The following is a 230686-nucleotide window of genomic DNA, read 5'->3' as shown; positions in this document are numbered from 1 at the left end:
ACACCGCCTGGGGCATGGCCTCCAGCTCCGCGAACTCCCGCGCGACCTCGTCCGGGTACTTGGTCCCGCGTGCCGAGGCCAGGGCCAGACCCACGAGGTAGTTGGCGGCGACCTGCGCGAGGAAGGCCTTCGTGGAGGCCACGCCGATCTCCGGGCCCGCGTGCGTGTACAGCACCGCGTCGGACTCCCGGGGGATCTGGGCGCCGTTGGTGTTGCACACCGCGAGCACCCGGGCCTTCTGCTCCCGGGCGTGGCGGATCGCCTCCAGGGTGTCGGCGGTCTCACCCGACTGGGAGACGGCGACGACCAGGGTGTCCCGGTCGAGCACCGGGTCCCGGTAGCGGAACTCGCTGGCCAGCTCGACCTCGACCGGCAAGCGGCACCAGTGCTCGATGGCGTACTTGGCGACCAGCCCGGAGTGGTACGCGGAGCCGCAGGCCACGACGAACACCTTGTCGATGTCGCGGAGGTCCTGGTCGGCGAGCCGCTGCTCGTCCAGCACGACCCTGCCGTCCACGAAGTGGCCGCGCAGGGTGTTGGCGAGCGCCTCGGGCTGCTCCTCGATCTCCTTGAGCATGAAGTACTCGTGGCCGCCCTTCTCGGCGGCGTCCATGTCCCAGTCGACGTGGAAGGGGCGGGTCTCGACGTCCACGCCGTGGAAGTCGGTGACCCGGTACCCCGCGTCGTCGATCTCCACCACCTGGTCCTGGCCCAGCTCGACGGCGTCCCGCGTGTGTTCGATGAAGGCGGCCACGTCGGAGGCCACGAAGGTCTCGCCCTCCCCCACGCCCACCACCAGCGGGGAGGACCGCCGGGCCGCGATGACGCGTCCCGGCACGTCGGCGTGCGTCACGACGAGGGTGAAGGCGCCCTCCAACCGGCGGCAGACGGCGCGGACGCTGGCCGCCAGGTCACCCGCCGTGCCGTGGTCGTCGACGCCGTCGTACGCCCTGGCGATGAGGTGCGCGGTCGTCTCGGTGTCGGTGTCACTGGCCAGCTCGACACCGGACCGCTCCAGCTCGGCACGGAGCACGCCGAAGTTCTCGATGATGCCGTTGTGCACCACCGCCACCCGACCGGTGGTGTCGACGTGGGGGTGGGCGTTGCGGTCGGTGGGGGCGCCGTGCGTGGCCCACCGGGTGTGGCCCATGCCGGCGGTCCCGCGCAGGCTGTCCCGCCCGACCTCGTCGAGCCGGGCCTCCAGGTTGCCCAGCTGGCCGGCTCGCCGCTCGACCGCCAGGCCGCCGGCCCCGTCAAGCACCGCGACCCCGGACGAGTCGTAACCGCGGTACTCGAGACGGCGCAAGCCGTCGAGCACCACGTCAAGCGCCTGCTTGTTCCCGACGTATCCCACGATTCCGCACACGCCGAACAGGGTAGCTAGCCAACACTCCGTCACCGGACCGGTCAGCCCCTCGGGTGACGGCGCTCGCGTCGCCGACCCGCCGCCGCGATGCCTCGGATCGAGTGAGGTGGCTGTCAGGTGGGGCGCGACTGCCCGGAAGCGTCGATCATCGACTACCGTCGCCCCTCATGGCCCGCTTTGCCAAGAAGCTGATCGCCGAACTCAGCCAGCCAGGACCGCACGGCGTGCTGCGCGGGGACCTCGCGCTGGTCGGACTGCCGGGGACGGTCGTCACACCACGGCAGGGGCTGGGCCTTCCGGCGGTCGCCTTCGGGCACGGGTGGATGCAGCCGACCCGCCGCTACCGCGACCTGCTCCGCCACCTGGCCTCCTGGGGCTTCGTGGTCGCCGCCCCCGCCACCCACCAGGGATTGCTGCCCTCGCACCGGCTCTTCGCCGCCGACCTCCACACCGCGCTGGAGGTGTGCGCGAAGGTGCGGCTGGGCACCGGGGACATCAGCGTCGACCCCGACCGGATGGGAGTGGTGGGGCACTCGTTCGGCGCGGGCGCGGCCGTGCTCGCGGCGGCGAACTGGCCGGAGATCAGGGCCGTCGTCACCCTGGCCGTCACCGAGACGCGGCCCTCGGCGATCAACGCGGCGCGGGACTGCGGGGCGCCGGCGCTGCACCTGGCCGCCGAGGAGGACCGGATCGCTCCCCCCGTGGCGATGGCCGAGCCCGTCTCGCACGGCTGGAAGGGCCCGGTGCAGCTACGCACCGTGCGCAAGGCCAACCACCTGACCTTCGCCGAGGGTCGCCACTGGACGGACCTGTTGATGGACGGCCGGCCCCGGCGCCAACACGCGGACCTGGTGAAGGCCCTGACCACCGCCTTCCTGCTCCGCGTGCTCACCGACGACCGGCGCTACGACACGCTGTTGGAGACCGAGGTGAAGGGCGCGACCCTCGACTACAGCCGTGGCCGGCGGCAGGACCGGGGCCGTCTCCCCGCCTGACCCGCCTCCACCGCCGCCCAGCCGGGCGGGCCGGACCGGGAAGGGCTCCACCTCCCAGCCGGGCTCGCGCCATCGCGGGGCGCCTGACGGGCGCGGGGCACGGGTACGTGACTGACGGGTGCCGACCGGCCCGGCGCCGGGGCGGGCGGCTGTGGTCCCTGACGCCGGCACCCGTGGGCGACGGTTCCCGGTGGTGGGCGGGGACCACCGACCTCCGCCCGAGCTCCCAGGGGCAGGGCGGGGCGCCGGGACGGCGGCCGCCGCTCGCCGGGCACTCCCACGGACCGCCCACCACGGCGATGGGCGGGAGACCACCCCGGCCATGTCGGGTGGGGCGCCGAGGGCGCCCCTGCCACAGCTCGCCGGGTTCCCCGGCGGCCACCCGACGTCCCGACACCGCACGACCGGGACCCGGCCCCGGCGGGACGGCCGGGACACCAGCGCGCCCCGGCCTGGCCGATCAGTGCAGCCAGCCGCCCTCCGAGTAGTCCTCGTCCTCGTCGTCGTCACGCCGCCGCCGGGACGTCAGGGGCGGCCCGCCCAGGCCTGGCCGGGGGGCACCGGGTGACGGCGCGGCCGGGCCGGCGACCGGGACGTCCGGCCGCCGGGGCTCCGGAGCCGGGGCCGGCTCGGCGGCCGGACGCGCCGGCGGGTGCCCGACGGGCGCCCCGCCGTACTGGTCCGACGTGGGTTCCTCGTCCTCCGGGCCGAAGGCGAACTCCCCGCCACCGCCCCGCTGGGTCGCGGCGGAGGTGTCCCAGCCGCCGGCCTCCTTCCGCCGCACCGCGCTCTCGTGCAGCCGCTTGGCCACGGCCGCCGCGTGCGCGAAACGCTGCTGGGTCTGCTCCCGCAGCTTCTCCCGGCTCTCCGTCACCCGACGTTCGAGGAGGGCACGCCGGTCACCGTGCTCCTTCGTGATCCCAGCCAGGCGGCCCTTGGCCGCCGCCAACCGCTCCGCCGCGCTCATCCGGCTCCCCCGCTCCCACCGACCGCGACACGGTGGTCCCCGTCGTTCATCGCTTGTCCTCCCCGTCGAACAGCGACCGCATCCGGCTCGCCTTCTCCGCGGCCTCGTTGGCGTCGAAAACGTCCTGGTGCTGGACCCGCCACTGGCTGGGCCCACGTTCCTGGTCCTGGCCGCCCTGGCCCCCCTGACCGCCGCCGCCCATCATGCCGCCGCCCATCATGCCCATCCCGCCGCCCTGGCCGCCGGCTCCGCCACCGCCCTGGCCCGCCGGCCCGAAGGGGCCAGCGGCGTGCGCCTGCTGGCCGTAACCAGGCTGGCCCTGTGGGCCGAACTGGCCCGCGCCCTGCTGGCCGGTCTGCCCGGCCTGGCCCGGTTGACCACCGTCCGGCATGGCCGCGAAACCGGCGCCGGCGGGCCCACTCGCCTGCGGCGTCGAGGTGTTGGGCAGGCCGCCCCGGTACTGGTCGCCCTGCCCGTGCTGCCAGGAGTCCGAACCCGGCCCCTGCCAGGGCTGGTTGCCGGCCTGGTGGGGCTGAGGCCCCCACGAACCGTGACCACCATCCGAACCGGGGCCGAAGGCGAACGGCCCGTCGGGTCCACCAGCGGGGCCACCGCTCATCCCGCCCATCAGTCCCTGCGGGCTGACGGAAGGGGGACCACCGGCAGGAGCACCCGGACCGCCGGGGCCCGAACCGGGGCCGAAGCCCTCCTGCGGGCCGTACCCGCCACCCGGTGGGCCGTACTGGCCTGGTCCCCAGCCGCCGGGAGCGGAACCGCCGCCGGCTCCCGCCGGGGAGACCGCGCCCGGCCCGGAACCGCCGCCCGGCGAGCCCGGCTCCCAACCACCGCCAGCGGGGGCGGGTCCGCCGCCGAAGCGTCCCGGTTCCTGCCCCCAGCCGCCCCCGGGCGGCGCGCCCGGTGTCGGGTGGTTGCCGATCGACGGGTCGTGCCCCGGCACCCCGCCGAAGGAGGGAGGTGGGCCGCCAGGGGTCGGTCCTCCGACGAAACCACCGGCCGGCGGAGCACCCGGAACGGCACCGGTGCCCACCCCGGTGTGCCCCTGGTCGGCCGGCCCCCAGGGAGCCGCGGCGGCCGGAGCCGAGTCGGGGCTGGTCCACTGACCCGCACCGCCGAAGCCCGGGGCGGAGGCGGGCAGGGTTTCGGCGGTCGGTGCCCGAAGTCCCCCTTCGGCCGGCATCGTCCGCATCCCCTCGCCGGGCTCACCCGGAGTCCGGAACTCCGCCTCCGCCGGCATCGTCCGGAAGCCGTCCCCGCCCTCACCGGGTCCCGGTCGCGACGGTGCTCCCGGCAGGGAGGTACCGGCGGCGCCGCCGCCCGCACCGCCATCCGACGAGCTCGGGTCGAAGTGCACCGCGTAGGACTCCCGGGAGCCGTCGGGCCCCACCACCGTGACGTCGAAGCGCCCGTCCTCGCCCTCGACCCGTTCCACCGTGACGGTGCCGCCCCCGTGCTCGATGGTCGCCACCCCGTCCGGCCCTGGGCGCAACGGGATGGGCTGGCCGGGCGGGGTCGTGCCCGGGCCGCCAGGGCCGTACGGCTGGTTCTCGACCTCGGGACGACCCTCATCGCCCAGTTCGGCCGGCAGGGGGGTGAGCTGGGGCGTGCCGTCGTCCCCGAAGTCGACGACGTACTCGGTGGACTGCCCGTCCTCGCCCTCGACCTCCAGGTGCACGGTGCCGTCCTCGCCCGGCTGGAGGGAGAGCCCCTCGTTCGGCTCGGGCAGGGTGACGCGTCCGCCGGGTTCCTCCGGGGTCACCTCCACCGGTTCCGGGTAGATGCCGCCCCCGAAACCCAGCGGGTCCTCGGGATCCGGCGCCCCGTCCTCCAGACCCAGCGGGTCCTCCGGCACCTCGGGGATCTCCGGCATCTCCGGTGGTTCCGGCATCTCGGGCATGTCCGGTGGGCTTCCGCCACCACCGGGCATCTCCGGGATCGGCGGCATGCCGCCGCCCTCCGAGCCGCCCCCGCCGCCCGGCATCCCCCCGGGCGGCATCCCGCCGGGCATCCCTCCCGGGTCGCCGGGCGTCCCGTCCCCGCCGGGGAAGCCGTCCGGGGTGAAGGGCATGGCCTCGACGTCCTGGAACGGGTTCTCGAAGTCGGCCAGGTAGTCGGTCAGGGCCCGCCAGGAGTCATCGACCGAATCCCGGACCGTGTCGCAGTACTCCAGGAAGCTCGAGTAGAGCGTCTCGTACTCGGCGGTGAAGGACTCCCGGATCCAGCGCCGGCACTCCCGCTGCGTGTACTCCCTGGCCTCGTCGTCCCACCGGCAGAAGATGCCACCATCGATGTAACTGCTGACGTTCGACCCGGTCTCCTGGTCCAGCCAGCCAGCGATGACCCTTGCCTCGTCCTCGCTGATGTCACTGGTTGCCTTCGCCGCGATCGCGATGACGTTGCCGGCCATCCAGGGGCTGGCCGCGCCCATCGTGTCGGTGTGGCTGTCCAGGGCGTACTGCGCCTTGTCGACGACCAGGCCGTGCACCGTGTCCATCGAGGTGGTCAGCAGCTCGGCGCCTCCGCCGAGCGCCTCGGACAGCTCGACGCCGTTCGGTTTGATCTTGTCCGCGTGGTGCTGGCGAGCGGTGTCGGCGGCCTCCCCGTCCCAGGTGCCGAACAGGGTCTCCAACTTCCGGTCCACGGTCGACAGGGCGTCGTCCACCGCCGCCTGGGACGCCGAGAGCCGTTCGGCGTCCTCCCGCATCTTGCCGAACTGGATGCCGTTCTGCTCCCGGTAGCGCTCCAGGATCTCCGGGTAGGGGTTCCCGCCCGGCAGGCTGTAGGGGATGGTGTCGGCCGGGCACTGCGCGAGGAGCTGCCCGAAGGTGTCGAAGAAGCGGAGGCCGGCCTCACCGGGGTCGAGCACCTCGTCCGAGGTGTCCACCCCACCAGCCTGCCCCGGAGGCGTGATCCGGTCGAGGTCGCGCTGCCCCTCGTCGATCGCCTCGCGGGCCTGCTGTTCCTGCCAGCCCCGGTCGTCCCGCTGCGCGCGGGCCTCCTCCATGATCGGGTCGAGGTCGTTCGCGTAATGGCCGAACGCGATGCCCTTGACGTCGTACTCGTCGAGGTACTGCGCCAGTTCCTCGGACTCGTTGGCGTAGCAGACGTTCACGGCATCGGGGTTGTAGACGACGTGGTCCCGGTAGGACCGGAGCAGCAGCTGCTTGGTCTCGTGGTCGACGTTGGGGTCGTCGAGGATGGCCTTGGTCTCGGCCCAGTCGCGGTTCCCGCTCACAGGTTGCCTCCGGCGTTGGTGACGGTGGAGGTGTTGGCGGCGTCGTCGGCGGCGTACCCCTCGGCGGACGCGGAGATGTTCATGGCGAAGGCGCGCAGCACCCCGACGAAGGCGGCCCCGCTCTCGGCGAGGACGCCCACTCCCTCCGCGTAGGGTTGCGGCGGGTCGACGTGGACCACGCCGAACCCGCTGGCCTGCGCCGGCCCGGTGTCCTCCAGCACCGACTCCGCGTCGTCAGCCGCGCTCTCGATCCCCCGCGCTGCCCGCGACATCGCTTCCGTATCGGTCCCGTAGCCCGCGGCCACTGGCACCAGCCTCCCCTGTCTCCTGCCGGAGCCCCTGCTGCCTCGCTGTCGGTGTCCGGCACCACCGCGTGACGTGCGACGCGCGTGAACATTCCCTGGTTCCCGATCGTGTCAGACCGATCAGCACCACAGGGTGGACTTACCGCTACTCCTTGCAGGTGTGAACACCGCGTGAGCCTCACCGGCGCCGGTGGCCACCACCAGGGAGTTCGCTCGCCTCGACCGCCGCGCCAGGCGGAGCGGCGCCCGGAGGGCCGCGAATGCCCGTGGCAGCTCGGGGTGGCGTCGTGGACGAGGGCCGCCCGGCGACCGGGCCCGGTCGATCCGGAGCCCGAAGGGCCTGCCGGGCGCTGGCACGCTCCCTCGGACGACCCGCGCCGACGGCGTCCAGGCTCGCGGTAGCGAACGACCGCGCTCGGTCCGGTGGGGCGCGGGGGCGGGGCGACCCGGCCGCCGGAGTGGCGCGCCGAGGTTCAGGCCGCCCGTCGCGGGACCGGCTCGTCACGCCGGCGTGCTCGGGCCGAGCAGGGGACCACCTCGTCCGACCCGGCACGGACTCAGCGGTGCCGGACCCGGCGGACCGGGTCAGTCAGCCGGCGGCGGCGACGACGCCCGCGAGCCGGTGGGCCGCCTCCTCGGCGGTCTCGTGGCTGGGTGCCTCCACCATCACCCGCACCAACTGCTCGGTGCCGGAGGGGCGGAGCAGCACCCGCCCCGTCTCGCCGAGCTCGCGCTGGACCTCGGCGACGGCCTCGGCGACGGAGGAGGAGGCCGCGACGGTCGCCTTGTCCCCCACCGGCACGTTGACCAGCACCTGGGGCAGCCGACGCATCACGCCGGCCAGCTTCGACAGCGGTTGTCCGGTCGCCACCACCCTGGCCATCAGCCGGAGGGCCGTCAGCAGACCGTCGCCCGTGGTCGCGTGGGCCGGGAGCACGACGTGCCCGGACTGCTCGCCTCCCAGGGCGTAGCCGCCCGCCCGCAGCTCGGCCAGTACGTAGCGGTCGCCGACGGCCGTGGTGCGGACGTCGATGCCCTGCTCCCGCATCGCCAGGTGCAGGCCGAGGTTGCTCATGACCGTCGTGACCAGCACGTTGTCGACGAGCTCACCGGACTCGCCCATCGCCACGGCCAGGATGGCCATGATCTGGTCGCCGTCGACGACCTGGCCGTCGGCGTCCACCGCCAGGCAGCGATCGGCGTCACCGTCGTGGGCGATGCCCAGGTCCGCGCCGTACTCGAGCACGGCGTCCCGCACCACCTCGATGTGGGTCGAGCCGCACCCGTCGTTGATGTTCAGGCCGTCGGGGTCCGCGTTCACCGCGATCACCTCGGCGCCGGCCCGTTCGTACACCTCGGGCGCCACCGTGGAGGCGGCACCGTGCGCGCAGTCCACCACGACCCGCAGGCCCTCCAGCCGCTGCGGCGTGGCCAGCAGCAGGTGGTCGAGGTAGCGGTCCAGCGCTCCCGGCACGTCCTGGATCCGACCGATCCGGTCGCCGACGGGACGGTCACCGCCGCCCTCCGCCATCCTGGCCGCGATCCGGTCCTCGACCTCGTCGGGGAGCTTCGCGCCACCGGCGGCGAAGAGCTTGATGCCGTTGTCCGGCATGGGGTTGTGGGAGGCGGAGATCATCACCCCGCAGCTGGCGCCCAGGTCGGAGACCAGGTGCGCGACGGCCGGGGTGGGCAGGACACCGACCCGCAGCACGTCGGCGCCGGCCGAGGCGAGGCCGGCGGCCACGGCCGCCTCCAGCATCTCGCCGCTCGCCCTCGGGTCACGACCCAGCACCGCCGTGGGGCGGGCACCCTCAGCCTGCTCGAACAGGACGTCGGCCGCCGCCACCGCCAAGGACATGGCCAGCTCCGGGGAGAGTTCCGCGTTGGCCAGGCCACGCAGCCCGTCGGTCCCGAACAAACGGCCCATGGTCGATGCACCTTTCTGCTGCTGAGACCGTCCTCGCGCCTCGGCCCGCCACGGGACCGAGCTCCGCCGACCCTGCGTCCGGTCGGCCGGGGGACCTCCGGAAACAGCGACGGGAGCAGCCGGCGTTCTCAGTGTGAGGACGCACAGCCGCTCCCGCGCGTTGAGCTGACCGGGTCGAGGTCAGCGCTTGCTGTACTGCGGAGCCTTGCGGGCCTTCTTCAGGCCGTACTTCTTCCGCTCCTTGGCCCGGGCGTCCCGGGTCAGGAAGCCGGCCTTCTTCAGGGCCGGGCGGTCGTCCGCGTCGGCCTCGACGAGGGCACGCGCGATGGCGAGGCGCAGCGCCCCGGCCTGGCCGGAGGGGCCACCGCCACGCAGGTTGCCGAAGATGTCGAAGGACTCGACCTTGTCGGCCGTCACCAGCGGTTCCTTGATGATCTGCTGGTGGACCTTGTTCGGGAAGTACTGCTCGAGGCTCTTGCCGTTGAGGGTGAAACCGCCGGTGCCGGGCACCAGGCGCACGCGAACCACGGCCTCCTTGCGGCGGCCGACGGTCTGCACCGGGCCAGCCACGAGCGGCGCAGCAGCCACCTCGTCGTAGGCCTCCGGCTCGTCGTCCACGGCCACGTCGAAGTCAGCCAGAGCCTGGTCCTGGTCCTGGTCCTCGACCGGGACCTCGACCTCCGGGGCCAGCTCGTTCTCGGGGTGCTCGTTCGCCGTCGTCACTTCTCCACCTTGCCGATCTGGAAGGGCTGCGGCTGCTGCGCAGCGTGCGGGTGCTGCGGGCCCGCGTACACCTTGAGCTTGCGGGCCATCGCCCGGCCCAACCGGTTCTTCGGGAGCATGCCCTTGATGGACTTCTCCAGGAGACGCTCCGGCTGCTTCTCCAGCATCTCGCCGAAGGAGCGCTTGCGCAGACCACCAGGGTGGCCGCTGTGGCGGTACACGAAGCTCTGGTCGCGCTTGTGGCCGGTCAGCGCCACCTTCTCGGCGTTGACGACGACAACGAAGTCGCCGGTGTCCATGTGCGGGGCGTAGATCGGCTTGTGCTTGCCGCGCAGCAGGGTGGCTGCCTGGGTGGCGAGCCTGCCGAGCACGACATCCTCGGCATCGATCACATGCCAGGCGCGCTCCACCTCGCCGGGCTTCGGGCTGTACGTGCGCACAGGATTACCTCGTCGTCGTTCGCATCGGGTTGGCTGCGGGATGTTACTGCGGCGGTCGCCCTCGACTGGTCAGCCCGTGATTCAGGGTCCTGCACCGAGGGACGCGGGTAGCAGCCCGCACCGGACACCGCACAACAACGGAAGAACATACCCGCCGCTGCCTGGAAGGGTCAAAACGGGTCCTCACCAGGACCCCGGTACTGGCCGCGGACCCGATCCGCAGGTCCACCGCGCAACTCCCGCCAGGACCGCCGAAGGGTTCCGCGACCTGGCTTCCGACATCATCGCATCCCCGGGCGGAGGTGTCTCACCCGGGTGGGTGGCCACGGCGGATTCGGCTCGTTGAGCTGCGGCGAGGCGCTGGTGGGGGCGGCACGAACGCCCACCCCCTCCGGAGGGGCATGACGAGGAACACATCGGCGCACCCGCCCACCGGGCGGCGCGCAGGGGGCGCCGCCCGGTCCCCCTCGACGGCGGCGCGGTGCGGCGGGAGGGGCGGAGGCGCCACCGACGGGGTCGCCGGGGGACGGGTCCCTCCCACCGACGGCACCTGGTCGCGGACCCAGCCCGGGCCGGGAGGCGGCACGCGGAGCGGCGGCGAGCACCCGGCCCGCCTCCTCGCCCCGGACACACCCGTGGCCCCGGGGCCGGAGCTCCGGGGCCACACACGGCTGGACGGCCGATCAGGCGAAGCGCGCGGCGTTCGCCTTCTCACCAGCCTGGTAGTTGTCGGCGGCCTGGCTCAGCGCGGTGCCGATCGCGGCGATGGTGGTGCGGATCTCCTCGGCACCCTGGTCCCACTTGGCCTGCGACGCGTGCCACGCGTCCATGGCCTCACCGGACCAGCTCGACTCGATCGGGGCCAGCCGGCTCTTGAGCGCGTTCTGCGTCTCCTCGAGCTGGTTGCCCGCGCTGGTCACCTCCGCGGAGGCGTTCTGGATTTCGGCGAACGTAACCTTGATCCCGCTCATGGCGAGTGCCCTCTCAGTTCTCGGGTCGGGGAAAAGACGTCGGTACGGAAGAACTCAAGCGCCGTGACGGCTCAGAAGTTCAGGCGGCTGTCGATGGAGCTCATCGAGGCGGCCTCTTCCTCTTCCAGGCGCGCGTACTCCTCGCCCGAGCCCTTGAGCTGGTCGCCGATCTCCCGCAGCGCCTCGTTGACCTTCTGGCCGCCCTGGTCCAGCCGCTCCATGAGGTTCTGGAACGCGGTGGCCGCACCACCCGACCAGAAGCCGGCGACGTTGCCGCAGGTGCTCTGGAGGCTGCTGAGCACGCCCTGGATCTCGTCGTTGGTGTTGAAGACGTCGTGAGCGGCCTGCGCCATCTCTTCCGGCGTGACCTCGTAGCTGCTCATCTGGAGGAGTCCCCCTTCAGGATCAATCCGATGGAACGTTCATGCGACGCAAACCCTGCCAGCAGCGGTTCCCCTTTGTCCCGAAGTTCCCCCAAGTAGTTGCTGCCGTTAACGCGACCCCGTGTTCTCGCAGGTCAACACAGGATTCGCTGTTGCGAAAAGTCCTCGTCGTCGCCGTCGTCCACATCGGCCCCCCGTCGCGGGAACGGTTCGTCCCGCGCCTCGGGGCCCGCCGTCCCGGCGGGGCGGGGGTCCTCCTCGGACGGGAACTCGGCCACCGGGAGGCCGGCGGCGGTGCGGAAGGCCGTCGACTCCCGGCTCAGTTCGCCGTCGGTGAGGTCGCCGCGCCCGGTCCGCTGTGGACGTTCGCGGGCCTGCTCGGCGAGCGCCCGGGTCGACTCGCGGAAACCCGCCGTCCGTTCCCTCGCCTCGGCCGCCGCGCGAGCCCCCCTGGTCACCGCTCCGGCCACCTGCTGCCGGAGACGGGTGAGCACGTCCGCTGCCTGACTCATGGTCCTCCCTCGCTTGTCACCGGATCGTCGGGCCGCTCGCGGGCACCGGCCGAGCGGGCCGCCGGCTAACCGATCCGGAGGCTGTCCACCACGCGCTCGCAGGCCTGGGCCACCCGCTCGGCCCCCTGGGGCGTGTACTGGCAGCCGACCGCGACCTGGAGCCTGCCGTCGAACAGGTGGTACCAGTCCACGGTCCGCCCGTCCGCCCGGTCCTGCCGGTAGTAGACGACGTCCCGGCCGGCGTACTCCGCGTCCACGTCGAAACCGGCGAAGGTGGAACCACCGACCGACCCGTTCCGCTCCTCGTAGCTCTGACGCAGCTCGCTCGCCGCCCGCTCCCGGTCGGCGTCGCTGTCGTAGTCCAGCCGCCATTCCTGCACGACGACCAGGTCCGTGTCCTCGGCCGCGCCCTCCGGTCTGATCTGGACCTTGCGCTGGGCGGCGTCGCCGCCGCTCTGCTCCCAGTCGGCCGGGTAGGCGAAGCGGTAGTCGTAGAGCGCGATCTCCCGGTCGCTCCGGGGGAGGACGAAGACCACCAGCGCCGCCGCGACCGCGAGGGCAGCGACGAGAGCACCGCCGAGGAGCCACCACCGGCGTTGGTCCCGCCGCCCGCGACCCTTCCCCACCGGCGGCGGACCGTGCGCGGGATGGGGTGGGGGGCCGACCACCGGACCGCCACCACGCGGCGGGAACGGACCGCCGGCGAGCGGGGCGGGGCCGGGCGGGCCGTAGTGCCCCGGGGGCGCCGCGACGGGGGCCCGGCGGGCGGGAAACCCGGTGGAGGCGTGCCGCTCCCCGAGCGGACCGCCGGAGGCACGGGTGCCGCGACCGGACCCCGGAGCCCCCGGGCCGGGGTTCCCGAGGGTGCCCGGACGGCGGCGACCCCGCTGGTCCGCTCCGGGTCGAGGGCCACCGCCCGCAGGGCGCCCCTCGCCACCACAGTCTCGGGCTGGTCGAGGGTGGTGGGCACCACTCCCACCCGCTCGTGCACCAGTCGCGCCACGAGCGGGATGCGGCTCGAACCGCCGACCAGGAAGACGGCGCCGAGTCGGCCAGGCTCCACTCCGGCGTCCCGGGCCGCCCGGCCCACCAGGTCCGCCGCCTCCGCGATCCTGTCGTGGATGAGCGCCTCCAGGTCGCTCCTGGTGACGAGCGCGTCGGCGAACGGCGGCGGGAGCGGGATGTCGGTGTAGCTGTGGCGGGACAACGTCTCCTTGGCGCCCCGCACGTCCTGGAACAGCACCCGTCGACGGCGGCGGTCGGGGAGGTCACGTCCTCCGGTCAACTCCTGCCACCCGGCCGGGTCGACCGCCGAGGCGGTTCCACCCACGTGGTCGAGCAGCGCCTGGTCGATGTCGGCACCGCCGAATCCGGGGTTGCCGCGCGTCGCCAGCACCTCGAAACCCGTTCCGGCGCGGCGGACCACGCTGACGTCGACCGTCCCCCCACCGAGGTCGAGGACCGCGACCGGTTCGGCGGGTCCGTCCGCCGCCGCCTGCTCCGCCTGGAGGGTGCTGTGGAAGACCGCCGCCGCCACCGGTTCGGGCACCAGGACGAACTCGCGGGCCAGGCCGTGCGCGGCCTGCCGCAGCAGCCGGGTTCGCGTCGCGCCCCATTCGGCGGGGTGGGTGAGCACGAGGAGGTCGACGACGGCGCGGTCCGCGAGGTGCCTGGCCTCGTCCACCGCCCGTCGGAGGACGGCGTGGACCACGTTCGACACCGGCAGCACCGTGGTGCCGAGCAGCAGCTCGCCCTCGTCGACCCGCCGTTTCGGGTAAGGCTCGTAGCGGGCGGGGTCGATCGCGGCCTGCCGCTCCGCCTCGGCGCCCACGAAGAGGGTCCCGTCCTCGGCCGCGAAGACGGCGGAGGGCATCAGGGGCTGTCCGTCGACCACGACGACCTGCGGCTCACGCCCGTCGACCGAGGCGACCACGCAGGTGCTGGACGTCCCGAAGTCGACCGCCACGCGCAAGCTCACGTCAACGCCCCTCAAACCGGACCCCGCCGGCCGCCGGCACCGGCCCACCCGTCGGTCCGGGGCACCCGGCCACGACAGGCGATACCGACCGCCTCCCGACCTTCTTGGCAGTCAGGGTAGCCACCGTTCCGGGGGAGCCCGCGACACCGCTGGTCCCGGTCCGACGCGGTGACCGCACGGCGAGGGGCGCGCCCGGACGCGCGGGAGGGGGCCGTCCCACTCGACAGCCCCCTCCCCCGCTCGACGAGGAGCCGTGACGATTCGTCAGAAGTTCGGCTCCAGCCACGCGATCTGCATCAGCTGCTGGCCGACCCGCCGGCTGACGACGGTGCCCCGACCAGGTGGCATCGCGGTCGGCTTGATGTTGCCGAGGATGTTCGCCTCCTCCTTGGGCCCGCTCATGATGATGCCCGGCGTCGACACCTCCTTCATCTTGCCGATCACCGGCTCGAAGGAGGACCGCGAGCCGCCGGCGATGTTCCTGGCGGTGATCACGTGCAGACCGACGTCCTTGGCCTGGGGGATGAACTCGGCGAGCGGCTGGAGGGGGTTCGCCCCCTGCGGGGCCACCAACTCGTAGTCGTCGACGATGACGAACAGGTCGGGTCCCTTCCACCAGGACCGGTTCCGCAGTTCCTCCTGCGTCACGTTCGGGCCGGGCATCCGCTTGGCCAGCGAGTTCTTGATGTCGCCGACGTAGCCCTTCAGCTGGTTCGCCGACACCGCGTACTCCAGCAGGTGCGGTGTCTGGAGGAAACCGAGCATCGTGCGCCGGTAGTCGACCAGCAGGATCAGCGCCTCACGCGGCGTGTAGACCTTCGTGATGCCCTCGATGATCGTGCGCAGCAGGTTGGTCTTGCCCGACTCGCGCTCGCCGAAGGCCATGAAGTGCGGATCGGAGTCGAAGTCCAACGCGACCGGTGCGAGCTCGTTCTCGTCGACGCCGATGGGGACCAGTTTCTTGCCGGCCGGCATCTCCAGCCGGGGCATCTGCTCGATCGGCAGCCGCTCCGGGAGCAACCGCACCTTGGGTGCGTGCGGGCCGCGCCAGGCGCCCGACACCTTCGCCACCGCGTCGCCCACTCCGTTGGCGATGTCCTCCGAGTTCGACGAACCGTCGATCCTGGGGAGGCCGATGAGGAAGTGCAGCTTCTCCGGGGACAGGCCCCGCCCAGGCGCGCCCTGGGGCACGTTCACCGCGACCCGCCGGTCCACCTCGGACTCCGTCGGGTCACCGAGCCGGAGTTCGAACCGCGTCCCGAGCAGGTCCTTGAGCGCGGGTCGGATCTCGGCCCACCGGTTGGCGGTCAGCACCAGGTGCACGCCGTAGCTCAGGCCCTGCCCGGCGAGGTTCTGGACCTGCTTCTCCATCGGCTCGAACTCCGTCTTGAAGTTGAGCCAGCCGTCGATGACCAGGAAGACGTCGCCGAAGGGGTCCTCCTTGGCCTCGCCCCGGCGCTTGCGCACCCGGTAGTCGGCCATCGAGTCGACACCCAACCTGCCGAACAGGGCCTCCCGCTGCGCGATCAGCCCGCTGATCTCGGCGATGGTCCGTCGAACGGTGTCGGGATCGCGCCTGGCCGCCACCGCGCCGACGTGGGGCAGCCCGGAGAGGCTCTGCAACGTGCCACCACCGAAGTCGAGGCAGTAGAAGTTGGCCTCCTCCGGGGTGTGGGTCAACGCCATCGACATGATCAGCGTCCGCAGCGCCATCGACTTGCCGGTCTGCGGGCCACCCACGACCGCGGCATGCCCCTTCGCGCCGGCGAGGTCCGCCCAGAGGAGGTCCCTGCGCTGTTCGAAGGGCTTGTCGACGAGGCCGATGGGCACCTGGAGCCGACCGTTGGCGAAGAAGCCGGCTGGGGAGAGCCCCCGGTCCTCGGCGGGCGCCAGCGGCGGCATGAGCAGGTCGAGCGGGGAGGACTCCCGCAGCGGCGGCAGCCACACCTCGTGCGCGGGCGGCCCCTGGCCGACGAGCCGGCTGATCAGCACGTCCAGCTCGCTGGGCTCGTTGGCCTCCTCCTCCTTCTTCTTCTGGGCCGGAGCCGGTTGGGCCGGTTTCTCCGGTTCCTTCGGGATCTCGACGTAGTCCGGGACGAACAGCTTCGGCCGCCGGTCGGCGGTGACCGGGGCCGAGGTCGGTCCGACCTGGACACCGGCCGGCCGGTACGGGCCGGAGACGTAGGAGGCCTTGAACCGGACCAGGCTCGTGGTGTCGAACTTCAGGTACCCGGAGCCGGGCACGGGCGGCAGCTCGTAGGCGTCGGGCACGCCGATCGCAGCCCGGGACTCCGAGGCGGAGAACGTCTTCAGACCGATCCGGTAGGACAGGAAGGTGTCCAGTCCGCGCAGTTTGCCCTCCTCCAGCCGCTGCGAGGCCAGCAGCATGTGGATCTGCAACGAACGGCCCACCCGGCCGATCTGGAGGAAGATGTCGATGAAGTCCGGTTTGGCGGTCAGCATCTCGGAGAACTCGTCGATGCAGATGAACAACGCCGGGAGCGGGTCGAGGTCGGCCCCGTTCTCCCGCGCCTTCTGGTAGTCCCAGACGTTCTTGAAGTTCCCCTTGGCCAGGATCTCCTGCCGCCGGGACACCTCGCCGGAGATGGCGTCCTTCATCCGGTCCACCAGCGTGAGGTCACCGGAGAGGTTGGTGATCGTCGCGGCGACGTGGGGGGCCTTGTCCAGGCCGAGGAACGTCGCGCCGCCCTTGAAGTCGACGAGGATCATGTTCAACGCGGTCGACGAGTGCGTGGCCAGCAGGCCGAGCACCAGGGTCCGCAGGAACTCCGACTTCCCGGACCCGGTCGCGCCGATGCACAGCCCGTGCGGGCCCATCCCGCCGACGGCGGCCTCCTTGATGTCCAGCTCGACGAGCTGGCCATGCTCCCCGACACCGAAGGCGACCTTGTAGCGGTCGCGGACGGGACGGGGTCGCCAGGCCTCCTGGACGTCGAAGGTCATCTCGTCGCCGGCGATACCGGCCATCTCCAGCACGCCCGGGTTGGACAGCAGCGGCTCCTCCTCGCTCTGCTCCTGCGAGGCCGCGCCGAGCCGGTAGGGGGACAGCTTGCGGGACAGGGCCTCCGCCTCGGCGAGGCTCAGGTCGTCCGGCGAGCCGAACCACTCCACCCCGCTCGCGCTCCGCGCGCCGACCCGCTTCTCGTCGACGACGAGGCGGAGTCCCCGCCGCGCGGTGAGTTTGCCCAGGGAGTTGGAGAGGTCGAGGAGCGTGACGCCCATCAGCCCCTCCTCCATGAGGATGTACTCCTCACGGGTGACCTCGCCCTCGTCGATGACGATGACGATGTGCGGCTGGTCCGGCTGCGGCGGCGCGTTCCGGCTGAACCGCTGCCGGTCCCGCAGGTGGTCGGCGAGGAACGACTCGACCTGGCCGAGGGAGCCGGCCATCATCCGCAGCGAGCCGATGCCGTCGTTGATCGTGGGGTGCTGGACGTGGGGCAGCCACTTGGCCCACTCCCACTCCTGCTTCGCCCGGCCCGAGGTGACGACGGCGATGAGCACGTCCTCGGGGGTGTGGAAGGTGGCGAGCTGGGAGATCATCGCCCGTGCCAACGCCCGGCCGTGCTTGGCCTCCCCCTCGATCCCCACCGCGGCGAAGCCCCGCAGCGCGATCACGATGGGCAGGTCGGGCACGATCGAGTGCGCCCGGACGAACCGGCGGAGCGCGAGGGTGGTCAACGGCTCCAGCTCGTCGACCGGCCCGGTCTGCGGCGGGACCAACCTGGTGTCGAGCCGCTGCGAACCCCGGCCCACCCGGAGGTGGCAGAAGTCGGAGTCGTTCTGCCGCCGTTCCCACATGCGGCGGCTGGTGGCCATCGACCACAACGCCTGCGGGTCCGGGTGGTGCCACTCGCGGGAGGCCCGCTGCTCGGCGACGGCCTCGCGCGCCCGGTCCCGCATCTGGCCGAGGTACCGCAGGTAGTCCTTGCGGTCCTCGTCCATCTCGGCCTTCTTCTGGGCGTTGCCCTTGCCACCACCGCCGACCATCATCCCGATGGTCGAGATGAGGAACATGCCGCCGAACATGAGCATCATCGGGTTGCGGCGCATGGTGAACATCAGCGCCATCATCCCGATCGACGCCACGATCATGATCACCGGAAGCAGCTTCTGGATGATGTTGCCGGGTATCGGCCTCGGCACCTCGGGCGGTGGTTCGAGATGCACCTCACCACCGGGCGGCCGGGGGGCGGACAGCCGCGGCGACCGCTTGAACTTCAGCGTGCTCACCGAACAGGCACCTCTCGCACTCGACATCACGGGACGGTCGGCGGACGTCGGCGACGCGGTGGCGGTTCACGCTCGGGTCCGGGGGAGTCCGCTGATTTTCCCGTTCCCGAGGCATTCCGGCCGACGTTCTGGTTCGGTTACGCCAAACCCACGGACTCGCCCAACTCGGTGCGGCCATACTAAGGGCGCTCACCGCGACGGCGGGACGGATTCGGTGAACCCGGTCCACGGGGACGCCCGCCCGCCACGGGGGCGGCCCGAGAAGCAACCGACGACATGACATTAGGGGGCGCAGTGGCGACCGGTACGACGGTGTTCAGCCGAGTGACGGTGGTTGCGCCGAAGACACGCATCGACCTCGCTCTGCCCGCCGACGTCGCAGTGGCCGACCTGCTTCCGATGCTGCTGGAGATGTCCAAGGAGGCCACTCCGGACGGCGGCGCCCGGCATGGCGGCTGGTGCCTGGCGAAGATGGGTGAGGGGCCGCTCGACCCGAGCAGGACACTGGCCTCCCTCGGGGTGCTGGACGGCGAGATCGTGCAACTGCGCCGCCGCTCGGAGAACCCGCCACCACCGCTGTACGACGACGTGGTCGACGCGATCTCCGACTCCGACCCGCTCAGTTTCCGGCCGTGGACCAAGGAGACCGCCCACCGCCTGGGCCACATCGCGGGAGTGCTGGCGCTGGTGGTCGCGGCCGTCGCGCTGTTCGTCTCGGGTCGGAGCCTCGGGTCGGCGATCACGGCCACGGTCACCGCGGTGGTCGCCGTCGCGGCCGGCGCGGTGGTCACCCGCGCGTACCGGGCACCGAGGACCGGCCTGCTGATCGCCGCCGCCGGCGGGCTCCCGATGGCTTTCGTCGGCGGGCTGTACCTGGTTCCCGGCGGTGAGCTCGCACCGTCGTTCCTGCTCGGGTCCGCGCTCGTCACCGTCTTCGCGTCGGCGAGCGTGATGTTGTTGGGCCAGGGCGTCGTCGTCTTCGTCGCCGCCGGGGCCGCCGGCGCGCTGGGCGCGCTGACCTTCCTGGTGGGCACCTTCGTCGACCACCCCCCGTCGGGGATCGCGGCCGGGGCGGCCGCCGTCTCGCTCGCCGCGCTGTCCATCCTGCCCCGGCTCACGATCTACCTGGCGAAGCTGCCCCTCCCCCAGGTCCCCGGTAGCGCCGAGGACCTCAAGGAGGACACCGGCTTCCCGGACTACGCGATCATCGAGCAGCGCTCGGGACTGGCGCACGAGTACATGACCGGCATGATCATCGGGTGCGGCGTGGTCGCCGCGATCGGTGCGGTGATCGCGGCCGGGTCGGACAACTTCTGGGGTCCGGTGCTCGGGGTCGTCGTCTCGATCGTCCTGCTGCTGCGTTCCCGCACCTACGCCAACGGGACGCAGGCGATCGCGCTGCTGATGTGCGGCATGCTCACCGCGGCCGGCCTCGTGGTGGGGTGGATGACCGCGACCGACGACCAGCTGGTGATGCTGTTGGGCGTCTTCGGGACGCTCATGGTGTTGGCGGTGGCCGCGTTCGTCCTCGGGGTGGTGTTCCCCGACCAGAAGTTCTCGCCGGTGCTCCGCCGGTCGGTCGACATCTTCGAGGCCGTGATGATCGCGGCGGTCATCCCGGTGGCGCTGGCCGTGATGGAGCTGTACACGACCTTCCGCCAGTTGATCCAGATCGAGTGGTGACGGCCGCGACTCCGACGGGAGGGCATCGCGGGTGCGGCGAAAGGACATGACGATGGCTGCCAGCCGACGTTCGGGTGGCGCGGTCCGGCGGCTCGCCGCGGGGGCGACGGTCGCGGTGGTGACGCTCGTCGGCCCGAGCCTGAGCGCCGCTCCGGCGCTGACGGGCGTCGCGGTGGCGCAGGAGGACCAGCAGGACGAGGGGAGTCCCGAGGACCCCGGTCAGGGCGGCGGGGGCGAGGACCTCGGCGACCAGGGGGACCCCGGCGCGGAGGACGGGGCTGGCGCGGAGGACGGGGCTGACCCGGAGTCCCCCGAGGGCGACGCCCCGGGGGACGAGACCGCCGACGACCCCGACCGCCCGAGGTCCGAGGCCGACCGGCGGCTCAACGGCAACGTCCCGACGTTCCCCGACGTCGATCCCGCCGCGCCACCCGGCGTGCCGCCCACCGGCGGTGACTGGGCGTTGTTCGAGCACCGCACGGCCTGCATCACCCCGGGCGCGAGCACGAGCGGGTCGCTACCACCGCAGTCCTGGGCGCACGACTACCTGCGGTTCGACGAGCTGGCCCGGATGGGCGCGACCGGGTCAGGGCAGCGGGTCGCCGTCGTCGACACCGGGGTGAACCGGCACCCGTCCTTCGGTGACCGGCTCAGCGGGGCGGGCGACTACATCGACGGTCGGGACGGCCGGGACGGGACCTTCGACTGCGAGGGGCACGGGACGATCGTCGCCGGACTGATCGGGGCGGCTCCCTTCGGCAACGACTCCCGGTTCCGGGGCATCGCCCCGGGGGTGGAGCTCGTCGGCATCCGCAATGTCTCCAACTACTACCAGACCGCCGACGACGAGATCCCCGAGGAGGAGAAGGTCGCCGGCGCCGGCAACACCGACATCATGGCGCGGGCCATCGTGCAGGCGGCGAACCAGGGCGTGGACGTGATCAACCTCTCCCAGTCCTCCTGCCAGCCCATCACCGACGTCGAGTCCCCCTACGTCCAGCGGCTGCACGCGGCCGTCAAGTACGCGGTCCACGAGCGGGACGTCGTGGTGGTCGCCGCCTCCGGCAACGGGGCGGACGGCTGCTCCACGAACACCGCCGACAACGTCACCCACATGACGCTGCCCGGCGCGTTCCCCGAGGTGCTGGCCGTGGGTGCCACCGACCGCACTGGCGCGCTGGCCGAGTTCTCGGTGCAGGGCTGGTGGGTCGACATCGCGGCACCGGGCACCGAGGTCACCTCGGTGGATCCCGCGCCGGGTGGCGAGGGCCTGGCCAACATGCTCGACATCCAGGGCAACGGCCTCGAACCCATCCAGGGGACCAGCTTCGCCGCCCCCTACGTCGCCGGCACCGCCGCGCTGGTGCGCGAGCGTTTCCCCAACCTGTCGGCGACGCAGGTCGTGGACCGCATCAAGCGGACCGCGCAACAGACCGGCGGGGTCAACGGCGTCGCCTTCGGGTGGGGGACCGGGGTGGTGGACCCGGTGGCCGCGCTGACGCGCACTCTCCCGGAGGAGGAGCCGAGGGCGGACGCCCTGTTCCACGGCGGTGTCCACCACCTGGAGGAACGGGACTGGACCCCGACCATCGTCGCCGTGGCCGGCGCCGGCGGCGGGATCGGGCTGCTCCTGCTGACCGTCTTCATCACCAGGACGCTGCGCCACACCCGGGAACGGGACCGCCAGCTCGCCGAGGACGGCTGAGGGAGCGGGTCCACCGCGCCGCGGTGGGATCGACGCCGGGCACGGACGCCCACCCGGTCCCGCACCCGGCGACTGGGCGCCCGCCCCCTGGCATGGACGTCGTGCCGCGTCCCGACCTCAGGCTCACGGCTCACGCTCCTGGCCGGGCGGGCACCGGTACGACCGCCTGGTCGGTCACCCGGCGAACGACGGGCGGTGGCCCCTCGGGACGTCAGCCGGTGCGCCGCGAGTGCTACCGCCAGATCGGCGCGAGCTCCTCGACCGCCTGGTCGACGATGCGCAGCATCGCCGACTGCGCGCCGGCGGCGTCACCGCGCTGGACGGCGTCGGCCACGTCGATGTGCAACTGGAGTGCCTCGGCCGCCGGGTAGCGGGGCATCAGCCCGTACTGGGTCCGGCCGGTCAGGACCTCGGCCACGACGTCCGAGAGCTGCGCGAACATCTCGTTTCCGCTGCCGAGGAGGACCATCTGGTGGAAGGCGATGTCGACCACGAGGAAGGCCTCGAGGTCGCCGGACCGCCCGAGCCCGCGCAGCCGCCCGGCCACCGACATGAGCTCGGCGGCGACCTCGATGCTGGCGTTGTGCGCGGCGAGCGCCGCCGCCGCCGGTTCGACCGCCGCCCGGAGCTGTGAGAGGGAGCGGAGCTGGTCGGCCCGCTGGTCGCCGGCCAGGCGCCAGCGGATGACCCTCGGGTCGTAGAGGTTCCACTCGCTCGCCGGGAGGACCACGACCCCGACCCGTCGCCGGGAGGACACGAGTGACAGCGCCTCCAGGACCCGCACGACCTCGCGGATGACCGATCGCGAGACGTCGAACCGGTCGGCGAGCTCGTCGAGCAGCACCCGGTCCCCGGCCGCGAGCGTTCCGCCGGTCACCGCCAGCCCCAGTTCCTCCAACAGCCGGTCGTGCAGGCTCACCCAGGCCACGCCGTCGCCCTTTCCCGGTGCCGCCGGTGACCCGATCAACACCCACGGTTTTCGTCTGACTTATTTCACACAGGGAGTTGTTTACATCAGATTTAATGCCTAGTCTCTGCGCTACTCATCCGATGTAGGTCCACCCAGGCCACTCAGCATAGGAGTAGGCAATGACGGCAACGGCGCCGCGACCAGTGCTGGTCATCGGGGTCTCGGGGTCGGGCAAGTCGACGGTCGGCGCACTGCTGGCCGAGCGGCTGCACCGGCCCTTCGTCGACTCCGACTCGCTGCACCCGGCAGCGAACATCGAGAAGATGGCCACCGGCCAGCCCCTGACCGACGAGGACCGGCTTCCATGGCTGCGCGTGATCGGCGCTCGCGTCGCCGAGGGCGTCAACGCGGGCGAGCCCCCGGTCGTCGCGTGCTCGGCCCTGCGACGTGACTACCGGGACGTGTTGCGCGACTACGCCCCGGACCTGTTCCTCGTCCACCTGGCCGGCGAGCGGTCCCTGGTGGCCGAGCGGGTCGCCGCCCGCAGCCACGAGTACATGCCGCCGTCCCTCCTCGACTCGCAGTACGCCGCGCTGGAACCGCTCGGCGCGGACGAGGGCGGGGTCGTGCTGGACATCGGCGCGCCCCCGGCGGACCTCGTCGAGCGGGCGACCGAGGCCATCACCGCCGAGGAAGGAGGCCGCCGGTGAACACCGACTTCACCCCCGCCCTGTCCACCGGCTCCCTGCTGCTGGTGTCGCTCGCGGCGGTGGCGCTGCTGCTGTTCCTCATCATGAAGGTCCGGCTGCACGCCTTCCTCGCCCTGGTGCTGGTCAGCCTCGTGACCGCCGTGGCCACCGGTATCCCGGCGGGCGAGGTCGTGCCGACCATGACGGAGGGCTTCGGTTCCACGCTCGGTTCCGTCGCGCTCCTCGTCGGCCTCGGCGCGGTACTCGGCCGGCTCCTGGAGACCAGTGGCGGGGCCAAGGTGCTCGCGGACCGGCTCCTCCGCCTCTTCGGCGAGAACCGCGCGCCCCTCGCGTTGAGCGTCGCCTCGCTGCTCTTCGGCTTCCCGATCTTCTTCGACGCCGGCTTCGTCGTCATGCTGCCGGTGATCTTCACCGTCGCCCGCCGGTTGGGCGGGTCGGTGCTGCTCTACGGGCTCCCGGCCGCCACCGCGTTCTCGGTGATGCACATCTTCGTCCCTCCGCACCCCGGCCCGGTGGCCGCCACCGGCTTCCTGGAGGCCGACATCGGCCTGGTGCTGTTGTTCGGGCTCGCCATCGCGATCCCCACCTGGTACCTGGCGGGATACCTCTACGGCCGCATCATGGGTCAGCGCCTGGTCCTGCCCGTCCCGGACATCCTCGGGACAGCCTCCGAGGAGGACGAGGCCGACCCGCCGGCCCTGTGGACGATCCTGCTCCTGCTGCTGCTCCCACTGGCCCTCATCTTCGCGAACACCGGCCTGGACGCCCTCGGCGTCGCCGGCTTCGTCGATCCCGAGGCGGGCTGGGTCCTGGCCGCGCGGGCCGTCGGGCAGACCCCGGTCGCCCTGCTCATCACCGTGCTCCTGGCCATCTACCTGCTGCGCGTCCGACGCCGCAGGCCCGGCCGGGAGACCGAGGGCATCGTCGACAGCGCCTTCGGCCCCATCTGCTCGATCATCCTCATCACCGGCGCCGGCGGGATGTTCGGCGCCGTGCTCCGGGCGAGTGGAACGGGCGACGCCCTGGCGGAGAGCCTGGAGGGGCTCGGGATGCCGGTGATCCTCGCCGGCTTCGTCATCGCCAGCGCGCTGCGGATCGCGCAGGGTTCGGCGACGGTCGCCCTGACCACCGCGGCCAGCATCGTCCAACCGGTGGTGGCCACGATGACCGACCTCAGCTCCGTGCAACTGGCGGCCCTGGTGCTGGCGTTGGCGGCCGGCTCCGTCATCGCCAGCCACGTCAACGACTCCGGCTTCTGGCTGGTCGGGAAGTTCATGGGCATGGACGTCAAGACGACCCTGAAGACGTGGACCGTGATCCAGACCCTGATGGCCTTCATCGGGTTCGGCTTCGCCTACGCGATCTACCTGATCGCATAACCCACCCGACGGCGGGGACGGTGCTCCGAGGGCCGTCCCCACCGCCCACCACGACCCACGACCCACGACCCACGACCCACGACCCACGACCGAGGAGACGTCGATGTCCCACGCCCTGTTCGACCTGACCGGCCGGATCGCGCTGGTCACGGGGTCCAGTCGAGGCATCGGACGAGCCGTGGCGACCGGCCTGGCCGAGGCCGGGGCCACCGTGGTGCTCAACGGGCGGAACAGCGAGCGCCTCTCCTCGACCGCGGCGGAACTGCGGTCGCGCGTCGGGGCGGACCGGGTCAGGACGAGTGCCTTCGACGTCACCGACCCGTCGGCGGTGGACGAGGCGGTGGGGGCGGTGGAATCCGAGATCGGGCCGCTGGACATCCTCGTGAACAACGCGGGTTTCCAGCACAGGCAGCCCATGCTCGAACTCGCCCCCCAGGACTGGGACGCGGTGCTGCGGACCGACCTGACCAGTGCCTTCCTCGTCGGACGGTCCGTCGCCAGCCGCATGGTGGCCCGCCGTCGCGGCAAGATCGTCAACATCTGCTCCGTCCAGACCGCGCTGGCCAGGCCGTCGATCGCCCCCTACGCGGCGGCGAAGGCGGGCCTGGCCGGGCTCACACGGGCCATGTGCGCGGAGTGGGCGGGGTACGACATCCAGGTGAACGGCCTCGCCCCCGGCTACGTGGAGACGGAGCTGACCGCCCCGCTGGTGGCGGACGAGGCGTTCACCGGGTGGATCACCGGGCGCACCCCGGCCGGCCGGTGGGGCCGCATCGAGGACCTGGTGGGCCCTGCCGTGTGGCTGGCCGGTTCCGGGTCCGACTTCGTCAACGGGCAGGTGATCTTCGTCGACGGGGGCATGACCGCCGTCGTCTGATCTCCCGGTGGCGAGCCGTCCCGGCCGGACCAGCGGCCGGAACGCCCCACCAGGTCGCCCGGACCGCCGCCACCCGACCAGGCTCTCCCCTCCGTCCGGAAGGAAGGTACTCACCCGTGTCCCGCGCCCCGTCGCCGTCCGCCCCCGCCCCCCAGGACACGCTCGCCGTGGTCGCCCACGCCGCGGGTGACGTGCGCCTGGACCGGGTACCGCTTCCCGAACCCACGCCGGCCGAGGCGGTCGTCCGCATCGCCTACGGCGGCATCTGCGGCTCGGACCTGCACTACTGGCGGCACGGCGCGGCCGGTGAGTCCGTGCTGCGCTCCCCCATGGTGCTGGGTCACGAGGTCGTCGGCCACGTCGAGCGTGCCGCGGCGGACGGCAGCGGGCCGGCCGCCGGTACCCCGGTGGCCGTTCACCCCGCGAACCCCTGCGGGACCTGCGACCGGTGCGCCGAGGGCAGGGAGAACATCTGCCCCAGGACGACCTACCTCGGCAGCGCCGCCCGCCACCCCCACACCGACGGCGGTTTCGCCGCGCTGCGCGTCCTGCCGGCCACCCGGCTGCTCCCCCTCCCCGCCGGCCTCCCGCCGCGCGCCGCGGCCCTCGCCGAGCCGGCCGCCGTCGCCTGGCACGCGGTGGCCCGCAGCGGGGAGGTCCGGGGGCGGCGCGTGCTCGTCACCGGCGCCGGTCCGATCGGCGCGCTGGTCGTGGCCGTCCTGGCCCGGGCCGGTGCGGCCGAGATCGTCGTCACCGACCTGCACGACCGCCCGCTCCGAGTCGCCGAGGGGCTGGGAGCCACCAGGACGATCGTGGCGACGGACGCCGCCTCGGTGGCCGCGCTTGGCGTCGACGTCGCCGTCGAGTCCTCGGGAAGTCCGGCCGGGTTGGCCGCGGCCGCCGCCGGCCTGCGCAGGGGCGGGCACCTCACGCTGCTCGGGCTGGTGCCCGCCGGCGACATCCCCGCCCCCGTCGCCGGCCTCATCAGCCGGGAGATCACGGTGGCGGGGTCCTTCCGGTTCCACGACGAGATGGCCGCGGTGCTCGCCGCCCTCGCCGACGGCTCGCTGGCGACGGAGGGCATCGTCTCGCACGTCATCCCGGTCCACGAGCTGGCGGCGGCCCTGACGACGGCGGCCGACGCCGCCGGGTCAGGAAAGGTCCTGCTCGACTTCACCGAGCCGGACGCCGGCTGAGCCCGGCCAGGTCAGGAGCGCTGTCAGCCGTCCTCCCCGATGACCGGCGCCACCGTGGCCTCCGGCTCACCGAACAGCTCCGAGGCGTCGGACATGATGCGGGACTGGTTCTTCCGCTCCTGGTCACCCTGGTTCTGCTGGGCCCCGCCGCCCATCATCCCGCCACCCATCATGGCGCCACCGCCCATCCCCCGGCCGCCCTGGGTGGCCTGCCCGGTCGAGGCGCCCTGCTGACCGGCCACCGCGTCGCCGGGGGCGGCGGCGACACCGCTGGTGCCCCCGGCCCGGACCGGCTGCTCGGACTCGGGCGCCGCCCCCGCCGAGCCGGCGCCGGGGCCACCACCACCCGAGGGGACGCCGCCGGCACCGCCTCCGCCGCCGGGCGCACCCCCGCCGGTGCCCGCACCCGCCACGTCGACCCCGCCGGGGCCGCCGCCGCCCGGGACGGAGGGCACGTCGAAGGACCAGTCGTCCTCGGGGAACACGTGCGCCATGCGCAGGTCGGAGAAGACGGTGTCACCACCCAGCCCCGAGCACAGGCCGACCAGCGCGCGCAGCACCTCCCGGACCGCCTCGAAGAGCTCCAGCAGCGGCTCGCGCATCGTGGCCAGGTGGTCGCGGGCCCGCTCCTCACCCGCCACCGGGAGCGTCAACGCCTCCGACACCGAGTCAGCGCTGCCCGCGAGCACCTCGACCATGTCCCGCACGAGCTGCCGGATGGCGTCCGCCGTGACGTCCAACGCGTCGGCGACGGCGGTCATGGTGTCCGCCATCGCGTTCGCGGCGCGGGTCACCTCCTGGACGTGTTCGACGAACGAGTCGGCGTCGTCCCCGGTCCAGGCCTCGTCCAGGCCACCGAGCGGACCGGCGACCTCCTCCGACAGCTCCTCGACCCGCCTGGCGGCGGCCCGCCAGTGCTCGGCCTGTTCGTGCATGTCGCTCCAGCGCCCCACCACCGGGCCGAAGTACTCGTGCACCGGGTCCGGAACCCCGAGCTGGTCGGAGATCCAGGACAGGAAGCCCAGATGGCCGGCGGCGTCCCCGGCCAGCCGGTCACCGTCCGGGCCGCCGACGGCCCCCTCCTGGGGGAGCCACGGTGGACGGGCAGCCGGCTCGGACGCGGTCACCGCCCCCGCCGGGGCGGCGGGGGCGGCCTCGCTCGCCGTCGACGCGGGCCGGCTGGTGCCCCCGAACCCCGGGGAGCGGTCGAAGGCCACGCCACCTGGTACGACGGTGGGGTCGGCTGGGTAGCGGTCGGGGAACACGGGCGACTCCCTGTGCGGTTCAGGCCGGATCGGCGCCGGAGCGGTTCAGTTCCGCCGCGCTGTCCTCGTCGTGGGCCAGGTGGACACGGGCCACGTTCCGCAGCGCCACCGAGGCGGCCAGCAGCACCTCGCGGCCCCGGGCCAGCTGGGTGTCGAGGTGGTCACGCACCTCGGCGTACGCCGTGTCGGTGCCGACCTCGACGCCCAGCTCGCCGAACGTCTCCGCGCCCACCCCGTCGACGTGGACGGACTGGCCTACCTCGCCGAGGTCCTCGGAGGCGCGTTCCAGCCGACGCGCGTAGTCGGTGACCCACTCCGGGTCGATGCTGATGTCCGCCACGTCGGGCTCCCTGGATGCTCGTCGTCAGCACGACGGCCGTGGGTGGTGTCCGGCCGTGGCGCGGCGCGCACCTCCGGACGAGGCCGTTCGGCCGATGAGACGCCGGCGGCGGCCCGGGGGTTCCCGGGCCGCCGCCATCCGTCATCCCACTCGCCGTCAGCCGTCCTGGGGGAAGCCCTCGAACCACCCGTCCCCGACGCCGTCCGGGTCGGGGACGTACTCGCCGGCGCCCTCCTCGACGTCGAGTCGACGGTCACCGCTCTCGTCGAAGGGGACGTAGTCGAACACCAGGTCGGCATTGTTCTGGTCCAGCCGAGGGCCCGCCGGCAGCAGGCGCAGGATCGGTTCCGGGGCTGGCGGCAGCGTGCTGTTCTCCGGCAACAGCCCCAGCGCCGTGACGTGCCGCATGTCCGGGATGGCGTACCGGACACCCCGGTCGGACACGAAGTGGATCGGGCCGCTCTGGAAGCTGCCCTCGGACGTCGTGCTGCGGACGACGGCGGCGTTCCCCGGCGGCATGAAGAAGTAGTCGGCCGCGTTGTCGGCACCCAGCCGCACCCGCTCCAACAGCGGGTCGTCGTCCGACGCGTCCGCGCCCCGCAACTCGATGTCCTCGCCGACCCGCAGCTCGGTGCGCTCCCGGTCGTCCGAACCGTTCCACGCGAAGCAGGTCACCGGGTTCTCCATGTAGGGGACCGGTCGCAGCGGACGGCTCGGCAGGTCGCGGATCTCGACGAGGTCGGCATCCGCGGCCGCGCCGAGCCGGGTGATGTCCACCCGTTCGACCAGCGGCACCTCCGCCTGGGCCTGTCCCTGCGACCAGCGGATGAGCTCCGCGACGCCCTCGGGGATGTCCTGGTACCCGCTGTTGAGCACGACGTAGTAGTCCCGGCCCTGCCCGGACGCGTCCAACGCGGCCACGACGGTGCCGATCCCCGCCGCGTTGCCGTCGGGCAGCACGAGTTCCCGGTCGGCGGGGAGCCCCTGGTCCGGGATGTCCGGGGCCGCGTAGTCGTCGACGGTGGGGATGCTGTTCAGCAACGCCTCGGTCATCAGGTGCGGCTCACGCAGCCCCGAGGCCAGCGTCGCCTGGTTGACCTGGTGGTTGGGGTCGACCCAGGCGCGGACCACGGCACGCGACCCGGCGCGGGTGTCATCCGGGCGGTAGATCGCCCACATCTCGCCGTCGGCCTCGGAACGGGCGACGACCACCTCGTCCTCGGCGAGCGCGCGGCCCGGCAGGTCGTGGACGCCGGCGAGCACCGAGGTCTCCGCCGACGCCGAGGCCGCCGGGTTCGCCAGGCTGTCGTCGAAGGACGCCCAGTCGCACACCGTCCACACCGGATCGATTCGCCGCTCGGAACTGGGCATCTTCTCCGGCGCCCCGGGGATCCCGGTCAGCTGGCTGCCGATGGTGATGTCGGCCAGCACGTCGTCACTGACGAACGAGGGTTCGGGCAGCCCGGCGGACGCGCCGCCCTGCATCCGCATCTGGAGCAGCTGCGCCGAGGCCATGTTCATCATGGGGATCAGCTGGAGCGCGTTGTTCTGCTCCACGGCGACGTAGATGCCGCCAGAAGGCTGCGCCATCACGATCTCGCCCGCGCTCGGCGGACTCGCCTTGGGCGAGATGACACCGAAGATCAGAAAACCCAACAGCGCCACGGCGGCGAGCGCCATCCCCGCCACCACGGAGCGCTGGTGGGTGCGCATCGGATCGTGCAGCATCACCGCGTCCTTGCGGACCAGCGCCGACTGCATTCGCCTGAGGACGAAGCGGTAAGCCTGAACCTGGGACTTGGTGGTAGGTGTTGAGGGCATTTGCGGCCTATAGCTCCCTAGTCCACGGTACCGTTCGGCAGGATAGCGGGCAGCAGCACGACTGTGGCGCCGTTTCCCGATAAGGGCGCCAGGCGGGTGCGTGCCCCCGCCGACGATCCGCCGTCTTGCATCAGCGAGGGGGAGAGACCGAACGGATGAGCGTGACCACACCCAGCCCTGCCCAGCCCCGGCGGCCCCAACCGTCGCCGCCAGCGGCACCGCCGACGGCACGGGTCGGCAGCGCGCGACGGCGGGCGACGGGCGCCAGCCTCGGCCCGCTGCCGGTGACCAACGTCGTGGTCCTGGAGGTCGGGCTGGCCGTGGGACTGCTGTTGCTGGCCGTCAGCACCAGTCTCTGGCCGGCTTCCGCCGCGGTGCTGCTCGTCGCGTTGGTGGTGGCCTTCACCCGCTGGAAGGGACGCTGGCTGACCCAGTGGACGAAGCTGACCCTCGGCTACGCCGCCCGCTCGCACACCAGGGTGGCCCACCCACCGGCCCGGGCGGACGACGAGGAGGTCCAACTCGACGACAAGCCCGTGACGGGCCCCGAGGACGCCCGGGTGTCGTTGCTCCGCCTCGCCCTGCCCGACCTGGTGGTGGCGCAGGGCACCGACCACGAACGCGGTCAGGTCGGGTTGGCGATGCACGACGGAACGTGGACGGCGGTGCTGCTCGTCGAGCCGCCCCCCGCGCTGGTCACCCACGTCGGCGCGGCACCGAACCTGCCGCTGGGCGCCCTGACCCCCTGCCTGGAGGACCGAGGCGTCATCCTCGACTCCATCAAGGTGATCTGGCACTGCTACCCGGGCAGCGCCGCCCTGCCGCCCAACTCGCCGGCCCTGAACTCGTACCTGGAGGTGCTCGGCCCGTTGCCGGCCGCCGCCCGCCGCACCACCTGGGTCGCCGTCCGGCTCGACCCGAGGCGCTGCCAGCAGGCCATCACCGAGCGAGGAGGAGGTGTGGTCGGCGCGCACCGGGCATTGATCGGCGCGCTCTCCCGCATCCGTTCCGCCCTGGAACGGCACGGGGTGTCCACCCGGCCGCTCGATGTGGACGAGGTGCTGCGTTCCGGGATCTCCGCGGCCAACCTCCAGTCGGTGGCGGGTGCCAACAAGAAGGTCGGGCTGCGCGAACGCTGGACCGGGGTGACGGCCGGCGGGGTGGGGCACGCGAGCTACGCCATCACGCGGTGGCCCGGCAAGGGCGGGATGAGGAACATCAACGCCCTCACCGGTGTCCGGGCCCTGTCCTCCACGGTGACCCTGTCCATCTCGCCCAGCGAGGAGGACGGCAAGGTGGGTCTGCGGGGACTGGTCCGCGTCAGCGCCAGGACACCGTCCGAACTGGAGGCGGCCGACGGGAAGCTGAACACCCTCGGCGAGAAGCTGGACATCACGCTCACCCCGCTGCGAGGCCTCCAGGTGGCCGGGCTCGCCGCGACCCTGCCACTGGGAGGATCGGCATGACTAGCAGCCGCCTGGCCTACGGCCCCTCCGGCCGGGGGGTCGCACCGGAGTTCGTGGTGTCACCCGAACTGCTCGACGCGGTCAGCCCGGCCGGCGACCGGGGCGGCATGGTGCTCGGTTCCGGCATGAAGAACGAGCCGCTGACCATCTCCGTCCTACGGCCGGCACCGACTCGGATCGTGCTGGTCGGAGGGTTGTACCTGGCACGACAGGTCGCGCTCCGCGCGATGGCGACCGGAGCATGGGTGGTGATCGCGACCGGGCGTCCCGCGGCCTGGCAGTCGGTGGCGCGCGCCGCCGGGCAGGGCCCGGACGGTCGTCCCGTACCACTGGTCCAGGTGCGACGGCTGTCGCCGGTCGAGCTGCCCCGCCCCACCGACGACGGCCCGCTCCTGGTGGTCCACGACGGCGGGCACGTCCCCCAGGAGCTCTTCCCACCCAGGTCTCCCTGGCAGACGACCATGTACGTGCTGCCGTACCTGCACCCCCAGGCCGCCGGTACGGCGAACGCGGCGGACCTCGTGCTGATGCAACGGCTGCCGGTGGGCCAGGCGCAGCTGGCCGCCCGGATGTGGCGCCTCCCTCCCCCCATGATCAACCAGCTGGCGAACCTCAAGGACGACGGGGTGATCGCCCTCGGGCGCAACCTGTGGCGCCCCTTCCGCCTGATCACCACCAAGAAGGAGCAGGAGATCCTCGGCCCGGTCCGCCGGGGCGACTGAGGCCCTCCCCGCCGGGGACCCGCCTCCCATCCGGCGACGGGACGCCGTTCCGGTCCGGCGGCGGGCAGCGGGAGCTCATGCCTCGACGCCGCGCCCTCCTGGCTCGTGGCGGGTGGGCGGCCGGCCAGCGGCGGGTGATGCCCCGACCCGCGCGGAGACGAGCGGGTGGCCGGAGGTGGCCCGCCACGCCCTGGACACGCCCCCCACTCGCACGGCCAGCACCTCAGCGCGACGGACCGGCATCCGCCGCGCTGCCTGGGGAGCCCGCTCCCGGAGCCGGTCGTTCCGCTCCTCCCCCGGCGGCCCGGTCAACGGGAGCCACCAGCGGGCGCACGAGCGCCGCCGCCAACCCACGCACCCGTTCGGGGTTCCCACCACCGAGCTGCGGTGTCCGGACGACCGCCTGGAGCAGGCCGACCCCGACCAGCAGCGCGGCGACCAGCTCCGCGCGCAACCTCCCGTCCTCGCCTGGCAGCCGGCGCGCGAGACCGAGGGTGAAGTCGTCGGTGACCAGCTGGCGCAACCGTTCCATCGCCGCCGCGCTCCCCGGCGAGCGCAGCAGCGCCACCAACCCGGGGGCGCCCTGGTCCCCCTCACGCGACAACAGGTCACCCAGACCGGGGCCGATGGCGTCGAGTGGGCCGGCGAGCAGCTCACCGATCGCCGAGGTGTGCGCGGAGACCTCCTCGAACAGGGCATCCTTCGACCCGAAGTAGCGGTAGACGAGCGCCTGGTTCACTCCCACGTCGGCGGCGACCTCCCGGACGCTCGTCCGGTCGTAGCCGTCCCGCGCGAACCGGAGGACCGCCGCCATCAACAAGGCCGACCTGGTGGCGTCGGCGTCCTTCCGGCGAGGCGGGACACCTCGTCCCACCTCGGCACCCGGTTCCTCCTGCGCCACCCGCGAGCCCTCCCGTCACGATGTCGGCATGTGATCCACATCTCCCCCGGCGCGGGTTCAGCGTATTGACCGTCAGCATCCGACTGGATACGTTCAGTGAAGTAATCCGTTGCTGACTTCTGGCTGACCGATCGCTGACCGGTCCTCGACGCCTTGGACACCCAACCGACGCGTTCCCCGCACCGATCCTGCCGAGCCGGGACGGACCGAGCCAGCTCGACCCCACAACAACCGTGCCGCCGGGCCGTGATCTCGGCCCGGGGACCTCCCCTGCCCGCGTACCGACCGCCGCCGACCGCCTCAGGAAAGGACCGTTCCGTGCGAGTGCTGTGCAGCGTCACCGGTTCCCCCTCCCACGCCCGAGCCATGCTCCCGGTGGCCAGCGCGGTGGCCAGAGCCGGCCACCAGGTGCTGGCGGTGGTTCCCGCCGCGCTCACCCACGTGTTCGCGGGCGAGAACTTCCCGGTCAGGGCGGTCCTGGGGCCGATCGAGGACATCCTGCGGGATCAGCTCGCCAGCGGTGAACTGACCCTTGACCAGCTGACGGACGCCACGGTCATGATCCGGGAGTTCGTCGGCGGACCCCAGGTCACCCGCAACGTCGGCACCATCCTGCCGATCGCGCGGGAGTTCCGCCCGGACCTGGTGCTCCGGGACGGCACCGAGTGCGCCGGGATGCTGGTGGCCGAGGCGCTGGGCGTGCCCCAGGTGTCCGTCCCCAGCGGAGGGGGCAACCTGGTCGACCCGGTCGGCCTCGTCGACCACCTCAACCGGCGGCGCCGGGAGATCCACCTGCCCGAGCAGGGCCCGGACGCGCTCTACCGGCACGGCCGGCTGGACTGCGTCCCCCACCGCTACACCTTCAACACCCATGACGTGCCGCCCGCGATCGCCTACCGGCAGCCCGACACCGTCGCCGACCGGGAGGCGCTGCCCAGCTGGGTGTCCGAACTCGACCCCACCCGCCCACTGGTGTTCGGAGCGGTCGGCACGGCGCTCTCGATGGTCCTCGACGCTCCGCCCCAACCCGGCCTCGAGGACACGCCCCCCATGCGCGATCCCGCCGAGGGGCTGCGCGCCATCATCGAGGGGCTGGGACGGCTCGACTGCGCCGCGATCGTGTCCACCGGAGGTGTGCCGCTCCCGGACATCCCCCACCCGTCCAACGTCCACGTCGTCACCGGGATCGCGCAGCCGCTGCTCCTCCAGTGCGCGGACCTCTTCGTGACCCACGGCGGTTACAACAGCATCCGGGAGTCGTTGCGGGCCGGCGTGCCCATGGCCGTCGTCCCGCAGTTCGGCGACCAGCCGGTGAACGCCGACCGCGTCGCGGAACTCGGTCTCGGTCGCCACGTGGTCGAGCAGACCGCCGACGGCGTCGCCTCCGCCTGTTCCGACCTCCTCACCGACCGCACCACCACCGGCACGGTGCGAGCCGCGCAGCGGGAGATGCTGGCGCTACCCCACGTCGACCAGGTCGTCCGCCGCCTCGAGGAGATCGCAGCCGGGGCCGGTCAGGTCCACGCCGCCGACCAGGCCGACACCGCCGTCGGCGCCGGCAGGGGGTGAGGGCGTGACGCGCACCAGCACACCGCCCGACGACCAGGGCCAGCCACCCCGGATCACCGTGATCGGCGCCGGTTACCTCGGCGCCACCCACGCCGCCTGCATGGCGGCACTCGGCTTCCAGGTCCTCGGCGTCGACGTCGACTCCGAGCGGGTCGACCGGCTCGGCCGCGGCGAGGTGCCCTTCCACGAACCGGGGCTGCCCGAGTTGCTCTCCACGCAGGTCGCGGAGGGACGACTCCGGTTCACCACCTCCCTCGCACTGGCGGCCGAGTTCGGTGACACGCACTTCGTGTGCGTGGGCACCCCGGAACTCCCCCGCGGGTACGGGGCGGACCTGTCCCAGGTCGTCACCGTGATCGAGATGCTGGGTCCCCTGCTCACGCGTCCGTGCCTCGTGGTCGGCAAGTCGACGGTCCCCGTCGGGACCGCCGAACCGCTCGCCCGCCGCCTCGCCGAGCTGTCCCCCGTCGGTGAGCACGCCAGGCTCGCCTGGAACCCGGAGTTCCTGCGCGAGGGCCACGGGATCCAGGACACCCTTCGACCCGACCGCCTCGTCTTCGGCGTCACCGACGACGTGGCGGAACGGGCGCTGCGTCGCGTGTACGCGCCGCTGCTGGCCGACACCCCCGAACGCCCGGCGACTCCCGTCGTGGTCTGCGACCTCCCGACCGCGGAGTTGGTGAAGGTCGCGGCCAACGCGTACCTCGCCACCCGGCTGTCCTTCGTCAACCTCGTCGCCGACGTCTGCGAGGCCAGCGGAGCCGACGTCGTCCCCCTCACCCGCGCCCTCGGGCTCGACCCCCGCATCGGCGACCGCTTCCTCGGGGCGGGACTGGGTTACGGGGGCGGGTGCCTGCCGAAGGACCTCCGGGCGTTCACGGCCCGCGCCGAGCAGCTCGGAGCGGGCCGGGGGGTGGAACTGCTCCAGGCGGTCGACCAGATCAACGTGGAGCGCCGGAGCCGGACCGTCGCCCTCGTGCGCGAGGAGCTGGGTGGGGAGGTCACCGACGCCAGGGTCGCCGTGCTGGGAGCGGCCTTCAAACCCCACTCGGACGACGTCCGCGACTCGCCCGCGCTCACCGTCGCCGCCGATCTGCACCTGCACGGAGCCCGGGTCGCGGTGCACGACCCGCACGCGTTGACCAACGCGCGACGGGAGCTGCCCACGGTCGACTACGCGGACTCCGCGTACGAGGCGGCGACCGGGGCCGACATCGTCCTGCACCTCACCGAGTGGCCCGAGTACGCGGCGCTCGACCCGGACCGGCTGCGGCGCCTCGTGCGCCGGCCGACGCTGCTCGACGCCAGGAACACCCTCGACCGGGATCACTGGACCAGGGCTGGTTGGTCGGTGCGTTCCCTCGGGCGTCCCCGCCATCCGGGCAGCCCGGCGCCCGGGTCCCTCCAGCACCGCCGCGCCATCGGAACCGGGCACCACGGCGGGGCGGGCAGCCCGACGGTGGGGGGTGCCGCTCGGGAGACGTGACGAGCGCCGCCCACTCCGTCAGCCCGAACCGGACCGGAAGGAGGTGTGAGCGCGTGGCCGACACGGCGCGACCCGCCACCAGCCCGCGACCAGGGCACCAGTACGACCACCGCCAGGTGTTGCGGGTGCTCTCCGGCCTGCTGATCGGGATGTTCCTGTCCGCGCTGGACCAGACCGTGGTGGCGACCGCGATGCGCACCATCGCCGACGAGCTGCACGGTCAGACGATCCAGGCGTGGGCGACCACCGCCTACCTCGTCACCGCCACCGTCGCCACCCCGCTGTACGGCAAGCTGTCGGACCTCTACGGGCGCCGACCGGTCTACCTCGCGGCCATCGGCATCTTCCTGCTCGGTTCGCTGCTCTGCGGCCTGGCCGCCTCCATGCCCCAGCTGGCCGCCTTCCGCGCCGTGCAGGGGCTCGGCGGAGGCGGGCTGTTCTCCCTGGCGTTCGTCATCGTCTCCGACCTGGTGCCCCCCAGGGAACGGGGCCGGTACCAGGCCTACTTCATGGCGGTCTTCGGGTCGGCCAGCCTGCTCGGCCCCGTGGTCGGCGGCCTCTTCGCGGGTGCCCCGGACTTCCTCGGCCTCGCGGGATGGCGATGGATCTTCCTCATCAACGTGCCCATCGGGATCGTCGCCGTCCTCGTCGTCCACCGGGTGCTCGACCTACCCGTTCCCGGCGGTGGCGGACGGGTGGACTACCTCGGCGCGGTGGCCCTGGTGGTGGCCGTCGTCCCCCTGCTCACCGTCGCCTCCCACGGACGGGAGTGGGGGTGGGGCTCCCCCACGTCCGTCCTGCTGTACCTGGTGGCCGGGTTCGGCCTCCTCGCCTTCGTCCTGGTGGAACGACGCTCCCGCGACGTCGCGCTCCTGCCACCGCACCTCTTCCGCATCCGCACCTTCGTCCTGGGCAACGTGCTCAACGTCCTGGTGGGCATGGCGATGTTCGGGAGCCTCGCCGTGCTTCCCCTCTACCTCCAGATCGTGCGGGGTCACTCGGCGATGGTCGCCGGGCTGCTGCTCCTCCCCCAGACACTCGGGAACGTGGTGGCCACGATCATCGTGGGACACCTGATCACCGCGACGGGCCGGGTACGCCGCTTCGCCGTGTTCGGCTCCGCGACCAGCGCCCTCGCGCTGGCGCTGCTGAGCACGGTGCGCACCGACACCCCCCTCGCCCTGGTCGGCCTCCACGCGCTGCTCCTCGGCGTCGGCGTCGGTGTCGCCATGCAGACGCTCACGCTCATCGTGCAGATCGGCGCGCCACGGGCGGATCTCGGGTCCGCCACCTCCTCCAGCCACTTCTTCCGCCAGATCGGGGGTTCCGCCGGAACGGCCGTCCTGCTCTCGGTCCTCTTCGGGCTGGTCGGCGGAAGGCTGGAGGACTCGTTCGCGGCAGCGCGCGCCGACCCGGACTTCGCCCGGCACCTCACCGAGCCAGCCGTCACCGGGGACCCGGACAACCGCCCGGTGCTCGACGCGGTGACCGAGGACGGCCGGCTGCTGCTCGACCTGGACAACACGGAGTTCCTGGCCACCGTGGACCCGGTGCTGGCCGCCCCCGTGCTGGCGGCCTTCGCCTCGGCCGCCGCCACCGCCTTCCTGGTGGGCGCGGTGGCCGCGGTCCTGGCGTTCCTGGTCGCGTTGCTGGTCCCGGACGCGCGGTTGGCGGGTCGCGAGGACCCGCCAACCACCCCGGTAGCCGGGGTCGACGCCGTGACCGACCCGGTCACGCCGGAGACCGAGGTCGCCGGTCGCCCCGACGATCAGGCCAGCACGAGGGAGAGGCCATAGGCGGACAGGATCGGGTTCACCGGCGCGAAGAAGGTCCGACCGCCGGTCGCGCAGTTGCCAGAACCGCCGGAGGTGACGCCCTGCGCCTGGTCGCCGGTGATGAAGGAGCCACCGGAGTCACCACCCTGCGCGCAGGCACTGGTCTGCGTCGTTCCGTAGACCGGCCCCTGCTGGTAGTTCACCGTCACGTTCAACGCCTCCACGGTGCCGCACCGCCAGCCGGTCGTCGATCCCGAGCGGCAGATCGAGGACCCGACGGGCGCCACCGAGGAACCCCGCACGAGGACGTCGTGCACGGTTCCCCAGCCGAGGACCACCGGCTCGGTCCACCAGCCGTGACCGATGCGAACCCAGCCGTGGTCGTTGCCGGGGAAGCTCGCGGCCGCGACGTTGCCCATCAGCGACCAGTCCCACCCGTGCACGGTGCTGCCCGCGCCACCGCAGTGCCCGGCCGTCACGAAACCACCGTGCACGGAGAACCCGATCGAACAACGGGTGTTGCTGTTGATGTAGTAGGGGTCGCCGCCCACCGTGCCCGCCGCGAAGGTCTCGGGCCGCTCGCTCACCTCGGTCACCGTGACCGGCCCCAGGGCCCGCGCCTCGGCGAGGAAGGCGGCGGTTGTCGAGTCGTCGGCGCCGGCGAGGACGGTGACGACGACCTCGTTCGCGGCCGGGTCGACGTACCAACTGGTCACGTCCGCCGGCGGAGCCTCCTCCTCCGCGACGGCGTTCAACTCGGCCACCACCCCGTCGAGGACGGCGGCGCTGTGCTCGACGACCTCGACGTCCACCTCGGCCGCCGCTCGGACGGCGTCGGCGGCCCCGGCATCGGTCACGCCCACGACCAGCGCCCCTCGCTCGGCGTCGAACCAGGCCCCCGCGTAGGCGGAGCCGGCGGCCTCCTCCGCCGGGTCCACCGCGTCCATCGCGGCGAACTCCTGACCCAGCCGCGTCTCCGCCTCGAGCGGGGTGATGCCGAACTCGTCGGCCATGCTCGTCAGCAGGCCGGGCGAGTAGTCCTGGCGGTCGGGGCCATCGGCGGGGCGTTCTCCGGCGGAGGCGGCCCCCACTCCGGTGAGGGTCGCGGTCACCACGGCAGCGGTGGCGACCAGGCCGGTCAGGCGAACAGGTCTCATCAGTCATCTCCTTCGTACGTGCGGGACGGTCGACCGGAACGGCCGACCGGCGGGAGAGAGGGACTGAAACGGCGACGGCGCCGCCGGCCAACGGGCCGGGGAGAACCGCCGGTTGGTGGGAGCGCCGGACGACCGGCACGACCACACCCGCCCTGAGCAGGACGAACGGCGGGTCAACCTGGATCTGACACTATTCGGATTCCACCGGCGAAGTACCTCTGAAGGACGCATCACCGCCTGCGCCGAGCACAGCACGGGAGCGGTCAAAGAAATCGGACATCGCCGCGGAGGAGCGCGTGGCGCCTCGGCGAACGGGCGACCGGTACGGGCGACCGGGCCGGACGGCCCGCCGAACCGTTCCGGGAGGACCGCCCCGCACCGGGTGGACGGCGACCAGGACGGACGCGGAGGGCGGCGCTCAGCCCGGGGAGGTGGCCTGTCCCGGCACCCGCAGCCGACGGGTCCGTTCCGCGCGCGCCGCCAGTTCGGCGTCGTCCGGGTAGTCGACCCCGGTCAACGCCAACCCGTGCGCGGGCGCCACCACGACGTCGTCGACACGGCTGGACCGGGACAACAGCGCGCCGGGCCACTCCACCGGCCTGCGACCGTCACCAACCGCCAGCAACGCGCCGACCAGGCTTCGCACCATCGAGTGACAGAAGGCGTCCGCACTCACCCTGACCTCGATCAGGTGGTGCGCGGCGGTCCCCGGTCCTCCCAACCGGTCCCACCGGAGACGTTGCAGGGCGCGGACGGTGGTAGCGCCCTCCCGCCGCCGGCAGTAGGCGGCGAAGTCGTGTTCCCCGAGCAGCCGCGCCGACGCCTCGTTCATCGCGGCCACGTCCAACGGGCGGGTCCAGGCGAGCACGTGCCGGCGGGTCAGGGGGTCACCGCCGACGGGCGAGTCGGTCAGGCGGTACACGTAGTGCCGGCACAGCGCGGAGAACCGCGCGTCGAAGTCGGGCGAGACGGCACGGGCGCCCAGCACGCGCACGTCCGGCGGCAACAGCCGGTTGACCCGCCGCGCCAGCTGGCCGGGATCGACCTCCGCCGGCAGGTCGCAGTGGGCGACCTGGCCGGTGGCGTGAACGCCCGCGTCGGTCCGGCCCGCCACGGTCAATCGCACGTCGAGACGAAGGATCATCGACAGCGAGTCCTCCAGCACCCCGCACACGGTGCGGCGGCCGGGCTGCCGAGCCCAGCCGGAGAACTCCCCGCCGTCGTAGCTGATGTCGAGGCGCACGCGAGCGAGCCCGCCACCCTGTGCGGGAGTGGCGGGCTCGCTCGGTGGTGTCGGGTGGCTCAGGACTCAGTCCTTCTTCTCGTCGGACTTGTCCTCCGCCTCGGAGGCCTTGGCCTCGTCGGCCTCGGCCGCGGTGTCCTCGGCGGGAGCCTCCGCCTTGGTCTCCTCGGCGGGAGCCTCCGTCGTGGTGTCCTCGGCCTTGGTCTCCTCGGCCTCGGACGCCGTGCTGTCGGCGAAGGTGGTCTTCCGGGCGGCCTCGGCCTCCGCGGTGACCGTCTTCTCGTTCACCAGCTCGATGACGGCCATCGGGGCGTTGTCACCCTTGCGGGGCATCGCCTTGATGATCCGGGTGTAACCGCCGTCGCGGTCGCCGAAGAAGGGGCCGATCTCGGCGAACAGCTTGTGCAGCACATCCTTGTCCCGGATGACCCGCAGCACCTCACGGCGGTTGTGCAGGTCACCGCGCTTGGCCTTGCTGATCAGCCGCTCGGCGAACGGCCGGAGCCGTTTCGCCTTCGCCTGGGTGGTCTTGATCCGGCCGTGCGTGAACAGCGACGTGGCCAGGTTGGCCATCATCAGCCGCTCATGGGCCGGGGACCCGCCGAGACGGCGACCCTTGGTTGGGGTGGGCATCGGTTGCTCCTCGGTTGCGTCCTCGCATCCACCGCGCTCGGGAGAGCGGGCGGTGGATCAGAGCTGCTCAGTCTCTGCGTAGTCCTGACCGTCGTCGTGACCGTCACCACCGTCGCCGTTGCTGGACCACCCCTCGCTGGGGTAGTCGGCGGCGGCGGCGGAGGGGTCGAACCCGGGCGGGCTGTCCTTGAGCGCCAGGCCAAGGCCGGCCAGCTTCATCTTGACCTCGTCGATCGACTTCGCCCCGAAGTTGCGAATGTCGAGCAGGTCGGCCTCGCTGCGCGAGACCAGCTCGCCGACGGTGTGAATCCCTTCCCGCTTGAGGCAGTTGTAGGAACGCACCGTGAGGTCGAGGTCCTCGATCGGCATCGCGAAGGCCGCGATGGTGTCCGCCTCGGAAGGAGACGGGCCGATCTCGATGCCCTCGGCGTCCGAGTTCAGCTCCCGGGCCAGCCCGAACAGCTCCACCAGCGTCTTGCCGGCGGACGCCACCGCGTCACGCGGCGTGATCGACGGCTTCGTCTCGATGTCGAGAGTCAGCTTGTCGAAGTCGGTCCGCTGCTCGACACGGGTCGCCTCGACCTTGTAGGTCACCTTCAGCACCGGCGAGTAGATGGAGTCGACCGGGATCCGGCCGATCTCCGCGCCGGCCTGCTTGTTCTGCACGGCGGGGACGTAACCGCGACCGCGCTCCACGACCAGCTCGATCTCGAGCTTGCCCTTGCCGTTGAGAGTGGCGATGTGCAGGTCGGGGGTGTGCACGGTGACACCGGCCGGGGGAACGATGTCCCCGGCGGTGACCGGACCAGGTCCCTGCTTCCGCAGGTACATGGTCACCGGCTCGTCCTCCTCCGAACTCACCACGAGCTCCTTGAGGTTCAGGATGACGTCGGTGACGTCCTCCTTCACCCCGGGAATCGTGGTGAACTCGTGCAGGACACCGTCGATGCGGATGCTGGTGACCGCGGCCCCCGGAATCGAGGACAGCAGCGTCCGCCGCAGCGAGTTACCGAGCGTGTAGCCGAAGCCGGGCTCAAGCGGCTCGATGACGAACCGGGAACGGGTCTCGGAGACCGTCTCCTCGGTCAGTGTCGGTCGTTGCGAGATGAGCACTTCGTCTTGTCCTTTCCCAGCGGCGCCCGCTATTTGACGCCGAGTGGATGTGGATCGCCACGGTCTGGTCGATCCACCACGGTGACCGTGCGTCCAGCACGGCCACCGTTCGCCAGTGGAGGCCTCAGTTCTTCGAGTAGAACTCGACGATCAGCTGTTCCTGGACCGGCGTGTTGATCTGTGCCCGCTCCGGCAGCTGGTGCACCAGCACCCGCAGCGTGGACGGCACGACCTGGAGCCAGGCCGGGGTGGGCCGGTCGCCGAGGGTCTCCTTGGCGATGATGAACGGCGTGGTGCCCAGCGACTTCGGCTTCACGTCGATGATGTCGAACCGCGACACCTGGAAGCTGGGGATGTTCACCTTCTCGCCGTTCACCAGGAAGTGACCGTGGCTGACGAGCTGACGCGCCTGACGCCGGGTCCTGGCCAGACCCGAGCGGTAGATCACGTTGTCGAGCCGGGCCTCCAGGAGCTGGAGCAGGTTCTCACCCGTCTTGCCCTGGCGGCGCGAGGCCTCCTCGTAGTAACGGCGGAACTGGCGCTCCAGGACCCCGTAGGTGAAGCGAGCCTTCTGCTTCTCCTGGAGCTGGAGCAGGTACTCGCTCTCCTTGATCCGCGCGCGGCCGTGCTGGCCGGGCGGGTAGGGGCGGCGCTCGAAGGCCTGGTCGCCGCCGACCAGGTCAACCTTGAGACGACGGGACTTGCGAGTCGCGGGTCCGGTGTAGCGTGCCATCTGTTCTTACTCCTCCCCGCGCCTCAGACCCGGCGCCGCTTGGGCGGCCGGCAACCGTTGTGTGGCTGCGGGGTCACGTCCTGGATGTTGCCAACTTCGAGCCCGGCGGCCTGCAGCGACCGGATCGCGGTCTCCCGGCCGGAACCGGGGCCCTTGACGAACACGTCAACCTTGCGCATGCCGTGCTCCGACGCCTTGCGGGCGGCGTTCTCCGCCGCCATCTGCGCGGCGAACGGGGTGGACTTGCGGGAGCCCTTGAAACCGACGTGACCGGCCGAGGCCCAGGCGATCACCGCGCCGGACGGATCGGTGATCGACACGATCGTGTTGTTGAAGGTGCTCTTGATGTGCGCGTGACCGTGCGCGACATTCTTCTTTTCCTTGCGCCGGACCTTCTTGACCCCGGCGCCACGGGTCTTGGGTGGCATGTCTCTCGTCTTCTCCTCAGTGCGCGCGAGGGGTTACTTGCGCCCGGCCTTCTTCTTGCCGGCCACGGTCTTCTTCGGGCCCTTGCGGGTCCGGGCGTTGGTCTTGGTCCGCTGACCACGCACCGGCAGCCTGCGACGGTGCCGAAGCCCCTCGTAGCAGCCGATCTCGACCTTGCGGCGGATGTCGGCGGCCACCTCGCGGCGGAGGTCACCCTCAACCTTGTAGTTGTTCTCGATCTGGTCCCGCAGACGCACCACGTCGTCGTCGGTCAGGTCGCCGGTCCGCATGTCCGGGCTGATCCCGGTGGCTGCCAGCAACTCCTTCGAGCGGGTACGGCCGATGCCGTAGATGTAGGTCAACGCGATCTCCATCCGCTTGTCGCGGGGAAGATCGACGCCAGCGACACGTGCCATCCGGCGCGTTCTCCTTTGTCTCTTCGCTCCAGGTCTGCTCCTCCGCCGCCCCGCGGCCGCGAGTGCGGCCCGGGCCCCGGCCCGGAGTCCGGGGGTCAGCCGTGCTCCACGCACGACAGGTCGGAGGAGATGTGTTCTTCTCTCGTCGTCTGCTCCGCGACAAGCGTCACAACGCGACGGTCACCACGTCAGGCGGTGCTCAGCCCTGACGCTGCTTGTGACGCTGGTTGTCGCAGATCACCAGGACCCGCCCGTGACGGCGAATCACCTGGCACTTGTCGCAGATCTTCTTGACGCTTGGCTGGACCTTCACGGTCGTGCTCTCCTGCTCGGACGCGTGCCCGGGACCAGCCCGGGCACCGTGGAGGTCACTTGTAGCGGTAGACGATGCGCCCACGGGACAGGTCGTAGGGCGACAGCTCCACGACTACCCTGTCCTCGGGCAGGATGCGGATGTAGTGCTGCCGCATCTTGCCGCTGATGTGGGCCAGGACTTTGTGGCCGTTCTCCAGCTCGACTCGGAACATCGCGTTGGGGAGCGGCTCGACTACGCGACCTTCGACCTCGATGGCCCCGTCTTTCTTGCCCATGTCCTCCGCGTTTCGTGACGGTGTCATTTGGCGGTCACACCGGGATGACCAGGACGAACGCGGTCTCCCGATGCCGGCGGACCACTCGCACTGCTTCCCGCGCCACTCGGACGCGCACCGACGGAACCGTCGATCACACCGAAAGGGGAGTGCCGCCCCAGGCCCGTCGAGAACCGGCCTGCCGCACGACACACGGCACGATGGAGTCAGCGCGAGGAGTGCGCCGTTGAGCCAGTGTAGCCCTTCGCGCAGGTCAGCTCCACCTGGGGCACGGCACGGCCCGGCCACGGGGGTGCCGGCGTCAGTTCGAGTACCGCTTTCCCGCCCCGCTCAGCGCCATGACGAGGATCACCGCTCCCCACGGGCCCGCCACCCACAACCACCACGGGTTCGAGGCGCCCCCGCCGGTCACGAAACCGATGAGCCAGATGGTGAAGGTGATGGCGCTGACGGAGGCCCACGCCTCGGCGGCGCGCCTCAGGTCGGACTTCGGCGGGGTGGCCGGGCACCCGCTGGTCCGCTCGGCGACATCCCCGCCGCGCTGATCCGCCAGGCCCTGCCCCGGCTCCTCCGGGGTCGCGGCGCCACCAGTCGGGTCCGGCAGGTCCTTCGTGAGCCGGTCCAGCTCCCCGTACGTCCTGGCCGCCAGCGCGTCCCGCAGGCGGGTGTCGTACTCCGACATGCTCAGCCGGCCGTCCGCCTGCGCCGCGCCCAGGCGCTCGGCGACCCGCTGGCGGTCGCCGTCCGAGGCCCGCATCTCGCTCCAGGAAACCGGCTCGCCCACTCCACCCTCCCCAGGGAACGCGCCCGCCGTGCCACTACCGGGTCACCAACCTCCCGGGGCGACCAGACGCGTGCGCCCATCGTACGTGGGAGGCGACCGCGGTGGCACCGTTCCGGCCGGCCACCCGGGCCGGCACCCGCTGGTGCGCACCTGGTGACGGCCCGCGGCGCGGGCGCCGCACCCCCGGCCAAGCGGCACCTCCGGCCGAGGAGGCCACGGCGGGGTTGGGCGGGGCGCGTCTCGGCCTCAGGAACTGCGGGGGCGGCCGATCCCGCTGGCGTAGAGGGCACCGAGCACCGCGCCGGGAGGCACCGCCACCCACACCCACCACGGGTAGACCGCGGTGCCCGTCATGTAGAGCAGGCCCCAGATGACGATGTTCGCCACCGAGGCGCTCAGCCAGATGGTCGTCAGCACCCGCATCGCGGTGCCACCCGCGCCGGGGGCGAACACCCGGCGCCGGCCCTTGGGGCGGGGCAACGGCAGATCCGCGACGACCCGGTCCAACTCGCCGGTGGTCTTCGCGTCCCACGCGGAGCGCACCCGGCTGTCGAACTCGGACAGATCGAGCAGGCCCTCGGCGTGCGCCCAGTGCAACTGGTCCTGGACCCGCTTGCGGTCAGCGTCGGACGCGCGCATGGCGTCGGCACGAATAGGCTCGCTCACGCTGACATCCTTCCGCATCCGCGAGTCGACCGGGAGCGGTTCGCGGAACTCGGTGCTCGAATCGCAACCGGTCGTCGTGGGCCGATCAGTCCTCGGCCGGCGCCGTCAACACCCACGGCCCGTCGGAGGTCAGCGCGACCGTGTGCTCCCAGTGCGCCGCCCGGGTCCCGTCGGCTGTGACCACCGTCCACCCGTCCGACAGTTCACGGGTGTCGTCCGTGCCGAGGGTCAACATCGGTTCGATGGCCAGCGCCATCCCCTCCCGGAGCTTGGGTCCCCGACCGGGCTTCCCGTAGTTGGGGATGTAGGGCTCCATGTGCATCTCGGTGCCGATGCCGTGCCCACCGAAGTTCGCGACGATCCCGTACTCGACGCCGTGCTCCTCCTGCACCCGCAGGGTCTCCAGCTCGATCGCGTGCGAGATGTCGGTCAACCGCTTCCCCGGGCGGCAGGCGGCGATGCCCGCGAGCATGGACAACCGGGTCGCCTCGGACAACCGGAGGTCGGCCTCGGACGCCTGGCCCACCGGCACCGTCACCGCCGAGTCGCCGTGCCAGCCCTCGAGGATCGCCCCGCAGTCGACGGAGATGAGGTCACCCTCCGCCAGCACCCGCGTTGTGGTGGGGATGCCGTGCACGACCTGCTCGTTCACCGAGGCGCAGATCGAGCCGGTGAAGCCGTGGTAGCCCTTGAAGGACGGGACGGCGCCAGCCTCCCGGATGTGGGTCTCGGCGATCTCGTCGAGTTCGGCGGTGCTGGCACCGGGGCGGACCGCCGCCCGCACCGCGGCCAACGCGCCGGCGACCACCAGTCCCGCCGCTCGCATCGCCTCCAGCTCGCCACGCGACTTGAGCTGGATTCCCCGGCTTCGCTTCAGCACGTCTCGGCCCCCGCACTCTTCGCACTCGTGCCGCCCGACGACGTCGGGCGGCACCACTCGGTCATGGAAGCGGCCGGTCCCGCGGTCGGGACCGGCCCCGCCGTCAGGAGCCCGTCACCCCGAGCGCCCGCAGCGCCCGCCCGGTGATCTCCTCGATGGATCCCAACGCGTCGATCCCCACGACCTTCGGCCGGTAGTAGTCCAGCACCGGGGCCGTGCTCCCCCGGTAGGCCGCGAGGCGGGTCCGGATCACGTCCTCGGTGTCGTCCGCACGGCCCCGGGCCAACATCCTGGTGACGACCTCGTCCTCCGGCACCTGGAACTCCAGGACCGCGTCCAGCTGGTGGCCCTGCCCGCCGAGGAACTCGGTGAGCACCTCGGCCTGGCCCACCGTGCGGGGGAACCCGTCCAGCAGGAAGCCGCCCACCGCGTCCTCCTGGCGCAGCCGGTCCCGGACCATGCCGTTGGTGACCTCGTCCGGGACGAGCTGGCCCTCGTCCAGGTAGCGCTTGGCCTCCTCCCCCAGCGGCGTCCGCTGGCTGATGTTCGCGCGGAACAGGTCCCCCGTGGAGACGTGGGGGACGCCCAGCTTCGCGCTGAGGACGGCTGCCTGCGTGCCCTTGCCCGCTCCGGGCGGGCCTACCAAGACGAGTCGCACTACCGGAGGAACCCTTCGTAGTTTCGCTGCATGAGCTGGCTCTCCACCTGCTTCATGGTGTCAAGACCGACGCTCACCATGATCAGCACCGCGGTACCGCCGAACGGGAAGTTCTGGTTCGCGCCTTCCTCGGTGATGCTCAGGAAGAAGTTCGGCAGCACCGCGACGATACCCAGGTAGATGGAGCCGGGCAGCGTGATCCTGCTCAACACGAAGCTCAGGTACTCCGCCGTCGGGCGGCCCGGGCGGATCCCCGGGACGAAGCCACCGAACTTCTTCATCTCGTCGGCCCGCTCGTCCGGGTTGAACGTGATGGACACGTAGAAGTAGGTGAAGAAGATGATCAGCGCGAAGAACAGGAGGATGTGCACCCAGCTCGACTGGGGAACGATGTAGTCGTCGATGAACCTGTTCAGCCACCCGGTGCCGTCACCGACGAGCTGCGACATCAACTGCGGCAGGTAGAGCAGGGAGGAACCGAAGATCACCGGGATGACGCCGGCCTGGTTCACCTTCAACGGCAGGTAGGTCGAGGTGCCGCCGTACATCCGCCGCCCGACCATCCGCTTCGCGTACTGCACCGGGATCCGGCGCTGGGCCTGCTCGACGAAGCAGACCGCCACGATGATGGCCAGCGCGAAGATGCAGACGACGGTGAAGACCACGCCGCCCTGGGTCTGGAGGATGCTGCTGCCCTCGGCCGGGATCCGGGCCGCGATGGAGCAGAAGATCAGCAGCGACATGCCGTTGCCGACACCGCGCTCGGTGACCATCTCGCCGAACCACATGACCAGGGCGGTGCCGGCCGTCATCACGATGACGATGACGACGAGGTTGAAGACCGACCCGTCCGGGATGACCTGGTGCGGGCAGTTGCCGAACAGCTGGCCCGACCGGGCGAGCGCCACGAACGTGGTGGCCTGCAGGACGGCGAAAGCCATCGCGAGGTACCGCGTGTACTGCGTCAGCTTCGCCTGGCCGGACTGGCCCTCCTTGCGCAGCTGCTCGAACCTGGGGATGACCACCCCGAGCAGGTTCACGATGATGCTCGCGGTGATGTAGGGCATGATGCCCAGCGCGAACAGCGAGAGCTGGAGCAGGGCGCCACCGCTGAACAGGTTCAGCAGCGAGTAGATGTTCGCGCTGCCGCTGTTCTCGATGAGTTCGAGGCACTGCCGGATGTTGGGCGAGGAGACACCAGGCGACGGAACGTTGGCCCCGAGCCGGTACACCGCGACGATCCCGAGGGTGAACAGGATCTTCTTGCGCAGGTCCGGCGTCGTGAGAGCCGCGCGGAAGGCGCTGAGCACGCGTGACCTCCTCGGCGTCGTCGGCCTCTCCGACCGACGATCTTCGTGGCCGGCGGATGCCGGCAGCATTGCGGCCTGCCGCGCAGGCAACCGGCCTCGTGCCTGCTGACACGAAGCGTGCACGACTCTAACAGCCTGCCCTGGGTTGACCACCAGTGCTGCGGGGAAACTTGTCGATCTACGGCCGGTTTCCGCGCACCGGGCGGACGGCGAGCGGCGGGGTGTCGCGTGCTCCTTCGTCCACTCGTACCAGTGGCCCGCCCACCGACTCCCACTTCCGTGTCACAAGCGGCCTCGAACCAGGGTTCGCGTCCCGAGGAGGTCCACACCGGGTGACGGCCCCAGCGGGGCGGTCACCGGATCCGATGATCTCCTGCGCCGCCCCTCCCGCCCACCGCTCGGCCCCGGCGTGGACCCCCCGGGAACGGCGAGAACGCGCGCGGCCCGCAGGGGAGGACTCCCCTGCGGGCCGCGCGCGGTGCTCTGACGCGATCAGACCGTGGTGGTCGTCCCACCGACGGCGGTGATCTTCTCGATCGCGCTGCTGGAGAAGGCGTTGGCGGTGACGTCCAGCTTGACTCCGCCGAGGTCGCCGGTGCCCAGCACCTTCACCAACTGGTTCTTCCGGACGGCGCCGGCGGCGACGAGTTCGTCGATGCCCACCGTGCCACCCTCCGGGAAGAGGCGCCCCAGGTCCGAGACGTTGACGACCTGGTACTCCACCCGGAAACGGTTCTTGAAGCCCTTGAGCTTGGGCAGCCGCATGTGCAGCGGCATCTGCCCACCCTCGAAGGCCGCGGGCACGTTCTTCCGTGCCTTGGTGCCCTTGGTCCCACGACCCGCGGTCTTGCCCTTGGAACCCTCACCACGACCGACGCGGGTCTTGGCGGTCTTGGAACCGGGCGCGGGCCGCAGGTGGTGAATCTTGATGGTCATGACCTTCAGTTCACCTCCTCCACCGTCACCAGGTGGCGGACGGTGTTGATCAGACCGCGAACCTCGGGGTTGTCGTCGCGGACCACGGACTGGCGGATCTTCCGCAGCCCGAGCGTCCGCAGCGAGTCCCGCTGGTTCTGCTTGTTACCGATGGTGCTGCGCACCTGGGTCACCTTGAGCTGCGCCATGTCACACTCCCTGCCCGGCCCTGGCCCGCAGCATTCCGGCCGGCGCGACGTCCTCGAGCGGCAGGCCACGGCGAGCCGCGACCTCTTCCGGCCGCTGCAGGCCCTTCAGCGCGGCCACCGTCGCGTGCACGATGTTGATCGCGTTGTCGCTGCCGAGCGACTTGCTCAGCACGTCGTGGACACCGGCGCACTCCAGCACGGCACGCACCGGACCACCGGCGATGACACCGGTACCGGGGGCCGCCGGGCGCAGCAGCACGACACCGGCCGCCGCCTCGCCCTGGATGGGGTGCGTGATGGTGCCGGCGATCCTCGGGACGCGGAAGAAGCTCTTCTTGGCCTCCTCGACGCCCTTGGCGATCGCTGCCGGCACCTCCTTGGCCTTGCCGTAACCGACACCGACCATGCCGTCGCCGTCACCGACGATCACCAACGCGGTGAAGCTGAAACGCCGACCGCCCTTGACGACCTTGGCCACGCGGTTGATCGCGACCACGCGCTCAAGATGCGGGGTCTTCTCCTGGGCCGCCCCGCCGCGGCCACCGTCCCGGCGGTCGCGGCGCTCTCCGCGCTCCGACCCGCCGTCACGACGCGTGCGTCCTGGCATCAGACGACCCTCTCGTTCAACTCGATCCTGTCCATGGTTCTCAGAACTCCAACCCCGCCTCGCGCGCGGCGTCGGCCAGGGCCGCGATCCGGCCGTGGTACTCGTAGCCGCCCCGGTCGAACACGACGGTGCCGATGCCCGCGGTCTTCGCGCGGGCCGCCACCAGCTCGCCGACCTTGGCCGCCCTGGCCTTCTTGTCGCCGTCCAGCGCGCGGACGTCGCCCTCGAGGCTCGACGCGGACGCCAGCGTGTGGCCAGCCAGGTCGTCGATCACCTGGGCCACGATGTGCCGCGAGGAACGGTGCACGACAAGACGCGGCCGCTCCGCCGTACCGCTGATCTTCTTCCGAAGACGGAAGTGCCGGCGGGCCCTGGCCACCCGACGCGTGGTCGACACGTCCTTGCCGACGGGCTTGCGCTTGGCGGCGGTGGTTGCAGTGCTTTCGCTCATGATCACTTACCCGTCTTTCCGACCTTGCGGCGGATGACCTCGCCCGCGTACCGCACGCCCTTGCCCTTGTACGGGTCCGGCCGCCGCAGCTTGCGGATCTTGGCCGCGACCTCGCCCACGCGCTGCTTGTCGATGCCGTGGACGGAGAACTTGGTCGGGCTCTCCACCTGGAACGTCACACCCTCCGGGGGCGCGACCTTCACCGGGTGGCTGAAGCCGAGCGCGAACTCCAGTTCGGAGCCCTTGAGCGTCACGCGGTAACCGACGCCGTGGATCTCCAGCTTCTTCTCGTAGCCCTGGTTCACGCCGACGATCAGGTTGTTGACGAGAGTCCGCGACAACCCGTGCAGCGACCTGCTCTTCCGCTCGTCGTCGGGGCGGCTCACCAGCAGGGAGCCATCCTCGTCACGATCGATCGTGATGGGTTCCACCAGCGTGTGGCTGAGCGAACCCTTCGGGCCCTTCACCGTCACCGTGCGGCCGTCGATGGCGACATCGACACCCGAGGGAACGGTGATCGGCAGCTTCCCAATGCGCGACATGCCGTTACCCCCTTCCTCACCAGACGTAGGCGAGGACTTCCCCGCCCACGCCCTGCTTGGCCGCCTGCCGGTCGGTCATCAGACCGCCGGAGGTCGAGATGATCGCGATACCAAGACCACCGAGCACGCGCGGCAGCGTGGTGGACTTGGCGTACACCCGAAGGCCGGGCTTCGATACACGCCGCAGGCCCGCGATGCTCCGCTCGCGGTTCGGCCCGTACTTGAGCTCGACGACCAGGTTCTGGCTCTTCTCGCCGTCCTCGACACGGTGGCCGGAGACGTAACCCTCACGCTTGAGGATCTCGGCGATGTTGGCCTTCAGCTTGGAGTGCGGCAGCACGACCTCGTCGTGGTATGCCGAGCTGGCGTTACGCAGACGTGTCAGGAAGTCTGCGATCGGGTCGGTCATCGTCATGGTGACCTGGTCAACCTTTCTCGCCCTGGTTCCCCGTCGGGGCCTTGAGCGAACTAGTGGTCAGCGAACTGGCGGCGGGGCGCCGACTCCGGCGCCCGCGACCTCACCAGCTCGACTTGTGCACACCGGGCAGTTCGCCGCGGTGGGCCATCTCACGAAGGCACACCCTGCACAGGCCGAACTTGCGGTACACAGCGTGCGGACGCCCGCAGCGCTGGCAACGGGTGTAGGCCCGCACCGCGAACTTCGGCTTGCGCGACGCCTTCGCGATCAGCGCCTTCTTGGCCATCGGTTCTCCTCAACTTCGATGCTCACGTCGCGATGACGGACGGTCGGTTCAGCGTTCCTTGAACGGGAAGCCCAGCCGGCGCAGCAACGCCCGGCCTTCCTCGTCGTTGATCGCCGAGGTGACGACCGTGATGTCCATGCCCCGCGGACGATCGATCGAGTCGAGATCGATCTCGTGGAACATCGACTGCTCGCTCAGGCCGAACGTGTAGTTGCCCTTGCCGTCGAACTGCCGGTCCGACAGACCGCGGAAGTCGCGGATACGCGGCAGCGCGATCGTCAGCAGTCGGTCAAGGAACTCCCACATCCGGTCGCCGCGCAGGGTGACCCTGGCGCCGATCGGCATGCCCTCACGGAGCTTGAACTGTGCGATGGACTTGCGGGCCCGGCGGACCTCGGGCCGCTGGCCGGTGATGCTGGCGAGGTCGCGCACGGCGCCCTCGATCAGCTTGCCGTCCCTGGCCGCCTCGCCGATGCCCATGTTGACGACGACCTTGACCACACCGGGGATCTGGTGCGGGTTGCCGTAGTCGAACTGCTCGCGCAGGCCGGGGACGATCTCCTCGCGGTAGCGGACCTTCAGCCGGGGGACGATCTTCTCTGCGGTCGTCATGCTCAGATGTCCTTACCGTTCCTGCGGGAGATCCGCACCCGCCGACCGTCCTCGTCCTCGCGGTAACCCACGCGCGCCGGCTTGCCGTCGGAGTCGACCACCTGCACGTTGCTCACGTGGATGGCGGCCTCCTGCGTCACGATGCCGCCGGACTGCGCGCCACGCTGGGTACGGGAGATCTTGGTGTGCTTCTTGATCCGGTTCACGCCTTCGACCAGGACGCGCTGGGTGTGCGGGTAGGCCTGGATGACCTTGCCCTTCGCGCCCTTGTCCTTGCCGGCGATGACCACCACGGTGTCGCCCTTGTGCACCTTCATCAGAGCACCTCCGGCGCCAGCGAAATGATCTTCATGAACTTCTTGTCCCGGAGCTCCCGGCCGACCGGGCCGAAGATGCGGGTCCCACGCGGCTCGTTGTCGTTCCGGATGATGACCGCCGCGTTCTCGTCGAACCGGATGTAGGAACCGTCCGGACGGCGCTTCTCCTTGGCGGTGCGCACCACGACGGCCTTCACCACGTCGCCACGCTTGACGTTGGCGCCCGGGATGGCCTCCTTCACCGTGCCCACGATGATGTCGCCGATGCTCGCGTACCGCCGCCCGGACCCGCCGAGAACCCGGATGCACAGGATCTCCCTGGCGCCCGTGTTGTCGGCGACCCGAAGCCGCGACTCCTGCTGGATCACGTCTACTCCTGACCTGCTTCTTGTGCGCCGGATTTCCGACCCGACGCACGCGGTCTCCTCATGCGGAGGGCGGCCCGACCACCGTCGGGCCGCCACCCGTCCAGACCAAGGACACCACAGGTGCCCTCGAGCCTCTTACTTGGCCTTCTCCAGGACCTCGGCCAGCCGCCACCGCTTGGTGGCCGACAGCGGCCGGGTCTCCATCAGCAGCACGCGGTCGCCCACGCCCGCGGAGTTCTGCTCGTCGTGCGCCTTCACCTTGGTGGTGCGCCGCATGACCTTGCCGTAGAGCGCGTGCTTCTTGCGGTCCTCGAGCTGGACCACGATCGTCTTGTCCATCTTGTCGGACACGACGTATCCCTCGCGCACCTTGCGGCTGTTGCGCGCGTCGCCACCAGTGGTGTCAGTCACCGCGCCGTTCACGTCCTTCTCACTCATGCGGCACCCTCATCCGTGGCCTCGTCCTGCTCCGGCGACACCGAGAGGCCCAGCTCACGCTCACGCATCACCGTGTAGATCCTGGCGATGTCGTGCCGCACGACGCGCAGCCGACGGTTGTTCTCGAGCTGGCCGGTGGCCATCTGGAAACGGAGGTTGAACAGCTCCTCCTTGGCCTCCCGCAGACGCTGCACCAGATCGGTGTGGCTGAGCTCACGCAGCTCGGCCGCGCTCGTGGTAGCCGCTGCCATCAGAACTCACCACCCTCACGGGTCACGATCCGGCACTTCATCGGGAGCTTGTGGATCGCGCGGCGCAGGGCCTCACGAGCCACCGGCTCGTTCGGGTAGTTCATCTCGAACAGAACCCGACCGGGCTTCACGTTGGCCACCCAGTACTCCGGGGAACCCTTACCGGAACCCATCCGGGTCTCGGCGGGCTTCTTCGTCAGCGGACGGTCCGGGAAGATGTTGATCCAGACCTTGCCGCCACGGCGGATGTGCCGGGTGATGGCGATACGAGCGGACTCGATCTGCCGGTTGGTCACGTAGGCCGGCTCCAGCGCCTGGATGCCGAACTCACCGAAGGTGACCTGGTTCCCGCCCTTGGACATGCCACGGCGGACCGGGCGATGCTGCTTGCGGTACTTGACCTTGCGCGGGATGAGCATCTCTCAGCCCTCCGTCTTCTCGGCGGGCGCCTCAGCCGCCGCCGGGGTGGACTCGGCCGCGCCGGCACCAGCCGCCACGGCCTCCTTGGCCCGGCCACCCCGCTGCCCACCCTCGCCACGACGGCGGTTCGGGCGGTCGGAGCGGTCACGGCGCGGCGGGCGGGACTCGGTGTTGGCCTCGCGGGCCTTCAGCCCGCCGACCAGCTCACCTCGGTAGATCCACACCTTGACGCCGATGCGGCCGAAGGTCGTCTTCGCCTCGAAGAAGCCGTAGTCGATGTCCGCGCGCAGCGTGTGCAGCGGCACCCGACCCTCGAGGTAGAACTCGGAACGGGACATCTCGGCACCGCCGAGCCGGCCGCTCACCTTGACGCGGATGCCCTTGACCTGCGGCGAGCGCATCGCCGACTGGATCGCCTTGCGCATGGCACGCCGGAAGGCGACACGGTTGGACAGCTGCTCGGCGACCCCCTGGGCCACCAGCTGGGCGTCCGACTCGGGTCCCTTGACCTCGAGGACGTTGAGCTGGATCTGCTTCTTGGTGAGCTTCTCCAGCTCGGTCCTGATGCGGTCCGCCTCCGCGCCACGACGACCGATGACGATGCCCGGCCGCGCGGTGTGGATGTCGACGCGCACCCGGTCCCGGGTCCGCTCGATGTCCACCTTGGCGATACCGGCCCGCTCCATGCCCTTGGAGAGCATCCGGCGGATCTTCACGTCCTCGGCGACGTATTCGGAGTACTGCTTGTCGGCGTACCAGCGGGACTTCCAGTCAGTGGTGATCCCCAGCCGGAAGCCGTGCGGGTTGATCTTCTGACCCACTACCGGGCACTTCCCTTCGCGCTGGACTTGCGAGCACCCGCCGCGGCCTTCGGCCGCGACTCGAGCTCGACGGTGATGTGGCTGGTCCGCTTCCGGACTCGGTACGCCCGCCCCTGGGCGCGCGGCCGAATCCGCTTCAGCGTCGGCCCCTCATCCACGTAGATCGTCGAGATCCACAGCGTGTCCGGGTCAAGATCCAGGTTGTTCTGTGCGTTGGCGACCGCGCTCGCGACCACCTTCGCTACCGGCTCACTCGCCGCCTGCGGCGCGAACTGCAGCACGGCCAGAGCTTCCTGGGCGTTGCGGCCCCTCACGAGATCGACCACGCGGCGCACCTTCATCGGCGTCGCGCGGACGTAGCGGGCCCGCGCCACGGCGCGCGACGGCGTCTCCGCGTCTTCCGGCGCCGCGGCGTCCTTTCGGGCGTTCATCGCTGTTACCCCTTGCTCTTGGTTCATCCGTGTCACGGTTGGCGCCTCAGCGGCGGCGCGAACGGCGGTCTTCCTTGACGTGTCCCTTGAAGGTCCGGGTCGGGGCGAACTCGCCCAACTTGTGCCCGACCATCGACTCGGTGACGAACACCGGGACGTGCTTGCGGCCGTCGTGCACCGCGAAGGTGTGGCCCAACATGTCCGGGATGATCGTCGAGCGGCGGGACCAGGTCTTGATGACGGTCTTCTTGCCGGTCTCGTTCAGCGCGTCCACCTTCTTGAGCAGGTGGTCGTCAACGAACGGGCCCTTCTTCAGGCTGCGTGGCATCCTTCACTCCCTCCCTGCTCAGCGCTTCTTGCCGGTGCGCCGGCGGCGGACGATGAGCTTGTCACTCGGCTTGCGGCGGCGGGTCCGGCCCTCGGGCTTGCCGTTCGGGTTGACCGGGTGGCGACCACCGGAGGTCTTGCCCTCACCACCACCGTGCGGGTGGTCCACCGGGTTCATGACGACACCACGCACGGTGGGGCGCTTGCCCCGCCAGCGGTTGCGGCCCGCCTTGCCCCAGTTGATGTTGCTGTGCTCGGAGTTCCCGACCTCACCCACCGTGGCGCGGCAGCGCACGTCCACGTTGCGGATCTCCCCGGAGGGCATCCGCAGCTGGGCGTAGGGGCCGTCCTTCGCCACGAGCTGCACCCGCGAACCGGCGGAGCGGGCGATCTTCGCGCCACCGCCGGGGCGGAGCTCGATCGCGTGCACCACGGTGCCCGTCGGGATGTTGCGCAGCGGCAGGTTGTTGCCCGGCTTGATGTCGGCGCGAGCGCCGCTCTCGATCGGGTCACCCTGCTTGATCTTGTCCGGGGCGATGATGTAGCGCTTCTCGCCGTCGGCGTAGTGCAGCAGCGCGATCCGCGCGGTCCGGTTGGGGTCGTACTCGATGTGCGCGACCTTGGCCGGCACGCCGTCCTTGTCCGCCCTGCGGAAGTCGATCAGGCGGTAGGCGCGCTTGTGACCGCCACCCTTGTGCCGGGTGGTGATCTTGCCGTGCGCGTTGCGGCCGCCGCGGCCGTGCAGCGGGCGCACCAGCGACTTCTCCGGCTCCGACCGAGTGATCTCGGCGAAGTCGGACACGCTGGCGCCACGACGGCCCGGCGTCGTCGGCTTGTACTTGCGGATGCCCATGTCTCAGCAGTCCTCAGTCACTAGAGTCCGGTTCGACTATCCGGCCGCCTCACGCGGCCGGGCCGCCGAAGATCTCGATCGGCTTGCTGTCCGGGTGCAGGGTCACGATCGCCCGCTTGGTGTCCTTGCGCTTGCCGAACCCGGTGCGGGTGCGCTTGCGCTTGCCGTTGCGGTTGAGCGTGTTCACCGTGGTGACCTTCACACCGAAGACCTTCTCGACCGCGATCTTGATCTCGGTCTTGTTCGCGCTCGGCGACACCACGAAGGTGTACTTCTTCTCCTCGAGGAGCCCGTAGCTCTTCTCGGAGATCACCGGCGCGACCAGAATGTCGCGGGGGTCGGAAATCACTTCCCAGCCTCCTCTTCAGCCTCACCGACGCCGGACTCGGCCACCTCGGAGGACCTGGCGGTCGCCTTGACCGCCTTGCCACTGATGGGGCCGGCGAGGAAGGACGACAGCGCGTCCTTGGTGAACACCACGTCGTCGTTGACCAGCACGTCGTACGTGTTCAGCTGGTCCGGTGCGATCAGGTGCACGTTCGTCAGGTTGCGCAGGCTCTGCCAGCCGAGGACGTCCTCGCGGGTGAGGACGACCAGCACCCGGCGAGCGGAGGTGACGCCCTCCAGCACCTTGCGGGCGCTCTTGGTGGACGGGGCGTCGCCCGCCACCACGGCCGACACGACGTGGACCTGGCCGGCCCGCGCGCGGTCCGACAGCGCGCCGCGCAGGGCGGCGGCCTTCATCTTCTTGGGGGTCCGCTGGGAGTAGTCCCTCGGAACCGGGCCGTGCACCGTGCCACCGCCGACGAACTGCGGAGCCCGCACCGAACCCTGGCGGGCCCGACCGGTGCCCTTCTGGCGGTAGGGCTTGCGGCCACCACCGGCGACCTCGCCACGCGTCCTGGTGGAGTGGGTGCCCTGGCGCGCGGCGGCCTGCTGGGCCACCACGACCTGGTGCATCAACGCCACGTTCGCCTGGGCGTCGAACACCTCGGCGGGCAGCTCGACCGAGCCGTCGGTCCCGCCGGCCGGGGTCTTGATCTCAACAGAGCTCGCGCTCATCAGACGGCACCACCCTTCGCGGCGGTCTTGACCAGCACCAGTCCGCCCTTCGGGCCGGGAATGGCGCCCTTGATCAGAATCAGGCCGGCGTCCACGTCGGTGCGGTGCACCTTGAGGTTCTGGGTGGTCACCCGGACGTTGCCCATCCGGCCGGCCATCCGCACACCCTTGAACACGCGGCCCGGGGTGGCACAGCCACCGATCGAGCCGGGCGAGCGGTGCTTGCGCTGGGTACCGTGGCTCGCGCCGAGGCCAGCGAAGCCGTGCCGCTTCATCACACCCGCGGTGCCCTTGCCCTTGCTGGTGCCGACGACGTCCACCAGGACGCCGGAGTCGAACACCTCGGCCGTCACCTCCTGGCCGACCTCGTAGCCACCGGCGTCGGCCGTCCGCAGCTCCACCAGGTGGCGGCGCGGGGTCACCCCGGCCGCGGTGAACTGACCGGCGCGCGGCTTGGTCACCCTGCGCGGGTCCACCGCGCCGAAGCCGAGCTGCACGGCCGAGTAGCCGTCCTTCTCCGGGGTCCGGATCTGCGTGACCACGTTCGGGTCGGCCTTCACGACCGTCACCGGCACGATCCGGTTGTTCTCATCGAAGACCTGGGTCATACCGAGCTTGGTACCCAGGATCCCCTTGATCTGCCTGTCAGACATGGGTCTCGTTCATCTCCGCCGCTTGGAATCCGTCGCGCCCGAAATCACTGAATGTTGACGTCGACGCTGGCCGGCAGGTCGATACGCATGAGCGCATCCACCGTCTTCGGCGACGGGTCGAGGATGTCGATCAGACGCTTGTGCGTACGCATCTCGAAGTGCTCGCGAGAGTCCTTGTACTTGTGCGGCGAGCGAATGACGCAGTACACGTTCTTCTCGGTGGGCAGCGGCACCGGTCCGACGACCCGAGCGCCGGTGCGCGTCACAGTCTCGACGATCTTGCGCGCGGACGCGTCGATCGCCTCGTGGTCGTAGGCCTTGAGCCGGATGCGGATCTTCTGTCCCGCCATGATGGCTTGCCGTTCCTCTAGTCTCGTGCCGCTATGTGACTAACGCTGCGAGTGTGCCGCGTTGCTCCCCGACCTGGTCCCGACTCATGACAGCGCCCCCACCTCGGAGGAAACACGGCCAGTCATCACGGTCACCGGTCCACGCGGTCGGGCGTGTCGCGCCCGATGCTCACAGACCTGCCCGTCGGCTCTGGTCGTTGGGATCCATCGCCACCGCCATCCTCCGCACAGCGAAGAACTCCCGGCGGCGATCCGTAATCGACCCAAGCTCCCATCTGGCTCGGGACGCCGGCTCTCGCCCTCAGGGCGAGCAACCCATACAGGATGCCACACCACGGTGTGGCCACCCAAATCGGGGGGAGGCGCGCTCCTGACGGAGCGCGCCTCCTCAACGACTCACTCGACGATCTTGGTGACCTGGCCGGCACCGACGGTGCGGCCACCCTCACGGATCGCCAGCCGCAGACCCTCGTCCATGGCCACGGGCTGGATCAGCTCGACGGAGATGCTGGTGCTGTCACCGGGCATCACCATCTCGGTGCCCTCGGGGAGGGTCACCACGCCGGTCACGTCCGTGGTCCGGAAGTAGAACTGCGGGCGGTAGTTGTTGAAGAACGGCGTGTGGCGGCCACCCTCGTCCTTGGACAGGATGTAGACCTGCGCCTCGAACTTCTTGTGCGGCGTGGTCGTGCCGGGCTTGACCACGACCTGGCCCCGCTCGACCTCCTCGCGCTTCACACCGCGGAGCAGCAGGGCGGCGTTGTCGCCGGCCTGGCCCTGGTCGAGGAACTTCTTGAACATCTCGATGCTGGTGACGGTGGTCTTGAAGGACTTCTCCTTGATGCCGACCACCTCCACCTCCTCGTTCAGGTTGATCTGGCCGCGCTCGATACGACCGGTGACAACCGTTCCACGACCGGTGATGGTGAAGACGTCCTCGATGGGCATCAGGAACGGCTTCTCGACCTCACGCACCGGGTCCGGCACGTTCTCGTCGACGGCCTCCATCAGCTCCAGGAGCTTGGCGCCCCACTCGGCGTCGCCCTCCAGCGCCTTCAGCGCGGAGACGCGCACGACCGGGACGTCGTCGCCGGGGAACTCCTGCGAGGAGAGCAGCTCGCGGACCTCGAGCTCGACGAGCTCCAGGATCTCCTCGTCGTCCACCATGTCGGACTTGTTCAGCGCGACGAGGATGTAGGGCACACCCACCTGACGGGCCAGCAGCACGTGCTCACGGGTCTGCGGCATCGGGCCGTCGGTCGCCGCGACCACCAGGATCGCGCCGTCCATCTGGGCGGCACCGGTGATCATGTTCTTGATGTAGTCGGCGTGACCGGGGGCGTCGACGTGCGCGTAGTGACGCTTCTCGGTCTGGTACTCGACGTGCGCGATGTTGATCGTGATACCGCGCTGCTTCTCCTCCGGCGCCTTGTCGATCTCGTCGAACGGCGTGAAGGGGTTCAGCTCCGGGTACTTGTCGTGCAGAACCTTGGTGATCGCCGCGGTCAGGGTGGTCTTGCCGTGGTCGACGTGACCAATGGTTCCGATGTTGACGTGCGGCTTGTCCCGCTCGAACTTGGCCTTCGCCACTGGTTTGTCCTCCTGGACTTCTTCTTGCTTCCCGCCGTTCGACCTGTGGTCAGTGCCAGGCGGTTTCGATCGGTCGCCGCCCGGGTTGAGCGGCCCGTGGTGCGATGGCCCGCCACCGCCGTGCGACGGTGGCGAACCTCCGCTCAGGTGGGCTGGATCACTCGCCCGTCGCCTTCGCGATGATCTCCTTCGCGACGTTCTGCGGAACCTCGGCGTAGGAGTCGAACTGCATCGAGTAGTTGGCGCGACCCTGGGTCTTCGACCGCAGGTCACCCACGTACCCGAACATCTCCGACAGCGGGACGAGCGCCTTGACGACGCGAGTGCCACTGCGCTCTTCCATGGACTGGATCTGCCCACGGCGGGAGTTCAGGTCACCGATGACGTCACCCATGTAGTCCTCGGGCGTCGTCACCTCCACCGCCATCATCGGCTCGAGGAGGGCGGGGCTCGCGGAGCGGGCCGCCTCCTTCAACGCCATCGAGCCGGCCACCTTGAACGCCATCTCCGACGAGTCGACCTCGTGGTAGGCGCCGTCGAGCAGCGTGAGCTTCACACCCACCAGCGGGTACCCGGCCAGGACGCCGTACTGCATCGCGTCCTGCGCGCCCTGGTCGACCGAGGGGATGTACTCCTTCGGGACCCGGCCACCGGTCACCTTGTTCTCGAACTCGTAGAGGGCACCCTCGGTGCTCTGCAGCGGCTCGAGCTTGATGATGACCCGCGCGAACTGACCGGAGCCACCGGTCTGCTTCTTGTGGGTGTACTCGTACTTCTCGATGGTCTTCCGGATGGTCTCCCGGTAGGCCACCTGCGGCTTGCCGATGTTGGCCTCGACCTTGAAGTCGCTCTTCATCCGGTTGACCAGCACCTCGAGGTGGAGCTCGCCCATCCCCTTGATGATCGTCTGGCCGGTGTCCTCGTCGAGCTTGACCTGGAAGGTCGGGTCCTCCTCGGCGAGCTTCTGGATCGCCGTGGAGAGCTTCTCCTGGTCGCTCTTGGTCTTCGGCTCGATCGCGACCTCGATGACCGGAGCCGGGAACGTCATCGACTCCAGGACCACCGGGGCCTGCGGGTCGGCCAGCGTGTCACCGGTGGTGGTCTCCTTGAGACCGATCACCGCGTAGATGTGGCCCGCCCTGGCCTCGTCGACCGGGTTCTCCTTGTTGGAGTGCATCTGGAAGAGCTTCCCGATGCGCTCCTTGCGCTCCTTGGTGGCGTTGACCACCTGGGTGCCGCTGGCCAACTTGCCGGAGTAGACCCGGACGTAGGTCAGCTTGCCGAAGAACGGGTGCACGGCGATCTTGAACGCCAGCGCGGAGAAGGGCTCGTCCACGCTCGCCTTGCGCTCGACGTGCGTCTCGCCGTCCTGGAGCGTCCCGTGCACCGCGGGGACGTCCAGCGGCGAGGGCAGGTAGTCGATGACCGCGTCGAGCATGGGCTGGACGCCCTTGTTCTTGAACGCGGACCCGCACAGCACCGGGTACGCCTCACGGGCGCAGGTGATCTTCCGGATACCGGCCTTGATCTGCTCGACCGTCAGCTCCTCGCCACCGAGGTAGGCGTCCATCAGGTCGTCGTCGGTCTCGGCGACCGCGTCGAGCAGCTTCTCCCGGTACTCGGCCACCGTGTCGGCGAGCTCCGCCGGGATCTCCTCGACGGTGTAGTCCTCGCCCTTCTGGACGTCGCCGCGCCAGGTCAGGGCGCGCATCTCCACCAGGTCGATAACACCGGCGAAGTCGCTCTCCGCGCCGATCGGCAGCTGGATCACCAGCGGCTTGGCCCCGAGGCGGTCCTCGATGGTGCGGACGGTGAAGTAGAAGTCCGCGCCGAGCTTGTCCATCTTGTTGACGAAGCAGACGCGCGGAACCTCGTACTTGTCCGCCTGCCGCCAGACCTGCTCGGACTGGGGCTCGACACCTTCCTTGCCGTCGAAGACGGCGACGGCGCCGTCGAGCACCCGCAGGGACCGCTCGACCTCGACGGTGAAGTCCACGTGGCCAGGCGTGTCGATGATGTTGATCTGGTTGTCGCCCCAGAAGCAGGTGGTCGCGGCGGAGGTGATGGTGATGCCGCGCTTCTGCTCCTCCTCCATCCAGTCCATCGTCGCCGCGCCGTCGTGCACCTCGCCGATCTTGTAGTTGATCCCGGTGTAGTACAGGATCCGCTCGGTCGTGGTGGTCTTGCCGGCGTCGATGTGGGCCATGATGCCGATGTTCCGGACCTTGGCCAGGTCAGTCAGCACTTCGCGTGCCACGAGACTCTTCCCCGTTCTTGATCAGCTGGTCCTAGCTGTCTGTGGGGTGGTCGAAGACCCGACGCGGGTACGCGTCGAGCTACTCCAATCACCAGCGGTAATGCGCGAACGCCTTGTTGGACTCCGCCATCTTGTGGGTGTCCTCGCGCCGCTTGACGCTCGCACCCAGGCCGTTGCTGGCGTCCAGCAGCTCGTTCATCAGCCGCTCGACCATCGTCTTCTCCCGGCGCTGCCGGGCGAAGGACACCAGCCAACGCAGCGCCAGCGTGGTGGAACGACCAGCGCGCACCTCCACCGGCACCTGGTAGGTGGCGCCACCGACCCGGCGGCTGCGCACCTCCAGGGTGGGCTTCACGTTGTCCAGGGCACGCTTGAGCGTGACGACCGGGTCGGTGCCGGTCTTCTCCCGAGTGCCCTCCAGGGCCTCGTAGACGATCTTCTCAGCCAGCGAGCGCTTGCCGTCCCTGAGCACCTTGTTGATGAGCTGCGTCACCAGAGGTGAGGCGTAGACGGGATCGGAGATCAGCGGCCGCTTCGGGGCCGGACCCTTGCGGGGCATCTTTAGCTCTTCTCCTTCTTCGCGCCGTACCGGCTGCGGGCCTGCTTGCGGTTCTTGACGCCCTGGGTGTCGAGGGAACCGCGGATGATCTTGTAGCGCACGCCGGGGAGGTCCTTCACACGGCCACCGCGAACGAGCACCATCGAGTGCTCCTGGAGGTTGTGGCCCTCACCGGGGATGTAGGCCGTGACCTCGATGCCGCTCGTGAGCCTCACACGGGCCACCTTGCGCAGCGCCGAGTTCGGCTTCTTGGGGGTGGTGGTGTAGACGCGGGTGCATACGCCGCGCCGCTGCGGGCTCCCCTTGAGCGCCGCGGTCTTGGTCTTCGCGACCTTGTCCTCACGGCCCTTGCGGACCAGCTGCTGGATCGTGGGCATGGACCGGCTACTTCTTCCGTTCGCGGCCCTAGGTGCTCACTGTTGCGTGTTTGAGCACGTCAGGCGGTATGTATGGCTCTGTGTAGTTCGCCCTCCCCCGTAACCCGAGGTCGGGCGTGTCGCCCTCTTCTCGGTCCCGTGGCGTGAAGCTTCCCCTGCGGGATGTCGGGAGGAGTTCCGCTGCGCAGTGACGACCACGGTGTCAAAACCGCCGCTCACAGGCACACGGACCGACCCAATGCGCATTGGGCCCGAGTAGCAAAGATACCTGTTGCCCGAACGCGGGGTCAAAACGGGTACCACATACCACCTGGTTCGCACCGGGTCGGGACTCTGCCGACCAGCGTACCGGCGGGGAGCGGGCCCGTAACCCCCGGATCCTGCCGGAACCCTGTCGTACGCCACGTGAGTTCCACCACCCCCGCGTCCCGACCCGCCGACCACCCCGGAACGGCACGGCCAGGCCGAGACCCGTTCACCGCCCCGGTGGGGACCGTTCAGATCCAGCCGTGGTCCCGGGCCCGCTCGGCGGCCTGCCACCGCGTCCCCACCCCCAGCTTCGCCATCGCCGACGAGAGGTAGTTGCGCACGGTCCCCGGCGAGAGGTGCACGACGCGGGCGATCGCCCGCGCGGTGACCCCGTCCCCCACCTCCGCGAGGACCTGGCGTTCGCGATCCGTGAGCGGGTTCTCCCGCACGGACAACGCGTCAGCGGCCACGTCCGGATCGACGTACCGCCCACCGGCGTGGACCCGGCGGACCACATCGGCCAACAGCGCCGCCGGCGACGTCTTCGGCACGAAGCCGCGCGCTCCGTTGGCCAGCGCCCGGCGCAGCACTCCCGCCCTGGCATGCCGCGTGAGCACCACGCACCGCGTCCCGGGGGCCGACCGGGCCACCTCCAGCGCCAGCCGTGGCCCGTCGAGCCCGGGCATCTCCACGTCCACGAGTGCGACATCGGGGCGGAGACGGCGAACCGCCGCCAGCGCGGACATCCCGTCGGCCGCCTGCCCCACCACGACGAGGTCATCCTCCAGGTCGAGCAGGGCCGCCACCGCTCCCCTGGTCAACGCTTCGTCGTCGGCGAGCAGGACGCGGATCACTCCGTCACCTCCCGGACCGACGCCGAGGACGGGACGCTCGCGGCCAGCTCGAACACGCCGTCCTCCCGTACGCCGGCGGACAGCCGCCCACCGAGCTCACCGAGCCGCCGCCCCAGGCCCTCCAGACCGCCCCCGGACGACGTCTCCCCCGCCGTGGCCCGGACACCGTCGTTGCGGACGACCAGCTCGACCCGTCCGTCCCGCTCCCGCACGGTGATCCCGCACCAGGTCGCGTCGGAGTGCCGGAGCAGGTTCGTCGTCGCCTCCCGCAGCACCCGGCCGAGGATCACCGAGGCCGGGGTCCCGGGCTCGGGAACCGCCGGGAAGCCGACGGTCGTCCCCTGGATCCCGGCCGATTCGACCAGGTGCGTCACGGCCACGATCTCGGCGGCCAACTCCGTCCGGCGGCGCTCCCTGGCCACCTCCCGAACCTCCCGCAGCGCGGCCCTCGCCAGCCGGTGCGTCTCCGCGACCTCGGCGTCGGCCCGCTCCGGATCCACCTCCCGGAGGCGCAACGCCAGCTCGCTCTTGAGCGCGACCACCTCCAGGCTGTGGCCCAGGATGTCGTGCAGGTCCTCCGCCAACCGCATCCGTTCCCGGTGCCCCGCCATCTCGACGGCGGCTCGCTGGGCGTTGTCGAGCTCCGTGGCCGACCGCCACGACTCCAACACGCGGAAGTCGGAGTAGACGACCAGCGGCACCACCAGGAGCCCGAACACCACGGGCACCGCGAGCGACCGCCAGGACGCCGTGGCGTCGACGAACACCAACGTGACCACGACGACGCCGAGGCACACCAGCCCCGTCACCGCGGCGGTGATGACGGTCAGGTGGCGGCGAGAACGTCCCACGCCGATGTCGGCCACGGCGACGCCCGGCACTCCGAGCCAGAGCAGCCCGGCGCTGGCTCCCCAGGCACCCTCCGCGAAGTCCTGCCCGACCGACATGGTGAACGCGCCCCCGACGACGCCGAGCCCCACCGCGACCGCGAGCGACGGACCGGACAACCCGACCGGCACCCGAGCCGTCGGGGAGCGGAGCGCGCGGCGCACGCAGGCCGCGTGGAGGGCCGCGAAGGACGCGGCTCCGAACAGCAGGACCTGTTGGGCGCCGTCCGGTACCGGCTGGAGGACGACCAGGACGACCAGGACGCTGCCCCACCCCATCGCGGAGCTCAACACCGCGTTCCGGGAACGACGGCGCAGCAAGTCGAGCGGCTGGCCTGCGGTCACCCCGGCACCGTAACCGCCGGGGAGCGCCGGCGTGCCGATTCGCCGCCGGGGATGACAGGTGTCACCACCCGGCCCGGAAAGCGCCACGGGGGCGCGCCGTGTGTGGCGCGCCCCCGTGGGTCCCTGCCTTGCCGATTCCGGTGACGAACCGCTCAGCGGTAGTCGCGACCGAAGTCGTAGTCGTCCAGCGGCACCGCGGCACCGGTGCCGGTCCCGAACACGTCCGGCGTGTAGTAGCCGTCGTCGTAGGACGGGATGGCGTACGCCGCCGCCCGTGCCTCCTCCGTCGGCTGCACCTGGATGTTCCGGTAACGGTTGATGCCCGTACCGGCCGGGATCAGCTTTCCGATGATCACGTTCTCCTTCAGGCCGACCAGCTTGTCGCTCTTGCCGTTGATCGCGGCGTCGGTGAGCACCCTGGTCGTCTCCTGGAAGGACGCCGCCGACAGCCACGACTCGGTGGCCAGCGACGCCTTGGTGATCCCCATCAGGACCGGCCGGCCGGAGGCGGGCTCGCCGCCCTCGGCCACGACCCGCCGGTTGGCGGCCTCGAACTCGCTCCGCTCGGCCCAGGACGCCGGCAGGAACTCCGTCGACCCCGAGTCGATGATGGTCACCCGGCGCAGCATCTGGCGGACGATCACCTCGATGTGCTTGTCGTGGATGGCCACGCTCTGCGTCCGGTACACCCGCTGCACCTCGCGCACCAGGTGGAGCTGCGCCTCACGCGGCCCCATGATGCGGAGCACCTCGTGCGGGTCGACGGCCCCCTCCAGCAGCTGCTGGCCGACGGTGACGTGGTCCCCGTCCTGCAACGGCCGCTCGGTGCCGTCCCGCTGGATCGTCGCCAGCCACTGCCGCCGCGACAGCTTGTCGTGGACGATCTCCTCGCTGCCGTCGTCCGGGATGATCGTGATCTTCCGGAACCGCTCGCCCTCCTCGATCTGGACCCGGCCGTCGACCTCGGAGATCGGGGCCTTGCCCTTCGGGATGCGGGCTTCGAACAGCTCGGTCACACGCGGCAGACCGGTGGTGATGTCATCACCGGCCACACCACCCTGGTGGAAGGTACGCATCGTCAGCTGCGTGCCCGGCTCACCGATCGACTGGGCGGCGACGATGCCGACCGCCTCACCGACGTCGACGAGCTTGCCCGTCGCCATCGAACGGCCGTAGCACGTGGCGCAGACCCCGATCGCGGATTCACAGGTGAGCACGCTGCGGACCTTCACCCGGGTCACGCCCGCGCTGGTGAGTGCGTCGATCGCGGTGTCACCGAGATCCGCGCCCCTGGCCAGCAGCAGCCCGCCGTCGGCGTCGGTGACGTCCTCCGCCGAACTGCGCGAGTACACGCTCGTCTCGACGTAGTTGTCCCGTAGCAGGGTCCCGTCCTGGCTCCGGGCCGCGATCGGCATGAAGATGCCGCGCTCCGTGCCGCAGTCGATCTCCCGCACGATCACGTCCTGCGAGACGTCGACGAGACGACGGGTCAGGTACCCGGAGTCGGCGGTCCGCAGCGCGGTGTCCGCCAGACCCTTCCTGGCACCGTGCGTGGAGATGAAGTACTCCAGCACCGACAGGCCCTCACGGAAGTTGGACTTGATCGGCCGAGGGATGTACTCACCCTTGGTGTTGGACACGACCCCACGCATGCCGGCGAGCTGCACGACCTGCGTCATGTTCCCGGCGGCGCCGGACTTCACGATCGTCGGGATCGGGTTGTTCTCGGGGAAGTTCCGCTCCATCTCCTCGGCGACCTCGTCCTTGGCCTGCTGCCAGACCTTCACGAGCTCGCTGTTCCGCTCGGCGTGCGAGAGCGCGCCACGCTGGTAGCGCTTCTCGATCCGGTCGGCCTCGCGCTCGTACTTGTCGAGGATCTCCTGCTTGTTGGCGGGAACGACCACGTCGGAGATCGCCAGCGTCACACCGGAACGGGTGGCCCAGTAGAAGCCGGCGTCCTTCAGCTTGTCCAGCGTCTGCGCCACGGTGACCATCGGGTACCGCTCGGCCAGGTCGTTCACGATCGTGGCCTGCCGCTTCTTGGGCAGCACCTCGTCGATGAACGGGTAGTCGGCCGGGAGCAGGTCGTTGAACAGGACCCGACCCAGGGTGGTGTGGGCCAGCCACGGCTGGCCGGGCTCCCAGCCCTCCGGCTCGGCGCCCCGCGCCGGGACCTGGTCGAGCAACCGGATCCTGACCTTCGCGTGCAGGGACAGCGCCTTGCGGTCGAAGGCCATGATGGCCTCGGCCGGCGAGGAGAAGGCCTGGCCCTCTCCCACGGCGCCCTCCTGCAGCTTCGTCAGGTGGAACAGACCGGTCACCATGTCCAGCCGGGGCATCGCCAGCGGCCGGCCCGAGGCCGGCGACAGGATGTTGTTGCTGGACAGCATGAGGATCCGGGCCTCGGCCTGCGCCTCGGCCGACAGCGGCAGGTGCACCGCCATCTGGTCACCGTCGAAGTCGGCGTTGAACGCCTCACACACGAGCGGGTGCAGCTGGATCGCCTTGCCCTCGACCAGCTGCGGCTCGAAGGCCTGGATGCCCAACCGGTGCAGGGTCGGCGCCCGGTTCAGCAGGACCGGGTGCTCGGTGATGACCTCTTCCAGGACGTCCCACACCTGGCTGCGGGAACGCTCCACCATCCGCTTCGCGGACTTGATGTTCTGCGCGTGGTTGAGGTCCACCAGCCGCTTCATCACGAACGGCTTGAACAGCTCCAGCGCCATCTTCTTGGGGAGCCCGCACTGGTGCAGCTTGAGCTGCGGGCCGACCACGATGACCGACCGGCCGGAGTAGTCGACGCGCTTCCCGAGGAGGTTCTGCCGGAACCGGCCCTGCTTGCCCTTCAGCAGGTCGGACAGCGACTTCAGCGGCCGGTTGCCCGGCCCTGTCACCGGACGCCCGCGACGGCCGTTGTCGAACAGCGCGTCGACGGCCTCCTGCAACATCCGCTTCTCGTTGTTGACGATGATCTCGGGCGCACCGAGGTCGATCAACCTCTTGAGGCGGTTGTTCCGGTTGATGACCCGGCGGTAGAGGTCGTTCAGGTCGGAGGTGGCGAACCGACCACCGTCGAGCTGGACCATCGGGCGCAGGTCCGGCGGGATCACCGGGGTGCAGTCCAGCACCATGCCCTGCGGGCTGTTGCCCGTCGCCTGGAAGGCGGCGACGACCTTCAGCCGCTTGAGGGCACGCAGCTTCTTCTGCCCCTTGCCGCTGCGGATGGTCTCGCGCAGGTTCTCGGCCTCGCCCTTGATGTCGAAGTTGCCGAGCAGGGTCTGGATGGCCTCCGCGCCCATGCCGCCGGTGAAGTAGTCGCCGTACCGGTCGTAGAGCTCCCGGTACAGCAGCTCGTCGGCGATGAGCTGCTTGGGCTCCAGCTTGGTGAAGGTCTCCCAGATCTCGTCCAGGCGGTCCAGCTCACGCTGCGCGCGGTCCCGGAGCTGGCGCATCTCGCGCTCGCCGCCCTCCTTGACCTTGCGCCGGACGTCGCTCTTGGCTCCCTCCGCCTCGAGCTCGGCCAGGTCGGTCTCGAGCTTCTGGGCCCGAGCCTCGATGTCGGAGTCGCGCTTCTCCTCGACCCGCTTGCGCTCCACGCTGAACTCGTTCTCCAGCGTGGACAGGTCGTTGTGGCGCAGCTCGGTGTTCACCGAGGTGATGACGTAGGCGGCGAAGTAGATGATCTTCTCGAGATCCTTCGGCGCCAGGTCGAGCAGGTACCCGAGCCGGCTGGGCACACCCTTGAAGTACCAGATGTGCGTCACCGGGGCCGCGAGCTCGATGTGGCCCATCCGCTCACGCCGGACCTTGGCGCGGGTGACCTCCACGCCACAGCGCTCGCAGATGATGCCCTTGAACCGGACCCGCTTGTACTTGCCGCAGTAGCACTCCCAGTCCCGGGTCGGGCCGAAGATCTTCTCGCAGAAGAGGCCGTCCTTCTCGGGCTTGAGCGTGCGGTAGTTGATGGTCTCCGGCTTCTTGACCTCGCCGAAGGACCACTGGCGGATGTCGTCAGCGGTGGCCAGGCCAATACGAAGCTCGTCGAAGAAGTTGACGTCCAGCACGTCGGTTCTTCTCCCCTGATCGTTGGTTCAGGCCGTGACGGCCTGGTGGGGGCGGCTGTCGGAGGTGAGCAGCGCGGGTCAGTTCACGACGTCGTCGACGGAGGGCGACTCGGACCGTGACAGGTTGATTCCGAGGTTGGCGGCGGCACGTTCGAGGTCCTCGTCGTCACCGTCGCGCATCTCGATCGCAGCGCCGTCACTCGACAGCACCTCCACGTTGAGGCACAGCGACTGCAGCTCCTTGAGCAGCACCTTGAACGACTCCGGAATACCGGGCTCCGGGATGTTCTCGCCCTTGACGACCGCCTCGTAGACCTTGACCCGGCCCAGGACGTCGTCGGACTTGATGGTGAGCAGTTCCTGGAGCGTGTACGCGGCGCCGTAGGCCTGCATGGCCCAGCACTCCATCTCACCGAAGCGCTGACCACCGAACTGCGCCTTACCACCGAGCGGCTGCTGGGTGATCATGGAGTACGGGCCGGTGGACCGGGCGTGGATCTTGTCGTCCACCAGGTGCGACAGCTTCAGGATGTACATGTAGCCGACCGCGACCGGGTACGGGTAGGGCTCGCCACTCCGGCCGTCGAACAGCTGCGCCTTGCCGTCCGCCTTCACCATCCGCTCGCCGTCCCGGTTGGGCAGCGTCGAGCCGAGCAGACCGGTGATCTCGTGCTCCTTGGCGCCGTCGAAGACCGGCGTCGCGGTGTTGGTGCCGGGGTCCGCCTGCCGCAGGTCCTCCGGCAGCTTCGCAGCCCACTCCGGGTCGCCCTCGACGCTCCAGCCCCGTTTGGCGATCCACCCGAGGTGGGTCTCGAGGACCTGGCCGATGTTCATCCGTCGCGGAACACCGTGGGTGTTCAGGATGATGTCCACCGGCGTGCCGTCGGGCAGGAAGGGCATGTCCTCGGCGGGGAGGATCTTGCCGATGACGCCCTTGTTGCCGTGCCGGCCGGCGAGCTTGTCGCCGTCCTGGATCTTCCGCTTCTGGGCCACGTACACGCGGACCAGCTCGTTGACCCCGGGTGGCAGCTCGTCCTCGTCCTCCCGGCTGAACACCCGGATCCCGATGACCTTGCCGTTCTGGCCGTGCGGCACCTTCAGCGAGGTGTCGCGGACCTCCCTGGCCTTCTCACCGAAGATGGCGCGCAGCAGGCGCTCCTCCGGCGTCAGCTCGGTCTCGCCCTTCGGGGTGACCTTGCCCACCAGGATGTCGCCGTCCCGCACCTCGGCGCCGATGCGGATGATGCCCCGCTCGTCCAGGTCGGCCAGCACGTCCTCGGAGACGTTCGGGATGTCCCTGGTGATCTCCTCGGCACCCAGCTTCGTGTCCCGGGCGTCGATCTCGTGCTCCTCGATGTGGATCGAGGTGAGCACGTCGTCCTGCACCAGGCGCTGGGACAGGATGATCGCGTCCTCGTAGTTGTGCCCCTCCCACGGCATGATGGCCACGAGCAGGTTCTTGCCCAGCGCCATCTCGCCGTTCTCGGTGCACGGGCCGTCCGCGATGACCTGACCGACCTCGACCCGGTCGCCCTCGGAGACGATCGGCTTCTGGTTGATGCAGGTGCCCTGGTTGGAGCGGCGGAACTTGTGCAGCTTGTAGGTCTGCCGGGTGCCGTCGTCGGCCATGACGGTGACGTAGTCGGCGCACAGCTCCTCGATGACACCGGCCTTCTCGGCCACCAGCACGTCACCGGCGTCGACCGCGGCGCGCAGCTCCATGCCGGTGCCGACCAGCGGGGACTCGCTGCGCAGCAGCGGCACCGCCTGCCGCTGCATGTTCGCGCCCATCAGCGCGCGGTTGGCGTCGTCGTGCTCCAGGAACGGGATCATCGCCGTGGCGACCGACACCATCTGCCTCGGCGACACGTCGATGTAGTCGACGCCCTCCGGGCTGATGAACTCGACCTCGCCGCCCTTGCGGCGGACCAGGACGCGCTCCTCGAGGAAGTTACCGTCCTCACCCACCGGCGCGTTGGCCTGCGCGATGACGAAGCGGTCCTCCTCGTCGGCCGTCAGGTAGTCCAGCTGGTCGGTGACCCGACCACCCTCGACCTTCGCGTAGGGGGTCTCGATAAACCCGAACGGGTTGACCCGCGCGTAGGAGGAGAGGGAGCCGATCAGGCCGATGTTCGGGCCTTCCGGCGTCTCGATCGGGCACATCCGGCCGTAGTGGCTCGGGTGCACGTCGCGGACCTCCATGCCCGCGCGCTCCCGGGACAGACCGCCGGGGCCCAGCGCGGAGAGCCGGCGCTTGTGCGTCAGCCCCGCGAGCGGGTTGGTCTGGTCCATGAACTGCGAGAGCTGGGAGGTTCCGAAGAACTCCTTGATCGCGGCGACCACCGGCCTGATGTTGATCAGGGTCTGCGGGGTGATGGCCTCGACGTCCTGGGTCGTCATCCGCTCGCGGACGACGCGCTCCATGCGGGAGAGCCCGACCCGGATCTGGTTCTGGATCAGCTCGCCCACGGTGCGGAGCCGCCGGTTGCCGAAGTGGTCGATGTCGTCGACCTCGACGGGGACCTCGGTCGCCTCCTCGCCCTCACCACTGGTCATCCTGGTGTCGCCGGCGTGCAGCCGGACCAGGTACTCGATGGTGGTGACGATGTCGTCCTCGGTCAGCGTGCCGGACTCGACGGGCAGGCTGAGGCCGAGCTTCTTGTTGACCTTGTAGCGGCCCACCTTCGCGAGGTCGTACCGCTTGTCCTTGAAGAACAGGTTCTCCAGCAGCGTCTGCGCGCTCTCCCGGGTCGGCGGCTCGCCGGGCCGCAGCTTCCGGTAGATGTCCAGCAGGGCCTCGTCCTGCCCCGCGGTGTGGTCCTTGTCGAGCGTGGCGACCAGGGTCTCGCTGAAACCGAACCGCTCGCGGATCTGCTCGGTCGTCCAGCCGAGGGCCTTCAGCAGGACGGTGACCGGCTGGCGGCGCTTGCGATCGATGCGGACACCGACGGTGTCGCGCTTGTCCACGTCGAACTCCAGCCAGGCGCCTCGGCTGGGAATGATTTTGACGTTGTAGACGTCCTTGTCCGTCGTCTTGTCGACCGCGTGGTCGAAGTAGACGCCGGGGGAACGAACCAACTGGGATACAACGACCCGCTCGGTGCCATTGATGATGAACGTGCCCTTGTTCGTCATCATCGGGAAGTCACCCATGAACACCGTCTGGCTCTTGATCTCGCCGGTGGTGTTGTTGGTGAACTCCGCGGTGACGAACAGCGGGGCCGCGTACGTCATGTCCTTGTCCTTGCACTCCTCGACGGAGGCCTTGACCTCGTCGAAGCGCGGGTCGGAGAAGGAGAGGGACATCGAACCGGAGAAGTCCTCGATCGGGGAGATCTCGTTGAGGATCTCCTCGAGGCCGCCGACGGGGGCGTCCTCTCCGGCGTCGATGCGGCGCTGGAACCATTCGTCGGCCCCGGTGAGCCATTCGAACGACTGGACCTGGAGGTCCAGCAGGTCGGGCACCTCGAGCGGCTCACGGATCTTCGCGAACGAGACCCGCTTGGGTGCCCCGGGTATCCCCGACGTGGAGTTGGTCGCAGCAGTGGCCTTGGTCGCGCGGGAGACTGCCAAGATGCGTCCTTCCAGGGACTGGTAGCTGGCTAAGCAGCGGCGCTAGCAGCCGGCTAACACAGCTGTCAAGGGTGCAGTGGTGCCCGCATCCTACGCCCGAAACCAGGGCAAGCAGGAACGAGGGCAGCGCAAAGAAGCAGTCTAGCCGCGAAGAGGGCGACTGTCGAGTGGGGGCCGCCAGCCCGCCACTCGCGTTGCTAACAGACTGACCGCGGGAGGGCGCTCAGTCAAGACGCTTCGCCTCGATCACCCCTGTGGTGGAACGTGGTGTTACGACTCGTGACCACGGACGGTCCGCGCGACTGGCCCGCCCATCTGGTGCTTCCGATCTTATTTGGCAGCGCCGACAGGATGCCACCCCTCGCTCCGCCGCGACACCCGGGGCCGCCCGCTCCGGGACCCGCACCCAGCCACCGGGTCCGAGGAGAACCACTGGCCAGCGCCGCCCCCGGTTCGCCCCGGATCGGGACGCGCCCGAAGACGACTGGCCGAGAGTGAGACATTGCTCACATCGGGTGGGCCGACTCGGGGGGGCTGTCGCTCCCCGCGCGCGTCCCGCGACGGCGGGTAGGCCCCGCCGACGGGGGCGACGCCGGCCGGACCGTCACGCCGTCACCCGGACGAAGCACCAGCCCAGACACGCCGAAGGGGTGGCCCCGTCACGTGACGGAACCACCCCTGGGCGGGTGAGCGGCGGCCCTCGGCCGCCGGCATCACTTCACGCTGACGGTCGCGCCAGCGGCCTCCAGCTTCTCCTTGGCCTGGTCGGCCACGTCCTTCTTGACGCTCTCCAGGATCGGCTTCGGCGCGCCCTCGACCAGCTCCTTGGCCTCCTTGAGGCCCAGGCCGGTGACGACCTCGCGGACGACCTTGATGACCTGGATCTTCTTGTCGCCGGGGGCCTCGAGGACCACGTCGAACTCGGTCTTCTCCTCGACGGCCTCGGCGGGGGCGGCCGCGGCACCGGCCGGCGCGGCGGCGGCGACGGCGGCGGTGACCTCGAACTTCTCCTCGAACGCCTTCACGAAGGCGGACAGCTCCAGCAGGGTCATCCCGCCGAAGTGCTCCAACAGCTCCTCGTTGGTCAGCTGCGCCATGGTGACGTCTTCCTTCCTAGCTCGGGGCGACCTGGTCCTCCAGGGCGCTGGGGGTTGGGGTGAGGGCGGTCAGCCCTCGGCCGGGCTGTCGCCGGCCTTCTTCTCCTCGAGGGCGGCCGCGAGGCGGACCATCTTCGAGGCGGGCGCGGCGAACACCGCGGCGGCCTGGGCCAGGTTCGCCTTGAGGGCGCCGGCCAGCTTGGCCAGCACGACCTCGCGGGACTCGAGGTCCGCGATCTGGTTGACCTCGTCCACGGACAGCGCACGGCCGTCCATGTACCCGCCCTTGATGACGAGCGCCTTGTTGTCCTTCGCGAAGTTACGCAGTGCCTTCGCGGCGTCGACGGGCTCGCCCTCGACGAAGGCGATCGCGGTCGGGCCGATGAACAGGTCGCTGAGACCCTCGATCCCCGCGTCCTCGGCGGCGCGCTTCACCAGCGTGTTCTTCGCGACCCGGTACGTGGCGCCCTCGCCAAGAGCGCGACGCAGCTCGGTGAGCCGCTCCATGGACAGACCGCGGTACTCGGTGATCACCGCGGCGGACGAGTTGCGGAACCGGTCGGAGATCTCGGTAACCGCGTCGACCTTGTCGGTCCTTGCCATGTGTCGCCTCCTCTCTCTAGCTGAACGGACAGCTCGGGTCTGCTGGTTGACAGCCAGACCCCGGAGACGACGAACGCCCCGGCGCAGGGCACGGGGCGCGAACGTACGTGTGCGACGCACACGGGAAACTTGCCTCGTCCTCCTGCGCGGGCCGCCCGCGTGCTGCGGGGCCTTCGTCCAGCACCTGCGGGCAGGGGCTGAAGACCAGCGGTCTTGGGTGGAACTCGCACGAGTCTACCCAAGCCGGGACCTGCCTCGCGCCCACCCCCGACGAACGGGCCGCCCCCGGCCGCGCCGCCCACCCCGGCACGCCGACGCGGCCCCCGAGAGCCGTCGGCACGGCCGCGGAGGGGATCCCCAGGGCACTCCACGCGGTCGCTCGGACACGGCATGATGACGGAGTGGCTGATCAGCACCGGCCGGACGAACCGTCCGGCGAGCTCGTCCCCCGCACGCCGCCGCCCTCCCCGGCGCCGAGGGCACCGGGCCAGGGCGCTGAGCCCGGCCCGCCGGAACGCACACGGCCGCTGCCGGAAGCCGCGCCGGCGAACCCCACCCCTGGCGCGGAGCTGAGCCACGACGAGCGCCAGCGGTACGAGCAGTTCCAGCAGTTCCAGGACTTCCAACGGTTCCAGGAACACCAGCGGGCCCAGCGGGACGCCGACCCGGGCGGCCCCTGGCCCCCGTGGCTGAAGCGCTTCCTCCGGCGGCGCTGGGTCCGCAGGATCGCCCTCCTGCTCCTCGTCCTGTTCCTGCTGTCGCTGGCGAGGGACCACTTCTTCGGGACCGGCGGGGACCAGTACGGCGGGGAGAGCCCCGGTCTCGGTGCCCGCCGACCGGTCTTCTCCTCCAACCCCTCGGAGAGCGTGATCGGGGTGTACAGCAGGATCGCCGCGCCCGAGGCGGAACAACAGCGCAGCGCCTGCACCCTGTTCACCGAGGAGGCGGCGGCCCAGTTCGCTCGGAACAACGACGCGGAGGACTGCCAGCACGCCGCCGTCGCCCTCGCCGCAACGGTGACCACCCCGATCGCCTACGCCGACCCCACCCAGGCCAGTCCCGCCGTCGCCGCCGACATCAACGGCGTGGACGGCTCCAGCACGGAGGTGAGTTCGTGCGACGACCTCGACGTGCGCGGTGGGCCCCCGTTGGGGGTGTTCGAACTCGAGCTGCGCGACGACGGCGGCTGGGTCATCGCGGGGCACCGCGATGAGGACTCGTGCTCCCCGCCGGCGGCGCCGCCCTCCGGCTCGCCCGCGCCGTCGGCCGACGGCGCCCCGCCCGCCACGGTCGACGGCCAGGGCCCGGAGGCCACGGTCCGGGAGCTGTACGCGCTGGTCGCGGAGAACCGGTCCAGGGAGGCCTGCCAGTTGCTCGTCGGCCGCGCGAACGACGCCTTCCGCGCCAACCACCGCACCATGTACTGCCACCTCGCCGTTGAGGGGCTCGCGGGCCAGGTGACCGACCCCGACGCCTACTCCGACCCGGGGTTCCCCGACGAGTACCGGGAGCCGCCCGCCGGCGGCGGGACCACCATCAGCTCCTGCCGACTGGAGGTGGTGGGCGGCCCCCGACTCGGCGCCCTCGACCTGGAGCAACGGTCGGACGGTCGGTGGCTCGTCGTCGACCACCACGCGGAGACCTGCTGACCGAGGCCCCTCCGGGCCACCCCGGTGCCTGCCGATCGCCGGGGGTCCGGAGTGCATCATTGATCGGTACCCAGGCGATTCGGGGGAGGCTAGCTACATGAGCGCGTCGGAACAGTGGCCGGTGGAGAACGAGTGGGCGACGAGGGAACTGCACTGGCACGCCTACGTGGAGGAACAGTCGATGGCCGCCGCGCGGTCGCGGCGCGAGCGGCTCGAAGGAGAGCCCGACCAGGTACTCCTCACCCCCAAGGACGTCGCCACCTGGCTGGACACCCAGCTCAAGCGCGCCACCGCGCCGGCGAACAAGGAGACGGGCAAGCGCGCCAAGGACGACCGCGACTTCGGCGACTCGTTCCGGGTCCACGAGTCCCTCGCCTCACGCGGGGAGTCCATCTACACCGGGATCCGGCTGGACACCACGTTCGCCGTGGAGGCCGTGAGCCCGACGGACTGCTCGCTGGGGGACCACGCCAGGCCGGTCACGCCGCTGAAGACCGCGAAGCGCCGGGGGAACGCGGGAAGCGGGAACTGACCCGTCCCACCCAGGCCCACCCGCCGGCACGACGAACGCCGCCCCGGCCGGTGGCTGGAGCGGCGTTCGATGCCGGTGACGCGGGCGCCTGGATCAGGCGGCGGCCTCGTCGGTCAGCAGGTTGCGGGTCCGGTTCGGGTCGACCGGGATACCGGGGCCCATCGTCGTGGAGACGGTGATCTTCTTGAGGTAGCGGCCCTTCGCGGCGGACGGCTTGGCCCGCAGGATCTCGTCGAGGGCGGCGGAGTAGTTCTCCACCAGCTTCTCGGCCTCGAAGGACACCTTGCCGATGATCAGGTGCAGGTTCGCCTGCTTGTCGACGCGGAAGTTGATCTTCCCGCCCTTGATCTCGTTGACGGCCTTGGTGACGTCCGGCGTCACGGTGCCGGTCTTCGGGTTCGGCATCAGGCCGCGCGGGCCCAGGATGCGGGCGATACGGCCGACCTTCGCCATCTGGTCGGGCGTCGCGATCGCGGCGTCGAACTCCAGCCAACCGCCCTGGATGCGCTCGATCAGGTCCTCGGCCCCCACGACATCCGCGCCGGCGGCCTCGGCCTCGGCGGCCTTGTCGCCCGTCGCGAACACGATCACCCTGGCGGTCTTGCCCGTACCGTGCGGGAGGTTCACCGTGCCACGGACCATCTGGTCGGCCTTGCGAGGGTCGACACCGAGCCGGATCGCGACCTCGACGGTGCCGTCCAGGCGAACCTTGGAGGTCTCCTTGGCCAGCTTGGCGGCCTCCAACGGGCTGTAGAGGCGGTCGCGGTCGATGAGCTCCGCGGCCCGCTGGTAGGCCTTGCTGCGCTTTGCCATGTCTGTTCCTTGTCTGCTGGATCAGTAGTGGTGTCGGGCGAGCGCTCGCCCTCCCACGCGGTCAGAACGACCGAGCGTACTCCCCGTCGTGCGCTCAGATCTTGGCGACCTGGCTGAACGACAGTTCAACCGGCGTCTCGCGCCCGAAGATCGAGACGAGGACCTTGAGCTTCTGGGCGTCGGGGTTGACCTCGCTGATGGTGGCGGGCAGCGTCGCGAACGGCCCGTCCATCACGGTGACGGACTCGCCGACCTCGAAGTCGACCTCGATCGTCGACTTCGACGGCTGGGCACCCGTCGCAGCCCCAGCCTTGCCGGGCTTGGTCTCCTCCACCTGCGGTGCGAGGAACTTGAGCACCTCGTCCAGCGTCAGCGGGGACGGGCGCGAGGTGGCACCGACGAAGCCGGTCACCCCGGGGGTGTTGCGCACCGCGCTCCACGAGGCGTCGTTGAGCTCCATCCGGACCAGGATGTACCCGGGCAGCACCTTGCGCTGCACCTGCTTGCGCTGGCCGTTCTTGATCTCGGTGACCTCTTCGACCGGCACCTCGACCTGGAAGATGAAGTCCTCGACGTCCAGGGTCTGCACCCGGGTCTCCAGGTTCGCCTTCACCTTGTTCTCGTAGCCGGCGTAGGAGTGCACGACGTACCACTCGCCGGGGGCGCTGGCCAGTGCCGCGCGCATCTCGGCGACGGGATCGTACTCAGCCTCCTCGTCGACGGCCTCCGCCTCAGTCGGAAGCTCGGTGCCCTCCGCGGCGGTGTTCTCGACGGCCTCGGCCCCCGACGTCTCCTGTTCGGAGCCCTCGGACGCCGCCGCGGCGGTCACCTGCTCGTCGGACGAGCCGGTCTGGTTCTGGCCGTCCTCATGGGAGGTCACAGTCGGTCTCGCTTCCTCTCGTGCTCGTGCGCCTGACCCGGCGGACCGCACGGCCCACCCACGGGACCGCTGTCAGCCGAACAGCCAGAGCACACCCTGGCTGAAGGCGATGTCCAGTCCCGCCACCAGCGTCACGACGAAGGATACGAAGACCAGCACCACCAGCGTGTAGGTCACCATCTGACGGCGCGTTGGCCAGATGACCTTGCGGAGCTCGGCCACGACCTCACGGAGGAACCTACCGATCCGGCGCGGGAAGGACGGGCGCTTGCCGCTCTCGTCCCTCGCTCGCGTGGGACGGCCCTTCCCGGCGTCCGAGGACCCGGCCGAGCCACCAACACCCTCGGCGCGGTCCTTCCGACCGGACGGGCGTGCGGCTGCCCGGCGCGCACGACGCTCAGCGGCACTGGAGGGGCGCTCGGCGTCGCCACCCTCGCCCCGCTGCTGCTCGCGGTCCTCGCTCACGCCTGGTTCCTCCGCTCGCCGTCGATTCTCGACGCAGGGGTGACAGGACTTGAACCTGCAACCTGCGGTTTTGGAGACCGCTGCTCTGCCAATTGAGCTACACCCCTTTGCGGTGGACCCCACCGGTCACCCGGTATGACCACCACAGTTCCAAGACGCCGGACAGCCTCCCACGCGACTTGCGGGAGGGCAAGCAGGAATCTCAGTGCGCGCAGTCTATTGCACTGAGGGTGGATTTCTCCAACTTCCGAGGTCAGGAGGGGTTTTCGCAGCGCGAAACACGGTTTTCCGCCGCAGAACCACCCTCACCGGCCCCTAGCTGTCCACGACACCCCGCCGGCCGGCTCCGACACCGGGCAGGGGTCCACCCCTCGGGCGGGCGAAACGTCCCTCGACCTGGTCTGACACCATCTGGGGTATGGCCGTACCCGAACCCAGCACCGTACCCGCCCCGTCCTCCCGCCCCCGCGTCTCGGCGAGAGTCGGGGGCATCAGCGAGTCCGCCACGCTGGCGGTGGACGCCAAGGCGAAAGCGCTGCGCGCGGCAGGACGTCCGGTGATCGGGTTCGGCGCGGGCGAGCCCGACTTCCCCACCCCCGAGCATGTGGTCACCGCGGCCCAGGAGGCCTGCGCCGATCCGAGGAACCACCGCTACACGCCCGCCGCGGGACTCCCGGAACTTCGCGAGGCGCTCGCGGCCAAGACGCTGCGGGACTCCGGGCTGGCGGTCGAGCCCTCGCGGATCCTCGTGACGAACGGCGGCAAGCAGGCCGTCTACCAGGCCTTCGCCGCGCTGCTCGACCCGGGTGACGAGGTGTTGCTGCCCGCCCCGTACTGGACCACCTACCCGGAGGCCATCACCCTCGCCGGCGGCGCTCCCGTCGTCGTCCCCACCGACGAGACGACGGGCTACCTGGCCAGCGTCGAGCAGCTCGAGGCGGCCCGCACCCCGAACACGAAGGTGCTGCTCTTCTGCTCGCCGTCGAACCCGACGGGCGCCGTCTACCCGAGGGAGCAGGTGGAGGCGATCGGCCGGTGGGCCGTCGAACACGGCATCTGGGTGGTCGCCGACGAGATCTACGAACACCTGACCTACGACGGGGCCAGCGCGGTGTCGATGCCGGTCGCCGTCCCTGAGCTGGCCGACCAGTGCGTGATCCTCAACGGCGTCGCCAAGACCTACGCGATGACCGGCTGGCGGGTCGGTTGGATGATCGGGCCGCAGGACGTGATCAAGGCCACGTCGAACCTCCAGTCGCACCTGACGTCGAACGTGTCGAACGTCTCGCAGCGCGCCGCCCTCGCGGCGGTGAGCGGACCGCTGGACGCCGTGCACGAGATGCGTGCCGCCTTCGACCGCCGCCGTCGGACGATCGTCTCGATGCTGTCCGCCATCGAGGGCGTGCGCTGCCCCGTTCCCCAGGGAGCGTTCTACGTCTACCCGTCGGTGAAGGAACTGCTCGGTCGCGAACTGCGGGGCAGCACCCCCCGCTCCAGCGTCGAACTGGCGGAACTGGTCCTGGAACACGCCGAGGTCGCGGTGGTGCCGGGTGAGGCCTTCGGGACCCCCGGGTACTTCCGGTTCTCCTACGCGCTCGGTGACGCCGACCTGGAGGAGGGCGTGGGCCGCGTCGCCGCGCTGCTCGGCGAGATGCGCTGAGCCGCCACGGCACGGCACCACCTACCCGCGCCAGGGGACCCGCTCCCGGGGCCCCTGGCGCGTTCCGCATCAGTCGGCCAGGCGAACCCGGGCGACCGCCTTGCCGAGGACGCTCTGACCCTCGCTGCGGGCCGTGATGGTGACCCTGGCCACGCCGGCCTCGTCGACGCCGGTCACCTTGCCCGTCAACTCCACGAGCGCGCCCTCCTCGGTGTCGGGCACCACCACCGGCCTGGTGAACCGGACGCCGTACTCGATCACGGCTCCGGGGTCGCCCGCCCACTCACCGACGAGTCGCGCGCCCTGCGCCATCGTGAACATGCCGTGGGCGATCACGTTCGGCAGCCCCACGTCGCGGGCGAACCGCTCGTTCCAGTGGATGGGGTTGAAGTCCCCGGAGGCGCCCGCGTAGCGGACCAGCCGCTCCCTCGTCACCCGCACCCGCAGTTCGGGGAGCACGGTCCCGCTGGAGACCTCCGACACACTCGGGCGGTTCACGCCGACACCCCTTCCGCCTCGGCCGCCGTCGCGCGGCCTGCCGTTCCCCGTGCGACGAGCATGGTGCGAGCCGTGACGACGGCCTCACCGCCCTCGGTGGTGACCTCCGACCTGAGGGTCAGGAACTCGTTGCCGGCCCGGCTGGACACGGCGTCGACGTGTGCCGTCACCACGAGCCTGTCCCCCGCCCTGATGGGGCGGTGGTGTTCGAAGCTCTGGTCGCCGTGGACCACGGTGCCGTAGTCCAGCCCCAGCTCCGGATCGGTCACGATGACCTCGTTCGCCCGGACCGAGAGCAGGAACGCGAACGTCGGCGGCGCGATCACGTCAGGGTGGCCGGCGGCCCTGGCCGCGGCCGGGTCCCGGTACACCGGGCTCGGATCCCCCACCGCGTCCGCGAACTCCCGGATCTTCTCCCTGCCGACCTCGTACGGATCGGTCGGCGGGTAAGCACGTCCAACAAACCTCTGGTCAAGCCCCACGGCGGCCACCGTAGCCGAGACCGCAGCACGGCCGGTCCGGCGGTCCTGGTCCTCGACGCCCACCGGGCCGTCCCTGGTACCGGAATGACGAAAGGACCCGACCCCGTGGGGTCAGGTCCTTCGTGAGCCGCGGCTCCTCGGCGAGGCCGAGGCTCAGCGGGTCTCCTTGTGCACGCGGTGCACGTTGCAGTTCCGGCAGTACTTCTTCACCGCGAGCCGGTCGGGATCGTTCCGACGGTTCTTCTTGGTGATGTAGTTGCGGTGCTTGCACTCCTCGCACGCCAACGTGATCTTGGGGCGAACGTCCGTGGCGGCCACGGTGCCTCCCTCTCAAGCTAGGGTCCTGAGTCGGTCTGTGATCCCGGTCGCGCCCGGGTCGACGGGACCGATTGGTAGCGGTGGCGGGACTCGAACCCGCGACGCAACGATTATGAGCCGTTTGCTCTACCAACTGAGCTACACCGCCACGCGGGCAAACCACACACACGATACAACCGCAGTGCCACTGTCGGGCACTGCGGCAGTTCGTGGAGCCCCAATACGGAATCGAACCGTAGACCTTCTCCTTACCATGGAGACGCTCTGCCGACTGAGCTATTGGGGCCTGCTCCGCCTTGAGCGATGATGACTCTACACAACCCCGTCCCGAAGGTGAAACCGGGGGGGTGCCGCCGGCGGATCGGGTCAGCTGAGCAGCGTCAACACCAGCCGGTCCCGGCTCCCCCTCGCCCGCACCGTCCGAGCCCGCAGCCACGCCTCGAAGCGGTCCGGCGGCAGCGGACGCGAGATGAGGTAGCCCTGCGCCGTGTCGCAGCCCATCCCCACCAGCTGGTCCCGCACGGCGTCCTCCTCGACGCCCTCGGCGACGACGGCCAGGCCGAGCGAGTGGCCGAGCTCGATGATCGACCGGACCACCGCCATGTCGCTGAGGTCGGATCCCATCCCGAAGACGAAGCTCTTGTCGATCTTGACCTCGTCCACCGGCAGCTGGCGCAGGTACGCCAGCGAGGAGTAGCCGGTCCCGAAATCGTCCACGGCGAGGACGACCCCCAGCGCGTGCAGCCGGCGCAGCACGGGAAGCGCCCGTTCCGGGTCGGCCATGACCCCCGACTCCGTCAGCTCGAAGGTCAGCAGCTCCGGTGGCACCCCGGTCCGCCCCAGTGCCTCGGCCACCACGTCCGGGAAGTCCTCGTCCGCGAGGTTGCGCACGGAGAGGTTCACCGCCGCGGACAGGCGCAGCCCCCGGTCCAACCACCCCCGGACCTGCTCGAGCGCCCGTTCCATCACGAAACACGTCAGCGCGTCGACCAGGCCGGTCGCCTCCACGGCCGGCACGAACTCGTCCGGGTCCAGCCGACCGAACTCGGGGTGGGACCAGCGCACGAGGGCCTCGACCCCGATGACTTCGCGATCGCGCAACGCGATCTTCGGCTGGAAGTGCACCTCGACCTGGCCGGTGTCCAGGGCCTGCCGGAAATGGGTCACGAGCTGGAACCGGCGGAGGAAGATCTGCCCCATGCTCGGGGCGTACCCGCGCACCGCCACGTCCCCGTTCCTCGCCGCGCGCAAGGCCACGTCGGCGTGCTGGAGCATGCTGTCGGCATCGTCCCGCACCTCGGGGTCCACCCCGGCGACCGCGTACCCGACGACGGCACCCGCCTCGACCGTCAACCGGTCGACGGGGTAGGGCGCCGCCACCTCGGCCCGCAGCCGTTCCGCGAGGCCGGCGACCTCCTCGTCGGTGTGACCGGCGAGGAGGACCGCGAAGGAGCCGCCCTCCAACCGGGCGAGCACCGCCACCGGCCCCAACACGTCCCGCATCCGACGTCCGGCCGCCACGACCATCCGGTCCCCCCAGGCGTGCCCGAGGGCCTCGCTCACCGTCGACAGCACCTCCAGGTCGAGTCGGAGCAGCACCAGCCGCCGCTCCGAGCGCAACCGGTCGGCGGTCAGCTCCCGGAAGCCCTGCCGGTTCAGCAACCCGGTGAGCGGATCGTGATAGGCGTCGTGGCGCAGCCTCCCGAGCAGTTGGCGGTTGTCCAGGGCGGTGGCGAGGTGGCTGGCGAGGGTCCGCAGCAACCGCACGTCGGCGAGGCCGAACCCCCGCCACCGGCTGATCCGGTCATGGGCCTCCACGGTTCCGAGGACCTGCTGGGCTCCGTGGAGCGGGACGACGAGCGCCTCCGTCGCGCCACGGGCCCGCAGGGCGTCGCGCACGTCCTCCGGCGCGTCCGCCGCCCTGAAGTACCGCACCTGGGAACCGGGCAACCGCAACAGCGGGTCGACCCTGGTCGCCCACGGCCGCTCCTGGGCCGACGCCTCGCCCTGGTCCTCCCCCGACACCGTGGTCACGACCTCGGACGGGCCGTCGCGGAACAGGTGGAGGACGACGCGGTTGGCGTTCAACTGGTCGCGGATCCGGTCGGTGACGCGCCGCCAGTCGACCGGGTCGGTCTGGGAGTGGGAGACCACGGAGGCCGGCCGGCTGATCGCGTCCTGCCCGGAACGGGCCACGGCCAGGCTGACCTCGCTGAGCGCCTCCAGGTCACGGCGCTCGCGCAGCAGGCCGGAATAGGCGTGGTAGAGCCCGACGACGGTGGCGCAGAGGAACACCACCAGCGCCCAACCCCAGGGCTGGGCGACGGCGACCTCGTAGCCGACCAGGGCGACCGAGGTGTTCAGCAGGCCGATCACCAGGATGTACAGCGCCATCCGCACCGCGCCGGACAGACGGATCTCACCGCCGAGGACACGCATCGCACCGAGCGCGAGCACCGCGCTGACCAGCGGGGAGGACAGCGCGCCCAGCAACACGGGCAGCCACGCCGGCCCCATGCCCTGGAGCGCGCCGCTCAGCAGCGCCACCATGCCGAAGGGGATGGCCACCTCGAGGCACATGACGCCGGCGTTGTAGACGCCGTGGCTGAGGGCCCGGCGGCTGAGCAGCGTGCCCATCAGCATGCCCATCCCCGCGAGGAGGTGGGCCAGGAGCACGACCTCGAAGGGCGCGACCAGCAGACCGACCACCAGGGGGATCTCGGTGAAGGAGACCGTCCAGCCCACCCGGTTCACGTCGACGTGGATGGTGAACCGTTCGGCGAGCAGGAAACCCGCGCCCAGGAGCGGTCCGATCCACCAGATCGACTCCCCGTAGGGGGCGAAGCCGGTCCCGGACAACCCGACCACCAGGGAGGCAAGCACGCCGGCGGCGAACACCAGGAACGCGAAGAACCGGAAGGCGCGCTGGTGCGCGCTCCTCGGGTCCGTCCTCGGGTCCGTGTCCTGACTCCGCGCGACACCCGTCTCGTCGGACATGCGACTTCCCCTTCCCTGCCCCCGCGGTGACACCTCGGGGCCGTGCACCTCGTGTCACCGTGGAGCACGCCGGCCGGCGGGAACCGTGGTCGCGATCGGCGTCCAGGAGGGGCGACCGACGGGCTGATCCAGTTCTACCACGCTCCTCGCCGATCTTTTCGCCATCGAGGCCGAAAAGTGAACAACCCTGCGACGAAGTCAACAGGAAAGCGATTGCCCCCAACTCCCCAAAATGGGCCGGAACCCATTTCCTCCAGCTATTCCTACGCTGGGTGAGACCGACGAAGCCATGCGTAACCACAGCTCAGCGCCCTGTCCGGGCGCAGGCCGTTGAAGCGGGTCCCCGCGAGGTCGACACCGGGTCACGATCATCGATACCCCAGCTCACAAGGGGTAATATCGGAGCCGTTAATCGCCGGCCACGCGCCCGGGTTCCACGCCGTTGCCGCCAGGACCCGCATCGATCGCCTCGTCGTCGAATTCCATTCGCGGATTCTCCTCGCGCGGGCGCCCGTTCCCACCTGGCACGCGACCCGGGCCGCCCGGTCGACCGGTCCACGTGGCCGGTGGTCGCCACCGCGTCCCCCGCCACGCCTAGGATGTGGCCGGTCGATCGACCGGACGGAGCGGGGGGCGGGACGATGAGGGCTGCGATCTACCGGGCTCCCGGCGGACCCGAGGTGCTGCGCGTCGAGACCGTCCCCGACCCCGAACCCGCAGAGGACGAGGTCCTCGTGCGCGTCGAGGCGATCAGCATCGAGGGCGGCGACCTCCAGGCACGGCGTGCCGTCGACCCGGGTTCTCCGCCGCGGGTCGTGGGGTACGCGGCCGCCGGCGAGATCGTGGCCCTGGGGACGGCGGTCACGAGCTTCTCGGTGGGCCAACGGGTCGTGACCTTCGGCTTCGAGGGCTCCCACGCGTCACTCCGCGCCGCGCCCGCCGCGACGACCTGGGCCGTGCCGGACGGAGTGTCGAGCACGACGGCCTCCGCCGCGTTCATCGGACTCGGCACCGCCGCGTTGGCCGTGTCCCAGGCCGCGATCCAGCCCGGCGAGGCCGTCCTGGTGCAGGGCGCCACGGGCGGCGTCGGCGTCGGCCTCGTCCAACTCGCCCACCGGGCCGGAGCCAGGGTGCTCGGCACGGGCAGCGACCCGGCCGCACTCGACGCGCTGCGCCCCCACGGCCTCACCGACGCGGTCGTCCCGCGTCCCCACGCCATCGCCGACCAGGTGAGGGCCGTGCTCGACCACGGCGCGCACGTCCTCATCGACACCGTCGGCGGCGACGCCCTGCTGGCCGGGCTCGGAGCCGTCGAGGACGGTGGTCGTGTCGTGCTCGTCGGCGGCAGGTCCGGCGGATCGGCGGCCATCGACACCCTCCAGATCCTCGCCAGGCGGCTGACGCTGATCGGCTGCTTCCTCGGGGGTGTCATGGCGGAACCGGCGACCCGCGCCCTGCTCGACACGATGCTCCGTGACGTCGCCACCGGTGCGCTGTCCGCTCCGGTGGACCGGGTCTACCCGCTCAGCGAGGCCGCCGCCGCCCACGCCCGCGCCGAGGAACGGGGGCGGCTCGGTCGCGTCATCATGGTCCCCTGAGGGCAGGTGCGAGCACGGGCACGCCCGGGAACACCCCGAGGGCACTGGTCTCGTCGCGGCGCGCCCCGCCACCGTCGACCAGGCCCGCGAGGCCCACGACCAGGCGCCGAGCTCCCCGCACGTCCCGCGAGTGCGCCGCGACCACCAGCAGCCGTTGCGGCGACCGCCCGGACATGGTGACCCCCAGGGAGCCAGGTCGCGCCCTGCCGACCCAGCACGGCGGCGTGGAGCCCGCCTGGATCGCGGCGGCCCGGGGCGCCCAGCGGCCGAGGACTTCGGCACGTATTCGGCACAGCCGCCCTGATTTGGGCACGCATTGGGCACAAGCGGCCGCTGCGAGCCGGACACGGCGGACGACGCACGAACGCCCCGGTCAGCTGTTCTCGCAGCTCACCGGGGCGTTCTGGCTGGTGTGGCGGGTGAAGGATTCGAACCTTCGTAGCTTGCGCGACGGATTTACAGTCCGCTCCCTTTGGCCGCTCGGGCAACCCGCCTTGCCGAACCGTCACCCGATCCGACGCCACAGAGCATACACACACCACCGGTGGTACCCGCACGGGGGTTGTGGTCGGCGTGTCGCCCGCTCGGCCACGGCTCGCGGAAGCCCGCCGCGCACCATTCCTCCCGCGCGGGGAGGAGGCGTCGCGCGGGTGGTATCGGCCCTGGCGGGAGGGGCGGGTGCGACACGGTGGAGCGACCGCGCCTAGTAGGTTTGCGCCACCACAGGCGATGCGGCGCCCTGCCGTGTCGGCACACGACCGCGGAGGTGGGGCCAGGTGGCGGACGCGTCATTCGACGTCGTGAGCAAGGTCGACCGCCAGGAGGTGGACAACGCGCTCAACCAGGCGGCCAAGGAGCTGTCGAGCCGTTTCGACTTCCGGGGGACCGGGACCAGGATCTCCTGGGCCGGCGAGGAGGCGGTGACGATCGAGTCCGAGACCGAGGAGCGCTGCCGGGCCGCGATCGAGGTCTTCAAGGAGAAGCTCATCAAACGGGGCATCTCGATGAAGGCGTTCGAGGTGGGTGACCCCGCCCTGTCCGGGCAGGTCCACAAGGTCACTGGCAAGATCATCCAGGGCATCGCCAGCGACAAGGCCAAGCAGATCGCCAAGAAGATCCGGGACGAGGGCCCGAAGGGCGTGCAGGCGCAGATCCAGGGTGAGCAGCTCCGGGTGTCGGCCAAGAAGAAGGACGACCTCCAGAAGACCATCACCCTGCTCAAGGAAGCCGACTTCGACATCGCGCTCCAGTTCACCAACTACCGGTAGGCCAGCGCCGCCCCCGGTCGTCCTGGTCAGGCGGTCCAGGCGACCAGGGTGCGGTGGCGGTGCTCGTCGCCCGCCCTCGTCGGGTGCGCGCCTGGTCTCCTGCCGCCGATGAGCGTCCGAGGCGGCCCGGGCAGGCGCCACGCGCCGCTCGTCCTCCGGTGGGTGGCGCGGGGAACCCGGTCTCGCCGGAGGACGGCTGTGCGGTGACTTCGGCAATCGGGCGGTGCCGCGACGCGGCGCGAGCGGGTAACGTCCTGGCACCGTGAAGGGGATTGTGCTTGCCGGCGGCAGCGGTACCCGACTGCACCCGATCACCCAGGCGGTGTCCAAGCAGTTGTTGCCGGTCTACGACAAGCCGATGATCTACTACCCGATCTCGGTGTTGATGCTCGCCGGAGTCAGGGAGATCCTGATCATCTCGACTCCCCAGGACCTCCCGCTGTTCCGCCGGCTGCTGGGCGACGGCCAGCAGCTGGGCCTGCGCTTCGAGTACGCGGTGCAGCCGGAGCCCAACGGGCTCGCCGAGGCGTTCCTGATCGGGGCCGACTTCATCGGTGAGGACGACGTCGCCCTGGTGCTGGGCGACAACATCTTCTACGGGCACGGGCTGCCCCGACTGCTGAGCAGGCACTCCGCCTCGGTGGACGGGTGCGTGTTGTTCGGTTACCCGGTGCAGGACCCGGAACGGTACGGCGTCGGCGAGGTCGACGCGCACGGCCGGTTGCTCTCGATCGAGGAGAAACCGCTCACGCCGAAGTCGAACAAGGCGATCACCGGGTTGTACTTCTACGACAACGACGTGATCGAGATCGCCAAGCAGCTCACGCCGTCACCGAGGGGCGAGCTGGAGATCACCGACGTGAACCTCGCCTACCTGCGGGAGGGCCGCGCCCAGCTGGTGGACCTGGGGCGCGGCTTCGCCTGGCTGGACACCGGGACGCACGACGCGATGTTGGCGGCGGGGCAGTTCGTCCAGGTGCTGGAGGCCCGACAGGGCGTCCGGATCGCCTGCCTCGAGGAGATCGCGCTGCGCATGGGGTACATCGACGCCGAGGCGTGCCACGCGCTGGGGGTCACGCTCGCCAAGTCCGGGTACGGCCGCTACGTGATGGACGTCGCGCGGGGCATCCTCGACGGCTGAGGGCTCCCCTCCCCCGAGCTGGCGGCCCGAGGCGCGCCGGCCTCGGAGCCAGCCCGCCTCACCAGGGCAGTTGCCGGCCGGCGAGTTGCTCGAGTCGGCGAACCCGGTCGTCGATGGGGGGGTGGGTGGAGAACATCCTGGCCATCCCCTCCCCCGGGCGGAACGGGTTGGCGATCATCAGGTGCGACTCGGACACGAGCCGGGGTTCCGGAGCGAGTGGCGCCTCCCGGGTACCCCGTTCCAGCTTCCGCAGCGCGGAGGCGAGGGCGAGCGGGTCACCGGTCAGCTCCGCGCCGGAGGCGTCCGCCTGGTACTCGCGCGACCGGCTCACCGCCATCTGGACGACGGCGGCGGCGATCGGGCCGAGCAGCGCGATGAGCAGCAACGCGAAGGGGTTCGAGCGGTTGCCGTTGCCGCCGAAGGCGCCGAAGAACATGGCGAAGTTCGCCAGGAAGGTCACCACGCTGGCGAGCGCGCCGGCGACCGAGGAGATGAGGATGTCCCGGTTGTAGACGTGGGAGAGCTCGTGGCCCAGCACGCCGCGCAGTTCCCGTTCGTCCAGCAGGCGCAGGATGCCGGTGGTGCAGCAGACCGCGGCGTTGCGCGGGTTGCGGCCGGTGGCGAAGGCGTTGGGTGCCTCGGTGGGGCTCACGTAGAGCCGCGGCATCGGCTGCCGGGCGCTGGTGGCCAGCTCCCGGACGATCCGGTACATCGCCGGTTGTTCCGCCTCGGAGACGGGCCTGGCGCGCATGGCGCGCAGGGCGAGCTTGTCGGAGTTGAAGTAGGCGTAGCCGTTCACGGCCAGCGCCAACACCAGACCGATCAGCAGGCCGGTCCGCGCTCCGATCACACCCGCGACGACGATGATGAGCGCGCTGAGGCCGCCGAGGAGCAGCGCGGTCTTCAGCCCGTTCCAATGCTTGTGCACGTCGTATCGCCTCCGCCGGATCACTCGACTGCCGGTGCGGTTACGTCCGTCCGAACAACGTGCTGGGCCGACCGGACGTTCCCCCACTCACTTTCTGTGACCGAGGTCCCGTTCGCTCGGGAGGTGGTTCCGCTCCGTCGTCCAGCGGCGGGGGAGGAGGGACGGCGGCGACCGAGGCCGTCAGGTCGTCCCGCTCCGCCACCAGCTCCGACGTCGCTCCCAGTCCGCCAGCGCCCCCGGTCCCCGGGTAGTCGTGGGTCTCGGCCCAGTGGAGGGCGTCGAAGGGGCAGACCTCGACGCAGATCCCGCAGTACAGGCACTGTCCGTAGTCGATGGCGAACCGGTCGAGCACCGGTTGCCTGCGGTCCCGCGCCCGTCCCGGCTGCGGGAGCGTCTCCGTGTGGGACTCGATGTGGATGCACCAGTCCGGGCACTCGCGGGCGCACAGCATGCAGACGGTGCAGTTCGCCTCCACGAGGGCGATGGCGCCCCGGGATCGCGCCGGGACCCCCGAGCGCCCGCCGTGGGTGCCGGTGGTGTCCCCCGGACCGGTTCCGCTGTCGGTCGTCGGCCGCACGCCGCTCACGGTCCTTCCCTCCTGGGTCCCCACGACGGGTCCGGCACGCCCGGCGGCGTGCCGCGCCGCCGGCCGCCCGTCGCGGCGTCGGCGGTGGACTCCCCCGGCTCCGGAGCTCCGGGCCAGGGGCGGGTGGCCCGGGAGGCCAGCACGAAGTCCTTCCGCAGGGGGTGGCCGACGAAGGAGGGGGCCAGCAACAGCGGTGGTGTCGCCAGCCCGGTCACGTCGAGCCCGAACATCTCCGCGAGCTCCCGTTCGTGCCAGGCGGCGCCGTCCCACACCTGGTGCAGGCTGGGCAGGGTTCCGCCGGACACCACCTGGGTGCGGAGCAGCAGCCCGAGGCGGCGCGCGGGGTCCACGACGTGCAGGGTGACGCGGTGTGCCCGCCCTGGTTCCTCGGTGGGGGCACCGTCGTCCTCCGCGCCGAGCCAGTCGAAGAGGGCGCATCCGAGGAGGTCGCGGGCGGCGAGGGCCGCGCCGGGCCAGCTGGTGAGCGGCACGGACACCGCGTGCTGGCCGAACTCCGAGGAGATCTCGGCGTCCGTCAGGTGTCTCGACAGCTCCTCGGCGAGTTCCGCGGATCCGGCCCTCATGCGGTGTCCCCCTCGGATGTGCCCGGTGCGCTGGCCGTGCCGGGTGTCGCGCCCTCGGTGAGCATCCGGTGGAGGGCGCGCAGTCCGCCCAGCACGGCGTCGGGGCGGGGCGGGCAGCCGGGGACCGCGACGTGGACCGGGAGCAACTGGTCGATGCCCTTGGTGACGCTGTAGGAGTCCCAGTAGGGGCCGCCGGTGTTGCTGCAGGCTCCGACCGAGAGGACGTAGCGGGGCTCCGGTAGTTCGGCGTAGGTGGCCAGCACGGCGGGGAGCATCACGTCGGTGACCGTCCCGGACACCACCAGCACCCACCCGATGGGGAGGTCCGGGGGTTCGGTGGCGTCTGGTTCGGTGGGGGCGCCCTCCTCGTGGAGTGCCGCCATCACCTCGACACCGCAGCAGGCGAGCCCCAGGTCGAGCACGGTGACCCGGAACCGCCCCTCCCACGACAGCGATGTCCGCCGAGGTGCGGGTGGGCCGAGTCGGAGTGGGGTGGTGGTCACGAGGCGACAGCGTAGGCGGGGTGGGCGGCCGGGGACCCGGCGGTGAGCCGTCGGACTCGCTCGGCGGAGGTGACCGGCCGGAGGGGTGGGGGGTGGTCAGCCCGGTGGGGGCAGCGGGGAGCCGAACCGGATCAGGTTGCCGTCGGGGTCGACGTGCGCGCCCTCCAGGAGCCCGTGGTCGGTGGCGACCGGCGGCCGGGTGGTGCCGAGGGAGGAGCTCGCCTCCCAGGCGGCGGCGAGCGCGGCGGCGTCGTCGACGTAGAGGTAGGCGGCGCCGGCGCTGGTCGCCGGGTCGTGCCCCACCACGGGGGTGAGGTGGATCTCGACCTCGTCCCGCTGGGCGAAGGCGTAGCTGGCGTCGTCGTGGGCCGCCACCTCGAAGCCGAGCGTCCGGTAGTGCTCCATCGCGGCGAGCAGGTCGCGGACGGGGAGGATCGGGGCGATGCGGCGGGCGGTGACCATGACGGTCAGCCTCTCACGGCCGGCCGCCGGGGAGCGGAGCACGAAGTCCGGGGTTCGGCGAGCCGAGGGAACTCGCTGCCCGCCCCTCACCTGGACGGGCGAAGAGATCCACTCGATGCGGTCAGGACAGGCCGAGGGGCGAGCGGCCGCCACTACGTTTGACCTCTTGATCATCCAGGGCTTCCCGCCGGATGGCGGCGTGGCCATGTCCCGGACGAAGAGGTCATCACAGTGTTGAAGCAGTTTGGAACGGTCTCCGCCGCAGTTGCCGGTCTGCTCGCCGCCGGCGCCCCGGCCGCCTTCGCCGCCGAGGCGGGGAACCGGCTGGACCCGGCGCTCGACCGGCTGGGGACCGAGGTGGAGAACCACGTCTGCGCGACCACCGTCGTGGTCGGCGCGGTCACCGGCGGCAAGCTGTACGACCCCGTGTACGACACCTGCCTGGCCGACAAGCTGGCCGAGGCGGGCATGCTCTGACGGGTGGGGCCGGCCGGCGCGCGGGCCGGCCGGCCCGTGTCGGCCAGGCGCGCCTCCCGGGGCGCGACGTCGACTCCGGTCCGACGCCGGTCCGCCTCAGTCCCGCAGCTCCATCGTGCAGCACTTGGGCCCCCCGCCAGCCTTGCGGAGTTCGCTGACGTCGACGAGGACGGGGTCGAACCCGCGCAGCGCGACCCGTGCGGCCAGGTTGGTGGCCTCGAGGGGCAGCACGACGTGGCGGCCGTCGGACACCCCGTTGAGCCCGAGGCACCGGGCGTCGGTGTCGTCCGCGATCACCGCGTCCGGGAAGAGGCGTTCGAGGACCTGGCGTGATCCGGGGGAGAAGGCCGGCGGGTAGTAGGCGATCAGGGGGTCGGGCCCCTGGTCGTCGAGCACGAAGAGCGCGGTGTCCAGGTGGTACAGCCGGGGGTCGACCAGGCGCAGGGACACCACCGGGACGCCCAGGGCCTCCTGTGCCTCCGCGTGCGCGGCGAGTTCGGTGCGGAATCCCGTTCCGGCCAGCAGCAGGCGTCCGGTCCAGGTGAGGTCCCCTTCCGCCTCGTTGACGTGCACCGGCATCGTCACGTCGGCGTAGCCGTTGGCCTCGAACCAGCGCCGGTAGTGCGCCGCCTCGTCGGCCCGCTCGGCCGACCGGAACCGCGCGCCCAGCACCCGGCCGCCGACCACCGTCCCGGAGTTCGCGGCGAACACCATGTCCGGCAGCCCCTCGACGGGGTCGATCACCTCGACCCGGTGCCCGAGTCCCTCGTAGACGCGGCGCAGCGCGTGCCACTGGTCGAGGGCCCGCTCCCGGCTGACCGGGGCGGCGGGGTCCATCCACGGGTTGATGGCGTAGCTCACCTCGAAATGCGCGGGAGGGCACATCAGGTACCGGCGGGGGGTCTCCTGGCGATCGGTCGTCGTGCTCCGCCGTTCGGCCGGTTGGGGCAGCACCTGGCTGGGCGTGGCGCCACTGGCGACCGGAGCGGCGGCGGAAACGGGAGCACCCGAGGTGATGGACGACATGAACGAAATGTAAATCCCGCCAGATACTACGAACAACGCCGCTGCGTTGCGTTTTTACCGGCAGAATGTTTCGCATGGATGAGATTGACCAACGAATCGTTTCACGCATGGTCGCCGATGCCCGATCGAGTTACGCGGACATCGGCGCGGTGGTGGGGCTCTCGGCGCCCGCGGTGAAGCGGCGGGTGGACAAACTGCTCGACCTGGGCATCCTGCGGGGCTTCACCGCCGTGGTCGACCCGGAGGCCCTCGGCTGGGGCACGGAGGCCTTCGTCGAGGTGCACTGCAACGGCAACGTGACGCCGGGACGGATCAGGAGCAGCCTCGAACCGCTCCCGGAGATCGTGGCCGCCTACACCGTGTCGGGAGCGGCCGACGCCATCGTGCACCTGCGGGCCGCGAGCATCCACCACCTCGAGACGGCACTGGAACGCCTGCGGGCGGTGGACATCGTCGACCGCACCGTCTCGACCGTGGTGCTGTCGACCCTCCTGGAGCGCCCCCCGCAACCAGACGGGCGAACCGCACCGTCCTCCTGAGGGGGCGCCGGCGTGCCCGCCGGCCCCCTCCACGACGCGACGACCGCACGACCACTCCCCGGGGTCCGGTGAACGCCGAGGGTCACGACGTCAGTCGAGCAAGTGACCGGATTCACTAACCCGGCTGGCTAGTAAGGTTGTCCTTATCGTGCCAATGGACGAAGCCGGGGGTCCGGCTGGCCACGGCGGCGGGCCGTGGCGTTCCGGACACCGGTGTCCGGATGGTGAACGAACCGTTGCTCGGCCTCCGGTGGCCAACCGATCAGCGGCTACTCTCGACTGGAGGAAACGCGTCGAGAGCGGCGACGGCCGCCACCCCAACAACGCTAAGGACTGCGAAGACATGACCGTGACCGGCCACGGCGGCGACGGTCCCGCCGGGAACGGCGCAGCCGCGCTCCCGGACGGCGTCCAGGGCCTACCGGCCCGCTCGAAAGAGGCTCACAAACTCGACCGGGTGGTGATCCGGTTCGCTGGTGACTCCGGCGACGGGATGCAGCTCACCGGCGACCGTTTCACCTCCGAGGCCGCCGCCTTCGGCAACGACCTCGCCACCCTGCCCAACTTCCCCGCCGAGATCCGCGCCCCCGCCGGCACGCTCCCGGGGGTGTCCAGCTTCCAGCTGCACTTCGCGGACTACGACATCCTCACCCCGGGAGACCGCCCCGACGTCCTGGTCGCGATGAACCCGGCCGCGTTGAAGGCCAACATCCGGGACCTGCCGCAGGGCGGCATCCTGATCCTCAACACCGACGAGTTCACCAAGCGGAACCTGACCAAGGTCGGTTACTCGTCGAACCCGTTGGAGGACGGCTCGCTCGGCGGGTTCCAGGTGCACGAGGTCGCCATGGCGTCCCTGACCAGGGGCGCCCTGGAGGAGACTGGGCTGTCGAAGAAGGATGCCGAGCGGGCGAAGAACATGTTCGCGCTCGGCCTGTTGTCCTGGATGTACAACCGCCCCACGGAGGGCACCGAACGGTTCCTCCGGGAGAAGTTCCGGCGGCGCCCCGAGATCGCCGAAGCCAACATCCTCGCGTTCCGCACCGGCTGGAACTACGGCGAGACCACCGAGGCCTTCGGGGTGACCTACGAGGTCGCGCCGGCGAAGCTACCGCCCGGCACCTACCGCCAGATCACGGGGAACCTGGCGTTGGCCTACGGGATCGTGGCCGCCGGCCAACGGTCCGGGCTGGACGTCTTCCTCGGCACCTACCCGATCACCCCCGCCTCCGACGTGCTGCACGAGCTGAGCAAGCACAAGAACTTCGGGGTGACGACGTTCCAGGCCGAGGACGAGATCGCCGGGATCGGGGCGGCGTTGGGGGCCTCCTACGGGGGTGCCCTCGGTGTGACCACGACCTCCGGGCCCGGCATCGCCCTCAAGTCCGAGACGATCGGGCTGGCCGTGATGACGGAGCTCCCGCTGCTGATCTGCGACATCCAGCGTGGCGGCCCGTCCACGGGACTGCCGACCAAGACCGAGCAGGCCGACCTGCTCCAGGCGATGTACGGGCGCAACGGCGAGGCTCCCGTGCCGGTGCTGGCCCCGTCCTCGCCCGCCGACTGCTTCGACGTCGCGCTGGAGGCCACCCGGATCGCGCTCACCTACCGCACGCCGGTGCTGCTGCTCTCCGACGGGTACATCGCCAACGGCTCCGAGCCGTGGTTGCTGCCGGACCTCACGGCGCTCCCCGACCTCCGCGTGCCGTTCGCGAGCGAACCCAACGCCCCGGACGGGTCCGGCGAGTTCTGGCCCTACCTGCGGGACCCGGAGACGCTGGCGCGACCGTGGGCCGTTCCGGGGACGCCGGGCCTCGAACACCGCATCGGCGGTCTGGAGAAGTCCGACGGGCGCGGGGACATCTCCTACGACCCCGACAACCACGACCGGATGGTGCGCCTCCGCCAGGCCAAGATCGACGGCATCACCGTGCCGGACATCGAGGTCGACGACCCCTCCGGGGTGGCTGACGTGCTGGTCCTGGGCTGGGGCTCCACCTACGGGCCCATCGGAGCGGCCTGTCGGCGGGTCCGGGCGACGGGGACCCCGATCGCGCAGGCGCACCTGCGCCACCTCAACCCGATGCCATCCAACCTCGGTGACGTGCTGGGGCGCTACCGGCGGGTGATCGTGCCGGAGATGAACCTCGGGCAGCTGGCGACGTTGCTGCGCGCCAGGTACCTCGTCGACGTGGTCAGCCACACCAAGGTGGCGGGTCTCCCGTTCAAGGCCGAGGAGCTCCAGTTGGTCTTCGACCAGGTGCTCCAGGGGGCCCACGCGTGAACGGGTCCCGCGCACCGCACCACACACCGGACCAGCCCGCCTCGGGCCGCCCGGTCCACCGGACCGGGCGCGCAGGATCACGTCAGGAGGACGCGTGACCACGGTTGATCTCGGCCTGCCCTCGATCGGTGGCACCGCCGGAGTCCCCACCACGGACGAGAAGCAGACCGCGAAGAGCTACACCTCGGACCAGGAGGTCCGCTGGTGCCCGGGTTGCGGGGACTACGCCGTGCTCGCCGCGGTGCGGTCCTTCCTGCCCGAGCTGCGGCTGAAGCGGGAGAACACCGTCTTCGTCTCCGGCATCGGCTGCTCCTCCCGCTTCCCGTACTACCTGAACACCTACGGGGTGCACTCGATCCACGGCCGCGCCCCCGCGATCGCCACCGGGTTGGCCACCTCGCGTCCCGACCTGTCGGTGTGGGTGGTCACCGGTGACGGTGACGCGCTGTCGATCGGCGGGAACCACCTGATCCACACGCTCCGCCGGAACGTCAACCTGAAGATCCTGTTGTTCAACAACAGGATCTACGGGCTCACCAAGGGCCAGTACTCGCCGACCTCGGAGCAGGGGAAGGTCACCAAGTCCACCCCGGCCGGCTCGCTGGACCACCCGTTCAACCCGGTCTCGTTGGCGTTGGGCGCGGAGGCGACCTTCGTCGCCCGGGCGATGGACTCCGACCGCAAGCAACTGACCGAGGTCCTGCGGGCGGCGGCGGAGCACCGGGGCAGCGCCCTCGTCGAGATCTACCAGAACTGCCCGATCTTCAACGATGGCGCGTTCGACGTGCTCAAGGATCCGGGTGAGCGGGAGCGGCGCATCGTCCCGCTGCGGGACGGCGAGCCGATCCGGTTCGGGCCGGATGGCGAGTTCGGTGTCGTCCAGGACGGCTTCGAACTGCGCGTCCGCAAGGTCTCCGAGGTGGGTGAGGACGCCGTGGTCGTGCACGACGCCAGCCGCACCGACCCGGGTTACGCGTTCGCGTTGTCCCGGCTCGGCGGGCAGGACCTGGAGCACACCCCGACCGGGATCTTCCGGTCCGTGAGCCGTCCGACCTACGACGACCTGGCCAGGGAGCAGGTGCGGCTGGCCCAGGAGTCGAAGCCGGGCGACCTGGCCGCGCTGCTGCGTGGGAACGACACCTGGCAGGTGCTCGGCTGAACCACCCGGCCGGGTGCCGGAGAGACCGCGGCCCGGGGACGTCGGGTGCCGGCGCGCCCGTTCCTCCCGGTGCGGGGTCGGCCGCCCGGGGGCAGGTCGAGCCGCCTCCCGTTGGGCGTCGCGGGCGGCGGGGAGCCCGGCTCGGTGGTCGGTACCCGGCCCCGCCGAGCCGCTGGCTCCCACCAGGCCTCAGGCCTGGTTCTTCTCGTCGAACCAGATGAAGTCGCCACCGGCCGAGGGGTTGGGGTTGCCGTCGCCGGCGCGGCGGGGCAGCCCCGAGTCGGCGAACTCCTCAGGGTCGAGCACCGGCTCGAAGAGACTGCGCGCCCGTTCCCCGTCGCGCGTCGCCTCCCTCGGGGCCGGGTCGGCTGCGGGCGCGGTGCTGTGCTGGGTTTCCACGTCGTCCGTTCGGTTCGGCCCGGTGGTCGCCGGGCGGGGTGGCTTGGGCGTGCTCCCGCCGCGCTCCTCGCGCGACGTCGGGTTCCGTCGTGGTGTGTCGGGTGCGACGTCCTGCCGGATCGCCGGGATGACGCTGGTCTCGCCCTGGTCGCCGTCGGTGGGCTGGCTCGGCGCGGGGGCCGGCGGCACCGCCCCGGCTGCCGGCTCCGGCGTCTCCTCCTCCGGGAAGGCGGGCGCGTCGTCGTCCTCGGCCGGCCAGGCCATCTCCTCGACCTCGTCGTTCTGGCTGACCGCCGCCGCCGGCTTCCGACCCCCCGTGCCGTCCTCGGAGAAGTCAGGTCGGCGGAAGAAGTCGGTGCGCCCCTCGGCGGGGTCGACCGCCGGTCGGTCCGGAGTACCGGTCGGCTCGTAGTCGTGCGCGGGCCAGGCGGCGTCCAGGTCATCCCCGTCGGCCGGAGCCGTGGCGGCCGAACCGCCTCCCGGAGCCGGGGCCGGCTCCGTCGTCGGGAACCCCGGTTCCGCCGCGCCCCCGGGGGTCGGGTCCGACAGTTCGATGTCCGCGGGATCGTCCACCGGGCCCCTGCGGGTCGGGCGGGGTCGAGCGTCCAGCCGACCGGTGCGCCCGCTCGCCTCGACCGGTCGGTCCCCTCCTCCGGTGACGGGGAGGAACTTGCCGGTCCGCTCGGCGTCGTCCTGGGCGGCACGACCGGTCCGCTCCGGAGCGCCCACGGGGCGGTCGTCGGCGGGAACGGGCGGGATGACGGCGGTCTGCTCGGCGGCGGCGGCGGGCGGGGACCCACCTCGCGCCGAGGCGGGGGACCACGCCGACGCTCCCTCGTCCGCCCCGCGCTCGGTGGGACCCGCACCGGAGGCCGGGGGCTCCGGCTCGGTCGACACGGGTGGGGACACCAGGGTCCCCGAACCCGGGGACCGCTGGTCCGCCGCGTCACCGGCGGGTGCGGGCTGACGTTCGTTCTCCCAGGGGTCCTCGAACGGTTCGTCCGGCGACGCCGCCTGGGACGGACCCTCCCGCAGTCCCGCGAAGACGTCGTCCGAGCTGATCTCCACCTCCGACGGTGGGTCGGCCGAGGACTGCCCGTCCTCGGTGGCGCCCCCGCCGCTCGTGATCCGGTTGAGCCTCCGCTGCACGGGACGCACGAGCAACAGCCAGGTGGCCAGTGCTCCCAGCAGGAAGGCGAGCAGGCTCCACAGCCAGACCTGCCCGAAAATCGACGTCACAGGAAGTTCCTCCTAGCGCACGGCAACGCTGGCGCCCCCAACCGCGCCGGCACCGCACCGCGCCAACACGGCTCCACGTGTTCGGCCCACGTCGACGGCGGCTCCGCGCGTCCGACGGCCCCTCGAACCGGACACCCGGCGGTCGGACAGCGACGGCCACGTTGGCGGGACCCGAACCCGCAAGGCCCCGCATACGCTACCCAACGCGCAGTTGATCTCACTCGAAGGTGTGAGTTGTGCACCAGTGAGTAGGCAATTCACCGGAAACTCCACCTCAGGCGCACTCACGTCGTCGTGTCTCCCACCGGAACGAGCGCTGCCCCTTCCTCCAGGCGTATGTTGGCGCGGTGTCAGCGAGCATCGTGGAGGGTGGAACGCGGGCCGAGGACAGCGGCGGTCGCGGCGGTGGCGACGGAACGGTCCGCAGCGGCACGCTCTTCGGGGTCGCCGCATACCTGGTCTGGGGGGTCCTCCCCGCCTTCTGGGCACTCCTCGCCGCCGCGGGCTCCCTCGAGGTGCTCGCCCACCGCCTCCTGTGGACCTTCGTGATGCTCGGCGGGGCCGGCCTCGTCTTCGGGTGGTGGCGGCCGCTGCGGACGCTCCCCCCGCGACAGTGGGCGATGGTCCTGGGAGCGAGCGCCCTCATCACCGTGAACTGGGGGCTGTACGTCATCGGTGTCCAGTCCGGGCAGACGGTCGACGTCTCCCTCGGCTACTTCATCAACCCGTTGGTGAGCGTGCTGTTGGGGATGGCCGTGCTCCGGGAACGCCTGCGGCCCGGCCAGTGGGTGGCGTTGGCCATCGGGTTCTGCGCGGTCCTCGTGCTGACCGTCGACTACGGCCAGCCCCCGGTGCTGGCCGTCAGCCTGGCGATCACCTTCGGCCTCTACGGGCTGCTGAAGAAGACCGTCACGCTCGGGGCCGCGACGAGCGTGATGACGGAGAGCGCGCTGATGGCGCCGCTGGCGCTCGGATTCCTGGTGTGGGCCCAACTCGCCGGCGTGGCGACGTTCGTCGGCGAGGGGGTGGGCCACGCCCTGCTGCTGGTGCTCGCGGGCCCGGCCACCGCCGTGCCGCTGTTGCTGTTCAACGGGGCGGCCCGCCGCATCCCGCTCACCCTGCTGGGGATGCTCCAGTACCTGGCGCCGACCCTGATGCTCGTCTACGGTCTCGTCGTCGACGGCGAACCGATGTCCGCGGCGCGCTGGTCGGGCTTCGGCATCGTGTGGCTGGCGCTCCTGGTGTTCACGGTGGACAGCCTGCTGTCCTCGCGTCGGACCAGGAGGAGGAACCGGGCGGCAACGGCTGCGCTCCCACCGGTGTGAGCGGTCGGCCCCGGACTGCGCCCGACCCTCCCGACCCGGTCCCGTGTGTGGGAACGGTCACCTCGACGGGCGCGGGGATCCGAGCCGGCGGCCACGACGACGTGTCGGGAGGCCGGGCGCTGCAGGGGAATCCTCGGACCCGCCGGCGGATGCCCGCTGGTCCGTCGCTCGCGGGCCCCGCCCGGCGGCGTCCGGTGTGCCGGCACCGCGGGGCGACCACGTCGGCCGACGACGTCCTGGGAACGGTGGTCAGGGCCCGGGACCTCGTGCTCGACGGCCGCTCCCCGGTCTGGTGCGTCGGGCGCGTGCGCCCCAGATCGAGCTGAGCCGACCCTCCGTCCCACCGCGCGGGAGACGTCGCGGTGTCGACGGCCCGCCCAGACCACCGGAGGTCGCACGCCGTTCCCGAGTGGCGGACGCCGGCCCGCCAACGGGCAACGCCGAGCGGGCACCCGCGGCGGCCCCGGCAGGGACGTCGATCGGGGCACGCCCCCGCGTGGCTCCCACCCTGGCGCGCTCGTCCCCGCTCGCACGGGCGGCGCGGGGACGTCCCTACCCCGGCGGCGAATCCTCGCCCTACCCGGCCGCGCGGCCCGAGTCGGCGCGCGGCTCCGGACCAACTACCAGCAGCGGGCGCCAGCCCCGAGGAACGGGACGTCGACGGCCCGTCCGGAACTCCCGCCCCGGGGACGGAGGAGGCGGCTCCAACGCCGTCCGGGGCCCGGCCATGTCACGTGCCGCCCTGCCGGGTCAGGTCGTTCGCGCCTGCATGTAGTCGATGAGGTCGCCCAGCGCGTCGTTCGCCGCCCCATTCGGCAGCGTGTCCAGCTGGGCACGGGCCTGGCGCGCGTAGTCGGCGAGGGTTTCCCGGGCCTTGCGCAGGCCGTCCGAGGCGCGGAGCAGCTCCAACGCCTCGGCCACCTGGCGGTCGTCGGTCAGCGGGCCCCGCAACAGCTCCGTCAACCGACCCTGGCCGTTCTCGTCGCCCAGGGCGTAGAGCATCGGCAGGGTGAGCACGCCCTCCCGCAGGTCCGTACCGGGCGTCTTCCCCGACTCGGTCGCCGGAGAGTCGATGTCGATCACGTCATCGGAGATCTGGAACATGCTGCCGACGAGCTCGCCCAACCGGCGCAGCGCCCGGACCTCGGCCTCGGCGGCACCGGAGAGCATCCCCCCGTACTGCCCCGAGGTCGCGATCAGCGACCCCGTCTTCTCGGCGATGACCGTGAGGTAGTGCGAGACCCGGTCCGCCCCGGCGGCGGGCCCCGTGCTCTCCCGCATCTGCCCGGTGACCAGCTCCCCGAAAGTCGAGGCGATGATCCTCGCCGCCTCGACCCCGAGGTCGGCGACCAGGTAGGAGGCCCTGGCGAACAGGAAGTCCCCGGTGAGGATCGCGATCGAGTTGTCCCAGCGGGCGTTGGCGCTCGGCGCCCCGCGCCGCATGCTGGCCTCGTCCATCACGTCGTCGTGGTACAGGCTCGCGAGGTGCACGAGTTCCACGGCCGCGGCGGCCTTGACCACGTCCTCGTTGATGCCCCGACCGAACTGGGCCGCCAGCAGGGTGAACAGCGGCCGGAACCGCTTGCCCCCCGCCTCGAAGAGGTGGTGCGAGGTCTCCGAGATCAGGGCGACCTCGCTGCGCAACAACTCCCGGAGGAGCGCTTCCACTTCCCGCAGCCCGGAACCCAGGGCCGAGGAAAGCCCTGGGTCCTCGATGTTCAGGGAGGAGAATCTCTCGCCGCCCGAACCGGTCCGCGCACTACTCGACACGTCAACGCCGCCTTCTCACCAGGGGCCCGCGCGCCTACGACACGAACCCGCCCACACTTGCCCAGTCCAGGGCGAACGCCGGGAGCACGCCCAGCAGGAGCGTGACCACGACCCCGAGGGTAATGGCCGCCGTGGTGAAGGCACCGGGCACACTGACCGTCGGACCGTCCTGGGCCGGCTCGCTGAAGTACATCAGGACGATGACGCGCAGGTAGAAGAAGGCCGCGATGGCGCTCGCCAGCAGGGCGACGACCACCAACGGGGCCATCCCGTCGGCGATCGCGGCGGAGAAGACCGCCAGCTTGCCCATGAAGCCACTCGTCATGGGAATCCCGGCCAGGGCCAGCAGCAGGAACGCGAAGGTCACGGCGACCAGCGGAGACCGCTTCGCGAGCCCGGCCCACTGGGACAGGTGCGTGGCCTCGCCGTTGCCGTCCCGGACCAGCGTGATGATCCCGAACGCCGCCAGCGTGGTGAAGCCGTAGGCCAGCAGGTAGAACATCGTGCCGGACAGGCCGTCCTCGGTCATCGCGATGGCTCCCACGAGCAGGAACCCGGCGTGCGCGATCGAGGAGTAGGCGATCATCCGCTTCATGTCGGTCTGGGTGAGGCCCAGCACCGCGCCGATGAGCATCGAGACGATGGCCACCGCCCACAGCACGCCACGCCACTCCCAGCTGCTCGCCTCGAACGCCAGGGTCAGCACCCGCAGGATGGCGCCGAAGGCGGCGACCTTCGTGCACGCGGCCATGAAGGCGGTCACCGGGGTTGGCGCGCCCTGGTACACGTCCGGCGTCCAGGCGTGGAACGGGCCGATGGAGGCCTTGAAGAGCAGGCCGACCACCAGCAGGCCGAAGCCGGCGTAGAGCAGGGTCTCCGGGCGGTCGGTGCCGGCGGTGGCTGCCGCGATGTCGACCAGGCGGACGGAACCCGCGTAGCCGTAGAGCAGCGCGAGACCGTAGAGGAAGAACGCCGAGGAGAACGCGCCCAGCAGGAAGTACTTGACCGCCGACTCCTGGGAGATGAGCCGCCGGCGCCGGGCCAGACCGCACATCAGGTAGAGCGGGAGGCTGAGCACCTCCAGGGCGACGAACATGGTGAGCAGGTCGTTCGCCGCGAGGAAGACCATCATGCCGCCGAGCGCGAACAGCGCGAGCGGGAACACCTCGGTCTGCCGACCGGGCGCCTGGTACTGGACGGGGTCACCCCCCGGGGCCGGCGGGACGGGGCTGGCGAAGGCCCCGCCGTCCACCGAACGGTCGGCGATCAGCAACAGCGCCCCGAAGGACAGCGCCAGCAGGGTGCCCCACAGGAACAACGCCGGGTAGTCGGCGGAGAACAACGGAACGGCCTGCCCCGCGACCGTGATGCCCCCGGTGCCGACGACGGCGTCCGAGTTCACGTAGAGGCCGAGCGCGAGACCCGCGACCACGACGGTGAGCAGCGACAGCGTGACCTGCACCGACCACCGGCGCTCCCTCGGCAGGAACGCCTCGACCAGCACGCTGAGGCAGGCGGCGACGAACACCACCACGACCGGCGAGATCGCCTGCCAGTCGATCTCCGGGATGTTCACCGCCGACTGCGCGACATCCTGGGAGCCGAGCGTGGCCTGGAACATTGGTGACAGGCTCATCCCCACGTCAGTTGCCTTCCTGCACCGGGTCCGTGACGCCGAGCTCCGTCAGCGTCGCGTCAACAGAAGGTGTGATCACGTCCAGCACCGGCTGGGGGTACACACCGAGGAACAGCACCAGCGCCACCAACGGCGCCAGCACCGCCAGCTCCCGACGACTCAGGTCCGGAACCTTGCTCGCGAGCCTGGCGGCCAGCCCCTCCGAGGACGGGTCCCCGGCCGCGCCCGGGCCGCCGGCCAGCCCCAGGACCGCGTTGCCGCGCAGCGGTCCCTGCATGACCCGCTGGTACACCCACAGCACGTACAACGCCGCCAGGATCATGCCGACCGCCGCGATCACGGTGAACACCGGCTGCGTCGGGAACGCGCCGATGAGCACCAGGAACTCGCTGACGAAGGAGTTCGTGCCCGGCAGGGCCAGCGAGGCGAGACCAGCGACGACGAACATGCCGGCGAGCACCGGCGTCAGCTTCGCCAACCCGCCGTAGTCGCTGATGTTGCGAGAGCCACCCCTGGCGATGACCATGCCGACCACCAGGAACAGCATGCCGGTGGCGATGCCGTGGTTGACCATGTACAGCACGGCGCCCGCCTGGGCCTGGCTGGTGAAGGCGAACACACCGAGGGCGATGAACCCGAAGTGCGCCACCGACGTGTAGGACACGAACCGCTTCATGTCGTCCTGGCCCACCGCGAGCAGGGCGCCGTAGATGACGCCCGCCACCGCGAGCACCAGCACCAGCGGTGCGAGCTCCCGACTGGCGTCGGGGAACATCGGCAGGCAGTACCGCAGGAAACCGTAGGTGCCGATCTTGTCCAGCACACCGACCAACAGCACCCCGACGCCGATCGGCGCCTCGGCACCGGCGTCCGGCAGCCACGTGTGCAACGGCACCAGGGGAGCCTTGATCGCGAAGGCGATGAAGAAGCCGAGGAACAACCAGATCTGGGTGCTCGTGTCCGCCGTGGACACCGTGGCGACCAGCGTCTCCCAGTCGAAGGTGCCGCTGCCGAGCTGGTTGCCGCTCACCACGTACACGCCGATCACGGAGGCCAGCATGATCAGGCCGCCGAGCAGCGAGTACAGGAAGAACTTGACCGCCGCGTACTGCCGCCGAGCCCCACCGAACCGGCCGATGAGGAAGTACATCGGCACCAGCACCGCTTCGAAGAGCACGTAGAAGAGCAGCACGTCCGTGGCGGCGAACACACCCACCATCAGCGCCTGCATCAGCAGGATCAGCGAGTAGAAACCCGCCGCGGTGCGTTCCTCGGGCAGCCGGTCGTTCCACGACCCGCCGATGACGATCGGGACCAGGATTCCGATCAACGCGATCATGACGAGCGCGATGCCGTCCACCCCGACCGCGAAGTGCACACCGAACTGCGGGATCCACTCCGCCGAGCTGCTCAGCTGGATCCGGTCACCGGCCGGGTCGTACGCCGCCCAGGCGGCGATGACCAGGGCGAGCTCGGCGATCGAGAAACCGAGCGCGACACCCTTGGCCACCCGGTCGTCGGAGCGCAGGAACGCCACGACCAGCGCGCCGAGCAGGGGCAGGAAGAGTAGCGCGAGGAGCAATACCGAACCGCTCACTGGTCCTCCCCACCGACGGGGCCGGTCCCGGCCGGCAAGCCGGCCACCGGACGCGTCGTCCTCACTGGATACCGATCGTGGGCCCGTGCGCCGGGCCGGTTGTCACCACGCATGCGTCGCTGGACGCTCCTGACTTGTCCGGTCACGTGAACCTCACCATCAGCAGCGCCGCGGTGAGCAGGACCGCTCCACCCAGGATGCTCAGCGCGTAGGACCGGACGAAACCGGTCTGGGCGCGTCGCAACCGGCCGGAGCTGCCGCCGAGCAGGGCGGCGATCCCGTTCACCAGCCCGTCGACACCCCTGTTGTCCACGTAGACGAGCGCCCTGGTGAGCCAGGTGCCCGGGCGGGCGAACAACGTCTCGTTGAGCGCGTTGCCGTAGAGGTCGGCCCGCGCCGCGCGGACCGGGAACGACACCTGGGCCGGTGCGGTGGCGGGAACCGGGCGGCGTCCCACCAGCAACCAGGCCAGCAGCACGCCGACGGCCGAGAGACCGACCACCAGGAACGGGATCACCGAGTGCGGCAACGCGCCGCCCTCGGCGTGGGCCACGGCGCCGAGCGAGGGTTCCAGCCAGCCGAGCAGGCGGTCACCCGAGTACAGCAGCACCCCGCCGAACACCGAGCCGAAGGCCAGCACGATCATCGGCACGGTCATGCTCGCCGGCGACTCGTGCGGGTGGTACTCGCGGCCGTCCGCCGACTTCTGCCCCTTCCAGCGCTTCTCGCCGAAGAAGGTCATCAGCATCAGGCGGGTCATGTAGAAGGCGGTCAGCGCGGCGCCCAGCGCGGCGGCCCCGCCGAAGACCCAGCCCCGCCAGCCCTCCTGGGCGAAGGCGGCCGCGACGATCTCGTCCTTGGAGAAGTAGCCGGAGAGGAACGGGAACCCGATCAGGGCCAGGTAGCCGAGCCCGAAGGTGACGAAGGTGATCGGCATGTGCTTCGCCAGCCCGCCGAAGCGGCGCATGTTCACCTCGTCGTTCATGCCGTGCATGACCGAACCGGCCCCGAGGAACAGCCCCGCCTTGAAGAAGCCGTGGGTGAGCAGGTGGAAGATACCGAGCGCGTACCCGGCCGGCCCCAGGCCGACGGCGAGGATCATGTAGCCGATCTGGCTCACCGTGGAGTAGGCGAGCACCTTCTTGATGTCGTCGTAGGCGCACCCGATGATCGCGCCGATCAGCAGTGTGAGCGCGCCGATGATGGTGACGACCAGGCGGCCGTCCTCGGTGAGGTTGTAGATCGGGTTGGACCGGGCGATCAGGTAGACACCGGCGGTGACCATCGTCGCCGCGTGGATGAGCGCCGACACCGGGGTCGGGCCCTCCATCGCGTCGGGGAGCCACGCCTGGAGCGGGAACTGACCGGACTTGCCGCAGGCACCCAGGAGGAGCAGCAGGGCGATCGCCAGCAGGACACCGGTCGGCATCTCGCCGGCCCTGGCGAAGACCTCCGTGTACTGGGTGGTCCCCAGCTCGGCGAACATCAGGAAGATCGCCAGCGCCAGGCCGACGTCGCCGACCCGGTTCATCAGGAAGGCCTTCTTCGCGGCGGTCGCCGCTGCTGGCCGGTGCTGCCAGAACGCGATCAGCAGGTAGGAGGCGAGGCCGACACCCTCCCAGCCCAGGTACAGCGTCACGAAGCTGTTGCCGAGCACCAGGATGAGCATGGCGCCGACGAAGAGGTTCAGGTACGCGAAGAAGCGCCGGCGCTCGGTGTTGTCCGCTCCGGTCCGGCCCGCCTGGTCGTGGCTCATGTAGCCGACGGAGTAGATGTGGATGAGCGCACCCACACCGGTGATGAGCAGGACGAACACCATGGACAGCGGGTCGATGCGCAGGCCGAACTCGACGTTCAGCGCGTTCACCGGGATCCAGTCGAACAGGTGCAGTTCCCGCACGCGTTCGTCGGCCGGCATGCCGGTCATCGACAGGAACAACGCCAGCCCGTAGACGAAGGCGGCGATGACGGTGGCGCAACCGAGCAGGTGGCCCCAGGCGTTGGTCCGCCTGCCACCCAGCAGCAGCACCGCCGCCCCGAACAGCGGCAGCGCGATCAGCAGCCAGCCGTACTCGGCCACGCCCGACGCGGCGAGCGGCTCTTGGACAGCCAGGAACGTCTCCAACGTCGACCCCTCAGTACTTCAACAGGTTGGCGTCGTCGACCGAGGCCGACCGGCGCGTCTTGAAGATCGACATGATGATCGCCAGTCCGACCACCACCTCGGCAGCCGCGACGACCATGACGAAGAAGGCCATGATCTGGCCGTCGAGCTCCCCGTTGATCCTCGCGAAGGTCACCAGCGACAGGTTGACCGCGTTGAGCATCAGCTCCACGCACATGAACACCACGATCGCGTTGCGCCGGACCAGCACGCCGACGGCTCCGATGGTGAAGAGCAGAGCCGACAGCAGCAGGTAGTACGTCGGTGTCACGCCCTACCCTCCTCTTCCCCCGTGTCGGAGCCGGTCTTCCGGTCCGTGTCCTCCGCCGCCGGGGCCTCCGGCCCCGCCGCGTCAGCCCCCGTCGGCTCCGCGTCCTCGGCGTCCGCGTCCTCCGGGGAGCCCGTCGTCAACGCGCGGGCGCCGGGTTCGCCGGCACCGCCGGCGACACTCGCCCGGTCCGCGTCGAGCGTGCGCACCGCGGTGGACTCGATGATCTCGGAGAGCGACTCCGGCGCGACCGAACCGTCGGGCAGCAGCGCCGGCACCGCGACCGAGTTGGCGGTGGCGAACACGCCGGGCCCGGGCAGTGGCGAGACCCGGGGCTTGTCACCCCGGAACCGTTCGTCGGCCTGCTCGCGCTGGGACTTGCGCGGCGGCGCCGACCGCTTGTCGGCCAGGACGAACATCAGCGCGCCCACCGTCGCGACCACCAGCAGCGCGCCGGTGAGCTCGAAGGGGAACACGTAGTCGGTGAAGAGCAGGTTGCCCAGCCCGGTCACGTTCCCGTCCTGCACGGCGTTCACCGCGCCCAACCCCGCCGACTCCACGGTGCCGAGGGACCTGGCGACCGCTCCGACCACCAGCACGGCGAAACCCACGCCGAACAGCGTCGCGAGCAGCCGTTGGCCCCGGATCACCTCGACCACGGAGTCCGCGCTGTCCCGGCCGACCAGCATCAGCACGAACAGGAACAGCATCATGATCGCGCCGGTGTACACGATGATCTGCACGATCCCGAGGAACGGGGCCTGCTGCACCATGTACACGACACCGAGCGAGAGCATGGTCAGCACCAGCCAGAGCGCGGAGTGCACCGCGTTCCGCGCGAACACCATGCCCAGCGCGCCAGCCAGGGCCAGCGGGCCGAGGATCCAGAACGCGATGGTCTCGCCGATTCCGATGACCTCGGGTCCGGACACCGGCGTACCGGCCTGGGCCAGCAGCGGGCCCGACGCGGACGCGGCCGCGCCGAGCTGACTCGCGAGTGTTGCCAGGCTCACCGCCGGGCCTCCTCAGAGCCGGTCTCCACAGTGCTTCCCTCCGGGACACCCGCCCGCCTGGCCAGCTCGGGGCCGTGGACGTAGTAGTCCTGCTCGTCCTCGCCGAGCCGCATCGGGTGCGGCGGCTGCTCCATGCCGGGCAGCAGCGGAGCGAGGAGCTGTTCCTTCGTGTAGATCAGGTCCTGGCGGTTGTCGTTGGCCAACTCGAAGTCGGTGATCATCGTCAGCGACCGGGTCGGGCAGGCCTCCACGCACAGGCCGCAGCCGATGCAACGCAGGTAGTTGATCTGGTAGTCGGCTCCGTACCGCTCGCCGGGCGAGAACCGGGCCTCCTCCGTGTTGTCCCCGCCCTCGACGAAGATGGCGTCCGCCGGGCAGGCCCACGCGCACAGCTCGCAGCCCACGCACTTCTCCAGCCCGTCCGGGTGCCGGTTGAGCTGGTGCCTGCCGTGGAAGCGGGCCGCCGGGATCTTCGGGACCTCCGGGTACTCCTCGGTGGCGACCTTCTTGAACATCGTCGAGAAGGTGACCCCGAAACCCTTGAGGGGGTCAAACAGTCCCATTGCCGTCCTCCTTCGCGGAGCTGGCACGGTCCCGCGTGTCAACTCCGGACTGACCGGCGTCGGGCCGGTCGGCTGCTGTGCCCTCGGTGTCGTCGCCGCCCGTGGGCTCGTCGTCGGCGAGCGCGGCGCCGGCCCCGAGTGCTGAGGTGCCCGCGCCGATCGCGGCGCGCTCACGGGTCTGGGTGGCCGCCGGCCGCCGCTTCGGCCGCTCGGGTACCTCCAGGTCCAGCGGCGGAACGGGGAAGTTCCCGCCGGACAACCTCGGCCCGGTCTCCTCCTCGACCCGCCGGTCGGGGATGAGGAAGGTCGCGGCGACCAGCACGACCAGGGTGATCGCGAAGGCGATCATGAACTGGGTGGTGGTGACGCCCTCGCTGCTCAACGCGCGGATCGCGGCGACCAGCACGAACCACAGCAACGCGACCGGCACGAGGACCTTCCAGCCCAGGTGCATGAACTGGTCGTAGCGGAACCGGGGGAGCGCCGCCCGGAGCCAGATGAACAGGAACAGGAAGGCGAAGGTCTTCAGGAGGAACCACAACAACGGCCACCAGCCGGTGTTGAACATGCCGTCGGCGACCGACCCCAACCCGAAGGGCGCGTGCCAGCCACCGAGGAACATCGTGGTCGCGAGCGCGGAGACCGTCGTCATGTTCACGTACTCGGCGAGGAAGAACATGGCGAACTTCAGCGACGAGTACTCGGTGTGGAAGCCACCGACCAGCTCGGACTCGGCCTCGGGGAGGTCGAAGGGCGCCCGGTTCGTCTCACCGACCATCGAGATGACGTAGATGAGGAACGGCACCGGCAGCAGGAAGACGAACCACCCCTGCTCCGCCTGGGCCGCGACGATCTGCGAGGTGTACAGCGAGCCCGAGTAGAGGACCACCGTCACGATCGCCAGTCCCATCGCGATCTCGTAGGAGATCACCTGGGCCGCGGACCGCAGCGCGCCGAGCAGCGGGTACGGCGAGCCCGAGGCCCAGCCGCCGAGCAGGATGCCGTAGACGCCGACGGAGGCGCAGGCCAGGACCACCAGGACCCCGGCTGGCACGTCGGCCAGTTGGAGGGCCGTGGTGTGGCCGAAGATGGAGACCTCGCCGCCGATCGGGATCACGGCGAAGGCGAGGAAGGCGGGGATCGCGGCGACGATCGGGGCGAGGAAGTACACCCACTTGTCCGCCAGGGCGGGCCGGATGTCCTCCTTGAACGCCAGCTTCAGCGCGTCACCGACCGACTGGAGGATGCCGAACGGGCCGGCCCGGTTGGGGCCCGGCCTGTTCTGCATCCGCCCGATGATCCGGCGTTCCGCCCAGATCATGAGGATGGTGATGACCATCAGCATGGCGAAGATCGCGACCATCTTCACGATGGTCAGCCAGATCGGGTCGTTCGCGATGAGCTCGGCCGTGGGGCTCATCGGCCTCCTCCGTTCTCGACGCCCGCGGTGCGGTTCTCGGCGCCGCTGACGGTGACCAGTGAGCCGTGGCCGGCTCCGAGAGTTCCTCGAACCCTGGACGGACCGGAGTTCGCCGGCAGCCACACCACGTCGTCGGGGAGGTCCGCGAGCTCGGCGGGCAGGGTGACCGAGCCCCGGTCCGTGCTGACCGTGACCGGATCCCCGACCGCCAGGCCGAGTCGCTCACCGGTGGCGGGCGAGAGCCGGGCGACGGTGGGACGGGCGGTGTCCGCCAGCTGCGGCTCGCCCTCCTGGAGCGAACCGCGGTCCAGCAGCTGCCGCCAGGTGGCCAGGACCGCCTGCCGCCGCCCCGGCCCCTCGGGCCGGGGGCCGGCGGAGCGCCGGCGGTCACGGTCGGCGCCGGGAGCGAGCTACCCGTGTGGGTGCCAAGGCGATCCAGGTCACCGGCCGCGGCGCTCGGGGTCTGGGTGAACAGGTCGGCGTCCATCTCGACCGCCAAGGTGTCCAGGACCCGGCAGTCGGGCAGGGCTCCGGTGCCGTCGATGGTGGTCCCGAAGGTGCGTCGGCGTCCCTCCCAGTTCAGGAAGGTCCCCGCCTTCTCCACGGTGGGCGCCACCGGGAGGACCACGTCCGCGACCCTGGTCACCGCGCTCTCGCGCAGTTCGAGGCTGACGACGAAGCCCACCTCGGCCAGCGCCCGTTCGGCGAGGGCGGGATCGGGCAGGTCGTGGGGATCGACACCGCCGACGACCAGGGCGTCGAGCTCCCCGGCCGCCGCCGCCCGCAGGATCCCGTCGGTGTCGCGGCCCGGGGTCGAGGGGAGGGTGCCGGCGTCCAGGCCCCAGGCCTGCTCGACCTCGGCCCTGGCCTCGGCGTCGGTCACCGGGCGGCCGCCTGGGAGCAGCGTGGGGACGGCACCGGCGGCGAGTGCGCCGCGCTCCCCGGCTCGGCGGGGAACCCAGGCGACCCGCGCTCCGGTGCGTTGCGCGGCACGCAGCACCGCGGAGGGCAGGCCCGGCACCTCGGCGGCGCGTTCCCCGACCAGGATCACGGCACCCGGAGCGCTCAGGGCCTCCTCGACGTCGGCCGCGTGGCGGGGCAGCGCCTCCAGGGACGCGGCCTCCCCGCCGGGGGCGCAGGCCAGCAGGCCGCCGCCCGGCAGCGCCCGCGAGGTGGCGAGCTGGGTGGTGGTCTTGGTCACCGCCGGGGAGGTCCACTGCCCCAGGTGGAAGACCTTCGTCCCACCGCGCCTCGCCGCCTTCCGCAACCGCAGGAAGACGATGGGCGCCTCCTCCTCCGGTTCGAAGGCGACGCACAGCACGGTCGGTGCCTTCTCGATGCCGGCGAAGGTCACCCCGCCGGTCTCCGGGGAGGTACCGACCACGGAGGAGGCGAGGAAGTCGAGTTCCTCGGCGGAGTGGGCCCTGGCCCGGAAGTCGATGTCGTTGGTCCCCAGCGCCACCCTGGCGAACTTCGAGTAGGCGTAGGCGTCCTCCACGGTGAGCCGGCCGCCGGTGAGCACGCCCACCCCGCGTTCCCTGGCTCGGAGCAGACCGTCCGCCGCGACCCGCAGCGCCTCGGTCCAGGAGGTGGCGCGGAGCTCACCGGTCTCGGCGTCCCGCACCATCGGCCGCTGGATCCGGTCGGCGGCGGTGGTGTAACGGAAGGCGAAGCGGCCCTTGTCGCAGAGCCACTCCTCGTTGACCTCGGGGTCGTCGCCGGCGAGCTTCCTGGTGACCTTGCCCCGGCGCCAGTCGGTGCGCTCGGCGCAGCCGGAGGAGCAGTGCTCGCAGACACCCGGGGTGGAGACCAGGTCGAACGGCCGGGCGCGGAACCGGTAGGCGGCGCTGGTGAGCGCGCCGACCGGGCAGATCTGGATGGTGTTGCCGGAGAAGTAGCTCTGCTCCCTCGGCGCGGTCCCGTCGATGTCGGCCGTCACGGCCGTCCCGACCTGCTGCTCGGCACCCCGTTCCAGCAGGTCGAGGAAGCGGTCGCCGGCGATCTCCTTGGAGAACCGGGTGCAGCGCTGGCACAGCACGCAGCGCTCCCGGTCCAGCAGGACCTGTTCGGTGACCTTGATCGGCTTGGGGAACGTCCGCTTGCGCTCCTCGAACCGGGAGTCGGTGCGACCGTGCTTGAGCGCCTGGTTCTGAAGGGGGCACTCCCCGCCCTTGTCGCAGATCGGGCAGTCCAGCGGGTGGTTGATGAGCAGGAGCTCCATCACACCCTGCTGCGCCTTGTCGGCCACGGGCGAGGTCCGCTGGGTGTTGACGACCATCCCGTCGGCCACCGTCATGGTGCAGGAGGCCTGGGGTTTGGGCATCTTCCGCCCACCCATCTCCACGTCGACCAGGCACTGGCGGCAGGCGCCAGCCGGTTCGAGGAGCGGGTGGTCGCAGAACCGGGGCACCACGATGCCCAGCCGCTCCGCCGTGCGGATCAGCAGTTCACCCTTGGGGGCGTCGACCTCGATGTCGTCGATCGTCAGCCGGACGTGGCCCTCGGGCACCGGGTTCTCCGAGCTGGGCTTCTTCTCAGGGGCAACCGTCATCAGTGCGCTCCTGCCAACGCGGCGTCGGCGGAGCGGTCCGCCTTGCCTGTCCTGTTCTTCTCGCACAGCTCGAGGAACTCGTGCTTGAAGTACTTGATGCCGCTCGTGATCGGGCTGACCGCACCGTCACCGAGCGCGCAGAACGACCGGCCGAGGATGTTGTCGCAGACGTCGAGCAGCGTGTCGATGTCGGACTCGGTCCCCTCGCCGCGCACCATCCGTTGCAGCGTCTGGGCCAGCCAGTAGGTGCCCTCCCGGCACGGGGTGCACTTGCCGCAGGACTCGTGCTTGTAGAACTCGGTCCACTTCATCACGGCCCAGGGCACGGAGACGGTCTCGTTGAAGACCTGCACCGCCGTGGTGCCCAGCATGGAACCCGCCTCGGACGCGCCCTCGAAGTCGAGCGGGACGTCGAGGTGCTCGCTGGTGAACAGCGGGGTGGAGGAGCCGCCCGGAGTCCAGAACTTGAGCGGTACCCCGTCCTTCATGCCACCGGCGAGCTCCAGCAGCTGGCGCAGCGTGGTGCCCATCGGGGCCTCGTACTGGCCGGGGCGCTCGACGTGGCCGGAGATGGAGTAGATCTTCGGACCCGGTGAGCGGTCACGTCCCATCGTCCGGAACCAGTCCGAACCGCCGTTGACGATGTAGGGAACGCTGGCGATGGTCTCGACGTTGTTCACCACGGTGGGCGAGGCGTACAGGCCGGCGGTCGCCGGGAACGGCGGCTTGAGCCTGGGCTGCCCGCGTCGCCCCTCCAGGGAGTCCAGCAGGGCGGTCTCCTCGCCGCAGATGTAGGCGCCGGCGCCGGCGTGCACGACGACGTCGAGGTCGAATCCGCTGCCCAGGATGTCCTTGCCGAGGTAGCCCGCCTCGCGTGCGTCGCGCACGGCGGCGTTCAGCCGCCGGATGCAGTGCAGCACCTCACCGCGTACGTAGATCGCCGCGAAGTTGGCCCTGATGGCGTAGGCGGTGATGATGACGCCCTCGATGAGCGAGTGCGGGTCGGCCATCATCAGGGGGATGTCCTTGCAGGTCCCCGGCTCGCCCTCGTCCGCGTTGATCACCAGGTAGTGGGGCTTGCCGTCCCCCTGGGGGATGAAGCCCCACTTCATCCCGGTCGGGAAGCCGGCACCACCCCGACCCCGCAGGCCGGAGTCCTTGATCAGCTGGATGAGCTGGTCGGGGTGCGCGCCGAGCGCGCGGCGCAGCGCCGAGTACCCCTCCAGCTGCTCGTAGGTGCGCAGGCTCCAGGACCTGGGGGAGAGCCAGCGCCGCGTCAGGACCGGGGTCAGTGGTGCCACGCCCGTGCCCGGTGTCGGTTCGCTCATCGTCCGTCCACTCCCCTACTTCTTCTCCGGAACCGGGGGCAGCTCCGCCTCGTCCGGCATCGCCGGGGCGGTCCAGCCCTTCTCGGCCGCGATCCGGGCGCCGCGCACCGTCTCGGGGGCGGTGGACGGTGCCTCCACGTCGCTGTCCCGGCCCTCGAAGAAGCCGGCCAGTTGGAGCTCCGCCTGGCGGAAGTCCGTGAGGGGCGCTCCCCGGGTCGGCTCCGGTCGCTCCCCGGCGCGGAGCCTGGACACCAGCTCGCTGGCCGAGTCGGGCGTCTGGTTGTCGAAGTACTCGTAGTTGACCTGGAGGACCGGGCCGAGGTCGCAGGCCGCGAGGCACTCCGCGTGTTCGAGGGTCACCGAACCCGGGGTGCCGGGTTCCCCGGCTGTCTCCTCGTGGCCGACGCCCAGTTCGCCGCGCAGGCGGGCGTAGATGTCGTCGCCGCCAAGGGCCGCGCACAGCGTGTTGGTGCAGACGCTGACGAGGTGCTCGCCGCACGGCTTCCGCTTGTACATCGTGTAGAAGGTGGCGACGGCGCTCACCTCGGCCGCGCTGAGGTCGAGGTGGCGGGCGCAGAACTCGATGCCCGCCTGGCTGACGTGCCCTTCCACCGACTGCACCAGGTGCAGCAGCGGGAGCAGGGCGGACCGGGCGACCGGGTACCGGGCGACGAGCTGGCGGGCCCGCTCGTCGGTCAGCTCGTCGAACGGGGAGCCCGTCGGCTCGGGTCCGGACGGGCCCTGGGGCGTTCCGGGCTTGTCGTGCTGGATCGTCATCGGTCCACACCACCCATGACCGGGTCGATGGAGGCGACCGAGGCGATCACGTCGGCCACCAGGCCGCCCTCGGTCATCGCTGGCATTGACTGGAGGTTCACGAAGCTGGGTTCGCGCACGTGCACCCGCAGCGGTCGGGTACCGCCGTCGGACACGACGTGGTAGCCGAGTTCGCCACGAGGCGATTCGACGGGGACGTAGACCTGGCCGGGAGGCACGTCGAAGCCCTCGGTGACCAGTTTGAAGTGGTGGATGAGGGACTCCATCGACTGGCCCATGATCTTGCGCACGTGTTCGAGGGAGTTCCCGAGCCCGTCGGGGCCGATGCTGAGCTTGGCCGGCCAGGCGATCTTGCCGTCCTCGACCATGACCGGGTCACCCTCGGTCTCGGCGAGCTTGGCCAGGGTCTGCTCGACGATCCCCAACGACTGGTCGATCTCCTCGACCCGCAGCAGGTAGCGGGCGAAGCAGTCGGCGTCGTAGGAGGTGGGGACCTCGAAGTCGTACTCCTCGTAGCCGCAGTACGGCTGGATCTTCCGCAGGTCCCAGGCCAGTCCGGCGGACCGCAGGATCGGGCCGGTCGCACCGAGCGCGATCGCGCCGTCCAGCGGCAGGTGGCCGACCCCCTTGAGGCGGCGCTGCCAGATGGGCTGGCCGGTGAACATGCGGTGGTAGTCCGGGACACGCCCGCGCATGACCTTGAGGAAGTCGCGGATCTTCTCGCCGTAGCCGATGGGCAGGTCCTGCGCGACGCCACCGGGCCGGACGAAGGCGTGGTTCATCCGCAGCCCGGTCAGGAACTCGAGCAGGTGCAGGACCTCCTCACGCTCCCGGAACCCGAAGACCATGCCGGTCGTGGAGCCGAGCTCCATGCCGCCGGTCGCGAGGAAGACCAGGTGGGAGCTGATGCGGTTCAGCTCCATGAGCAGCACCCTGATGATCTGCGCCCGGCGCGGTGCCTCGGTGCCCAGCAGCTTCTCGACCGCCATGCAGTAGGCGGTCTCGTTGTGCAGCGGCGCCAGGTAGTCCATCCGCGTGATGAACGTGACGGCCTGGGTCCAGGTCCGGTACTCGGTGTTCTTCTCGATCCCGGTGTGCAGGTACCCGATCACCAACCGGGACTGGGTGACGGTCTCGCCCTCCAGTTCGAGGACGAGCCGCAGGACACCGTGGGTCGAGGGGTGCTGCGGGCCCATGTTGATGACGATGCGCTCGTCGTGCCCCGGGGCGCTGGGCAGCTCGTCCCAGTCGCCGCCCGTGACCGTGTAGACCGGTCCCTCGGTGGTGCGTCGCTCGGCGGCGTAGGGGTCCCGCCCCTCGCCCACGGCGGTGTCGGTGCCGGTCGTGACGTCGGCAAGCCGTTCGTGACTCATGAGTACGCCCTCCGCTGATCAGGCGGCGGTATCTCGGCGCCCTTGTACTCCACCGGAATCCCGCCGAGCGGGTAGTCCTTGCGCTGCGGGTGACCGTCCCAGTCGTCGGGCATCAGGATCCGCGTCAGCGCCGGGTGTCCGTCGTAGACGATGCCGAACATGTCCCAGGTCTCGCGCTCCTGCCAGTCGGCGGTGGGGTACACCTCCACCACGCTCGGCACGTGCGGGTCGTCGACCTCGAGCGTGACCTCCAGCCGGATGCGGCGCCGGAAGGTCATCGAGGTCAGGTGGTAGACGGAGTGCAGCCGCTGCGGGACCTCGGGCCCGTAGTCCACTCCGGACACCGAGCTGCACAGTTCGAACCGGAGCGAGGCGTCGTCGCGCAGCACCCGGCACAGCGGGAGCAGGTCCTCGCGCCGGACGTAGTAGGTGATCTCACCCCGGTCGACGGTGACCTGTTGGATGGCCTCCGCCGGGATCCCGTTGTCCTCCATCGCCGCGAGGAGGTCGTCGGTGAAGTCGTCGAACCAGTCGCCGTAGGGGCGTTGGGCCGGCTGCGGGACGTGGGCGGGAAGTCGGAGCCCGCCGTACCCGCTGGTGTCACCCGAGCCCCGGACACCGAACATGCCCTGCCGCGACCTGCCGGCCACGACGCCACCCCGGGCCTCGTGCTCAGCCTCCTCCTGGGGTGACAGTTCGGCGGCGCTCGGCGGGGACTCCCCGGCGAGCGGTCCCCTGACCGGGATCTTGCGGTCGGTCTCGTCATCGCTCACGGCAAACCACCGCTCACTTCTTCTTCGCGTAGCGGACGGACGACGGGATCAGCTCGGTGCGGTGCCCGCTCTCGGCGAGCGCGGCGGCGCGCTTCGGACCGAGCGGCTCGTCCATGACCTTGGCGTGCAGCTTCAGGATGGCGTCGAGCAGCGCCTCGGGCCGGGGCGGACAGCCAGGCAGGTACATGTCCACCGGCACGACGTGGTCGACGCCCTGCACGATCGCGTAGTTGTTGAACATGCCGCCCGAGGAGGAGCACACGCCCATCGCCAGCACCCAGCGCGGCTCGGGCATCTGGTCGTAGATCTGGCGCAGCACCGGCGCCATCTTCTGGCTCACCCGCCCCGCGACGATCATCAGGTCGGCCTGCCTCGGTGTGGCGCTGAACCGCTCCATCCCGAACCTGGCGATGTCGTAGCGCGCCCCACCGGAGGTCATCATCTCGATGGCGCAGCAGGCCAGCCCGAAGGTGGCCGGCCACATCGACGTCTTCCGGCTCCAGTTGACCAGCTTCTCGACGGTGGTCAGCAGGACCCCGCTCGGCAGCTTCTCTTCCAGTCCCATGACTCTCGCGTGTCCTCCCCGCTCGCCGACCTAGTCCCAGTCCAAGCCGCCGAGGCGCCATTCGTAGACGAAGGCGATGGTCACGGCGAGCAGGAAGACCCCGACGGCCACCAGCCCGAAGACCCCCAGCCCGCCGGCGGCGACGGCGTAGGGGTACATGAAGACGACCTCGACGTCGAACAGGATGAACAGCATTCCGGTCAGGTAGAACTTGACCGGAATTCGACCGCCGCCGGCGACCGGCACCGGCGAGGGTTCGATCCCGCACTCGTAGGCGTCGAGCTTGGCCCTGTTGTACCGGCGGGGACCAACAAGCGGCGCGACCGAGACCGAGAACACCGCGAACCCGGTTGCCAGTACGAACAGCAACACGAGGGGGAGGTAGGACTCCAACACGTCGCCGTCCTTTCATCCTCGCCACTCCCGGCGGCAGAGCCGCCGCCCGAACGAACCCTAAGGGTGGCTATTTCACAAAAACTTCTTAGGCGAGCCTAAGTAGTCCCTCCCGGCATCACTCTCCCGAGTGAGACCGGCGCCCGCCGGACTTCCGCCAGGACCGTAACCACCCGCGGAAGGCAGTAAAGACGCAATTACTGCCCCTTTCAACCAACAGAGCGTGTTCGGTACCTCCCCCCGCCGGCGGGGGTCACCCCGCGCGGGCGGGCCGGAAACGGCCCGCCCGCCTCGTCGGAGCCACCCGCCACGTGGCGGGCGCCCGACGGGGCGCCCACGACCTGCCAGCTCCGTGATCAGGAGAAACGCCTCGACGGTCCGGGCCCGTCAGCGCGACGGACCAGCACGTCCCGACACCCACGGGGCGGGAGGACCCGGACCGGTTCCGGCCAGCACGATGCGTGACCACCACCAGCGTCGGTCGAGGTCGGAGCCCTGGCGGCAGCCGGGACTGTGTTCTCCGCGACACTCCCCGGCCGACGCCGCGCTCCTCGGGTTCGCACTGGGCCGAACGGAGCAGGCGGGAGGCACGGACCTCCCCCGGCGGTCAGGCGCTCGGGCTCATCCGGACCGCCGCGCTGATCATCCGGTCGAAGGCGTCGCCGTCCTTGGGGTCGTACAGGCCGGCGAGCAGCTTGAGGACCAGGCGCATCAGCGTCTCGATCGGCAGGCCGTACTTGGTGGCCGTGCGCATGATCACGGGGTTGCCGATCAACTTGCTGAAGATGTTGCCGAGGCGGTAGTAGCCGCCCAGCTGCTGCCGCAGGGCGACGGGGTAGCGGGAGAGGGCGTGCTCGCGGGAGGCCGGCGTGGGGCGGGAGAGCGCGTGGACGACGCAGTCGGCGGCGAGCTTCGCGGACTGCATCGCGTAGGCGATGCCCTCACCGTTGAACGGGTTGACCATGCCCCCGGCGTCCCCGACGAGCAGCAGGCCGTCGCGGTAGTGGGGCACCCGGTTGAAGCCCATCGGGAGGGCGGCGCCACCCACCTTGCCGACCGCGTTGTCCTCCCGGAATCCCCACTCCTCCGGGGTCCCGTCGAGCCAGGACCGCATCAGGGCCCGGTAGTCGGTGCGCCCGTAGGCCTTCGACGTGGACAGGATGCCCAGGCCGGCGTTGACCGTGCCGTCACCCATCCCGAACAGCCACCCGTAGCCCGGCAGCAGCCGAGGGTTCGCCGGGTCGCTCCGGTCCCACAGCTCCAGGTGGGACTCCAGGTAGTCGTCGGTGGTGCGGGGGCTGGTGTAGTAGCGCCGCACGGCGACGCCCATCGGGCGGTCGTCGCGCTTCTCCAACCCCACCGAGAGCGCGAGCCGCGCCGACACGCCATCGCAGGCGATGGTCAGGGGTGCGCGGTAGCTGACCTCGGTGCGTTCCCGCCCCACCTTGGCGCGGACACCGACCACTCGGCCGGTGCGGTCGTCGGTGATCGCCGACACCACCGTGGTGGCCTGGTTGAGCCGAGCTCCGGCCGCCTGGGCGTGCCTGGCCAACATGTCGTCGAAGTCCTGCCTCGGGCGCACGACCCCGTAGGGCGGGTAGCTGGCCAGCTCCGGCCAGGCGAGTTCCATCCGCACGCCGCCGCCCACGACCCGGAGGCCCCGGTTGTGCAACCAGCCAGCCTCCTCGCGGGTGTCCACCCCGAGGTCGATGAGCTCCTTGACACCGCGCGGCGTCAGGCCGTCGCCGCACACCTTCTCCCGGGGGAAGGTGCTCTTCTCCAGCATCAGCACGTCGAGGCCCGCCCTGGCCAGGTGGGTCGCGACGGCGGAACCGGCCGGACCGGCCCCGACGACGATGACGTCGGCGTCCTCCTCCGGTCGGCGTCGGAGCGGGACCGCCCCCGCTGCGGCCTCGGCTGTGGGCCCGGTGGTCTCGCGGCTGTGGGGCTGCTGGGTCACGACTCGCTCCTTGTGAATCAATTCACTAACTGGAACCCGAGTCTAGGTCAATGCCTCGCACGGCTACGTACCGAGCCCGCGCCGACCGGTGCCCACCCAGGCGCGCCGGAGCGCCTCCTCGGCGTCAGGAGGGGCGGACCGCCCGGTGCAGGGCCACCGCGCCACCGACGCTGTTGCGCCAGGCCACGTCGTCCCAGCCGGCCTCCGCCACCCGCTCCGCGAGCGCCCGCTGGTCAGGCCAGTCCCGGATGGACTCCGAGAGGTAGACGTAGGCGTCGGGGTTGGAGGACACGAGGCGGGCGATCCTGGGCAACGCCCGGATCAGGTAGTTCTGGTACACCACCCGGAAGGGGCGCCAGGTGGGCGTGGAGAACTCGCAGATCACCAGCCGCCCTCCCGGACGCACGACCCTGGCCAGCTCCCGCAACGCCTGGTCGGTGTCGGCCACGTTGCGCAGGCCGAACGAGATGGTGGCACCGTCGAACGCCGCGTCGGCGAAGGGGAGGCGCAGGGCGTCGGCCGCGACCATCGGGAGCCGGCGGAACTGACCACGGCGCAGCATCCCGATGGAGAAGTCAGCGGCGACCGTGAAAGCACCTGACCTGGCCAGTTGGGCCGTCGAGACGCCGGTGCCGGCGGCGAGGTCCAGGATGCGCTCGCCAGGGCGCGGGTCCAGGGCGCGGACCATCAGGTTCCGCCAGCGCCGGTCCATGCCGAACGCCAGGACCGTGTTGGTCCGGTCGTAGTGCTGAGCGACGCCGTCGAACATCTCGGCGACGTCTCGCGGTTGCTTGTCCAGTCCAGCCCTCGGCACGAGGACAGGGTACGTGCCACCCCGCGCCCACCGGACACGGTCGGTGACAGCCGGCCCGCCCGACCCCGCCGGTTCACACGGCTCGAAGTCGGGCGGGATACGGGAGAACCATTCCTCCGAAGTCCCCCATTTCCCGCCCGCCGTTCTTCGGTGGGCACGGCCGCCGAAGAACGGTCACCTTTCCCCACGACCACCCCCGACAATTCATCTCCTCGTCCACCTTGGCGAAGGAACGGTTTCCGGAACGTCCCACCAATCGGACACGTGCCGAATTCCAGGAACTCCTGAGGAATTCCCAAACACCGCCTCGGAACTCGGGGACCGGTCGCGGAGGAGAAGACTCGGTCATCTCCGCTCCCCCCTTGGCGCGGCATTCGGGACGTCCGGATCGGATGTGGCCGCCGGCAGTGGGAGGACGCCTCCAGACCCGCGAGATGCCCACCCGGGAGGCCTCCCGACCTGCCCCGACTCCCACCACCGCTGGCCCTGGCCCGCGCCGCGAACCGGACGTCGACCACCTCACCAACGGGAGCGAGTGACCCGGTACCGACGAATCCGCGACTCCGGCACCACTGCCGAAAACCGGGCTCCGAACCGAGGCAACCATTCGGCCCCCGAAACGTCCCCGACCGCCGGAGACGGCGACCACGGTGTGGGAGGCACCACAGGGAGCCTTGGCCATCAGCCGTTTTCGAGACCCCGACCACAAAGCTTCACGAAAGCGTCACACGGCGCAGTGTGACTCCAATGACATGACCGATATCACCTTTGATCGGAGGCAACCTACCCCCTTCTCGGATCTCCGACGGGAACGCGGGTCCCACCCCGCGCCGGGCGACCACCCCTCCTCCGCGGCCCTCGCCAACCCCAGAAAAATGTGATATCTCTTTATTCGTCGGCGGACCAGCCGCGACACGACGACAGGGGGAAAGAGCGTGCTTGGATCTTCCGCGGCGCGGCGGACCCGGCCCGAGGGCCGCCAGTGGCGTCCCCACTTCGGGTCATCGAGGAGCGTGGCGAGCCGTCGAGCGCTCGTGCCGCTCCTCGCCACCGCGATCGGCCTGGCACCCGCGGTGACGGCCCACGCCACCGAGAGCACCGCGATCGGCCGGACCGGCACCATCGGTCCCGACCAGTCCGTCACCGTCGACGCCAGGGACGGCACCACCCTGCACGGGAGCCTCCGGCTTCCCGAGAACCCCGACCGGCCGGGACCAGCGGCGCTGTTGATCCCCGGCAGCGGTCCCACCGACCGCGACGGGAACCAGCCGGGCCTGGAGGCCAACACACTGCTGTCCGTCGCGGACACGCTGTCCGGCAGCGGGGTCGCCACCCTCCGGTACGACAAGTTCGGCAGTGGTGAGACAGGTGCCGACCCCGACCTCGACCCGGCCTCGCTCGAGTTCGACCTGTTCGTCGAACACGCCGCCGACGCCCTCGGGTTCCTCGCCGACCAGCCCGGTGTCGATCCCGACCGGCTCATGGTGGTCGGGCACAGCGAGGGGGGCCTGATCGCGCTGGTGCTGGCGAACGGTCAGGAGGAGACCGCGCCCTCGGTCTCCTCGCTCGCGCTGCTCGCCCCCGCCAGCCTGCCCTACCTCACCACCATCCAGCTCCAGTTGCGTGAGCAGATCCCGGAGTGGCCTGGGCGGGGCCTGATCCCCGAGTCCCGGGTGGAGCCGCTGCTCGACGCCCTCGACGACACCGTCGAGGCCATCCGCGAAACGGGCGAGATACCGCCCTGGATGCCCGCCGAGTTCTACTACCTCGGCATCTTCCACCCGAGCAGCCTCCGCTTCCTCGTCACCGCCGACCACCACGACCCCAGGGAGCTGGCCGGGGAGGTCCCCGCCGAGGTGCCCGTGCTGCTGGCCTGCGCCGGTTCCGACATCCAGGTCCCCTGCTCCATGGTCGACGAGGTCCGCTCGGCGCTGGACGACCGTCCCGCCGGGACCCTCCGGTACACCCGGCTCCCCCAGGTCAACCACGTCCTCAAGGAGGTCGGCTCCAACGGCTCGGACGGCAGCGAGTACGGGGATCCGCTCCCCTTCTCCCGCCGGCTGCGCGCCGAGCTCTCGGTGTTCTCCCTCCGGCACCTCTGGCTGGGCTGACGCCGTCGGACTGGCCGGACCACCCTCGCGAGCAGCTCTTTCACCCGCTCGCGGGGGGTGGCCCGCCCTAGACTGGGCGCCGTCCACGGCGGACGACCCGGGGGTGGCCAGATGGTCGAGAGCGCCGACCCGGTCCAGATCGGACACCGCGTGCGCGTGACCCGGCGCCGCCGGGGGCTCACCCAGGAAGCCGTCGCCAGGCGGGCCGGGATCAGCAGGCCGTACCTGGCGCTGTTGGAGTCGGGTCAACGCCGGTTCGACAGGAGCGGTCTCCTCACCGCCCTCGCCTCGGCGCTGTCCTGCTCCACCGTCGACCTCACCGGCGAACCCCACCCGTCCGCCGATCCCTCCGGCACGGCGGCGCTGTCGCTCCTACCGGCCATCACCGCGGCCCTCTACGGCTGCGACCTCGACGACGCGCCCGACCAGGAGACCCGACCGGTCACCGAACTGCTCGCCTCGGCGCACCGCGCCAACAGGCACCGGGACGCCGCCCGCTACGGGGCCTCGGCTGCCGGCCTGGCGCCGTTGCTCACCGAACTGCACGTCGTCGCCGCCCACGGGCGGGACGAGGAACGGCGGCAGGCGCTGCGCGGCCTGGCGTTGGCCTGCTACGTCGCCTTCAGCCTGACCAGGAACCTCGGTCACCCCGAACTCGCCGGCGAGGCGGCCCGACGCTGCTACCGGGCCGCGCGGCGGCTGGAGGAGCCGGCCTACCTCGCCTTCGCGGCCTGGCAGTACGGCACCGCGCTCGAACGGCTCGGCGCGCACCGGCGGGTACGGGCGCTGCTGGAGCGGACCGTGGACGAGGTGGCGGCCAGGGCCGACCCGACGGCCGAGGACACCAGCGTCGCCCAGGCGTACGGGATGGTGCACCTGGCGGCCGGCCTGCACGAGGCCAGGACCGGCGGCACCGGGGCCGAGCACCTCGAGGAGGCGGCGGCACTGGCCGCGCGCACGGGCGAGGGCGGCTTCCTCCGCCTGCACTGGGGGCCGACGAACGTCGCCCTCTGGCGGCTGGCCACCGAGGCGGAGGCTGGCGACGGGCCGGCCGCGGCCGAACGGTTCCGGCGGTCGGGGGTCGACCCCGGTGCCCTCGGCTCGCCGGAACGCCTCGGTGCGCACCACCTGGACCAGGCGTTGGCCTGGGGGCAGGCCGGCGGTTGCCGGGACGCCGACGCCATCCGCTGCCTCCGACTCGCCGAACGCGCGGCCCCCACCCGCACCAGGCACGACGCGAGGGCGTGCGAACTGCTCGACGACCTCCTGGCCCGGGCTCCCCGCGCCAGCGCGGAGCTGACCTGCCTCCGGGTGAGGTTCCACCCCTCGCACCGAGAGTGACCGATGTAACACCGGCTGTGACAACGTCCCGTACAGTGCGGCGACCGGCGGCGCCGGTCCTCATCAGCCACGCTCACCAGTCGGGGGACTTGTCATGAGCGAGAACGCCACCACCCGTCCACACCGTCCGCGTCAGGACCACCACGTGGGGCTGCCCTTCGTACTGGAGTCACGTGACGTGCTGCGCGGCTACCCGGTGCGGTGCCGGGTGGCGACCGACGCGGCGCGGAGCCTCGTGATCGTGACCGTGGCGGCGTGGCCGGAGTCCGGGGACCGCCAGGTCGAGCTCGCGTTGGACCACGGGCAGGCCCGGTTCGCCGCCGGGCGGCTGCGCAGTCGGACGGACGGGTGCGCGGTGGCCTCCCACCACGGCGCGGTGACCGCGGCGCTGTCGATCAGCACGAACCGGTGGCGCCACGCCCCGGTGACGGTGCTCGACGTGGTGGTCACCGGGAGTCCGGTGACCGTAGTCCTGGCGGACTCCCGGGTGGACGAGTTGGGGGAGGCCCTGCGGCTGGCAGCCGACCGCCTGCTCCCGCACCGGCCCCAGCCGGTCGAGCGGACCCCGCTCGCGGCGACGGGCTGAGGAACACGGGGTCAGGCAGGGGCGGCCGCCGCCCGCATCGGGCGGCGCAGCCACCAGATCAGCAGGCACAGGACGATCCACAGCCCGGTGACCACTCCCACCACGGGCACCACCCCGAGCCCGAACCCCCGCCCGGCCACCCGGACGAGGTCCGGGTTCTCCTGGTCGTACTCGACCCGGACGAGGTTCCCGCGTTCGAGGCCGTCCGGGTAGAGCACTCCGGTGGCCGGGCTGTGGACCGCGCCGTCGCTGGCGTGGTAGCGCACGAGCGTGCGGAAACCGGACACGGAGAGCACCTCGGCCGTGGTCTCCCCCAGGTTCTGGTCGATGTTCCGGTCGTTGCTCCACGCTCCGAGGACCAGCAGCGAACCCAGCAGGGTGCCGAGCAGCCCGGTCACCGCCAGACCGACCACCGACCACCTGCGGGGTCGGGACAACCCGCCCCACCTCGCTCCGCGGGGTGCGTCACGCTTCTCGGGCACGGCAGCGAAGTCTAGTCGGCGGTGCCGCCGCCCGGCCGGACACGTCGGCCCCGGACGGACCACGTCTCGGGGCGCGGACCGGCCGGATCCTCACCTCTCGGGGAGCGCTCGGCGCACGGCCGCCCGCAGCCGGTCGTGGAGGTCGCGGAGCCGGCCCCGGTCGACCCGCACCTCCACCACGCGGAGTCCGCGCACCGTCGCCAGGGCGGCCGCGAACTCCTCGCGGTCGCGCGCCCTCGTGTGGGGGACGCCGTACCCGGCGCAGAGTGCGCCGAGGTCAGCGCCGTGCGGTGTTCCGAACACCCGCTCGAAACCGTGCCGGGAGTCGGGCTCGCCCTGTTCGAGCAGTTCGAAGATCCCGCCACCGTCGTCGTTGACGACCACCAGGGTCAGGTCGGGTCGTCGTTCCGCCGGCCCGATCAGCAGACCGTTGACGTCGTGGAGGAAGGTCAGGTCCCCCAGCAACGCGTAGCCGCTCGTCGCGCCGTCGTCCCGGCTGGCCGCTCCGAGCACCGCGCCGGCGGCGGTGGAGACGGCGCCGTCGATACCGGCGAGCCCCCGGTTGGCCAGGGTGCGTGTCCGCTGCCCGCCCCCCGCGACGAGGTCCACGTCGCGGATCGGGTTCGAGGAGCCGAGGAAGACGACCGACTCGGGTCCAGCCGTGTCCATGAGCTCCCTGGCCACGTGCAGGCCGGTCGGCCACTCCTCGGCCGCCAGGAATCCGTCGACGGCGGCGGCGGTCGCCGCGTCCGCCTCCCGCCAGGCGGCGAACCAGTCGGGGTCGGCGTGCGAGACGAGTTCGTGGCCGGCGGGGCTGTCCAGGTCGGTGTCGTCCAGCCCCGGGTGGACCCGCCGCGCCACGTACTGCGGGTCCGGCCAGTTCTCCGGGTCGGCGACCATGTGGACCGTGCCGGCGCCGCGCAGCAACCGTTGGACGCCCCGGCTGAGGGTTGGTCGTCCGACGACGAGCACGGCATCCGGCATGAGCCGCTCCGGGAGCGCTCCGGAGTTCAGCAGCAGCATGCCGTGCCTGACCAGCGTGGGGGCCAGCCCCGCGTTGGCGGACGGTTCCGCCAGCAGGGGCCAGTTCACCCGTTTCGCCAGGGCTGCGACGCCGTCGAGGGCGCCGACCGGCCCCTCCCCCGCGACGACCAGGGTCCGGGGGGAGAGACCTGCCAACGCCGCGCCCCCGTCGGCTCCCTGCGCGCTCTGGGGAGCCAGGGTGACCGTCCAGGCGCCGCCGTCCGGGCGCCCGGCCAGCGAGTCCGGCCAGTCCGGCTGGTCCCGCTCCGGGCGGTGCGGGACCAGAGGTTCCCGGAACGGGATGTTGAGGTGCGCCGGGCGCCCGGCGTGCAGGGGTACGGCGGCGCGGCACAGCAGGCTGCGCCACACCGCGTTCCGCCCGGCGCGCCGTTCGGCCAGGGGGAAGGCCGTGGTGCTGACCAGCGGCCCGAACAGGCCGTGTTGCAGGGTCGTCTGGTTCGCCCCGGTGCCCAACAGCTCCGGTGGCCGGTCCGCGGTGACGACGAGCAGCGGCTCGCCCGCGTGGTACGCCTCCATCATCGCCGGCTGCATGTTCCCGGCGGCGGTTCCGGAGGTGCACACCACGGCCGCGAAGCCCGTGCGGCTGTGGCGGGCGCCCAACCCCTTGCTGATGCCCAGCGCGAGGAAGGCCGCGGAACGTTCGTCCACCCGCACGTGCAACGCGACCCGCCCCGCCTCGGCCGCGTCGTGCAGCGCGTAGGCCAGCGGGGCGTTCCTGGAGCCGGGGCACAGGACGACGTGCCGCATCCCGTTGCGGATCAGCTCGTCGACGATGACCGTGGCTTGCGCCGTCGAGGGATTCATGGACGTTTGGGGAACCGGCCGAAGTCGGGCTTGCGCTTCTCGCGGTAGGCGTCGCGACCCTCCTGGGCCTCCTCCGTCATGTAGAAGAGCAGCGTGGAGTCACCGGCGAGCTGCTGGACGCCGGCCAGTCCGTCGTCGGCCGCGTTGTGGGAGGCCTTGAGCATCCGCAACGCCAGTGGGGAGTGCTGGAGCATCCGCCTGGCCCAGTCGACGGTCTCGCGCTCGAGGTCGACCAGCGGCACCACCGTGTTGACCAGCCCCATGTCGAGGGCCTCCTGGGCTCCGTACTGGCGGCACAGGTACCAGATCTCGCGGGACTTCTTCTGGCCGACGATCCTGGCCAGCAAGCCGGAGCCGTAACCGCCGTCGAAGGAGCCGACCTGGGGTCCCGTCTGGCCGAAACGGGCGTTGTCGGCGGCGATGGTGAGGTCGCAGACGATGTGCAGCACGTGGCCCCCGCCGATGGCGTAACCGGCCACCATCGCGATCACGGGTTTGGGGAGGCGGCGGATCTGGACCTGGAGGTCCAGGACGTTGAGCCGCCCGATCCCCCTGCGGGCCACCTCGTCGTCGCCGAGGTAGCCGTCGTCGCCGCGGATGCGCTGGTCTCCGCCGGAGCAGAACGCCAGATCGCCCTGACCGGTGAGGATGATGACCCCCACCTCGTCGTCGTCCCTGGCCCGGTTGAACGCGTCCGACAGCTCGAAGAGCGTCTGGGGTCGGAACGCGTTGCGGACCCGGGGGCGGTTGATGGTGATCTTCGCTATGCCCTCGGCGATCTCATAACGGATGTCCTGGTAGTCGCCGAGCTGCTGCCACTCGCAGGCCAGCTCGATCGAGGAGTGTGCGGGATCGGTGGACGTCACCCGCTCAGGCTAACTATTCCCGAAGCGGCCCCACACCACGGCGTTGCCGTGAATCGGTCACGGGCAGCGACCGACGTGGAGCCGCCATCGCTCACGGGGGGCCGTTCCCGCCGCGTCCGGGTCGGAGACGGCCGGTCGCGTGAACGGTGTCTCACCGGTCCGGGGGCACCGGCCCCGCCGCCCGGGGCTACCGTCGCCGCGTCGGGCACCGGATGGGCGAGGATCGGGCAGATGGACACGAACGAGGGGACCGACCGCCGGCGGCTGGTCGTGGTGCGGGGCGCTGACCGCGTCGACGCGGTGCCGGCGCTGCTCGCCGAGCTGGATCGGGCGCTGGCCGGCCGGAGCGCGGTGTTGCCGCTTCCGAGCGGGCCGGCCCCGGAGGTGACGCGGCTGGCGGCGGCGTTGCTGCCGGCGGAGCCCGTGGAGGACGACACGGCCTTGGTCGTCCCCACCTCGGGGTCGACCGGCCTCCCCAAGGGGGTTCGCCTGACCGCGTCCGCGTTGCGGAGTTCGGCCGAGGCCACGCACGCGCGGCTGGGTGGTGGGGGGACCTGGTTGCTCGCCCTGCCCGCCACGCACATCGCCGGGGTCCAGGTGCTGGTGCGTTCCCTGCTCGCCTCCGCCGAGCCGGTGGTGATGGCCGGCCGGGGCGGCTTCCGCCCGGTGGAGTTCGCCGAGGCCGCCGGACGGGCGCTCGCCAGGGAGGGCCGCCACTACACCGCGCTGGTGCCCACCCAGCTCAGCCGCGTGCTGTCCGAGGGCGGGGACGCGGTCCGCGCCCTCGCCCGGTTCGACGCGGTGCTGCTCGGCGGCGCGGCCTGCCCGCCCGCCTTGTTGGCCCGGGCGAGGGCGGCGGGAGTCCCGGTGGTTACGACCTACGGGATGAGTGAGACGGCCGGGGGCTGCGTCTACGACGGCCGGCCCCTACCCGGCGTGCGGTTCCGCCTCGCCGACGATCCCCGGACGTCCCCCGCCGACCTGGTGACCGGGGACGGGGTTGGTGTCGTCGAGCTGGCTGGCCCGGTGCTGGCCGCCGGTTACCGCCTGGACCCCGACGCCACCTCGGCCGCGTTCCGGGACGGGTGGTTCCGCACGGGGGATCTCGGTCGCCACGACGGGGAGGGAACGCTGGAGATCATCGGGCGCCACGACGACCTCATCAACAGCGGCGGCCTCAAGATCGCCCCGGTGCTGGTCGAGCGCGCCCTGACGGCCGTCGAGTCGGTTCGGGAGGCGTGCGTCGTCGGGCTCCCGGACGCGGAGTGGGGTCAGGCCGTCGTCGCCGTGGTGGTGGGGGAGCCGACGGCCGCGCCACCCGACCCGGCCGAACTCCGAGCCGCCGTTCGGGACCAGTTGGGAGCCGCGGCGACACCCAAGGTGGTGCGGGTGGTCGCGGAACTCCCGTCGCGGGGCCCCGGCAAGGTGGACCGAGCGGCGGTGGTCGCGCTGTTCGGCGGGCGCTGACCCCCCGGACCTCCACCGCCCTCGGCCGAGCCCCGGCCCGCCACCGCGGGTCGGCCCCCGCCGCTCACCCCGCGCCCGGCGGGGGCGGCGGTCCTGGCTGGTTCCTCGGCGGGTGGGTCCGGCGCGGCGGACGGGGCAGCGGTCCGGGCGCCCGACCCGCGACGGGTCCCGTCCCGCCGTGCCCCCGCTGGCCCGGGGCCGGGGAGAACCGCCTGGGTCGGGTGTCACCCGCCCCCGGGTCCGGTGACGGCGGGGCGGGCCGGGGACGGACGGGGGGCCCGACGATCCTCGGTAGTTGGTCCGTGGGGGCCTCGACCTCGGCGAACCGCCCGGTGGGCGCGTCCCGCTCCTCGCCCGGCCGCTCCCCCTCGGGCTCCCCCGCTCGTCGCGCGGCCCGTACCCGGGTGACGACGAAGAAGATGACCGCGGCGGCCACGGCCACGATGACGACGCGCTGGAAGATCCCCGCGTAGTCCTCCACCAGGTGCCAGTTCTCGCCCAGCTGGTAGCCGGCGAGCACGAAGATGGTGTTCCAGATCAGGCTGCCCGCCGTGGTGAGGGCGATGAACGACACCATCGGCATGCGTTGGATACCGGCCGGCACGGAGATGAGGCTGCGGAAGATCGGGATCATCCGGCCGAAGAAGACGGCCTTCGCTCCGTGGCGGACGAACCAGGCCTCGGTCCTGTCGAAGTCCGAGACCTTGAACAGGGGGATCCGGGTCACCAGCGCTCTGGTGCGCTCCGGCCCGAGGGCCGCCCCGACGAGGTAGGTGATGACCGCTCCCACGACGGAGCCGAGCGTCGTCCAGAACAACGCGCCAGGCAGGCTCATCGTGCCCTGGCTGGCGGTGAACCCGGCCAGGGGCAGCACCAGCTCGCTGGGGATCGGGGGGAAGAGGTTGTCGAGGCCGACGATCAGCGCCGCCCCGGGGCCGCCCAGGGTCTCCATGAGGTTGACGGCCCAACCGGCGAGCCCGTCGAGTTCGGCGCCGGCCGTGTCCTGCGCGAGGTTCATCCACTACTCCTGGTAGTCACCAGGAAAACGGTACGGAGGCGCCCGTCACGACACCATGAGGTCGACGGTAGCCCCGGCCCCGGCTCCGCGCAGGGGAGCCGGGGCCGGGAACCCGCTCAGCAGTCGGACACGGAGGGTGACGATACGGGCATGGCCAGCAGGCCGACCCCGGCGGCCAGCAGCGAGGCCAGCCTGTCGGCCGACCTCCCGTGGAAACGGACGCGGCGTCGAGCCGTGCCCTCGCCCACGAGGGTGAGGATGACCCCGTTCGTGGCGGGCTCCACCAGCAGGCTCGCCACCACGGCCTCGGGGTGGAGGACGGTCACCACGACGGGCGCGCGCCGCTGGATGGCCGAGGTCGCCCTGCGGGCCTGCCCGACCTCGAACCCGACCGTTCCGCCGGTGGCGTCCCCCAGTCTGAGCAACAGCAGGAGCTGGTTGGGGCCGAGTTCCAGGGTGACGGGGACCGGCCCCCGGTCGTGTTCGTCCCAGCCGACGATTCGGCGGGTCCAGACAGGGGCCTCGGCGGGGTGGTCGGGCAGCTGAGGACTCATCACGGTGCACTCCGTCACGCCAGGGGTGCGGCTCCGGGTCCGCTGCGGAGCAGGGGCCGGGCGCGCGCCGGTCAGGTTCCGTTCTCTCCACGCTGTGGACTGCCGGGGAGGCGTCAGCTGTGCGGCGACGTCCCCCTGCCGAGGACGGTACGTGTCCGCGCCGGCACCACCTGGGACGCGCTGTCCTACTGCCCGTTCGGCGGCTCCGGACTAGCCGAAGATCCCCAGCCGCTCCGCCAGTCCCCGCAGCCGACTGGGCCGTTCCCTGGCGAGGAGCTCCGAGACGATGCGGCGGGGCATCGTCTGGTGGCTCATCCAGTCCGGGGCCATCCGCTCGGCGCTGAGCAGGATGTCCAGGGCCTGTTGCTGGTGGCCGAGGCGGGCGTGGGCGAGGGCGCGGTCGGCCAGGTGCCGCGCCCGGGACGCCAATGGCAACGACGGGGTCCTCGGCATCCTCCTGGCCACCGTGAGCGCCGTCGTGTAGTCCTCGGTCACCACGGCGACGTCGACCCGCTGCATGGCCACCTGGGAGGGACCGAAGTACGTCTCGTAGTCCCGCCGGTCGTGGCCGATCCTGCGGGCGACCGCGTCGGCCTGCCCCACCAGGTGGGCCGCCTCCGCCGACCGCTGGTCCCGGGCGGCGGCGGTGGCCGCGGTGAGGACGAGGCTGCCGAAGGCGGACAGGTGGGTGGGTGGCGCGTCGCCGAGCGGTTCGATGGCCTCCGCGGTGCGCACCGCGAGCCGCCGCGCCTCCTCGTACCGGCCGCGCCCGAGCAGCTGCCAGGCCACCGACCCGCGCAGCGTCGCGGACAGCAGTTCGTCGGAGCCGCCCTGGGCGGCGGCGAGCGCCTGCCGGACGGCGAGGAAGGCCGCGTCGTGCTGGCCGAGGTGCACCAGGGAGCAGCCCGTGACCCACAGCCCCCTGGCCAGCAGCTCGGCGGCGGCGGCCCGCTCGCCCTCGTTCGCCGCCCGTGCCGTGGCCCGCAGCTGGTGCAGGGTCGGCGCCAGCACCGCGCTCAACAACGCGTACCGGCCACTCCAGTACGCGCCCCACGCGTACTCGACGATGCGCCTGGCGTCCACCAGCGTGCTGGCCTCGCCGGGTGTGGGATCGCCGTCGTCGAGCAGGTCGTCCACCGAGGTGAGCACGCGCCGGACAGCGACGATGCCGGCGTCGGGATCGGTGGAGGGGATGCCGGCCGGACGCCCGAGCAGTTCGGAGATGTCGACGTCGAGCGCGCGCGCGATCCGCTGGAGACTGCCGATGGACGCGGTCTGCCTGATGCCCTGTTCGAGCTTGCGCACGAGGTCGACCGAGACTCCGGCCCGGTCGGCGAGCTGCTGCTGGGTGAGGACCCTTCCCCGCAGTTCACGAATGCGAACACCGATGCTGGTGTTGCCCATCGAAACGACCTCTTCATCCGAGTGGCCGCCTCCCGGCCGCGACGGCGCGAAGGGAGTCGCCTCACGGCGATGAGGTCGGCGTGGTCAGGGACACCGCGACCCGGTCGGACCGCGGTCGGTGCGGACGCCCGCTAGACGGGTGGCGGACGCAGGTACACCAGGCTGGCGCCCTCCTCCAACAGGTCGGCGAGCTGCCCGACCGTGTCGGTGAAGCGGATGCGCCAGCCCGGGGCGCCCCGGCCGAGGAGGAACAGCACCACTCCCAGCGGGTCGGGCTCGACCACGAGCTGGCAGCCGCTGGCCTCCCGGTGCAGAACGGGGACCACCAGCCGGGTACCGGAGCGCAGGCACCGCGCGGTCTGCTCGGCCCCCCGGCGGTCGAGCCCGAAGCTGCCGACCATCGTCGAGCCGAGCCGGAGGACGACCAACAGCCGCCGGGGGCTGATCTCCACCTGGTTGGTGACGCGGCCATCCCGCTCCAGATCCCAGCCGTACACGCGGTGGAACCAGCGGTAGCGGTCCGGGCCGTCCTCCGGAACCAGCTCGTTCGCCGGAACCGGCAGCCCACCACTCACGACGCTGTCCCCCAACCGAGGGGCCGGCACCATCCCGTCCGGCACTCGGCAGTCCTCGGCACTCCGATCGGCGCAACCCGCTGCGCCGCTTGCGGGAGACGACCGTTCGTCCATGTCAAACCCCCTAGTCCGGCCGGTAGAAGGTGCCAGACAAGAAGACCGGCGCCTCGGGGTGTTCCCGTAGCCTGGGAGCCTCCTCACGGTGAACTCACGCACACTCACGGTTGGTGGAATCCATGCCAGACCAGGCTCAACCCGGAACCGACACCAGGCCGGAACAGGCTGCCTTCATCGCCGAGTTCCGCCGCTGGCGAGACGTCCGGGGCCTGTCACGGGCCGCGCTGGCCAAGGCGATGGACTACAGCAGGTCCTACGTGTCCAAGGTCGAGAGCGGTGGGGAACAGGCCTCCCGCGAGTTCGCCAGGGCGGCCGACAGCGCGCTCAACGCGGGCGGGGCCCTGCGCAGGGCCTGGCGCGAACAGCAGGCGTTACGCGGCGGGGCGACCCGCACCCCGAGCCCCCCGCCCGTCCCCGTCATCGAACCCGCCACCGGGCTGCTGGTCGAGCACGACCACGCCGAACTCCGCTACGAGCAGGGCTTCTACACGGCGACGATGCGCCGGAAGATCGTCAACACCGGTGACGCCCCCATCACGCGGTACCTGATCAGGATCTCGGTCGACCGGTTCCCGGACGACCCGCGCCGGTCCAACGACCTCTACCGGGACAACCCCCTCGACTGGGAGGAACTGGGCCTGCGCGCCTGGCACGGGGAGGGCCGCCACGAGCCCATGCGCTGGAGCGTGCAGCACGACCGGGACGCCTTCAAGGAGGTCTGGCTCCAGTTCGCCAACGAGTCCGGCCGGTTCCCGCTGTACCCGGGGCAGAGCACCTGGATCGAGTACACCTACCGCGTGCCCGACGACAAGTGGGGGCACTGGTTCCGGCGCGCGGTCCGGCTGCCCACCCACCGGTTGTCGATCAGCCTGGACTTCCCCGCCGCGCTCGACCCCTCGGTGTGGGGGCTGCACACCTCGATGACCGCCGAGTCGATGCCGTTCCAGACCGCGATCGACACCCACGAACGCGACGGACGCCGTATCCACTCGTGGTCAACCGACGATCCGCCCCTCCACGCCCGCTACCGGCTCGAATGGCACTTCCGCAACGACGAGCGCCGGCAGCCCGTCCCGCCGAAGCCGAGCCAGATCATGGCCTCGCTCGGGGTCGTGCAGGAAGGTGATCCGGTCCTCCGCCGGCCCGCGCGGGAGTTCGACCTGCCCTCGGAGGCGGCCGACGCGCAGCGGGTCATCAGCGAGCTGCGGCTCGCCGGGGACCGGGTGGTCCGGGCCCACACCTTCGGCAAGGGCATGGGGGTCGCCGCCCCGCAACTGGGCATCGAACGCGCGGCCGCGATCATCCGCCCGCCGGGCAGCTCCGAACCCATCACCCTGCTGAACCCGCGCGTGATCGAGGCGAGTGACGACACCGACGAGCAGTACGAGGGCTGCCTCAGCTTCTTCGACGTCCGCTCCCTCGTCCCCCGACCGCTCATGATCCACGTGGCGCACCAGGACCTCAACGGCGAGCGCCGGATCACGGTGTTCGAGCGCGGCGTCGCCCGTCTCGTGGCCCACGAGATCGACCACCTCGACGGTGTCCTCTGCCGGGACTACCTCGGGGAGCGCGCCCAACCCATCCCCGTCGAGCAGTACCGGAGCAGCGGGCAGGCCTGGTCCTACTCGTCCCCGCAGGGCTGACCGCCCTCGGCGACCGGGCACCGCGCCGGGCGCGGCGTCCACGGCCGGGGAACGACCTGGCCGGCGGTTCACCGGGAACGGCGATAGCAGAGGATGGGCACATGGCCACACTCGCGCAGTGGATCGAGGGCGCGCGTCCGCGCACGCTGCCCAACGCGGTCGCCCCGATCATCGTCGGGAGCGGCGCCGCCTACGGTGTCGACGGTTTCGTGCTGTGGCGAGCGCTGGCCGCGCTGGGGATCGCCCTGCTGCTGATCCTGGGCGTCAACTACGCGAACGACTACTCCGACGGGATCCGGGGCACCGACACGGTGCGGACCGGCCCGCTGCGGCTGGTCGGCTCGGGCGCGGCGAAACCCCGGCAGGTCCTCTTCGCCGCCGTCGGCTGCCTCGCGCTGGGCGGGCTGGGGGGCGCGGTGGTCACGCTGCTCACCCAGCAGTGGTGGCTCATCCCCTTCGGCCTGTTCTGCATCGCCGGAGCGTGGTTCTACACGGGCAGCAAGCGACCGTACGGCTACGCCGGCTTCGGCGAACTGGCGGTCTTCGTCTTCTTCGGGCTCATCGCCACGCTCGGGACCGTCTACCTCCAGGCCGAACGCATCAGCGGCATCGACATCGGCTGCGCGGTCGCCGTCGGTTGCTTCTCCAGCGCGGTACTGGTCGCGAACAACCTGCGGGACATCGAGACCGACGCCAACGTCGGGAAACGAACCCTGGCGGTGCTGCTCGGCGCGCGGGACACCCGGTTCCTCTACGCGGCGCTGGTGACGATCCCGTTCTTCATCACGACGCTGATCGGTCTGCGCAACTCGGCGGCGCTGGCCGGGTTCGTCGCGATCCTGCTGGTGATCCTGCCGATCAGGATCGTGCTGCGCGGCGGCACCGGACGAGCCCTGGTCGGGGTGCTCCGGGACACCGGGCTGGCGTTGCTGGTGTGGTCGGTGGCCACCGGAGTGGCGCTCGCGCTGGGCTGACGCCAGCGGGCCTCGGCGGATCCCGCGCTCCGGCGCACGGCGCGGTCAGCTACCGGCGCGTTCGCCGCGCAGCTCGGCCCGGAGGCGTTCCCGCTTGGCCCTGCGCTGGCCGGACCGCGCGGCCAACGCGTCCGCCATCCGGGACCGCAGTCCCCGGAAGGCGATCATCGACACCGCCATCCCGAAGACCAGGGCGATGAGCAACGCCACGAGCAGGGGGACCCCCAGCAGCCCGAGCAGCAGCGCGAAGAGCAGGACGATGCCGACTCGGGCGGCCGTGTAGAGCAGCACGGGTCCCATCCAGGCCACCGGCTCGTCGGTCGCGCTCGGGGCGGCTTCCGCCCCCCGCGGGGTCTCCTCGGACACCGACGGAGTCTCGACGGGTCGACCACCGGTGCTCACGGCATCCTCCTCACCCGGGTCCTGCGGTACGGGCCTGACGGCCGGAGCCGTCACCACCCACCCACGCACCCTACGCGGCCACGTCACGGACGGGACGACCCCGCACGCCGAACCCGGCCTCAGGCCTCCACCGGACCCAACTCCGAGGGGGTGTTGGGCCGCCCCTCGAAGCGGGTGGAGAGGACGATCGTCGTCCGGGTGCGGGCCACCCCCTCGATGCGCCGAAGCCGCCCCAGGCTCTTCTCCAACTCGTCCATCGCCGCCACCCGCACCTTGACGACGAAGGCCTCCTCGCCCGCGACGGCGTAGCACGACTCCACCTCGGGCAGCTCGGCCAGCGCCTCGGCGATCCGGTCGTCGTCCCCCTCGTTGGTGGGGTGGATCCCGACGAGAGCGGTCACGCCGAGCCCGACGGTGCTCGGGTCGACGACGGCGTGGTACCCGGTGATCACCCCGGCCGCCTCCAGCTTGCCCACCCGCTCGTGCACGGCGGAGGCGGACAGTCCCACCTGACGTCCCAGATCCGCGTAGGTGGCACGCCCGCTGATCCGCAGCGCGGCGATGATCCTCCGGTCGACAGCGTCCATGACCGTCGATTGTCCCGGACAGGCGCTCGGCCCCCAACGAACCGTCGGCGCGGGGCGCTCGCCAGCGGTTTTCCCCGCGTGACCAGGCCCGGGAGGTCGGCGTGAGTCCGAAGCGAGCGATTCGTGCCTTACTGTCCCTTTACCTACTCACAAGCGTTCGAGTACCTGGTGGGTGAGGTGTCACGATGCGACCGGTACGTCGGTTTTCCCGACAGTCGAGGAGGCTGCTTGTGTCCGGGTCCATCCAGCAGGCCGAGGAACGCTCACCGGAACGACTGCTCACCCCCGGCGAGGTGGCGACCATGTTCCGGGTCGACCCCAAGACGGTGACCCGGTGGGCCACCGCGGGCCGGATCGGCTCCATCCGCACGCCGGGAGGCCACCGCCGCTTCCGGGAGTCGGAGGTGAAGAGCCTGCTCGCCACGCTCACCCGGGAGGCGAGCACGCCGGTGACGGCGAGCTGACCACGTCCGCCCCAGGCCAGGGGCCGCCGCCAGCCGTTCGGCCGGCTCCGGTCCCGGCCCCAGGGCACCCGCCACCCCAGCCCTGCTCAACATGAACAGTTCGAAACGGGTTAACCTCGCATAGGGACAAGGAGGTGGCGACTGTGCTGTACCTGCTCGCGGCTATCGGCGTGATCAGTGTCGCGGTGCTGCTGTGGCGCGCGTTCGCTCCGGAGCGGGTAGGGGCCGCCCCACGGCCGGAGACGGCCAAGGCCCCTGACGACGACCCGGAGTTCCTGCGCCGACTGGCCGAGCGGCAGTGGGAGGAACGCCGGCGGCAACAACGCCGGTCGGAGCGTTCCGACCCCGACAACGAGAACCCCTCGGGTTCCTGACACACCGGCCCGGCCACGCCGGAGGGGTCCGCCGCCGACGTCCCGTCGGCGCGGGCGCCCGGCGGCGGCGTCCGGACGCCGGGTGGAGCGACCACACGGGCCGTTCCGCCGGCCAGCGACCCCACCCGTCACCGAGCTGGGCGACCCCGAGCCGGCGTGGCGTAGCCACCCGGCCCCAGCGGGCTCAGCTCGTCCGGCTGACCGCCTGCGGGAAACCGTCCGCCACGGTCGCCGCGAGTTCGAGCAGCCCCAGCCGGGTGTCCGGCCCGAGCCGGTCCAGTTCGATCTCCGCCCCCTCCTCCAGGTGACCGTCGAACGGGATCCGGCAGACGGCCCGGCAGCGGGATTCGAAGTGTTGCGTCAACTTGTCCAGGTCCACCTTGCCCGAGCTCGGCCGGACCGAGTTGATGACGGCGATGGAGCGCGAGACCAGGTTGCGGTAGCCGTGCGCGTCCAGCCAGTCGAGGGTCGCTGACGCGCTCCTGGCCCCGTCGATGGAACCGGACGACACGATGACCAGGGAGTCGGCGACGTCGAGCACGCCCCGCATCGCCGAGTGCATCAGCCCCGTCCCGCAGTCGGTCAGGACCACGTTGTAGAAGAGCTCCAGCAGGTCCACGGTGCGTCGGTAGTCGTCCTCGCTGAACGCCTCCGACACGGCCGGGTCCTGTTCACTCGCCAGCACCTCCAACCGGCTCGGGCCCTGCGAGGTGTACGCGCGGACGTCGCTGTACTTCCGGATCCGTTCGGCGTCCCGGAGGAGGTGGCGCACGGTGGCCGTCGTCTCCAGCGGGATCTTCTGGCTCAGGGTGCCCCGGTCGGGGTTGGCGTCCACCGCGATCACGCGGTCCCCCCGGAGGGAGGAGAAGGTGGACCCGAGCGTCGCGGTCGTGGTCGTCTTCCCGACGCCACCCTTCAGGCTGAGCATGGCGATCTTGTAGCAACCCTGGAGTGGCTGGTTGATCCGGGCGATCAGTTCCCGCCGCCGTCGGTCGTCCGTGCTCTCGCCGAGGTTGATGGTCTGCCCGCTGAGCCGGTAGACGGCTCGCCGCCACCCGGACTGGGGCGGGCGCTTGGCCTGCCGCAGCAGCCGTGAGGAGGCGAGGTCCCGCTGCTGGCCCCCGGCCGGCGGAGCGGCCGGCTGCTGACCGTGCTGGGGGTTGGAGTAACCGTAGGGCGGCTGCCCCGCCGCTCCCCCGTCCTGCGCCTGGTGCGGTCCGGACACCGCGGGGTCAACCTGGTAGGGGCCCGAACGCGACGGATCGACCTGGTACGGACCCGAACGCGACGGATCGACCTGGTACGGACCCGAACGCGACGGGTCAACCTGGTACGGACCCGAACGCGACGGGTCAACCTGGTACGGACCCGAACGCGACGGGTCAACCTGGTACGGACCCGAACGCGACGGATCGACCTGGTACGGACCCGAACGCGACGGATCGGGGTAACCGGCCGGCTGCGGACCTGACGGGGTCTGTTCCACGTAGTAGGGCCCGCTGGCGGAACCGTCCCCGCCGGGGTGTCCACCGGCCGCCTGCCAGTTCGGCTCCGAGCGCGATTCCGGCTCGTACTGTCCGGTCACCGTTCGTCCTTCCACACGAGCGAACGGATCGAGCCTTCCCCGACCCGCCTCCGACGGTAACGCCAGTCGTTTCCCGTGCTTGTGGGGGGTTCGCGTTCCGTCCGCCAGACCAGCGCCACCGCCGATCAACCGACTCCAGCATAGGAATGCAGGCCCGCCACAACCAGGTTCACGAAGAAGAGGTTGAAGACGACGGTGGCGAAACCGATCACGTTGATCCAGGCGGCGGGCACCCCGCGCCAGCCGGTGGTGGCCCGCGCGTGCAGGTAACCCGCGTAGACCACCCAGGAGATGAAGGCCACCGTCTCCTTGGGGTCCCACCCCCAGAACCGGCCCCAGGCCGCCTCGGCCCAGATGGCCCCGCAGATGATGCCGAAGGTCAGGATCGGGAACGCGAAGACGGCGGTGCGGTACGCGAGCCGGTCCAGCGCCACGAGGTCCGGCAGTTTCGCGCCGAGGTTGCGGAACCGCTCCGGCCGCCGCTCGTGCGCGGACTTGATCAGGTACGCCACGGCACCCATGCCGGAGACCAGCAGGATTCCACTGCCGACGATGGCCGCGGAGACGTGGATGATGATCCAGTAGGAACGCAGCGAGGGCACGAGCGGCGCGGCCTCGGCGTACAGGAAGGTTCCAGCGACGAAGTAGAGGATGACCACCGGGAGCAGCACGAAGACCGCGATCTCCCGGACCGGGTGACGCCGCAGCACCACCAGCCAGGCGACGACCGCGGCCAGGCACAGGGCCGCGATGTACTCGTACATGTTGCCCCACGGGATGCGGCTGGTCGCCAGACCCCGCAGCACCAGGGACGCCAGTTGGAGGACGGCGGCCAGCACGGTCAGGGCCACGCCCATCCGGCCAAGCCGAGCCGCCAGCGGACGTCGGTCGCGGACCCCGGGACCGACCGCCCCGCCCGGCGAGTCCTCCTCCGGCCGGTCCAGCGTGGCCACCCCGCCCGCGGCGACCCCGGCGGCCGGTGTCGCCGCGCGCTGCTTCGGCTTGCGGGTGAATCCGTACTCCGCGGCGTGCAGCAGCAGTCCGAGCATGAACACGGCCAACGCGGCGGCGTAGCAGAGATCGCTGTAGACCGACAGCGTCTCGTTGACAGGCATCAGGTGTCCTTCCCGTGCGCCCGGGCCGAGGCGGGCTCCGGGTCAGCCGGCGGTTCCGAACGGCCGGCGGGCTCCAGCTCGGCGGCGAGCCGGGTGAACTCCTCGCCGTAACCGGCCTGGTCAGTCCGTGCCAGACCACCGATGCGCACCACGGTACGACCACCGGGGTCATCCGGATCGGCAGGGGTGGCGCGCACCCAGACCCGGCGCCGTTTGATCCCCAACGACAGGCTCAGCCCCAGCAGTACCGCGATGCTGGCGACCAGGACCCAGATCTGCGCCGGGTCGTGGGAGACCTGGAGCGAGACCCAGTCGTCGACCCCGTCGAAGCGGATCACGGTGCCGTCGTCCAGCTCCAGTTCCTCACCGACCGACAGGTTCTCCCTGGCGACCCGTTCGAGGAGGCCGGCGTCCACCATCTCCTGGTCGATCTCGAAGATCGACTGCCCTCGGCCGGAGTCGTTGCCCAGGTTCCCGCGCAACACGTCCACGGCGACGGCCGGCTCGTTGAGCGCGGGGAACCGGGAGGTCAGCAGGGTTCCGTCGTAGGCGGGGGTGGGCGCGAGCAGACCGGTGATGGCCAGCTGGCCGCGGTGGCGTTCCTCCTCGTCCGGTGTCCCCGGCGGATCGAACTTGGTCGCCCCCTCGGAGAGCATGGTCTGGAGTTCCACCGGCCGCCACTGCGTGTTCTTCACCCGTTCCTCCCCGTTGGGGAAGGTGACGGTGAAGCGGGGCGCGTAACCGTGCCCCAGCAGGTACACGCGGTCCGTGCCGGTGCGCAGCGGGTGGTTCACCTGGAGCTCGTGCTCACTCCACTCGCCGGTCTCCAGGGCGTCGCCCACCTGGTAGGACAGGTCGGCGTGGTACTGGAGGGCCTGCCCGGTGGGCAGGTGCTCGGCGCGGAACCCGTCGACGCGGACGCAGAACGGGTTCAGGTTGGTGCCGTCGACGCTGATCCCGGCGTTGAAGGAGTCGTAGTTGTAGATGCCCGAGTTGCAGAACTCCTGGCCGTCGGCTCGGACGATGGTCTGGCCCTCGTACCCGAACAGCTCGCCCAGGGCGAAGGCGACCAACAGGCCCAGCATCGCGGTGTGGAAGACCAGGTTCCCCGCCTCGCGGAGGTAACCGCGTTCGGCGCTGAGGGTTCGGACGCCCTGGTCCTCCTCGCGTTCGGCGACCCGCCACCCCCTGAGCACGGTCCGGGCGTGCGCGACCGCCTCCTCGGGCGACACGTCGGTCTCCACGCGGTGGTGGTGCGGCAGCCGGTCGAGGTTCCTCGGCGTCAACACCGGCCTGGCGCGCAGCTGCCGGACGAACTCCGCGCACCTCGGCACCACGCACCCGACGAGGGAGGTGAACAGCAGGACGTAGATCGCGGCGAACCACACGCTGCCGAAGACGTCGAACATCGACAGCCGGTCGAGGAGGGGGGCCAGACGCGGGTTGTCGTTGTAGTAGTCGACGACGAGTTCCGGGGCCACCGACCGCTGGGGGAGCAGCGCGCCGGGCACCGACGCCAGCGCCAGCAGGAACAGCAGCACCAGCGCGGTCCGCATGGTCGTCAGACCACGCCAGTAGTTCCGGAGGGTCGCCAGCACCACCCGGTGTGGCGCGCGTCCCGGCCTGGTCTCCTCCCGGGCCTTCGACTCCTCGGCCATCAGAGCGGCAACTCGAAGCCGCTGATCGGACCACGCAGCACGCCGATGAGCCAGTTCCAGGTACCGGTCACGAGCAGAACCCCCACCACGATCATCATCACGCCACCCGCCAGCTGGATCCTCCTCGTGTTCCGCCGCAGCCAACCGGCGCTGCGCACCGCCCAGCCCGCGCCGACCGCGAGGAGCACGAACGGCAGACCCAGACCGAGGCAGTACGCGGCGACGAGGGTGACCCCCCTGGTCAGGACCCCGCCGTCGCCCTGGGTGGCGATGGCGAAGGACAGCACCCCGGTCAGGGTCGGGCCGAGGCAGGGTGTCCAGCCCAGCGCGAACACCCCACCGAGGAGTGGGGCGCCGAGGAGACCGTCCCGGCGGACCCGGTGGAACCGGAGATCACGTTGCAGGGCGGGCACCAAGCCGAGGAAGACCAGTCCCATCGCGATGGTGATCACGCCGCCCACCCGCTGGAGCACGACCTCGTTGGCCGTGATCGTCTCGGAGAGGCCGAGGAGGCTCACCGTCGCGAGCATGAACACGACCGTGAAACCCAGGACGAAGAGCAGCGCCGCGCCGGCGACCCGCCACCGACCCGCACCCGCTTGCTGGCGCGCGTCCCGCGCCGTCGCCGGCCCCTCGACCGGCTCGACCGAGGACGTCGAGGTCTGGGACGCCGAGGGCGACGCGCCGGCGGGAACCGGTTTCCCCGCCCGGTCGGGGACCTCGTCGGGTGCGGACGCGCCGACCAACCCCGCGAGGTAGGCGAGGTAGCCGGGGACCAGCGGGATCACGCACGGCGACGCGAAGCTCACGACGCCGGCCAGCGCCGAGAGGCCCATCGCCAACAGCAGCGGGCCGCTGATCACGAACTCGGTGGGGTCCACGCTCAACGAGAGTAAGTAGTACGAAACGGATACGGCGCCGGGGGTCGTCCACGCGTGGCGCGGCCCACTCCTCCGCTCACCGGCCACCCACCTCCCCGCCGTCCCCGGCGGAGGTGCCGTCGGTCTCCTCGCCCCGGTCGTCGGCCCCCGGGGCCGCCGCGTCGCCACCGCCCTCGGCGAGCAGGTCCTCGACGGCGGGCATCAGCTCCTCCTCGTGGACCTGAGCGAGGAACACGGCCGCCACCCGCTGCTCCCTGTCGATCAACAGGGTGGAGGGCACGGCGTTGCGCGGGTAGCCGCGCAGCCCGAGCAGCGACCGGCCGGAGGGGTCGTAGATGCTCGGGTAGGTCAGCCCGAGGTTCTCCATGAAGTCAATCGGCGCGCTGCGAGGGTTGTCCCGCACGCTGATCCCCAGGAACTGGACGTCCTCGTCCGCGGTCGCCTCGGACATGCGCTGGAGCTCGGGGGCCTCCTCCCGGCACGGCGTGCACCAGGAACCCCAGATGTTGACGACGACGACGTCACCGGCGTAGTCGGCGACGCTGATGCGGCTGTCCTCGTCGAACAGGTCCTCACCCGAGATGTCCGGTACGGGCTGCCGTTCCGCCGCCTCGTAGTGGAGGCGGGTCTGGCCGCCGGGCGCGATGAACTGGAAGTCCCCCTCCACCTGGTCGGTGCCGGTGCAGGCGCCGACCAGCAGGCCGGTGGCCACCACCAGGGCCGCGAGGGGACGGCGTCGCCGTCGACTCCGTGTCCCGCCGACGCCGCGGTCGGCCTCTTCGGTACCGCTCATCACACACCTTCCCGCTGGGGTCCGTCGCCGTCACCGGACATCGCCCGTCCGCCGGGGTGGCGGTGCCCCGGCGCCAGCCTGCCACCGCCGAGGCGGCACCTCGGAACCGGGCCGGCGGCCGCCGCTCAGGCTCCCGTCACCCGTGCGTCGGTGCTGCCGACGGGCTCGAAGTAGGAGATCCGAACCAGCTGCTCGTCGTCGAAGACCAGGCTGGTCAGGGAGGCGAGTGAGCACTGCCGCCGCCGGGGGTCGTGCCACATCCGCCGTCCTTCGAGGAACAGCCTGATGGTCCAGATCGGCAGCTGGTGCGAGACGCACACCGCCTCGTGGCCCTCCGCGGCGGCCCGCGCCCGATGGACGGCTCCGAGCATGCGGTGCGCGATCCGCAGGTAGGGCTCGCCCCAGGAGGGGCGGAACGGGTTCCGCAGCTTGGACCAGTGCTTGGGGGACCGCAGCGCGCCGTCCCCCACCGACACCCGGAGCCCCTCGAAGAGGTTGCCGGCCTCGATGAGGCGCTCGTCGGTGGCCAGTTCCACGCCGTGGGTGGCCACCAGCGGCTGCGCGGTCTGCTGGGCCCGCTCCAGCGGCGAGGCCACCACGTGCACGAGGTCCCGGTCGGCCAGGAACGCCGCGACCTCCTTGGCCTGCTGTTCCCCGGTCGCGGAGAGGTGGAAGTTCGGCAGGCGGCCGTACAGCACGCCGCTCGGGTTGTGCACTTCGCCGTGGCGGAGCAGGTGCACGGTCGTCCGGGTCGTCATCTCGTCCCCTCTCGGCTCGCCGCCGCGGCGGCCTCGGCGGCCGGCGGCAGCGCCGCCGCGATCGCCTCGAACGCGTCGTCGTCCAGCGCGGCCGACACGAACCAGGCCTCGAAGGCGCTGGGCGGCGCGTACACGCCACGCTCCAGCAGCGCGTGGAAGAACGCGGGGAAGCGCCAGGTGTCGGCCCGTTGGGCCGCGGCGTAGTCGTGGACCTCGTCCTCGCTGAAGAAGACGCTGAGCAGGTTACCGGCGTAGGCGACGTGGTGTGGCACGCCGGCCGAGGTCAGGGCGTCACCGAGCAGGCCACCGAGCCGACGGGCGTTCTCGTCGAGCCGGGCGTACACGGTGTCGTCGGCGGCGCGCAACGTCGCCAGACCCGCCGCCACGGCCACGGGGTTCCCGGAGAGCGTGCCGGCCTGGTAGACGGGGCCGGCCGGAGCGAGCCGGGCCATCACCTCGGCCCGGCCGCCGAACGCGGCCGCCGGGAGCCCACCGGACATCACCTTGCCGAAGGTGTAGAGGTCGCCGGCGACCCCGTCGAGGCCGTACCACCCGGACCGGGACACCCGGAACCCGGTCATGACCTCGTCCATCACGAGCAGGGCGCCGTGCCGGTCGCACAGTTCCCGGAGACCGGCGTTGAAGCCGGGCACGGGCGCGACGGCACCCATGTTGCCGGCCGCGGCCTCGGTGATCACGCAGGCGATGTCGGCGCCGTGGCGGTCGAAGGCCTCCCGCACGGCGGCGAGGTCGTTGTAGGGCAGGACGAGGGTGTCCTCGGCCTGGGCGCCGGTGACGCCCGGAGTGGTGGGCAGTCCCAGCGTCGCGACCCCGGAGCCGGCGCTGGCCAGCAGGGCGTCGACGTGCCCGTGGTAGCAGCCGGCGAACTTCACGACCTTGCGCCGCCCGGTGTGGCCCCTGGCGAGCCGCACGGCGCTCATGGTGGCCTCGGTGCCGGAGTTGACCAGTCGCAGCTGGGCGACCGGTGGCACGCGGTCGATGATCTCCTGGGCGAGCTCCACCTCACCGGTGGTGGGCGTGCCGAAGGACAGCCCGTTCGTGGCCGCCGACCGAACGGCCTCCACGACGGCGGGATGGGCGTGCCCGAGGATCATCGGCCCCCACGAGGACACGAGGTCCACGTACCGGTTCCCGTCGACATCCCACAGGTGCGGGCCGGCGCCGCGCACCATCACCCTCGGGGTGCCCCCGACGGAGTGGAACGCCCGCACCGGGCTGTTCACCCCGCCCGGGGTGAGCGCGCTGGCCCGTTCGAACCACTCCCTCGACCGCTCGACGGATCGGCCAGCCGATCCGACGCCGTGTCCTTCCGCACCCGTTGGTTCCCGCTGCTCGCTCACGGGACCAGTCTCGCAAGGACCTCTCGGCGGCCGGGGTCCGAGGTGGGGGTGGAGTCGCGCACCTCACCGCGGCGGCGGCTCTGGGCCGGCCTCGACATCCGGGGCCGGCCCCTTCCCGGCCCGGCTGGCCAGCACCAACTGGCGGGCGGCGTCGAGCAGCAGCAGGGCACCGAGGGTGCCGCAACCGACGGCCCCGGCCAACCAGTTCCCCAGGTGCCGGTGGGAGACGTGTTCGACCTGGCCGTCGGTCGCGACGTAGTCGAGGACGACCACCCCGCGCTGCCACATCCACGCGGTCAGCGCGCCGGCGCCCAGTGCCAGCAGCAGCTCAAGGCCGCCGACGACGGCGCGGAGCGGGCTGTGGAGCCGTGGCACGGCCTCCTCCGGTGTGACGGGGACGCCACCGTCGGCCGAGGCCCCGTCCCGCCGGTCGGGGAGCTCGCCAGTCTCGGTTGCCTTCACGGAACGTGAGTCTTCCACGCGAGAGCCGTCGGGTTCACCGGCACCGACCGCAGCCGGGCCGCCCGTTCGGGGTCCCCGAGGCGGTCAGGACTGCCGGAAGTACCGGTTGGAGTCGGCGAGGTACATCATCACGAGACCTCCGATGACCAGCAGGGGCTGCGCGATCGCGAGGAGGCCCAGCAGGATCCCGGGGCCACCGACCTCGAAGTTCGCGGCGAGGCTGCCGAGGTCGCTCAGGGTGCCCAGGATCGAGAGGGCTCCCAGCACGGTCAGCAGGATCCTGGCCCAGTTGCGCCCGGCCCGCATCTTGAAGACGAAGAGGATCATGAGGCCGGCCAGGATCGCGCTGATCGTCGCCGCCACCATCGCGGCGGACCGCGCGAGGCTGGTGACGCTCTCGCCGAGCTCCGCGCTGACGCCCGAGGCCGCCACCTCACGCGCGACGACGGTGTCCAGCAGCACGATCATGGCGACCGTGGCGAGGATGCCGAGCACCGCGTTGCCCATCCACAGGAAGAACGCGGTGTTCACGGAGGCTGGCCGTTGCCCGGCGCGCTGCTCGGGGTCGGACAGCGGGGGCGGAGCCATGCCGAACCCCGCCGGCGGCATGCCGCCACCGAACTGGCCTGGTGCCTGGCCGTAGCCGGGAGCGGCGGGGAACTGGGGCTGCCCGTACCCGGGCGGCGGAGTACCGCCGCCGGACGCGCCGGGCGGCGGCCCCCAGCCGGGTGGCGGAGTGTTGGCGGGATGCGGTGAGCCCTGCTGGTAGGGGCCCTGAGGGTTGGTCACCCGGCGACGGTAGAAGCCGGCCACCCGGGTGTCCACCGAACTGGGGATATTCGTTGTCGAAGACCCGAGGAACGGCACCTCGGCGGCGCGGGAACCGGCGGGGGACCTGGCCGAGGGCGCACCTGAAGTCGCGCCCTCGGCCTCGGGTCAGTGTCTCCGGTGCGCCTGGAAGTAGGCGTTGGAGTTGGGGAGGAACAGCAACACGGTGGCGACGACGGGCAACATGTTGAACAGGGTGTTCATGCCGTTGCCGCCTCCCGCGGAGGCGAAGAGCAGCAGGTTCAGCACGGCGAGCACCGTGAGCGCGGCCCGGGCCCAGTTCCGGCCGTCGCGCATCTTGAACGCGAACAGGACGTACAGGGCCTGGATGGCCAGCGCGACGACCAGTGTCACGCCGATGGCCGTGTTGAAGACGCTGTCCACCTCGTCCGGGCTCAGACCGTTCGCCTGACCCTCCCGGCGGAACTCCTCCCGCAACTCGTCCAGACCGGTCAGCGCGAGGAGGTTGAAGACGATGTTCAGGACGGCGCTACCGATCCAGATCCAGAACGACACCCTGACCTCGGTGGGCATCGCCGGCTGGCTCCGACCGTCCTCGTCCGGGCTCAACGGCGGAGGCGGGGGCATCCCGCCTCCCGGCTGACGGTCGGGCTCGTCGGGCTCACGGGGATCCTGGGGAGTGGACACGCGTCAACGCTACGAGCCTTCGGCGGGAACGTCCACCGAGGGCCATTCCGCCGTTCCGGGACGAACCAGACACCGTGGCGTGCGGTAATGGCTCCGGTCGATCCCTCGGAGGATGACGACGAGGGGGTCGCGAGCGACCGCCGCTCGTCCCGCCAAGGCCTCCGACGAGCCGGGGACGCCGGCTCCCGCGCGGTCCGCCCCGACGACGGGAGCGGGGAACGCCGACAGGGCGCGCGGCGATCCGATCGGCTCGGCCCGGAACCCGTTCCGCCACCCCCGGGAGCGTCCACCGAGGTCAGCACGGCGTCCCACCAGTCGTGCGGAGTCCCAGGGCTCAGCGGGCCGAGCGCAGCCACCCGGCGGCCTCGGCCGCCCAGTAGGTGAGGACGATGTCGGCGCCGGCCCGGCGGATCGAGGTCAGCGTCTCCAGGACCGTGCGCCGGCGGTCGAGCCACCCGTTCGCCACGGCGGCCTCCACCATCGCGTACTCACCGGACACCTGGTAGGCCGCGACGGGGACCTCGGAAATCTCGGCGACCTGGCGCACCACGTCCAGGTAGGACATCGCCGGTTTCACCATGACGGCGTCGGCGCCCTCGGCCAGATCGAGCCGAACCTCCCGCAGCGCCTCCCGGCCGTTGGCCGGATCCTGCTGGTAGGTGTGGCGGTCACCGGTGAGCTGGGACTCGACGGCGTCGCGGAACGGGCCGTAGAAGGCCGAGGTGTACTTGGCCGAGTAGGCGAGCACGGCGGTCTCGTCAAGCCCCGCCTCGTCGAGGGCCTGGCGGATCACCTCCACCTGCCCGTCCATCATGCCGCTCGGGCCCACCACGTGCGCGCCGGCATCGGCCTGCGCGACGGCCATCTCCGCGTACGCCTCCAGGGTGAGGTCGTTGTCCACCACGCCGTCGTCGGTGAGCAGGCCGCAGTGACCGTGGTCGGTGAACTCGTCGAGGCAGGTGTCCGCCATCAGCACGGTGCCGTCACCCACCTCCTCGGACAGCGCGCGGAGCGCCACGTTGAGGATGCCCTTGGGGGCCGCGCCGCCACTGCCCCTCGCGTCCCGGCGTTCCGGGACCCCGAACAGCATGAGACCGCCGACACCGGCGTCGACGGCGGCCACCGCGGCCCGCCGCAGCGAGTCGAGGTCGTGCTGCACGACACCGGGCATCGACGCGATGGGAACCGGTTCCGACGCCCCCTCCCGGACGAACAGGGGCAGCACCAGGTGCCTCGGTTCGAGGCTGGTCTCCGCGACGAGGCGGCGCATCGCCGGGGTGCGCCGCAACCGCCTCGGGCGTTCCAGGGGGAACATCCGTCGTCTCCCTTCGTCGCGCGTCGGGGCGGGGTGGTCGGGTGGCGCCTCGCGCCCACCCGACCACCGGCCAGTCCCCCTGTGCTCAGCGGCGGGCCCGCTTCGCCTTCCTCGGCGGGGGCAGGGCGCCCTCCGCCCGGAGCCGTGAGGCGTGCTCGGCGAGCGCGTCCACGAGCGCCGCGACCTGCGCCGTCTCCGGCTGGACGTCGACCCGGAGCCCGAACTCGGTCGCGGTCTCGGCGGTGGCCGGCCCGATGCAGGACACGATCGTCCTGGTGTGCGGCTTGCCGGCGATGCCGACCAGGTTCCGGACCGTCGACGAGGAGGTGAAGCAGACGGCGTCGAAGCCGCCGGTCTTGATCATCTCCCTGGTGTCGGCGGGCGGCGGAGCGGCCCGCACTGTCCGGTACGCGGTGACGTCGTCGATCTCCCACCCGCGGTCCCGCAGGCCGGCGGCCAGGGTCTCGGTGGCGATGTCGGCCCGGGGCAGCAGGACCCGGTCCACCGGGTCGAGGATGTCGTCGTAGGGCGGGAAGTCGGCGAGCAGCCCCTCGCTGGACTGCTCCCCGGAGGGCAGGAGTTCCGGCACGATGCCGAAGCCGCGCACGCGCTCCGCGGTGGCCTCGCCCACGCAGGCGATCTTCACGCCGGAGAAGGCCCTGGCGTCGAGGCCGAACTCGCGGAACTTCTCCCACACGGCACGGACCGCGTTGGTCGAGGTGAACACCACCCACTGGTAGCGACCGTCGACCAGGCCCTTGACCGCGCGCTCCATCTGCGCGGGGCTGCGCGGGGGCTCGACCGAGATCGTCGGCACCTCCACCGGGATGGCGCCGTGCGCCCGCAGCCGGTCGCTCATCGCCCCGGCCTGGTCCTTGGTCCTGGGGACCAGCACCTTCCAGCCGTACAGCGCCCTCGACTCCCACCAGGACAGTTCCTGGCGGTTGGCGACCGCGTCACCGATGGTGACGACCAGCGGGCCGGGCAGTTCGCCCGCGTCCGCCGCCAGGGAGGCCAGGGTGGTGTCCAGGGTGCGCTGGGTGAACGCCGTGCCCTCCGCCGTCACCGCGACGGGCGTCTGGGCGGACAGCCCGTGCTCCACCAGGGAGGACGCCGCCTCGGCGAGGTGGCTGCCGGCGGCGTGCAGCACCAGGGTGCCGGGGGCGGCGGCCAGCGCCGCCCAGTCCACGTCGCCTCGGACGTCGGCCTCGGTGTGCACCGCGCCGAGGGCGACCCCGGCGTAGGCGGGCACCGCGCTGCCCGCGGCGACGCCGGGCACGACGTCGAAGGGCACGTCGGTGCCGGCGACCGCCCGGGCCTCGGCGACCACCGCGTCCGAGGTCAGCGGGTCGCCGCTGACCAGCCGGACGACGGAGCGGCCGGCCCGGGCCTCGTTCGCCAGGTCGGTCGCCACCTCGCCCGGGTTCCCCACCGCGGGGCGGACCTCCGCTCCGTCGGCGACGAGCGAACTCGCCTCCGAGGCGACGTCGGGATCGGTGACCACCAGCGAGGCCGCGGCCAACAGTTTCTTCGCCCGGACGGTGAGGAGTCCCGCGTCTCCGGGGCCGGTACCCACGAAGGCGATACGTCCGGGGGTCTTACGTGCTCGGGTCATCAGGGCACTCCCCACTCATTGCCGCTCGGGGCCGCTGAGCACCGCTGCCCCGAGGTCGAGCAGCTCGGCGGCGACATCGCGGCCGAGCTGCTCTGCTGCTGTCGTCTCTGCGATGGCGGAGGCACGCGTCACCGCGTCCCGCGCGGTTCCCGCGACACCCCGGAGGAACAGGCGGGTCACCGCTCGTCCCTCGTCGTCGAGGTCCTCCACCATTTCGGCCAGCGCGCCGACGGGAGCGCTGCAACCGGCGTCGAGCGCGGCCAACAAGGCGCGCTCGGCCGTCACCGCGTCGCGGCTGGCCGGGTCGTCCACAATGGACTGCGTCAGGTGCTCGACGTCCGCGTCGTCGACGCGGCACTCCACCGCCAAGGCTCCCTGCGCGGGCGCGGGAAGCATCTGGAGGGGGTCGAGCGTTTCGGTGATCGCGTCCAGCCTGCCCAGTCGGGCGAGGCCGGCACGCGCCACCACCACAGCGTCAAGGTCGCCATCGGCGACCCTGCGCAGCCGGGTCTCCACGTTGCCCCGCAACGCGCGTACCTCCAGTCCGAGTCCGAGTGCTCGGAGCTGGGTGGCGCGCCGGGGCGAGCCGGTACCGACGGTCGAGCCCGCCGGCAGCTCGGCCAAGAGCAGGTCGTCCCTGGCGACGAGGGCGTCCCTCGGGTCCTCCCTGGTGGGGACGGCGGCCAGGCGGAGCCGGGGGTCGGGTGCCGTCGGCAGGTCCTTGTAGGAGTGGACCGCGAGGTCCACCTCCCCCTCGGCCAGCGCGTCCCGCAGTGCCGAGGTGAAGACGCCGACGCCGATCTCGGCGACGGGGGCGCTGGACCGGTCGCCCTCGGTGCTGATCGTCACCAGCTCCACGGCGACGCCCTCGGCCCTGAGCCGGTCGGCGACCCATCCGGCCTGCGTCATCGCCAGTGCGCTGCCCCGGGTCCCGAGCCGGAGAGTGCGGGTCACCTGGCCTCACCCTCCTGGTCGCGCTCCGGGGGGACGTCCTGCCGGCCGGGACCACCGTGTGCTGGCAGCGCGCTGCCAGCCCCACCGCGTCGGGACCTGACGGCGCCAGGGGCCCTCGGGTCGAGGGCGAAGAGCTCGCGGAGCGCGTCGGCGTAGTCACCGCCGCCCGGGCCGGCGGCCAGTTCCTTCACCCGGACCGTCGGCGTGTGCAGGAGCTTGTCGACCACGCGGCGGACCGTCCTGGCGAGTTCCTCCCGCACGGTCACGTCGAGGTCGGGCAACCGGGAGTCCAGCCGGAGCAGTTCCGCGTCGACCACGTCGGCGGCGCGCTTGCGCAGCGCGGTCACGGTCGGGGTGACCTGGGCGGAGCGCTGGGCAGCGAGGTAGTTGGCGACCTCCTCGGCCAGGACCTCCGAGGCACGCGCGAAGGCGTTGCCGTCCTGGTCGCCGCGCAGCCGCGCGCGCAGCGACTCCAGGTCGACGACCCGCACCTGGGGGAGTTCGGCGACGCCGGGCGCGACGTCCTTGGGCAGGCCGAGGTCGCAGAGCACCAGCGGGTGGTGCGCCCTCCCCGCCTCGGCGCGCAGCTGGTTGGCGCGCACGACGGCTCCGACCTCCACGACGGCGTCGACCGCTCCGGTGCAGGCGACGACGACGTCGGCCACGGCCAGTTCCTCGGCAAGGGAGTCGAGGCCCACGGCGCGGGCCGGGGTGCCGTTCTGCCTGCTCAGCTCGGAGAGCCGACGGGCGTTGTCCAGGCCGCGGTTGGCCACGACGATCTCACCGGCCCCGGCGCGACGCAGGTGGGCGGCGGCGAGCCCGCCCATCGAGCCCGCCCCGACGAGCAGCGCCCGTCGCCCGGCCAGCCCGCCGAGCAGCTCGCTTGCGTCGGAGAGCGCCTCGGAGACCACCGACGCGCCCTCGGCCCCGATCCCGGTCTCCGCGTGGACGCGCTTGCCGACCCGCAGCGCCTGCTGGCTCAGCTCGTGGAGGACGCTGCCCACGGTGCCCAGCCGCTCGGCCTGGGCGTAGGCGGAGCGGAGCTGACCGAGGATCTGGGACTCGCCGACGACCATGGAGTCCATGCCGGCCGCGACGGTGAAGAGGTGCTCGACGGCGGCCTGGGCGTAGTGCACGTAGAGGCTGCCGCCCAGGTCCGGCACCTCGACGCCCGCGCGTCGGGCGAGCACACCGGCCACATCGTCGAAACCGCTGTGGAACGAGTCGGCGACGGCGTAGATCTCGACCCGGTTGCAGGTGGACAGCAGCACGACCTCGGAGAGCGAGCCGCACTCCAGCAGTTCGAGCAGCAGCTTCTCCGACCGGTCGCCGGAGACGGCCACCCGCTCGAGGAGCTGGATGGGCGCGGTGCGGTGCGAGAGGCCGACGGCGAGGACCGTCACTTCGAGACCACCACCCCGTTGACCTCGTCGCGGTCCGGGTTGGCGCCGTCACCGACGCGTGCCGCCTCCGGGCCGGACGCTGCGTCGTCCCGCCGGGCGACGTGGAAGGACAGGATCTGCATCTCCACCGCCAAGTCGACCTTGCGCACCTCGACGTTGTCCGGGACCTGGAGAACGACGGGTGCGAAGTTCAGGATGCACCGCACACCGCCCTGGACCAAACCGTCGCAGACCGCCTGGGCGCCCTGGGCTGGGGTGGCGATGACGCCGATGGTGATCTCCAGCTCACCGCAGACCCGGACGATCTCGTCGGTGTGGTGCACCGGGACCCCGCCGACCGGGATTCCTTCGAGGTCAGGGTCGACGTCGAAGAGCGCGGCGACCGGGAAGCCTCGACTCGGGAACCCTCCGTAGTTGGCCAGGGCGTGACCAAGGTTACCGATACCGACGACCGCGACCTTGTGCTTGCGGGTGAGGCCGAGGGTCCGCTCGATCTGCCCGACGAGCACGTTGACGTCGTAGCCGACGCCGCGCGTTCCGTAGGAGCCGATGTAGGAGAGGTCCTTGCGGAGCTTCGCCGAGTTGACCCCGGCGGCCACCGACAGCTCCTCGCTGGAGATGGTCACGACGCCGTCGTCGGAGAGGTCCGAGAGCACGCGCAGGTAGACGGCGAGCCTGGCGACGGCGGCCTCCGGGATGGCGCGCGCTCGGGCGCGAACGACGGCGACGTCGGCGTCCGGCGCCGCCGTCCCCGCCGGCCGGGCGTCCGGGGACGCGCCGGGGTCGCCCTCGGCAGCGCCCTCTCCGGCACGGTCCGACGCGGCGGCTGCGGTACCGGTCACGACACTCTCGCCCGCATCCCGCTGTGTTGCCACGCTGACTCTCCTCGCCGTGATGACTTTCGCCATGACCTGCGTCGACGAACCGCCGGCCGACCGCGGTTGGTCCGCACGCGGCCCCGGCGGGGTGACGGCTACACGGTAGCGCTTGTGAAGAGGTGCACAAAGTTGCATACGTGAATCGACCCGTAAGACGAGGTCAGCTCCCCTGCGAGGCAACTCCCTGAAAGGGTGAAAAACGAGGGCGGCCACCACGGGTTCCGCGGTGGCCGCCCTCGAATGCGGGGAAGCGGCGCCTCGTACGGGCCGAGGGGCGCCCGGCCGAGCCGGACCCCCTCGGCGACGAGGCTCAGTTCGTGGGTACCGGCATCTCACCGTCCTCCTCGACCGGCTCGCCCCCGCCCGGCTCCTCCGCGCCAGGAGCCTCGGACTCGGCCGGTGCGCTGCTCTCACCGCTGGGCGCCGCTCCCTCCTCCGGCTGGAGCACCTGGTCGACGACGAACACGGTCGCGTTGGCGGTGGGGAAGTTGCCGCACAGGACCTGCGCCCCGCCCACCGTCATGTCCTCACCACTGCCCTCGACGCTGACGTGGCTGCCCTGCAGGGTCGCCACCGACCCCGCCTCGGACAGCTCCTCGGCGTCGAACCTCTCCCCGACGACGTGGTAGGAGAGGAGGGGTTCGAGCTCGGTCGGATTGGCCAGGAGCTGGTTGAGCTGGTCCTCGCCCAGCTGCTCGAACGCGGAGTCCGCCGGGGCGAACACCGTCAGGGCCTGCGAGTTGTTCAGGGTGTCCGCGAGGTTGGGCACGGCGTTGATCGCGGCGGTCAACTGGGTGAGCAGCGGGTTGCTCTCCACCGCCGTCGCCACCGGCTGCTCGGACATCGCGTTGAGCGATCCGGGCTCGTCGTCCTGCGGCAGGTCCGGACAGCCCGGGCCGAAGGCGTCGTCGACGGTCGTCACGCCGCTGTTCGGATCGCGGGTGGGGGACGGGGACTGCTCCGCGGAGGTCTCCTGCTCGGCGGTGGTGGTGGTAGCGGTGTCGTCGGCGGGCTGCTCGTTGTTCGAGCAGGCGGGCGCCACCAGGGCAACCGCCGCGAGAGTCCCGACCACAGCGTGGCGTTGCGCCTTCCGCACGCAGATCACTCCTTCTCGATCGTCGACCAGGCCCGACCAGCGGCGACCGTGTCGAACCGGCCGGCCGCGCGCTGGTCGCGGGTGAGGTTTCGCGTCAAACCTGGTTCAGCACGATAGGTAGCGGTGGGCGCACCGACGGGCATTTCAGCCGGATACCGGCGCGTCGCGAACGGGGAGCCCCGAGGCGGGGCGAACACCCCGGCGACCACCTCGAGCGGAGGGCGCCGCACGGGCACTGGGCGCGGGCGGGATCGCTCCACCCGGCGAGACGAGCGTGGCCGAGGACGAGCGGCCCGCCCGGCGGAGCGGAGCGCCACGCGGACGAGCCCGCTGGAAGACCGGAACCGGCCACGGCGGAAGCGGCCCGACTGGCGGGGCTGGCGGGAGGGCCGGCCCCGCCGGCCACCGAGGGGGCCGCCCCGCCAGCTGGCTCCACAGGGCGGACGCAGCGACGTTCCGCGACGGGTGGGAGGGACCACCCGGGTCCTCCCCGCTCCCGGTCGGGTCCCAGGAGGTGAAGCGCTCAGCGCAGAGCGGCGCGAAGCCGCTCCTCCTCGACGCGCCAGTACCCGTGTTCCCGCCCGTCGACCAGGATCACCGGCACCCGGTCCCCGTACTCGGCGCGCAGCTCACGGTTGTCGTCGACGTCCTCCGAGGTCCAGGGGACCCCGAGTTCACCGCAGATCCGGTCGATGTCCCGCTCCGCCTCGACGCAGCCGTGGCAGCCCTGGCGGACCAACAGCGTGACGGTGTGGTGGTCTGGCACGCTCACCGTTGTATCAGGGAGCGGGCGATCACCATGCGCTGGATCTGGTTGGTGCCCTCCACGATCTGCAACACCTTCGCCTCCCGCATGTAGCGCTCGACCGGGTAGTCCTCCACGTACCCGGCGCCCCCGAGGACCTGGACCATGTCGGTCGTCACCCGCATGCAGGTGTCGGTGGCCACCAACTTCGCCATCGCCGCCTGCCGGCCGTACGGCAGACCACCGTCCTTGCGACGGGCGGCGGCGAGGTAGAGCTGCCGCGCGGCCTCGATGCCCGCCGCCGCGTCGGCGATCAGGAACGACACCCCCTGGAACTCCCCGATCGGCCGGCCGAACGCCGTGCGCTGCCCCGCGTACTCCACCGCCACGTCCAGCGCGGCCTGGGCGACGCCCACCGCGCCGGCGGCGATGCCGAGACGTCCGGCGTCGAGCGCCGCCATCGCCACTCGGAAGCCGTCGCCCTCGGCGCCGAGGCGCCGTTCCACGGGCACCTCGACTCCGTCGAGCACGACCTGGGACGTCACGGAGGACCGGAGGCCCATCTTCCGTTCCGGACTGGCCCCGCTCAGGCCCGGGGTGCCGCCGTCCACGAGGAAGGCGCTGATCCCCTTGGGCCCGTCCTCGCCCGTCCTGGCCAGGACCAGGTAGAAGTCGGCGACCCCTCCGTGCGTCACCCACGCCTTCGTGCCCGACAGCCGGTATCCGTCGGCGGTCCGCTCCGCCCTGGTCCGCAACGCGGCCGCGTCGGACCCGGAGTGCGGCTCGGAGAGGCAGTACGCCCCGAGCAGGTCACCGCCGACCAGGTCGGGCAGCCAGCGTTCGCGCTGTTCGTCGCTGCCGAAGGTGGCCAGCCCGTGGCACGAGAGGCAGTGCACGCTGGTGCCGAGGCCCACCGTCAGCCAGGCCCTCGACAGCTCCTCCACCACCTGGAGGTAGACCTCGTAGGGTTGCCCACCCCCGCCGTACTCCTCCGGGTAAGGCAGGCCGAGGAGACCCGCCTGCCCGAGCAGGCCGAAGAGGTCCCGGGGAAACTCACGGCGCTCCTCGGCCGCCGCCGCGCGCGGGGCGAGTTCCCGACTGGCGATGTCACTCGTGAGCGCGAGCAGGTCCCGCGCCTCCTGGCTCGGTAACTGCCGCTCCACCTCTCGCGCGTTCGTCACTCGATGACCTCCGTACTGCTGGCGAGCACATTCCGCTCGAATTCTGGGTCATCCGATACTCGGTCGTCCAATGTTCCCCCGAGTTGGCGGGTGTCTCCGATCACCTGCCAGGAGAAGGACCCTGCTGGAGTGAAAAACCGGGCTGAACTGGAAGTTGGCGCCCGGGGTTCGCCAGAATCCCCCCGACCACCAACCCTGGGTGACCACTCCGTCACGAGTCGGGTTCGGTGCGACAGGGGGTGGGATGTCGACGACACGGGCGGAAGGGTGGTCGCTCGTACGCGCCGCGCAGCGGGGCGACCCGACCGCCTTCGCCGAGCTGTACCGGACCCACGTGGACGTCGTGTTCCGGTACGCGCTGCTGAGGACCGGCGACCGGGAGCTGGCGGAGGACGTCACCAGCGAGACCTTCCTGCGGGCGCTGCGCAGGATCAGTTCACTCCGTGAACGCGGCCGGGACGTGGGCGCCTGGTTCGTGACGATCGCGCGCAACCTGGTCCTCGACCACGTGCGCTCCGGCCAGTACCGCATGGAGGTCCCGGTCGCCCGGCCGGAGGACGGGCCGCTGTCGGCATCGCTGCCGGTGCAGGCCGGCCCCGAGCAGAAGGTCCTCACCGAGGCGGTGCACTCCGAGCTGCTGCGCCACCTCGGCCGACTCGGCACCGACCAACGGGAGTGCGTGGTCCTCCGGTTCCTCGGCGGCCTGTCGGTGGCCGAGACCGCGGCCAGGATGGGCCGCAACGAGGGCGCGGTGAAGGCCCTGCAACAACGGGCCGTGCGCCGCTTGGCGCGGATGCTGCCGGAGGGCCTGCGGTGAGCGGTCCGGCCGCGGCGGCGCCGGGGGTTCCCGTCACCACCCGCGCCCGGCGCGCGCCGCGCCATCCGGGTCCTCGGCGCCGCTCCGGCACCGGCGCGGACCCGCGTTGAGGCTCGGGTCACGGCGAGTGATGATCTCGCGGCCTCGCCCGATCGTTACCCTGGATACCGAATCCCCTCCGGAACCGATCCGCTGGGAGCGACACCCACCGATCCAGGGAGGCGCCGCGGTGCCGTTGTGGCGGAAGCGCGAGACCGGCCAGGCACTGGAAGACCATGCGACCCGGGCGGGGCAGATCTCGGCGGAGGCGGCGGTGACCGCGCCAGCCGAGGTACCCGCCGTGGCGCCCGACCTCACGGCCGCGGCGTTCTTCGACGTCGACAACACCATGATGATGGGGGCGTCGATCTACCACTTCGCCCGAGGACTGGCGGCGCGGAAGTACTTCACCACCTCCGACATGGCGGGCTTCGCCTGGCAGCAGATCAAGTTCCGCATCGGTGGGCGGGAGAACCCCGAGGAGATCCAGTCCAGTCGGGAACAGGCCCTCTCCTTCGTCGCGGGGCGCTCGGTGGAGGAACTGGTCCGCCTGAGCGAGGAGATCTACGACGAGGTGATGGCGGACCGGATCTGGGAGGGCACCCGCGCGCTCGCGCAGAAGCACCTTGACTCCGGCCAGCGGGTGTGGCTGGTGACCGCGACACCACGCGAACTCGCCGACATCATCGCCCGTCGCCTCGGGCTCACCGGTGCGCTGGGGACGGTGGCCGAGAGCGAGGACGGCGTCTACACCGGGCGGCTCGTCGGGGATCTGCTGCACGGCAAGGCCAAGGCCCAGGCGGTGCGCGCGCTCGCGGTTCGCGAGGGCCTGCACCTGCGCCGGTGCACCGCCTACTCCGACTCGGTGAACGACATCCCGATGCTGTCGGCGGTGGGCACCGCCGTCGCGGTGAACCCGGACCCCCCGCTGCGGGAGGCCGCCAGGGCCAGGGGCTGGCAGATCAGGGACTTCCGCACCGGCAGGCGGGCCGCGAAGATCGGGGTGAACTCGATGCTCGGAGCGGGCGCTCTCGTGGGAGCGGTCGCCGCCGGCCTGCGCTACCACCGCCGCCCGAGGATCTGACGACCCGGCGGACGCCGCCGGGGCGCCCGAGCCGCGAGTGGCCCGTCCGCCTCAGCCGAGGAACACGCTCTGCCGCTGGGACAGCATCCGGTAGAGGGTCTGCTGGATCGTCTCGCGCACCTGGTCGGTGAGGTCGAAGACCAGCATCGGGTCCTCCGCCGCGTCGGGACCGTACTCCGCGGTGCTGATCGGCTCGCCGAACTCGATGTACCACTTCGACGGCAGCGGAACGGCGCCCAGCGGTCCCAGCAGGGGGAAGAACGGTGTGATCGGGAAGTAGGGCAACCCGAGCAGCCGAGCGAGCGGTCGGATGTCCCCGATCTTCGGGTAGATCTCCTCGGCACCCACGATGGAACAGGGCACGATCGGCGTCCCCGTGCGCAACGCCGCGGAGACGAAACCACCCCGGCCGAACCGCTGGAGCTTGTAGCGGTCCCGGAAGGGCTTGCCCACCCCCTTGAACCCCTCCGGCCAGACACCGACCACCTCGCCACCCCGGAGCAGCCGCTCCGCGTCGGGACCGCAGGCGAGGGTGTGACCGGCCCTGCGCGCCGTCGCACCGAGCACGGGAAGGCGGAAGACCAGGTCGGCCCCGAGCAACCGCAGGTGCCGCCGCTCGGGGTGGTGGTCGTGGACGGCCACGGCCGTCATCAGCGCGTCCACCGGCAGCGTGCCCGCGTGGTTCGCGACGATGAGCGCCCCGCTGTCGCCCGGCACGTTGTGCAACCCCACCGCCTCGACCCGGAACCACCGCTCGTAGAGCAGGCGCAGCGCGGGCAGGAACACCGCGTCGTTGAGCTCCGCGTCGAACCCGAACTCGTCGACCTCGTACTCACCGGCGAGGCGGCGGCGGACGAACCGCGCCAGCCCCGCCAGCCGGTCCTCGAGGCGCGCGTCCACGGCGGGGTCTGGTTCCGGGGCCTCCCCGTCCCGCCCGCCGCCCGCCTGCGCGGGGCCGTCGCCGCTCCGCGCTGCCCGCACGGTGCCGGGCAGGTCCTCGGAGGCGGTCGTGTCCTCCGCCACGGGTTGGGCGCCGCCCCCGGACACCCGTCCCGGACGCAGCGGTATCACTCGTGCCTCGGCCACTCGTTCCTCCTCCGTGATCGTCCTGACGGCCGCGGCACCGCGACACGGGTCACCCCCCGGGCGCACGTCCTCGTCCTCCCGGGCCACGGGACGTGGACCTCGCCCGCGAGATCAGCGTCGTCCGGGCACGGTCGCGGACCGGATCCGATCCCACCCGCCGCCCAACCGGTCCGCGTCGACCAGCGGGCGCAGTCCCCTGCCCTGGACGAAGTCATCAAACACCTGAGCCGTCGACCACCGCGGCACGAAGCCGGCGTTCTCCCGCAGAGAGGTGGTGTCCATCACCTGTCCGAAGTCAGGCGTACCGGACTCCGGTGGCCACCCGAGCGGGACCACCCGGCGCAGCACGGCGCCGACGGGGCGCAACGCCGGCCTGGGCAGGACCACTGGCAGCCTGCCAGCCCTGCGCACCGCCTGGGTGAGCGTCAGCACGCCCTCACCCGCCACGTTGTACACGCCCGGCAGGTCGGTGAGGGTGGCGAGTCGGGTGACCGCGACGGCGTCCTCGGTGTGCACGAGTTGGAGGCGGGGATCGTGACCGAGGGGAACGGGTACCGCCGGCAGCGCGAAGTACCGGGACAGGACGGTGTCGGCCCGGGGGCCGAGGAAGTTGCTGAAACGGAGCGTGGTGGTGACGACGTCGGGCCGCCGTCGCGCGAAGCCCCGCAGGTAGCCCTCGATCTCGGCGGCGTCCTTGGCGTAGCCGCCGCTGGGCAGTTCGCGCGGTTCCGTCCGCTCGGTGAAGACCGCCGGATCCCGGGGGCTGCTGCCGTAGACGGCGCTCGTCGACTTCAGGACCACCCTGCGGACCAGCGGCGAGGTCTGGCAGGCGGCGAGGAGCTGCATCGTGCCGATGACGTTGAGTTCCTTGTTGAGCGCGCGACCGCCACCGACGGGTTCCGGGCTGACCGAGGTGTGCACGACCGTGTCCACCCGGGCGGCGGCGATCACCTTGGCGATCAGCCTGTTCCTGATGTCGGCGCGGATGAACTCCGCCCTGCCCAGCCTCCGCCGGACCTCGGGGGAGGGGGGAACGATGTCCACGCACAGCACGCGCTCGATGTCCGGGTCGGACGCCAGCCGCATCGCGAGCTGGGCTCCCAGGAACCCGTTCACACCGGTCACCAGGACGACGCGAGGTGTCATGGTCTGGCTCCCATCACGTGGTGTCGGGACCACGGCGGCACCCGTCCAGACGGACCGGGTCGCGGCCGACACCTCGCTGGATCGCCGACGAGACCGCTGGTGCCAGGCTACGAGACGTCACGAGGGCCGCGACAACCGACGGGTGACCGTTCCACTCGATCGGCGCAATCCGGCGGGCTGAGCCGGGTCACGGGCGGCCGATCGGTTCACCCGGACGCCCACCGCCCCGCGGGGAACGGACGAGCCGGGTGGACGGCGCCGGCCGGCCGGTCGCCCATGACGCGCGGAGCCGCCACCGCGACGCCGCTGGGCGTCGCGGTGGGCCACCTGCGGGGCGGACCGGCCGGCTCGGACTCACTTGCCGAGCTTGCGCCGCTGCACGCGGGTCCTGCGGAGCAGCTTGCGGTGCTTCTTCTTGGACATCCGCTTGCGACGCTTCTTGATGACCGAGCCCATACGGGTCCCTCGCAGTTCTCATCGTCTCTTGGTGCGTTCCTCGCACCACGCGAACCGCGAGTCGAGGACCGCGGGAACACGTCGGGTGCGAACGGCCTACCAGCGTACCCGGGTCGGTAGCCGGTCCTCGCAGCCCTGTCCGGGCGCCGGCGTCGGCCACCGGGGCGGGGCGGGGGCACGGGACGCGCCGGGCCGGGTTTCCGGCGCCGCGCGGGCGCCGAGACGGATCGCGCCCTCCCGCGCCGGTGGGCCGGGGGACGAGCACGGTTCCGGGAACGATCGGTGGACGCGTTCGGGAGCGACGCGGGCGGTGGTGGACGCGGCGCCTGGTGGAGTGACCCGGCTGCCGACCGGACGGCCGGCAGCCGGACGCTCGCTCATCCCACGTCGTAGTACGACTTCTGGAGATAGGCGTGCACGGTCTTCTCCGGGACGCGGAACGACCTGCCGACCCGCACCGCGGGCAGTTCACCCGAATGGACCAGTCGGTAGACCGTCATCTTGGACACTCGCATCATCGCCGCCACTTCGGCGACAGTCAGGAATCGAACCTGGCCGAATCCGTTGTCATGCTCCCTTTGCGTCAACATAGCCACCGTTTCCTTCGGCACCTGCCGCGCCGCCGGGCTTCCCCTCCCAGCGGTACCGACACGCACGTGCTGCTGTCGAGGGTAACGGTGCCCCTGGTGTTCCTGCGACGCACGAGCGAGGCGGCCGAGGGGCGCGCGACCGGCGGGAGCCGCGCTGACCAGGCCGGACCCGGGTCAGCTCCCGGTTCCCTCGTGGGCTCTGCCCAGTTCCACCGACCGGTCCCTGGCCGCCTCGATCGCGTCGATCATCGCCGCCCGCACGCCGTGCTTCTCCAGTTCCCTGATCCCGGCGATCGTCGTGCCGGCCGGAGACGTGACGGCCTCCCGGAGGATGACGGGATGGCTCTCCGATCCACGGAGCATGGTGGCCGCGCCCACCGCCGACTGGATGATCAGCTCGGCCGCCGCCGCCCTGGGCAGTCCGAGCAGGATGCCCGCGTCGATCATCGCCTCGACGAGGTAGAAGAAGTAGGCCGGGCCGGAACCGGACAGCGCGGTCACGGCGTCCTGCTGTTCCTCGGGGACCCGCAGGACCCGGCCCACGCTCGCCAGCAGTTCCTCCACCAGCGAGAGGTCGTCCTCGGACGCGTGGCTACCGGCCGAGATGACGCTCATCGCCTCACCCACCAGCATCGGCGTGTTCGGCATCGCCCGCACCACCGGCGTGCCCGGCGGCAACCTGCTCTCGTAGAGGGCGGTGGGCAGGCCCGCGCAGAGCGAGACCACCAGCGGGAGGCCCCTGTCCGCCGGGCGTTCGGCCACCGAGCCGCTCAGGTCGTCGAGCAGCGGCTCGATGTCCTGCGGTTTCACCGCCACCACCAGGACGTCGGCATTCACGGCTGCCTCGGCGACCGCCACCGCGTCAACCCCGTGCCGCCCCGCCAGCTCCTTCGCCCGGCCCGGGTGGCGCTCGGTGAAGGAGAGCGTGTCGGGCTGGTGTCCGGCTCGGATCAGGCCGGAGAGCAACGCCTCGCCGATCTTGCCCGCACCGAGTACTGCGATAGAACTCATGGAGGGTGAGCCTGCCAGCTCGCGCTCCGCCGCCGCACGCACTCCAGCGGAGCCCGCCCGATCGGTGGGATTCCCGCCGGTGCGCGAAACCCGGTCGCCCATACCGGCTCACCCCCGCTCGCGCGGGGCTTTCCCGCACCACACCGCCGGCGCCGCGACGGGGAGACGGAGCCTGGTTCGTCATCGCCGCCGGACTCGCCCACCAGGTGGGCGCGGGCGTTCTCAGTACCAGTCCCCCGGCTGCCGCTGGACGCAGTCCGGCCGGCGGCCCGTCCGGAAGTACTCCGCAACGGCCCGGCGCACCTGCTCGATCGGTAGCGACGCCAACGACGGGAAGAACAGCGGAACGGACTGGTCGAACGGAACAGCTGACCAAGAGGAGACCACCAATTTCGGTCCCGGGTCGCGGTGCTGCTCAGAACGGTCCACGTGGTATCCGACCAGGACCGCGACGACGACCAGGAGGACAGCCGGTACAACGACGATCACACCGGCAAGAAGCGATCCGCTCGTGCGCTAACCTCAATCCGTAAGCGCGACTTTTCATTCCGTCATAATCAGTCGCGACTCAGTCGACTAGTGCGAATCGACAGTCAGCGAATAACCCGTAAGCATGAAAGGAAGGCAGTATGGCGCGCTCACCGGCAGTCCTGGCCTTGGGCCGCGCCCTGGCACAAGCCCGCACCGCAGCGGGCCTGAGCCAGCAGCAGGCAGCCCGACAGCTGGGAGTCAGCCAGTCGCTGATATCCCGATCTGAACGAGGTTCACGGACACCGGACGCCAGCGCCGTCGCCCGGATGATCGAGCTCTACGACCCGCCCGGTGCGCTCCGCGCCGAGTTGGGGAAACTGGTCGACACGGTCACCGTCCAGCAGTGGTCGCCGGTCGGATCGGACGAGATCGCCGAATCGTTGACCGATCTGGAGCGCTACGAACGCGACGCCAGCTCCATCACGGAGGTCCACCCGGTCCTCGTCCCCGGCCCGCTCCAGACGCGCGAGTACGCGGCGGCGCTGCTGGCGCACGGGGAGACGCCGGCGATCGACATGGACCAGGCACTCGCGATGAGGGAACGTCGGAGGGCTCACGTCCTCGGCGGGGACGTGGGTTACGTGGCGATCATCGACGAGCTGGCGCTTCGGAGGACCACGCCGCCCGGCGGGGTCGACGTCCGTCGCGGCCAACTGGCGGCCCTGCACGAGTGGTCACGGCTGCCCGCCGTGTCGGTCCGCGTCATCCCCGCCGAGCGGGGCTTCTACCGGGGCCTGGTCGCCGGGTTCGAGATCATCGAGTTCGACGACGCGCCGGCGGTCGTGCACCTGGAGCACTACCGGTCATCCACCTGGCTGTACAGCGAACGGGACGTCGCACCCGTGGTCGCGACGAGAGATCACCTGCTCGGCGTGGCCCTGTCGGAGGAGGAGTCGCGGACGCGGCTGCGCGCACTGGAGGGCGAGCTGTGACACGGTGGCGCAAACCTCGACGATCCGTCTCGTCGTCCAACTGCGTCGAGATCGGTACGGGAGCGAGCGAGGTCGTCGGCATCCGCGACACCAAGAACCGGGACGGCGGAACACTTTTGGTGCACCGGACCGCCTTCGTGGCCCTGGTCGACGCCGTCAAGGCCGACCGCCTGCACTGACAACCACCCCAGCCCCCGGCTCCGCGCGGAGCCGGGGGCTGTTCCGTGCCGCCCAGCCAGCGGGAGCCAGGCGGACCACACCACCAGCACCCCGTGCCGGGACCGGAACATCACTCCGGACACGCCCCTGCCCGCCGCCGAGGGGTGACCGGGTACCCGGTCGCGAGGCGCGGCTCACCCACTTGCGCAAGGCTTTCCGGGGCGTGCGGATGCGGCCGGCAGGTGGCGGCCGCTCACCCCCACTTGCGCGGGGCTTTCACGGCGTCACACGTGTGACGGGTGCGGTCGGGCGGCTCACCCCCGCTTGCGCGGGGCTTTCGCACCATCGCCCGGCACCCGGGTGGCGACCCTGCGGCTCACCCCCGCTTGCGCGGGGCTTTCGTGAGCTGCGGCGTCGCCTACGCCGTGTCCGACGGCTCACCCCCGCTTGCGCGGGGCTTTCAAGGGGAGACGCCGACCGATGTCGAGGGCATCCGGCTCACCCCCGCTTGCGCGGGGCTTTCCGCGTAGGAGGCCGACGCCAGGGCGGTCACGTCGGCTCACCCCCGCTTGCGCGGGGCTTTCATGCGGGCGGTCTCGGCGTCGTATGCGTCGCACGGCTCACCCCCGCTTGCGCGGGGCTTTCGCCGGGCCAGGCACGCCGAGGACACCCGAGACCGGCTCACCCCCGCTTGCGCGGGGCTTTCCCTTCGCGACCTGCACCAATGGAGGACCGTTACCGTTTCTTGACCTTGTGCGGTTCGGCGCCACCGTTGGCGCCGGGCGCCGGCCCGCGATGGCTGCCCCTTCCCGGCGCGGTCGGTCCCCGTTGGACTCGCGACCTCGCCCTCGACCGCCGCGACTCCCACCGCCGACCTCGTCACGCCGCCCACCGTACCGCCGCCACCACCGGCCACGTGCTCCAACGCCCGCCCCAGTGACCGACCGTCAGGGCACACCCACCGACGTCCCCGTCCACCACTCGCACCACCGCGCCGGCCCCCAGGCGGAGCACCACGCTCGAGTTCAGTGCCCAGGCCGAGGCACGACCGGCGGCCCGGCGTCCGCCCCGAACCTCACCACCGCCCGCAGCGCCACCCCCGCTCCGGCCAGCCGGCGGCGGTCCGACGGCGGCATCCAGGGGGGCACCTGGCACTCGAACGAGCGCACATCCCGTCGGTGCCACCTGGCCGCGCCGACCACGGCGCCGAGCAGCCGGGGACGTCGGGCGGCGAACACCGGTCGGCAGGCACCGGCGAGGAGGACGCGGGCGCAGCGCACGTACTGGAGGTCCACCTCGTGGGGGTCGAACACCGCGACCGACGCCGACTCGGGGTGGGACGCCGGGCTCAGCACGACCCGGGAACCGGCGCGCGAGTGCGCCACGCAGTCCTCGACGGTCCGGTGGAGGTTCGCGTGCAGCACCACCCCGAGGCCGCGCCACCGGTCGCGCAGCGAGCCGGCGACGGCCAGGACCTGGTCCACCGAGGAGTGGTCCTCGGTGTCCAGGGTGACGGTGCACCCGACGCGGTGGGCGAGCCCGCAGATCCGGTCGAGGTTCTCCTCCGCCAGGCCGACGTCCAGCGCGAGCCCGCAGCCCGAGGGCCGGAGCCCGACGTCGACGAACGGGGCCAGTCCGGAGAGGTCGATCTCGCCAAGCAGGTCCAGCAACTCCTGGGTGGCCCGGACCGCCGCGCCTCGGTCGGTGGCGCCCTCCACGAGGTGGTCGAGGCGGACTCGACCGAACCTGGCGACGAGGCGACGGGCCGCCAGCACCGCCCCGACCGCGTCCTTCCCCGCGTTCTGCCGGGTGCGCCGGCGGGTCACGACGGACCGGCCGCGCACGGCGTCGTTCCTCGCCGCGGCCAGCGCGGCGCTCGTCAGGAGAACCCGGGCCCTCGACGGCACGCTTCGATGGAAACACCGTCAGCTGCCTCGCGCGAGACTCCGCCCGGGTGGACCTCCCCGCGACCACGGGCGAGGCGAGTGCGAGCACCACCGCCCCGAGGCCGGCTCACTCCGCCCCGGGCCCGGTCACTCCGGACCGAGGTGCTTCCTGGCGAACAGCAGTGCCTCGGTGAGCTCCGCCGCCCGTTCCCCCGGTGCTCGGGCCTTCCGGGTGTTCACCTCGAGCACCACGGACCCGTCGAAGCCGGACGGCCGGAGGCTGCGGAGCAGTTCGGCGCAGGGCTGGTTCCCCCGCCCCGGGAGCAGGTGCTCGTCGCGGGGCGCACCCGTGCCATCCCCGAGGTGCACGTGACGCAGGCCGCTTCCCATCCGGGCTGCCAGCAGCATGGCATCGGCGTGGGCGACGGCCGTGTGGGACAGGTCGAGGGTGTAGCTGCGGTAGCCGGCCTCGGTGGGGTCCGGCGAGGGGTGGAAGGCGGACACCCTCGGGGGCCAGGAGTCCCGCAGCTGACTTCCGATCAGCTGTTCGCCCTTGAGGTAGGCGCCCATGAGCTGCGAGTTCATCAGCCGGGACGACAAGGGGCCAGAGCCAGGTGGCCGGGTGCCGAGCTGCCGGTTGCCCAACGGCCGCACCGGGAACATGTTCTCCACGGCGACGGTGATGCCGGTGTCGTCCTCCAGTTCGGCGACGAGGTCGGCGAACATGTCCGCGTAGCGCCGCTGCCAGCGGAACGGGGGGTGCACCACGACCGTCGCGGCGTCCAGTGTCTGGGCCGCGCGCACCGCTTGGCGGAGTCGCTCGACCGGGTCGGAGGACCACACCCGCTGCGTGATCAACAGGCACGGGGCGTGCACGGCCAGCACGGGAACTCGGTACTGGCCAGCCAGCCGCCGGACGGCCTCCGGGTCCTGGCTGACCGGGTCGGCCCACACCATCACCTCGACCCCGTCGTAACCGAGCTCGGCGGCGAGCCGGAAGGCTCCCTCAGCCGGCTCCGGCCAGACGGAGGCGGTGGACAGGCCCACGGGAATCCTGACGCCATCTCCCACCGGGATCACGTTCCCAACAGGAGCAGGGCGGCCGGCGACACCGTCACGATGAGTCCGACGAGCACGGTGAACAGGGTGGTCTGGAGGTCGTCGCTGCGACGGATCTTCCGCACGAGGAAGACCATGCCGGTGATGACGAGGAGCGCCACCACCAGGGCGACGGCGGGGATGTTCAGCCAGAGCCACTGGAAGACGAGCCACAGCCCGGCTCCTCCCACCACTCCGACCACCAGCTGCCCGATCATGAGCAGCCACTCCTTGACGGGGGACACCGGCTTCTCCGCCGGTTCCTCGACGCCCTCCTCGGCCGAGTCGTCCTCGTCGTAGTCCTCGTCGTAGTCGTCTGCCCCGTAGTCATCGGGCTCGTAGTCGCCGGACCCGTAGTCATCGGCCCCGTAGTCGCCGGGCTCGTAGTCGTGGTCGTCCGCGTCGTCGCGCCGGTCCGCCGGGCGCTCCCCCGCGTCCGGGTCGACGTCCACCCCGGGTGCCACCGGCGCCTGCTGCCGCGTCTCGGCGGGCCCCGCCGAGGGGTCCGGACCGTCCTCCCGGTAGGCGGCGACCTCACCGGTCTCGAACCAGCCGGTCCCCACGACGGTGCGTTCCGCGTCGGAGCCGGCGTCTAAGGTGCCGGCGGGGTCGTCGAGGATGGAGCCGCCGAAGTTGTCGCCGGCGACCCGGGGGAACTGCTCCGTGTGCGGGTCGTCGGGGGGTGCGTCCAGCCGCCCCCCGACGTCGGACGCCACGGCCGGTGGCTCCCCGGTGAGGGGCGGGTACTGGGCGGTCATGTCGGGGTCGACGGGGTAGAGCACGGTCTGGTCGGCTGGGAGCTGACCGGCAGCGGGGAACGCCGGGCGGGCACCGGCCTCGGGTTGCGGACCTGGCCCATCGACCTGGCCACGCTGCCCCCGGTCCACCGGGTAGTCGCCCCGCGGGTAGTCGCTCGCGGTCGGGTAGTCGTCCTCCGGGTAGTCACCCTGCGGGTAGTCGTTTCGCGGGTAGTCCGGCTCGGCCGGGTGGTGCGGTGGCTCGGGGTGCGGTGGGGGCGTCGGTCGGTCCTGGCCGACGGGAGCCGGCCTGGGCGGCGGCTGGTACTGCTGTCCCTCGGGTCCGGGGGCCTCGTCGGCTTCCTCGACCCGGCGGAGGTTCCCGCTCTCGGACAGGACCCGGTCGATGATGGCCTGCGGAGCGGTGTCGGTGGGGTCCTCGGCTCTGCGGCGACGGCGGCGGCCGCCGCCCCCCTTGCCGCCGTAGGCGGCCAGCAGCTCCGCGACGCTGCGCTGGCCCTCGCTCTCCGACCGGTTATCCCGACTCATCGCTTCCACCGTGCCCAGTAAGGCGTCGTTCGTCCAGTGACTGGTTCCGTCACTCGCTCGGTTCGCCGGGGCGCTGGAACAGTCACAGCAGCTCGTTCTCTCCTGTTTGAACCATCTATCCGACAGAGCAGGTGCGATGCCCTCGCTCCATACTGGCAGCAAACAGGCAGGGGCCGGACGAGTGACCGAGCACGGGTCGTGGCCCGCGTCACCCCTCGCCGCTCTCCGGAGAGGGGCCGGCAGCCGAGTCCTCCCGGACCAGCGGTGGTTCTCCGCACTCCCGCCGGGCCCCCGCCCTCGGCGTTCGTGAACGGTGCCCCGGCACCGGCGTCGGCCGTGGCCGCTGGCACCCCGGCGACCGGCTCCCTCGGGAGCCACGACGACGTCGGGTCGTGACAGGGCCGCGTCCCCACCTGCCGCGAGCGCTCGACGGTGGTCGAACCCCGCGGGACGTGACACGCTACGTTACCTCGTTCCGGGGCACCACGTCCCGCTGGCCGCGTCGGCGAGGGGTCAGGCCTCGAACTTGTAGCCGAGCCCGCGCACGGTCACCAGGTGCCTCGGGTTCCCCGGGTCGGGCTCGATCTTGGACCGCAGGCGTTTGACGTGCACGTCCAGCGTCTTGGTGTCCCCGACGTAGTCCGCCCCCCAGACCCGGTCGATGAGCTGGGCGCGGGTGAGGACCCGACCGGAGTTCCGCAACAGGTACTCCAGCAGGTCGAACTCCTTCAACGGCAGCGTGACGTCGCCGCCACCCACCGTCACCACGTGACGTTCGACATCCATCCGCACCGGCCCGGCGGCCAACACCTGGGGCGCGGTCTCCTCGGACTCACCGCCTCGGCGGAGGACGGCCCGGATCCGCGCGATCAGCTCCCGGGCGGAATACGGCTTGGTGACGTAGTCGTCGGCCCCGAGTTCGAGTCCCACGACCTTGTCGATCTCACTGTCCCTCGCCGTCACCATGATGACCGGCACCGATGATCTGGCGCGCAGCTGCCGGCAGACGTCCGTCCCGCTCATCCCGGGCAGCATCAGGTCGAGCAGCACGATGTCGGCGCCGTTGCGGTCGAACTCGGCCAGCGCCTGTTGACCGTCGGTGGCCACCGCAGGAGTGAAGCCCTCCCGGCGCAGCATGAACGCCAACGGATCGGCGAAGGACTCCTCGTCCTCGACGATGAGCACCCTCGTCATGGCTTTCCTCCCGGATTCCTGGGTTGCGAGGAGATCGTGGTGCCCGGTCCACCGGCGGACGCGGCGGCGAGTGGCCGCTCCGTTCCCGCACGCGGTTCCTCCGCGTCGAGGGCCGGCAGGCTGAGCGTGAAGGTGGACCCGGTGCCCGGCAGGCTCCAGAGGCGCACCGAGCCGCCGTGGTTGTTGGCGACGTGCTTGACGATGGCCAGCCCGAGGCCCGTCCCGCCGGTGGCCCTCGACCTGGCCGGGTCGACCCGGAAGAACCGTTCGAAGACCCGTTCCTGGTGTTCGGGGGCGATTCCCAGCCCCCGGTCGGTGACCGCGACCTCCACCATCCCGTCCCGGAGGCGGCGGGACACCGACACGGCGCTGCCCTCCGGGGAGTAGGCGATCGCGTTGGTCAGCAGGTTGGACAGCGCGGTGGTGAGCAGCACTCGGTCGCCCGCGCACACCAGCCCGCTCCTCGGGTCGGTGGTCACGGTGATGCCCGCCGCCTCGGCCGTCAGCCGGCACCGACCGAGCGCCTCGTCGACGACCGCGTCGACTGACACCGGGTCGGGGTCGGGAAGCGGCTCCGCGCCCTGGAGACGGGAGAGCACGATGAGTTCGCTGGTCAGCGCCCCGAGCCTGGTGGCCTCGTGGCGGATCTTCTCGCTGAAGCGACGGACCTCGTCCGGCTCGTCGGCCGCGTCCAGCATCGCCTCGGCGAGCAGGGCCAGCGCGCCGACGGGGGTCTTCAGCTCGTGGCTCACGTTGGCGACGAAGTCACGGCGGGTGGCCTCCAGCCGCACGGCCTCGGACTCGTCCGCCGCGTCGACGACCGTGAACCCCTCCCCGAGGGGACGCACCTCGGCGGCGACCGCCTCGGGCCGGCGCTTGCGGACGGCCCCGGTCGGCGGGAGGTCGACCGCGACGACCCGGTTCTCCGCCAGTGCCAGGTCGGCCGCCTGGCCGGCTCTGGGGTCGATGACGTTGGCGGTGACGACCCCCAGCTCCACGGCCCGCTGGTTGTGGAAGAGGACATCGCCGAAGCGGTTCAGGACGGCCACCCCGCTGTGCGAGGAGTTCACCAGCCTGCGGAGGAGCTCCGCGACGGTGACGCCGCCGTGTCCTCGGCGTGGCCGGCGCTCCGAGAGCCGTCCGGCGACAAAACCGAGGAGCCCGCCGACGAGCACGAGGCTGATCGACAGGGCGAGGTAACCCATCCCGGTCACGTTCCGAATCGTAAGCACGAAACCACCCGGTTAGCCCAGCCCTGCCGCCCAGGACGTGACAGTAACTACACCCTGGGCGGCGGGGTTGCGCATCCTGTCACCCGGTGTTCACCCGCTGGTCAACGCCCCTGGTTGGCGACAGCGTCGATCGCCTCGGCCGCCGCGTCGGGGTCGAGGTAGGTCCCGCCGGGGACGACCGGCATGAGCTGCTCGTCCAGGTCGTAGCGCAGGGGGATCCCGGTGGGGATGTTCAGCTTGGCGATGACCTCGTCGGACACGCCGTCGAGGTGTTTGACGAGGGCGCGCAGCGAGTTCCCGTGGGCCGCGACCAGCACCGTCCGGCCGGCGCGCAGGTCGGGGACGATGCTGCTCTCCCAGTAGGGGAGCAGCCTGGCCACGACGTCCTTGAGGCACTCCGTGCGGGGCAGCTCGTCCCCGAGCTCGGCGTACCTCGGGTCGCCGTCCTGCCCGTACTCCGCTCCCGGCTCGATCTCGGGAGGCGGGGTGTCGTAGGAACGGCGCCAGAGCATGAACCGCTCCTCGCCGTAAGCCTCCAACGTCTGCTTCTTGTTCTTCCCCTGGAGGGCGCCGTAGTGGCGCTCGTTGAGCCGCCAGTCGCGGCGCACCGGGATCCAGTGCCGGTCCGCCACGTCGAGCGCGATGTTGGCGGTGGAGATCGCCCTGCGCAGGAGGGAGGTGTGGAGCACGTCGGGGAGCAGGCCAGCCTCGGCCAGCAGTTCGCCGCCGCGCCGGGCCTCCGCCTGCCCCTTCTCCGACAGGGGGACGTCGACCCATCCCGTGAACAGGTTCTCCGCGTTCCACGTGCTCTCTCCGTGGCGGAGGAGCACCAGGGTGCCTACTGCCTTGGTCATGCGCCCAGCCTGCCAGGTCCGGTCGGGGGACGGCGGACGACGTCGTCTCCTGGCCGCGCTCCCACCGCTCCGGTCCGGTCCACCCCGGTGGGGCCGCGCGGGTTGCCGGAGCGGCAAGGCGGTGGCGTTGGGGTGACGGCGCTCGCGGGGCACCGGCCCACACCCACGCCCACCAACACTTACAGTCACCGGAAGGAAGAAACGCTCACTGACCTGGCCCAGCGGTGTGAGATGGGGCGACCCGGGCGGTTACGTTACGAGGCTTTGACTCCGCGACGTTACGATCACGTCGCAGATACACTCGAATGGAGTAGCGCGATGGGCTTGTGCCCAGGTCGTCGATTCTGCCAAGTTGGCAACACTCTCTTCGATCGGCTCCCACGCACTCCCCGATCTTGAGAGGGTGCACCGTGGTCTGCCTCCCCCGTCAGGCCGCGGCCCGTCCGGGTTCCCGGGTGCCCCCCGCCAGGGGAACCCGCAGTGGCGGGACCTCACGGCGGGGCGGCTTGAGTTCGTGACTCCCCCTCTCTCCCAAGCCGCCCCGCCCTGCCACTCCCCCGGCCGGCGCACCTGGCGGTCGCGCCGGCGCGTCGAGGGCGTCAGCGTTGGTCCCGGGCGAGGTGCTCGAAGGCGGCGAGGTTGGCCAGGGATTCACCACGAGACCTCCGCCAGGCCCACTCCCGGCGGATCGCCCCGGCGAAGCCCAGCTCCAGGAGCTTGTTGAAGTCGCCGTCGGCCGCCTCCAGCACCTGGCCCAGCACCCGGTCCAGCTCGTCCTCGGTCACGGCGTGCGCCCCCAACCTCCCCACCAGGTGGATGTCACCGTCCTCGTCGACCGTGTAGTGCACCCCGTACAGCCTGGCGTTGCGCCGGAGCAGGAAGTGGTGGACCCCGGCCTGGTTCTCGTCGGGGCGGCGGCACACGAACGCCTCGACGAGCAGCCCGTGGCGCCCGACCACGAGCCAGCAACTCGTCCGTTGCTTCCGTTCCCCGGCAGCCGCACGAGGAAGCGACCCGGGGAGGCGTGGTCGAAGTCCAGGTCGCGGTCGCGCAGCGTGCGCTCCACCGTCCGCACCGCCTCCTCGGGAGAGCTCCCGTCCGCGTCCGAGCTCACGCCTCGCCCCTCGCCGTCCGTGCCGGTTCCTGCCCCACCAGCGTCGCGCACGCCCCGGCCGAAGGCCAGGGCAGCCTGCCGGTAGGCGCGCAGCAGCCCGTCGGTGGTGCGGTCCCAGGAGAAGTCGTTGGCGTGCCGCACCGCGTTCTCCGGCCGAACCCCGGCCGCCCGGGAACGCACCGACTCCGGGACCTCGTCCGGTGAGCCGGTCGCGGGTAGCGCCACGGCGCGCAGGGCCGCCGCCCAGTCCTCCGGTGCGTGGCTGGGCACCAGCAGTCCCGTGGACCCGTCCACCACGGCGACCGACAGGCCGCCCACGTCCGCGGCGACCACCGGCGTCCCGCAGGCCTGGGCCTCCAGCGCCACCAGGCCGAACGACTCGTTGTGGCTGGGGACGGCCACGACGTCGGAGGCGCGGTAGACGTCCGCGAGCTCGGCACCGGACCGGGGCGGCAGGAAGGTCACCACGTCGGTGATCCCCAGCTCCCCCGCGAGCTTCTGGAGGGCCTCCGGTTCCTGGAGCCCGGAGCCGGAGGGACCGCCGACGACGAGCACGGCCAGCCGGCCCCGCAGGCGTGGCTCCTCGGCGAGCAGGCGCGCCGCCGCCCTCAGGAGGACGTCCGGCGCCTTCAGCGGCTGGATCCGCCCGACGAAGGTCAGGACGACCGGGTCCGGCGGGAGCACCACGCCGGCCGCTCTGAGGGTCCGTCGCGCCTCCGACCGCTCCCCGGGGGTGAAGCAGTCGAGGTCGACCCCGGGCTCGACGGTCACCACGGCGGCGGGGTCGGCACCGTAGAGCCGCACCAGCTGCTCGGCCTCCACGCTCGTGTTCGCCACCAGGCGGTCCGCCTCGTCGACGACCTGCTGCTCCCCGATCACCCGGACCCGGGGCTCGGCGGGTTCCCCCTCGGCGAGCGCGGCGTTCTTCACCCGCGCGAGGGTGTGCGCCGTGTGGACCAGCGGCGCCCCCATCCGCTCCCGGGCGAGCCACCCCACCTGGCCCGACAGCCAGTAGTGGGAGTGGACCAGGTCGTAGTAGCCGGGCTCGTGCCTGGCCTCGACCCGCAGCACCCCGGCGGCGAACGCGCACAGCTGGGCGGGGAGGTCGTTCTTGCCCAGGCCCTCGAAGGGCCCGGCGATGATGTTGCGGACCAGCAGCCCCGGCTCCACCCGCACCAGCGGTGGGTGCTCGGAGGACGTGGCCCGGGTGAAGACCTCCACCTCGACCCCGCGCCGGGCGAGACGACGGGCCGTCTGGAGCACGTAGACGTTCATCCCGCCCGCGTCCCCGGTGCCCGGTTGTTCCAACGGCGACGTGTGCAGCGACAACAGCGCCACCCGGCGGGGGGAACCACTGCCGGCGGAAGTCGCCGATCTCCCCCCGCCGCCAGTTACCACTCGTAACGAGTCACTCACGAGGAGACCCTCCTCGATCGGAGGATCCGCTGCTACCAGCGAGTCGAACCTGCGCGGTTGTCGCGCACACGAACCCACGCTTAGCCACGTGTAGTCAACCTTTCCGGGCCTGCCCGCGCCCCGATGCTCGCTGCCTGTCATGGGAATGCAACACAAACGAGGCGGTAGAGCTTCCAGCCCCTCGCGGGGCCGTGATCAGTCGCTCACCTGGGTGAGGACGACCGGTGTCTACCCTGGCCACGCCGTCGGGGCAACGCCAGCGCACGCCCGGTCGGCGCGCGTTGACTGCGAGGGAGCACCGAGGGGGGTCGCGCCGTGGTCCGACTCCTGCTGATCGTCGTGTGCTGCCTGGGCCTCCTCGTGTCGGCCGAACCCGTGGTGCCCCCGACCCCGCTGTCCCCGGGAACGGCCGAGCCGGTACCCACCACCGGGGTGACCACCTGGGCCGCACCGCAGATGCCGGCCCAACCGAACCAGCGGGAGGAACTGGGCTTCGCCAACGTGACCTTGCGCACGATGGTCCGGATCAGCGCCGGTGGATCCGGGGTCCGGGTCCGCCTGGACAACACCTACGGCGACCGTCCGCTGCGGATCGGGGCGGCCTCGGTCGCCCTGGCCGACGGATTCGACGGGTCCTCGCTCCCGGGGACGGTCCGGCCGCTGCTGCTCGACGGGCGGTCGGACTTCACCGTCCCGCCCGGCCACCACCGCTACACCGACCCCGCCGGCCTGGACGTGCCCGACCGCGCTCGGCTCCACGTCAGCCTCTTCCTGCCCGGTCCGACCGGTCCGCTGGGCAACCACCCGATCAGCGGGGAACCCACCCTGCTCGCCAGGGGAGACCACACCGAGAACCCCACCTCGGACAGGTTCCGCCCGGTGGAGCACCGGGCGGTGGTGGACGCGGTCCTGGTGTTGGGCTCCGAGGCCAGCGGCACGGTGGTGGCCGTCGGCGGTTCGCTGACCGACGGCCTCGGAGTCGACTTCCCCGAATCCGGTCGCTGGCCCGACGTCCTCGCGGACCGCCTGCTCTCCCTACCACCGGGACGTCGGCTGGCGGTCGCGAACTCCGGCCTGTCCGGCAACCGCATCCTCCTCGGATCGGTCGGCGGCGGCCCGCGCCTCCTCGACCGCTACGACACCGACGTGTTGTCGCTGCCCGGCGCGGCGGCCGTCATCCTCGCCGTGGGCACCAACGACATCCAGCAGACACCGCACGAGACGGACGCGCGGACGCTCTTCGCCGCCATCGACGACCTCGCCCGGCGGAGCCGGGACGCGGGCCTGCGGGTCGTCGTGGCCACCATCCCCCCCTTCGGGAGCTGGGAGACCTGGAAGCCCGAACTGGAGACCACGAGGACCCGGGTGAACGCCCTCATCCGGACCCACGCCGACGAGTACGACGCCGTCTTCGACCTCGACACGTTGCTCCGGGACCCGGACGACCCGGAACTCGTCCGGCCGGATCTCGACCTCGGGGACGGCCTGCACCTGAACCAGCGCGGGTACACCCTCGTCGGCGAGTCGGTGCCGGTGGAGGCGCTCCTCCCCCGCTGAACCCCCGGCCAGGACGTGGTCGCCGACCGTTCCGGCACCGTGGCGACCCGTGTTGATCTCGGGGTTGTCTATTCTTCTCCGCAGAAACTCGCCGAGCCGGTCGCGTGGCGCCCGAGGCGAATCCGGAGCCGTTCTGCTGTCCGGTCTCCCAGATCCCCGGCGTCCACGTCGTCCGTGAGTCGGCGAGCAGTCAGCGGCATGAGGACGGAGATGATGGTGCGCCGACGGTGGTTCGCGGCGGTCACGGGCATGAGCCTGTTGGTGGCCGGATGCGCGATGGTCCCGGAGACGACGCTGGAACGGGCACTACCCGCCGGTGCGGAGCTCGCGGAAGAGCGGGAGATCACGACCTTCACCGCCTCACCCAAGGCAGCCCAGGAAAGGGAACGGGAGTTCGAGGGGTTCACCGACAACACCGTCCGCACCCGGATGCGCGTCAGCTCCGGTGGTTCGGCGGTCCGTGTGCGGCTCGACAACACCTTCAGCCCCGACGAGCTGCACGTCGGCCGGGTGACCATCGCGCTGGCCACCGACCGCGAGGGCGGCATCAACCCGTCCAGCCTGACCGAGCTCCGGGTGGAGCGGGAAACCTCCTTCACCCTCGCGCCGGGGGAGAGCGTGTACACCGACCTGGCTCGGATGGAGATCCCCGACGGGGCGGACGTCGCGGTGTCCTTCTACTTCCCGGGGCCCACCGGCCGGGTCACCACCCACTCGTTCGCCGGGGAGCACAGCCGCATCGCGACCGGTGACCACACCGAGAACGTCAACGGCCGCCCCTTCCAGGTCGAGGAGAAGACGATGAGCACCCGGCCGCTCGTCGGCGCCATCACGGTGGTGCCCGAGACGGCCACGGGAACCCTGGTGACCATCGGCGGGTCGATGACCGACGGTGTCGGCGTCGACTTCTCGAAGGGCTCGGACCGCTGGTCCGACGTGCTGTCCCGCCGGATCGTGGACGAGTACGGGCCGCGCCGGCTCTCGGTGGCCAACGCGGGCATGTCGGGCAACAGGATGCTGACCTCCTCGGGTTACGGAGGCCAGCGGGTGCTGGAACGGTACGACCGCGACGTGCTCGACCTCCCCGGGGCCGACGCCGTCCTCTTCGCCGCGGGCATCAACGACATGCAACACCCCCCGCAGACCACCGACCTCGACCTGCTGATGGCGACCTTCGAGGAGTTCGCCGACCGCACGCACGAGCGCGGGATGCTCTTCTACATGGCGACGATCACGCCGTTCGAGGGCTGGTTCAGTTGGGAACCGCACCTGGAGGAGAACCGGCAGGAGATCAACCGGCGCATCCGCGCCTCCGACAAGTTCGACGGGGTCGTCGACTTCGACGCCGCCGTCCGCGACCCCGACCACCCGAGCCGGATCCTCCCGGAGTGGGATGTCCACGACGGCATCCACCCGAACAGCGCCGGCGCCGTCGAACTGGCGAACGCCGTCGACCTCGACATGATCCTCGGCGACCTCAACCTGCTGGACTGAGAACAGCGGCCCCGGCCTCGCGAGGGCCGGGGCTCCCCGCTCGCCCGCCGCTGACAGACCACCGGCGGGTCAGGCACGATCGGCGTCATGACCCACGACCAGCAGCCCCAGCACCACACCCCACCGACCACGTCCCCGGCCGCCGGAAAGCCGGTCGCGGTCGTGACGGGAGCCAGCGCCGGCATCGGCGAGGCCACCGCGCGCGGCCTGGCGGAAGCCGGGTTCCACGTCGTCCTGGGCGCCCGCCGCCTCGACCGGTGCGCCGAGCTGGCCGCCGAGATCGGCGGCTCCGCCCACCGGCTCGACGTCACCGACGCCGAATCCGTCGACGCCTTCCTCGCCGAGGTCCCGACGTGCCGGGTGCTGGTGAACAACGCCGGCGGGGCACGCGGGCTGGAGCGCGTCGCCGAGTCGGACGAGGACAACTGGCGGTGGATGTGGGAGACGAACGTCCTCGGCACCCTCCGGATGACCAGGTCGCTCCTGCCCAGGCTGATCGACTCCGGTGACGGGCACGTGGTGACCGTCACCTCGATCGCGGCCCTGGAGGCCTACGACAACGGCTCCGGCTACACCTCCGCGAAACACGCGCAGGCCGTGCTGCACCGGACGCTGCGCGGGGAACACCTGGGAGATCCGGTCAGGTTCACCGAGATCTGCCCGGGCATGGTGGAGACGGAGTTCTCCCTGGTGAGGTTCGAGGGTGACGCCGCTCGGGCCGACGCCGTCTACCAGGGCCTCACACCGCTCACCGCGCAGGACGTGGCGGAGGCCATCGTCTTCGCCGTCACCAGGCCGTCGCACGTCAACATCGACCAGATCGTGCTGAAACCCCGGGACCAGCACTCCGCCACCCGAGCCCACCGGCGGTCCTGACCCGACCAGGCGGGGCCGCGAACGGCCCCACCGGCCACCACTGGTAACCAGTTCCGGTGAGCGGTCCGGCGGGGGCCGGGGCCCGTCTCACCCCCACCGCCCGCCGGTCTCAGAGCGCGCAGTTCACCAACACGGGTTCCGGCTCCAGCACGACACCGAACGCCGCTCGGACGCCGTCACGAACCTCCGAGGCCAGCGCCAGCAGGTCCGCGGTGCTCCCCGTCCCCCGGTTGGTGAGGGCCAACGTGTGCTTGCTCGACAACGCCACCCGGCCGCCGGGGCCCTGGTGGCCGCGCCGGAAGCCCGCTCGCTCGATGAGCCAGGCCGCGGAGAACTTGGTGCGCCCCGGCCCTCCCGGGTACCTCGGCACCGGTGCCTCCCCGCCGAGCCGCTCGGCGATCCGGGCGAGGACCTCGGGAACGGCCTCGTCGGGCACCAACGGGTTGGTGAAGAACGATCCGGCGCTCCAGGTGTCGTGGTCCGCCGGGTCCAGCACCATGCCCTTGCCGGCACGCAGCGCGAGCACCGCCTCCCGCGCGGCGGCGAGCGGCACCCGGTCGCCCAGTTCGACCCCGAGCGCCCTGGCCAGTTCGGGGTACCGGATGGGCACGGAGGAGCCGCTGTCCGCCAGTGCGAAGCGCGCGCGGAGGACGACCGACGTGGCGCTGCCCTTGAGCCGGCTCGTCCGGTAGGCCAGCCCCAGATCGGCTGCGGGCACGGTGCGGACGCACCCGTCGAGGCGGTCGTAGACGTCCACCGAGTCGAGCAGCTCCGCGACCTCCACGCCGTAGGCGCCCACGTTCTGCACGGGGACCGCGCCCACCCGGCCCGGGATGCCGGACAGGCACTCCACGCCCGAGAGCCCGTCGGCGACGGCGGCGGCCACGACCGCGTCCCAGTCCTCACCCGCCTCGACCGTGAGCTGGACGGTGCCGTCCGCGACGCGGTCCGCTCGTCTCCCCGTCGTCGCCACCCGCACCACGGTCCCGGCGAACCCCTCGTCGCCGACGACCAGGTTGGATCCACCACCGAGGACGAGGACGTCGTCACCGCCGGTGTCGGCGCGCCGCAGCGCTTCGACGAGGTCCTCCGCCGTGGTCGCCTCCACGAGGCGGGCCGCGGGCCCGCCCAGGTGGAGGGTGGTGTGCTCGGCGAGGGGAACGGCGACGCCGACGGCCTCGCCGGACGAACGAGTAGTCACGGACGCCAACGGTAATCTGTGCTGCCATGGCACGCCCCATCCAGTTCACCCTCCACGCCGACTCCCTCTCCCCCGACGAGCTCCACGCGGTGCTGGTCGACGAGACGTACCTGCGGGACAGACTGGCCGAGCTCGGCGGTTCCTCGGCGGAACTGGTCGCGTTGACCAGCGACGACAACGGGTCCCGCGCGGTCTTCCGACACGGCATCTCCTCCGGCGGGCTGCCGGCCGCGATGCGTTCGATCGCCCCGAACGGGATCTCGGTCGAACGCACCGAGACGTGGCGGCGCGAGGGCGCGGGCTACGTGGGAACGATGGCGGCCAGGGTCACCGACACCCCCGCCACCATCGACGCCACCACGTCGATCCGCCCGGTGGGCGGGGGCGCGGAACTCCGGGGTGCCGGCCAGGTCACGGTCCGGCTCCCACTCGTCGGCGGGATGGTGGAGAAGGCGGTGTCCGAGCAGGTCACCGCGCTGCTCGACGCGGAGTCCCGCTTCACGCTGGAGTACGTCGCCCGCCGGCGCAGCGGCTGATCCCGTCACGGAACGAGCGGCGCGCCCCGGAGATCGACCACCTCCCACCGCGCTGGACGGCGGACCCGGGCGACGGTGGAGAGGTGTGGGAGGACATCGGATGGCCAAGCGAGCGCCCCGACTGGCGGCCGGCCGCGCCCGCGCGCTGGGCATGCCGACCAGGGGCACCACCGGGCCGAACCGGTTGCGGCGGGTGGACCGCTGGGTGCGCGGCACGCCGTGGGTGTCCCAGGTGTTGCGGTCGGCCGCCGATCCGCTCGTGGTCGACCTCGGCTACGGGAGCTCACCGGTGACCACCGTCGAGCTCGCCGCGCGCCTCACCGATGTGCGGAGCGACGTGCGCGTGCTGGGCCTGGAGATCGATGGGGAGCGGGTCGGCAACGCCGTCCGCCTTGCCGACCCACCCCGGCTCCGCTTCACCCGCGGTGGTTTCGAACTCGCCGGTCAGCGCCCGGTGCTGGTGCGGGCGTTCAACGTGCTCCGCCAGTACGCGGAACCCGAGGCACTGGCGGCGTGGACCACCATCACGTCCGGTCTGGCGCCGGGCGGTCTCCTCGTGGAGGGGACCTGTGACGAGATCGGCCGGCGGTGCTGCTGGGTCACCCTCTCCCGGAACGGTCCCCTGAGCTTCACCATGGCCTGCTCGCCCGCGCACATCGACACACCGTCCGACCTGGCCGAACGCCTGCCCAAGGCGCTCATCCACCGCAACGTGCCCGGGGAACGGGTCCACGCGCTGCTGGCGGAACTGGACTCGTGCTGGGCCACCGCGGCGCCCTTGCGCCCGTTCGGGCCCCGCGCGCGGTGGGCGGAGGCCGTGCGCCTCCTCACGGCCAGGGGGTGGCCGGTCCGGGACAACCACCGCCGGTGGCGGGCCGGGGAACTCACCGTGGACTGGTCGGCCGTCGCCCCGGGCTGAGCGGACCACGGGGTTGCCGCACCCCACGCCCCCAGGGCCCTCCCCCGGACGCGCGGGGGCGCCACGACGTCGACCCGGCGGCCTCACGTGGATGCTCCACCGGGTCGGCTCCCGCCATGCCCCCGGCGCGGGTCCCTCGTCGGCGTGAACCCACCGTCGCGCCCCGGTCACCGGACGCGGCCGGCGCCGTCCCCGCCGGCCCGCCCACCGCCTGACCTGCGGTCGAGCACCGCGCTGGTGGGCGTCATCGGTACCGGGCAGTGCGGGAGCCGACCAGGCGGAATGACAGACTCAGCAACCATGTCCACGCCAGACCGCCGTTACGTCATCACCCTCGGCTGCCCGGACCGCACCGGGATCGTCGCCGCGATCTCCGGGTTCCTGTACCGCCTGGGGGGCTCGATCGTCGGCGCTGGCTACCACACCGACCCGGAGACCAACTGGTTCTTCACCCGGCAGGAGGTGCGGGCCGACTCCCTCGACCTCGACCTCGAGGAGTTGCGCGCCCGGTTCGCCGAGGTCGCCGCCGAGCTGGGGGATCGCACGGAGTGGCGGGTGAGCGACAGCGGAACCCGTCGCCGCGTGGTCCTGCTGGTCTCCCGGGCCGGGCACTGCCTCTACGACCTGCTCGGCCGGGTCGCCTCCGGGGAACTCGACGTCGACGTCCGCGCGGTGATCGGGAACCACACCGACCTCGCCGGGATCACCGAGGCGCACGGCATCCCCTTCCACCACGTGCCCTTCCCCGCCTCCGGGCGGGAGCCTGAACGCCGCGCGGAGGCCTTCGCCCGGGTGGCCGAGATCGTCGACGAGCACGACCCCGACGCCGTGGTGCTGGCCCGCTTCATGCAGATCCTGCCGACCGAGCTGTGCCAGCGGTGGGCCGGGCGGGTGCTGAACATCCACCACAGCTTCCTGCCGTCCTTCATCGGAGCCCGCCCCTACCACCAGGCGCACACCCGGGGCGTGAAGCTCATCGGCGCGACCTGCCACTACGTGACGGCCGACCTGGACGAGGGGCCGATCATCGAACAGGACGTGATCCGGGTGGACCACGGCGACTCGGTGGCGGACATGGTGCGCAAGGGCCGGGACATCGAGAAGGTCGTCCTCGCCAGGGGCCTGCGGTGGCACCTGGAGGACCGGGTCCTGACCCACGGCAACCGCACCGTCGTGTTCTGACCAGCGCCGCGCGCACCCCAACGGCCCCCGGAGCCGGGTGGGCGGACACGACGGCGTCGGCGCCGATCGGGTCAGGAGACCGGGGGAACTCCCAGCCCCGGGAGGGATTCGGCGCCGGGGAGCGCGAGCAGGGCGGCACCCGGCACGACGAGCTTGCCGTGCCGAACCCCGCTGCCCAGGACCACGAGCGGAGCCGTGAGGACGGCCTCGTCCACCAGCAGCGGCCACCCCGGGGGCAGCCCGAGCGGGGTGATGCCCCCGTACTCCATCCCGGTCAGCTCCACCGCGTCCCGCTGCGCCGCGAACGACGCCTTCCGCACGTCGAGCCGCCGCCTGGCGGCCCCGTTCACGTCCACCCTGGTCGTGGCGAGCACCAGGCAGCCGGCCGTCCGGGTCTCGCCGGACCGCCGGCCCGAGACGACCACGCAGTTGGCCGAGGCGTCGAGCGGAACCTCGTACCGTTCGGTGAACCTCGCGGTGTCGGAGTCGTCGGGGTCGATCTCGGCGACCCCGAACTGGCGGGCGACATCGGGTGGAAGGGCGGCCAGGGCCGCCGCGACCGGCTCGGCCAGCAGGTCGGTGTGATCCGTCGCGGGCTCGGTACCCAGTGCTCCGATGCTGAAGGTGCCCATCTGGTGGAGGCTAGCCGCCTACCACCTCGGCCCGCGTTGCACATCGGTGATCCTCGGTCGAACGTCGACGATGTACACCAGAGCCGCCACGAGGCCGGCGATCCAGAACATCGTGCCCAGCCCGATCGGGTGGAACAGCAGCAGCACCAGGGTCGCGCCACCGGTGATGCCCATCCAGGCGTTCTTGCTCAGCTTGTCCGCCGCCACGAAGGCATCCGCCCGCTGGGTCACCGCGTGCAGGAAGGCGAACGCTCCCACTGGAATCCCAGCGAGCTTGATGGCCAACAGGATCCAGGCGATGGGCTCGAGAGCTGGGTGTCCCTGGTACATGCCCCCAGCCTACGGGCCGAGCGGAAGGGGTGTCCCCGAGTGTCGGCCGAGGTCCACGTCCGACAGGGGCCGACGGGTGACCTCGGTCACGAGTGGACGGCGCGCCCGCCCGGCCGCCAGCCATCCGGCGCGGGCTCTGCGGGGCGCACCCCCGGCCGGCGCCGGCCCCGGCCACGGCACGACCCGGAGACGTGGTCGGCCCGCCGGCAGGCGAAGGGGCAGGGCCGCCCCACTCGGGGCGACCCTGCCCTTTTGGTCTTCGGCCGCGTTCAGTCCTTCTTCTGGCCGCGCCGAGCACCGCCGGTCGGCGCCTTCCTCGGCGTGCGGTTGGCCGCCTTCCTGCTCGTGCTCCGCGTCGCCGAGGCGGCGGACGCGCCGGCCTCGGTGACGGCGTCAGCCGCTTCCTCGGCGGTGTCCCGCACCGCGCGGGCGGTCTCGTCGGCGGCCTTCCTCGTGGCCACCGCCACCTTCTCGCCGGTGGACCGGGTGCTCCGGCTCACCTTGCCGAGCACGTCGTCCGCGAGCTCGCGGACGTCCTCGACGACCGTCTCCACCCGTTCCTGGGCGGTGTCCACGCCGGCTCCGACCTGGTCGAACGCCTGCTGGACCCGAGGCTGGGCGCGCAGCCTGCCCAAGGTCTCCTCGCCGCGTTCGGCGAGGGTGCCGTAGATCCGGACGGCGGCTTCGCTGTAGGCGTCGACCAGTTTGCGGAGCTCGGCCGGGTCGAACTTCTCCCGCCACTGGCCGGTGTCGAGCTGCAGTTCGCCGATGCCGTCCTTGGCGGCCTCGGCGCGCTCGGCGAGCTCCTTCCGGGCGCGTTCCAGCGCGTCACGAACCGTCCTCGCCGCGACGTCGCCGGCTCCCAGCACGGCCAGGAGCGGGGTGCGGGCCTGGGACAGCACCTCGTTCACGACGGCGGACGCCTGCTCGCGCGCCTTGTCGATGTCCTCAGCGGTGGGCAGTGCGGGCATGGTCATCACTCCTTGTCGTGGGGTCGGATCTCGGAGGAGACGGGCGGGACCTCTCCCGCTCCGGCTCCGCTCAGGTCGACGGACCGGCCGACCGCGGAGTCGTCGGGATCTTCGGCGGCCTGCTCGGCTCCGACGCGGAACGACTCGTAGACGGCCAGCAGGGCCTGCTTCTGCTGCTCTGTGAGGTCCGGGTCGGCGTGGATGGCGTCCACCACCGGCCCCCCTCGCGGCCGGTCGAGGATCCCGGCCTGGACGTAGAGGGTCTCGGCGGAGATGCGCAGCCCCTTGGCGATCTGCGAGAGGATCTCGGCGCTGGGGCGTCGGAGCCCCCGCTCGATCTGGCTGAGGTAGGGGTTGGACACCCCCGCCGCCCTCGCGAGCTGCCGCAGGGAGATCTGGGCGTTGTTCCGCTGGGTGCGGATGTACTCACCGATGTCGGCGACAGCCCGGTTGACCACCCTGTCGACCCGTGGCATCGGCACGTCTCCCTGTCCTCGATCAGCGGCGGACTCGCTCGCGCGGACGTTCTCCGCGCTTTCGACGGTACGCGCGCGTGCTAGCTACCGCAAGCACCCTGCTTGCACGGCCCCATGCCCGCGCGTCCGCTGGCCCCTCGAGGCCGGGATCCGATCAGGGACGAGCGGGTGCGCCGTCGACGCCTCCGACGCCCGAGAGCACCGGGGGACCCCGAGGCCGAGGCCGGGCGGGGGACGGCGCCGGCGGGAAGCCGGGCGAGCGAGGACGGGGAACGGGTGGCGAGCGGTGCCCCTGCTCAGGGGGAGGAACGCCATCGGGCCGCGTAGCGGGCGCTCTCCTCCTGCCGCAGCCGTTCCCGGTCCGCCCGGCGGACCGCCGAGGCGTGGTTGGGCGGGTACCCGTACCTGACGAGACGGGCGTCCGCCTTCTCGATGGCGTAGGACAGGGAGAAGTAGACGCCGACGATGAGGCCGAGGAAGACCGACATCGCCGCGACCAGCGGCTCACCGCTCACGAGCCACAGCGCCCATGCGACCAGCGCGGCCACCGGGGCCAGGCGGACGAACGCCCGTGCCCCGTACCGCCACAGCCAACCCGGGGTGGTGACGTCCGCGAGCACCCACTCCCGGTACCGCCCCGGCAGCCGTCCTCCGAGGGCGTACCAGAGCAGCTGCGGCGGATTCGGGCGAGGAGAGCTCATGCCAGGGACGCTACCGAAGGCCGCCCTCGGGGACTACCGTCGAGCCGTCATGGCCGGGAGGAGTCAGCTCGCGACGGTGGGCGTGGTCGCGCTGGGCGGTGTGGTGGGCTCGCTCGCCCGCCACGGCGTCGGCGTGGCGTTGCCCACGGGCGGCCCGTCCCTCGCGACCTGGTCGGTCAACCTGCTCGGGTCCTTCCTGATCGGCGTGGTGGCCGTGCTCGCCCCGCGCGTCTGGCCGCGCCTCCCCCTGCTCCGGCCGTTCCTCGTCACCGGGGTGATCAGCGGGTTCACCACCTTCTCCGCCCACAGCGTCGAGGTGACGGCACTGCTGGTCGCCGGCAGGCCGGCGGTCGCCGTGCTGGTGCTCGCCGGCACCCTCCTCGGGGCGCTGGTGGCCGTGGCGGGCGGGGACGCGTTCGCGCGGTGGGTGGTGCGGACCCGGGAGGGGCGGTGGTGATGCGGCGCGGCCCGGACGGGCGGAGCCCGGCGAACGCGTTCGCTCCCAGTGCCGCCGGGGGTACGGCGTGCTGACCTCGCTCCTGGTCGCCGTGGGGGCTGGCGTCGGCGCGCCGCTGCGCTACCTCGTCGACCGGGCCGCGCGGAGGTGGTATCCCGGCCCCTTCCCCCTCGGCACACTGCTCGTGAACGTGAGCGGCTCCCTGGTGTTCGGGCTGCTGGCCGCCGGGCTGGTCGCGGGGTGGGCGCCGACCTGGTCGGAGCCGCTCCTGGGAGCCGGCCTGTGCGGGGCGTTCACCACCTACTCGACCTTCGCCCACGACACACTGGCCCTGTTCGACGACCGCCGGCGGTGGCTGGCGCTGGCGAACGTGGGAGCCAACCTGGCGCTCGGGCTGGCGGCCGCCGCGCTGGGCTGGGGACTCGGCTCGCTGTTCCTCGGGTGACCCCCGGTGACCCCGGCCCGGCGCCGTCCCGATCGTGCCCGCTCGCGCACCCCGCGCCGCGAACCGAGCCCCGGCCAGGGGCGACGCGGAGCCTCCGCCGGGCACCCGGGCCTGGACCACCGAGACTCGGCGGAGGGGCGTCCCGACCCGCCCCCTCCCGGCGAGAAGGGGGCGGGGCACCCCGGCGGTCCCGTGTGCCGGCGCGAGGGGTGACCCTGGGGCTGGTGGCTCCCACGGGAGGGGAGCCAGCCCCCGAACGCCCGAGGCTCCGGCCGCGCCACGCGCGCGCAGCGGCGGTACCGACGACCTCACCGGGTACGAACGAGGTCGTTCCTACTCTGACGGCATGGATCTGCTGTGCCCCAAGTGTCACGACGTGATGCGCACGTACGAGCGCAACGGAGTGCACATCGAGCAGTGCCAGGGCTGCCGGGGGATCTTCCTCGACCGGGGGGAACTCGAACAGCTCGCACTCGCCGAGCGGGCGCACTACGGCCGGCCGGCGCCACCACCCGGACCTCGCCCCGGCCCACCCCCCTCGCGGGTCCACGACCGCCGTCACGAGCCCCATCCCCGGAGCGACGACCGGTACCGCGACCGCTACCGGGACGACCACCGCGACCGCGAGTACTGGGACGACGACCACCGCGACCGGGACCACCACGGACGGTACCGGGACTCCAAGAAGAAGCGGCGCAAGGACTTCCTGGACAACGTGTTCGACATCTTCGGGTGATCCGCCGGCCGCCGGGTGGCGCGTCCTCGCCCGCCCGGGCCGGCACCTCGCACGGCCGAACCCGCTGCGGCTACCGGACCCGCTGCGCACGGCGGGCCGCGCCCGCTCGCCTACCGCCGCCGGTGAGGCGCGCTCGCCGTGCCCGGGACCCCGCGCCCATCCCCCGGTGGGAGCGTGCGGACGGGTCGCGGCGAACACGGGCGGAGCACCTCGCGGGCCGACCGATCGGCCTCGCCCCGGGCACCCGTGCGGCGGGTACCGCGCCGGAGCATCGTCCTCCCGGGAAGGGCCTGGGCCGTGGCCACCCCGTTCGACCACGGCCCAGGCTCGCCGGCGGCCGTCACGGTGAACCGACGCGGCTTCGTCGGGTCCACTCCGGTCGCCACCAGGCTGGTGCCGCGCCCCGAACGCCGCACCACCACCGAGGACTCCCCCGGCGCAGCTCGCCCGGCCCTACCTATTCCGAACGGAGCTCCTCCGGGCGGGACGCGCGCCGGAGTGTGGGCAGCGTACACAAAGTCACCACGAGAACGGCTGCCGCCGACACGCCCGCCATCGCCGCGATCCCGGCCCAGTCCGGTTCGAAGTGGTCGAAGAGGAGGACGAGGGCCAACCCGGCGATCAGCAGTCCCACCACCACGGCGATGAACAGTCCCGCGACCATCGGGATCGCCGTCTGCACCAGCACGGACCCGGCCAGCGTGCGCCGACGCGCCCCCACCGCCGCCACCACGGCCAGCGGGCGGCGCCGCTCCTGGATCTGTTCCACGGCCACCACCAGCAGGCTGCTCGCCACCAGCGCGAAGGTGATCAACGCTCCGATCCAGAGCCCCTGGCGAGCGTGGACGAGGGAGCTGGCCTCCTCGTCGAAGCTGAGGATGTCGTCGTACAGGTAGGTCGCGGGCAACTCCTCCCAGACCGCGCTGCGCACCTCCTCGACCAGCCTCGGATCCACCTCGTCGAACCGCAGGTGCAGGTGCTGGTAGTAGGTGGCCTCGGGCAGGTCGACCGCGGCCCCGGGGGTGAGGACCAGGGCGCGACCGTGGTACCAGCCGACGGTCTCGTCCAGGGGCTTGATCACCCTGGCGCCGGCCGGAATCTCGAAGGGCTCGCCCACCCGCACCGGCTCCCCAGGCCTCACCGGCCAGATGTTGGGGTCGAGGGTCAGTGTCTGCCCAGGGACGAGCGGAATGGGCTCGCCGTCCAGGGCCGCGCGGTAGGAACTGCCGTCCACGCAGTCGTTCACCTCGAACATCGTGACCAGGCTGGGGCAGTCGCCGATCACGACCGGGAAGTGGTCCCCGTCCCCGTCCTCGCCCGACGTCTCCAGCCACCCGGTGACGTGCCCCTCGGGGAAGTCGGCGGACAGGGAGTCGAGCAGGCCACGGAGCGCGTCGACGCCCTCCTCCCTCGGGACCGGGATCACCTGGGGTGAGGAGGAAATGGTGAATCCGGAGCTCCCGTCCCCGGTCGCCTCGATCTCCCTGAGCGACGCGGCGGTCGAGGTGAGCACGGCCTGGAGCGCGATGACACCCGCCAGGACGACCGCGACGCTGCTGACGGACCGGGAGGCCGTCGAACTGTCCAGCTGGAGACGTCGCACCGCGAGCTGCCACGCCACCGGCCCCCCGCGTGCCCCACCGACGAGCCGCTCGACGATCCACGGCAGCAGGGCGGGGATGCTGGCCAGCATCAGGACCACCGAGGTGGTCAGGAGCAACGGCGCGAAATCGTTGCTCCCCGAGAGCATGCCCCAGTTGACCAGAGCCATCCCGACCAGGCCGAGCAACAGCGGGACGGCCCGCCACCCCAGTTGCCTCGGTTCCGCCGCGCCCGCCCTGGCCGCCCCCAGTGGTTCGACCGCGACGCGACGCGTCGCGAAGAGGGCACTGCCGACCGCGAGCAGCGGCAGTCCCACGACCACGACGGCCAGGATCCACGGGTTCGGGCGGATGTCGTCCGGGAACAGCCCGCCCTCCACGATCGGGAGGGACGTCAGCCACGCCCTGGCGACCGCGAAGAGCAGCGCTCCGACCAGCAGCCCGAGAGCGGTTCCGAGCAGGGCCTCGCCGACGGCCAGCCGCCGGATCTGGTGGCGGTCGGCGCCCAGCAGCCGCAGCGCGGCCAGTCGACGGATGCGGGAGAACTCCGCCAGCCGGGTCGCGTTGGCTACGAAGACGACGACGGGCACGAGGATCGCCCCGGTCCCCACCGCGTAGCTGACCCAGAGGATCGGGGACAGGGTTCCGATCCGGTCGTACCCGCCGAAACCGACCACCACGTCCGACTGGACCATCGGCCGTTCCGCGCCGGCGTAGAAGTACAGATCGGACGGCCCTGTCAGCCCCTCCGGGCCGATCTCGCCGACGACGCGCTCGGGGAAGCGGGGCCGGAGCAGCTCCCCTTCGGGGGCGGCCAGCAGCTCGCGCAGGGCAGGGGAGATGACGATCTCCCCTGGGCCTGGCAGCGCGTCGACGCCGGGCGGGAGCGGGGACTCGGGGCCGACGTCGGTGACGTAGAAACCCCTGATCCGTTCGTTCTGGAACCTGGTGCTGGCGGAGGTCGCCGCCAGCGCCGCGGCCGGGACACCCTCCGCGTCGGACAGCTCGTGGACGGCGACGGGGGCCCGCGCCGCGTCCCGCTCCTCGCGGAGGCCGATGATCTCGGGCAACGTGGCGACGGCGAAGAGGGCCGTGACGCCGAGCGCGATCCCGGCCGCGCTCAGGCCCATCCGGCCCCAGGGGGTGCGGCCGGTCAACGCCAACCTGACCCCCAGCGCGAGGTCACGCAGCCAGCGAACCGGTGTGAAGGACGGCGGACTCACAGGTTCCGCTCCCCGTTCGCCCGCTGGTCGTCGGTCCGCCCGTCCCGAACGATCACCTCGCGGTCGGAGTAGGCGGCGACGCGTGGTTCGTGGGTGACCAGGACGACGGCGGCATCCGTCTCCCTCGCGACGGATGCGAGCAGGGTCATCACCTCGTCCCCCTGCACCGAGTCGAGGGCGCCGGTCGGCTCGTCGGCGAAGACGACCCTCGGACCGGCCACCAAGGCCCGCGCGATGGCCGTGCGTTGTCCCTGCCCGCCGGAGATCTCGCCGGGGCGCTGGTCGGCCACGGAACCCACGCCCAGCCGGTCCAGCCACTCGAGGGCCTGCCGTTCCGCCACCCGACGCCGCTTCCCCGACAACCGCAACGGCATCGCCACGTTCTCGAGGGCCGTCAGCTCGGGGATGAGCTGGCCGAACTGGAAGACGAACCCGAAGGAGGTGCGGCGCAGCTCGCTGCGCCGCACATCGTTCATCGCCGAGACCTCCTGGCCGTCGAACACCACCGAGCCGGCCGTGGGCACCAGGATTCCGGCGAGGCAGTGCAACAGGGTCGACTTGCCCGAACCAGAGGGGCCGAGGACCGCGACCATCTCACCGGGCTCGATCGTGAAGTTCGCGCCTCTGAGCGCCGGGTTCCGCCCGAAGGTGAGTTCGAGTCCCACCGCGGTGAGCAGCGGCCCGGATCCACCGTCCGCCGCACCCCTCACGCCCGCCGTCATTCCTGTCCCCCGTTGTTCACGAGCTGTCCCATCCTCGCCTCGGCGGTGTCCAACCATCTCAGGTCCGCCTCGAGGTGCGGCAGCGCGTAGTCGCGCACGAGCTGGTCGGCCACGTCGCCATCCCGTTTCCCGCGGGTGAACTCGCGCATCAGCGTCAGGTGCTCTCCCCGTTGCAGGTCGATCACCGGACGGGATCGCGTCCCGTGAGCAGGGCGAGGCTCAGTTCCGTGTACGACACGTTCCGCAGGTGGGCGGTGGGTCTCTCCGGGGTGGAGAGCCACTCGGCGACGTGGCGGCGACCGGCCTCGGTGATCGTGTGGCGCTCGCGCTCCGGTCCCGAGCCGGGTTCCGTCCGCTCCACCTCGACCAACCCGTCCCGCAGCGAGCGGGACAGGGTCGAGTGGACCTGGCCGAACTTCAGTTCCCGCTCGCGGCCGAAGCGCTCGTCATAGGCACGTTCGAGGTCGTCACCGTGCCGAGCCCCCTGGTCGAGCAGCCCGAGCAGGGCCTGGCTCGTCGACATGGGGCGCACCCTACACCGGGTGTACGCACCGGGTGCGCAACTCCTGGGGTCAGTCCTTGACCGCGCCCGCGGTGACACCGGCGGCCACGTAGCGCTGGGCGACCACCAGCAACACCGCCGCCGGCACCGAGGCGACGACGGCGGTGGCCATGATCGAGTTCCAGTCCTGGTCGTTGTTCCCGATGTACCGGTAGATGCCCAGGGTGATCGGCCGGACGTCCCCGCTCCCGTTCAGCGTGTTGGCGAAGACGAAGTCCGACCACGCCCACAGGAAGGCGAACAGCGAGACGGTGACCACCGCGTTCCGGCTGGCGGGCAGGACGACCGACCGGAAGGTGCGCCAGAGACCGGCGCCGTCGATGCGCGCGGCCTGGATGATCTCGTCGGGGACGGCGGACATGAAGGCGGTGAACACCAGCGCGCCGAAGGGCACCGCCAGGGTGGAGTCGGCGATGACCAGCCCCCACCAGGTGTCCAGACCCCCGACGCTGAGGTAGAGGGAGTAGAACCCCATCGCCATGATGATGCCGGGAATCATCTGGGCGATGACCAGCACGAAGTGCAGTGGTCCACCCCCGAGGGGGGAGAGCTTGGCCAGGGCGAAGCCCGCCGGGGCGGCCACGGCCACGGTCAGGGCCGCAGTGCACACCCCGACCAGCAGGCTGGTGCCCAACGCGGGCAGCTGGTCACGGAGGACGGCCGCGTACCCCTCGAAGGTCGGCGAGGTCGGGAACCAGTCGGGTGGGGTCTGGCGCATCCGCTCGCCGGGTGTCAGCGAGACGTTGATCATCCAGTAGATGGGGAAGAGCATGAGGGCTGTCAGCACGACCCCGAGCGCGGTCTTCCACCACTGCCGCCGTGTGCTCACGCCGCCTCCTGTCGCCGCTGGACCCGGATGTGGATGACGCCGAAGAACAGGGCGATGAGGATGAGCAGGTTCCCGACCGCCGCCCCCGGGCCGAAGCGGGGCAGCAGCGAACCGAAACCGAGCTCGTAGGACCAGGTGGCGAGGGTCGTCGACGAGTTCCCCGGCCCTCCCTGCGTCATGATCCAGATGATGTCGAACACCTTGAGCGTGTAGACGAGGCCGAGCAGGAGCGTGATCGCCGACACCGGTCGCAGCAGGGGCATCGTGATCCGCCAGAACCGCTGCCAGCCGCCGGCACCGTCGAGGGCGGCGGCCTCGTGGAGTCGCGGTGGGATGTTCCGGAGACCGCTGTACAGCAGCACGAGGTTGAACGGGATCCCGATCCAGATGTTGGCGACGAGGACGGCGAGCAGGGAGTACTGGGGAGAGGTGAGCCAGTTGACGGGGTCGGCGCCGAACGCGGTGAGGACCGAGTTCACCACCCCCGACTCACTGTTGAGCATCCAGGACCAGGTCGAGGCCGACACGATGAGCGGCAGCAACCACGGCACGAGGAACAGCGCCCTGAGGGGCACCGACAACCTGAAGTGCTGGTGGAAGAAGACGGCGAGCGCGAGACCGATCCCGTACTGGAAGACCAGGGACAGCGCGGTGAAGACGAGGGTGTTCCACAACGCGGGGGCGAAGGCCGCGCTCGTGACCACCCGCACGTAGTTGTCCAGCCACACGAAGGGCGCGTCGTTCCGCACGAAGGAACGGACGGTGTGGTCGCGCAGGCTCAGGTCGAGGTTCCGCAGCAGCGGGTAGAGGTAGAACGCCACCAGGTACACGACCAGCGGCGCGAGGAACCCCCAGGCGGTCGTTCTCGGGGACGGCCAACGCCGGCGCGGCCCACTCCTGTTCGGTGCGGTCGTCATCTGGTTCCTCACTGTCGGCCCCCGCCTCCCCGGCTGGCTCCGCCCCTCGCCGCCCACGCGCGTCCGTCCCGCCCTCGGGGGCGCGGGACGGTCCAGTTCAGCGCCCGAAGTCGCTGGTCACCGCCTCCTGGGCGAAGGCGAGGGCGTCCTGGGGCGTCTCGGCGCCGGACAACGCGTTCCCCACGGCGGTCCAGAGGTTCTCGGAGATCAACGGGTACCTCGTCCCCAGGTCGTTGGCGGTGCGCCCCCTGGCCTCCCGCACCGCGCTGATCCAGGGCGACAGTTCGGGGTCCTCGGCCCGCTGGCGGGCGGTGAGCGCCTCGACGGGGGCCACATAGGAGAGCACCGTGTCCGTGGTCAGCAGGTTGTCGTCGCTGACGAGGCACTCGACGATGGCGCGGCTGCGCTCGTACCTCCTGGGGTCCTCCTGGACGGGGACGGTGACCATCTCCCCGCCCGCGGCGCCAGGAGCCGGACCGCCGTGCCGGGAGGGGATCGGGATGACCCCGAAGTCGATGCCGGACGCGCGGGCGTTGGCCAGTTGCCAGGTCCCGTTGAGGGCGAACCCGTACGTCCCCGTCTCGAACTCCTGCCAGCTCGTGGTCTGGTTGTTGTTGATGACGGAGTTGGGGGCGAGGTCGGCGTCCAGCCACCCCTTCCACAGCCGCAGCGCCGCGACGGCCGCCGGTGAGTCCAGCTCCTCCAGGTCGGCGCCCGAGCCCCAGAACCAGGGCAGGAACTGGTAGGTGCCCTCCTCGTTGCCGATCGCCGCGAAGGTGATGCCCCGGTGGCCCTTCGCCGAGATCTCCGTCAGGGCGGCGCTGAGGTCGGCCCAGTCGTGGATGGCCGCCGGATCGACCTCCGCGTCGGCGAGCACGTCCGCGTTGTAGTACAGGGCGAGGGTGTTCGCTCCGATCGGCACCCCGTACCTGGTCCCGTCGAGCTCCCCCGACTCGAGCAGGTTCTCCTCGAAGTCGCCGAGGTCCACGGGCAGCTCGTCGACCGGCAGGAGCAGTTCGCCCTCCGCGAGGGTCGTGACCACCGGGTTGTCGAGCACGAGGACGTCGGGGGAGCTGCCCTGCTGCCCGGCGAGGATCGCCCTGGTCGTCAGGTCCGAACCGTCGTACCCGGTCCGGTGCAGGGAGACACCGGCCCGGCGTCCGCAGTCGGCGACCAGGGCGGCCCACTCCGAGTCGTCCCCGAACTGCGTGTAGGGGTCCCAGAAGCGGTAGTCGCGCTCTCCGCCCCGGCCGTCGGCGCCAGGGCCGGAACAGGCCGCCGCCAGGCCGAGCACCAGCGCCGTCGCCGTCAGCACCCGCCTGGCCCTGGCTCCTGTCATCGCCGTTCCCCTCGTCCTGGCTGGCCCCGACCACGACACCGTCAGGCGGTGCTGGCCCGGTCGGTGAGCTGTGGTCTGACCAAGGTGACGCCGGCGGGCTCGTCGCCCGACGCGGCGGTCATCCGGCTGACCAGCCGCCGCACCGCCAGCCGGCCCAGCTCGGCCGGTGCGGCGTCGACGGCGGTGTAGGGCGGTGGCGTGCCACCGGCGCCCCAGAAGTGGAGAGCGACGACGGACAGGTCGCCGGGAACGCGCATCGCACGGCGGTGCAGGACCGAGGGGAGCGCGGCGACGGACCGGTCGTCGTGGACGACCAGGGCGGTGGCGTCGGGGTGGGCGCGGAACACGGCGTCGAGGACGGGCCCGGTGTCCACCTGCCGGGCGGCCGCGAAGTGCGGGTAGACCCGCAGCCCCCACTCCCTGGCCCGGGAAAGGCAGGCGCTCCGGAAGCGCCAGGCGTGGCCGACGCCCCGCGCGAAGACCTCCCGTGGCGGGGTGACCAGCGTGACCCGCCGGTGGCCGAGGGCGGCGAGGTGGTCGACCACCACCTCGGCGGCGGCCGGGAAGTCGAGATCGAGGACGTCGAGCCCTCCGACGTCGCGGGGTAGTCCGATGAGGACAGCGGGCCGCTCCGCGGCGCGCAGCACCGGCAGTCGGAGGTCGTCCTGGGTGACGTCGAGGAGCACGAGCCCGTCCACCCGGCCGGACGCGGTGATGCGGCGCAGCGCCGAGGGACCGTCGATGTCGGTCACCAGCAGCAGGTCGTACCCGAGTCGGCGCGCGGCTGAGGAGATCGGTGCCACGTACCGCGTCACCGCCGGCGCCGCCCCGGTGTGGTCGACGTGGAGCACGAGGCCGATGACCTCGGTCCTGGCCAGCGCCAGGGCCTGGGCTCCCGCGTGGGGCGTGTAGCCGAGGTCCCGGACGGCGCGCCGCACCCTGGACAGGGTCTCCGGTGCGACGGCCCGCTTCCCCGACAGGGCGTAGGAGACGGTGCTGCGGGAAACCCCCGCGGCTCTGGCCACATCGGCGATCGTCGCCATCTCTTCCCCGTTCGCCGCCGAACCGGTTCCGCGAAACTAGCACCGCGAATATTCCCGACTCAACGGATTGGAGAAAAAAAGGGGGACGACGGATTTTTCGGCGCTGTCGAAACGGTTTCCGCCACCAGGGAGACCGCGAAACGGGAATCGTCGTCACCAGCGCGGCGAGCAGCCGAGAGCCGTCTGATCTGGCCGGACCGCAAGCCACCACCGGACGGTCGAATCCAGCTCAGCCGTACGGCGGAGGAATCGGAAACGGCGACCCGGATCAGTTCCGGGGATTCCGCGTCACCGCCCCGATTCAATCCACCTCAGGACCGGCAGAGGCAGAAGGGGTGGCCGGCCGGATCGGCGAAGACCACCCAGTTCCCCTGTCCTTCGGACAACCGCGTCGCCCCGATCCGGATCGCCCGCTCGCTCTCGGCCTCGAGGTCCCCCACCGTGACGTCCAGATGGGCCATCTGGTGCCGTTCCCGATCGGGCCAGGTGGAGGGGAGCACCTCCGGGTCCCGCTGGAACGACAGCGTCCCCCCGCTCGGGTTGCGCAGCGACACCCAGTCCGGGTCGTCCGCGACCACTTCGGTCCACCCCAGGAGGTCCTGGTAGAAGGAGGCCAACGCCTTCGGGTCCGGACAGTCCAGCACGTAGCCCTCCAGGGCCAACGGCGTCGCGGGCCTGTCGGAGGCGGCCGTCTCACTCATCGGTCATCACCCTTCTCCTCGGTCACGTTCCGGTCGCATCGTCGGTTCCGCACGGTCGGGCGGCCAGTCGGACGGCCGGCGACCGAGGCCGGAAGGCACGTGCGCCCAGCCACCGCGGCCACCCCCACGCGGTCCGGGCCGGTGACAAGGCCACCGAGCCCACCGGGGCGCGTTCGACGGCTCCCGCCACTCGACGTCGGTGCTCGGACATGAGCAGGTCCACCTCGACCGCCGTTCTTCCCACCCTCGCGCCGACACCACCGTTCTCGTCACAGTGGTTAGCAACCACCGTGAGGATTATGGGGGTTATGCCAGAGAGGGCGCAACGGGTGGATCACACGACCGGACGTTCTAGGGTTGACCGATGACGGAGGGACCCTCGGTGACGAGCCCCCACGACGCGGAGATCGAGCTCCTGATCGTCTTCATGAACACGGCGGACGCCGAGCGGGGCACCGACCTGCTCGACTCGGGCAGCGCGTGGGAACGCTGGGTCGCGGAGCGCGGGCTCGGCGAGCCCGGCGACGCCCAGGCGGCCAGGCGGGTGCGGGACGCGCTCCGGGCGGCGGCCGGCGCACCGGGAACGGAGCGGGTGGAACCGCCACGCCCCTGGCCGGTCGCCGTGACGCTCCTCGACGGCGTACCCGCCCTGACCAGTGAGGACGCCATCGGGACCCTGCTCATCACCGCGACCAGGCTCGCCGTCCTCGGCACCTGGGACCGCGTCAAGATCTGCCCAGCCGACACCTGCCTGTGGGCCTTCTATGACCGGTCCCGCAACCGGTCCCGCTCCTGGTGCTCGATGCGGGTGTGCGGCAACCGGGCCAAGTCGAGGAACTGGCGGCACCGCGCCAGGGAGTGAGGGTGGCCGCCCCCGCCCAGCCGCCCGAGGCCGGGCCGGCCGAGGGGGGCGGTCCCGAGCTCAGAGCACCAGGTGGGAGAAGGTGTGGATGGCCAACCCGGCCAGGGCGCCCACCACGGTGCCGTTGATCCGGATGAACTGGAGGTCGCGGCCCACCTGGAGTTCGACCTTCCTCGCCGTCTCCACCCCGTCCCAGCGCCGCACGGTGTCGCTGATGAGGGAGGTGAGCTCGTGGCGGTAGTTCTCCACCACGTGGACCACCGCGGTCTCCAGCCACCGCTCGGCCTTGTCCCGCATCTCGGGGTCCGTGGCCAGCCGCTCGCCCAACGACTCGATCCCGCCGCGAACCCGGGTCCGGAGCTCGCTCGACGGGTCCTCCGCCGCGGACAACAGCATCTCCTTGGCCCTGCTCCAGAGCGAGGCCGCGAGACCCTGCACGGCGGGATGCGCCAGCACCTCGCGCTTGAACCGCTCGGCCCTGGCCATCGCCTCCGGGTCCTCCCGCAGATCCCTGGCGAACTGGGTGAGGAAGTCGTCGAGCATCAGGCGGACCCGGTGGTTCGGGTCGTCCCGGACGGCCCGGGCGAAGGTGAGCACCTCCCCGTAGACCCGGTCGCCGACCATGGAGTCCACGAAACGGGGCGACCAGGACGGCGCCCGCTCCGACACGACCCGCCGGAGGGTGTCCTCGTTGTCCCGCACCCACTCGTACGCACGGTCGCAGAGCAGGTCCACGAGCCGGTGGTGGCTGCCCTCGGCCACCACCTGGCCGAGGAGGCGCCCCAGCGGCGGCCCCCACGGTTGTTCCTCCAACCGCCGCACCACGGCCTGCTCCAGGACCACCCGCACGTCGTCGTCCCGCAGCACCGCGACTGCCCCGCGCAGGGCAGTGGACAGTTCGGAGGTGAGCCGTTCCGCGTTGTCCGGACGCGCGAGCCACCTACCCACCCGCGCCCCGACCTCGGCCTGGCGGAGCCGGTCCCGGACCACCGTCTCGGCGAGGAAGTTGGCCCCCACGAAGTCACCGAGGCTGTCGCCGATCTCGTTCTTCCTGGTGGGGATGATGGCGGTGTGGGGGATCGGCAGCCCCAGCGGCCGGCGGAACAACGCCGTCACCGCGAACCAGTCGGCCAGGGCACCGACCATGCCCGCCTCGGCCGCCGCCCGCACGTACCCCACCCAGACCGGTGCCCCGGCGTGTTCCTGCCACCTGGCCACCACGTACACCACCGAGGCGAGCAGCAGCAGGCCGGTGGCGACGGCCTTCATCCGGCGCAGGGCGCGCCGCCTGGTCAGTTCATCGGGCAGAGGCTGGGACACGACGCCGATTCTTCCCGACGGAGCGGGCTGACAGGATGCGACGTGTGAGTACTCCAGCTCTCGTCAACAGGCTGCGACCCTTCACGTCCACCATCTTCGCCGAGATGACGGCCCTGGCCACCCGCACCGGCGCGGTGAACCTCGGGCAGGGTTTCCCGGACAGCGACGGCCCGATGGGCATGTTGCAGGTGGCGCGGCGCGCGATCGCCGAGGGAGTCAACCAGTACCCGCCCGGACCGGGCCGCCCGGAGCTGCGGGAGGCCATCGCGGCGCACCGCAGCACCAGGTACGGCACCGAGTACGACCCGGACACCGAGGTGCTGGTCACCGTCGGGGCCACCGAGGCCATCGCGGCCAGCCTGCTGGCCCTGGTCGAACCGGGCGACGAGGTCGTGCTGGTCGAGCCCTACTACGACTCCTACGCCGCGGCGGTCGCGTTGGCCGGCGCCACCCGCAGGGTGGCCCCCCTCGTCCTGGACCCGGCGACCAAGCGCTTCCGCCTCGACGTCGACGCGCTGCGGGCGGCCGTCGGCCCCCGCACCAGGGCGCTCCTGCTCAACTCCCCGCACAACCCGACGGGCACGGTGCTCACCGAGGACGAGCTCACCGCCGTCGCGGAGATCTGCCGGGAGCACGACCTGATCGCCATCACCGACGAGGTGTACGAGCACCTCGTCTACGACGACGCCCCCGAGGGGGCCGTCCACCGGCCGCTGGCGACCCTGCCGGGCATGGTCGACCGCACCCTGGCGATCTCCAGCGGGGGCAAGACCTTCAACACCACCGGGTGGAAGATCGGCTGGGTCTGCGGGCCGGCCGAACTGGTCTCGGCGGTGCGGGCGGCGAAGCAGTTCCTGACCTTCGTCGGCGGCGCGCCGTTCCAACCGGCGATCGCGCACGCCCTGCGCCAGGAGATGGACTGGGTCGAACGCCTCCGGAAGGACCTCCAGGCGAAGCGGGACCGCCTGTCGGAGGGTCTGACCGATGCCGGGTTCGACGTGCTGGGCACGGCGGGGACCTACTTCGTCTGCGCCGACGCGCGTCCGCTCGGCTACGAGGACGGCGCCGAGCTCTGCCGGGCGCTGCCGGAGCGGATCGGCGTGGCGGCCATCCCCGTCCAGGTCTTCTGCGACAACCCGGATCCGATGCGGCACCTGGTGCGCTTCGCCTTCTGCAAGAAGACGGCGGTGCTGGACGAGGCACTGCGCCGGTTGCGGAGGCTCTGAGCACGCCGGCGTCCCACCGCCGGCGGGACGGCGGGGCACCCCGCTTCAGCGCGCCCCGGCTCCGACGCGCCCCCCGACCCGCCACTCCGGGGGTCCTCAGCCGACACCGAGGCACACGAAGCCGCGCTCGCCGGTGGCTGACCCCGCCCCGGCGAGGGCGGCCGCCGGCGACTGGCCCCGCGCGAGGTTCCGGTACAGGGCGCCCATCACGGCCGCCGTCCTGCCGTCGGGGACCGGCAGCACGCTGGCGATCAGGGTGCGGGCCCCACCGGCCAGGACGGCAGCGGGCACCCCGGTGGCCGCTCCGCCCGGCCCCACCGACGCCAGACCGAGGTCGCAGGCCGCCAGGACCACCAGGTCGGGGCCGCCACGACCGCCGGCGGGCGCGAGGTCGTGGCAACAGACGGTGCCGTCGGCGAGCACCAGCCCGGAGAGCAGCGGGCGATCCCGCCGCAGGGCCCCGTGGCCGGCCACGTGCACCAGCGAGGCGTGGCGGGCGGCGGTCAGCACGGCGGACGCGGTCGCCGCGCCGCCCACCAGCGTGCGGCCACCGAACCTCCTGGCGAGGACGCGGACCTCCCGTTCGGCGGCGGGCAGCCCGGGGCCGGCGACCCACAGCGCGGGGCCGTCCATCCGCACGGCACCGCGAGGCCCAGCGCGCTCGCCTTCCGCCCAGGCGCTCACGGAGGAGGTCACGACCACCGGCCGGTCGGCCAGACCTGGCAGCGCCGCCCACGGCATCGAGTGCAACGGCCCCGTCGGGACCACCACCACGCCTCGGTCGGCCAGGGCGCCTCGCAGCGGCCCGAGCAGGACGCGGTCCAGCGCGGCCGAGGACCGCGCCACGGCGCCGGCGGCGGCCCCTCGGAGCCGGCCCCTCGGGGTGGCGACCAGCTGGACGAGGCCGGCACGCAGGTAACCGACCTCCGCCGCGATCTCGCGCGTCGTCCCGAGGTCACACCAGCGAGGCTCGGAACCGGCGACCACCGTCGCCGCGACCAGACGGCCCCCCACCTGCGAGAAACTCACCAGGCACCGGTCGAGCAACAGGTCGGGGAGCACCTCCGGTGGCACCGGCGCGCGGGGCGCGCACAGCTGACCGCTCGCCCGCCGCAGCGCCTGTTCCGCCACCGCCCGTTCCGCTGACGCGGGGAACTCCTCGCCGCGTGTCCGCCGGACCGCCCGCAGCTCGGTGAGGCGACGGCGCAGCAGGAACGCGTCCCGCGACCACCGCCCGGACTCGGTTCCCGCTGAGGGCGGCGACCCCACCGCCGGCTGCCCCGGCGAGGCCCCGCGCCCGCCGCCCCGGCACGGGGGCTTCCGATCCCCACCCGGCCCGACCGACTCGGTGCGCGCCCGGTGCCGCTCGACGAACCGCAGGGCGGCGGCCGGCTCCCCGGCCCGCACCGCCGACACCAGCCCCACGGTGGCGAGTTCCGAGCTCACCTCGAGCGCCCGCCCCCGAAGCTCCACCGCTGCCCGGAGCGTCGGATCGGTGTCGACGACGGCCATCCCCCTGGTCGCGGCGCGCCCGGCCGCGGCGGCGTCGCCCCGTCCCAGGGCTCGCAGGCCCCTGGCGAGCAGACCGTTCGCGGTCACCAGACGATCGCCCCCGGGGTAGTCCTCCGCGGTGGCGCTGGCCGCGCGCAGCGCCCGGTCGGCCTCGTGCGCCACCCCACGCTCCGCCGCCAACCGCCCGACCGCCAGCAGCAGTCCCACGGCGACCGAGTGCCAGCCGCGCCGACGGCACGCCATCGCCACCCGCTCGGCGGCCGCCAGGTCCGGGGCGGCGGGTCCGCCGAGGGACAGGGACGCCCGGCACACCAGCGCGTCGGCCAGCACCACCCACGCCGCGCCCCGGCGGGCGCGGCTCAGCCTGGCCGCGGACCGCGCGGAGCCGACCGCGAGGTCGGGCCGCCCCCGCGCCAGTTCGCAGGACGCCCGCGTGACGAGCGCCTCGGCCCGTGCCACGTCATCCCGTGACTCCTCGGCCCGCGACACCACCTCGTCCAGCACGTCGCCAGCCTCCCGGAGGAGGCCGGCCGCGATCAGCGCCTCCGCCCGGTCGACCAGCGCCCCCGGGTCCCCTCGGTGGCCGCCCGCCCGTTCGGTGGGTCCGTCGAACGCGCGCAGCGCGGCCGCCACGTCCCCTCGCCGGAGCGCCAGGAACCCGCGGTTGTCCCGGCAGGCGGCGAGACGCGGGGTCTCGCCCAACGCCTCCCAGATGCGCTCCGCCCGCCGGAGTCCTCGCTCACCCTCCCGTTCCCGCCCGAGGTACCCGCAGGCGACCGCCCGGGCGTTGCACCCGACGGCGAGCCACCGCCGGTCCCCCCTGGCCGCCAGCGCCCGCAGCGCGCGGTCCAGCCGTCCGACGGCCTCGGCCCACTCACCCAGGGAGCAGGCCACCACCGCCCGCACGCAGTGCGCCCTGGCCCGAACTCCCGGGTCCGGGCGGCGGGCGAGGTGGTCGAGGTGCGCGAGGCAGCCCTCGGTGTCCCCGAGCCGGAGCCGGACCCAGGCCGAGGTGAGCCTCAGCGAGGACCCCGAGGCCGTCCCCGGGCCTCCCCTGGCGCGGACCGCGGCCGCGCGCGCCGAGTCGAGGCTGTGCTGGGCTCGCGCCGGCTCGCCGAGTTCCAGGAAGGCCAGCGCCCTGGCGTGTTCGACGAGGGAACGGTCGGCGGTGCCCCGCGTGCCCGGGGCGAGCACGCGGGCGGACTCGTCGAGGACCCGCCGGGGCTCGGCGGTCGCCCGGCGGAGCAACCACCTCGGATCCGGCCCGCCCCGCCCGTGCCCGGCCGCCGGGTGTTCCCGCGCGAGCGCCGTCATCGCACCAACCACCCGGTGGACAGCGGCCGTTGGTCCTGCCGCACCAGCATCAGCTGGAGCGGGCCGGCGGGGACTTCCGCCGTGAACCGGCCGCCCCCGTCCAGCTCGACGAACACCGAACCGGCGGGGTGCAGGACCCGGACTCCACCGCCCGGGCGGGGGAACGGGGTGACGAACCCGACCACCCGGAGCTGGTCGCGCTCACCCCAGTCCAGGTCGAGGGTGAGGGTCACTCCCTCCCCGGCGAAGGCCAGCACGCGGGCCCCACCCCCGATCCGCGCCGCCGGAGGACGGGACCGCCGCCGGCGAGGAGCTGGTCACCGAGTCGACGCAGCTGACCGGCGCTGGTCGCGGCGCGCCGTCGCCCCAGGGAGTAGGCGGCCAGCGCGTCCCGACGCGCCCGCTCCGGCATCGGGTCGGTGGTGCGCAGCGCGGCCGCGAGGACGTCGAGGAGTTCGTCGGGGGCGCCGGGACGCTCAGAGCTCACCTCGGCCTCCGACGTCCTCGCCCCGGGACCGGTGGTCGGCTGGCGTCGCGCCGCCCAACCGTTCGCGCAACCGCCGGAGGCAGCGGCCCCGGGCGGGGCCGATGCTGGCGAGCGGGACGTCCAACGCGAGGCTGATCTGCCGGTAACTCCACTCGGGGGCGAAGGCGAGCGCCGTGAGCAGCCGCTGGCAGCGGTCGGGCAGGGACCGCAGTGCCCGCCAGACCCCGGCGCGCTCGGCGCCGAGCATCGCCTCGACCTCCGCCGAACGGGCCTGGCCGTGCCAGGTGGCGATGTCCGCGCCCGCGCCGGCGAGGATCTCGCCGTGCCGGTCGCGCAACAGCCGACGGGCGGCGTTCCTGGTGGTGGCCACCAACCAGCCAGGCAGGCGGGACGGGTCCCGCACACTGGCGAGGCGTTCGGCCAGGGTCAGCCACGTCGTCTGCGCCACGTCAGCGGCGTCGGCGGGGTCGAGCCGGAACGACCTCGCCACGGCCCAGACGAGTTCGGCGTACTCGTCGACCAGTTCGCGCCAGGCCACCTCGTCACCCGCGAGCGCTCGTTCGACCAGTCCTGGTGCCCCGTCCTGCCTCGGCCGTCCCCGCACCCCGCACCTCCGCCCCGTTCCCGATCACGACGCGGGTTGGAGGCGTCAGCACCCGTCTCGGCTCCGAGCGGGGCCCAGGACCGCCCGAAGGGGTGAGCGGGGACGGCCGTCGGCGGTCCCTCAGCGTGCCGGGAAGTGCCGCAACACCTCGGCCCGGGCGGCCTCCGCCGTCACCCCGTTCCGCCGCAGCAGGGCCAACTCGGCCGCGATCCTCGGCGCGGCGAAGGAAGTGCCGCTCCACCGGGCGAAGCCGTACCTCCGGTGTTCGGTCCCCGGTGCGTGGTACCCGGCCCCCGGCCGCAGCTGCACGAAGCTGGAGGCGACGTCGACGCCAGGAGCGGCGGCGTCCACCCAGGGCCCGTGGTTGGCGAAGCCCGGGCGCCGGCCCGCCGCATCGATCGCGGAGACGGCCAGCACCTCGGGGAGGGCCGCCGGCCAGAACGGCCGGTCGGAGCCGAGGTTCCCGGCGGCGGCCACCACGGTGGCGTCCCGATACGCGAGCACCTCCCGGCGCAGGAGCGGCGGGCAGGCGTTGTCGGCGGTCAGGCATCCGGAGCTGAGCACGACGGCGTGCACGTGCTCCCCGCTGCCGGCGGCACGGCGGCGGACCCGGCGCAGCCCACCCATGACCGTGACGTCGTCGGTGATCCCCAGGGACGACAGCACCCGCTGGTGGCGCAGGGTCACCCCTGGCGCGTGCTGGAGGAGGATGCCGGCGATGAAGGTGCCGTGGCCCGCGTGCCGGTCCTGGCCGGCGTCGTCGTCGGCGTCGAGGACCTCCGGGGAGAGACCCCACTCGGAGAACCAGGTGCGGCCGGCGAACCACGGGTGGGGGTCGAGGCCCGTGTCGAGCACGGCCACCGTGACCGCCGGCTCCCAGACCTCGTCGGCGGGCGCGGGGGGAACCGGTTCCCCTGGTCGGTCCAGCTCGGGGCCGACCGGCGCGGGGGTGTCCTGGAGCAGGGGGGTTCCGTGGAGGACCGGGCTGCCGAAGTGCACGTGGTTGGGTTGCACTGACGACGGTCCGGTCGTGCCGGCCGCCGTCGCGGCCTCCGCCGCGAGCTCGACGCAGTGACCGCGTTCCGCGGGGCGGAGCCGCAGGCGGGTCACGCCGAGTTGGTCGTGCGTCTGTTCCCCGTCCACCCAACGCCGGAGCCCGTCCCGCACCAGCTCGGCCTTGTCGGCGGCGACGAGCAGCTCACCGCCCCGGACCACGCACTCCGCCGGGCCGCCCGGGTCGTGCACGACGAGGTCCGGGTCGTAGGGACGAAGCTGTTCCACCAGGTCGGGCAGCGGCCGCTGGGACTCGGCGGCCGGTCCCACCGGCAGGTTCGAGATCGTCATGGCAGCCAGCTTGCCAAGATCATCTTCGGTCATCGGCCGGACGCGCCCGGCCGGTGATCTCTTCACCCGAGGTGGTGAGTGGGGATGCGTGGGCATCCGGGCGGCGGACCGGCGCACTCAACCGATCAAGCCTGCTTCCGGGCGTGGATAACCCACAGTGACCCCTATGTCGCCTATCCCTCAACCGGTGCGGATCGTCCGCCTGTACGAGTGGTTGGGACAGGGGATGCTCGCGTTGCGGACGGCGGGAGCGGACGATGTCAATGTCCTCCGCGACGTGCCCCACCCCGCCGGCGACACGACACCGCCGGACCTTCCAGGGCACGTGCGGAACGAACTCAGGTGAAGGCAACCAACAGGTGGTAATGGTGAGGGTGGCCAGCACCGCGACCGCGGCCCGTCGCGGGCGGCTGCTGCGGGCCATCGGGCTGCGGGTCCTCGCCGCCGGGGGGCTCGTCGTCGGAGCCTGGCTCGGCACGAGCGTGACCGCGTCGGCCGAGGAGTTCACCCCGCCGGCGCCCGGCGCCGCGCCACTGCCCTCCCATCCCCCGCCGGTGCCCGCGGCGAGCCACACCGTCGAGGACCGGATCGTGGCGGCGACGCGGGCGTTCGAGGAACGCCTCCGGGGTCTTCCCGACCGAATCCAGGGCCTCCAGCCGGACCTCCCCCCGCTCGAACCTGTCCCGGTGGACTTCGTCACCGCACCACCCGCCCGGGAGCCCGGACCGGCGCTGCCCTGGGAGGGGGGTTCCGCCGAGGAGGCCCCGCCCGTCGCTCCGACCGTGCCCGAGGTGTTCCTCACCGCCCGCCCCGGCGTCCCGGACGACCCATCGCCCGACGAGCTGGTGGACCAGGGCGAACACGGCACCCCACCGGCGGCGAGCCAGTGCGGCGCGGCCGAGGACGGCACCGCGAGCCCGAGCGGCGACCCGTCGACGGATCCCGAACAGGAGCGCACCGCCACCGAGGAGGAGGCGGTGTCCGGTCACGCGGACGGCGGTTCGGCCCCGTCACCGGCGCACGCCGGCTTCACGGCCGACCCCGTCCGCCGGGAAGCGCAGCAGGCCGGCAGGGCACGGCACTCCCCGTCGCCGGGTGTCCCGTCCTCAGCGGACGGCTCGACGGCCGGCGAGGACGCCCACCCCGACACCCCAGGGCCGCCGGGGGAACCCGCCAGCCGACCGGCGCACGCCATCAGCCCGGCGAGCTCCGCCGTTGGCCACGACGGTGGCTACCGCACCATCACCGCCATGCTCACCTTCACGCCGGACCTCGACGAGCCCACCCTGGTACGGGTTTCCCGACTGGAGGACATGTCGCCGTCGACGCACCTGGCGAGACGCCCCGCGCCGTCCCCCGACTGAGACCTCGGGTGTTCCGCTCCCGCTCCCCCGCCCGATGCCCAGACCCCCCACTCCGCTGACGAGGCACCGTCGACAGTCGACAGCGGGTACGGTCGGCTGGCGTTCGGCACACCAGAACGCGGCTCGGCGAGCGGGGAGCCACCACTCCACTCGAGACATCCCAACCTCCGAGCCTCCGCCACGGGCGGGTGTCTCGGAGCTGCTCCAGAGCCCGCCCGCGCGCGAGACCCACCCTGGTCGGGACTGGAGCGAACCGGCGAGGGCTGGTTCGCCGACCGGCACGTCGAGGGGCCGTGCCGGCCGGGCCCACGCGGGGTGGGGAGCACGCGCTCCCCACCCCGCCACCAGCCAGGGCACCGAATCCGTCCCGCCACTGGGCGCCGTCGTCGCCCGCACGACACCGCGAGGCACGCGGTGCTGCCGAGCGACCGCGTCCTGAGCGGGCACCCGCGCCAGCCCCGCTCCCCCCGCTCCCCCCACTCCCCCGCTCCCCCCACTCCCCCGCTCCCCGCTCCTACGCGGACCCGGTGCCCGGAGCGACGCCCGCCTGGCCGCCCCGCCCGACCCACCGGGCCGTTGCCCTCCAGGGAGCTCCACGGGTACCCGTGCCGACCGGGACACCGGCTCCCGTTCCCTGCCTGGTGCGCCGAAGCGCGCGTTCCACCAGCGGACCCTGGCTAGGCTGATCCCATGCCCCACGTCGAGGTGGCCGAGCGGCCGGGCCGGGACCACTCCGAGGACCGGGTGGTGGTGCTGCCGAACTCCGTCGCCCTGCTCGACGGCGCCACCTCACTGGAACCGGGGGCGCGTACCGGGGGCTGGTACGCGGAGCGTCTCGCGGCCGAACTCGCCGAGCTGCTCCCCCACGAGGAGTTGGGGCTCCGGGACATCCTGCGCGCGGGCATCGCCTCGACCGCCTCCCGGCACGGCCTGGTGCCCGGCGACTCACCATCCAGCACCGCCGCGCTGCTCAGGTGGACGTCGACGGCCGTGGAGGCGCTGGTCCTGGCCGACAGCCCGGTCGTGGTCTTCACCGGGACCGGCTACCACCCCGTGACGGACGACCGACTCGCGCGGCTGCGCTCACCGGGGCGGCGCGGTGGGTTCCGGGACCGGCTCCGTTCCGGTTCGGGCTACGACGAGGAGCACTGGACCCGGCTGCGCGCGGCCATGCGGGGGACCGCGCGGTCGCGCAACGTCGATGGCGGGTTCTGGGTGGCCGAAGCCGACCCGGATGCCGCCGACCGCGCCGTGGTCGCCCGGTGGCCCCGCGACGAGGTGCGAGCGGCCTTGCTGGCCAGCGACGGCGTGTCCTGCGGCGTCGACGACTACGGCCTCTACCGGGACTGGCCGGAGCTCCTCGCCGAGGCGACCACGGACGGGCCCCGAGCGGTGCTCGACCGGGTCCGGGCCGCCGAGGAGGGTGACCCGGACGGACGGCGGTGGCCCCGGGCCAAGCGGCACGACGACCAGAGCCTCGTCGTTCTGCGCTTCGGGTGACCCGGGGTCGCCTGGAAGGCGGCGCCCACGCCGGTCATCGGGAACGCCGGCTCCCGCCGCACCCCCACCCGCGCACCGACCGCCTCAACCCGGTCAGGGCGGAGCGGCGGGTCGTTGTCGCGGGCTGGCGTGGGACCGCAGCGCCGGTGCCACCGGAGGACCGGCCACCAGGCCCTCCGTCGACCCCGCCTCCAGGGCGCGCCGGTACGTGACGAGGGCGGAGTGAACCGCGGAGGCGGTCTGGTCCAGTTGGTCGTCGGTGTGCGCGGCGGAGACCACGAAGGACTGGCCGAGGACCCCACCCCGCAGCAGGCCCGCGAGGAAGAGGGTGCGGAAGGCCTGCGAGGGCACGCCCCTGGCGTCCGAGGTGGTGAAGACCAGGCAGGACGGTCGGCCGACCGCCGCCACGTGGTCGGCCACCCCCAACTCGTGGGCCACCCCGTTGACCAGGTCCGCGAGCCGGGCGCCCCGCCGTTCCATCACGGCGACCGGATCGGTCTCGCGGTACACGCGGGCCACCGCGCGGAACGCGGTGAGCCCGACGGACTCGGCGCCGTGCGTCGTGGACAGCAGGAAGGCCCTCGGCCGGGCCGTGGCCAGTCCACCCAGCTCCATCAGCTCGCGTCTCCCGGCCAGCGCGGCGATCGGGAACCCGTTCCCCATTCCCTTGCCCCAGCAGGACAGGTCGGGGGTCACCCCGTAGAGCGCCTGGCCGCCTCCCGCCGCCCACCGGAACCCGGTGATCATCTCGTCGAACACGAGTACCGCGCCGTGCTGGTCGCACAGGGAGCGCACGCCGGCCAGGAAACCCGGTTCCGGCTCGCGCAGGGCGGTCGCCGGTTCGAGCACGACCGCCGCGACCTTCCCGTGGTGCCGATCGAGCACCTCGGCCAGCGAGGGGAGGTCGTTGTACCCGAAGCCGACGGTGAGCTGGCGGGTCACGGAGGGTACGCCGGCGTTCATGGGCACCGTCCCCACGAACCAGTCGTCGGTGGAGAAGAAGGGTTGGTCCCGGCAGACGGCGACCAGGTCACGCCCGGTGGCCGCCCTGGCGAGTCGGACGGCGGCCGTCGTCGTGTCCGAGCCGTTCTTGGCGAACTTCACCATGTCCGCCCCGGGCACCAGGGCCAGGAAGTCCTCGGCCGCCGCGAGTTCCAGGGCGGTGGGCCTGCTGAAGTTGACGCCGTCGGCCAGGCACGCCCGGACCGCCTCGACCACGGGCGGGTGGGCGTGGCCGAGGGTCACCGACCGCAGCCCGCTCCCGTACTCCACGTAGGAGTTCCCGTCCGCGTCCCAGACCCTGGCACCTCGACCTCGGACCAGGACGGGGGCCATGTCCTCCGGGTACTGGTCGGATCCCCGCGCGTAGGTGTGGGCACCGCCGGGCACCAGCTCGTGCAGCCGGGCCTGTAGCCGCCTCGACCGGGCGAGGTCGGTGACGACGGCCCCTCCTGCCGACCGGACCCACGGCTCGAAGTTCACTCCCTTTTTCATCCGAATCGCCGATCCAGTCGGTTTTTCTTCTCAATTCGGTAGCAGTGAGTTGCTTTTCTCATCGCCTCATCCCCCATTGGGTTCTCCACTCTCACTCGATAGTTGAAGGAGTGGCACGCCTGATTTCGCATGGGAAAGCGGCACGATGTTCGCATGCGCGCGTCCATCCCGACGACCTCCGTTCTCGGTGTTCCCGTCGCGAACCTTTCCGTTCCCGACGCGATCGCCGAGACCAACCGGCTCCTGAACCACCCGGAGCCCGCGGTGCTGTGCTTCGTCAACGCGCACTCCGCCAACCTGGCGCACCGCGACCCCGCCTACCGCCGGACGCTGCTCGCGGCCGACCTGGTGCTCAACGACGGGTCCGGCGTGGAGCTCGCCGCGCGCCTCCAGGGAACGCGGTTCCGAGCGAACCTGAACGGAACCGACCTCATCCCCCTCGTGCTCGACCTGGCCGCGTGCCAGTCGCACCGGGTCTTCCTGCTCGGCGGGCGCCCGGGGGTCGCGCGGAGCGCGGCCAGCGCGCTGGCCGGGCGGCACCTCGGCCTCCGCGTCGTCGGCCACGCCCACGGCTACTTCCCGCCCGGGGCGGCGCGGTCGGTGGCCGACGCGGTGCGAGCGAGCGGGGCGGACCTCCTCGTCCTCGGACTCGGCAGCCCAGCCCAGGAACTGTTCCTCGCCGCCCACCTGCGCAGGACCGGGGTCCGGCTGGGCATCGCGGGGGGAGCCTTCCTCGACTTCGCGGCGGGGCGGGTTCCTCGCGCCCCCCGGTGGATGCGTGAGGCGGGGGTCGAATGGGTCTTCCGGCTCGGCCAGGAACCCGGCCGCCTCTTCCACCGGTACGTCGTCGGGAACCCCCTCTTCCTGGCCCGGGTGGTGCGCGAACGGTGCTTCCCCCGGCGGACCAGCCAGCTCCCCGCACCCGAGATCTCCGAACCGCCAGCCCGTCCGTCGCACAGGAGAGTCGAGCAATGAGCGCGAACCAGATCTGTTTCGTCACGAGCTACCCGCTGGAACGGCAGGACCTGGGCGGTGGCAGCTGGGTGGACCGGCGCCTCGTGCGGACCCTCCAGGCGGCGGGGCACGAGGTCGAGGTGGTGTGCGTCACCGGCCCGCCCGGGCAGTGGACGAGCGAGGGCGTGGTCCAACGCTCCGCCGGCTCCGTCCCCCTGGAGATCCGGCACGACCGGCGGCGGCTGTGGGGAGTCGCCGTCGCCATGATGACCTCGACGCAGCCCTACCTGTGCCACAAGTTCACCTCCTTCGAGGGCTGGCCGCAGGCGGCGGGGCTGCTCGCCGAGCGGTCGACGGGACGAACGGTGCTGACCAGCGGTTGGCCCGCGCTGCTGCTCGCCGACGCGGCCCGGGTCCCCGTCGCAGGGCACGTCGCGCACAACGTGGAGTCAGCCGTCGCCGCCGAGCACGCCCCCCTCCCGCTCAGGGCGCTCGGGGAGGTCCCGCGCCTCCGCCGCGCGGAACGGTGGCTGCTGGGACGGGCCGGCCGGGTGCTGGCCCTCTCCCGGACGGATGCGGGCATCCTCCGGGAGTGGGGGATTCCCGCCACCGCGCTTCCCGTCCCCCTGACGGCCGCGCCCGCCCCGGCCGAGCCCTCGGTTCCCGCCGCCAGGACCCCCGAACCGCGCTGGGGGCGGGCCCCGGTGCCGCCGCTGCCGGAACAACCGAGAACCCCGGCAGTGGTGGGGTTCATCGGCAAGGCGGGGTGGCCACCGAACACCAGGGCGATCCGCGCGCTGCTCGGCCCCGTCCACCACCGGCTGACCCAGTTGGGCGTTCCCGTGGACTACGTGCTCGCCGGGCGGGGCACCGAAGCCGTCTCGGACCACCCGAGGGTCGTGGCGACGGGCCGGGTGGCCGACATCTCGGACTTCTACCGCCGGGTCGGCCTCGTGGTCGTTCCCCGGTTCGGGGCCAGCACCGGTGTCAGCGTGAAGGTGCTCGAAGCCGCGGAGAACGGCGTGCCCGCCCTCGTGCCGAGCCCGCTGGCGGCCGCGATCGACCCCGCCGGCCCGTGGCTGGTGGCGGACGACACGGACTCGATGGCGGCGGCGATCGCCCGCTGGTGGCGGCTCAGGCAGTCCCCGGACGTCGGCTCCTGGGTGCGCGCGCAGGACGCCGGCCAGACGCTCGCCGCGTTGGACGGTGTCCTCCCGGTCACCAGCGCCTGAGCTCGGGCGGGCCGGCTGGCGGAACCCCGGTCAGTCGGCCCGCGCCTCGTCGACCAACTCCCGCAGGGCGGTGGCCACCCTGGCGTTGCCGGCCGGCGTCACCGTCACCCACTCCGCCCCGGACGGGGTGCGGCGCCGCAGCTGGAGGTACCGACCACCGGGGGTGTCGTGGAACGCCACGAGCCGGCCGGCGCCCCGCCGGCGCCCGGTTCCGCCGTCCGGGACCACCGCGCCGAAGTGCCCGCCACCGAACGCCCCGTCGACCATCGCGGCCAGCGCTCGCGCCTGCCCCGGCGGCTCACCCTCCGCGACCAGGTGGCGGGCCAGCGCCCGGGCGTCGGTGGCCCGCCTGTTCGCCACCTCGAGGACCTCTGAGCGCAGGCTGACCGATTCGCCGGGCCCGGCGGGCCGGTCACCGGCGAGGCCCACGAGCTGGTCCGCGAGTTCCCAGACCGGGGCCGGCCACAGCCGCACCTCGTCCCCGCGCCGCGCGGCCACCACGCCCTGCCGTTCCCTCGCGGCACCGATGGCGCGCACCTGGCGTGTCCCCCGGATCCCCCCGTGCAGGCCCCAGTCAGGGTGGGCGAGCAAGCCGAGTGAGGACTCCAGGTCGGGGTGCGGCGCACCACCCCGAGCCAGCCCCCGGGCGGTGAGACCGGACAGCACCGCCCGGACGATCTGCCGACGTTCCTCCCAGGTCTTCCCGGGACTCGGCACCTCGAGGTGCGTAGGTGTCGCGTTGAGGCCGAGCACCTCCCAGCAGACGTCGAACTCGACCAGGGACAGGGTGAGGTGCGCGGTGCCGGTGGAGATCGGCGCGTTCACCGCAGCCCACCTCGCGGGTGCTTCGCCGAGGACCGCCGGCGGGAACGGGGTTCCCCGCTCGGACGAACCGACGTTCGCGCCGTCCCGGGACGTCGAGGGCGAGACGTGGCACCTCGACCGGGAACAGGGACGTACTCGCCTTCCGCCACCATCGCCGTCCTCCGCGGTTCGGAAACCCCTCAGCACCATACCGACGGGGCGTACCACCGAAAACAGCCGTGATTGTTCCGTTATTCACGGTAAGAACCGGAGTTCGACTCGGTCACCGACGAATTCGACATCGTGGAAATGCGCTCGGAAGTCCACCGGGGCTCGCGGGGCGTCCACGCGGAACGGTTCGAATGAGCGTGCGCCGCCCCGATTCCGCTCGGCGGGGTGGCACGGCACCCGCGTGGAAGTGGGTGCCATCCGCCGGGGCCACGCTGTCGAGCACCCGCGGCGCCACCGGCGGTGGCCCTCGCCGACGACCGCCGACGACCTCGGACCGCCCTCCTAGCGGAGGCCCATCAGGTCGAGGGCGAGATGGGGGTAGAACAGGCCGCTCACCGTCCCCTCCCCCGAGCCGCAGTCACCGTCGGAGGTGCCCGGGTGCTTGATCCAGAGCAGCGCGTCCATCGGCTCGTCGCCGGTGGCGGGACGAGGTGGTTCCCCGAGCCGCCGGTTCGGGGGGTTGCACCAGTCCCCGGTCGCGCCGGCGCCGTTGCGGCTCGTGTCGATCACGTAGTGCGCGTCGATGCCGTGGTCCGAGGACAACAGGGCGCGAACCTCCTCGCCGAAGGCCACCGCCTCCTCGGTGCTGTTGTAGTTCGACACGTTGACGGCGAAGCCCCGCGCGTCCGCCACTCCGGCCGCCGCCAGACGGGGCGCCATCTCGGAGGGGCGGTTGTGCCGCCCGTCCCCACCGTCGAGGTAGACCCACGTCCGGGGAGCCCGCTCCGACATCTCCGCCACCACCTCGCCCAGCAGGTCGAGCCGCTCCTGGCGGCGCTCCTCGGAGAGGCAGGTCAGGTGGATCAACGAGTCGGGTTCGAGGACCAGCACGGCGGGGGTGTCGCCGAAGGACGGGACGAGTTCGTCGCGCAGCCACTGCCGGTACTCCCGCGCGTTGGCCGCTCCGCCGGAGGAATGGCCCCCGCAGTCCCGGTGGGGCACGTTGTACCCGACGACAACCGGCAGTTCACCCCGGGCGCCGGCCTGGGAGACGTACCGGCTCACCTCGTCGCGGATGCCGCCGCCCCCGATCCACTTGGCCACCGGCTGGGAGGCGATGTCCCGGAGGAAGAGGGTCGCCCGTTCGTCGCCGGCGTTGTCGCTGATCCACTTCCACGCCTCGGTCGCCGGATCTCCGTAGATCCCGGTGGTGGCCTCGAAGGGGTTCTCGCTGCCCGGGACGACGTGCTGGTCGTCGTCGGAGGGACCGCCCGAATCGCTCCCCGCCCCGCCGGGTGCCTGGGTCGGCTCGGGTGGCTCGACCTCGCCGGAGGGCACCGGCCCTCGGTCGTCCTGGTACCAGTCGCCCCAGTCCCAGAACCACAGCGGCCACCCCGCCGGGAACCACCCGGACCAGGGGGCGCGGAGTTCGGACCAGTGCACGGCGTCCTCTGGCTGGGACTGCTCGCTGGACGCCGCCGGTTCCGGGGTGCCGACGGCCGCCGTCCCGGAGACCTCCGCCGCCGCCGCGGGCGGCGCCGGGACCGCGAGGGCCACGCCGAGCAGTGCCGTGGACAACGTCGCCGTCCATCCCGCGTACCTGGTCACGTTCGTCCCACCCGCCTCCCGTTCCACACGCCCTGCCCACACGATGGCAGCGCCGGGGCGGAACCGCAGTAGGTGACACCCGTTGGAGCGCGGGCCCACCCCGAACGGCGGACCCGGTCGGGCGTCCGACCGTGGTTGACAACCTGACCGGGTGTCACTCCTCAGCGGGGTCACCGCGCCGGTTCGTCCAGCAGCCCGCGGCAGCGCCGGTACTGCCGCAGGCCCCCGAGGACGACGATCACCCCGACGAGCACCACCCCCACCACGAGCTCGACCACGGCGGTGAGACCGGTGAGGCGCAGGGCGAGCAGCGCGAGCAGCAGCACCAGGCCGAGAACCGAGGCCGGCCACACACCGCGCGCCAGTTCCCGGACCCGGACCCCCGCCCGGTGGGCTCCCCACACCTGCAACGGCAACGCGACGGTCGCGGCGACGAACGCCTGCGCCCACGCGACGCCGGTCAACCCCCACCACCACGCGCCGACGCAGCTGAACGGCACGAGCGCGAGGAGCCAGGCCAGTTGCAGGCCGACGGAGGACGCCAGGGCACCCGCGGCCACCATGAGGTTGAACACCAGCTCCGAGACGACGCGGGCGACGGCGGCGACCGCGAGACCGGACAGCGCCATCGCGGCCGGGGACCAGTCCGGGCCGTAGAGGACCAGGACGAGCGGTTCGGCGAGCACCGCGAGACCGATCCCCCCGGGCAGGACGACGACCCCGACCAACCCGAAGACACCGGAGACCGCGCGGGAGAGGTCCCCACCGCGTTCCCTGACCCGGGAGAACGTCGCGAGCGCCACCCGCTCCACCGTGCCGGTGACGATGGCGGCCGGCCAGTTGGCGACGTTGGAGGCGAGGTAGAGCAGACCGAGGGCGCTCGCCCCGAGCAGCGTCCCCGTGACCAGCTGCGGGGTGGCCTGCGCCAGTACCAGGACCGTCGAGGAACCCAGCATCGCCGCGCCGCACCGGGTGATCGTCGCCGCGTGCGCGCGGTGGAGGCCGAAACGCGGCCGGGTACCGGCGAGCACCACCAACAGCACCACCACCAGCGCCGTCCCCGCGATGTTCCCCCCAGCCAGGGACCAGGCCCCCGCGCCGAGGACGGCGAGCGCCCCGGTCACCGCCAGGTTCAACGCCATCCCGGACACGTCGGCCACCAGCCGGCGGGCCTGGGCCAGTTCCCTGGTCAGCAGGGCTCCCGGCACGGCGGCGAACCCGTCGAGCACCACGTTGACCGACATCAGGCGGATCACCCCGGTGGCCTCCGGACTACCGAGCGCCTCGGCGAGCAGCGGCGCCGAGAGCAGGCACAGCAGGAAACCCACGAGGCCCCACAGGACGGACAGGGTCCAGGCGGTCGGCAGCAGCGGCCTGACGGCGCTCCTGCCGCTGCCCGGTTGCCGCACCAGCGCGGCCGCCGCACCGAGGTCGTTGACCGCGAGCAGCAGGTGCTGGACGACCAGGGCCGCCGCATACACGCCGAACTCGTCCGGCGCCAACAGCCTGGCCAGCACGATCCCCATCGCGAAGGTGCCCACCCTGGACAGCAGGGTGTTGGCCAGGCTCAGGCCCAGGCCGCGGCGCACTCGCGCCCCCAGGCCAGCACCGCCGTCCTCCTGGCCGAGGTGACGAGCCGCGTCGGACGGGTGGGAGGACGTCGGAGGGTCGGGGGAGCCGTCCCGACCCGACTCGGCGGACACCTCGCCCCGTTCCAGGCCCCTCATCCCGGTTCCCCCGGTAACGGTGGCCGGCGCCCGTCCGCCGGTGCCCCGGGAACCGGGTCACCGGGTGCCGGCGGCGCTCCACCGGTGGGCGATCGGCCACCCTGGCCCGGGCCCGCGAACCACTCCTCCGGCCACCCGCCCTCGGGGACCCCGCACCGCCCGGTCAGCTCGGGTGGTGCCGTCCCCTCCTCGACGCGGACGGGTGGCGCCACCGGCCGACGCATCGGACCGGACGGCGGTGACCAGGGCACCCCTCCCGGGCGGGGTACCACCCTCGGGTCCTCGCGCCCGTCGTCGCCCGGCCCCGTCCTGGCCTCCGGGGACCCGGCGCGCCCGGGTCCCGCCTCGGGCGCTCGCGCCGGCCGAGGCGGGCCCGCCCCCTCCCGTCCCGCCGGCAACGCGAGGGGTGCCGCGGCAGGCGGCCGCGCGCCCGGGCCGGTCCCGTTCCACGCCCCGGCGCCCGACCGCTCACCCCAGTCCGTGAAGTAGCTCCCCCGGTGCACGGCGTAGTCCACCGTCACCACCGGTACGTAAGTGACCCGCATCCGCCGGGAGAGCCGGTGCACCAGCTCCCAGTCCTCCTTCGGGTTGACCGACCGGGGCCGGGCCCACGGGTCGAAGCGCACGAGGGGGCTCCTGGTCACGACGATGGAGTTCGAGTCCGCCCACGAGTCGTCGGTGTGGGCGCGCCGGTCGAACTCGCGGCCGATGATGTCCAGCTGGGAACCGTCCGCACGGAGGCGGCGCACCGCCGTGTAGGCCAGCCCCGGGCCGGGCTCCTCCCGCAGGGCGCGGAGCGCGCGCTCCAGGTGGTCCGGCCGCCACGTGTTGTCGTCGTCCAGGAAGGCCACGAAGGGCGACCGGGACAGCCTGATCCCCACGTTGCGGGCGAGACCACAGCTCCCGTGGTTCCGCCCGAGCCTGATCAGGCGCAGCCGGGGGTCCGGTGGCAGCGTTCCGACCTCACCGCCGCCGTCGTCCACCACGAGGACCGCGACGTCCCGGACCGTCTGGCCGAGGGCGCTCCGCACCGCGGCGAGCAGGCGACCCGGTCGGCGGTACGTGGGGATGACCACCACGACGGTGGCTTCCGGGACGGGGGCCACCACCGTCGACAGCCGCTCCACCTCGGCGTCCTCCTCGGCCCGTGCCGCCCGTCTGGTGGCCGCGTAGCGCAGCCGGTACCAGCGCTCCGCGACGACGTGGCGTCCGACCAGCCGTCGCAGCAGGTCCTTCGCCAGGCGGGGGAACTCCACCGGTGCCCGCCGGTTGGGATCGCTCACCTGGACACCTCCAACGGCCAGGGGGTGGTCCGCCGGTGGGTCCCGAAGTCCGGGCCGGCGGCCGGGTGGGTGGGGTGCCCGGCGAGGAGCCGGCCACGGCCCGCCCAGAGTTCCCGCAACGCCCGGCGGTGGACCCGCCGCCGGAGGGGAATCCGGACCAACTGCCCCACGAGCAGGGCGCTCCAGACCAACCGCGCCGCCCGACGGCCGTCCCACCGCGCCACGTGCACCACCCGGTTCGTGACCAGTTGCGCCCACAGCGCCGGGGTGGAGGACACCTGCCCGCCGAGGTGGACCGCGGTCGCCTCCGGCACCCGCGCGATCCGCCAACCCGCGTCGGTCACCCGCCGGCAGTAGTCCACCTCCTCCGAGTAGAGGAAGAGGTCCGCCCGCCAGGGTCCGATGCGCCGCCGCACGTGGGCCGGTACGAAGAGCACCGCTCCGTTCGCCCAGCCCGGTTCCTCCTGGCCGGTGGGGTCGATGCGTTCCCCGAGGGCGGGGAAGCGGCCCGCCCACCCGCCGAGGAGGGCTTCACCCCAGGCCCGTCCCGGGCTGGGGCGGCGGCGCATCGTCGGTTCTGGCCGTCCGGCACCGTCGCGGACCGCGGGTGCCGCCACCCCGACACCGCCCCGCGCCTCATCGCGGGCTCGGTCACCGCTCCGACCTCGGCCTCCCGGGCCGGACGACGTCGGGATCACGGCGCCGCTGTCGGGCTGGCACGCGGCCGCGAGGGGCAGGACGGAGCCTGGATCGAGACGCACGTCCGCGTTGAGCACCAGCAGGCCCTCCGCCGGGGTGGCGAGCGCGGCGCAGGCGTTCACCCCGCTCGCGTAACCCAGGTTCGCCCCCAACGGCAACAGGTGGGCGTAGGGCGCGAGGCGGCGGGCGACGTCGAGCGTCCCGTCCGTCGAGTGGTTGTCGGCGATCACCAGTCGCCACCGCCCGACACCGCGCATGGCCGCCGGGAGTGACTCCAGCAACCCGGGCAGGTCCTCCGCCGACTGGTGGGTCACGACGGCGACGAGGACGTCTGGACCAACGTGCACGTGCTCATCCCTTCCTGGTGGGGTGGTCGGTCGAGCGCGGAGACCTGGCACGGGCCGACACGGCCGGGGAGGACACGGCACCGACCAGGCCGATGAGGAGGAACAGGTAACCCTGGAACTGGGGGAAGGCCAGCGCGTCGAAGGTGCCGAGGCAGCAGACGCCGACCAGCAGCGCGACGGCCAGTGCCCAACCGGTGTCCCGATCCCGCGTCGCCTCGCCCGTCGCGTCCCCGTCACCACTCCCCACGGCGCCCCCCGCGACCCGGCGGGCCAGCAGCAGGGGCGTGGCCAGCAGGACGAGCAGCCCGAGCAGCCCGAGCGGCCCGGATTCGACGAGCGTCAGCAGGTACTGGTTGTCGAGGTAGGGCTGTGGAGGCGCCAGGTAGGTCCCGAAGCCCTGCCCCCACCACGGGTGCTCGGCGAGGCGACCGGCGACGTAGGTGTAGTCCTCCAACCGGCCGCGCACGCTGTTGTCCGTTCGGGACCCGAGGACCGTGGCGGCGAGGACCTCCGCCAGCCGGGGCCAGGCGGTGACCACCACCACCAACGCCCCCACCAGGCCGAACCCCAACGACACCCACCGCCGCAGCCCTATCCGGGGGAGCAGGGCGACGAGGACCACGGCCACCCCGAGCAGCCCCGTGCGGGAGATCGTGGTGAGGACTCCGAGGGCCAGCAGGGCGGCGCACCCCCACCACAGCCAGGGCCGCCGGCCGTGACCGGCCAGGTGGATGGCGAGCGGCAGTGCCATCGCGGCGAGCGCGGCCAGCTCGATGGGGTGGTGCGCGAACCCCATCGCCCGGACCAGGCCGCCCCTGGCGAGATCCGCGTCCCACAGCGGGGCGAGCTCCAGGCCCGGTACCTCCAGCAGCGGTCGCGGGTCGACGCCGACCGTGAAGAGGACCACCGCCGCCCCGGCCGACGCGGTGGTGCCGAGCACGAGTGCCCCCAGCACCCACCTCACCTCACGGCGACCGCGAACCCCGTCCGAGGCGAGCAACGCGACCCCGATCGCCGGGACGAGGGCCAACAGCGCCCGGTCGGTCTCCTCGATCCGGTCCGCGCCGACCCCGCCACCATCGAGGGTGGCGAGGGCGTGCGCCGTGAGCACCAGCACCAGGAACCCCAGCAGCGCGCGGGTCACCGGGTTCGCGCCCGTGGACCTCCGGAGCCCGCCCACCACCGCGACCAGCCACCACAGCAGGCAGGCGAGGGCGAGCAGCCGAGCCGGGGTGACCCCGCCCGCTCCCCCCACCACGACGAGGTTCTGGGGCAGTGCCAGCAGCAGCGCGAACACCGCGAGGACGGCACCGACCGGTGCGCGCCACCGGCCGGTGCCCGTTTCCCCGCGCGGGAGCGGGTGGCTGACCGGCCGCTCCGCCAGCCCCCAGGTCACCCGCCGGCCACCCGCTCCGGGGTCGCGCCGACGCGGTCCGCCACGGCCCCGTCCCCCGGTGCCGAGGCGGCGGTCCGCTCGCCGCCGCCCCGCCGGGGGTCGGCTCGGGCGGGTCCCCCGCCCCGCGCTCCCCGGGTCCGGGCTTCCGGCGGTCCACGAGCAGGACCACGGCGGTGAGCGCCGCCGCCCCCAGCGCACCGAGCAGGCCGAGGGCGCGCAGCTGCGCGCCCCGGGTCGTGACCGCGTTCCCGGGTGCGACCACCTCGCTGAGCACGACCAGCTCACCGGCGGTGACACCGGCCCGTTCCTGGCGTTCCCGGAGCTCGGCGCCGGCGAGATCGATCACCCGGGCCACCGAGGCGTTCGCACGGGGGCCGGTCTCCGCCGTCACCGTGACGGTGAGGAACGCGCTCGCCCCACCCAGTTGGACGTCGTCGTTGCTGACCTCCACGTCACCCACGACCCCGGCGGCCGCGAGGCGTTCATCGGCACCCGGTGCCGTCAGCACCGTCCTGACCAGCGTCGCGGCCTGCTCCTGGGCTCGGTCCACTCGCGCGAAGGGGTTGCCCCCCTCCGGTCCCGGCTCCGTGATGGCCAGCAGCACGGCGGTGACCCGCTGCTGCGGTGGAACCGCGACCGCCACCGCGGCCAGCACCCCGCCGAGCAGGGCACCCAGCGCCAGGGTGAGCCGCCACCGGCGGGCGAGCACCCGGAGTACCTGCACCGCGTCCATCTCCGCTTCCCGTACCTCTCGTGTCGTCCCGGGCGCGAGGTCGGCGGGCTCCCGGCCGGGACCAGGAAGTCGTCCCGTGCCGAGCCCGCTCTCTCAGCCCCGGGGCCTGGATGACCGGTCGGCCGCCCCGGCGAGCCGTCGACCCGCGTCCACCGCCGCCCTGGCGACGTTGCGGGCCATGGGCACCGCGTTGTCCCGGAGCCACGGCCGCAACGCGGCCAACGCCGCCAGCCGTTGGCCCGGGGACAGCGGCGATCGGAGGACGGCCCGGAGGAACCAGCCGCCCTCCTCCACGTTGGGGAGCACGAGCGACCGCCGACCGGGACGCTGGCTCCGGTAGAACTCGCGGGGGTCGACCCGTTCGCTGATCCGGTCGGGGTGGATCCGGTGCAGCAGCAGCTCCTCGTCCAGGTGGACGAACGGGCCCCGCAGAGCCAGCTCGGCCACCAGCACGCGGTCCCCCGCCTTGATCGGCGGGTTCAGCATCGTGCTCGCCAGCACGTGCCGGCGGACCAGGCCGTAGCAGTAGTAGTTGTGATGCGGCACCTCCAACAGGTCCCGCACCCGCACGGCCGGGTCGGGGTGGTCGACCCGGCACTCGTTGTGCCAGGAGCCGAGGACCCCGTCGTCCGGGCCGATCTCGGTCGCCGAGGACGACGCCAGCACGACCTCGGGTCGGTCGGCGAGCGCGGCGGCGAGCCGGGCGAGGCGGTCGGGGCGCCACACGTCGTCCGCCGCCGCCCAGGCGAAGAGCCCGCCCCGAGCCTCCCCCACCAGCCGGTTGTGGTTGCCCATCACGCCGATGTCCCGGGCCCGCCGCAGGTAGCGGACGCGGGCGTCGCCTCGGGCGAGGTCCCCGACGATGTCGGCGGTGGCATCGGTCGAGCAGTTGTCGGCCACGATCAGCTCGTAGTCGACGTCCCGCTGGTCGAGCAGCGACCTGAGCGCCGCCTCCAGGTAGGGCTCACCGTTGCGCACGGGCAGGCCGACGCTGATCGGAGGAGCCGCGACCGGGTCGCTCATCCGTTCCTCCCCACCCTGGTCACCTCGGCCGCCGCGGTGTCCGCCCGCTGTCGTGGCAGCCAGGGCGGCAGCCGGTCGACAGCGACCCAACGGCCCCCGGACTCCTCGACCCAGGGCAGGGCGGCCCGGGCCTCGGGCAGCAGTTCGGGCAGGAACACCAGGACGACGTCGGGACGCCGGGAACGCAGCCGGTTCGGTGCGACGATGGGAACCCGGCTGCCGGGGAACCGCCGACCGTCCTTCGACACCGACGCGTCAGCGACGAACGGCAGCAGGTCGGGGCCGACGCCGGCCGCGCACAGCAGCGGCACCGCGCGGGAGCCCGCCCCGTAACCGACCACGCGCCGGCCCAACGCCCTGCCCTCGGCGAGCCAGGACCGGAGGCTCTCGACGTCCCGGGTCACCGCGTGCTGGAGCGCCCGCAGGTGTCGTGGGTCACCGACCCCCAGCGCCTCCTCCTCCGCGAGGAGCGCCCGCACGCTGTCGTCCTGGGTGCCACGTCGGGCGCAGGCGAGCAGGACGGTCCCCCCGTAGAGGTCGAACCGCCAGGCCCTCCGGACGACGACACCGAGCTGGCCGAGCATCGTCACGAGCGCCGCCGTGGAGTAGTAGGCGAAGTGGCCGTGCCGCAGCGCGTTCCACTGGTCGCCGCGCAGGATCGCGGCCAGGCTGTGGAACTGCACGAGGAGCACCCCGTCCTCCGCGAGGGCTCGCACCCGGCGTCGCAGGGCGGCGGCCTGGTCGGGGTGGTGCATCATCCCGAAGCAGTCCAGGACCAGGTCGGAGGCCGCGCCAGGAGCCGTCGGCGTGAGCCCCCGATGGGTGAGCAGGAGCGACCAGGAACCTCCGTGCGGGCTGCCGAACTCCAGGAAACCCCCACGGTCCGGTAGCCAGCCCTCGGCGGCCACCCGGGACACCGCCTCCTCGGCCTGGCGGGCGAGCGCCGCCGGCTCCACCCCCCTGGCCCGCTCGGGAATGCCCGGGTCCTCCAGGAGCTGCGCCAGCCCGCACTCCCGGCACCAGCCCATCCGCAGCGGCCAACGGGGATCAGGGCCGCCGTCGACGACCGAGGGGAAGAGGTCGCAGGGCGGCTGCTCCCCGAGGTCCAGGACGGGCTGGGGCGCGCTGGTGCCGCACCAGCGGCAGTCGAACCGGGTCATCGCGCGAGCCGCCTTCCCTGGCCACGGCGGTTCCGCCCACCCCTGCCGCCGACCCGGGTGGACCACTGTGGACAATGGCGGCCATGCGTGTCCGGCCGGGTCGGCTTCCAGGGGTGCTGCTCTTCGTGCCCACTCCCCACCACGACGACCGGGGCCTGTTCACCCGCACCTTCGACGTGGACGTCGCGGCCGAACACGGTGTCGACGGAACCGCGTTCCGCCAGGACTCCCAGTCGCGGTCCCGCCGAGGTGTGCTGCGCGGACTGCACGGCAGGATCGGCCGGGGCGAGTCCAAACTGGTGCGCTGCGCCCGAGGAGCGGTGTACGACGTGGTGGTCGACGCCCGGCCCGACTCGCCGACCTTCGGGGAGTACGAGGCGTTCCGGCTCGACGACGACTCCTTCTCCCAGCTCTACGTGCCGGCCGGTTTCCTGCACGGCTTCCAGGCGCTCACCGACGTCGCCGACGTCTGCTACCGGATCGACGCCACCCACGACCCCTCGGCCGATGTCGCCGTGCGCTACGACGACCCCGGCCTGGGGGTGGTGTGGCCGCTGCCCGTGAGCGTCGTCAGCGCACGTGACGCGACTGCCGGCGGGTGGGAGGAACTGCGCGACAGGCTGGTGGCGGGAGCCTGACGTCGAGCGGTCGACGGGGGCGCTCACAGCGGGGCCCCCGCCGGAGCCGGCCGCAGGTCCTCGGTGACCACGCCGTCGGCACGCAGCTCGGACAGCCTGGCGAGCCGCGTGAAACGCCGGCGGAACCCGTCCTGGGTCAGGCCGTAGGCCGTGTAGCTGGCGGACAGCTCCTCGGCGCCGGCGCTCACCCCCCACCTCGGCTCGAACGCGGGCAGCCGCGACATGATGCGGGAGAAGTCGACCACGTACGACCGGGGGTCGCCGCCGGTCTCCCCGGTGATGACGAGCCGGGAACCCGGCACCGCGTCCACCACCCGGCGGGCGATGTCCGCGACGGTCAGGTTGTTCGCGGAGGTACCGACGTTGAAGGCCTCGCCGTGCACCGCGGCCCTCGGTGCCTCCAACGTCGCAAGGAACGCCGCGGCGATGTCCCGGACGTGCACCAACGGCCGCCACGGGGTGCCGTCGGAGAGGACCCGCACCTCACCGGTCAGCACGGCGTGACCCACCAGGTTGTTCAACACGATGTCGGCGCGCATCCGGGGCGAGGCGCCGAAGGCGGTGGCGTTGCGCAGGAACACCGGGGTGAAGTGGTCGTCGGCGAGGTCGCGAACGTCGTCCTCGACCATCACCTTGCTCGTCGCGTACGGCGTGACCGGGCGCAGCGGGGCGTCCTCGTCGACCAGTGCGTCACCCGCGGCCCCGTACACCGAACACGTGGAGGCGTAGAGGAAGCGGCGGACGCCCGCCTCCCGTGCCAGCCTGGCCAGTCGCACCGAGGCCTTGTGGTTGACCTCGTAGGTCACCTCCGGGGTCAGCGCGCCCAACGGGTCGTTCGACAGCGCCGCCATGTGCACCACCGCGTCGACCCCCGCCAGCTGGCCGGGGGTGACGTCGCGGATGTCGGTGGTGTAGCCCACCGGGTCGGGCACCGCCGGGCCGAGCACGCAGTCGGCGAACAGCCCGGAGTCCAGACCCACCACCTCGTGCCCCGCCCCCGCCAGGATCGGCGCCACGACGCTGCCCAGGTATCCCTGGTGCCCGGTCACCAGCACGCGCATGGGGTGCCTCCGTTCAGCACGAACTTGTCCGCAAAGAAGCCTTCGGCGTATCTGGCCCTGCTCTGTACCCCTCGGACCCTCGCGAGGCCCAGGAACGTCTCGGGGTCGAACCAGTGCCTGTCCGCCTGCGACGGGTAGCACTCGCCCAGGATCCGGCTCTTGGCCTGGGCGCACTCCTCGCTCAGCGGCACGAACACCGCCGGTTGGAGGAGGTCGCCGTCCCACTTGGGGATCTCGTAACCGAGCACGAGGTGGTCCCGGAAGACGGTGGGCACCAGGGCGGCGAGGGTGCGGTGGTCCTGGTGCGCGTCGTGGGCGGCCGGGGCGAACACGAGGTCGGGGTCCAGGGTCGAGGCGAGGCGCTCCAACGCGTCCTTGACCTCGGACCAGTGGGCCGGGAGGCGGCCGTCGGGCAGGTCCAGGACCCGGCACGAGAGGTCGGCCCCACCGCAGAGGGCGGCCAGCGCCTTCCGCTCCTCGGCCTCCCGGTCACCGCCGCCGCCGGTGCAGACCAGGGCGTCCACCGCGAGCCCTGGACGGGACGAGCACAGCGACAGCAACGTCCCGCCCGCCCCGATGCCGATGTCGTCGCAGTGCGCCCCCAGCACCAGGACCCGGTCGACCCGCTCCGGGCGCAGGCCGATCACGGGGCCGCCACCGGACGCCGCGCCTCGGACGCCCCGTCGACGTCCCACAGCATCCAGGGCCGTTCTCCGGCCGCGTAGGCTCGGTCGAGGGCGACCCTTTCCTTGACGGTGTCCGCCGGGGCCCAGAACCCCCGGTGCGGGTAGGCCAGCAACCGTCCCCGCTTCGCCAGCTCACCGCAGGCGTCCTCGACGAGGTCGCCGCCGGGGGGCAGGTGATCGAACACCTCGGGGCGCAACACGAAGTAGCCGCCGTTCTCCCAGATCGGCAGCCGACTGACGGGCGTGATCGCGCCCACCCTGCTGTCCTCGCCGAGCTCGACGCAGTGGAACGAGGACTGCGGGGGGACGACCATCATCCCGGCCGCGACATCGCCGCGGCGGACCCGTTCCACGACCCGGTCGAGCGGGGCGTCGGTCAACACGTCCGCGTAGTTGGCGAGGAACAGCTCCTCGTCCTCCACGAGGTGCCTGACCCGGCGCAACCGCTCCCCGATGGGGGAGTCCAGTCCGGTGTGGACGAACTCGATGGTCCAGTCGCGGATGTCGGACGAGCGCAGCTGCACCCGTCCGCCGCGCAGCACGAAGTCGTTGGACGCGGTCTCGGAATAGGTGAGGAAGAAGTTCTTGATGTGCTCGGCCCCGTACCCCAGGCACAGCACGAACTCGGTGTGCCCGAAGTGGGCGTAGTAGCGCATCACGTGCCACAGCAACGGCCGTGGGCCCACCGGGTGCATGGGTTTGGGCAGCTCGTCGGTGGTCCCGACACGCATCCGCATGCCGTGGCCGCCGCAGAACAACACGACCTTCATCGTTGGCTCCTCACCACGGGCTGGCCCTGCGCGGACCGGGGATCGACGACCTCGAGCCTGGGGATGGGGAACACCAACCGGCCGCCCCAGTCGGCCACGTGGGCGAGCTGGTCCACCAGTTCGTCCCGCAGGTTCCACGGCAGCACCAGCACGTAGTCCGGGCGGTCCAGCGCGAGCCGCTCCGGCGGGTGCACCGGGATGCGGGCGCCCGGCGTGTAACGGCCGTGCTTGTAGGGGTTGCGGTCCACCGTGTACGGCAGCAGGTCGGGTCGGATCCCGCAGTGGTTCAGCAGGGTGTTCCCCTTGCCAGGAGCGCCGTACCCGACGACCGTCCGCCCGGACCGACGCGTTTCCAGGAGGAACGTCAGGAGGTCGGCCCGGATGCGGTGCACGTCCTCGGCGAGCCCCAGGTGACCGTCCGCCGTGTGCAGGCCCGCGTCCGCCTCCGCCGCGAGCACCTCCAGCACCGCCGCCGAGGGCGGTCCGGCGGCGTCGGCCGGGCGTGCCCACAGCCGGATCGACCCACCGTGCGTGGGCAACAGCTCCACGTCGACCACCACGAGCCCGCCGGTCGCCAGCGCCTGTTGCGCCGATCGCACCGTGTAGTACTGGAAGTGCTCGTGGTAGATGGTGTCGAACTGGCAGTGCCTTACGAGGCTCAGCAGGTGTTGGACCTCGATGCTCACCCAGCCGTCGTCCGCGACGAGACCGCGCAGGCCGGCGGTGAAGCCCCGGATGTCGGGGACGTGCGCGTAGACGTTGTTGGCCACGACCAGGTCGGCCGGGCCGTGCTCGTCCCGGATCCGGGCGGCGGTCTCCGGTCCGAGGAACTCGGTGAGGGTCGGCACACCGTTCTCCCTGGCCACGGCGCCGACATTGCGCGCCGGTTCTACCCCGAGGCAGCGGACGCCCCGCTCGACCAGGTGCCTGAGCAGGTAACCGTCATTGCTCGCGGCCTCGACGACGAAGGAGTCGCGCCCCAGGCCCAGCCGCGCCACCGCGTCGGCGACGTACCGCGCGGCGTGCCGCACCCAGGACACCGAGAAGGAGGAGAAGTAGGCGTACTCGGTGAAGGTCTCCTCCGGGGTGACCAAGGCGGGGAGCTGGGCGAGCAGGCAGGAGGAGCAGACCCTGAGATGCAGCGGGTAGGTGGGTTCGGGCAGGTCGAGTTCGCTCGGTCCGAGGAAGCGTTCGCAGGGGGGCGTCGCTCCCAGGTCGAGCACGCCGCGCAGGTCGGGGCGCTCGCACAGTCGGCAGGTGTCCATCAGTACGCCCCCTGGCCGCGCACCACGGCCCAGCCCGTCTTCCAGAGGATCACGAAGTCGAGGGCGAGTGACCAGTTCTCGACGTACCGCAGGTCGAGCCGCACCGACTCCTCCCACGACAGGTCGCTCCGGCCGCTGATCTGCCACAGCCCGGTGAGCCCCGGCTTCACCATCAGGCGCCGGTGCGCCGCCGCGTCGTAGCAGGCCACCTCCTCCGGGAGGGGCGGGCGGGGCCCCACCAGCGACATCGACCCGGTCAGCACGTTGACCAGCTGGGGGAGTTCGTCCAGGGAGTACCGGCGCAGGACCGCTCCGAGGCGCGTCACCCTCGGATCGGAACGCATCTTGAACAGCGGGCCGGCGCCCCGGTTCGCCGCCACCAGCGCGGCCCGCTGGTCATCGGCCCTGACGACCATGCTGCGGAACTTGAGCATGGTGAACATGCGGCCGTGCCGACCGACCCGTCGCTGCCGGTAGAGCACGGGGCCACCGGAGTCCACGACGACGAGCAGGGCTATCACCAGCAGGAGGGGCAGGGTGAGCACGAGCAGCACCGCGGCGAGCAGGCAGTCCACCAGGTTCTTCACCACCCGGCGGGCGCCGGTCAGGCAGGGAGCGCTGACCCGCAGGAGCGGCAGCCCGAAGACCGGGGCGACGTGCAGCCGGGGGCCCGTCACCTCGAGCAGCATGGGGGCCACCACCATCTCCGCGGTGCTGTCCTCCAACTGCCAGGCGAGCCGTTGCACCCGAGCCGGTGTCCAGTAGGGGTCGGGGGCCAGGGCCACCACCCGGTAACCACCGCGTTCGACGCGGGCGGCCACGTCCTCCACCGTTCCGACGACGGGAACCCCTCCCACCTCACCGACACAGCCGTCGAGTGGGGCGGTCGGTGCGGTGGACAGGCACACCGCCTCCACCCGCCAGCCGTAGTGCGGTTCCCGCCGGGTCCGGTCGATGAGGTCGGCCAACGCCCCCGCCCCACCGGCGGCCAGCACCGGCAACAGGCACTCGCCGCGACGACGCCGACGGTGCAGCGCCTGCCGCAGCAGGTACCGCGCCGGGATGAGCCCGCCGGCGAGAACCGGGACCACACCGAAGATCCAGGGCCGCAGGGCTGGCGTGTCGAGCGCCATCGCGGCCAGTGCGAGGAAGACCATCGTGGTGAGCAGCACCCGACCGAGGCGGCGGTACTCCTCGGCGCCCTGCCCGAGTACGCGCGGTTCCCACACCCGGCAGCCCACCATCGCGAGCGTCACCGTCACCCAGGTGACGCCGGCGAGGGTGAACGCGACCGCCGGGGCCACCTCGGAGGGACCGCCACCGAGGACGAGGGCGGCCCCGAGCGCGACCGCCACGGTGATCAGCTGGTCGGCCAGCACCACACCGGTGCGGTGCCGGCGTTCCCAACCCGTCGTTGGTCGAGCGGAGGGCGAGGGCGGACACGGTGGAGTCGGATGCGGATGCGGATGCCCACCGTCGACCGCTGTCGGGGGTCGCCCCGTCGGGGCGCTCGCCCGGGGTTCCTCCGCTGCGGCGGTGGCGAACGTGGGCCTCGCCAGTGGCAGGGTCGTCGTGTCCTGTGCGGTGTCGAGGGAGATTGGTCCGGACAGTACGCCGGTAGCGGTGGTACCCGTCCCGTCCTGGAAGCTTCGCGAGAACCGAACGGTGCGCTGCGTGTGCACGCTGATGAACCCCCAGCCTTTCCCATTCTTGCCAGGCATCCCGGCGGTGCCCCGGTGTCCGCACGTCCGCGACGGCGAGCGGCGACCCGCGGCACCACCGGGCGCAGTCAACCACCCGGCTCACGGCGCAGCGTTCCGAATCAGACGGCTGACAATCGTTCGTTCGAGGCGAGAAAAAACCTTCGAAGAGACGGATCAAGTCACGCACCGCTGCGAACATGTCCCTCGACAGAGTTGATCTTCGGACTTGCACTCCGCGCGGTCCTGACAGGTGTCGAGCTCTCGGCGGAGGGCCGTCACGCAGCGGAACCAGAAGCCGGTGACCGTCTGTTATCGGATCGAAACGATCAGCGTAGGCGGGCGCGACGAACGGCTCAGCCCGCTCCGCCATCGGCGGTGCCGAACCGGCCGCGCGATCGACCGAGGCGACTCGCGATCAGCGCAGAGTCACACCTGCTACTCCGTCGAGGCTGGCGCTCCACGCCGACACGCGCTCCCGTGGACGGGTTCGCCGGCCCCGCCGCCACTCGCCCGGCTCGCTCCCTCCCCCTCCTCGCCTCCCCGGAGCCCAGCCGGACACGGGGGCGCGCCACGACCAGCGTTGGTCCAGTGGGCCACCGCGGGTGGCCGGAGCGGGTCACCGCCTCGCACCGGGGGGCGGGCGAGGGCTCCTCGACCGCCGGGCACGTGGCATCCCACTCGGCGTGCTCGGACGGGCCGGGGAGGCACCGCCACCCCGGACGGGAGACCGGACGAGCGTGTCGGCACGGTCCCGCGCTGGGCCGCACACGCGAGCGGACGGCGGGGGAGCGCGTCCCGCCGGGCAGCGGCCGCCCCTGGGCGGCGCGAGAACCGGCCGGCGGCGCCAGCTGGCCCACCACGGCCGGTGCGCGGGATCG

217 protein-coding genes, 4 tRNA genes, 6 pseudogenes and 1 CRISPR repeat array (1 of these 228 cut by a window edge) are annotated in these 230686 nt (G+C 71.9%); of the genes and pseudogenes, 53 read left to right on the top strand and 174 right to left on the bottom strand.

The features are described from left to right. Positions 1–1366, bottom strand: the 5' portion of a protein-coding gene (glmS, locus tag G443_RS18805; protein WP_026419484.1) for a glutamine--fructose-6-phosphate transaminase (isomerizing). It extends 506 nt beyond the left edge of the window; the window shows 1366 of its 1872 coding nt (coding positions 1–1366); it begins with the start codon at positions 1364–1366; its stop codon lies beyond the left edge, outside the window. Between the two features lie 167 nt (positions 1367–1533). On the opposite strand from glmS, the gene G443_RS18800 reads away from it, so the two are divergent. After that, entirely contained in the window at positions 1534–2361 is an 828-nt protein-coding gene (locus G443_RS18800) for a dienelactone hydrolase family protein (RefSeq protein WP_035292502.1), read from the top strand. Between the two features lie 460 nt (positions 2362–2821). On the opposite strand, the gene G443_RS18795 is transcribed toward G443_RS18800, so the two are convergent. The 12 genes and pseudogenes from G443_RS18795 to G443_RS18735 all read right to left on the bottom strand — a co-directional run bounded on the left by G443_RS18795 (position 2822) and on the right by G443_RS18735 (position 18074). Next, a complete protein-coding gene (locus tag G443_RS18795) occupies positions 2822–3328 on the bottom strand; it encodes a hypothetical protein (protein ID WP_051314126.1) in 507 nt (168 codons plus the stop codon). A gap of 46 nt (positions 3329–3374) precedes the next feature. Further along, a complete protein-coding gene (locus G443_RS18790; protein WP_026419486.1) occupies positions 3375–6581 on the bottom strand; it encodes a WXG100 family type VII secretion target in 3207 nt (1068 codons plus the stop codon). Next, positions 6578–6892 carry a hypothetical protein gene (locus G443_RS18785; RefSeq protein WP_155886199.1) on the bottom strand — a complete coding sequence of 105 codons (315 nt, stop codon included), beginning with the start codon at positions 6890–6892 and terminating at the stop codon, positions 6578–6580. The genes G443_RS18790 and G443_RS18785 overlap by 4 nt, the downstream gene beginning before the upstream one ends. Before the next feature lie 583 nt (positions 6893–7475). Beyond that, positions 7476–8813, bottom strand: coding sequence for a phosphoglucosamine mutase (gene glmM / locus G443_RS18780; protein WP_026419488.1), 1338 nt, complete (start codon positions 8811–8813; stop codon positions 7476–7478). Positions 8814–8993: 180 nt separating this feature from the next. Further along, the gene (rpsI, locus tag G443_RS18775; RefSeq protein ID WP_372493019.1) at positions 8994–9437 is read right to left on the bottom strand and encodes a 30S ribosomal protein S9; all 444 of its coding nucleotides are present in this window, start codon (positions 9435–9437) and stop codon (positions 8994–8996) included. A 95-nt stretch (positions 9438–9532) separates the two neighbouring features. After that, positions 9533–9976 carry a 50S ribosomal protein L13 gene (gene rplM / locus G443_RS18770; protein ID WP_026419490.1) on the bottom strand — a complete coding sequence of 148 codons (444 nt, stop codon included), beginning with the start codon at positions 9974–9976 and terminating at the stop codon, positions 9533–9535. Between the two features lie 683 nt (positions 9977–10659). Then, on the bottom strand, positions 10660–10947 hold the full coding sequence (locus G443_RS18765) for a WXG100 family type VII secretion target (protein ID WP_026419491.1): 288 nt from the start codon (positions 10945–10947) through the stop codon (positions 10660–10662). Between the two features lie 71 nt (positions 10948–11018). Further along, complete coding sequence (locus G443_RS18760) at positions 11019–11330, bottom strand: WXG100 family type VII secretion target (RefSeq protein ID WP_035273667.1); 312 nt, start codon at positions 11328–11330, stop codon at positions 11019–11021. 134 nt (positions 11331–11464) lie between these two features. Beyond that, positions 11465–11842 (bottom strand): hypothetical protein, encoded by a 378-nt coding sequence (locus G443_RS18755; RefSeq protein WP_026419492.1) that lies wholly within the window; start codon positions 11840–11842, stop codon positions 11465–11467. Between the two features lie 65 nt (positions 11843–11907). Next, entirely contained in the window at positions 11908–12468 is a 561-nt protein-coding gene (locus G443_RS25570) for a type VII secretion-associated protein (protein WP_253860244.1), read from the bottom strand. A 338-nt stretch (positions 12469–12806) separates the two neighbouring features. After that, a pseudogene (locus G443_RS25565) lies at positions 12807–13715 on the bottom strand (Hsp70 family protein); the annotation flags it as partial. Positions 13716–14084: 369 nt separating this feature from the next. Beyond that, a complete protein-coding gene (locus G443_RS18735) occupies positions 14085–18074 on the bottom strand; it encodes a type VII secretion protein EccC (RefSeq protein WP_026419494.1) in 3990 nt (1329 codons plus the stop codon). A gap of 294 nt (positions 18075–18368) precedes the next feature. Here G443_RS18735 and eccD point away from each other — a divergent pair, with 294 nt between their 5' ends. Continuing rightward, positions 18369–19757, top strand: a complete 1389-nt coding sequence (gene eccD, locus G443_RS18730; RefSeq protein ID WP_026419495.1) for a type VII secretion integral membrane protein EccD — start codon at positions 18369–18371, stop codon at positions 19755–19757. Between the two features lie 52 nt (positions 19758–19809). Beyond that, positions 19810–21462 carry a type VII secretion-associated serine protease mycosin gene (gene mycP, locus G443_RS18725; protein ID WP_103055978.1) on the top strand — a complete coding sequence of 551 codons (1653 nt, stop codon included), beginning with the start codon at positions 19810–19812 and terminating at the stop codon, positions 21460–21462. Between the two features lie 232 nt (positions 21463–21694). Here mycP and G443_RS18720 read toward each other — a convergent pair whose 3' ends face one another. Continuing rightward, positions 21695–22390 (bottom strand): FadR/GntR family transcriptional regulator, encoded by a 696-nt coding sequence (locus G443_RS18720; RefSeq protein ID WP_026419496.1) that lies wholly within the window; start codon positions 22388–22390, stop codon positions 21695–21697. A gap of 161 nt (positions 22391–22551) precedes the next feature. Between G443_RS18720 and G443_RS18715 the strand changes: the two genes are divergently transcribed. From G443_RS18715 to G443_RS18700, 4 genes are all read left to right on the top strand, one after another. Continuing rightward, entirely contained in the window at positions 22552–23082 is a 531-nt protein-coding gene (locus tag G443_RS18715) for a gluconokinase (RefSeq protein WP_026419497.1), read from the top strand. Continuing rightward, positions 23079–24461, top strand: coding sequence for a GntP family permease (locus G443_RS18710; RefSeq protein WP_026419498.1), 1383 nt, complete (start codon positions 23079–23081; stop codon positions 24459–24461). Before G443_RS18715 ends, G443_RS18710 begins: the two co-directional genes overlap by 4 nt. Before the next feature lie 103 nt (positions 24462–24564). Next, positions 24565–25338 (top strand): SDR family NAD(P)-dependent oxidoreductase, encoded by a 774-nt coding sequence (locus G443_RS18705; RefSeq protein ID WP_026419499.1) that lies wholly within the window; start codon positions 24565–24567, stop codon positions 25336–25338. Between the two features lie 116 nt (positions 25339–25454). Continuing rightward, positions 25455–26534: an alcohol dehydrogenase catalytic domain-containing protein gene (locus G443_RS18700; RefSeq protein ID WP_026419500.1), complete on the top strand. Its 1080-nt coding sequence runs from the start codon at positions 25455–25457 to the stop codon at positions 26532–26534. 23 nt (positions 26535–26557) lie between these two features. Here G443_RS18700 and G443_RS18695 read toward each other — a convergent pair whose 3' ends face one another. From G443_RS18695 to eccB, 3 genes are all read right to left on the bottom strand, one after another. Beyond that, entirely contained in the window at positions 26558–27799 is a 1242-nt protein-coding gene (locus tag G443_RS18695) for a WXG100 family type VII secretion target (protein WP_051314128.1), read from the bottom strand. A gap of 19 nt (positions 27800–27818) precedes the next feature. Further along, a complete protein-coding gene (locus G443_RS18690) occupies positions 27819–28139 on the bottom strand; it encodes a hypothetical protein (RefSeq protein ID WP_026419502.1) in 321 nt (106 codons plus the stop codon). A 156-nt stretch (positions 28140–28295) separates the two neighbouring features. After that, positions 28296–29960: a type VII secretion protein EccB gene (gene eccB / locus G443_RS18685; RefSeq protein ID WP_081715540.1), complete on the bottom strand. Its 1665-nt coding sequence runs from the start codon at positions 29958–29960 to the stop codon at positions 28296–28298. Positions 29961–30244: 284 nt separating this feature from the next. Here eccB and eccE point away from each other — a divergent pair, with 284 nt between their 5' ends. Both eccE and G443_RS18675 read left to right on the top strand, forming a co-directional pair. Continuing rightward, a complete protein-coding gene (eccE, locus tag G443_RS18680) occupies positions 30245–31426 on the top strand; it encodes a type VII secretion protein EccE (RefSeq protein ID WP_026419503.1) in 1182 nt (393 codons plus the stop codon). Further along, the gene (locus G443_RS18675) at positions 31423–32148 is read left to right on the top strand and encodes a hypothetical protein (RefSeq protein ID WP_051314131.1); all 726 of its coding nucleotides are present in this window, start codon (positions 31423–31425) and stop codon (positions 32146–32148) included. The genes eccE and G443_RS18675 overlap by 4 nt, the downstream gene beginning before the upstream one ends. A 223-nt stretch (positions 32149–32371) precedes the next feature. On the opposite strand, the gene G443_RS18670 is transcribed toward G443_RS18675, so the two are convergent. Further along, positions 32372–33049, bottom strand: a complete 678-nt coding sequence (locus G443_RS18670; RefSeq protein ID WP_051314133.1) for a TetR/AcrR family transcriptional regulator — start codon at positions 33047–33049, stop codon at positions 32372–32374. A gap of 318 nt (positions 33050–33367) precedes the next feature. Here G443_RS18670 and G443_RS18665 point away from each other — a divergent pair, with 318 nt between their 5' ends. The 3 genes from G443_RS18665 to G443_RS18655 are packed head-to-tail and all read left to right on the top strand — an operon-like array spanning position 33368 to position 37900. After that, entirely contained in the window at positions 33368–34618 is a 1251-nt protein-coding gene (locus G443_RS18665; protein ID WP_081715541.1) for a glycosyltransferase, read from the top strand. A 4-nt stretch (positions 34619–34622) separates the two neighbouring features. Continuing rightward, complete coding sequence (locus tag G443_RS18660) at positions 34623–36104, top strand: UDP-glucose dehydrogenase family protein (RefSeq protein WP_051314135.1); 1482 nt, start codon at positions 34623–34625, stop codon at positions 36102–36104. 53 nt (positions 36105–36157) lie between these two features. After that, positions 36158–37900, top strand: a complete 1743-nt coding sequence (locus tag G443_RS18655; RefSeq protein ID WP_026419505.1) for an MDR family MFS transporter — start codon at positions 36158–36160, stop codon at positions 37898–37900. On the opposite strand, the gene G443_RS18650 is transcribed toward G443_RS18655, so the two are convergent. From G443_RS18650 to rplJ, 45 genes are all read right to left on the bottom strand, one after another. Continuing rightward, positions 37873–39036, bottom strand: coding sequence for a S1 family peptidase (locus G443_RS18650; protein WP_026419506.1), 1164 nt, complete (start codon positions 39034–39036; stop codon positions 37873–37875). The two genes, G443_RS18655 and G443_RS18650, sit on opposite strands and share 28 nt — an antisense overlap. 418 nt (positions 39037–39454) lie before the next feature. After that, entirely contained in the window at positions 39455–40279 is an 825-nt protein-coding gene (gene truA / locus G443_RS18645; RefSeq protein WP_026419507.1) for a tRNA pseudouridine(38-40) synthase TruA, read from the bottom strand. Positions 40280–40345: 66 nt separating this feature from the next. Further along, positions 40346–40912, bottom strand: a complete 567-nt coding sequence (gene rplQ / locus G443_RS18640; RefSeq protein WP_026419508.1) for a 50S ribosomal protein L17 — start codon at positions 40910–40912, stop codon at positions 40346–40348. 57 nt (positions 40913–40969) lie between these two features. Continuing rightward, positions 40970–42025, bottom strand: coding sequence for a DNA-directed RNA polymerase subunit alpha (locus G443_RS18635; protein ID WP_016698430.1), 1056 nt, complete (start codon positions 42023–42025; stop codon positions 40970–40972). Between the two features lie 124 nt (positions 42026–42149). Next, positions 42150–42758 carry a 30S ribosomal protein S4 gene (gene rpsD / locus G443_RS18630; protein WP_026419509.1) on the bottom strand — a complete coding sequence of 203 codons (609 nt, stop codon included), beginning with the start codon at positions 42756–42758 and terminating at the stop codon, positions 42150–42152. Positions 42759–42781: 23 nt separating this feature from the next. After that, positions 42782–43186 (bottom strand): 30S ribosomal protein S11, encoded by a 405-nt coding sequence (gene rpsK, locus G443_RS18625; RefSeq protein WP_016698432.1) that lies wholly within the window; start codon positions 43184–43186, stop codon positions 42782–42784. 33 nt (positions 43187–43219) lie between these two features. Further along, positions 43220–43600 carry a 30S ribosomal protein S13 gene (rpsM, locus tag G443_RS18620; protein ID WP_026419510.1) on the bottom strand — a complete coding sequence of 127 codons (381 nt, stop codon included), beginning with the start codon at positions 43598–43600 and terminating at the stop codon, positions 43220–43222. Positions 43601–43799: 199 nt separating this feature from the next. Further along, complete coding sequence (gene rpmJ, locus G443_RS18615) at positions 43800–43913, bottom strand: 50S ribosomal protein L36 (protein WP_016698434.1); 114 nt, start codon at positions 43911–43913, stop codon at positions 43800–43802. A gap of 55 nt (positions 43914–43968) precedes the next feature. Then, entirely contained in the window at positions 43969–44190 is a 222-nt protein-coding gene (gene infA, locus G443_RS18610; protein WP_005166804.1) for a translation initiation factor IF-1, read from the bottom strand. A gap of 301 nt (positions 44191–44491) precedes the next feature. Continuing rightward, complete coding sequence (locus G443_RS18605) at positions 44492–44974, bottom strand: DUF1707 domain-containing protein (protein ID WP_026419511.1); 483 nt, start codon at positions 44972–44974, stop codon at positions 44492–44494. A 246-nt stretch (positions 44975–45220) separates the two neighbouring features. Beyond that, positions 45221–45640: a DUF1707 domain-containing protein gene (locus tag G443_RS18600; RefSeq protein ID WP_026419512.1), complete on the bottom strand. Its 420-nt coding sequence runs from the start codon at positions 45638–45640 to the stop codon at positions 45221–45223. Positions 45641–45725: 85 nt separating this feature from the next. Continuing rightward, a complete protein-coding gene (gene map, locus G443_RS18595) occupies positions 45726–46520 on the bottom strand; it encodes a type I methionyl aminopeptidase (RefSeq protein ID WP_026419513.1) in 795 nt (264 codons plus the stop codon). A 103-nt stretch (positions 46521–46623) separates the two neighbouring features. Continuing rightward, complete coding sequence (locus G443_RS18590; protein ID WP_026419514.1) at positions 46624–47178, bottom strand: adenylate kinase; 555 nt, start codon at positions 47176–47178, stop codon at positions 46624–46626. Continuing rightward, positions 47178–48488 (bottom strand): preprotein translocase subunit SecY, encoded by a 1311-nt coding sequence (gene secY / locus G443_RS18585; protein ID WP_026419515.1) that lies wholly within the window; start codon positions 48486–48488, stop codon positions 47178–47180. Before secY ends, G443_RS18590 begins: the two co-directional genes overlap by 1 nt. Before the next feature lie 492 nt (positions 48489–48980). Then, complete coding sequence (gene rplO, locus G443_RS18580; protein ID WP_026419516.1) at positions 48981–49424, bottom strand: 50S ribosomal protein L15; 444 nt, start codon at positions 49422–49424, stop codon at positions 48981–48983. Positions 49425–49429: 5 nt separating this feature from the next. Beyond that, positions 49430–49612: a 50S ribosomal protein L30 gene (rpmD, locus tag G443_RS18575; protein WP_016698505.1), complete on the bottom strand. Its 183-nt coding sequence runs from the start codon at positions 49610–49612 to the stop codon at positions 49430–49432. A gap of 1 nt (position 49613) precedes the next feature. Further along, the gene (gene rpsE, locus G443_RS18570; RefSeq protein ID WP_016698504.1) at positions 49614–50219 is read right to left on the bottom strand and encodes a 30S ribosomal protein S5; all 606 of its coding nucleotides are present in this window, start codon (positions 50217–50219) and stop codon (positions 49614–49616) included. Between the two features lie 40 nt (positions 50220–50259). Beyond that, on the bottom strand, positions 50260–50676 hold the full coding sequence (gene rplR / locus G443_RS18565; protein WP_016698503.1) for a 50S ribosomal protein L18: 417 nt from the start codon (positions 50674–50676) through the stop codon (positions 50260–50262). Next, on the bottom strand, positions 50673–51212 hold the full coding sequence (gene rplF / locus G443_RS18560; protein ID WP_026419518.1) for a 50S ribosomal protein L6: 540 nt from the start codon (positions 51210–51212) through the stop codon (positions 50673–50675). Before rplF ends, rplR begins: the two co-directional genes overlap by 4 nt. 16 nt (positions 51213–51228) lie before the next feature. Continuing rightward, complete coding sequence (gene rpsH / locus G443_RS18555; RefSeq protein WP_026419519.1) at positions 51229–51627, bottom strand: 30S ribosomal protein S8; 399 nt, start codon at positions 51625–51627, stop codon at positions 51229–51231. Positions 51628–51730: 103 nt separating this feature from the next. Continuing rightward, positions 51731–51916 (bottom strand): type Z 30S ribosomal protein S14, encoded by a 186-nt coding sequence (locus G443_RS18550; RefSeq protein WP_016698500.1) that lies wholly within the window; start codon positions 51914–51916, stop codon positions 51731–51733. Between the two features lie 48 nt (positions 51917–51964). Continuing rightward, positions 51965–52528 (bottom strand): 50S ribosomal protein L5, encoded by a 564-nt coding sequence (gene rplE, locus G443_RS18545; RefSeq protein WP_016698499.1) that lies wholly within the window; start codon positions 52526–52528, stop codon positions 51965–51967. Positions 52529–52530: 2 nt separating this feature from the next. Then, on the bottom strand, positions 52531–52845 hold the full coding sequence (rplX, locus tag G443_RS18540; RefSeq protein ID WP_026419520.1) for a 50S ribosomal protein L24: 315 nt from the start codon (positions 52843–52845) through the stop codon (positions 52531–52533). Next, positions 52845–53213, bottom strand: a complete 369-nt coding sequence (gene rplN / locus G443_RS18535) for a 50S ribosomal protein L14 (RefSeq protein WP_016698497.1) — start codon at positions 53211–53213, stop codon at positions 52845–52847. The genes rplX and rplN overlap by 1 nt, the downstream gene beginning before the upstream one ends. A 135-nt stretch (positions 53214–53348) precedes the next feature. Continuing rightward, positions 53349–53651 (bottom strand): 30S ribosomal protein S17, encoded by a 303-nt coding sequence (gene rpsQ, locus G443_RS18530; protein ID WP_026419521.1) that lies wholly within the window; start codon positions 53649–53651, stop codon positions 53349–53351. After that, on the bottom strand, positions 53648–53902 hold the full coding sequence (gene rpmC / locus G443_RS18525) for a 50S ribosomal protein L29 (protein ID WP_016698495.1): 255 nt from the start codon (positions 53900–53902) through the stop codon (positions 53648–53650). Before rpmC ends, rpsQ begins: the two co-directional genes overlap by 4 nt. Beyond that, positions 53902–54321, bottom strand: a complete 420-nt coding sequence (gene rplP / locus G443_RS18520; protein ID WP_016698494.1) for a 50S ribosomal protein L16 — start codon at positions 54319–54321, stop codon at positions 53902–53904. The genes rpmC and rplP overlap by 1 nt, the downstream gene beginning before the upstream one ends. A 3-nt stretch (positions 54322–54324) precedes the next feature. Then, a complete protein-coding gene (rpsC, locus tag G443_RS18515; RefSeq protein ID WP_026419522.1) occupies positions 54325–55143 on the bottom strand; it encodes a 30S ribosomal protein S3 in 819 nt (272 codons plus the stop codon). Then, positions 55143–55574, bottom strand: coding sequence for a 50S ribosomal protein L22 (gene rplV / locus G443_RS18510; RefSeq protein ID WP_016698492.1), 432 nt, complete (start codon positions 55572–55574; stop codon positions 55143–55145). The genes rpsC and rplV overlap by 1 nt, the downstream gene beginning before the upstream one ends. A gap of 46 nt (positions 55575–55620) precedes the next feature. Next, on the bottom strand, positions 55621–55902 hold the full coding sequence (gene rpsS, locus G443_RS18505) for a 30S ribosomal protein S19 (RefSeq protein ID WP_016698491.1): 282 nt from the start codon (positions 55900–55902) through the stop codon (positions 55621–55623). A gap of 18 nt (positions 55903–55920) precedes the next feature. Then, positions 55921–56754, bottom strand: a complete 834-nt coding sequence (gene rplB, locus G443_RS18500) for a 50S ribosomal protein L2 (RefSeq protein WP_016698490.1) — start codon at positions 56752–56754, stop codon at positions 55921–55923. Between the two features lie 49 nt (positions 56755–56803). Further along, complete coding sequence (gene rplW / locus G443_RS18495; RefSeq protein WP_026419524.1) at positions 56804–57103, bottom strand: 50S ribosomal protein L23; 300 nt, start codon at positions 57101–57103, stop codon at positions 56804–56806. Further along, positions 57100–57816: a 50S ribosomal protein L4 gene (gene rplD / locus G443_RS18490; RefSeq protein ID WP_026419525.1), complete on the bottom strand. Its 717-nt coding sequence runs from the start codon at positions 57814–57816 to the stop codon at positions 57100–57102. The genes rplW and rplD overlap by 4 nt, the downstream gene beginning before the upstream one ends. Continuing rightward, positions 57816–58469 (bottom strand): 50S ribosomal protein L3, encoded by a 654-nt coding sequence (gene rplC, locus G443_RS18485; protein ID WP_026419526.1) that lies wholly within the window; start codon positions 58467–58469, stop codon positions 57816–57818. The genes rplD and rplC overlap by 1 nt, the downstream gene beginning before the upstream one ends. A gap of 44 nt (positions 58470–58513) precedes the next feature. Next, positions 58514–58819 carry a 30S ribosomal protein S10 gene (rpsJ, locus tag G443_RS18480; RefSeq protein WP_016698486.1) on the bottom strand — a complete coding sequence of 102 codons (306 nt, stop codon included), beginning with the start codon at positions 58817–58819 and terminating at the stop codon, positions 58514–58516. A gap of 396 nt (positions 58820–59215) precedes the next feature. After that, entirely contained in the window at positions 59216–60409 is a 1194-nt protein-coding gene (tuf, locus tag G443_RS18475) for an elongation factor Tu (protein WP_016698485.1), read from the bottom strand. Between the two features lie 157 nt (positions 60410–60566). Continuing rightward, positions 60567–62666, bottom strand: coding sequence for an elongation factor G (gene fusA / locus G443_RS18470; protein ID WP_026419527.1), 2100 nt, complete (start codon positions 62664–62666; stop codon positions 60567–60569). An 88-nt stretch (positions 62667–62754) separates the two neighbouring features. Further along, positions 62755–63225 (bottom strand): 30S ribosomal protein S7, encoded by a 471-nt coding sequence (rpsG, locus tag G443_RS18465; protein ID WP_016698049.1) that lies wholly within the window; start codon positions 63223–63225, stop codon positions 62755–62757. Positions 63226–63227: 2 nt separating this feature from the next. Next, complete coding sequence (gene rpsL, locus G443_RS18460) at positions 63228–63602, bottom strand: 30S ribosomal protein S12 (RefSeq protein WP_016698050.1); 375 nt, start codon at positions 63600–63602, stop codon at positions 63228–63230. Between the two features lie 497 nt (positions 63603–64099). Beyond that, complete coding sequence (locus G443_RS18455) at positions 64100–64705, bottom strand: response regulator transcription factor (protein ID WP_026419528.1); 606 nt, start codon at positions 64703–64705, stop codon at positions 64100–64102. Then, positions 64702–65937, bottom strand: a complete 1236-nt coding sequence (locus G443_RS25560; protein ID WP_051314137.1) for a sensor histidine kinase — start codon at positions 65935–65937, stop codon at positions 64702–64704. The genes G443_RS18455 and G443_RS25560 overlap by 4 nt, the downstream gene beginning before the upstream one ends. A gap of 152 nt (positions 65938–66089) precedes the next feature. Next, a complete protein-coding gene (locus G443_RS18445) occupies positions 66090–70001 on the bottom strand; it encodes a DNA-directed RNA polymerase subunit beta' (RefSeq protein WP_026419529.1) in 3912 nt (1303 codons plus the stop codon). Positions 70002–70079: 78 nt separating this feature from the next. Then, the gene (gene rpoB, locus G443_RS18440) at positions 70080–73574 is read right to left on the bottom strand and encodes a DNA-directed RNA polymerase subunit beta (protein ID WP_026419530.1); all 3495 of its coding nucleotides are present in this window, start codon (positions 73572–73574) and stop codon (positions 70080–70082) included. A 713-nt stretch (positions 73575–74287) separates the two neighbouring features. After that, positions 74288–74671: a 50S ribosomal protein L7/L12 gene (gene rplL / locus G443_RS18435; protein WP_026419531.1), complete on the bottom strand. Its 384-nt coding sequence runs from the start codon at positions 74669–74671 to the stop codon at positions 74288–74290. A 69-nt stretch (positions 74672–74740) separates the two neighbouring features. After that, a complete protein-coding gene (gene rplJ / locus G443_RS18430; protein WP_026419532.1) occupies positions 74741–75274 on the bottom strand; it encodes a 50S ribosomal protein L10 in 534 nt (177 codons plus the stop codon). A gap of 401 nt (positions 75275–75675) precedes the next feature. On the opposite strand from rplJ, the gene G443_RS18425 reads away from it, so the two are divergent. Continuing rightward, positions 75676–76923: a hypothetical protein gene (locus G443_RS18425; RefSeq protein ID WP_026419533.1), complete on the top strand. Its 1248-nt coding sequence runs from the start codon at positions 75676–75678 to the stop codon at positions 76921–76923. A gap of 97 nt (positions 76924–77020) precedes the next feature. After that, positions 77021–77455 (top strand): hypothetical protein, encoded by a 435-nt coding sequence (locus G443_RS18420; protein ID WP_026419534.1) that lies wholly within the window; start codon positions 77021–77023, stop codon positions 77453–77455. A gap of 93 nt (positions 77456–77548) precedes the next feature. On the opposite strand, the gene rplA is transcribed toward G443_RS18420, so the two are convergent. The 4 genes from rplA to G443_RS18400 all read right to left on the bottom strand — a co-directional run bounded on the left by rplA (position 77549) and on the right by G443_RS18400 (position 79720). Then, entirely contained in the window at positions 77549–78268 is a 720-nt protein-coding gene (gene rplA, locus G443_RS18415) for a 50S ribosomal protein L1 (protein ID WP_026419535.1), read from the bottom strand. A 94-nt stretch (positions 78269–78362) separates the two neighbouring features. Beyond that, positions 78363–79148 (bottom strand): transcription termination/antitermination protein NusG, encoded by a 786-nt coding sequence (gene nusG, locus G443_RS18410; RefSeq protein ID WP_026419536.1) that lies wholly within the window; start codon positions 79146–79148, stop codon positions 78363–78365. Between the two features lie 72 nt (positions 79149–79220). Next, the gene (gene secE / locus G443_RS18405) at positions 79221–79613 is read right to left on the bottom strand and encodes a preprotein translocase subunit SecE (protein ID WP_026419537.1); all 393 of its coding nucleotides are present in this window, start codon (positions 79611–79613) and stop codon (positions 79221–79223) included. Between the two features lie 34 nt (positions 79614–79647). Beyond that, positions 79648–79720, bottom strand: a tRNA-Trp gene (locus G443_RS18400). A 311-nt stretch (positions 79721–80031) separates the two neighbouring features. On the opposite strand from G443_RS18400, the gene G443_RS18395 reads away from it, so the two are divergent. Beyond that, on the top strand, positions 80032–81273 hold the full coding sequence (locus G443_RS18395) for a pyridoxal phosphate-dependent aminotransferase (protein WP_026419538.1): 1242 nt from the start codon (positions 80032–80034) through the stop codon (positions 81271–81273). 69 nt (positions 81274–81342) lie between these two features. On the opposite strand, the gene G443_RS18390 is transcribed toward G443_RS18395, so the two are convergent. From G443_RS18390 to G443_RS18365, 6 genes are all read right to left on the bottom strand, one after another. After that, entirely contained in the window at positions 81343–81771 is a 429-nt protein-coding gene (locus G443_RS18390; protein WP_026419539.1) for a MaoC family dehydratase, read from the bottom strand. Beyond that, positions 81768–82253, bottom strand: coding sequence for a MaoC family dehydratase N-terminal domain-containing protein (locus tag G443_RS18385; protein WP_051314184.1), 486 nt, complete (start codon positions 82251–82253; stop codon positions 81768–81770). The genes G443_RS18390 and G443_RS18385 overlap by 4 nt, the downstream gene beginning before the upstream one ends. Positions 82254–82406: 153 nt before the next feature. Then, complete coding sequence (rpmG, locus tag G443_RS18380) at positions 82407–82571, bottom strand: 50S ribosomal protein L33 (protein ID WP_016698064.1); 165 nt, start codon at positions 82569–82571, stop codon at positions 82407–82409. 72 nt (positions 82572–82643) lie between these two features. Then, a tRNA-Met gene (locus G443_RS18375) sits at positions 82644–82719 on the bottom strand. Positions 82720–82781: 62 nt separating this feature from the next. After that, a tRNA-Thr gene (locus tag G443_RS18370) sits at positions 82782–82857 on the bottom strand. An 80-nt stretch (positions 82858–82937) separates the two neighbouring features. Next, the gene (locus G443_RS18365) at positions 82938–85568 is read right to left on the bottom strand and encodes a putative bifunctional diguanylate cyclase/phosphodiesterase (protein ID WP_026419540.1); all 2631 of its coding nucleotides are present in this window, start codon (positions 85566–85568) and stop codon (positions 82938–82940) included. A 641-nt stretch (positions 85569–86209) separates the two neighbouring features. Here G443_RS18365 and G443_RS18360 point away from each other — a divergent pair. Then, complete coding sequence (locus G443_RS18360; RefSeq protein ID WP_026419541.1) at positions 86210–87166, top strand: quinone oxidoreductase family protein; 957 nt, start codon at positions 86210–86212, stop codon at positions 87164–87166. Here G443_RS18360 and G443_RS18355 read toward each other — a convergent pair. Together G443_RS18355 and G443_RS18350 are read right to left on the bottom strand one after the other, a co-directional pair. Then, the gene (locus tag G443_RS18355) at positions 87153–87341 is read right to left on the bottom strand and encodes a hypothetical protein (RefSeq protein WP_026419542.1); all 189 of its coding nucleotides are present in this window, start codon (positions 87339–87341) and stop codon (positions 87153–87155) included. The two genes, G443_RS18360 and G443_RS18355, sit on opposite strands and share 14 nt — an antisense overlap. Positions 87342–87579: 238 nt before the next feature. Next, positions 87580–87660, bottom strand: a tRNA-Tyr gene (locus G443_RS18350). Positions 87661–87942: 282 nt separating this feature from the next. Between G443_RS18350 and G443_RS18345 the strand changes: the two genes are divergently transcribed. Together G443_RS18345 and rfbA are read left to right on the top strand one after the other, a co-directional pair. Next, positions 87943–88434, top strand: coding sequence for a YajQ family cyclic di-GMP-binding protein (locus tag G443_RS18345; RefSeq protein ID WP_026419543.1), 492 nt, complete (start codon positions 87943–87945; stop codon positions 88432–88434). Between the two features lie 262 nt (positions 88435–88696). Beyond that, on the top strand, positions 88697–89575 hold the full coding sequence (gene rfbA, locus G443_RS18340; RefSeq protein WP_026419544.1) for a glucose-1-phosphate thymidylyltransferase RfbA: 879 nt from the start codon (positions 88697–88699) through the stop codon (positions 89573–89575). A 58-nt stretch (positions 89576–89633) separates the two neighbouring features. Here rfbA and htpX read toward each other — a convergent pair whose 3' ends face one another. The 5 genes from htpX to G443_RS18315 all read right to left on the bottom strand — a co-directional run bounded on the left by htpX (position 89634) and on the right by G443_RS18315 (position 92638). Next, entirely contained in the window at positions 89634–90503 is an 870-nt protein-coding gene (gene htpX, locus G443_RS18335; protein WP_026419545.1) for a zinc metalloprotease HtpX, read from the bottom strand. 40 nt (positions 90504–90543) lie between these two features. Continuing rightward, on the bottom strand, positions 90544–91089 hold the full coding sequence (locus tag G443_RS18330) for a 4Fe-4S binding protein (protein ID WP_245588861.1): 546 nt from the start codon (positions 91087–91089) through the stop codon (positions 90544–90546). Then, the gene (locus G443_RS18325) at positions 91086–91673 is read right to left on the bottom strand and encodes an NADH-quinone oxidoreductase subunit C (RefSeq protein WP_026419547.1); all 588 of its coding nucleotides are present in this window, start codon (positions 91671–91673) and stop codon (positions 91086–91088) included. Before G443_RS18325 ends, G443_RS18330 begins: the two co-directional genes overlap by 4 nt. Beyond that, the gene (locus G443_RS18320) at positions 91670–92176 is read right to left on the bottom strand and encodes an NADH-quinone oxidoreductase subunit B (RefSeq protein WP_026419548.1); all 507 of its coding nucleotides are present in this window, start codon (positions 92174–92176) and stop codon (positions 91670–91672) included. The genes G443_RS18325 and G443_RS18320 overlap by 4 nt, the downstream gene beginning before the upstream one ends. Before the next feature lie 96 nt (positions 92177–92272). After that, positions 92273–92638: a DUF8817 family protein gene (locus G443_RS18315; protein WP_030104489.1), complete on the bottom strand. Its 366-nt coding sequence runs from the start codon at positions 92636–92638 to the stop codon at positions 92273–92275. Between the two features lie 231 nt (positions 92639–92869). Between G443_RS18315 and G443_RS18310 the strand changes: the two genes are divergently transcribed. Further along, positions 92870–93115, top strand: a complete 246-nt coding sequence (locus G443_RS18310; RefSeq protein ID WP_026419550.1) for a hypothetical protein — start codon at positions 92870–92872, stop codon at positions 93113–93115. Between the two features lie 96 nt (positions 93116–93211). On the opposite strand, the gene ddaH is transcribed toward G443_RS18310, so the two are convergent. After that, positions 93212–94141, bottom strand: coding sequence for a dimethylargininase (gene ddaH / locus G443_RS18305; protein ID WP_335334187.1), 930 nt, complete (start codon positions 94139–94141; stop codon positions 93212–93214). Between the two features lie 74 nt (positions 94142–94215). On the opposite strand from ddaH, the gene G443_RS18300 reads away from it, so the two are divergent. The 3 genes from G443_RS18300 (at position 94216) to G443_RS18290 (ending at position 98123) form a co-directional block, all read left to right on the top strand. Further along, complete coding sequence (locus G443_RS18300; RefSeq protein ID WP_026419552.1) at positions 94216–94680, top strand: Lrp/AsnC family transcriptional regulator; 465 nt, start codon at positions 94216–94218, stop codon at positions 94678–94680. A 343-nt stretch (positions 94681–95023) separates the two neighbouring features. Beyond that, positions 95024–96964 carry a 2-oxoacid:acceptor oxidoreductase subunit alpha gene (locus tag G443_RS18295; protein ID WP_026419553.1) on the top strand — a complete coding sequence of 647 codons (1941 nt, stop codon included), beginning with the start codon at positions 95024–95026 and terminating at the stop codon, positions 96962–96964. A gap of 94 nt (positions 96965–97058) precedes the next feature. Next, the gene (locus G443_RS18290) at positions 97059–98123 is read left to right on the top strand and encodes a 2-oxoacid:ferredoxin oxidoreductase subunit beta (protein WP_026419554.1); all 1065 of its coding nucleotides are present in this window, start codon (positions 97059–97061) and stop codon (positions 98121–98123) included. A 189-nt stretch (positions 98124–98312) separates the two neighbouring features. Here the strand turns inward: G443_RS18290 and G443_RS18285 are convergent, their stop codons facing one another. After that, positions 98313–99761: a hypothetical protein gene (locus G443_RS18285; protein ID WP_026419555.1), complete on the bottom strand. Its 1449-nt coding sequence runs from the start codon at positions 99759–99761 to the stop codon at positions 98313–98315. A gap of 347 nt (positions 99762–100108) precedes the next feature. Between G443_RS18285 and rarD the strand changes: the two genes are divergently transcribed. Then, the gene (gene rarD, locus G443_RS18280; RefSeq protein ID WP_026419556.1) at positions 100109–101086 is read left to right on the top strand and encodes an EamA family transporter RarD; all 978 of its coding nucleotides are present in this window, start codon (positions 100109–100111) and stop codon (positions 101084–101086) included. Between the two features lie 750 nt (positions 101087–101836). Here the strand turns inward: rarD and G443_RS18275 are convergent. The 17 genes and pseudogenes from G443_RS18275 to G443_RS18195 form a co-directional block, all read right to left on the bottom strand. Further along, the gene (locus G443_RS18275; protein WP_026419558.1) at positions 101837–102856 is read right to left on the bottom strand and encodes a polyprenyl synthetase family protein; all 1020 of its coding nucleotides are present in this window, start codon (positions 102854–102856) and stop codon (positions 101837–101839) included. Positions 102857–102890: 34 nt separating this feature from the next. Continuing rightward, positions 102891–104477 carry an NADH-quinone oxidoreductase subunit NuoN gene (gene nuoN / locus G443_RS18270; RefSeq protein WP_051314138.1) on the bottom strand — a complete coding sequence of 529 codons (1587 nt, stop codon included), beginning with the start codon at positions 104475–104477 and terminating at the stop codon, positions 102891–102893. 22 nt (positions 104478–104499) lie between these two features. Continuing rightward, positions 104500–106089 (bottom strand): NADH-quinone oxidoreductase subunit M, encoded by a 1590-nt coding sequence (locus G443_RS18265; RefSeq protein WP_245588862.1) that lies wholly within the window; start codon positions 106087–106089, stop codon positions 104500–104502. A 142-nt stretch (positions 106090–106231) separates the two neighbouring features. After that, complete coding sequence (nuoL, locus tag G443_RS18260) at positions 106232–108214, bottom strand: NADH-quinone oxidoreductase subunit L (protein WP_026419561.1); 1983 nt, start codon at positions 108212–108214, stop codon at positions 106232–106234. A gap of 10 nt (positions 108215–108224) precedes the next feature. Beyond that, positions 108225–108524, bottom strand: coding sequence for an NADH-quinone oxidoreductase subunit NuoK (nuoK, locus tag G443_RS18255; RefSeq protein WP_016698086.1), 300 nt, complete (start codon positions 108522–108524; stop codon positions 108225–108227). Next, positions 108521–109534, bottom strand: a complete 1014-nt coding sequence (locus G443_RS18250) for an NADH-quinone oxidoreductase subunit J (RefSeq protein WP_026419562.1) — start codon at positions 109532–109534, stop codon at positions 108521–108523. The genes nuoK and G443_RS18250 overlap by 4 nt, the downstream gene beginning before the upstream one ends. Further along, positions 109531–110097, bottom strand: a complete 567-nt coding sequence (nuoI, locus tag G443_RS18245) for an NADH-quinone oxidoreductase subunit NuoI (RefSeq protein ID WP_026419563.1) — start codon at positions 110095–110097, stop codon at positions 109531–109533. The genes G443_RS18250 and nuoI overlap by 4 nt, the downstream gene beginning before the upstream one ends. Next, complete coding sequence (gene nuoH, locus G443_RS18240; protein WP_081715545.1) at positions 110084–111517, bottom strand: NADH-quinone oxidoreductase subunit NuoH; 1434 nt, start codon at positions 111515–111517, stop codon at positions 110084–110086. Before nuoH ends, nuoI begins: the two co-directional genes overlap by 14 nt. Beyond that, positions 111514–114068, bottom strand: a pseudogene (locus G443_RS18235) (NADH-quinone oxidoreductase subunit G). The gene nuoH and the pseudogene G443_RS18235 overlap by 4 nt, the downstream one beginning before the upstream one ends. Beyond that, a complete protein-coding gene (nuoF, locus tag G443_RS18230) occupies positions 114068–115396 on the bottom strand; it encodes an NADH-quinone oxidoreductase subunit NuoF (protein WP_026419565.1) in 1329 nt (442 codons plus the stop codon). Before nuoF ends, G443_RS18235 begins: the two are co-directional and overlap by 1 nt. A gap of 15 nt (positions 115397–115411) precedes the next feature. Then, on the bottom strand, positions 115412–116173 hold the full coding sequence (nuoE, locus tag G443_RS18225; RefSeq protein WP_026419566.1) for an NADH-quinone oxidoreductase subunit NuoE: 762 nt from the start codon (positions 116171–116173) through the stop codon (positions 115412–115414). After that, positions 116170–117546 (bottom strand): NADH-quinone oxidoreductase subunit D, encoded by a 1377-nt coding sequence (locus G443_RS18220; protein ID WP_026419567.1) that lies wholly within the window; start codon positions 117544–117546, stop codon positions 116170–116172. Before G443_RS18220 ends, nuoE begins: the two co-directional genes overlap by 4 nt. Continuing rightward, positions 117543–118241, bottom strand: coding sequence for an NADH-quinone oxidoreductase subunit C (locus G443_RS18215; protein ID WP_245588885.1), 699 nt, complete (start codon positions 118239–118241; stop codon positions 117543–117545). Before G443_RS18215 ends, G443_RS18220 begins: the two co-directional genes overlap by 4 nt. Before the next feature lie 91 nt (positions 118242–118332). Next, on the bottom strand, positions 118333–118884 hold the full coding sequence (locus tag G443_RS18210; protein WP_016698904.1) for a NuoB/complex I 20 kDa subunit family protein: 552 nt from the start codon (positions 118882–118884) through the stop codon (positions 118333–118335). A gap of 30 nt (positions 118885–118914) precedes the next feature. Then, entirely contained in the window at positions 118915–119280 is a 366-nt protein-coding gene (locus G443_RS18205) for an NADH-quinone oxidoreductase subunit A (protein ID WP_026419569.1), read from the bottom strand. A gap of 604 nt (positions 119281–119884) precedes the next feature. After that, positions 119885–121135: a geranylgeranyl reductase family protein gene (locus G443_RS18200; protein WP_026419570.1), complete on the bottom strand. Its 1251-nt coding sequence runs from the start codon at positions 121133–121135 to the stop codon at positions 119885–119887. 226 nt (positions 121136–121361) lie between these two features. Beyond that, on the bottom strand, positions 121362–122051 hold the full coding sequence (locus G443_RS18195; protein WP_081715546.1) for a demethylmenaquinone methyltransferase: 690 nt from the start codon (positions 122049–122051) through the stop codon (positions 121362–121364). A 1013-nt stretch (positions 122052–123064) separates the two neighbouring features. On the opposite strand from G443_RS18195, the gene G443_RS18190 reads away from it, so the two are divergent. The 3 genes from G443_RS18190 to G443_RS18180 all read left to right on the top strand — a co-directional run bounded on the left by G443_RS18190 (position 123065) and on the right by G443_RS18180 (position 126089). Continuing rightward, positions 123065–124162: an alpha/beta hydrolase family protein gene (locus G443_RS18190; RefSeq protein WP_162147321.1), complete on the top strand. Its 1098-nt coding sequence runs from the start codon at positions 123065–123067 to the stop codon at positions 124160–124162. Positions 124163–124273: 111 nt separating this feature from the next. Beyond that, positions 124274–125503: a helix-turn-helix domain-containing protein gene (locus G443_RS18185; RefSeq protein WP_026419572.1), complete on the top strand. Its 1230-nt coding sequence runs from the start codon at positions 124274–124276 to the stop codon at positions 125501–125503. A 94-nt stretch (positions 125504–125597) separates the two neighbouring features. Then, the gene (locus G443_RS18180) at positions 125598–126089 is read left to right on the top strand and encodes a hypothetical protein (RefSeq protein WP_026419573.1); all 492 of its coding nucleotides are present in this window, start codon (positions 125598–125600) and stop codon (positions 126087–126089) included. 11 nt (positions 126090–126100) lie between these two features. Here G443_RS18180 and G443_RS18175 read toward each other — a convergent pair whose 3' ends face one another. From G443_RS18175 to menB, 3 genes are all read right to left on the bottom strand, one after another. Beyond that, complete coding sequence (locus tag G443_RS18175; RefSeq protein WP_245588863.1) at positions 126101–126571, bottom strand: DUF3592 domain-containing protein; 471 nt, start codon at positions 126569–126571, stop codon at positions 126101–126103. Between the two features lie 90 nt (positions 126572–126661). After that, the gene (gene menD, locus G443_RS18170) at positions 126662–128419 is read right to left on the bottom strand and encodes a 2-succinyl-5-enolpyruvyl-6-hydroxy-3-cyclohexene-1-carboxylic-acid synthase (RefSeq protein ID WP_026419574.1); all 1758 of its coding nucleotides are present in this window, start codon (positions 128417–128419) and stop codon (positions 126662–126664) included. After that, positions 128416–129285 (bottom strand): 1,4-dihydroxy-2-naphthoyl-CoA synthase, encoded by an 870-nt coding sequence (menB, locus tag G443_RS18165; RefSeq protein ID WP_081715548.1) that lies wholly within the window; start codon positions 129283–129285, stop codon positions 128416–128418. Before menB ends, menD begins: the two co-directional genes overlap by 4 nt. Before the next feature lie 231 nt (positions 129286–129516). Here menB and menE point away from each other — a divergent pair, with 231 nt between their 5' ends. Then, positions 129517–130752, top strand: coding sequence for an o-succinylbenzoate--CoA ligase (menE, locus tag G443_RS18160; protein WP_035292510.1), 1236 nt, complete (start codon positions 129517–129519; stop codon positions 130750–130752). Positions 130753–131131: 379 nt separating this feature from the next. On the opposite strand, the pseudogene G443_RS18155 reads toward menE, so the two are convergent. The 4 genes and pseudogenes from G443_RS18155 to G443_RS18140 all read right to left on the bottom strand — a co-directional run. Beyond that, a pseudogene (locus G443_RS18155) lies at positions 131132–131770 on the bottom strand (DedA family protein); the annotation flags it as partial. Between the two features lie 116 nt (positions 131771–131886). Continuing rightward, positions 131887–132324, bottom strand: a complete 438-nt coding sequence (locus G443_RS18150) for a hypothetical protein (protein ID WP_155886200.1) — start codon at positions 132322–132324, stop codon at positions 131887–131889. Positions 132325–132534: 210 nt separating this feature from the next. Beyond that, the gene (locus G443_RS18145; protein ID WP_026419578.1) at positions 132535–133728 is read right to left on the bottom strand and encodes a helix-turn-helix domain-containing protein; all 1194 of its coding nucleotides are present in this window, start codon (positions 133726–133728) and stop codon (positions 132535–132537) included. A gap of 131 nt (positions 133729–133859) precedes the next feature. After that, complete coding sequence (locus G443_RS18140) at positions 133860–134303, bottom strand: hypothetical protein (protein WP_155886201.1); 444 nt, start codon at positions 134301–134303, stop codon at positions 133860–133862. Between the two features lie 236 nt (positions 134304–134539). On the opposite strand from G443_RS18140, the gene G443_RS18135 reads away from it, so the two are divergent. Both G443_RS18135 and G443_RS18130 read left to right on the top strand, forming a co-directional pair. After that, the gene (locus G443_RS18135; protein WP_026419580.1) at positions 134540–136063 is read left to right on the top strand and encodes a peptide deformylase; all 1524 of its coding nucleotides are present in this window, start codon (positions 134540–134542) and stop codon (positions 136061–136063) included. 101 nt (positions 136064–136164) lie between these two features. Then, positions 136165–137037: a 1,4-dihydroxy-2-naphthoate polyprenyltransferase gene (locus G443_RS18130; protein ID WP_026419581.1), complete on the top strand. Its 873-nt coding sequence runs from the start codon at positions 136165–136167 to the stop codon at positions 137035–137037. Between the two features lie 45 nt (positions 137038–137082). On the opposite strand, the gene G443_RS18125 is transcribed toward G443_RS18130, so the two are convergent. Together G443_RS18125 and G443_RS18120 are read right to left on the bottom strand one after the other, a co-directional pair. Further along, positions 137083–137439, bottom strand: coding sequence for a DUF4229 domain-containing protein (locus G443_RS18125; RefSeq protein ID WP_245588864.1), 357 nt, complete (start codon positions 137437–137439; stop codon positions 137083–137085). Positions 137440–137558: 119 nt separating this feature from the next. Further along, positions 137559–138026 (bottom strand): Lrp/AsnC family transcriptional regulator, encoded by a 468-nt coding sequence (locus tag G443_RS18120; protein WP_026419583.1) that lies wholly within the window; start codon positions 138024–138026, stop codon positions 137559–137561. Between the two features lie 230 nt (positions 138027–138256). Here G443_RS18120 and G443_RS18115 point away from each other — a divergent pair, with 230 nt between their 5' ends. Further along, positions 138257–138490, top strand: a complete 234-nt coding sequence (locus tag G443_RS18115) for a BldC family transcriptional regulator (protein ID WP_016698350.1) — start codon at positions 138257–138259, stop codon at positions 138488–138490. Positions 138491–138624: 134 nt separating this feature from the next. Beyond that, a complete protein-coding gene (locus G443_RS18110) occupies positions 138625–138864 on the top strand; it encodes a hypothetical protein (RefSeq protein ID WP_372492990.1) in 240 nt (79 codons plus the stop codon). Positions 138865–139048: 184 nt separating this feature from the next. Here G443_RS18110 and G443_RS18105 read toward each other — a convergent pair whose 3' ends face one another. From G443_RS18105 to G443_RS18020, 18 genes are all read right to left on the bottom strand, one after another. Continuing rightward, complete coding sequence (locus G443_RS18105; RefSeq protein ID WP_372492989.1) at positions 139049–140449, bottom strand: MinD/ParA family ATP-binding protein; 1401 nt, start codon at positions 140447–140449, stop codon at positions 139049–139051. Between the two features lie 125 nt (positions 140450–140574). Next, positions 140575–141564, bottom strand: coding sequence for a c-type cytochrome biogenesis protein CcsB (ccsB, locus tag G443_RS18100; protein ID WP_026419584.1), 990 nt, complete (start codon positions 141562–141564; stop codon positions 140575–140577). Then, complete coding sequence (resB, locus tag G443_RS18095; RefSeq protein WP_026419585.1) at positions 141564–143222, bottom strand: cytochrome c biogenesis protein ResB; 1659 nt, start codon at positions 143220–143222, stop codon at positions 141564–141566. The genes ccsB and resB overlap by 1 nt, the downstream gene beginning before the upstream one ends. Beyond that, a complete protein-coding gene (locus tag G443_RS18090; protein WP_051314140.1) occupies positions 143222–144103 on the bottom strand; it encodes a cytochrome c biogenesis CcdA family protein in 882 nt (293 codons plus the stop codon). The genes resB and G443_RS18090 overlap by 1 nt, the downstream gene beginning before the upstream one ends. A gap of 76 nt (positions 144104–144179) precedes the next feature. After that, positions 144180–144896 carry a TlpA family protein disulfide reductase gene (locus tag G443_RS18085; protein WP_245588865.1) on the bottom strand — a complete coding sequence of 239 codons (717 nt, stop codon included), beginning with the start codon at positions 144894–144896 and terminating at the stop codon, positions 144180–144182. Positions 144897–145021: 125 nt separating this feature from the next. Next, positions 145022–145654, bottom strand: coding sequence for a histidine phosphatase family protein (locus G443_RS18080; protein WP_026419587.1), 633 nt, complete (start codon positions 145652–145654; stop codon positions 145022–145024). Next, on the bottom strand, positions 145651–147015 hold the full coding sequence (gene hemL / locus G443_RS18075; RefSeq protein WP_081715552.1) for a glutamate-1-semialdehyde 2,1-aminomutase: 1365 nt from the start codon (positions 147013–147015) through the stop codon (positions 145651–145653). The genes G443_RS18080 and hemL overlap by 4 nt, the downstream gene beginning before the upstream one ends. A gap of 63 nt (positions 147016–147078) precedes the next feature. Beyond that, a complete protein-coding gene (locus G443_RS18070; protein WP_051314141.1) occupies positions 147079–147477 on the bottom strand; it encodes a hypothetical protein in 399 nt (132 codons plus the stop codon). Between the two features lie 84 nt (positions 147478–147561). After that, positions 147562–148266, bottom strand: coding sequence for a hypothetical protein (locus tag G443_RS18065; protein ID WP_155886202.1), 705 nt, complete (start codon positions 148264–148266; stop codon positions 147562–147564). A gap of 147 nt (positions 148267–148413) precedes the next feature. Continuing rightward, the gene (locus G443_RS18060) at positions 148414–148953 is read right to left on the bottom strand and encodes a hypothetical protein (protein ID WP_155886203.1); all 540 of its coding nucleotides are present in this window, start codon (positions 148951–148953) and stop codon (positions 148414–148416) included. Positions 148954–149287: 334 nt separating this feature from the next. After that, positions 149288–150268 carry a porphobilinogen synthase gene (gene hemB / locus G443_RS18055; protein ID WP_026419591.1) on the bottom strand — a complete coding sequence of 327 codons (981 nt, stop codon included), beginning with the start codon at positions 150266–150268 and terminating at the stop codon, positions 149288–149290. Between the two features lie 85 nt (positions 150269–150353). After that, complete coding sequence (locus G443_RS18050) at positions 150354–151883, bottom strand: bifunctional uroporphyrinogen-III C-methyltransferase/uroporphyrinogen-III synthase (protein ID WP_026419592.1); 1530 nt, start codon at positions 151881–151883, stop codon at positions 150354–150356. Positions 151884–151898: 15 nt separating this feature from the next. Continuing rightward, entirely contained in the window at positions 151899–152837 is a 939-nt protein-coding gene (gene hemC / locus G443_RS18045; protein WP_026419593.1) for a hydroxymethylbilane synthase, read from the bottom strand. Next, complete coding sequence (locus G443_RS18040) at positions 152834–154240, bottom strand: glutamyl-tRNA reductase (protein WP_026419594.1); 1407 nt, start codon at positions 154238–154240, stop codon at positions 152834–152836. The genes hemC and G443_RS18040 overlap by 4 nt, the downstream gene beginning before the upstream one ends. After that, the gene (locus G443_RS18035; protein ID WP_026419595.1) at positions 154237–155082 is read right to left on the bottom strand and encodes a redox-sensing transcriptional repressor Rex; all 846 of its coding nucleotides are present in this window, start codon (positions 155080–155082) and stop codon (positions 154237–154239) included. Before G443_RS18035 ends, G443_RS18040 begins: the two co-directional genes overlap by 4 nt. Before the next feature lie 346 nt (positions 155083–155428). Continuing rightward, complete coding sequence (locus tag G443_RS18030) at positions 155429–156214, bottom strand: fasciclin domain-containing protein (protein WP_081715553.1); 786 nt, start codon at positions 156212–156214, stop codon at positions 155429–155431. Positions 156215–156737: 523 nt separating this feature from the next. Then, on the bottom strand, positions 156738–156986 hold the full coding sequence (locus G443_RS18025) for a glutaredoxin family protein (protein WP_026419596.1): 249 nt from the start codon (positions 156984–156986) through the stop codon (positions 156738–156740). Further along, a complete protein-coding gene (locus tag G443_RS18020; protein WP_026419597.1) occupies positions 156983–158140 on the bottom strand; it encodes an acyl-CoA dehydrogenase family protein in 1158 nt (385 codons plus the stop codon). The genes G443_RS18025 and G443_RS18020 overlap by 4 nt, the downstream gene beginning before the upstream one ends. A 244-nt stretch (positions 158141–158384) precedes the next feature. Between G443_RS18020 and G443_RS18015 the strand changes: the two genes are divergently transcribed. Both G443_RS18015 and G443_RS18010 read left to right on the top strand, forming a co-directional pair. Beyond that, positions 158385–158957, top strand: coding sequence for a sigma-70 family RNA polymerase sigma factor (locus tag G443_RS18015; protein ID WP_026419598.1), 573 nt, complete (start codon positions 158385–158387; stop codon positions 158955–158957). A 130-nt stretch (positions 158958–159087) separates the two neighbouring features. After that, positions 159088–160080, top strand: a complete 993-nt coding sequence (locus tag G443_RS18010; protein ID WP_372492988.1) for an HAD family hydrolase — start codon at positions 159088–159090, stop codon at positions 160078–160080. 51 nt (positions 160081–160131) lie between these two features. On the opposite strand, the gene G443_RS18005 is transcribed toward G443_RS18010, so the two are convergent. The 6 genes from G443_RS18005 to G443_RS17980 form a co-directional block, all read right to left on the bottom strand. Continuing rightward, complete coding sequence (locus G443_RS18005) at positions 160132–161166, bottom strand: 1-acyl-sn-glycerol-3-phosphate acyltransferase (RefSeq protein WP_026419600.1); 1035 nt, start codon at positions 161164–161166, stop codon at positions 160132–160134. Between the two features lie 111 nt (positions 161167–161277). After that, positions 161278–162312, bottom strand: a complete 1035-nt coding sequence (locus G443_RS18000) for an NAD-dependent epimerase/dehydratase family protein (RefSeq protein WP_026419601.1) — start codon at positions 162310–162312, stop codon at positions 161278–161280. 354 nt (positions 162313–162666) lie between these two features. Then, positions 162667–162768: a 30S ribosomal protein bS22 gene (locus G443_RS17995; RefSeq protein ID WP_003402602.1), complete on the bottom strand. Its 102-nt coding sequence runs from the start codon at positions 162766–162768 to the stop codon at positions 162667–162669. Between the two features lie 377 nt (positions 162769–163145). Next, a complete protein-coding gene (locus tag G443_RS17990; RefSeq protein WP_016698403.1) occupies positions 163146–163358 on the bottom strand; it encodes a helix-turn-helix domain-containing protein in 213 nt (70 codons plus the stop codon). A 174-nt stretch (positions 163359–163532) separates the two neighbouring features. Then, the gene (proC, locus tag G443_RS17985; protein WP_016698404.1) at positions 163533–164369 is read right to left on the bottom strand and encodes a pyrroline-5-carboxylate reductase; all 837 of its coding nucleotides are present in this window, start codon (positions 164367–164369) and stop codon (positions 163533–163535) included. Positions 164370–164591: 222 nt separating this feature from the next. Continuing rightward, entirely contained in the window at positions 164592–164858 is a 267-nt protein-coding gene (locus G443_RS17980; protein WP_026419602.1) for an Imm1 family immunity protein, read from the bottom strand. A gap of 140 nt (positions 164859–164998) precedes the next feature. Here G443_RS17980 and G443_RS17975 point away from each other — a divergent pair, with 140 nt between their 5' ends. Next, positions 164999–165832 (top strand): helix-turn-helix domain-containing protein, encoded by an 834-nt coding sequence (locus G443_RS17975; RefSeq protein ID WP_081715554.1) that lies wholly within the window; start codon positions 164999–165001, stop codon positions 165830–165832. Further along, on the top strand, positions 165829–166011 hold the full coding sequence (locus G443_RS17970) for a DUF397 domain-containing protein (RefSeq protein WP_026419603.1): 183 nt from the start codon (positions 165829–165831) through the stop codon (positions 166009–166011). The genes G443_RS17975 and G443_RS17970 overlap by 4 nt, the downstream gene beginning before the upstream one ends. A 229-nt stretch (positions 166012–166240) precedes the next feature. After that, a CRISPR array of direct repeats spans positions 166241–166697; the repeat unit is 29 nt; unit sequence CGGCTCACCCCCGCTTGCGCGGGGCTTTC. A gap of 319 nt (positions 166698–167016) precedes the next feature. Here G443_RS17970 and G443_RS17965 read toward each other — a convergent pair. From G443_RS17965 to mshA, 8 genes and pseudogenes are all read right to left on the bottom strand, one after another. Beyond that, positions 167017–167898, bottom strand: coding sequence for a proline dehydrogenase family protein (locus G443_RS17965; protein WP_051314143.1), 882 nt, complete (start codon positions 167896–167898; stop codon positions 167017–167019). Between the two features lie 126 nt (positions 167899–168024). Continuing rightward, complete coding sequence (locus G443_RS17960; protein ID WP_026419604.1) at positions 168025–168948, bottom strand: sugar phosphate isomerase/epimerase family protein; 924 nt, start codon at positions 168946–168948, stop codon at positions 168025–168027. A gap of 5 nt (positions 168949–168953) precedes the next feature. After that, positions 168954–170261, bottom strand: coding sequence for an Rv0497 family membrane protein (locus G443_RS17955; protein ID WP_051314144.1), 1308 nt, complete (start codon positions 170259–170261; stop codon positions 168954–168956). Positions 170262–170774: 513 nt separating this feature from the next. Further along, positions 170775–171455, bottom strand: a complete 681-nt coding sequence (locus G443_RS17950; RefSeq protein ID WP_026419605.1) for a response regulator — start codon at positions 171453–171455, stop codon at positions 170775–170777. Continuing rightward, positions 171452–172660 (bottom strand): sensor histidine kinase, encoded by a 1209-nt coding sequence (locus G443_RS17945; protein ID WP_081715555.1) that lies wholly within the window; start codon positions 172658–172660, stop codon positions 171452–171454. The genes G443_RS17950 and G443_RS17945 overlap by 4 nt, the downstream gene beginning before the upstream one ends. Before the next feature lie 128 nt (positions 172661–172788). Continuing rightward, positions 172789–173541 (bottom strand): phosphoglyceromutase, encoded by a 753-nt coding sequence (locus tag G443_RS17940; RefSeq protein ID WP_026419606.1) that lies wholly within the window; start codon positions 173539–173541, stop codon positions 172789–172791. A 599-nt stretch (positions 173542–174140) separates the two neighbouring features. Beyond that, positions 174141–174607, bottom strand: a pseudogene (locus tag G443_RS17935) (type III secretion system chaperone family protein). Positions 174608–174715: 108 nt separating this feature from the next. Continuing rightward, positions 174716–176053 (bottom strand): annotated as a pseudogene (gene mshA / locus G443_RS17930) (D-inositol-3-phosphate glycosyltransferase); the annotation flags it as partial. A gap of 333 nt (positions 176054–176386) precedes the next feature. On the opposite strand from mshA, the gene G443_RS17925 reads away from it, so the two are divergent. From G443_RS17925 to G443_RS17915, 3 genes are all read left to right on the top strand, one after another. After that, complete coding sequence (locus G443_RS17925; RefSeq protein ID WP_051314146.1) at positions 176387–177628, top strand: GDSL-type esterase/lipase family protein; 1242 nt, start codon at positions 176387–176389, stop codon at positions 177626–177628. Positions 177629–177826: 198 nt separating this feature from the next. Next, on the top strand, positions 177827–179122 hold the full coding sequence (locus tag G443_RS17920) for a GDSL-type esterase/lipase family protein (RefSeq protein WP_081715557.1): 1296 nt from the start codon (positions 177827–177829) through the stop codon (positions 179120–179122). Positions 179123–179209: 87 nt separating this feature from the next. Beyond that, complete coding sequence (locus G443_RS17915; protein WP_051314148.1) at positions 179210–179998, top strand: SDR family NAD(P)-dependent oxidoreductase; 789 nt, start codon at positions 179210–179212, stop codon at positions 179996–179998. A 109-nt stretch (positions 179999–180107) separates the two neighbouring features. Here the strand turns inward: G443_RS17915 and G443_RS17910 are convergent, their stop codons facing one another. Continuing rightward, positions 180108–181208, bottom strand: a complete 1101-nt coding sequence (locus tag G443_RS17910; RefSeq protein WP_051314149.1) for a UDP-N-acetylmuramate dehydrogenase — start codon at positions 181206–181208, stop codon at positions 180108–180110. Between the two features lie 17 nt (positions 181209–181225). Between G443_RS17910 and G443_RS17905 the strand changes: the two genes are divergently transcribed. The 3 genes from G443_RS17905 to purU all read left to right on the top strand — a co-directional run bounded on the left by G443_RS17905 (position 181226) and on the right by purU (position 183836). Beyond that, positions 181226–181735, top strand: a complete 510-nt coding sequence (locus G443_RS17905) for a DUF2505 domain-containing protein (RefSeq protein WP_051314150.1) — start codon at positions 181226–181228, stop codon at positions 181733–181735. A gap of 100 nt (positions 181736–181835) precedes the next feature. Then, the gene (locus G443_RS17900) at positions 181836–182654 is read left to right on the top strand and encodes a hypothetical protein (protein ID WP_030104543.1); all 819 of its coding nucleotides are present in this window, start codon (positions 181836–181838) and stop codon (positions 182652–182654) included. Positions 182655–182954: 300 nt separating this feature from the next. Then, entirely contained in the window at positions 182955–183836 is an 882-nt protein-coding gene (gene purU / locus G443_RS17895) for a formyltetrahydrofolate deformylase (RefSeq protein ID WP_026419611.1), read from the top strand. Positions 183837–183907: 71 nt separating this feature from the next. Here the strand turns inward: purU and G443_RS17890 are convergent, their stop codons facing one another. The 5 genes from G443_RS17890 to G443_RS17870 form a co-directional block, all read right to left on the bottom strand. Next, positions 183908–184468, bottom strand: coding sequence for a YbaK/EbsC family protein (locus tag G443_RS17890; RefSeq protein WP_026419612.1), 561 nt, complete (start codon positions 184466–184468; stop codon positions 183908–183910). 18 nt (positions 184469–184486) lie between these two features. Then, positions 184487–184798 (bottom strand): DUF2516 family protein, encoded by a 312-nt coding sequence (locus tag G443_RS17885; protein ID WP_026419613.1) that lies wholly within the window; start codon positions 184796–184798, stop codon positions 184487–184489. A 269-nt stretch (positions 184799–185067) separates the two neighbouring features. Next, entirely contained in the window at positions 185068–185775 is a 708-nt protein-coding gene (locus G443_RS17880; protein ID WP_051314151.1) for a hypothetical protein, read from the bottom strand. After that, a complete protein-coding gene (locus G443_RS17875; protein WP_026419614.1) occupies positions 185775–186245 on the bottom strand; it encodes a helix-turn-helix domain-containing protein in 471 nt (156 codons plus the stop codon). The genes G443_RS17880 and G443_RS17875 overlap by 1 nt, the downstream gene beginning before the upstream one ends. 296 nt (positions 186246–186541) lie before the next feature. Next, the gene (locus tag G443_RS17870; protein WP_026419615.1) at positions 186542–186946 is read right to left on the bottom strand and encodes a DUF5313 family protein; all 405 of its coding nucleotides are present in this window, start codon (positions 186944–186946) and stop codon (positions 186542–186544) included. On the opposite strand from G443_RS17870, the gene G443_RS17865 reads away from it, so the two are divergent. From G443_RS17865 to G443_RS17855, 3 genes are all read left to right on the top strand, one after another. Then, a complete protein-coding gene (locus G443_RS17865) occupies positions 186945–187403 on the top strand; it encodes a fluoride efflux transporter FluC (protein ID WP_051314152.1) in 459 nt (152 codons plus the stop codon). The two genes, G443_RS17870 and G443_RS17865, sit on opposite strands and share 2 nt — an antisense overlap. Before the next feature lie 67 nt (positions 187404–187470). After that, positions 187471–187848, top strand: a complete 378-nt coding sequence (gene crcB / locus G443_RS17860; protein ID WP_245588867.1) for a fluoride efflux transporter CrcB — start codon at positions 187471–187473, stop codon at positions 187846–187848. Between the two features lie 346 nt (positions 187849–188194). Then, positions 188195–188584, top strand: a complete 390-nt coding sequence (locus tag G443_RS17855) for a zf-TFIIB domain-containing protein (RefSeq protein WP_035292516.1) — start codon at positions 188195–188197, stop codon at positions 188582–188584. A 457-nt stretch (positions 188585–189041) separates the two neighbouring features. On the opposite strand, the gene G443_RS17850 is transcribed toward G443_RS17855, so the two are convergent. The 8 genes and pseudogenes from G443_RS17850 to G443_RS17815 form a co-directional block, all read right to left on the bottom strand. Then, positions 189042–191408, bottom strand: a complete 2367-nt coding sequence (locus tag G443_RS17850; protein WP_026419619.1) for an FtsX-like permease family protein — start codon at positions 191406–191408, stop codon at positions 189042–189044. Next, positions 191405–192130: an ABC transporter ATP-binding protein gene (locus G443_RS17845; RefSeq protein WP_051314153.1), complete on the bottom strand. Its 726-nt coding sequence runs from the start codon at positions 192128–192130 to the stop codon at positions 191405–191407. The genes G443_RS17850 and G443_RS17845 overlap by 4 nt, the downstream gene beginning before the upstream one ends. After that, positions 192127–192653: pseudogene (locus G443_RS17840) on the bottom strand (PadR family transcriptional regulator). The gene G443_RS17845 and the pseudogene G443_RS17840 overlap by 4 nt, the downstream one beginning before the upstream one ends. Before the next feature lie 49 nt (positions 192654–192702). Continuing rightward, the gene (locus G443_RS17835) at positions 192703–193464 is read right to left on the bottom strand and encodes a carbohydrate ABC transporter permease (RefSeq protein ID WP_211237573.1); all 762 of its coding nucleotides are present in this window, start codon (positions 193462–193464) and stop codon (positions 192703–192705) included. A gap of 53 nt (positions 193465–193517) precedes the next feature. Continuing rightward, on the bottom strand, positions 193518–194438 hold the full coding sequence (locus tag G443_RS17830; RefSeq protein ID WP_026419622.1) for a carbohydrate ABC transporter permease: 921 nt from the start codon (positions 194436–194438) through the stop codon (positions 193518–193520). Positions 194439–194535: 97 nt separating this feature from the next. Continuing rightward, entirely contained in the window at positions 194536–195777 is a 1242-nt protein-coding gene (locus tag G443_RS17825) for a sugar ABC transporter substrate-binding protein (protein ID WP_026419623.1), read from the bottom strand. A 41-nt stretch (positions 195778–195818) separates the two neighbouring features. Then, positions 195819–196820: a LacI family DNA-binding transcriptional regulator gene (locus G443_RS17820; protein ID WP_026419624.1), complete on the bottom strand. Its 1002-nt coding sequence runs from the start codon at positions 196818–196820 to the stop codon at positions 195819–195821. A gap of 311 nt (positions 196821–197131) precedes the next feature. After that, positions 197132–197521 (bottom strand): VOC family protein, encoded by a 390-nt coding sequence (locus G443_RS17815; RefSeq protein WP_030104551.1) that lies wholly within the window; start codon positions 197519–197521, stop codon positions 197132–197134. Between the two features lie 364 nt (positions 197522–197885). Here G443_RS17815 and G443_RS17810 point away from each other — a divergent pair, with 364 nt between their 5' ends. Next, positions 197886–198383: a CGNR zinc finger domain-containing protein gene (locus tag G443_RS17810; protein WP_026419627.1), complete on the top strand. Its 498-nt coding sequence runs from the start codon at positions 197886–197888 to the stop codon at positions 198381–198383. Positions 198384–198443: 60 nt separating this feature from the next. Here G443_RS17810 and G443_RS17805 read toward each other — a convergent pair whose 3' ends face one another. Further along, positions 198444–199652, bottom strand: coding sequence for a DUF445 family protein (locus tag G443_RS17805; protein ID WP_030226620.1), 1209 nt, complete (start codon positions 199650–199652; stop codon positions 198444–198446). A gap of 95 nt (positions 199653–199747) precedes the next feature. Between G443_RS17805 and G443_RS17800 the strand changes: the two genes are divergently transcribed. Continuing rightward, a complete protein-coding gene (locus G443_RS17800) occupies positions 199748–200929 on the top strand; it encodes a pyridoxal phosphate-dependent aminotransferase (RefSeq protein ID WP_026419629.1) in 1182 nt (393 codons plus the stop codon). A 96-nt stretch (positions 200930–201025) separates the two neighbouring features. Here the strand turns inward: G443_RS17800 and G443_RS17795 are convergent, their stop codons facing one another. The 5 genes from G443_RS17795 to G443_RS17775 all read right to left on the bottom strand — a co-directional run bounded on the left by G443_RS17795 (position 201026) and on the right by G443_RS17775 (position 206190). Next, positions 201026–203755 (bottom strand): CHAT domain-containing protein, encoded by a 2730-nt coding sequence (locus tag G443_RS17795; RefSeq protein WP_026419630.1) that lies wholly within the window; start codon positions 203753–203755, stop codon positions 201026–201028. Further along, a complete protein-coding gene (locus G443_RS17790; RefSeq protein WP_253860243.1) occupies positions 203752–204012 on the bottom strand; it encodes a hypothetical protein in 261 nt (86 codons plus the stop codon). Before G443_RS17790 ends, G443_RS17795 begins: the two co-directional genes overlap by 4 nt. After that, the gene (locus tag G443_RS17785) at positions 203985–204242 is read right to left on the bottom strand and encodes a hypothetical protein (RefSeq protein ID WP_253860242.1); all 258 of its coding nucleotides are present in this window, start codon (positions 204240–204242) and stop codon (positions 203985–203987) included. Before G443_RS17785 ends, G443_RS17790 begins: the two co-directional genes overlap by 28 nt. Then, positions 204232–204846: an RNA polymerase sigma factor gene (locus G443_RS17780; RefSeq protein ID WP_051314154.1), complete on the bottom strand. Its 615-nt coding sequence runs from the start codon at positions 204844–204846 to the stop codon at positions 204232–204234. Before G443_RS17780 ends, G443_RS17785 begins: the two co-directional genes overlap by 11 nt. Before the next feature lie 120 nt (positions 204847–204966). Further along, positions 204967–206190, bottom strand: coding sequence for a S8 family peptidase (locus G443_RS17775; RefSeq protein ID WP_026419632.1), 1224 nt, complete (start codon positions 206188–206190; stop codon positions 204967–204969). A 166-nt stretch (positions 206191–206356) separates the two neighbouring features. Between G443_RS17775 and G443_RS17770 the strand changes: the two genes are divergently transcribed. The 3 genes from G443_RS17770 (at position 206357) to G443_RS17760 (ending at position 209054) form a co-directional block, all read left to right on the top strand. Then, positions 206357–206536 (top strand): hypothetical protein, encoded by a 180-nt coding sequence (locus G443_RS17770; protein WP_030104558.1) that lies wholly within the window; start codon positions 206357–206359, stop codon positions 206534–206536. Positions 206537–206558: 22 nt separating this feature from the next. Then, a complete protein-coding gene (locus G443_RS17765) occupies positions 206559–207554 on the top strand; it encodes a chromosomal replication initiator protein DnaA (protein WP_155886204.1) in 996 nt (331 codons plus the stop codon). Between the two features lie 690 nt (positions 207555–208244). Beyond that, positions 208245–209054, top strand: a complete 810-nt coding sequence (locus tag G443_RS17760) for a protein phosphatase 2C domain-containing protein (RefSeq protein WP_026419634.1) — start codon at positions 208245–208247, stop codon at positions 209052–209054. 93 nt (positions 209055–209147) lie between these two features. Here G443_RS17760 and G443_RS17755 read toward each other — a convergent pair whose 3' ends face one another. Next, positions 209148–210548 carry a glutamate-1-semialdehyde 2,1-aminomutase gene (locus G443_RS17755; RefSeq protein ID WP_051314155.1) on the bottom strand — a complete coding sequence of 467 codons (1401 nt, stop codon included), beginning with the start codon at positions 210546–210548 and terminating at the stop codon, positions 209148–209150. Positions 210549–210701: 153 nt separating this feature from the next. Here G443_RS17755 and G443_RS17750 point away from each other — a divergent pair, with 153 nt between their 5' ends. Together G443_RS17750 and G443_RS17745 are read left to right on the top strand one after the other, a co-directional pair. Beyond that, on the top strand, positions 210702–211523 hold the full coding sequence (locus G443_RS17750) for a WecB/TagA/CpsF family glycosyltransferase (RefSeq protein WP_051314156.1): 822 nt from the start codon (positions 210702–210704) through the stop codon (positions 211521–211523). Then, positions 211520–212734: a glycosyltransferase gene (locus G443_RS17745; protein ID WP_026419635.1), complete on the top strand. Its 1215-nt coding sequence runs from the start codon at positions 211520–211522 to the stop codon at positions 212732–212734. The genes G443_RS17750 and G443_RS17745 overlap by 4 nt, the downstream gene beginning before the upstream one ends. Positions 212735–212764: 30 nt before the next feature. On the opposite strand, the gene G443_RS17740 is transcribed toward G443_RS17745, so the two are convergent. From G443_RS17740 to G443_RS25555, 6 genes are all read right to left on the bottom strand, one after another. After that, positions 212765–213559 carry an ESX secretion-associated protein EspG gene (locus G443_RS17740; protein ID WP_051314157.1) on the bottom strand — a complete coding sequence of 265 codons (795 nt, stop codon included), beginning with the start codon at positions 213557–213559 and terminating at the stop codon, positions 212765–212767. A gap of 492 nt (positions 213560–214051) precedes the next feature. After that, the gene (locus G443_RS17735; protein ID WP_155886205.1) at positions 214052–215317 is read right to left on the bottom strand and encodes a glycoside hydrolase family 6 protein; all 1266 of its coding nucleotides are present in this window, start codon (positions 215315–215317) and stop codon (positions 214052–214054) included. A 170-nt stretch (positions 215318–215487) separates the two neighbouring features. Beyond that, a complete protein-coding gene (locus tag G443_RS17730) occupies positions 215488–217044 on the bottom strand; it encodes an oligosaccharide flippase family protein (protein ID WP_026419637.1) in 1557 nt (518 codons plus the stop codon). Then, positions 217041–218327: a glycosyltransferase family 2 protein gene (locus G443_RS17725; RefSeq protein ID WP_051314159.1), complete on the bottom strand. Its 1287-nt coding sequence runs from the start codon at positions 218325–218327 to the stop codon at positions 217041–217043. The genes G443_RS17730 and G443_RS17725 overlap by 4 nt, the downstream gene beginning before the upstream one ends. After that, positions 218324–219373: a glycosyltransferase family 2 protein gene (locus G443_RS17720; RefSeq protein ID WP_026419638.1), complete on the bottom strand. Its 1050-nt coding sequence runs from the start codon at positions 219371–219373 to the stop codon at positions 218324–218326. The genes G443_RS17725 and G443_RS17720 overlap by 4 nt, the downstream gene beginning before the upstream one ends. Before the next feature lie 4 nt (positions 219374–219377). Further along, a complete protein-coding gene (locus G443_RS25555; protein ID WP_026419639.1) occupies positions 219378–220769 on the bottom strand; it encodes an O-antigen ligase family protein in 1392 nt (463 codons plus the stop codon). A gap of 58 nt (positions 220770–220827) precedes the next feature. On the opposite strand from G443_RS25555, the gene G443_RS17710 reads away from it, so the two are divergent. Next, positions 220828–221616, top strand: a complete 789-nt coding sequence (locus tag G443_RS17710) for a hypothetical protein (protein ID WP_253860241.1) — start codon at positions 220828–220830, stop codon at positions 221614–221616. Here the strand turns inward: G443_RS17710 and G443_RS17705 are convergent. Next, complete coding sequence (locus G443_RS17705; protein WP_051314160.1) at positions 221596–222525, bottom strand: glycosyltransferase family 2 protein; 930 nt, start codon at positions 222523–222525, stop codon at positions 221596–221598. The genes G443_RS17710 and G443_RS17705 overlap by 21 nt on opposite strands. Further along, entirely contained in the window at positions 222522–223685 is a 1164-nt protein-coding gene (locus G443_RS17700; RefSeq protein WP_026419641.1) for a methyltransferase C-terminal domain-containing protein, read from the bottom strand. Before G443_RS17700 ends, G443_RS17705 begins: the two co-directional genes overlap by 4 nt. 83 nt (positions 223686–223768) lie before the next feature. On the opposite strand from G443_RS17700, the gene G443_RS17695 reads away from it, so the two are divergent. Next, positions 223769–224323 carry a dTDP-4-dehydrorhamnose 3,5-epimerase family protein gene (locus G443_RS17695; protein ID WP_026419642.1) on the top strand — a complete coding sequence of 185 codons (555 nt, stop codon included), beginning with the start codon at positions 223769–223771 and terminating at the stop codon, positions 224321–224323. Positions 224324–224346: 23 nt separating this feature from the next. Here the strand turns inward: G443_RS17695 and G443_RS17690 are convergent, their stop codons facing one another. From G443_RS17690 to G443_RS17670, 5 genes are read right to left on the bottom strand one after another with little or no spacing between them, the layout of a single operon-like run. Continuing rightward, positions 224347–225384, bottom strand: coding sequence for an NAD-dependent epimerase/dehydratase family protein (locus G443_RS17690; RefSeq protein WP_026419643.1), 1038 nt, complete (start codon positions 225382–225384; stop codon positions 224347–224349). After that, the gene (locus tag G443_RS17685; RefSeq protein ID WP_026419644.1) at positions 225369–226031 is read right to left on the bottom strand and encodes a PIG-L deacetylase family protein; all 663 of its coding nucleotides are present in this window, start codon (positions 226029–226031) and stop codon (positions 225369–225371) included. Before G443_RS17685 ends, G443_RS17690 begins: the two co-directional genes overlap by 16 nt. After that, positions 226028–226840 carry a glycosyltransferase family protein gene (locus G443_RS17680; protein WP_026419645.1) on the bottom strand — a complete coding sequence of 271 codons (813 nt, stop codon included), beginning with the start codon at positions 226838–226840 and terminating at the stop codon, positions 226028–226030. The genes G443_RS17685 and G443_RS17680 overlap by 4 nt, the downstream gene beginning before the upstream one ends. Continuing rightward, a complete protein-coding gene (locus G443_RS17675) occupies positions 226837–228105 on the bottom strand; it encodes a class I SAM-dependent methyltransferase (RefSeq protein WP_026419646.1) in 1269 nt (422 codons plus the stop codon). The genes G443_RS17680 and G443_RS17675 overlap by 4 nt, the downstream gene beginning before the upstream one ends. Next, complete coding sequence (locus G443_RS17670) at positions 228105–229484, bottom strand: sugar transferase (RefSeq protein WP_026419647.1); 1380 nt, start codon at positions 229482–229484, stop codon at positions 228105–228107. The genes G443_RS17675 and G443_RS17670 overlap by 1 nt, the downstream gene beginning before the upstream one ends. Positions 229485–230686 lie beyond the last annotated feature (1202 nt).

The sequence above is a fragment of the Actinoalloteichus caeruleus DSM 43889 genome (assembly GCF_000429185.2).
GTDB lineage: Bacteria > Actinomycetota > Actinomycetes > Mycobacteriales > Pseudonocardiaceae > Actinoalloteichus_B > Actinoalloteichus_B caeruleus.
The sequence above is the reverse complement of the archived record's forward strand: the minus strand, read 5'-3'. Positions and strand labels throughout refer to the sequence as shown.

Coding starts and splice junctions, on each gene's coding strand:
- G443_RS18800 (WP_035292502.1), top strand. CDS start 1,534: ATGGCCCGCTTTGCCAAGAAGCTGATCGCCGAACTCAGCCAGCCAGGA.
- G443_RS18795 (WP_051314126.1), bottom strand. CDS start 3,328: ATGAGCGCGGCGGAGCGGTTGGCGGCGGCCAAGGGCCGCCTGGCTGGG.
- glmM (WP_026419488.1), bottom strand. CDS start 8,813: ATGGGCCGTTTGTTCGGGACCGACGGGCTGCGTGGCCTGGCCAACGCG.
- G443_RS18765 (WP_026419491.1), bottom strand. CDS start 10,947: ATGAGCGGGATCAAGGTTACGTTCGCCGAAATCCAGAACGCCTCCGCG.
- G443_RS18760 (WP_035273667.1), bottom strand. CDS start 11,330: ATGAGCAGCTACGAGGTCACGCCGGAAGAGATGGCGCAGGCCGCTCAC.
- G443_RS18755 (WP_026419492.1), bottom strand. CDS start 11,842: ATGAGTCAGGCAGCGGACGTGCTCACCCGTCTCCGGCAGCAGGTGGCC.
- mycP (WP_103055978.1), top strand. CDS start 19,810: ATGGCTGCCAGCCGACGTTCGGGTGGCGCGGTCCGGCGGCTCGCCGCG.
- G443_RS18715 (WP_026419497.1), top strand. CDS start 22,552: ATGACGGCAACGGCGCCGCGACCAGTGCTGGTCATCGGGGTCTCGGGG.
- G443_RS18705 (WP_026419499.1), top strand. CDS start 24,565: ATGTCCCACGCCCTGTTCGACCTGACCGGCCGGATCGCGCTGGTCACG.
- eccB (WP_081715540.1), bottom strand. CDS start 29,960: ATGCCCTCAACACCTACCACCAAGTCCCAGGTTCAGGCTTACCGCTTC.
- G443_RS18675 (WP_051314131.1), top strand. CDS start 31,423: ATGACTAGCAGCCGCCTGGCCTACGGCCCCTCCGGCCGGGGGGTCGCA.
- G443_RS18650 (WP_026419506.1), bottom strand. CDS start 39,036: ATGAGACCTGTTCGCCTGACCGGCCTGGTCGCCACCGCTGCCGTGGTG.
- rplQ (WP_026419508.1), bottom strand. CDS start 40,912: ATGCCCACCCCAACCAAGGGTCGCCGTCTCGGCGGGTCCCCGGCCCAT.
- rpsD (WP_026419509.1), bottom strand. CDS start 42,758: ATGGCACGCTACACCGGACCCGCGACTCGCAAGTCCCGTCGTCTCAAG.
- rpsK (WP_016698432.1), bottom strand. CDS start 43,186: ATGCCACCCAAGACCCGTGGCGCCGGGGTCAAGAAGGTCCGGCGCAAG.
- rpsM (WP_026419510.1), bottom strand. CDS start 43,600: ATGGCACGTGTCGCTGGCGTCGATCTTCCCCGCGACAAGCGGATGGAG.
- infA (WP_005166804.1), bottom strand. CDS start 44,190: ATGGGCAAGAAAGACGGGGCCATCGAGGTCGAAGGTCGCGTAGTCGAG.
- rplO (WP_026419516.1), bottom strand. CDS start 49,424: ATGACCATCAAGATTCACCACCTGCGGCCCGCGCCCGGTTCCAAGACC.
- rpmD (WP_016698505.1), bottom strand. CDS start 49,612: ATGGCGCAGCTCAAGGTGACCCAGGTGCGCAGCACCATCGGTAACAAG.
- rpsE (WP_016698504.1), bottom strand. CDS start 50,219: ATGCCAGGACGCACGCGTCGTGACGGCGGGTCGGAGCGCGGAGAGCGC.
- rplF (WP_026419518.1), bottom strand. CDS start 51,212: ATGTCGCGCATTGGGAAGCTGCCGATCACCGTTCCCTCGGGTGTCGAT.
- rpsH (WP_026419519.1), bottom strand. CDS start 51,627: ATGACGATGACCGACCCGATCGCAGACTTCCTGACACGTCTGCGTAAC.
- G443_RS18550 (WP_016698500.1), bottom strand. CDS start 51,916: ATGGCCAAGAAGGCGCTGATCGCGAAGGCGTCGCGCAAGCCGAAGTTC.
- rplE (WP_016698499.1), bottom strand. CDS start 52,528: ATGACGACCGCAGAGAAGATCGTCCCCCGGCTGAAGGTCCGCTACCGC.
- rplX (WP_026419520.1), bottom strand. CDS start 52,845: ATGAAGGTGCACAAGGGCGACACCGTGGTGGTCATCGCCGGCAAGGAC.
- rpsQ (WP_026419521.1), bottom strand. CDS start 53,651: ATGAGTGAGAAGGACGTGAACGGCGCGGTGACTGACACCACTGGTGGC.
- rpmC (WP_016698495.1), bottom strand. CDS start 53,902: ATGGCAGCGGCTACCACGAGCGCGGCCGAGCTGCGTGAGCTCAGCCAC.
- rplP (WP_016698494.1), bottom strand. CDS start 54,321: ATGCTCATCCCGCGCAAGGTCAAGTACCGCAAGCAGCATCGCCCGGTC.
- rplV (WP_016698492.1), bottom strand. CDS start 55,574: ATGAACGCCCGAAAGGACGCCGCGGCGCCGGAAGACGCGGAGACGCCG.
- rpsS (WP_016698491.1), bottom strand. CDS start 55,902: ATGCCACGCAGCCTGAAGAAGGGCCCGTTCGTTGACGACCACCTGCTC.
- rplB (WP_016698490.1), bottom strand. CDS start 56,754: ATGGGCATCCGCAAGTACAAGCCGACGACGCCGGGCCGTCGTGGCGCC.
- rplD (WP_026419525.1), bottom strand. CDS start 57,816: ATGAGCGCGAGCTCTGTTGAGATCAAGACCCCGGCCGGCGGGACCGAC.
- rplC (WP_026419526.1), bottom strand. CDS start 58,469: ATGTCTGACAGGCAGATCAAGGGGATCCTGGGTACCAAGCTCGGTATG.
- rpsJ (WP_016698486.1), bottom strand. CDS start 58,819: ATGGCGGGACAGAAGATCCGCATCCGGCTCAAGGCCTACGACCACGAG.
- rpsG (WP_016698049.1), bottom strand. CDS start 63,225: ATGCCCCGCAAGGGTCCGGCCCCGAAGCGGCCGCTGATCTCCGATCCC.
- rpsL (WP_016698050.1), bottom strand. CDS start 63,602: ATGCCCACGATCCAGCAGCTGGTCCGCAAGGGCCGTGAGGACAAGGTC.
- rplL (WP_026419531.1), bottom strand. CDS start 74,671: ATGGCGCAGCTGACCAACGAGGAGCTGTTGGAGCACTTCGGCGGGATG.
- rplJ (WP_026419532.1), bottom strand. CDS start 75,274: ATGGCAAGGACCGACAAGGTCGACGCGGTTACCGAGATCTCCGACCGG.
- G443_RS18420 (WP_026419534.1), top strand. CDS start 77,021: ATGAGCGCGTCGGAACAGTGGCCGGTGGAGAACGAGTGGGCGACGAGG.
- rplA (WP_026419535.1), bottom strand. CDS start 78,268: ATGGCAAAGCGCAGCAAGGCCTACCAGCGGGCCGCGGAGCTCATCGAC.
- G443_RS18395 (WP_026419538.1), top strand. CDS start 80,032: ATGGCCGTACCCGAACCCAGCACCGTACCCGCCCCGTCCTCCCGCCCC.
- G443_RS18365 (WP_026419540.1), bottom strand. CDS start 85,568: ATGTCCGACGAGACGGGTGTCGCGCGGAGTCAGGACACGGACCCGAGG.
- G443_RS18360 (WP_026419541.1), top strand. CDS start 86,210: ATGAGGGCTGCGATCTACCGGGCTCCCGGCGGACCCGAGGTGCTGCGC.
- G443_RS18355 (WP_026419542.1), bottom strand. CDS start 87,341: ATGTCCGGGCGGTCGCCGCAACGGCTGCTGGTGGTCGCGGCGCACTCG.
- G443_RS18325 (WP_026419547.1), bottom strand. CDS start 91,673: ATGAGGGCCGGATCCGCGGAACTCGCCGAGGAGCTGTCGAGACACCTG.
- G443_RS18315 (WP_030104489.1), bottom strand. CDS start 92,638: ATGGTCACCGCCCGCCGCATCGCCCCGATCCTCCCCGTCCGCGACCTG.
- ddaH (WP_335334187.1), bottom strand. CDS start 94,141: ATGTCGTCCATCACCTCGGGTGCTCCCGTTTCCGCCGCCGCTCCGGTC.
- G443_RS18300 (WP_026419552.1), top strand. CDS start 94,216: ATGGATGAGATTGACCAACGAATCGTTTCACGCATGGTCGCCGATGCC.
- G443_RS18295 (WP_026419553.1), top strand. CDS start 95,024: ATGACCGTGACCGGCCACGGCGGCGACGGTCCCGCCGGGAACGGCGCA.
- nuoN (WP_051314138.1), bottom strand. CDS start 104,477: ATGTTCCAGGCCACGCTCGGCTCCCAGGATGTCGCGCAGTCGGCGGTG.
- nuoI (WP_026419563.1), bottom strand. CDS start 110,097: ATGGGACTGTTTGACCCCCTCAAGGGTTTCGGGGTCACCTTCTCGACG.
- nuoH (WP_081715545.1), bottom strand. CDS start 111,517: ATGAGCCCCACGGCCGAGCTCATCGCGAACGACCCGATCTGGCTGACC.
- nuoF (WP_026419565.1), bottom strand. CDS start 115,396: ATGAGCGAACCGACACCGGGCACGGGCGTGGCACCACTGACCCCGGTC.
- nuoE (WP_026419566.1), bottom strand. CDS start 116,173: ATGACGATCCAGCACGACAAGCCCGGAACGCCCCAGGGCCCGTCCGGA.
- G443_RS18220 (WP_026419567.1), bottom strand. CDS start 117,546: ATGAGTCACGAACGGCTTGCCGACGTCACGACCGGCACCGACACCGCC.
- G443_RS18210 (WP_016698904.1), bottom strand. CDS start 118,884: ATGGGACTGGAAGAGAAGCTGCCGAGCGGGGTCCTGCTGACCACCGTC.
- G443_RS18185 (WP_026419572.1), top strand. CDS start 124,274: ATGGTCGAGAGCGCCGACCCGGTCCAGATCGGACACCGCGTGCGCGTG.
- G443_RS18180 (WP_026419573.1), top strand. CDS start 125,598: ATGAGCGAGAACGCCACCACCCGTCCACACCGTCCGCGTCAGGACCAC.
- menD (WP_026419574.1), bottom strand. CDS start 128,419: ATGAATCCCTCGACGGCGCAAGCCACGGTCATCGTCGACGAGCTGATC.
- menE (WP_035292510.1), top strand. CDS start 129,517: ATGGACACGAACGAGGGGACCGACCGCCGGCGGCTGGTCGTGGTGCGG.
- G443_RS18150 (WP_155886200.1), bottom strand. CDS start 132,324: ATGAGTCCTCAGCTGCCCGACCACCCCGCCGAGGCCCCTGTCTGGACC.
- G443_RS18145 (WP_026419578.1), bottom strand. CDS start 133,728: ATGGGCAACACCAGCATCGGTGTTCGCATTCGTGAACTGCGGGGAAGG.
- G443_RS18135 (WP_026419580.1), top strand. CDS start 134,540: ATGCCAGACCAGGCTCAACCCGGAACCGACACCAGGCCGGAACAGGCT.
- G443_RS18130 (WP_026419581.1), top strand. CDS start 136,165: ATGGCCACACTCGCGCAGTGGATCGAGGGCGCGCGTCCGCGCACGCTG.
- G443_RS18120 (WP_026419583.1), bottom strand. CDS start 138,026: ATGGACGCTGTCGACCGGAGGATCATCGCCGCGCTGCGGATCAGCGGG.
- ccsB (WP_026419584.1), bottom strand. CDS start 141,564: ATGCCTGTCAACGAGACGCTGTCGGTCTACAGCGATCTCTGCTACGCC.
- resB (WP_026419585.1), bottom strand. CDS start 143,222: ATGGCCGAGGAGTCGAAGGCCCGGGAGGAGACCAGGCCGGGACGCGCG.
- G443_RS18085 (WP_245588865.1), bottom strand. CDS start 144,896: ATGAGCGGTACCGAAGAGGCCGACCGCGGCGTCGGCGGGACACGGAGT.
- G443_RS18080 (WP_026419587.1), bottom strand. CDS start 145,654: ATGACGACCCGGACGACCGTGCACCTGCTCCGCCACGGCGAAGTGCAC.
- hemB (WP_026419591.1), bottom strand. CDS start 150,268: ATGTTCCCCCTGGAACGCCCGAGGCGGTTGCGGCGCACCCCGGCGATG.
- G443_RS18050 (WP_026419592.1), bottom strand. CDS start 151,883: ATGACCCGAGCACGTAAGACCCCCGGACGTATCGCCTTCGTGGGTACC.
- G443_RS18015 (WP_026419598.1), top strand. CDS start 158,385: ATGTCGACGACACGGGCGGAAGGGTGGTCGCTCGTACGCGCCGCGCAG.
- G443_RS18010 (WP_372492988.1), top strand. CDS start 159,088: ATGATCTCGCGGCCTCGCCCGATCGTTACCCTGGATACCGAATCCCCT.
- G443_RS18000 (WP_026419601.1), bottom strand. CDS start 162,312: ATGACACCTCGCGTCGTCCTGGTGACCGGTGTGAACGGGTTCCTGGGA.
- G443_RS17995 (WP_003402602.1), bottom strand. CDS start 162,768: ATGGGCTCGGTCATCAAGAAGCGTCGCAAGCGGATGTCCAAGAAGAAG.
- G443_RS17990 (WP_016698403.1), bottom strand. CDS start 163,358: ATGTTGACGCAAAGGGAGCATGACAACGGATTCGGCCAGGTTCGATTC.
- proC (WP_016698404.1), bottom strand. CDS start 164,369: ATGAGTTCTATCGCAGTACTCGGTGCGGGCAAGATCGGCGAGGCGTTG.
- G443_RS17975 (WP_081715554.1), top strand. CDS start 164,999: ATGGCGCGCTCACCGGCAGTCCTGGCCTTGGGCCGCGCCCTGGCACAA.
- G443_RS17955 (WP_051314144.1), bottom strand. CDS start 170,261: ATGAGTCGGGATAACCGGTCGGAGAGCGAGGGCCAGCGCAGCGTCGCG.
- G443_RS17950 (WP_026419605.1), bottom strand. CDS start 171,455: ATGACGAGGGTGCTCATCGTCGAGGACGAGGAGTCCTTCGCCGATCCG.
- G443_RS17945 (WP_081715555.1), bottom strand. CDS start 172,660: ATGGGTTACCTCGCCCTGTCGATCAGCCTCGTGCTCGTCGGCGGGCTC.
- G443_RS17940 (WP_026419606.1), bottom strand. CDS start 173,541: ATGACCAAGGCAGTAGGCACCCTGGTGCTCCTCCGCCACGGAGAGAGC.
- G443_RS17920 (WP_081715557.1), top strand. CDS start 177,827: ATGAGGACGGAGATGATGGTGCGCCGACGGTGGTTCGCGGCGGTCACG.
- G443_RS17915 (WP_051314148.1), top strand. CDS start 179,210: ATGACCCACGACCAGCAGCCCCAGCACCACACCCCACCGACCACGTCC.
- G443_RS17905 (WP_051314150.1), top strand. CDS start 181,226: ATGGCACGCCCCATCCAGTTCACCCTCCACGCCGACTCCCTCTCCCCC.
- G443_RS17900 (WP_030104543.1), top strand. CDS start 181,836: ATGGCCAAGCGAGCGCCCCGACTGGCGGCCGGCCGCGCCCGCGCGCTG.
- purU (WP_026419611.1), top strand. CDS start 182,955: ATGTCCACGCCAGACCGCCGTTACGTCATCACCCTCGGCTGCCCGGAC.
- G443_RS17890 (WP_026419612.1), bottom strand. CDS start 184,468: ATGGGCACCTTCAGCATCGGAGCACTGGGTACCGAGCCCGCGACGGAT.
- G443_RS17885 (WP_026419613.1), bottom strand. CDS start 184,798: ATGTACCAGGGACACCCAGCTCTCGAGCCCATCGCCTGGATCCTGTTG.
- G443_RS17880 (WP_051314151.1), bottom strand. CDS start 185,775: ATGACCATGCCCGCACTGCCCACCGCTGAGGACATCGACAAGGCGCGC.
- G443_RS17875 (WP_026419614.1), bottom strand. CDS start 186,245: ATGCCACGGGTCGACAGGGTGGTCAACCGGGCTGTCGCCGACATCGGT.
- G443_RS17865 (WP_051314152.1), top strand. CDS start 186,945: ATGCCAGGGACGCTACCGAAGGCCGCCCTCGGGGACTACCGTCGAGCC.
- G443_RS17870 (WP_026419615.1), bottom strand. CDS start 186,946: ATGAGCTCTCCTCGCCCGAATCCGCCGCAGCTGCTCTGGTACGCCCTC.
- G443_RS17855 (WP_035292516.1), top strand. CDS start 188,195: ATGGATCTGCTGTGCCCCAAGTGTCACGACGTGATGCGCACGTACGAG.
- G443_RS17845 (WP_051314153.1), bottom strand. CDS start 192,130: ATGACGGCGGGCGTGAGGGGTGCGGCGGACGGTGGATCCGGGCCGCTG.
- G443_RS17835 (WP_211237573.1), bottom strand. CDS start 193,464: ATGCTCTTCCCCATCTACTGGATGATCAACGTCTCGCTGACACCCGGC.
- G443_RS17830 (WP_026419622.1), bottom strand. CDS start 194,438: ATGACGACCGCACCGAACAGGAGTGGGCCGCGCCGGCGTTGGCCGTCC.
- G443_RS17825 (WP_026419623.1), bottom strand. CDS start 195,777: ATGACAGGAGCCAGGGCCAGGCGGGTGCTGACGGCGACGGCGCTGGTG.
- G443_RS17820 (WP_026419624.1), bottom strand. CDS start 196,820: ATGGCGACGATCGCCGATGTGGCCAGAGCCGCGGGGGTTTCCCGCAGC.
- G443_RS17815 (WP_030104551.1), bottom strand. CDS start 197,521: ATGAGTGAGACGGCCGCCTCCGACAGGCCCGCGACGCCGTTGGCCCTG.
- G443_RS17810 (WP_026419627.1), top strand. CDS start 197,886: ATGACGGAGGGACCCTCGGTGACGAGCCCCCACGACGCGGAGATCGAG.
- G443_RS17805 (WP_030226620.1), bottom strand. CDS start 199,652: ATGAAGGCCGTCGCCACCGGCCTGCTGCTGCTCGCCTCGGTGGTGTAC.
- G443_RS17795 (WP_026419630.1), bottom strand. CDS start 203,755: ATGACGGCGCTCGCGCGGGAACACCCGGCGGCCGGGCACGGGCGGGGC.
- G443_RS17775 (WP_026419632.1), bottom strand. CDS start 206,190: ATGACGATCTCGAACCTGCCGGTGGGACCGGCCGCCGAGTCCCAGCGG.
- G443_RS17770 (WP_030104558.1), top strand. CDS start 206,357: ATGTCGCCTATCCCTCAACCGGTGCGGATCGTCCGCCTGTACGAGTGG.
- G443_RS17760 (WP_026419634.1), top strand. CDS start 208,245: ATGCCCCACGTCGAGGTGGCCGAGCGGCCGGGCCGGGACCACTCCGAG.
- G443_RS17755 (WP_051314155.1), bottom strand. CDS start 210,548: ATGAAAAAGGGAGTGAACTTCGAGCCGTGGGTCCGGTCGGCAGGAGGG.
- G443_RS17750 (WP_051314156.1), top strand. CDS start 210,702: ATGCGCGCGTCCATCCCGACGACCTCCGTTCTCGGTGTTCCCGTCGCG.
- G443_RS17745 (WP_026419635.1), top strand. CDS start 211,520: ATGAGCGCGAACCAGATCTGTTTCGTCACGAGCTACCCGCTGGAACGG.
- G443_RS17730 (WP_026419637.1), bottom strand. CDS start 217,044: ATGAGGGGCCTGGAACGGGGCGAGGTGTCCGCCGAGTCGGGTCGGGAC.
- G443_RS17705 (WP_051314160.1), bottom strand. CDS start 222,525: ATGAGCGACCCGGTCGCGGCTCCTCCGATCAGCGTCGGCCTGCCCGTG.
- G443_RS17700 (WP_026419641.1), bottom strand. CDS start 223,685: ATGACCCGGTTCGACTGCCGCTGGTGCGGCACCAGCGCGCCCCAGCCC.
- G443_RS17695 (WP_026419642.1), top strand. CDS start 223,769: ATGCGTGTCCGGCCGGGTCGGCTTCCAGGGGTGCTGCTCTTCGTGCCC.
- G443_RS17690 (WP_026419643.1), bottom strand. CDS start 225,384: ATGCGCGTGCTGGTGACCGGGCACCAGGGATACCTGGGCAGCGTCGTG.
- G443_RS17680 (WP_026419645.1), bottom strand. CDS start 226,840: ATGAAGGTCGTGTTGTTCTGCGGCGGCCACGGCATGCGGATGCGTGTC.
- G443_RS17675 (WP_026419646.1), bottom strand. CDS start 228,105: ATGGACACCTGCCGACTGTGCGAGCGCCCCGACCTGCGCGGCGTGCTC.